A 212,639-nucleotide genomic window follows, 5' to 3' on the forward strand; every position below is an offset into this window, starting at 1 on the left:
GTCGTGCTGGCAACCAGCTTGATATCAATGCTGCCGCTCAAAAATTTGTCACACCGAAAACGTATATTTTGGCTATTTCAGAAGCGGATTATCAAAGTATGACAGGGAAAACTCTTGATCTTGGAGATGATGAAGTGGCTCTCTATCAGCAAGGCGTGAAATTAGATTCCAAGCAAGACTTGCAGCTGGCTGGTCAGACCTTTAAAATCAAGGAAGAACTCAAAGAAGACTTTATCTTTGGTCATTTACCTGATCAGATGAACATGATCGTCCCAGAGAAAATCTACATGGTTCTTAAAAACCCTGACCAAATATTCTCTGCAATGACGGATAAATATGCTGTAAACCTTAATTATTATGGCTGGCTTGATACAAAGCTGTCAACGGAAGAACAGCGTAATCTGAGGGATGCTTACCAAGAAAAATTGCAGCAGTTTAATCAGACCTTGCCTGAAAATCAAGCAGTCTATGGTTCGGTAACGGCTTTTGATAAGCAAGAAATCAAAGGTATGCTGGGTGGCATGTTCTTCATCGGTATCTTCCTGTCAATCGTCTTTATGCTGGGAACCATCCTCATCATCTACTACAAGCAGATTTCAGAAGGGTACGAGGATCGGGATCGCTTTGTGATTTTACAAAAGGTCGGTCTGGATGAGAAGCAAATCAGACAAACCATTCGGAAACAGATTTTGATTGTTTTCTTCCTGCCGCTGGCCTTTGCCTTTATCCATCTGACCTTTGCTTATCATATGCTGAGCTTGATCTTGTCTGCTCTTGGTGTTCTTAACTCAGCTCTCATGTTGGCTGTGACGCTAGGTGTCTGTGCTATCTTCTTTATCAGCTATGTCATTGTCTTTATGATTACTTCTCGGAGTTATCGTAAAATTGTCTCTATGTAAGAAGTTGGGTTTTCCCAGCTTCTTATTTTGCTTTTCTTTACCCGATGAAAAAGGGGCAGATAAAAAGAGACTTTGGTAAATCCAACAATCTATGATATAATAAACCATCTGTGCTTTGGAGGGAGATTGCTATGAATATTTTTCGAAAAAAAGATGCCAGTAAAAACAGGACGGGAATGCGGCGGCATCTGAAACTGATGGATTTGATTCTTTTAGGGATCGGGGCCATGGTTGGTACAGGGATTTTCACGGTTACAGGAATTGGGGCGGCGACTTATGCAGGTCCAGCTCTGATTGTGTCGATCGTGATTTCTGCCCTATGTGTCAGTATCTCTGCCCTATTTTATGCGGAGTTTGCCTCTCGAGTTCCGGCTAATGGCGGAGCTTACAGCTATATTTACGCTGTTTTAGGGGAATTTCCGGCTTGGCTGGCTGGTTGGCTGACCATCATGGAATTTATGACAGCTATATCAGGTGTAGCTTCTGGCTGGGGTTCTTACTTGAAAGGGCTTTTGAGCGGCTTTCATATCCAGCTACCGACAGCCTTGAATGGCACATTCAATCCAAAAGCAGGGACTTATGTGGATTTGTTGCCTATTCTGGTTTTGGTCTTTGTGACAGGCGTGGTACTTCTAAACTCAAAAGCTGCCCTGCGCTTTAACTCAGCCTTGGTCGTCCTCAAATTCTCAGCCTTGGCTCTCTTTATTCTCGTTGGGCTTTTCCATCTTCGACCTGAGAATTGGTCCAATTTTGCACCTTTCGGTTTTGGTCAGATCTATGGCGGTCAGACGGGGATTATGGCTGGAGCTTCTCTGATGTTCTTTGCTTTTCTGGGCTTTGAGTCTATTTCTATGTCTGTGGATGAGATCAAAGAGCCGCAAAAAAATGTGCCACGCGGCATTGTTCTTTCCCTTGGGATTGTAACCATCCTATATATCTTAGTAACCTTGGTCTTGACAGGTTTGGTACACTATACCAAGCTAAATGTTCCAGATGCAGTAGCTTTCTCACTTCGCAGTATTGGACTAGATTGGGCTGCCAATTATGTTTCTATCGTAGCGATTTTGACCCTGATTACCGTCTGCATCTCCATGACCTATGCCTTGTCTCGGATGATTTACAGTATAGCGCGTGACGGACTTTTACCGCGGTCTTTCAAGGAATTAACTGCTACTAGCCGCGTGCCTCAAAATGCTACTATCTTAGTGGGGATTGCCTCAGCTATTTGTGCGGGTATCTTTCCTCTTGCTAGCATCGCCTCTTTCCTCAATATCTGTACCTTGACTTATCTGATTATGCTGGCCTTTGCCATTTTGAAGTTACGGAAAGATCAAGGAATGCCTAAAGCTGGAGAATTCAAAACCCCTCTAGTGCCTCTAACTCCGATTTTATCTATTGTCATCTGCCTTTCCTTTATGACTCAGTACACGTGGGACACTTGGTTGGCCTTTGGCATCGCTCTTCTTTTGGGAATTTTGATTTACTTTGGCTACGGTTACCGCCATTCAGAAATAGAGGTGAAAGAAAAATAGTGTAAAAAAGTTGTTCTGAACAGAACGTAGAAGGAGAAAAGAATGAAGAGTTTTAACCTAACGAAAAAGAAGAAAGTTTGGTTGTTTGCGCTTGCTTTGCTTGCCCTTATCTTACTAGCCATTGTGATCAATATTCAGATGAATCAACCCGAACATATGAGCGCTGACTATGTTGGCCTTTGGAAGTCAAGATGGCATGAGGAAAATAAAGACTGGCTCTATCCTCTGAAAAATATTTGTCTTCTTATTCTGGCAGTTCTAGCTGGTTCTGGTCTCATGATTGCAATTTCCAAGAGTGAAAGATGGAAATAAGCTTTTGAAAATGAGGCAATCCAGCCCGATGTCCTAACAGACCAGCCTTTAGAAGAGGCGGAGTCTTGGTTGAAGGGACAGATAGGAGAATAGTTCATTGAAAGCAGTCAAAGAGACTGCTTTTCTGCTATAATAAAGAGAAGAACGAGGTGACAAATGATTCGTAAAGTAAAACTAAGTGACGCCGCAGCTATTCAGCAGCTTAATGCTGAGTGTCTGGGCTATGACTTTGATAGGGAAGCGACGGAGGCTCAACTGAAGAGGCTGCTAGAGAATGACCAGCATTTGATTTCGGTAGCTGAAGAAGGCGGACAGGTCATAGGTTACGCTCATGCGGCTAGATACGACTGTCTCTATTTCCCGTCCTTGCTCAATCTCTTGGCTTTGGCCGTCGCTCAGGGTTTTCAAGGGCAGGGACATGGCAGAGCTCTGATGCAAGCTTTGCGTGAAGAGGGAAAAGCAGCAGGCTACACAGGAATTCGGATTAATTCGGGCATTTCCCGCTCCGCAGCCCATGAATTTTATCGCAGCCTCGGCTGCAGCGAAAAAGCAGACCAGAAACGCTTTTATTGGGAGTTTTAGAGAAAGGAGGAGTAGATGATGATCGAACAATTAAGCCAGCAGCATGCTTTGGAAATTGCCAATGCTTGGCATTACGAGGCGCCTTATGACTTTTATGATATGGAAAATGATCTGGAGGATTATGAAGAAGTAATCTCTCCAGAAGCGCGTGGAGACCGTTATTATCAAGTTATGCGCGATGGGAATCTCTATGGATTTTTCTGCTTGGAGCAGAAAGGAGAGCGAACTTTAGAGCTTGGTTTGGGGATGAAGCCGGAGCACTGCGGAAAAGGTCAGGGAGCTGTATTTTTGCAGGAAATTCTGGACTTTATCATGGGTAATTTTGCGCCCCAAGTCATAAGCCTATCCGTGGCTGACTTCAATCACCGAGCCCAGCAGCTTTATCTCAACATGGGCTTTGAAGTGGTGAGGCGCATTCCGCAGGAAAGCAATGGCGATATTCACCTCTTTGTGGAGATGGAGAAGAAGCTTTAACTTACCTATGACTGCTAACAGCAAATTCGTAAATGAATACCAATAAACAAAAGGAGAAAACCATGACATTTGAAGAAATTTAGAAAAACCATGATTTTAGATATTCTTTAGCGTCTCTTTACAGTGGTTTATAGCGGTTTATAGCAAGAATACTAATATTAGTTCATCTTTGATATTCTTCAGGAGTCCACAAAAAGGTGAACAAAAAAAGCCCTCAAAAGGGCGTGAAATTTGATGAGTTCAGCAGGCAAGAAACTAGCACCCCCACAAGGTGCTTTTTTTGTTTTCTGACGAAATCTGTACATACTTTTCCATACTTTAGTTTCTGATTGCTGATAGGTATATTATACCATGGAGCGTGTGCTTTACGATGTTATACCTGTAATTCTTTGCCTTTATTTTCAAACATAATTGTAGGAACTTCTAGCACCTCACTGGCGTTATAAATTGCCTCGTTTAAGGTTTCAGCCTCACAAAAGCCCTCAGATTTGTTTCTAAGGGCTTGGCTATAAGGAAGGATAGGCGGGACCGCCGAATGTCGCCCGCATTTCTCGACCCACTAGCTAAGTGGCGCGTTGGAGGCGGATACTTTTCAACCTCTATCCTTTATATCTTGATTATATCATATTTCCTCTTAATCTAAATCTGTGAAGAATTATTCTTATCCTTATGTCCATATCGGCCGTAAAAAGTACACTCCTTTTCTTAATTGTCCCGTGAAAAAATGTATAGTGCTGGTGTGAAGGCCGTAAAGAGTAGAGGGTAGGCCCATAGCCCCTGCCTTTGATATTATTAATCTTTTATTACTCTCGATATTTGCAGTTCTCTTTGTTCGCTCCTTGTTCAATTAAAAAATGAAAATCTTTCTTGGTTCACTCTCGGCTCGATCATGCGTAGCTTCGTCCTCACGATAACTGGTGGAATGTGTAAGAACTTGTTAGTTTTTATAAATATCCTTAGTCAATGGGTAGCCTTATAGCTAAAAAATCAACTTAAAAGCCTAATAATACCGCATTTCTTTCTGCTTTAAAATTTTCAAAAAGGGAATTTTTCGTACAGAAAAGGCCGCGTCCTTTAAAACCGAAACAATGTAGCCCCGTTCAAAAAAATAGGGGGGTAGTTTCCGAATGTTGAACAGTATAAGTGATAGCCTGAAGCATTTGGCCAAAAGGCAAGTAGCGGAAGAAGCTGCTTTGCTAAGTAAGTTTAGAAGCTCTATCATCCATGAGCTTAGCAAGCTTCTTTATTCCTGAACTCTTTATCCTGTAAATTGTAGTTTTTGACTTTTCTATCTTGTCTTCGATATTCCATATTTCCAAGTGATTGACATAGAACATCCGCAATACTGACCTTTCAAGAGGATCGCTCAGCTTGTCAATGAGTTTAGAAGTTTCTAAACGTTCATTGATTAGATTGGAAAGTCTCTCTTGTATATCTTCTTTCAACTTCAAAACATAGACAAGTTCATTCTCTGTATTGTTCACTCTACTAGTCTGGACTTTGGTTTGTGTCAGAGTTGATTTTTTAAATAGACCTTGTTCTAGATACTGAAGTTCTAACTGCAAACTCTGAATCTCTTTATCTAACCATCTAATACCTTCTAACTTTGCTTTTACTTGCTCTGGTGTCATGCCTTAGCCTCCTCTTGTGGTATAATAAATCTATCTAATCTATACCAAGGAGTCAGTCGCAAGGCTGGCTTTTTGCTTGCTTTTCTCTCTTTTTCGGTATATACTTGATATATACAAGCAAAGGAGAAAAGAAATGAATACAGTAAAAACCCGTAAAGTTGGGAACTCTCTGACTGTGACCATTCCCAAGGCGCTAGATGTCCCAGAAGGTCAAGAAATGGTCGTTTACAAGGGTGCTGATAATGTGATTGTCCTAGCTCCAAAGATTGCAGACCCATTCGCTGAAGCGGCTGATCTCCGTATGGAAAATGACTTTGAAGGGGTGAGACTACTTGACAGTGAAATCTAACTATATCCCAGAAAAGCAGGATATCATCTGGATAGACTTTGATCCATCTGTCGGGCGTGAGATCCAGAAGCGCCGCCCTGCCGTGGTGGTATCTCGAAAGGAATACTCAGAACGCACGGGTTTCGTTGCCGTCTGCCCTGTCACGCATGGCCAGAAGAAACTAGAAAAGCTAGGCTTGCTGGTTCCTGTCCTGTCCTCTGAGGTAGACGGCTCAGTAAATCCGCTCCAGCTTTACACCTTCGACTTTAGAGAACGCCAGGCGCAAAAAATTACCACCATGGACACACCGAGCTTTCAGAAGGTTGTTCAACTCTATAACTTCATCTTTGAAGCATAAATCGATCAAGCTGAGGCGGAGCGCCTTGGCTTTTTGTATTTTAGACGACTGGCGGGTTATGTCCATAATTGTCCATGTTTGAAAGCATGTTGTAAACAGATAAGGCGAGATATTTGTTCCTTCTCTGCTTGATAAATGACAAGGGATATTTTGCATTTTCTCTATGTTCGCTCGGCTTTGATCACGCGCAGCATAACCTAAAAACTGGTATTTTTTAGAGCTTTAGCTATTCCGTTTAGTTGCCGAGAAGCTACCTCAATCTACCCAAACCAGTCAGCCAAAGACTGTCACCTTTTCTAGTATAGTTCAGGAATTTTTGGTAGTGCTTATAATACCTTGCGCGTTTCATATACTTAGGTCGTTCAGGAAAAGCGTCAAACATATATCCGACACGTTTAGGACTCCAGCCCGGCTCTACCTTTCTAGCCTCTCTCAGTGCTCTCTCCCAATAGTATTGGCAATCTGTCTTACTGCGGTTCAGGGTTGATTTGTGTATTTTCTGGCATGATCCGCAACCATAAAGTATATGTCGCTTAAGGAGTATTCTGCACCGCTTGCTGCAGATAGGACATAGAAAGAAGTAGCGATAGCCTCCCTTAGTCCCTGGTATTCTATCTAAATCAAAGTAGTCTTTGCCAAGGGTGATCCATAAATTATCTAAGTCTATTTCTAGTTTTTTGCTGTCTAATTTAGCTATACCATGAGAGATATTGTTGATTTTCATAGGCTTTATAAATGTCTCTATGGCTATTGATTTTATAGTTTCCATTCGTTCAAAAATACCCCTATATAGAAAAACCCAAATTGATTGGGTTCAGTAGCAATGAAACCACAAAAAGAGGCAATCCCCCTTTGCTGCTATTCTTCACTGAGTAAGCCGCTTACTACCACATCACGTACAAACTGAGCCTGTTTTTCTTTGGGCAGTTGCAGGGCTTCAAGTAAAGACTCCAGGGCTTGCTTGTCTGTGCTTGCGACTAACTTCTTAATGATATTCTGAAACTGCCCTTCCAGGTACTCGCAAAAATGGATCCGCTGGGCTTGTGTTGGCTGCACTGGTACTGGTGAACTATCTGCAATCAGCAAGAAGCAGGCTTCCGCGATTTGGGCGAATAACTTTGCACGCGCTTCAGGGTGTCTGTATAACTCATAGGCATTTATGCTGGTGTCTTCTGTCCGGAGCTTCTCACCTAGTTCAATCAGTTTAAGCGTATCTGCAAGTTCTACCGGTGTTGTATCGGTCATAAAATCGTCACGTTTGCGATTGAGTTCCTCCAGTTCCTGATCTGCTTGTTCAAAGTATGTTGGTTCTGTCATAGGCTTCCTCCTTATTCTTTATATAGGACCAGTAGCCCCAATGTTGCACTCAAATTCTCATCGTCACCCTCAGTTGCTTCAGTGCATTTTACATCCACAACTTCAACACTTGCCATAAAGTTATTGATTTGAGCTTCGAATTCCTGCAGGCTTTGCTTCTGTTGCTGATAAAATATCTTGATTTTCATTTTTTTTAGCTCCTTTTCTTCAATTTGTTACCTTCTTTAGTGATTTTGTTACCTTCTAGGTAACATACTTTAGCCTTACTGCCACAAGGCTTTAGGTCGTTTTGTTACCATGTTGACCTTCTTTTGAAGTCCTTATCCCTTATATATAAATACTGCTTTTTTCTCTATATAGAGAGTTAAAAAGAAGGTAACAAGGTCAACATAAAGGACATAAAATTAGTAGTATCAAGGCTTTAAGATGTTGACCTTCTTCAAAGCAAGGTCAACAAGAAGGTCAACAAATTTTGTAAAAACCCAGTCGTATCAATGGTTTAGAGCATTATGAGAAGGTCAACATTATTCTTTTTTAGTTATAGCGTGATTTACTCGCCCCAGTTTCGGTCTCTCAAACTCCAACGGATCTAGTTTGTCAAAATCTTCAATCCTAACACGAGCTTTTTTAAGTTGATACTTATTAGGTGTTAACTGTTGTAAGTGTCTTATCGTCTCTTTTCCTGCCCCGTAAACATTTGGCTTAGGTATTCCCATATCTTCAGCATAATGTTTCAGAGATCTGGTCATTATAAAAACAGGCACTACGTCCAGCTCATGCCAACCTTTTTCCATGTATTCATGCTTAACCCATGAAAGTAAGTAGTCATTATCCTCTTGGTATTCTTCTAACAGGTCTTTGACTGCTTGAGGTTCGATAAAGTGAGTAAATGGCTCTTGATTGATAGCTTTGTATAAGGCATATTCTAGGACGTCCTTATTTGCTAAAAACTCGTTTTTTATCCAAGGCTTTTCCTTTTCCCCGTTAAAGTCAGCGTTAAAAGGGACGATCATAATTCGACGATACCAGCCTTTAGTCTTGTTGCCTCCGTTGGGGATATAGTTGCCCGAAAAAATATTAAAGAGCTTAAAAGTAGCCTCAAAAGCTGGCCGCCCTTTTGGATTAACTAGCACGGTGTCCCCGCTAGTGATACTCATTAGATCAGACGGATTTTTTAAGTATTCGTTTGGGGCTTCGTCTCCAATATTGCAAACTTTGCCTACTAGCGTTTCCAAGTTATGCTTTTCAGCAAACTGGGCGGGCTTCAATGCTGATACATTGCTTTCTCCTATCAGATTGATAAGGAAGCGCTGAAATGTCCCTTTACCATTGTTACCGTCCCCGTAGAAGATTGCGAATTTGTTTCGGGTGTGGTTAGGATTGATAGCCTCTAGGATAATCTGCCAAAACAGTGTTACCAGTTCAGTATCATTACAAGCGATTGAGTTTAACCAATCGTCAAATGTCTTTCCTTCCCTATCGGTCGGAACTCGTGTAGGCGCGTGGTAGGCTGTACTGATCTTGCTTGTAATGACATAGTCAGGGCTAAATGATAGTAGCTCCTTAGTTCTTAGGTCAATAATGCCATTCTTGACGGGGACAAGGTTAGCACTCTCCAGCGGTTTCTTAATCTTGGTCAATGTCCTAACCATTAACTTAATCTGTGGCCACTCTCTAGGCTTAATTCTCACGTCAAAAGTCTTACAGAATAGGTTAAACAAGTCATTACTAGCGGTATAGATACCCTCGTCTAAATCATAGATATAGAGTAGGCTATAGTCTGCTATGTTGCTTTTACTGATAAAAGTAAACGTGACAATATCGCTTAGTATTTTAGCAACGGTGAAGGTTTGGGGCATGGCTACCTTCTCGGTAACGTCCCCTGTGGACTCGTTTACCTTTGTTTCAGTATGTTCTGCCCGCCATTCTTCACCAGCCCGAAAGATACGATTTTCAAGCTCCTTCATCGTCCTAGGGGGTTGCTCTTTCTCTCTAACCTCTAAGATTTCACTTTTTAGGTTTTCCAATTCTTCTAGTTCTATGGTTCTACCCTCTCTTTCTAAATTCTGCTCTAGCTATACTGGTAAAAGTACGGTCTAGCTCCTCGATAGGCAACGGGTCAGGCGTCACGCTGTTAGCTATATTTGCCAATTCGTAAGCTGTTTCTATGTCACAATCCACCCACTTATTAAAGAGCAGTCCTACAAAGCGCGTGAGTGCTACATTCCGTCCGCCCTTGTCACCAAGACCATTGAAAAGGGTGTCTATGACCCTCATAGTGATAGAGCGTTGTCCGTTTGTTCTGGGGGTGTAAGGAGCAGCAGTAGTGGTTTTTTTGTTGAGTGGTTCAGTACTCCCCTGTGGTACTGGATAATCTAGACCGTGCTCGACAATTTTTTGATATTCTGCTGGTTCTCCAGTTGTTACCGGTAACCCTTGGAGTTGTGACCAGGTTAGACTAGCCATGTCAAAGGGGATCCCTATCTTGTCAGCAATCTCCTTCACTACCTGCTTATAGGTAGCCTCATTCATCACACCGCTAGGCTTCACCACAAGCCGATAACGGGGGTTTTCTGTGGTGTGTTTTATGGTGGGATACAAAATATAGGAGATGCCAAACAAGGCGTTAGAAACAGCTCCTATGAAGCTCTCAGTTGTTCCCTTAATCTCATCATAATCAAGGAAAATCAAATCCCGATAAATTAAACTTTGATTATTTCTGCGATAGCTGCCGTTTTTTTCTGCAATTATTTTTCCACTTAAGCAGTAGGGCGCTACAGTTCGTTTGTATTCCTCGATATCTGCACCCTCTGGGACCGCCATGGGTTTAAACTGTGCGACATACTCAAACGGCTCTAACTTGCCTTTATATGGCCGGACTAGTGATCCAAATCCTCGGCTTTCGTAGATGGCCATCCTATCGCCCCTTTCTCCGTTTCTTTTTCAGGCGTTTTAAGCGTTTTTGTTCCTCGTGTGTAAGAGGTTTAGGCTGCCTATCTTTATAAATTTTCATATCATGATATTTACCGCCGCCTTGTGCGGGGTGTACGTTATACCTTGCCATTTTCCACCCCCAAAAATTTTAAAAGTTCGCTAACCCTGTAATACACTTTTCTAGCGTCCTCTAGCGGTGGCTTGTATCGTCTTAGCCCAGCCTTTTCCCACCGTTGCAGTGTCTTATATTTTATGTCCAGTTCGTCCATGGCTTGCTGGGCTGAAATTAACCCTGTCAAGCGTGGTTTGGTCTTCTCACGCGCTTCTAGATAGTTCTCCACAAGCTCCAGAACGCCATGAGTTAGCTCATATTCACTTTCTTTGCTGAGACTAAACATTCTGATCAGCTCCCTTCAGCAGCTCTTTATAGCTTTCTAGATCAGCTTTAATAAGCACATCTAGACGCCTTCCCTCTGTGTCATACTGAGCCTTTAGCTCCCTGATACCTGCTAGGCGTTCGGTATCATTAGCAGGGATATAGTAGCCGTTACTTGCCCCACGTTTGGCCACAATGGGAATACCATAGCAAACGATAAGCCGGAGAATATGATCTCGTAAGGCTCTCATCTCCAGTCCTAGTACATTGGCAATATCTCGCCCTGCGCGTGGCTCGTCCGCCCCTACTGGTATCAGTCTTAAAATTCTTTCTTCAAGCTCCGTCATGGCCGCCCTCCTTTCGGTATTTCTCAGCTAGGGCGTCGTGTTCTGAGATGAGTTGTTTTAGAGCGTGGTTAGCTGTATGGAGTAGGGGAAAAGTTCTCTGCCCGTCCTCTGTACTAGCTAATTCTAAAACCTCCAGAATGTCCTTTAACTCTCCGCAAAGCCCTTCATAGTCCACTAGAATATCATTTGTTTTATCCGTCATCCTCTGCCCTCCATTGTTTCAAGCCATTTTTCCATCTTTCTGAGTTGCCGTTTGGTGATATATCCTCGGCGTCTGTAAGCAATAGCCCAGGAGTGAAACAGCTCGGCACATACGCCAGCTAGAAAGAAAAGTAGTAGTGTTAAAATTGCACCTAGTAGCTCGCTCATTTTAATAACTCCCTCTGTTTTTTTATCCTTTCGTGCTTAGATAGGCTTTTAGTTCTTCTGGATTGTCACATTCCAGTAGCTGATATGCCACAGCGTCTAGTTCCCGATACATTACATCCATCTGGTCATATACCTGGCTTAGAAAGTTATTTAGGCAGCTCAATAGAATAGTTCTGTCTGGCTCGCTGTTCATGGCTAGCATAAGACTGTTAGCATATCCTTTTAGAGTATCTACTCTCGTCATAATGTTTGTAGCACGTCGGCCTTGTTCTTTGATTTGCTTAACTGTCAGAGCAACTGTTTGATTTTGGTCTTGTTTTTTCATGGTATTTACCTCGATCTTTTTATGTAATTAGAGTTTTTTTGAATGGTTATTTCTTATACTAGATTTCCTCACGCTCTCCTCGACCAAAATTTGAGCGTGGGGTGATACCAGTTTTAAGAGTTGGCGCTCTCCGTATGGTCAAAGTGTCCTAGATATGCTATAATCTAGGTATAAATCTTTACTAAAACCCTTTTAATAACAGCTTGCCTGCTTGTTTATTATGTTTTAGTGATAGTGTGAAAGGCTTTGCTGATTGGTCTCGGTAAGCCTTTTTTGTTGCTCTCACGCGCCTTGTGGTGCGTTTTCTTTTTGTCTGAAGACCATGGACTTAATATCCTGATAGGTCATGCCTAGGTTAATCATAGCGATAGCCATATCTTCCAAGGCTTGGTATCTGACAAGCTCGGTACTGGTCAGGCTATCGATCCCTGTCAGACCGCCACGCGCTGCCGTCAGTTGCTTTTTATTCATGCCGCTAGTACCTTTTAGCAAAAGATTTGTGATAGTGCTATGCGCGTGCTTGGGAGCTTCCTTCCAGCTTTCTATGCTGTCATGCAAAGTTTTACGTTTTGGCTTCTCTAAAGCACGCTGTAGCTTAAACTTTGTTAGCTCGTCCCGCATTTCAAAGAATGCTTTGACTAGATTTGTCTTGAAGTTTCTAACGGGTCGGGTATTCCCTAGATAAGTCACTAATAAAGTCGCTTGCTGTTCGTTTAAGCGATAGATTTTTCTAGGCCGTCCGCCTAATGATCCTTTTTCAGGTTTATGGATTTCAAATGACAAAACCCCGAAGGTTTCTAAATCTTCTTTGTGCTTATCAATTAGTTTTCTTACTGAATTTATTTCTATTTCAGCATGTTCTGCCACTATTTCGTGGGTTGTATACGGCTCTTTCTTACCGTCCATGTATACTAGGTTCATGGTTTGGCTCCTTTCTACTCATAAACTTCTGACAACTCTTTGTATATGTCGTCTGGTATAGCACGCATTGCTTTCTGCTGCAATTCCACTGCCTTAGTCTTGTCATTGTCCTTGCTTGTATTGGATTCAATAATTCCAGTCAATGCCAAAACTTGCCTAAAGTACAAGTCCATCTTCAGCCGTTGACCAGCCGTGACTTCCTCTAGCGCTTCCTTTTTGCTACGGAGAAGAGTGATTTCGCTGAAATAACCGTCCTCTACTTTGTAATCAATCACTTTACGATAACGCCAGCCAGATAAACGAGCTTTAACGTCTTTCTCTGACCAGGTTGGTAAAGCCTCCAGTATCAAGTCTAGGGTGATGATTCCATTTTTCTCCTGTATGCTTCTCAGCAATTCCTGAGTGAATACTTGTTTTTCCATTGTTTGCCTGTCTACCTTTCTAGCTATAAAATAGTTCATCTATGGTTATATCTGGTTTGATTTTTGCAACCATTGACTTAATCGCTAGGCGTTCTCTGTCATTAAATGGCGTTTTACCTAATTCTTTGTTATTGTATGACTGCAAAGAAATTTTTAGTTTGTTTGCCATTTGTTGCTGAGTCAGTCCCATCATAACTCGGTAGCCTCGTAATTTGCTCATAGATTTGCTCCTTTCTAAAAAACCCCCCTCCATGCATAGATTGAAAGTGTGAAAGGTTGGAGGGGATGCTTGACGTCATTTTGTGACGTATGCCAAGCTTGGTTTTTATTATAACGTCGTTTTTAGACGTTGTCAATAGTTTTTTTGATTTTTTTACGTCACTTTTTGACTTTTTTTAAACATAGGGTTATAATCATCTGTGAAAGGTGTGATAAAGCATGAATAGATTGAAAGAATTAAGACAAGGAAAAAAGCTATCTCAAAAAGAAATAGCTGAAACTTTGGGATTTTCTTTAAGGTCATTCCAACGAATGGAGAACGGAGAAAGCCAAATCAAACCAGAAAAAGCCCAGCAACTAGCTGACTACTTCGGAGTAAGCGTTGGATATCTGCTGGGGTATATTGATGATTCTGAAATATATGACGATGAAGTTGTAGTAGAGCCTGAAAAGGGGATGATTTTAACTTACTCTTTGGAACGTTCTAACAAAAAGCTCCAGGAAAAGATGTTTAAAGACTTCATTACATTTTTCCGTGATAACACTATCTTTGTCAGTGATGAAGAAATTTTATCTCTGTACTCTATGGTGCAGGCTGCCAATCTTAATAATTCCACACCAAGAGGCATACAGTTTACCAATTTAATTTTTTCTGATAATGACGAAGCCAAACAAATAATCGATGATTACTCATTTATTTTCGGTGATGAATTTGCTAGAAATGATTTAGATGAGCAAATTCGCGGATATATCTCTGAAGAAACCAGAACAAAAGAAAAAAGCGAAAAACTCTTGAAAGTCTTGCAATCAGCATATGGCGAACGCGACTACCTAGATTAGTAAGGTTACCATTGGTCAAGGGTAAAGCATATCATATATAGAGAAAATTAAAAAGCGATCAAAAGCATACCACGCGCCACGGTGTTTACAAAGTCATTTTTTTCAGATAGATAAAATGTCAACTTTTGTCAACATAAAACCATTTAACTAAAAACTGTTGAAAGGCTTATAAATACTGGCTTTTCTAGCTTTTGGAGTCTTCAAAAATTCATGTTTTCATATTCTGCGCGTGTTCTCTCGGCGTTCGCTCGGAGTTCAACGCCATACTAGGCTCATAACTCAACTGCTTATACTTTTTTAGAAAGGAACTCATGAACGAATTACAATTCTTGATCTATACCGCTGACAACGATAACGAGACAGCTAGTGTTATCATCAAAGGCGAAACGATTTGGGCTAGTCAGAAAGAAATGGCCAGACTTTTTGATGTCGGTGTTCCTGCAATCAGTAAACACCTAAAAAATATCTTTGAAGAGGGCGAATTAGAAGAAAAAGCAACTATTTCCAAAATGGAAACAGTTCAAATAGAGGGTAGTCGTAAAGTTGTCCGTCAAGTTGATTTTTACAATCTTGATGCCATTATCTCTGTAGGGTACCGTGTCAATTCCCAAAAAGCTACGAGGTTTAGACAGTGGGCTACTTCGGTACTTCGTGAGTACATGATAAAAGGCTTCGCTATGGATGATGAGCGCCTGAAGCAAGGCGAGAACTTGCTGGAAAAAGACTATTTCCGTGAGCTCTTGGAGCGCGTGCGCTCTATCCGGGCTAGTGAGCGCCGTATATGGTTACAGATTACAGATATTTTTGCTGAAATCTCTATCGACTATGACCCACAAAGTACGTTGACTAAACAATTCTATGCGGATGTACAGAATAAGTTCCATTATGCAATTACTGGCCAAACTGCTGCGGAAATCATCTATACGAAAGCAGACCATACAAAAGACAACATGGGACTTACTACATGGAAAAACTCCCCTGACGGTCGCATACTACAATCAGATACCCAAATAGCAAAGAATTACCTAACAGAAAAACAAATCCGTTCCCTTGAAAGAGGAATCTCTAGCTATTTTGATTACCTGGAAAGGCAAATTGAACAGCGAAAAGCTCAGACAATGCAGCAACTAGCCCAAAGTATTGACCGATTTTTGACTTTCCAAGAATACGATGTTTTAGAAGGTCATGGGAAGATCACTTCCAAGGCTGCGAAAGATAAAGCAAAAGCAGAGTATCAACTGTTTAACAAAACCCAAAAGATAAACTCGGACTTCGAAAAACAAATCAAGCACCTATCAGATAAATAATCTGATATCCTCTCAATCTCATTTTTTGACCTAGATTATTCACCCAAAACATGCCACATTTTAAAACGCAATATAAGCCCATTTAAGCGCGTGTTTTCTTTTCTGGTATAATTTGACCGTTCAACTCGTTAAAATCAAAAATAGAGGGGTTCTCGTAACTCCTAGCATGATATAAACCTAATTCAATCTAAAATCTTTTTAATAACAGCTTGCCTGCTGATGGAAAGGTATATCATGAAAATAACAGAAGTCAAAAAGAAAGACGGTAGCAACGTGTACCGCGCAAGTGTCTATCTGGGAGTGGATCAGGTAACAGGGAAGAAAGTAAAGACCAGTATCACGGGACGGACAAGAAAAGAGGTCAAGAGCAAAGCCCAGCACGCGCAGCTTGACTTTAAAGCGAACGGGTCAACTGTTCATAAAACTGTACGGGTGAAGAATTATCAAGAATTGGCTGAGTTATGGCTAGAAAGTTACCGGCTGACTGTCAAACCACAAACCTTCATAGCGACAGAAAGAATGGTGAATAGCCACCTAATCCCAGTCTTTGGAAAGATGAAACTGGATAAGCTGGCCGCTAGTTATATCCAAAGTTTCATCAATGACTTATCAAGCCGCTTGGTTCACTTTGGTGTGGTTCACTCAATAAATAGCCGTATCTTAAAATATGGTGTTTCGCTGCAGCTCTTGCCATTCAACCCAGCGAGGGATATTATCCTGCCCAGGAAGCCAAAGCGTGAGAATAAAGCAATCAGGTTTATCGCTCCGGAGGACTTAAAGTCTCTTTTAGGCTATATGGAGAAGCTGGCATTTAAAAAATACAGTCATTATTTTGATTATGTGCTGTATAGCCTACTGCTTGCGACTGGCTGTCGCTTTGGTGAAGCAGTGGCTCTGGAGTGGTCTGATATTGACTTGGAGAATGCGACCATCAGCATATCAAAGAATTATAATAGGCTGGTGGATCTAGTAGGCCCGCCTAAAAGTAAAGCAGGAATCAGAGTGATTAGTATTGACCGGAAAACAGTCAATATGCTGAAGCTCTACAAAAATAGGCAGCGGCAATTATTCGTAGAAGATGGGGCGCGTGCTCCGTCTGTAGTATTTGCTATCCCGACTAAGGAATATCAGAATATGGCCACAAGGCAAGATTCCCTGGATCGGCGCTGCAAAGAAATTGGAATACCCCGCTTTACCTTCCACGCCTTCCGCCATACTCACGCTAGTTTATTGCTCAACGCTGGTATCAGCTATAAAGAATTACAATACCGGTTAGGCCATGCTACCTTGGCTATGACCATGGACATCTACAGTCACCTATCCAAAGACAAAGAAAAAGAGGCTGTTTCATACTACGAAAAAGCCATAAATGACCTGTAAGTCCACAAAAAGGTGAACAAATTTAAAAACCACCTCATTTCAGAGGTTCACAAACCTTATCAAATCAAGGTTTATAGACGATAAAGGAGAAAACCATGACATTTGAAGAAATTTTACCAGGCCTTAAGGCCAAGAAAAAATATGTGCGTACAGGCTGGGGTGGGGCAGAGAACTACGTCCAGCTCTTTGACACGATTGAGCAGAATGGGGTGGCTCTCGAGGTGACACCTTATTTCCTCATCAATGTTTCAGGCGAAGGGGAGGGCTTCTCCATGTGGAGTCCGACTCCCTGTGATGTCCTCGCGACAGATTGGGTAGAAGTGGATGACTAAGACAGTACTGGTGACGGGAGCTAGCTCTGGCATCGGCCGAGCTCAGGCTCTGACCTTTTTAGAAAATGGCTACCGCGTTTATGGAGTAGATAAGGCCGAAAATCCTGGCTTTCTAAATGAGCTACGTTTTGTCAAGATGGATTTGACAGGGGATTTGACACCACTCTTTACTAGCTTGCCCGAGGTGGATATTCTCTGCAATACAGCAGGTATTTTGGACGATTATCGTCCCCTGCACGAGACCAGTGACGAGGACTGGGAGCAGATTTTTGCACTCAATCTGACCGCGACTATGAAAATCACTCGCTTTTACCTGCAGAAAATGCTGGAGAAAAAGTCTGGTATCATCATTAATATGTGCTCGATTGCTAGTTTTCTGGCTGGCGGTGGTGGTGCTACCTATACAGCCTCTAAGCATGCTCTGGCTGGCCTGACCAAGCAGATAGCCTTAGACTATGCGGATAAAAATATCCAAGTATTTGGCTTGGCGCCGGGCGCTGTCAAGACAGCTATGACTGCTGCAGATTTTGAGCCAGGCGGACTGGCAGACTGGGTTGCTGAGGAAACGCCTATCAAGCGCTGGCTGGATCCTCAAGAAGTAGCTGATGTCAGCCTCTTTCTAGCCAGTGGCCAGGCAGCTGCTATGCAGGGCGAGATTATCAAAATCGACGGCGGCTGGAGTTTGAAATAGTAGATCTACTGAGTTTGGGGACATCATCCGTGGTAATCTACTACAAAAGAGAAGATAAATTTAAGAGTATCGGATGAAGATTAACAGGTCTTAGCATAAAAATAAATATTTTTTCTAACTTTTATAGATAAAAATAAAAGAATTTCTAGCAGAATTGTCTGAATTGTGATACAATAAAGCGATTTGTGAAAGGAAATGATTGAATGAGTGAAAATGAGTTGAAAAACAACGAGAAAACAGAAAAGAACGGGATGAAACGCGGCTTACAGAATCGGCATGTTCAGATTATAGCCATTGCTGGAACCATTGGTACGGGGCTTTTCTTGGGGGCGGGACGCTCGATTAGCCTGACGGGTCCATCCATTATCTTGATTTACATGCTGACGGGCCTTTTCATGTATCTGATGATGCGGGCGATTGGGGAAATGCTTTACTACGACCCTGACCAGCATACCTTTATTAACTTTATTACCAAATATTTGGGAACTGGCTGGGGGTATTTTTCCGGCTGGTCCTACTGGATTTCTCTGATTTTTATCGGAATGGCTGAGATTACGGCTGTTGCCCAGTATGTGCAGTACTGGTTTCCTGACTGGCCAGCTTGGATGATTCAGCTTGTCTTTCTAGCTCTTCTTAGCTTGGTCAATCTGATAGCGGTTCGAGTTTTCGGCGAGGTCGAATTTTGGTTTGCTATGATAAAGATTGTAGCCATCATTGCTTTGATTGCAACGGCTGTCTTTATGGTATTGACAGGCTTTAAAACGCCTCACGGAGTAGCTAGTCTTGGGAATATTGGTCGAGGTTTTCAGCTTTTCCCTAATGGATTTGTAAGTTTTGTCATGGCTTTCCAGATGGTCTTCTTTGCCTATCAGGCCATTGAATTTATCGGGATTACCACTTCTGAAACGGCTAATCCACGGGCAGTCTTGCCAAAGGCCATCAAAGAAATTCCTTTGCGGATTGTCTTGTTTTACGGGGGTTCCCTCCTTGCCATTATGGCCATCATTCCTTGGGAAAAACTGGCAACGGCTGACTCTCCCTTTGTTATTGTTTTTAAGTTAGCTGGTCTCAAATGGGCGGCGGCCTTGATTAACTTCGTGGTTCTGACCTCAGCGGCCTCTGCACTGAACTCGACCCTCTACTCAACAGGCCGCCATTTGTATCAGATTGCCCACGATACGCCCAATCCTTTTCTTGAGAAAATAGGAGCTGAGAAGCTATCTCGGCAAAATGTTCCGCAGAATGCGATTTTGGCTTCGGCGGCTACCATTGCCTTTGCGGCCTTCATCAAGATTCTGCCGGGAGTGTCAGATTCCTTTGCCCTGATTACAGCTTCTTCATCTGGTGTCTACATCGCTATCTATGGTCTGACTATGTTGGCCCACCTTAAGTATCGTAAGTCACCAGATTTTATGGCAGATGGTTATCTCATGCCAGCTTACAAGTTTCTCAATCCTTTGACCATGCTCTTCTTTGCCTTTGTCTTTGTCACTCTTTTCTTACAAGAGTCAACGGTGGTGGGAGCGATCGGTTCAGCTGTTTGGATCGTCGTCTTTGGTCTTTACAGCCAGTTCAAATTCCGAAAATAATCCCTTTTTAGGAGAAATGTATTTTCTCTCAGTCCAGCTGGCTGAGAGATTTTCTTTTTAGTTGTTTCATTGGCTGTTTGGGGTATAGGTATTTGGCCGAGAAAATGATATAATGAAAAAAGAAATAATGTAAAACGAGGCTGAAATGTTAAATATTCAAGAAATCAAGAAGAATGCTGGCGGCTTGCAGTTCGACCAAGAATTTGATTTGGCGCAAGAGCTACAAGAGCGTAATCGTGAAGTGTTAGATATCTGGAAGATCGTGGCTAGAGGTCAGGCTCAGTATGAAAATGGGCTTTATTTTTTGGATTACACCTTGACCTACAAAATTACCCTAGCTTCTAGTCGCAGTATGGCTCCAGTTGATAGGGAGGAAGCCTACACGGTTCATGAAGTCTTTGCTTCTGTCGAAGATGGCTCTGTGCAAAAAGATTTGCTGGAAGATGATTTGGTTCTACCATTTGAGGGAGATGTGATCGATCTGGCAGCCAGTGTGGCGGACAATATTTTGCTTCATATTCCGCTGAAAGTTTTGACTCCTGAAGAGGAAGCCGGTGCGAGTATGCCTACGGGAAATGACTGGCAGGTGCTGACGGAGGAAGACTATCAAAAGCAGCAAATGGAGAAGAAAGAAGCCAATAGTCCTTTCGCCAGCCTTCAAGGTTTATTTGATGAATAAAAGCGTCTAAAATCTAGTGGAGGATTATCAAGGAAATCTATTTGAATCTTCTTGAAATATGAGCGCAATTTTGTTACACTAGATAGAAAGACTGTGAAGGAGATATGATGACAGAACGAGGCTTGTTAATTGTCTTTTCTGGCCCCTCAGGCGTTGGAAAAGGGACAGTAAGACGGGAAATTTTTGAGAGTACGGACAATCAGTTTCAGTATTCTGTATCTATGACGACTCGTCCGCAGCGTCCTGGAGAAGTTGATGGTGTTGATTATTTCTTTCGCACTCGTGAAGAGTTTGAGGAGTTGATCCGTCAAGGGCAGATGCTCGAGTATGCAGAGTATGTCGGCAATTATTACGGGACTCCACTCACTTATGTCAATGAGACCTTGGATAAGGGGATAGATGTTTTCTTGGAAATCGAAGTCCAAGGAGCTCTACAAGTCAAGAAAAAAGTGCCCGATGCGGTGTTTATCTTTCTGACTCCGCCAGACTTGGAAGAGTTGCAAGACCGTTTGGTTGGTCGTGGCACAGACAGTGCAGAAGTGATTGCTCAGCGGATTGAGAAAGCAAAAGAAGAAATTGCCTTGATGCGGGAATATGACTACGCTATTGTCAATGACCAAGTGCCTTTGGCAGCTGAACGTGTAAAACGTGTGATTGAAGCCGAGCATTTTCGTGTGGACCGAGTCATCGGTCACTACCAAGACATGCTTCCTAAGGATGAAGCAGTTGTTCGTTAATAAAGTTAGAAATTAGGTAAATAGTTATGATGTTAAAACCGTCTATTGATACCTTGTTAGACAAGGTGCCGTCAAAATATTCTTTGGTTATCTTAGAAGCTAAGCGTGCCCATGAGCTAGAAGCTGGCGCTAAGCCAACTCAAGATTTTAAATCAGTGAAATCAACGCTACGTGCTTTGGAAGAAATTGAATCTGGTAATGTTGTGATTCACCCAGATCCAGAAGGAAAACGCGAAGCAGTTCGCCGACGTGCGGAAGAAGAACGTTTGCGTAAAGAAGAAGAAGAGCGCAAGATCAAAGAACAAATTGCCAAAGAAAAAGAAGAGGGTGAGAAAATTTAAGGTTGGGGTTACTCAATCTTATTTTTCATTTAGGGAAAGCGGGGTGAGAGTGTGAAAGTTGCCAAGATTATTGTCGATGTTCCTCTGATGCAGACGGATAAACCGTACAGCTATGCGGTTCCAGAGGAGTTTTCTGGGATGCTAGAAGCTGGGATGCGAGTGCATGTGCCTTTTGGTAAGGGCGGTCGGTTGATTCAGGGGCTGATTGTTGGCTTGGCTGATGAGAAAGCGGAAGATTTGGCTGGTCATATCGGAGAATTGAAAGATATTGCTGAAGTTCTTGACTTTAGGCCGGTTCTCAATGCGGAGCAGCTCTGGCTAGCTGACCAATTGCGCCAGTCTGTCTTTTCCTATAAAATTTCCATTCTGAAGGCCATGTTGCCGAGTCTTCTTAATTCCAGCTATGACAAGTTGCTTTATCCAACGGAGCAGCTTTCTTCTGAGGAGCGGCAGGCCATTTTTGGCCAGGAAGCTAGTCTTCGTTTTTCTGATCTGGACAAGAAAAGTCAGTCTAAGCTCATGCGCTTGACCCAGGCTGGTAAGATTCGCTTGGAGTACCAAGCGACGGACCGTAAGCATATCAAGACAGAAACCTGGTATCATGTGAACAGAGAGAAATTGACTCAGTTCCTGCCTTCTGCCCGAGCGAAAAAGCAGCAGGAACTTCAGACTTATCTGCTGGAAAATCCGCAATCAGGTCTCCTCAAAGACTTACGCAAACTCTTTTCACCTGCAGCGGTCAGCATTTTCTTAGAAAAGGATCTTCTCCATACAGAAGAGAGAGAGGTCAGCCGGTCTGCAGCGCATTTCCAAAAGGAGCGACAGGATAAAAAGCTGGTTCTCAATGAGGAGCAGGCAGTTGCAGTTGCAGCGATTTGTAAAAAAATTGGCCAAGCTGACGCTCAGCCCGTTTTGCTAGAAGGAGTGACGGGGAGTGGCAAGACCGAGGTTTATCTCAAGGTGATTGAGGAGGCTCTAGGTCAAGGAAAGACTGCGATTATGCTGGTGCCCGAAATTTCTTTGACTCCTCAGGTGACCGATCGCTTTATTTCGCGCTTTGGTGACAAGGTGGCTATTTTGCATTCCGGTCTATCTGACGGTGAGAAGTACGATGAATGGCGCAAGGTGGAGCGGGGAGAAGCTCAGGTCGTTGTTGGTGCTCGTTCGGCCATCTTCGCTCCGCTGACAAATATCGGAGCCATCATCATTGACGAGGAGCATGAGTCTTCCTACAAGCAGGATTCCAATCCTCGCTACCATGCCAGAGAGGTGGCTCTCCTGCGAGCTCGCTACAATCAAGCTGTCTTGGTGCTGGGTTCGGCGACTCCGAGTTTGGAAAGCAGGGCCAGAGCAAGCCGTGGCGTTTATGACTTTTTGCAGTTGACCAAGCGGGCCAATCCGCTGGCGCAGATTCCTCAGGTTCAAGTGGTGGACTTTCGAGATTATATCGGGCAAAATGAAGCTAGTAATTTCACTCCAGTCCTGCTAGAAGCTATTCAGGATCGTTTGGATAAGGGTGAGCAGATGGTTCTCATGCTCAACAGGCGAGGTTATTCCAGCTTTGTCATGTGTCGGGAATGCGGCACGGTGGACACCTGTCCCAACTGTGATATTTCTCTGACCTTGCATATGGATACCAAGACCATGAACTGCCACTACTGTGGCTTTACCAAAGAAATTCCACCAACCTGTCCTAATTGTGCCAGTCGCAGCATCCGCTACTATGGTACGGGAACGCAGAAAGCCTATGATGAGCTGGCGACCCTCTTTCCAGAGGCTCGTATTCTGCGGATGGATGTGGATACGACCCGTAAAAAGGGGAGTCACGAAGAAATCCTGGAGGCCTTTGGTCAGGGACAGGCAGACATTCTGCTGGGAACTCAGATGATTGCCAAGGGCTTGGATTTTCCTAATGTGACCTTGGTCGGTGTCCTCAATGCGGACACGGCTCTGAATTTGCCAGATTTTCGCTCTTCTGAGCGGACCTTTCAGCTGCTGACTCAGGTAGCAGGTCGGGCAGGTCGGGCTGAAAAAGCTGGGCAAGTCTTTATCCAGTCTTACAACCCCCATCACTATGCCATTGACTTTGCCAGAAAGCAGGATTACGAAGGTTTTTACGCTTATGAAATGGGAATTCGTCGGCAGTTGGGCTATCCGCCTTATTACTATACAGTCGGGTTGACCCTATCCCACAAGGATGAGGAAACGGTAGTTAAGAAATCTTATCAAGTTATGGATATTTTACGGAGTGGCTTATCGGACAAGGTGCAAATTTTGGGTCCCACACCCAAGCCCATTGCTCGAACCCACAATCTATACCACTATCAGATTTTACTGAAGTATCGCTTTGAGGATGACCTACAAACTACGCTCAATCGGGTCTTGGAACTAACGCAGCAAGCGGAAAACAAGGACCTGCGACTCAGTATTGATAATGAACCCCAGAATTTTATCTGATGGCGAAAGTGAGCGAGAGCTGTCAGCTTTGCTCGCTTTTTTGATATAATAGAAAGAAAAACAGTCGCAGCTGACGGGATTCTGCGACAGATTTGAGGAAATGACAGTGAAATTAATTTTTATGGGAACGCCTGACTTTTCAGCAACGGTCTTAAAAGGCCTGCTGGAAAGCGAACAATATGAGATTTTAGCAGTGGTCACTCAACCAGACCGAGCGGTGGGTCGCAAAAAGGAAATCCGTATGACGCCAGTCAAGGAAGTAGCTTTAGCCAACGGCTTGCCAGTTTACCAACCAGAAAAGTTAGCTAAAAGCGCTGAGTTGGAAGAGATGATGAACTTGGGAGCTGACGGCATCGTGACAGCAGCCTTTGGTCAATTTCTGCCTAGCCGCTTGCTGGAAAGCGTTAACTTCGCAGTGAATGTCCATGCCTCTCTCTTGCCCAAATACCGTGGCGGAGCGCCTATTCATTATGCCTTGATAAATGGCGACCAAGAAGCGGGTGTGACCATTATGGAGATGGTCAAGGAGATGGATGCTGGTGATATGATTGCTAGCCGAGCAACAGCCATTGAAGAGTCTGATAATGTCGGAACTCTCTTTGAAAAATTAGCTGTGATTGGCCGCGATCTTCTTTTAGAAGTCTTGCCAGCCTATGTAGCGGGAGAGATTCAAACCCAGCCTCAGGATCCAGAGCTGGTGACCTTTTCACCGAATATCAGCCCAGAGCAAGAGCGGATTGATTGGACAAAGACCAGTCGTCAGATTTTCAATCAGGTTCGGGGCATGAATCCTTGGCCTGTGGCCCATACCCTGCTAGCTGGTCAGCGCTTCAAGATTTACGAAGTTAGCCAAGTGGAAGGCAGTGGTCGTCCAGGTGAAATCTTAACAATCAGCAAGAAAGAATTAGTGGTCGCAGCGGGTCAGGGAGCCCTTTCTCTAAAGACGGTGCAGCCATTCGGCAAGCCCAAAATGGATATCAAGGACTTTCTCAATGGTCTGGGTCGGAGTTTAGCAGTAGGTGATGAATTTGGAAAGTAAGCAAAAAAGAGCCCGAGAGCTTGCTCTGCAAATTCTGGAAGAAGTCTTTGAAGAGGGAGCTTATTCCAATATTGCCCTCAACAAGGCTCTGAAACAGAGTGCTCTCAGTTCAGCTGATAAAAGCTTGGTCACGGAGCTGGTCTATGGAACGGTCGCTCGCAAAATTACTCTAGAATGGCAGCTAGCTCATTGGGTGGAGGATAGAGACAAGCTGGATGCATGGCTTTATATTTTGCTCCAGCTTAGCCTCTATCAGATGCTCTATCTGGATAAAATCCCCCAGCATGCTGTCGTCAATGAAGCTGTTGAGATTGCCAAAGGTCGCAAGCGTGGCAGTGAAAAATATGTCAATGCCATCCTGCGGAAAATCGAGCGGGAAGGCGCAGCTGATCCGGCTACTATCAACCGCAAAAATAAGCGCTACTCAGTCCAGTATTCTCTGCCGGTCTGGCTGGTCAAGGCTTTGATTGACGAATACGGGGAAGAACGCGCGGAAGCCATCTTTGCTAGTCTCTTTGAACGCAACAAGGCCAGCATCCGAGTGACGGATTTGGCCCGAAAGGAAGAAATTAAAGCAGTTTTGGGTGCGGACGATTCGCTCTTAGCTCCTTCAGCCTTGGTCAAGAAGCAAGGCCATTTTGCTGGTCATGAGTTCTTTGAAAAAGGCTTGATCACTATTCAAGACGAGTCTAGTCAGCTGGTTGCTCCGACTTTGCAGATTGAAGGACATGAGCAGATTTTGGACGCCTGCAGTGCGCCGGGTGGCAAGGCTGTACATATGGCTTCCTATCTGACGACTGGTCAGATTACAGCCTTGGATCTTTACGACCATAAGCTGGACTTGATTCGCCAAAATGCAGAAAGACTGGGCTTGGCGGATAAAATCACAACTCAAAAGCTGGATGCGACCAAGGTGTTTGAGACTTTTGGCCCAGATGCTTTCGATAAAATCCTGGTGGACGCTCCTTGCTCGGGCATCGGCTTGATTCGTCGCAAACCAGACATTAAGTACAATAAAGAAAACGCTGATTTTGAAAATTTACAAAAAATTCAGCTGGATATACTAGACAGCGTTTGTCAAAGTCTACGTAAAGGTGGTATAATAACTTATAGTACTTGCACGATTGTGTCTGCAGAGAATTTTGAAGTAGTTAAGAAATTTCTAGAAAGACATCCAAATTTTGAGCAAGTTAGACTAGAACATGAAAGAGAAGATATCGTGAAAGACGGCTGTATTTTGATTACGCCGGAATTATACGGAAGCGATGGATTTTTTATCAGTCAATTTAGGAAGATATCGGACTAAGAGGAGGAAACTGACAGTATGGAAATTTCAATATTAACAGATGTTGGTCAAAAGCGGACAAATAATCAGGATTATGCCAATCTTTTTGTAAATCGGGCTGGCAAGACCATGATTATCTTGGCTGATGGTATGGGTGGTCACAGAGCTGGTAACATTGCCAGTGAAATGGCAGTAACAGACCTGGGTGCCGCATGGGTTGATACTCAGATTGACTCAGTGAACCAAGTCCGTGAATGGTTTGCAGAGCATTTGGAACAAGAAAATCAGCGTATCCACCAATTTGGTCAGGACGAAGAATACAAGGGCATGGGCACAACGCTAGAAGCCTTGGCTATCATCGACAATCAAGCCATCTATGCTCATATTGGTGATTCTCGCATTGGCTTGATTCGTGGTGAGGAATATAGCCAATTAACTAGTGACCATTCACTTGTTAATGCTTTGCTCAAGGCTGGACAGATTACACAAGAAGAGGCGGAACGCCATCCGCAGAAGAATATTATCACTCAATCTATCGGTCAAAAAGACGAAGTGCAACCTGACTACGGTATGATCACGTTAGAAGATGGTGATTACCTTTTGCTCAACAGTGACGGTCTGACCAATATGATTTCAGACAGCGAAATTTATGATATTGTCACCAGCGATATCAGCCTATCTGAAAAAACTGAAACCTTAATTCGCTTTGCCAACAATGCTGGAGGGCTGGATAATATCACAGTTGCTCTGGTTCGTTTTGACAAGGAGGAACAGGAATGATTCAAATCGGCAAGATCTTTGCCGGGCGATATAAAATCATCAAACAGATTGGCCGTGGAGGCATGGCAGATGTCTATCTAGCCCGAGATCTGATACTTGATGGTGAAGAGGTTGCTGTAAAGGTTCTTAGAACCAATTACCAGACAGATCCTATTGCAGTTGCCCGCTTCCAAAGAGAAGCCAAAGCAATGGCGGACTTGGATCATCCTTACATTGTCCGGATTTCCGATATTGGAGAAGAAGATGGTCAGCAATATTTGGCCATGGAATATGTGTCTGGGCTTGACCTTAAGCGCTATATCAAAGAAAATTCTCCACTTTCAAACGAAGAAGCAGTCAGAATCATGGGGCAAATCCTACTGGCTATGCGCCTGGCGCATACACGCGGGATTGTCCACCGTGATCTAAAACCACAAAATGTCCTCTTGACACCAGATGGCGATGCTAAGGTAACAGATTTTGGGATTGCCGTGGCTTTCGCTGAGACCAGTCTGACTCAAACCAATTCGATGCTGGGCTCGGTGCATTATCTCTCGCCAGAGCAGGCACGGGGTTCCAAAGCCACTGTTCAGAGCGATATTTATGCCATGGGGATTATTTTCTACGAGATGCTGACAGGGCATATCCCTTATGACGGAGATAGTGCTGTGACGATCGCTTTGCAGCATTTCCAAAAACCTCTGCCTTCAATCATCGCAGAAAATCCGAATGTTCCTCAGGCCTTGGAAAATGTGGTCATTAAGGCAACGGCTAAAAAGCTGAGTGATCGCTATCAATCCGTTGCAGAGATGTATGTTGATTTGTCCAGTAGCTTATCTTATGACCGTCGAAATGAAAAGAAACTGGTCTTTGATGATGGGGCCAAGGCAGATACTAAAACTTTGCCAAAAGTTCCTCCAGTTCCTCAGTCAGCTCCAAGTCCTGTCGCAGAAGTAGTGGCTCCTAAAGTTGCGGCTGATGTGAAGAGAGAGGCCCCCGTTTTGAAAGCTCCAGTCAAAAAGCCGAAAAAACGTCATTTAAGAGCTAGATACAAAGTTCTGTTCTTAGCTATTCTCTTAGTTTTTGCAGCCTTCTTCTTTCTGATCTACAAGAGTCCTGCTAATACTACAGTTCCAGATGTAGCAGGTCAAACAGTGGCAGAAGCCCGTTCGACTATTACTGCTAAAGGTCTTGAGGTAGGAGAAATCAAGGAGGACTACAGTGATAAAGTGGCGGAAGGTAAGATCATCAAGACAGATCCACCAGCTAATAGTCAACGTCGTGAAAACAGTAAAGTGGATTTGATTGTCTCCAAAGGGGCGAAAACCTTTACGGTAGAAAGTTATGTAGGTAAGAAGTCCTCAGAGGCGATTGAAGATCTGAAAAGCACTTACAATATTCCTGAGAAGCTGATCAAGATTGTAGAAGAAGAAAGTTCTGATGCTGAAGAAGGAGTGGTCATCAGCCAAACCCCAGCTGCAGGCTCTTCTTATGATGTAACGTCCAATAAACAGATTACTCTGACAGTGGCTAAAACAGTGACTACTGTTCCAATGCCGGACTTTGGTCATCTACAAGTTTCGTATGCCTATGCACGGTCCTATCTGATAGAGATGGGAATCGCTTCGTCTCGTATTGAGCGAGTGATTGATCGCTCCGTGGAGTCCAGTCAAGCCGATTTGGTGACAGCCCAGTCTCCAGCAGCTGGTCAAGGTATTAAATTGAAATCAAATACCAAGATTACTTTCTACGTGACAGACGGTACGGTAACAAGTTCTTCTAGTACAAGCGAACGTTCATCGTCGTCTTCGCCTTCCAGCAGCACCACGAGTGAGAGTGAAAGTCATTCTAGCTCTTCTAGCAGCTCTACAACAGCATCGACGGACCATCAATAAGGCGCCTAGCTACAGTTATCCTATCTAGTCTATTTTAGACTTTGTAGAGAATTAGAAGTATATCCCTTGATTTTCAAGGCAGACTATGCTATAATCATTTTAGTGAATATAAAAGAGAGGCGAGGAAGTATCTTCGCCTCTTGTCTGTGAGGAGGTGCAGTCTTATCGCAACGATTGTTGAATTAGTAAGAGAAGTCATTGAGCCAGCCATCCAAGAACCCTATGAATTAGTAGATATTGAATACGGCAAGATGGGCGGTGACTATGTTCTCAGTGTTTTTGTAGACAAGCCCGAGGGGATTACGGTCAATGATACAGCAGATTTGACCGATATTATCAGTCCTCTGTTGGACTCTATCAAGCCCGATCCTTTTCCTGACCAGTATTTTCTGGAAGTGACTAGCCCAGGCTTGGAGCGTCCGCTGAAGACCAAGGAAGCTGTGGCAGCTGCAGTTGGAAGCTATATCCATGTCAGCCTTTATAAGGCACTGGATAAAAACAAGGTTTTCGAAGGAACTTTGCTTGGATTTGAAGATGATGTCTTGCTCATGGAATATATGGATAAAACACGCAAAAAAGAAGTTGAAATTCCATATAACCTAGTGTCAAAAGCAAGACTGGCCGTTAAATTTTAGTAACAGATCGCAATAATATAATGAAGAAAGGAATACTTTTGCTTCAGCAAAAGTTACATGAAGATGAGTAAAGAAATGCTAGAGGCCTTCCGTATTTTGGAAGAGGACAAAGGTATTAAAAAAGAAGATATTATCGAAGCAGTGACAGAATCCCTTCGCTCTGCTTATCGTCGTCGCTACGGTCAGGCAGACAGCGCAGCCATTGAGTTTAATGAAAAAACAGGTGATTTCCATGTCTATACTGTCCGTGAAGTCGTGGACGAGGTCTTTGACAGCCGTTTGGAAATCAGTCTCAAGGACGCCTTGGCTATCAGTTCTGCCTATGAGCTAGGAGACAAGATCAAGTTTGAAGAAGCGCCTGCTGAATTTGGCCGCGTAGCAGCTCAGTCTGCTAAGCAGACCATCATGGAAAAGATGCGCAAGCAAACTCGTGCCATCACTTACAATACCTACAAAGAACATGAAAATGAAATCATGTCAGGAACAGTAGAGCGCTTTGATAATCGCTTTATCTATGTCAATCTGGGCACTATTGAAGCACAATTATCTAAACAAGACCAGATTCCTGGCGAGGTCTTTGCCTCTCACGACCGCATCGAAGTTTTTGTCTACAAGGTAGAAGACAATCCGCGTGGTGTCAATGTCTTCGTTAGCCGTAGCCATCCAGAAATGATCAAGCGCTTGATGGAGCAGGAAATTCCTGAGGTTTACGACGGAACTGTTGAAATCATGAGCGTGTCTCGTGAAGCGGGTGATCGGACCAAGGTAGCGGTTCGCAGCCACAATCCAAACGTGGATGCTATCGGAACCATCGTCGGACGTGGTGGTGCCAATATCAAGAAGATTACCAGCAAATTCCACCCAGCCAAATATGATGCCAAAAGTGGCCGTATGATTCCGACTGAGGAAAATATCGATGTCATCGAATGGGTTGCCGATCCAGCCGAGTACATCTACAATGCCATTGCTCCAGCTGAGGTCGATCAAGTTATCTTCCATGCAGAAGACAACAAGCGAGCACTCGTTGTTGTGCCAGATAATAAGCTTTCTCTGGCTATTGGCCGTCGTGGTCAAAACGTTCGCTTGGCAGCACATTTGACTGGCTTTAGGATTGACATCAAGTCAGCCAGTGAATTTGAAGCAATGGAAGCAGCCAACGAGCTTGGTGGATTTGGCCAAGATTATGTAGCAGAAGAAGTACCAGCCGAAGTAGATGCTCCTTCAGCAGAATTTGAAGCAGAAGAGCTGGCAGATGGTACAGAAGTGGCAACTGAAATCGAACTCGAAGAAAGTGAAGCAGTAGCCGCAGAATAAGGGAGGCAGATATGGCAAAAACAAGAAAAATCCCTTTAAGAAAATCAGTTGTGTCAAATGAAGTGATTGACAAGCGTGATCTGTTGCGCATCGTCAAGAATAAAGAAGGTCAGGTATTCATTGATCCGACAGGCAAGGCCAATGGGCGGGGCGCTTATATCAAGCTAGATAATGAAGAAGCTCAGCAGGCCAAGAAAAAACGGGTCTTTAACCGTAGTTTCAGTATGGAAGTAGAAGAAAGCTTCTACGATGAGCTGATTGCCTATGTCGATCACAAGGTCAAGAGAAGAGAGTTGGGTCTTGAATAAAGAAAAACTAGCAAACTTGCTGGGTTTGGCCCAGCGGGCTGGCCGCATCATTTCAGGAGAAGAATTGGTCATCAAAGCCATCCAAGAAGGTAAGGTTCATCTGATCTTTCTAGCTGAAGATGCGGGACCAAATCTGACAAAAAAGATTACTGATAAAAGCCAATATTACAAGATAGAAGTGTCAACCGTGTTTTCAACACTGGAATTAAGCACTGCGATTGGCAAAGCTCGTAAAGTAGCTGCCGTCACAGATGCTGGTTTTACAAAGAAAATGAGGTCTCTTATGAAATAGAAGAGGAGGACAAGAATTGTCTAGAATTAGATTGTACGAAATCGCAAAAGAACTGGGGAAGGAAAGTAAAGAGGTAGTAGCTCGGGCTAAGGAATTAGGTCTAGAAGTTAAAAGCCACTCGTCCAGCGTAGAAGAAGAAGCAGGTCAGCGCATCAAGGCTAGCTTCGCGACTAAAGAAGTTGCTAAGCCCCTTCCAGAGAAAGAGGTAAATTCCCAGCCAGCACCAAAAAAAGTAGCTGAAAAACCTGCTGCTCCAGTTCAAAAGGAAGCTGCTCCAGCTAAAAAAGAAGAGCCAAAAGTTGCCGAAGCAGTGACAACTGAAGCTCCTGCTAAACCGGCTCCAGCTCGGCCACAAAGTCGAAATTTTAAGGCAGAGCGTGAAGCGCGTGCCAAGGAACAAGCAGAGCGACGTAAGCAGCAACAAAATCGGAAACCACAAAATTCTGACCAGAAGGAAAGTAATGAGCGTGATCGTCATGACCGCAAGGCCAACAACGATCGCCAAGAGCGCCGCAATGACCGTCGTGATAATCGTGGTCAAGATGGCCGTCGGAATGGTCAGAATCATCAAGGATTCAACGGTCAAAACCGCCAACAGCCTCAGGGTCCGAAAATTGACTTTAAGGCTCGGGCAGCAGCTCTGAAAGCAGAGCAAAATGCGGAGTACGCCCGTTCTAGTGAGGAGCGTTTCAAGCAGGCTCAAGCAGCTAAAGAAGCACAAGAACGCCAGAATAGACGAAAAGAGCCAGTCCAAGCAGAGCCAACAACTGCTGAAGTATTTAAAGCTACTCCGGCTGAAACAGTCCAACCGGCTGCTCCTGCACCAGCACAAGCTGCGGTAGATACACGTCGTAAAAAGCAAGCTCGACCAGATAAGAAGCGCGATGATTTTGATCGCGAAGAAGAAGGTCCAAGAAAACAACAAAAGAATCGAAATAGTCAAAATCAAGTGAGAAATCAAAGAAACAGTAACTGGAATAACAATAAGAAAAATAAAAAAGGAAAAGGTAACCAGAATCAGGTTCCAAAACCTGTTACAGAACGCAAGTTCCATGAGTTGCCAAGCGAATTCGAATACACAGATGGTATGACCGTTGCGGAAATCGCAAAACGGATCAAGCGCGAGCCAGCTGAAATTGTTAAGAAGCTCTTTATGATGGGCGTGATGGCAACACAAAACCAATCTCTTGACGGTGATACTATTGAGCTACTCATGGTGGATTACGGTATCGAAGCTAAGAAGAAGGTAGAAGTGGATACAGCTGATATTGAGCGCTTCTTTGTTGAAGAAGGCTACATCAATCCAGATGAATTAGTAGAACGTCCGCCAGTTGTCACCATCATGGGACACGTTGACCATGGTAAAACAACCCTCTTGGATACTCTACGTAACTCTCGCGTTGCGACAGGTGAAGCAGGTGGTATCACTCAGCATATCGGTGCCTACCAGATTGAGGAAAATGGCAAGAAGATTACTTTCTTGGATACGCCTGGACACGCGGCCTTCACTTCGATGCGTGCGCGTGGTGCATCTGTTACCGATATTACCATCTTGGTCGTAGCAGCTGATGACGGTGTTATGCCTCAGACTATTGAAGCAATCAACCACTCTAAAGCGGCTAATGTGCCAATTATTGTGGCTATCAACAAGATCGATAAGCCAGGTGCCAATCCTGAGCGCGTAATTGGTGAATTGGCTGAGCATGGTGTTATGTCAACTGCTTGGGGTGGAGATTCTGAGTTTGTTGAAATCTCTGCGAAATTCAACCAAAACATCGATGAGCTTTTGGAAACAGTTCTGCTTGTAGCAGAAATTCAAGAACTCAAGGCGGATCCGACTGTTCGCGCTATCGGTACGGTTATCGAGGCCCGTTTGGATAAAGGAAAAGGTGCAGTTGCAACCCTTCTCGTCCAACAAGGTACGCTGAATGTTCAAGATCCAATCGTTGTCGGAAATACCTTCGGACGTGTTCGGGCTATGACCAATGACTTAGGTCGTCGTGTCAAAGTGGCAGGTCCATCTACACCGGTTTCTATCACCGGTTTGAATGAAACTCCGATGGCAGGTGACCACTTTGCTGTCTATGAAGATGAAAAAGCTGCGCGTGCAGCTGGTGAAGAACGTGCTAAACGTGCCCTTCTCAAGCAACGTCAAGCTACTCATCGTGTCAGTCTAGAAAATCTCTTTGATACCCTCAAAGCTGGTGAAGTTAAGTCTGTTAACGTCATTATCAAAGCCGACGTACAAGGTTCTGTAGAAGCCTTGGCTGCTTCCTTGCAGAAGATTGAAGTGGAAGGCGTTAAGATAACCATTGTCCACTCAGCGGTTGGTGCCATCAATGAGTCTGACGTAACATTGGCAGAAGCTTCAAACGCCTTTATCATTGGATTTAACGTTCGCCCTACACCACAAGCTCGCCAGCAAGCAGAAGCTGATGATGTAGAAATCCGTCTTCACAGCATTATCTATAAGGTTATCGAAGAAATGGAAGATGACATGAAAGGAATGCTGGACCCAGAATACCAAGAAAAAATCATCGGGGAAGCTCTTATCCGCGAAACTTTCAAAGTTTCCAAGGTTGGTACTATCGGTGGATTCATGGTTATCAATGGTAAAGTTACCCGTGATTCCAAGGTTCGTGTCATCCGTGATGGCGTCGTGATTTACGACGGTCAGTTGGCTAGCTTGAAGCACTTCAAGGATGATGTGAAAGAAGTTACAAACGGCCGCGAAGGTGGTCTCATGATTGACGGCTATAACGATATCCAAGTGGATGATACGATTGAAGCCTATATCATGGAAGAAATTAAGAAATAAGCTAAGAAATCTGTAAAGACTCCCAGTGAAAAGCATATTGGATGGAAGTCGATACTTCTAGTCCAAGTACCTTTTCCACAAAGAGTTTAGAGCGACTTTCATTCAACTAAAACTAAAAATATGAGAGTGGGACAGAAATCGGTAATTCGTTAGAATTCGATTTCGTCGTCCCACCTCCGCACAATTGAGTAGGGCTGTAAAAGCTGATGAAATCAGCGTAATAGAGCCCACTCAACCACTGCGTCTTGCTCGATAATCCAAAGACAATTGAGAGGCTAGGACTTTTGTCCCAGCCTCATATTGCAGAAGAAAAAATTAGAAAGGAAATCCTATGGCAAATCATTTTCGTACCGACCGTGTAGGAATGGAAATCAAGCGTGAAGTCAATGAGATTTTGCAAAAGAAGGTCCGTGATCCACGTGTCCAAGGTGTGACCATTACCGATGTCCAAATGCTGGGCGATCTGTCTATGGCCAAGGTTTACTATAGTATCATGAGTGACTTGGCTTCGGACAATCAAAAGGCGCAGCTGGGCTTGGAAAAGGCAACCGGCACCATTAAGCGTGAACTGGGTCGAAATCTCAAGATGTATAAGATTCCAGATTTGACTTTCGTCAAAGATGAGTCTATTGAGTACGGTAATAAGATTGATCAGATGTTGCGTAATTTAGAAAAACATTAATGAAAAGAGTGAGGTGGGGCAGTGTTTACTAGTCCTGCCTCACTTTTATTTTTGAAAATACTTTTTAAAAGTTTTGAAAAAAGGTGTTGACAAGTGGAGATTATCCTGTTATACTAGTAAAGTACTCAATCGCGGGGATGGCGGAATTGGCAGACGCGCAGGACTAAGGATCCTGTGACCGTTTTAGGTCGTGAGGGTTCAAGTCCCTCTCTCCGCATAGGATTAGCTGACTTCGGTCAGTTTTTTTGTTTTCTCAAAGAAGCTGAAGATGCCTGAATTCAAAAATTGCTTGGGAATTACTTAAAATTTCAGGAAAAACTAGCAATTTTAATGAAAAAGTGATAAAATAAACAATGTAAGTGGTTCATTCCACAAAAAATAAGAGGAGGCCTATTACAAATGGCAATCGTTTCAGCAGAAAAATTTGTCCAAGCAGCTCGTGACAATGGTTATGCAGTTGGTGGATTTAACACAAATAACCTTGAGTGGACTCAAGCTATCTTGCGTGCAGCAGAAGCTAAAAAAGCACCAGTTTTGATCCAAACTTCAATGGGTGCTGCTAAATATATGGGTGGTTACAAAGTTGCTCGCAACTTGATCGCTAACCTTGTTGAATCAATGGGTATCACTGTACCAGTAGCGATCCACCTTGACCATGGTCACTACGAAGATGCACTTGAGTGTATCCGAGTTGGCTATACTTCAGTTATGTTTGATGGTTCACACCTTCCAGTTGAAGAAAACCTTGAAAAAGCACGTAAAGTTGTAGAATTTGCTCATGCAAACGGCGTGTCAGTAGAAGCTGAAGTTGGTACTATCGGTGGTGAAGAAGATGGAATCATCGGTGATGGTGAATTGGCTCCAATCGAAGATGCTAAAGCAATGGTTGCAACTGGTATCGACTTCTTGGCAGCTGGTATCGGTAACATCCACGGTCCATACCCTGCAAACTGGAAAGGTCTTCACCTTGATCACTTGCAAAAATTGACAGAAGCAGTTCCAGGTTTCCCAATCGTATTGCACGGTGGTTCAGGTATTCCTGATGACCAAATCCAAGCAGCTATCAAACTTGGTGTTGCGAAAGTTAACGTTAACACTGAATGCCAAATCGCATTCGCTAACGCAACTCGTAAATTTGCTCGCGACTACGAAGCAAACGAAGCAGAATACGACAAGAAGAAACTCTTCGACCCACGTAAATTCTTGGCTGACGGTGTAAAAGCTATCCAAGCATCTGTTGAAGAACGTATCGACGTATTCGGTTCAGAAGGTAAAGCATAAGAAGCTTGTAAAAGCTTAATATAACAGGGTTTATCCAATTTGGATAAACCTTTTTTCTTTGTTTTGTCACAAATTTGCCACACTTATTTAGTTAACGAATCTAATACAGGAATAATGAGATCTTTTATTTTTTGTGCAACGTGCAAATAGATATCTGTAATACGACTGCCTCGTGTGTGTCCAACACGATCTTGAATTGCTTCGAGTGGAATTCCTTGCTCAGCTAAAAAGCTGATATGTGTGTGACGAAAAATGTGAGTTGAAATAGAATCATCATTAGTACGAGAGTTTGAGCGATGACGTTTAACATTTGGATTAGAATGACAGGAATAGCTAGTACAATAGCTTCAAATATTTTAAAGATGAGATAAAAAATAGTAATTGAACATATGGTATAATAAAATGAAATCAAGTGATGGCAACTCATCTAACTTAAATCGAAATAGTATAAAATTACGAGGAGATTATAAGATGAGCGATTATATAAAATTCAATGAAGATAGATGGAATAATGTAAAAAATGACTATACTGAGCCATTGACACATGAAGAATTAGAAGAAGCTAGAAAACATCCAATTTCTGTTGCCTTAACTGTTGGGAAAAAAGTTCCAACAGAATGGTTTGAAAAAGCTAACGGAAAAAAGATATTAGGGTTAGCTTGTGGTGGTGGACAGCAGGGTCCAGTTTTCGCTGCAAAAGGTTATGATGTCACCATAATGGATTTTTCTAAATCACAATTACAAAGAGATGAGTTGGTTGCTAAAAGAGAAGGCTTAAAAATCAATACCGTTCAAGGCGATATGACAAAACCATTTCCATTTGAAAATGAAACTTTTGATATTATTTTTAATCCAGTTTCAAATGTATATATAGAAGATTTAGAAAACATGTACAAAGAAGCCTCTCGTGTATTGAAAAAGGGTGGACTCTTAATGGTCGGATTTATGAATCCTTGGATATACATGTATGATGCTGACGTTGTATGGGACAAACCCGATGAGGAATTACTGTTACAGTTTTCACTACCTTTTAATTCAAAAGAGCTTGAAAAGGAAGGCAAGATAAGCATCAATCCAGAATATGGATATGAATTTAGCCATACCTTAGAAACTCAGATTAGAGGACAACTTAAAAATGGTCTCGCCATGATAGATTTTTATGAATCGTGTGATAAAAGACATCGATTATCACGTTATGGAAATGACTATATAGCGACACTCTGCATTAAACTATAATATTATGGAACGTATTTCAGGAGTATAGCCTATTTTATTTTCTGAAAGGGATAAAATCTAAATCCCAGTTTGTCGAAGTAAAACAATTAAATAAAATTAAAGCGAGGAAGTAAAAGCAAATAGCCGCTACTTCCTTTTTTTGTTGTCAAACATTCAAAAACGGAAAGGAGAATTTATGGAGGAACTGAAAAGCACGGATAAAAAAGTATTGGCACAAAGAGAAAGATTGGAAAGACCACCTATGAGGTTCTTGTCTATTTCAATGAAAATGCAACTGAAACAATGCAAGATAAACTTACAAGAATAATGCTGAGGGAGCTTAGGAGAAAATCGGATGAAAAAAAGATGATTTTGATTAAAAAGTCCTTGACAGGTAGCAATAGGAAAAACAGCGAAGTCTATGTCAGCTGAATACTACAAGATGGTAAGTCACGAAAAAAATCGCATGGGTCATACTTAAAATGATTTGTCCATGCGATTTTTATATTTAAGGAGCTATCGTGAGCAAAGGTTTATCTAGCAGAATAGAAATGTTTACGCTTCTTTCTTTTTAAGTAAGAAGAGACCGCTGCTTGTAGCCAGAAGAATCGTTGCGACTGTAAAGAGAGCAGAGTTTTCCTTGCTTCCTGTTTGTGGGAGCTGGGCCTGTTGAGTATTTGTTGCTTTTTGAGTTGTAGCGATAGGCTGTACTTCGCTTGTTTTCTGAGCGAGGCTTTCTAGTTGCTTTTCTTTTGCTTTCGGAGCTATCGGTTTGTCAACTGGTTTGCCTGCTTGTTTTGGCTGAGATTTTTGGTTCAGAATTTCTACAATTTCGACACTTGGTTTGTGAGTGACAGGCATATTTTTCAGCTCAGCCAATTGATCGCCAAAGACAGCGTTTGATATCCAACGATAGAAGTGAATAGTATGCAGACGATTGGTTGGATTTCCAGCATAAACAAAGAGTAGATGTTCCTTGTAATTACCAGAAATAGCAACGATTTTAATGTGTTCTTAAATTTAGTATAATAGGTTTTGAAACCGCTTACAAACAAAAACATAGATAGGAAATAAACTTCTAACAAAAGGATGAGATATGTGTAATTTCTGAAGAGTATTTGAGTCTGATATTTAAACAGCCCGCAATATTCGCAGTTTGGGTTTCTGCAAATTCATGCAGAAAACAGGCATTTATGCTACAAAATCAGTATGCAGGTCTAAATACTTGGTATCACTGGTTTAAATACATATTTGATTTTATTGACTACGTTACTGACTACGTTATTTAGCAATCATAAAGTCGATAAATTTTTCAACCAAAGCTACTCGCTGGCGCTGATTGATATGGGTGTAGAGATCAAGGGTGATCTTGATGTTACTGTGACCAAGTCGGTCAGAAATAATCTTAGGTTCTATACCTGCTTCAAAGAGCAGGGAAGCGTGAGTATGGCGAAAGCCATGGATGGTGATAGGTTTTAAATTATGTTTTTTGATAATTGATTTTAAGTTATTTTCTGGATAGGTTGCTTTAAACCAGTGGCAGCGGCGGTCTGTGAAAATGAAATTTTCATCACCAAAATATTTTTTTCCTCGGCTAAAATACATCTTTTTTTGCTGATGCTTCCAGCATTTTAATTTTTCCACCGTCATATAGTCGATCGAGAGAACTCTTTCGCTGGCAGTCGTTTTTGGCGTCTGAAAGGACCTTTTACCGTTTAATCTTACGAATGTACGATTAACGTAGAGCAAACCAGCATCAAGGTCAATATCGCTCCACTTTAACGCTAAAGCTTCACCCCGTCGCAATCCTGTATAAGCCAAAAGCCAAAAAAAGATATAAAGACCGGGCGATTTATTATTTTGGCAGCATGCCAGAAATTTCTCGAGTTCTTCTTTTGTGTAAAAATTATCTGGTTTGTCTTTTGGCTCCTGCTTTGGTTTTACTATCCGATCAAGTGGATTACGCTCAATAACATCCATCATAACCGCGAATTTAAAAATACGATTGATAACGCTGAGATAAATGCTGTACTTTGCATATTTTTTACTTAACTCAATAGCAACTTTTTGGCAATAGGCTACGCTGATATCTTCAATTTTCATTTTTTGGAAATATCGGCTCGAAATGCTGCTATACAAGGAATATACATTTTGAAAAGTAGTGGGTTTAACTGTCGTTTGATAGTTCTCCAGCCACATCTCAGCTATTGCCTGGAATGTGTAGGAAGGCTTGATCTGATCTTCCAATCCATGCTCCTCAACTTGGATTTGAAGAAGTGTTTCAGCCTTCTTGGCTTCCTTTGCAGTCTTAAAACCACGCCGTGTGGTCCGTCGTTGCTTCCCAGTCACGGGATCAACCCCTAAGTAAGTCTGTAACATATAGCGGGTCTCCCCGCTTTTAGTAGTATATTTTTTAATCATCTTTTCTCCTTTTTTGCTTGCCCGCATAGTTGAGAGAAGGAGTGATTTTTGATATACTATGATTGTATATTTTTTATCGACTCATCACCTTGACTACGAGTGATGAGTTATTTTATTTCTTCAAAACTTTTAATTTAATCCGTATTTTAAACGAATCCGAGACTCTACGGAGCCTATTTTCATCAGGAGCAAATTCTTTGTATTCCCCACCATAGATTTCCGCAATTTTTATAACTTCATTATTAGGATCAGTAGTTAATCTTAACACTTTTTTATTTTTTGACTTAGCGACATAACCTAAGTGATAACCTCTAACTACAATTTTTAAGGCATTTGGATCATATTCATTGTCAACTTCAGGGATAAATTCTACTTCTCGAATATCAAAGGTTGGATATTTGTAAAATCTTCCCCCAAAGATCAATTCTTCAGTTAGTTCTTTAGTTGAATATCCTAGATACGGTAAATCATCATATTCTTTTATAAGTTCTTGACACAATTTATCAAAGGAGTCCTTATTATATCTGAGACCTTTAATCATAAGAGTAACATCATAAAGAGTTCTACTAGCAATCTCTTCCAGTCTCACTTGCTCCTCTAACAGTTTATTTAAATAATCTGTTAGTTGTTTGATTTCATTTTCCAGTTGATCAGTATTGGTCTGAGGAGGATAAAGATTTATAAGACAAAATATAAAAATCACACAGATAAACAAAGCAAATATAGTGAGTAACAAATTTCCCAAAAAACTAATGAGGTAGGTTATTAGCAGGAGTAGAATAATCGAGCAAATTATCCAACCTCTAGAATTCTCCATTTTACTAATTGTTTTTTTATGTTGATCGATGAGTTTCTCCACTTCATCTATATTTAAAGGAGTATTAAAGTAAGTCATAGTTTCTCCTGAAAATTTATTTTTCTATTGGTATAAAATTACTAATAACTTTGCCAATGATACGAGGTTCTTCGCTGAACGGCGCGAATTTATCAGTATATTTTTCGTTAAGAGATACAAGTCGAAGACCATCATTTTCTTTATATACTTTTTTGATATAAGACTGGCCATCCCAATCTACAGCATAAATAGCACCATCGTAATCCCAACCTGTGTCCTTTATAAGAGCAACAGAGCCATTTGGAAAGGCGGGTTCCATTGAGTCGCCAAAAACCCAACTAGCTAGATCATGAGCAATATCCCTATCAAAATACACAATGTCATAGTTACGGTCTTCGTAATATGTTTCACCAATACCTGCAGATAATTTTTCAAATACATGATATTCTACCAAAGAATTTTTGGAATCATTTTTTCTATCATTTTTTTGTTCTTCACGCTGCTTTTTAGCAAATGATAAAACTTTTTCTTGACGCGGCTTTTCAAGTTCATCATATATTAGTTGGATGTCTGATTTTTGATTATAGAGGCTTTCCAAAGTATCTCCTAACAGTTCTGATTTCTTCACTCCAAAAATCATAGCCATTTGCTCTACATTTTCCATTAGAGGGTTATTTCTCCCTAATTCCCAAGCAGAAACAGCAGTAGGAGCAACTTTGAGCATCGTAGCCAAGTCCTTTTGAGTAAGTTTTCTATTTTTTCGAAAGATTTTAATATTCTCGGACAATACACTCATGTCAAGCAATCCTTTCTACAGATATTTACTTATATTATACACTTCAAGTGTAAATAACACAACTTAATTTGTAAAAAAAACAAAAAAACCTTGACACTACACTTGAAGTGTAGTAGAATGTAATTAAGTTAAGAAATAGTGGTTTCAATCCTGTCTATTCAATGCTAAAGAATACATACTTGAAAGGGGGTGAAAGTGTGCAATGGACTTTAAAGTTAGCGCGAACTCAAGCAGGTCTGACGCAAAAAGAACTCGCAAAGAAGCTAGATGTTTCTACGAATACTTATAATGATTATGAGAATTATAAAGTATCCATGAGAGTAGATAAAGCTGTTTTGTTTAGTAAAATTGTATCAATACCTTTTGATGACATTATTTTTTTTAAAAATAACTACACTTCAAGTGTTGTTTGATTTGCATTTTATAACTACGCTTGCCCGCATAGTTGAGATAAAGAGGAAAATTAAGAAAATCAAAAATAGAAAGGGAGAGTATGAAGGAACTAATATTATCCGATAATCTTGCTCAAATCGAACTGGAAATCAATCACCACAAGCAGATTGCTGGTCAGTCTATTTGGGAAATCGGTAGGCGGCTCAATCATGTGAAGGAGCATGATTTGGTTCATGGCGAGTTTAGAATCTGGCATGAAAATCTTGGTCTTGATAAAGACTTTGCTTACAAATCAATGAAGATTGCTAAAGAATTGCCAAATGTCGAAACGTTACGACATTTAGGAACAACTGCTCTGCATCTTATCGCTACGCTTCCAGAAGCGGAGCGAAGTCAACAGCTTGAACGGATTGAACAAGGTGATAATCCGACTGTAAGGGAGCTGCAAGAGGTTAAGCGTAAGCTCAATCTTGCCCAATCCGAGAATGAAGATTTAAGGAAGAAAAATGAGCAATTAGCTGAGCAGGCATTGAAAGGATTGGAAACAAAGACGATTGAAAAGGAGGTTATAAAAGAGGTGGAAGTAACACCTGCTGATTATGACTCTACTAAGTCGTTAAATCAAACTTTAATGTCTAAAAATCAGGAGCTAAGCAAGGAAAATAAGAAGCTTGAGGATGAGTTGAAAGAGCTGAAGGCTCAGGGCAACATTAGTCAGGAGATGGATGAGCTTATCAAGCAACGTAGAGGGAAAATCCAAGGCCTTGAAAAGCAGATCTCTGACTACAAGGATGTGCTGAACCTAATCAGGGTCGGTGATGAATTTTTGAATAAAATGGCCAGTCTCATCTATACCGATGAGAAGAAATTTAGAAATGCCGATGAAGTCATTGGTCTTGAAATCGACAGCATGGTCAATCGGCTCTCGACTTTTATCACCGACTTGCAAAATCTGAGAGGGCGAAATCAAGATGTAATTGAAGGAGAAATCGTATGAGTAATACAACAGTGATGCTTCCGGCGAATATGACTAAGGAAGATATGATGATCGCGATGCTGACGACGCAAAAGGAGCAAAATCAGCGTCTGGACACGATGGAAAGCAAGGTTGACTATTTGGAAAATGAGCAACCTATCCATCCGGGAGTTGCCAATGTCCTGCTGAAAAAGCGGAGGGCTAGAGTGGTCGAATGTTTGGGTGGGAAAGCCAGTCGAGCTTATCAGGATAGGAAGTTCGCTCAGGCAGTCTTTAAGGAGGCGGAGCTTGATTTTAAGGGCTACTTTAAGGTGCCAAACTACGCTATGCTCCCGAAAAAGCATGAGCTAGCTGCTATGACTTACTGGGATAACTGGCAGCCATCGAACAACACTAAGCTGGGTATCGAGGCTCGGAACGGTCAAATAGTCATGGACTTGATCTCGTGAGGTGGGTATGGAAGTTATGGATACAATGCGACTGCCACCTTTGATGTCTGATGATATGGCACGGATGTTTATACGGCAACAGGTAGATATCATCAGGGAGGAAGTGAGACGCGAAATTGAGCAAGAAAAAATCCCTTTGAATCAAAAGGAATTGATGGATATGTTTGGTTTTGATGCTAAGTATCTTAAATATTTACTTAGCTTGGGGCTAAAAAGAAGAAAGCAAGGCCGTGATTGGAAGTATGACCTTGCTGACGTTTATGAAATACTTGACCTTGCGAAAGAACATTTTATCGGTTATCAACCGAAGAAGTGAGCAAGGAGTATTTATTTGATTATAACATAGAATGGAGAAAAAATGAGTAAAATTATACAAATTAACACAGCAAAAAAACTATCCCAAGAATCTAAAAAGAAATTATCAAAAATCATCATCGACGAACTTATCAAACAAATCAATCTTTACATCAGAGAAAGTGCAAGTAATGGTTATGGTAAAGTTCGCTTCGACTTTCAGGACCTTCGAAATTCTACTTGTGATATTACTTGGGACCTAAACTTTCCCAGCAAAGAACAGGTAAGTGAAGTCTTGCAATATTTCAAAGATGGTGGGTATATCGTGAAAGAAGAAGATACTCTACTAACAAGATGGTATGAAGTTATTTGGGAGGTGGAAGATGAGCATTAAAGACGATATTTATCGTTTGAAGTACGAAAATTGGAGGGCGAGAAACTCGATTGCTAATCTGCAATTGACATTGTTGGCGCTGTGTGCTGGGCTACTGATCTTGCTGGTGGTCTTGGCTAAGACTAATATTGACCGTGAGCATCATCTAAAGGAGCTACAGTATCAAATAAATGACAACCGCGATAGTATGCGGAGAAACGCTGTGCGGATCGTCCATTTAGAGGAAGAGGACAGAGTGATGAGAGAGAAGGTGGGGATAGATGAGTGAGTTTTTGGGATCGGTTTTTATGATCGGCATTTTCTTTCTGGCGGGAATCACAGCTTGCTACATCGAAAATCGAAAGAAAGAGAAGCGGCGGAAAGAGGAAGAAATGCTAAATATGCAGGCTCTCTATGTGCTTTGGATGCAGGAGCAGGCTCTTTGTGAGGCTGCAGAGCAGATGGCAGAGGAGCGGAAGAATTGTACGCCTTCGTTCAAATATTAGGTGTATGCTATGAAATTTTTAGATTTATTTGCAGGAATCGGTGGATTTCGTCTTGGAATGGAGTCTGCTGGTCATGAATGTGTAGGATTTTGCGAAATAGACAAGTTTGCTCGCATGTCCTATAAAGCTATACACGACACGAGAGGAGAAATAGAACTACATGACATCACAGCAGTATCAGATGAGTCTATTCGAGGAATCGGACGTGTGGACATTATCTGTGGAGGATTTCCGTGCCAGGCTTTCAGCATTGCAGGAAACAGACGAGGTTTTGAAGATACACGAGGAACTTTGTTCTTTGAGATTGCTAGGTTCGCATCTATTCTCAGACCTCGATATTTATTCCTTGAGAATGTCAAAGGACTCCTCAACCATGACGGAGGAGCTACATTTGAAACCATCCTCGGAGCCTTGGATGAATTGGGGTATGATGTGGAATGGCAAGTGCTTAACAGCAAAAACTTTGGAGTCCCCAAAAATCGGGAACGTGTGTTCATTATCGGACATCTTAGAGGAGAACGTACCAGAAGAATTTTTCCTCTCTCAAGCACTGGCAGACAAGTTGATAAACATCAAGAACAGTCAACAAATACCCTTACAACCAGATACCCAAACAGTCAAGGAGTCGGATCGTACATTGTTGAAAGTGAATCGCAGAGAGTGAGGTCTATTGGTAATGTAAACCCATCTGGAAATGGGATGAACGGAGAGGTCTATGAACCAACTGGATTGGCTCCTACACTCACAACGAATAAGGGAGAGGGGGCAAAAATCATTCAAAGAGCACACGGCTACAATCAAGGTGGAGAGCATGATATAGCGCCAACCTTAACCAGTAACAGTTATCAAGAAAATAACCATGTTAAAATCTATGATTTTTACAATAAAAGGACAAAAGATGAAGTTGGTACTTTAACTGCTAATGGAGGAGTAAGCACTACGCATTGCGGGACATTTGGGGTAACAGACGGTTACCGTATCCGAAAGCTAACACCTCGTGAGTGTTGGCGACTACAAGGTTTTCCTGATTGGGCTTTTGATAAAGCTAAGGAAGTTAACTCAAATAGTCAGCTCTACAAACAAGCAGGAAATAGCGTGACAGTCAATGTTATTGCTGCAATAGCAAAAGAATTGAAATAAAAATAAAAAGGAGAAAACATGACTAAAACATTAACACTTGAAGAAAAGGTTGAGGAATGGTTTATCAACCGCAATTTGCACGAGGCTAATCCCGTGAAGCAGTTTCAAAAGCTGATGGAAGAGGCTGGGGAGCTCTATACTGGAATCGCTAAAGGTAAGTCAGACTTGACCAAAGACGCTTTGGGAGATATGCAGGTTGTGCTGATTGGTATTGAGCAGCAAATAAAAAATGGTGCTCAAATCGAAGCAAGTCCGCAAGATATGGAGCTTCTTCTTTTGGCTTCGAGTCTTGGCAATATGGCTCAAAAAATCCATAAGCATATCATGCACAATGAGACGCAGACACCGCTGGTGCGGCCTGAGCTTGTTTCACTGTATTCATCCATCCACGCTATCGCGATTCACAATCTGACCACAGCTAATGACTGTCTGGCACTTGCTTACAAGGAAATAAAGGACCGAAAAGGCAAGTTGATTGATGGAATCTGGGTGAAAGAGGAGGATTTGAAATGAAATTTTTGCCATTTTTATCCATGATTGTGATTTTGCTAGCTCTTGTGATAGCAGGGGCAATCAAAATCAACCGACTCAATAAGAGGATTGAGCAACTTGAGGCGAGAAAATTGATTACAATCCATAGAGTCGATAATGCTGGCGGCTCTATGGATGTGCTTGGAAAAATCACTGATAAAGAGGTGATTGAGGGGAAATACACGGTTACGGTTGGCGGTTACGGGAAATTCTTGGTTACTCAAGAGCAGTACGAGTCTATCAAGGTTGGAGACCCAATACCAGATTATTTAAAAGGAGTAGGAAGATGACAGAAACAATTAAACTACCAAACTACTATGAGCCTGATTGGGAAAATGCAAGATACGGCTCATTGGAAGAACTTAAAGAGTTGTTACTATACAAGCGTATCGTGAAATGGGATAAAGACTTTCTACTACTTGAAGATGGCACAAAGGTCACTATCGAAATGTCTGAAAGTGATTGCTGTGCCTCAGCATTCGGGGAGTTCCAAGAGGTATCTCTTGACGCTGTGATTACCGATATTGAAATTGGAGAACCTAAAGAAATCCCTGACCATTGGGGAACTGGTTATAAAAACAAAGTAACCATCTTCCACAATCAAAACCCGGTAGCTATTGCCAATTGCAAGGCAGAGCACAATGGCTATTATTATAGCGTAGGATCTCTAGTGATTGGCGATATTCATTTCCCAGTTGTGAAAGCATAGGAAAAGAGAAATGAAAGAAAAAACATAGAGGAGGTAGAAAATGATGAATAGCGAAAAAGTATATATAGAGGGCTATGTGGTTGGTTTTATGGTGGATTCAACGGGAACCAGAGAAAAGCGAATCCAAGTATCAAGCGGAGAAATTGTGAGTATAGACGAAAGTTTTATCCACAAATCGATTACACCAGAAAAAGTCAAAATCCCGCGGATGGTAGCGGATTGGATTAAGTTTGCAAAGTTTGAAGATTACCATTTGCTAGGTGCAATGGACGCAATCGCGACTAGTGGAAGAAAAAATCTTTACGAATGGTTTAGGGAAGATGACAACATGGATCTCTTCGCTCGAGCGTGGTTAGATGGCTACGAGGTTGAGAAAGAGAAGAGATATATTATAACTCTGAAATCAAGTAAACAAAAGTTGTACTATCACACCGAACACGAGGATTATATTTTCTCTAGCTATGATGGAGTATTCTACTCAGAATATCATACTAAAACAGATCTAGAAGAAAATGGCATGAGTTGGGTGTTTGATTGCCCAGGGATTAAAATTGAGGAGGTGGATGAATGAGTTATGATTTGGAAATTTTAGGAAAAATAGAAAACGGACAATATATCTGTATTGATGAACCTAAATATAGTTCTCCAACTTACAATCTTGGAAAAATGTTTAGGGCGGCTATGGATTGGGATTTCGACCAAGGTACTATTTACAATGTTGCTGATATTTTTGAAAATATTCAACGAGGTATAACTGAATTGGAAAGGCAACCTGAAAAATATGTACAATATGAACCTGCAAATAAATGGGGAACGGTCAATGGTGCATTAGATGTTTTGAGATCGTTAAGGGACTGTGTTCTAGAACAAGATATTGACGCGAAATATTTATATGTGAGGTGGTAATATGAAACGACCTGATCGATACCCTTACACACGAAGTCAATGGGTTGAAGAAACTGCTGATTTTTACACATACGAAAACAACCTTTATTACACAAGGCATATTTTAGCAAATAGGCTTACAGGAGAAGTCAAGAATAAGGAAACATCAGATGCAACAAAAATTTATATCATGGGATAAACTCAGGAAGAGGATATCTGTAGTTGATAGAATTTACTTCGATACCGAAGGAGTTCAGCTGCGTGATGACGGAGGATTGTATTGGCGACATTTTTACAAAAAACTCGCAGAATTGACAGCAGACAAATTCATGACCTTCAAAGAATCTGAGTGGAGATCTTTTTGTACCGAGTTGATAAGCAAGTTTAGTTTTTGGGAGGAAATTCAATGACGGTAAAAGAATTCAAAGAGAAATTAAACGAGTTCGATGATGATCTGATAATAGAAGTCATCTTGACAGACGTAGAACCATATGAATTGCTTTCGGAAGTTGATGAACGCGGATGTGTTTCCATTTATTCTGAAGAAGGTAGATATTTTGATTTTCGTCTAGGAAATTTAGGAAAATTAATAATTGAGGGGGAAGGATTTTGATCAATAACGTCGTACTTGTGGGCCGTATGATCCGTGATGCTGAACTTCGCTATACACCGCAAAATCAAGCGGTCGCAACCTTTACTCTGGCTGTTAATCGCAACTTTAAAAATCAAAGTGGTGAGCGTGAAGCGGACTTTATCAATGTTGTTATCTGGCGTCAGCAGGCAGAAAATCTTGCTAATTGGGCCAAAAAAGGCGCTCTAATCGGAATTACTGGTCGCATTCAGACTCGTAACTACGACAATCAGCAAGGCCAGCGTGTCTATGTCACAGAAGTCGTTGCAGACAACTTCCAGCTTTTGGAGAGTCGTGCAAGCCGTGAAGGGCAGTCTTCAGCTGGCACATCCAATCAAGCACCGAATTTTTCCCGTGATGAAAGTCCTTTTGGAAATCCAAACCCAATGGACATCTCAGACGATGATTTACCGTTTTAAGGAGAAATGAATGATTGAAGATGTATTTGAATTATTAAACTTCTTTCCAGATGCTTTTATAAATAGTGAAAAAGAATTGATTTTGATTCCAAAAATAAATTTATTTTTCCAGCTAAACGATGTCCAAAATAGACGAGACTTGATTTATAAATTACTTGCTTGGTGTAGTTATGATTTTTCAAAATCTAAAAAAGCTTTAAACCAGTTGAACAAGTTTTTAAAAACAAATTTTGAGACGCACGAAATGGAATATATTTATAAAAAAATAGGAAACGGTGCAAACAAAGATTTATCTTATAAATTTATTGATAGCGATTTTGACATGGAGGTTTTAGATGACTAAACTGATCGACTTCGGTCGTTGCCTTGGAAAAACGACAATGGCTATTTTAGAGAGTCATGCGACTGGCAGCAGAATTTTGGTTGCTACTCAAAAAATGGCAGAAAACACCTTTAGGATGGCGCAGGAATTGGGCTATGCAATACCTTATCCAATATGCGTCAACGATTTGGTTCGCACTCCTCATGTGTACTCAACAAAAGAGCACCTCATCATCGATAATGTTGAGATGGTGTTGCGGGAGATGCTTTACAATGAGATTGATACAATCACCTTTGACAATCGTACGATTGACCCTGAAGACCGCTATCTCGAAGAAATCAAAACTTTAAAGCAAGAAGTGGATGCTTGCTACAAGGAGAAGGCTGAGCTTTATCAGGATATACATGATAAGGATGAGCACATTGAGCGGCTCAAGCGCAGCAATATCGAGCTCACGCAAGCTCTCTCAGATACTATCTATACTGATATGCGAGCTAAAGCACGATATAGGCAGCAGGGGCGCAAATGGCGAGCGAGGTAGAAGGGTGGATACAAAATGAAATTAAAATACAGGGACTTACATATTATCAAGCATGCCTTGCAGCACTATATCTGTCGAGACAACCCTCAAGAAGGAGATTTGCTGCAGGAGGAGAATTTATTAAACAAAGTCAAGGAAGAAATCAACTGGTTTAAAGAAAATATCATCAAATCAGGAGGAGATTATGGCACAACGGAGGATGTTTAGTAAAAAAATAACAGATACGGACAAATTTCTGGAAATGCCATTGTCAACTCAGGCACTCTACTTTCACTTAAATATGGGTGCTGATGACGATGGATTTGTTGACCGTCCCAAAACAATCCAGCGGATTGTTGGCGCAAGTGATGATGATTTGAAGCTTTTATTAGCTAAAAATTTCATTATCTCTTCTGACACCGGGATTGTGGTTATCAAAGATTGGCGCATCCATAATTACATTCGCAAGGATACCTACCAACCCACGATTTACCAAGCAGAAAAGCTGGCTCTTGAGCCTCAGATGGCTCAACTTCCAAAACCGTCCACGAGCCGTCCACGAAAAGTTGACGCAGGTAAGGATAGGATAGGTAAGGATAGGATAGGTAAGGATAGGGAAGATAAGGATAATATACTATCTCCTTCTGAGGTTAATATTCTGCAATTATTCCAAGACGAATTTAGGCGAATGCTGTCAGGCTTTGAAATCGAAGAAATCAATCATCTGATAGCAGAAAATAATCAAGACTTAGTGATTGAAGCTTTGAAACTAGCAATCCAAAACGGGAAGCCTAATATCAAATATATATCTGGCATCTTGCGAAATTGGGAAAATGCAAATGTAACCACGGTCGAGCAAGCTAGAAATATAAGCAAGGCATCAAAGAAGCAACGACAAAAGAAGGAGGCTGAGGACGAATGGGGATTTTAGAAATGATTGCTGCGTTTGAGCACCTATACTACCCTTTATCAGACCAGATGAAAGAGCTTTTGCAAAAAGCGAGCTTGGAAGTAGTCAGTCAAAAGCTAGCGGACATGGCTAGCTGGTATGCTGCCGGGGGAGTCTTAACATGGTAGTCAATCCTTTTGCTGCTCTGCTGGCTCTGCAAGCAGAAAATACATCAGAAATCTGCGAGAAGCACAATATCCCGAAAATCAGAATCTTTAGGACCGGAAATATCGTCTGCTCTGCTTGTGAGAGCGAGAAAATCGAAGCTGAAAATCAAAAGCTAGTAGATAACTTTGCAGCCGCGGACAAGGAAAACAAGCGACAGTTTTATCTAAATAAGTTTTCCTTGTTTGACGAGATTCTGGCCAATGCTACATTGGATAATTATGATACACCGACCACTGCAGAAGCTCAGAAACTTTCTGCGGCAGAGGGATTCTGCTCAGAGTGGATTGATGGGAAGAGAAATAATATCATTTTCGTTGGCAATCCTGGCACTGGGAAAAGTCATTTAGCTTTCGGAATTATCAAACGTGCCTCTGAAATGACCAAAGAATATGCTATTTTCATGAATGTGGCTGATTTATTTAGCATTTTGAAGAAGGATTTCTCGCAAGAATTCTATATCCTTGAGCAGATTTCTAAAGCTAAATTTTTGGTTTTGGACGATTTGGGCATGGAAAATAATACAGAGTGGACCTATCGCGTCCTGTATTCGATTCTCAATAATCGCTCAAATACGCTCATAACTACAAATATGAGTGCGGATAAAATTGAAGAACGATACGGCAGACCTTTCCTCGATCGGATCATGAAAGGCGTGGACAAGGAACACGTCCTGAAATTCGATGATTTGAAGAGTAAGAGGAGGGATTATTTTTAAATAAATGTTTGTTTTAAAACTCGGAAATCGCAAGAGAAAGCCTTTTCTGATGACTGTGAGCTTTGACTCAACTGGAATCAAAGCATCATTTTCAGAAGAAGATAAGGCCATGCGATTTGTCAGTCGTGGGGCCGCGGTGCAGGTCTCGCATGCTTTATTTACTGCTTACGGGCAGTTTTATCCAGTGGAGTTGGATAGATGAGTAAAGGAGATAGATAGTTATTAGTGATTTTTTAAATATGGATTGCTTGCCAGCAATGAGAAAATACCCTGATAATTATTTTGACTTAGCCATTGTGGATCCTCCGTATTTTTCAGGACCTGAGAAAAGAAAATACTACGGAAGAAAAATCAGTCCAATAGGTGTCAAAAGATTATACGGCGAAACTTCTGAATGGGAGGTGCCTGATAAAGAATATTTTGATGAATTATTTAGAATATCCAAACACCAAATTATTTGGGGAGTAAATTATTTTGATTACTCCTTTTCTTCCGGTCGCATAGTTTGGGATAAAGTAAATGGGGAGTCTAGCTTCTCTGATTGTGAGATTGCGTACTGCAGTTTGCATGATAGCGTTAGACTCTTTAGATACATGTGGAATGGTATGTTACAGGGAAAATCAATTTCTGAAGGGCATATTCAGCAAGGGAATAAAAAACTAAACGAAAAAAGAATACATCCAACTCAAAAACCGGTGAATTTATATCGCTGGCTTATCCAGAAATATGCAAAAGAGGGCTACAAAATACTGGACACACACGTTGGTTCGGCAAGCAGCTTAATAGCATTTGAAGAAGCTGGATTGGAATATATCGGATTTGAAAAAGACGAACAAATCTTCAAATCTGCTCTAGCCAGATTAGAAGATTACAAATCGCAGTTAAAATTATTTTGAGAAATGAGGAAAAATTATGAAATTTTTAAAAAAAATGATCGCAATCGTATTTATGGCAATGACTTTGATTGGCTTGGCTGCTTGTCGGGAAAGCAAGAAAGTTTCACACAACATCAGCCAAGAAGCAGATAATTTCAACGTTGTGCGACGGGTAGCAGTGATCAATACCCGAACTGACAAAATTGAATTTGAAGTGATTGGTCGTATTTCTGTCGAGACAGAAGCAAACGATGGCAAGCGCCTTGAAATTTTGGTTGAAACAGAAAAGGGTGTGTACAAGAAGCATATGGTAAATTTGACCGGGTGGAATATGTATGTCATCGAGGACCTTGAAGGTGCAAAAGTGAACCAGTACAAATACGAAGTCAACTATATGCCAGAAAGCATTATTCCGTTTGAAATCACAAATAAAAAGTAGGAGAATTTTATGAAGAAAAGAAATGCTGAAAATTTTAGTCAGAGTGCAGCTGGTTGTTTTGTTGGGTTGGCAGCAGGCATCACTCTGATATTTACCTCGGCTTGTATCGTGCAATATGGCTGGAATGAGATTGTGACTACAGTTGTTTCGGTTGACAAAATTACCATTTGGCAGGCACTTGGCCTAGATACGCTTATAACTTTTATAACTTATTCAAATTCAAGAGGAGATGATCAGAGTTTTAAAGAAAAAGCGATATCAATTATTAGTTATCAAATCATTGTACTTGTGATTCTGCTCTTAGCTAGTTACTTTATCAAATAACGAAAATGAAAGGATATAAAAGTGCGTATAACAGAAACAGACCTAAATGCTCTGGACAACAAACTACTAAGATACTCTGGTATCAATCGTGAAATTGCTTTGAGACGTGAAGAGTTGATCCTTCCTCATAAAGAGGACATTAGCATTGGCAGCAAGGGCAACTCTGTCTCTAGACCAACAGAGACAGCGGTTATCAAACTTGATAGCGATGTAAAACTGAGAAACCTAATCTTGTTTAAGGACACAGTTGAAGCATTGCTCGAAGGACTTGACGAAGAACAAAAGAAAATTTTCAACCTACGCTGGATGAATGCAGCTTCAATCTTTTATTACACTTGGGAAGAAATCGGGGAGCAGCTGCATTTCAGCAGAAAAACTATTTACAGGAAGCGCAGAGTGATTTTAGAAAAATTTGCTCAGCTTCAATAAAAAATAAGATGACACAAAAAACGCTTCTTGTGTCACGAATTTGATGATATTATGATAGCATGCAGATTGTGAATGATTTGCAAAGATGAATTTCATAGAATCTCCTAAAAAAGGAGCGCAGAGATGCGTTCTTTTTTTGTTTGCAAAAAATAGAAAGGCGGTGAGGTTATGTGGCAGTTGTAGAACCGATCAGAAATCGGGACGATGTTAGATTGATGATGGAATGGTTGACGCTGCATAGTGCGGTCAAAGAGTCAGATCGACAGCGTAACCTCATGCTGTTTCTGGCTGGTGTTAATCTTGGTTTTCGGATTGGCGATATCGTCAAGCTAAAGGTCAAGCATGTCAAAGGTTGGCACGTCCAGATTGTGGACGAAAAGACTGACAAACCAACTAAAAGAAAGATGCCAAAGAAATTTAAAGTTGCAATGCGGAAGTATATCGAGGACAAGAAAGATGAAGACTATCTTTTCCCGAGCAGGAACGGCAAGCACCAGCATATCAAACCAAACACGGCATATAAGATTATCAAGCGTGCTGCTGAAGAAGTTGGGCTAGAAAACATAGCGACTCATTCGATGAGAAAGACCTTTGGTTTATTTATGTATGAGCAAACCAAGGATGTTGCTTTAATAATGGACCTACTCAACCACTCAACGCAGAGGATTTCGCTACGATATATTGGTAAAAATCAAGACTCACAAGACAGAGCCATGACTAAGTTTCAAGGATTTTAAATTTTTATTTGCTATCTAATTCATAGTTTTGAGGAAACGATGAATTGAAAATATGCATGTGAGATAAACGCTTGATAAATCTGGATTAAAACCCATGCAGCGAATTCACTAGAATATGTAAAACAAGGAATTGGAACTATAAAAATAAAGGAATTTACAAAGTTATGAAAAGTATTATCAAAAAAGTATTTGCTAAAAGAAACATCAAGAAAAGACCAGTAGGAAATATTAGTCTATTTGTTGAAATAGAAAATATCTCAGAGTTAAAAGAGCTGACTAAAGAATGTTGTGAAGCTATCGAACATTTGAACAATTGCATTGATAAGCTAAACAAGTTTGAAATCAAAGTATCAACATCATTGACTGATGATTGATGTTTCTACTCGCGAGGAACGCAGAGAGTTTTACAACTCAGTCGAGTGGAAGACACTCAGAAAGCAAGCACTCGAACGAGACCATCACGAATGCGTTTGGTGCAGAGATGAAGGTCGAGTCACGATTGATAGTTTAGAGGTTGATCACATCAAGGAGCTAGAGTTCTTTCCTGAGCTAGCTCTGGAACTTGATAATCTTAGAACTCTTTGCAAAGAATGTCACAATAAACGTCATGGACGTTTTCAATTTCGAAAATCGAAAAAATTGCAAGAGAAAAATTTTCGATCAGATGAATGGTGGGGAAATTAAGATACCCCCCCGGTCAAAAAAATCGCAATAAAATCTCGTTTTGGGAACCGGTGGATGGGGTCAACTGTCCAAATTTTTAACAAAATTTTAAAGGGGGTGGGGGGTAATGGAGGAATACTCAGAAAAAAATATAAAAGAATTAGAAAATCAGCTACTTTCTAAAATTGGTTATTTTAGTCCGAGGAAAAAGGATGCAGTGGCATACGAAAAAGTGAATCGTTATCTTTATCTCGTCAGGTTATTGTATGAGCTGAAGGCTCGTCTCAACGAGGACGGTTTGGTTATCACGGTTCATAATGGGCAGCAAAGATTTCAAAAGGCGAACTCGCTTATCAAGGAAATCAATTCTACCAGCAATCAGCTTCTGGCTATTGAGCGGTCGTTTAATTTTGAGGTGGAAAACTCGCCTGTTGAGAAACCTACGTCTGGAAGTGACTTGCTATGATCTCTCATCCGCTAGTTGATGAATACATCGGAATGGCTGAGCGTGGAGAGATTGTTGTCAATCAAGAGAGAAAGTTGCTTTTTAAAATTATCAGGGAGAAGATCTATCCTCGGGATGATCTTTATTTTGATAATGATTTGATTGATAAGTTCATTCGGTTTGCGGAAAAGAACTTTTTTCCTTTAGCTAAGTACCAGCTTTTCTTGACTCCGTTTATCTTTCTTTTTCGGAAGGAGGACGGGGAGCCTCAGTTTGATGAATTTTTGCTGACCTTGGCTCGTGGGGGTGGTAAGAATGGTTTTATGTCAGCAAGGGACGCTTTTTTCATCAGCCCTATCTATCCAATCAGAGATTATGATGTGACTATCACTGCCAACTCTGAGAAGCAGGGTAAGGTTTCCTTTGAGGAAGTGTATGAGACGGTTCAGCGTCGTGGTCTTGAGGATCATTTTTATCTCACGAAGATGTCTATCACAGGTCGAGCGAATAACTCGGTCTTTTCTTTTCGGACGAATAATCCGAAGACCATGGACTCGGCTCGTGATGGCTGCCTAGAATTTGACGAGATTCACCAGTTCGAAGATGACAAGGCTGTGAAAGTGCAGCGGTCAGGTTTGGGTAAGATTGCTCATGCTCGAACATTCTACAACGGGACGAATGGATATGTGCGTGAGGGATTTTATGACAAGATGATTGATAAGTCAATGCAAATCTTAAACGGAGAACTGGATGAATTTCGGCTATTTCCTTTTATCTGCAAGCTTGATAGTGCGGATGAAGTGGATGATATGAAGAACTGGTCAAAAGCTAATCCGATGCTGGATGAAGATACTCCCTATGCGAAGCGTTTACTGGCTCGGACTAAGGCGGACTATGACGATCTTGTGCTGGAGCCGTCTGGCCGTCAGGAATTTATGACAAAACGTATGAATCTTCCTGAAGCGGATCTTGAAAAAGATGTGACGACTCGTGAGAAGCTGTTGGCTTGTCTGCGGTCGCCGGGTATCGACTTAAAGGGGCGGTCTTGCGTGGCTGGGTTTGACTATGCGAGTATCCGTGACTTTGCAAGTGTCGGCTTACTCTTTAAGCATGGTGATGATTTTATCTGGAAACAGCATTCATTCGCCCGCAAGGCATTTTTGAAGGCCTTTAAGCTGAAGGCACCTATCGAAGAATGGGCAGACAAAGGCTTATTTACGATTGTGGATGGTCCGAGTATTGACCCTCGCTTGCTAGTCGCAAAGCTGACGGAATGGAGTGAGGTCTATAACATCGAGCTTGTCTGTGCGGACGGCTTCCGAATGGATTTGCTGAAACCGCTATTGGAAGAGGCTGGCTTTGAGCATGAGTTCCTAAGAAACCCCGGAGCGATTCAATCGAAAGTTGCTCCATTTATCGAGGATGGCTTCGCAAATGAGCGTTTTGTCTTTGAAGACGACCACTCTATGCTTTGGTACACAGACAATACTTATGTCAAAGAGGATAGGGATGGCAATAAACGGTTCTTGAAGAAGGAGCCTGTGCGTCGGAAGACGGATGGTTTCCATGCCTTTATCGCTGCGGTCTTTAAGCGGGAATTGATACAAGAGACAAATGTTGGTGAGTTTCTTGATGTGATTAGTAATTGGGAATTTTAAAGTTGAAAGGAAATATAGATGAACAAGCGAATTAAGAAGAAAAAGCGTCTTGAGCTGGAAATCCAGAAACTTCAAACAGATTTTCGCGTGCTGAGTCGCGAAAATATGGACTTGGATAAAAAACTGACGGAGTACAAGACTGAACTGAACACATTGCGTCAAGCACAGGAACGGCATGAAGTCATCTGCAGTGAAAATGTGCAGGCGACGAATGAAAAATTTAGCAGTATCAAACAAGAACTGAAAAAGCCGTTTTGGAGACGGTAATCGTTTGGGTGGGTGGTTGGCAAAATAACTTAGAAAGGAGGGGAGATTGTGGGCTGGCTTGATATTTTTAAAGCTCGTAAAGAAGTCATCACTGGTTTTGACTTTGATGATTTAGAGCGGATTTTTGGGAGTTTGTATCTCAAAAGCTTGGCCGTGGACAAATCGGCAGAGTTTGTGGCTCGTATCTTTGCGAAGTCTGAATTTCGCTACATGGTCGAAGGAAAGCATGAGCATTCCAATTGGGACTATCTTTTGAATGTCCGACCAAATCGGAATGAGTCCGCTTCAGAATTTTGGCAAAAGGTGATTTATCGTCTATTGACCAGAAATGAAGTGCTTATCATTTTGTCAGATGATGATCAGCTGTTAGTCGCGGATAGTTTTACGCGGAAACGATATGCGGTCTATGATGATACGTTTGAAATGGTATCTGTGCGAGACTATACGTTTCAGCGTAAGTTTGCTATGAGCGATGTGATTTTCTTGCAGTACAACAACAATCGGCTACAAGAGTACATCAGTGACTTATTTGCAGACTACGAAAAGCTACATAGTCGCTTGGTTGAGGCCTTGGGTCGTAATAATCAGATTCGTGGTATCCTCAACACCAAGTCAAACGGCACCTTTAACGAGGAAAGGCTTAAGCAGATGCAAGAATATGCTGATGGTCTTTTCAAATCCTTTACTACAAAAACGGTGGCTATCGTTCCAGCTCAAAACGGGCTGGACTACAACGAATTGACAAACACGGTTGGGACTTCGAATCTGTCTGTGGACGAGATTAAAAAGCTCCGAAGGCAATTTGATGATGAAGTGGCTGATATACTAGGCATCCCTACGGCGCTCATGCACGGGGATATGGCTAATCTGGCCAATAGCCAGAAGATGTTTACTAGCTATTGCTTTGAATCGCTGGTAAAGAAAGTATCTGATGGACTCAATCATGCCATAGTGGGTAGTAATGATTATTATCGGCAACGATTCTTTGCGATTGTCGGCGAAGGTCAGAGAGATAAGTTTGCTCTGGCTGAAAACATTGACAAGCTAATCTCCTCTGGTGCAATGCTAATCAACGAAGTTCGGGCAGAGTTAGGGCTTGAGGCAGTGCCTTGGGGCAATAAACCGGTCATGACGAAGAACTATCAGATTGGCAAGGAAATAGAGGAAGGGGGTGAGAAAGAAGATGAAGGTCATTCCGATTAAGGGAACAATTATTTCAAACAATAACAAGTGGATCTACGAGCTGTTTGAGAGAGAAGCAACAGCTCCGAAAGATATCGAGCTGCCTGATACTGGGGAAGATGTGGAAGTACATATCAACTCTGGTGGCGGTGATGTCTATGCTGGTAGCGAAATCTATACGGCTTTGCGTGCCTACTCTGGTCGTATAACTGTGAAAATCGTAGGGATTGCGGCAAGTGCTGCTAGTGTCATTGCGATGGCTGGTGATACGGTAGAAATCAGCCCAACGGCTCAAATCATGATCCACAACGTGTCTTCTGGTGTCTATGGGGACCATAATGCTTTGGAGCATGAGGCAGCTGTGCTAAAAGGCTTTAACAAGTCTATTGCGAGTGCTTATGTCCACAAGACAGGAAAAGCTTTGCCTGACTTGTTGGAACTGATGAATCAGACTACTTGGTTTGATGCTGAGGCGGCCGTTGAGAATGGTTTTGCGGATAAGGTGATGTTTGCGCAAGAAGTGGCTCCACTTTTAGTAGCGAGTGAAACACCAATGATCCCGCAAGACTTTATCGAGCGGATGCAGGCTACTATGACTCCTGATGTGGACAAGATTGCTGAGCTAGTGGCTCAAAAACTGGAAGAGCATGAGCCAGAAAAAGTGAAAACTGAAAATAAGAAAGCGGCTGAACCTAGTGGTTTCGGTCGTTTTGCATTTTAAGAAAGGAAAATTTAAAAATGGGAATGAAATTATCAAATGAATTTAAAACAGCTCGTCAGAACTTTCTGGATGCTGTTGCAAACAATGAACCCGCTGAAAAGCAAGGGGAACTTTATGAAAAGATGCTTGATGCCCTTATGGAAGAAGCCAAGAAAACAGCCCGTGAAGAAGTAGACGGTCTGGTGGCAGTGAGTCCACTTGATGAAAAATTGTCTCTTCGTGAGCGTGAATTCTTCAACAACTTGGACAAAAAAGCACCAGACAAAATTGAAAAGCTATTTCCTCAAGAAACTGTTGACCGTATCTTTGAAGATATGGTGCAAGCTCATCCATTGCTTGAGCATATCGGACTTCGCAACGGTGGCCCTCGTCTGAAATTCCTGACCTCAAATACGACAGGTGTGGCAGCTTGGGGCAAAATCAATGACGAAATCAAGGGTCAATTGACTGCTGGATTTGGCGAAGAAGAAGCTATCCAGAACAAACTGACTGCCTTTGTCGTACTTCCAAAGGATACAGAAAAGTTTGGTCCGGGCTGGCTCTACTCTTTCGTCTCTACTCAGCTAACAGAAGCTTTCGCCGTTGCACTTGAAGCGGCATTTTTGAATGGCGATGGAGATGAAAAACCAATTGGCTTGTCTCGCACCTTGACAGGAACGGTTGCGGCAGGAAAAACAACCTATAGTGCTAAGACTTCATCTGGTGATGTAACCCTTGGCTCTAAAGGTAAGACCACTGAAGAAAAGGCCAATATCACTCTTAAGGAATTTAAGGAAATCTACAAGTACCATGCGACTAAGTCAAATGGCAAGCCAGTCGTGACTCGTGGCAACATGGTCATTGTAGTAAATACCAGTGATGAGCTTGATTTCACCACACAATTTACCACTTTGAACAGTCTCGGGGTATTTGTCACTAATTTGCCATTTAACCCTATCGTCGTGCCGTCAGTAGCGCAGGAAGCTGGAAAAATCACTACTTTTGTCAAGGGTCGTTATGATGCCATCCTTGGAGGAGGTATTGAATTTGGTAAATTTGACCAAACTTTAGCACTTGATGACTTAAATCTCTATACAGGGAAGCAGTTTGCCTACGGGAAACCACATGATGAGAAAACGGCTGCTGTGTGGGAATTGAAACTGAAATAGGTGGTGATAGCCTATGGAAGAGGCAAAAGAACTTCATCCACTCCTCACAGCTTTTAAGGAGCGGATGAGGATTTTTCATAGTGGAGAGGACGCAAACCTGTCACAAATGCTCGAAAGCTCTGAGGCGGCTATTCATGGCTTAGTGGGAAGTAAGGACACTAGCGATCCACGAGTGCGAGAACTGGTGATAGAGCGTGCACGATATGCCTATAATGACCAAGTTGAATTTTTCTACGGAAATTTTCAAGGGGATTTGATGGCATTATCATTGGAAAATTACAAATCGGAGGAAAAGAATGATTAAGGTCTTAAAAGAATTTTATGACTTGCAAGCTGGGGAGCTTCGTCAAGAGGGAACTGAATTTGAAGCGACAAAAGAGCGCTTTGATGAATTGAACGAAGCTTTACCTGACTATGTCGAATGGAGCGAACTAAAAGAAGATGGCGCAAAGTCGAAAGTAAAAGGCAAAAAGGATGAAGTAGCTGCTAAGGATGAGCTACCAATCTAATCGCCCTCACTATCTCTACAAGAAGCCTGAAGCGACAAATGGAGACCTGAGAACCCCCGTCACTTTCTATACTTCAAAGGTGGCGGAGGGACTCGACGGTCGTGATGTCAGCCATGAAAAGGTATTTCATACGATGGGGCAGGTCTACTCTCCTAGTATGAAAGATATCGAAATCGCAATAGGTAAAGCGATGAAAGCTAAAATGACTGTTAAAATCCGTGATCCACTCTCTGACTATCAGCCTGATAATCGTCATTTTGTAGAAGTGGAGGATATTCGCCTGAAAGGCAAGAAGTGGCAAATCATTGATGTGCGTCCTGATTATGATAATCGGGATTTTTTGATCGTTGTAATCGGAGGTGGTCGCGATGTCTAGCGGAGCCAATGTGAGAGGCATTGAAGAAGTCTTGAGGAACATGGAGGCTAAGCTGGGACCCGAAAAAGTGAGACGGGTGACTAGTCGAGCCTTGAAAGGTGCTGCTGAAGAGACTCTGGAAGATTTCAAGGGAGCTTTAGCGGTCTACAAGCGTACTGGTGAGACTGTTGAGAGTGCAACTGTCGGACGGGTCACTGGTGCGATGGAAGATGTACCGACTATCAAATTAGGCTTTGGTGCTGGCTCTCGTTGGCGCTTGGTGCACTTGAATGAGCTTGGCTATGCTAGAAATCCTCATCCTCGGGGCTTTGGCGTGATCCGTCGCTTTTCGGAAGCTAACGGCCAGAAATACAAATATCGTGTAGCAAGTAGATTGAAGATAGAGGGGTTTAGATAGTGGTCAAAGATAAACTCGATGAGCTCTACAACGCCTTACAAGCAGATGAGGAGCTGGCTGGTGTCTGTATCAAGTCCTTTAATAGACCAGAGTCCTTGGCAGAGGATGAGACGAGTATCGTTATCATCCCGCTGGGACCACCGATACAGGCTGCTCATGGAAGCAATACGAGTCTAGCCAAGGTTTTTCTCTATCAGGTCAATGTAGAGTCGGTGGATCGGATGGAGTGTAAAAAACTCCAAAGAAAAATTGAGAAGATTTTTGAGGAGGAAGGTTTTTACCAGATCGCAGGCGATCTGGATAGCTGGATCCCTGAAATCAAGCGTTATGTCGATGCTCGTACCTATCGAGGTGTGAGCAGACTGTATGAAGAATATTAGAAAGAAGAGGTGCTGTAATGGCATTTAAAGGTTTTAAACGTATGACAATTCGTATCTTGGATGGAAGTGCTACTCCAACCTTGGGTACGAATCTTTTTGTAATCGAAGGTAAGACAGGTAAGGGGGCAACACGTACCGCAAAAATTACTGGTCTAGCTAGTGATCCAGTAAAGACTTTCGGAAGTGACATCGCCTATCATGTTTCTAATATCGGTGTGGGTGATGTAAAAATGGAAATGACTGCTATTGACCTGCCTTGGGAAATGCTCGCTAAAATTTTAGGTCACAAAGTGACAGGGAAAATCGTGAGCATCGGGGCTACTACTGTCGCTCCGTATTGCTCAATTATGCTAGAAACGAAGACCCCATCAGGTGAAAACGCTTATGTCGGTCTGTATAAAGGACAGTTCTCTATGGATGGAGAAGACCTAGAAACATTGAAAGATAAACAAGAAGAATTGTCAGATGACACTTTGAGTTTCGCAGCCATCGCTAGTGATGATCCAGCAACAGAGGGAGAGTATTACACTCGCGTAGTAGGGCCTGATGAAACAGAACTCAAGAAGTTTAAAGGTCAGCTCAAAATAGGAGCAGCTGCATAAGGAAGGGGCGAGAGCCCTTTCCCTTTTTTAGAAAGGAAAATTTATGTCGAAGGTACAATTTACTATCAAAAATGAAAAAGGTGAAGATGTCCTGAAAACGAGTAAGGAAATCACCACCAAAGACTATCGTGATTATCTGGTTTTAAACGACTCATTGACTGATGAATTGAGCGATGTTGAGAAGCTAGATAAACAGTTAAACTTTATTGCTTCGCTCTTTGAAGATGTGGAAGTGAATCAGCTACTTGAATTTACAGATTTTGGTCAAATTGTTGCCATTTTCGCTGATATCTACACTCATTTGGTGGGTGATGTGGACCCAAAGGAGAAAGCCTAGAGCCCGGCGAAGCTTTAAGGCGGTTTTATAGCTTTGTTAAAAAAGCCACAGAAGGTCCCTATGGTATGAGTATCCGTGATGTCATGGAGACGAGCTGGGAAGACCTTATGGCGGTATTAGATAGCGTAGAACCTCAGAAAGAAGCTGGTTTTGTGGATCTTCTGGATTTTTCTGAAGATATATAGAGCAGGAGGAAACTAAATGGCAGGTGGAACACCTTTAGGCCAAATGTATGTGGAGCTAGGGTTGGACGTGTCTAAGTTTAATCCTACGCTAAATGGGGCGAAAAATGCCGTTAAATATTTCCAGAGCAATGTCCGAGCCTTGGATAGCTCTCTGAAAAACAATGGCAAGAATGCTGACTTACTACAGGCGAAGTACAAGACTTTAGGACAGGCAATTGAGGCACAGCGCAAGGTCTTGGATGAGATGAAAAAGGGCTTTGATAAGCTGGAACCGGGAACAGCTCGCTTTGATAAAGCTGCCGCAGATATCGAACGTGAAAATGCCAAACTGGCCGCAATGGAAGGTCAACTCCGAAAAGTGGAGCAGGCTTTGATAGCGGTTGGTCGAGAGAATAGCTTTGCTGGTCGGCTCAACAAAATCAGCGACAGTCTGCTAACAAACGGAGAACGACTCAAAACGTTTGGTAAGAACGTTTCCGACGTCGGTGGAAAGTTGACGACAGGTATCACTGCTCCGCTGGTAGCTAGTGCAGGACTTGTAGTCAAGGCCGCAATGGACTATGAGTCTGCTTTTGCTGGCGTTAAAAAGACCGTCGATGAAACTGCCACAGTGTCATATGCGAAACTGTCCAGCGGTATTCGCCAGATGGCTAAAGAGCTACCAGCGAGTGCGGTAGAGATTGCCAATGTAGCGGAGGTCGCTGGTCAGCTGGGAATCAAGACGGAAGACATCCTGAAGTTCTCTCGCACCATGATTGATATGGGCGAGTCAACTAACTTGAGTGCTGAAGAGGCGGCAACGGCTATTGCTAAGATCGCTAATATCATGGGCTTAAGCTCGGACGATTACTCACGCTTCGGAGCTTCTGTGGTTGATCTCGGGAATAACTTTGCAACGACCGAAAAAGATATCGTAGAGATGACCAATCGTCTAGCTGCGGGAGGTCGTTTGGCTGGTCTGACAGCTCCTGATATCCTCGGCCTTGCTACGGCTATGAGCTCGGTTGGTATCGAAGCTGAAGCGGGTGGTACTGCCATGACTCAAACACTGACAGCCATTGGTAACGCTGTGTCTCTGACTGGAAAAGGCGCAGCTGAAAAACTAGAGCTGATTGCCAATACTGCTGGCATGACCTCAGAGCAATTCCAGCAAGCTTGGAAGGACAAACCTGTCCAAGCCCTGCAAGCCTTTATCAAGGGCTTGGAAAATGCTCATAAGTCTGGAGAGAATGTCAATGGCATTCTTGATGATCTGGATATGAAGGGCATCCGTCAAAGCAATATGCTGAAATCCTTGGCTCTAGCCTCAGATAAGATGACAGCTGCAGTTGATCGCTCGAATAGTGCTTGGAAGAAAAATACAGCTTTGACTGAAGAAGCAAGCAAGCGATACGCGACCACTGAATCTCAATTCAAAATGTTTAAGAATCAAATCACGGACATTGCGATTGAGTTTGGCGGACCTTTTCTTAAAGCAATGCGGGATGGATTACAAGCGGCTAAACCATGGATTCAAAACTTGGCGGATATGGCTAAAGCCTTTAGCAATATGAGCACTGAGCAACAGCAGAATATCCTCAAGTGGGGCTTACTTGCTGCTGGGGCTGGTCCAGCTCTTACTATCTTTGGTAAGGGTATCACTCTTGCTGGCACCTTGACTAGAGGACTAGGCTGGCTGACAAAAGGTCTTAGCAAGGTGGCAGGTGGTGCCTCTATCCTACATAAGACATTCCAAGCCTTTCGGACAACCGGAAACTTGGCTGAAGCCTTTAAATCGGCAACTAGCGGTGCAACTGCTCTGAGTAGTGCTACAGCTACAGCGACTACTGGCGCTACAGCATTGAGCGGCGCGACTGTATCGGCATCTGGGTCGGCTGGGCTACTTGGAAAAACCTTGGCTACTCTAGGAGGTCCAGTAGGTCTTTTGGTTGGAGGCATCGGCTTAGTTACGGCTGGCTTGGTCTACCTTGGAAACCAGAAAGACAAGGCTCGAATCAAGGCGGAAGAATTTGGCACGCAACTGAGTGAAACGGCTCGTAGTGACTTGCGTAGCTTCCAAAAAGTGGTTGACGAGACTAGCAACACAGTCGCTAATTTTGGAACCCACGCGGGGGATGCTGACAAAGTTGCAGGATCTTTTAAAAAGCTTTATGAAGAAGTAGTTAGCTCTGCTGACAAGGCAAATAAACGTGTCCAAGAATTGGCAGACAAGTGGGGAATTAGTCCTGAAAATGTGGCTAAGGCTCAGGAATATAACAATCAGATGGTAAGCAATACCGAGGCGATGATGAATCAAATCAATGATATCTATCAACGCCACAACGGTGATGCTAGCAAGTTTTCGAAGGAAGAAAAAGAAATCATCCTCAACAATCAGAAAGAGATGATTTCCGCGAAGCTAGAGCTTATGAATCTCTCTGCTAAAGAGCAGAAGGCAGTATTACAGGCTCAAAATGGGGATATTATTACCCTAAATGAGACTCAACTCAAGCACTCGAGGGAGAGCTTGGAAAAGGCTATGAAGGAAGAAAATAGCCTCTACAAAGAGTCTAAAGCAGAGCTGAAAGAGATGCTCAGCTCTAAATTGCTCACCAAGCAAGAATACAATGCAAAGATGAAGCAGTTGGAGAGCGAGCACAATCAGACTATGGAGGCCTTAGGGACTAAATATCTGGAAGTCATGAAGACCCTGGATGATAAGGTCAAGCTCCGAACAGGACAAAGCTGGAACTATTGGGAAGAAGCGAAAAAGCTCCTCGAAGACTACGGCCTGTCCTATGAAGAAATCGGAGAGAAAGCCTCTAAAGCTGCTAAGGAAGCAGGAAACTCACACAGTATCCTTGCTAAATATAGTAGTGAGATGTCTGCCACGACCAAGGAAGCTAACGATGCCTGGTCTCTTTTAGTCGGAAACATCAATAAAAATAACCAATTCGAGGTCAAGTCTAACGTTAAAGAGGTTATCGGTGAAGCGGTCAAATCTGCCGAGGGCTGGGAGCAATTGAAGTTTATCGCTAAGGAGGCAGAGCTAAACACCAATGCTCGGGCAACGATTGCTGAAGCTCTGGTCGAGTCTGGCAAGTGGGCAGAGATGTCTCTGGAAGAAAAGAAGATCATTGTCCAAAATCAGGCTGGCTTACAGGCCATCTTTGATAGCCAACAACACCTAGCTATCTGGAATAGCCTACCTGCCGAAACTAAGCAACTCTTGATGAATAATCAGGATGTGATGAACAAGGCAGATGTGGCTAAGCAGGCGTTGGAAAACTACAACAAGCTGACTCCACAACAGAAAGAACTGCTGGCCAGAGATGAGGAGTTTCGAAAAGTGGTCTCTCGCTCTACAGAGACCCTGAAAAACTGGGATATGGCCAATCCATTCCCTAAAGACCTTTTGGTCAATGGCGACAATGCCCTTTTAAATACTGGGCTAAGTATCGCTAAGCTTGATACTTGGAATCAGGCAGCTGTGCCAACGAAAGAGCTGAAAGGCGACTCGACATCTGCTGTGACAGAAATTGGTAAGGCGATTGGGGCAGCTTGGAATTTTAACAACTTAATCGTACCTACAAAGAGTCTGAACGGAGACTCGACTTCTACGGTAGTAGAGGTCGGCAAGGCTATCGGAGCAGTTAATAACTTTAATGGTACGGCAGCTCCAACTAAACCGCTGCCATCTGATGCTACCCCAACTCAGAATGCGTCGAATCAAGCTATTGGAGCAGTCAATAGCTTTAACAGCACAGTAGCTCCGACTAAGCTCCTTACGGGAGACCCGAGCTCCGTCCTTGGCGCATCCAGTCAGGGTATCGGAGGCTTGAATAGCTTCAACGGCACGCCTACTCCAACTAAACACCTTACGGCTGTTGATCATGCCTCTAGCGTTGCTTGGGGAGTTATCAGTACGCTCGGAAATATCCCAAGTGTTGTCACAACAGTCATTGAAACTGTAAAGAGGTGGGTAAATTACGAAGACGGGACTAATTATCACCACGGTGGCCCTGCCATGGTCAACGACCAACGAGGCGGAACTTATAAAGAGCTGATCCGCTTTCCAACCGGTGAAACATTTATCCCTGAAGGTCGTAATGTCCTGATGGACTTGCCACGAGGGGCTAAGGTCTTCCCAGCTTACAAGACTAAGCGTCTGATGCGTAACATGGGAATCCCTAAGTATGCTGCTGGTGTCGGGATTCCGAGCGATGCGAAATTTATCCGAGAAATGGAGCAGGCGAGCAAGTCCATCGTGGTGCAGTCTTCTACGACTCAAAATGTGGTAGATATGGACAAGGTGGTGTCTGAGATTGCCATTTTGAGGGCGAGTTTGGAAAGTCTTTTGACGGCTATCCTTGAAAAACCGTCAGACACCATACTAGACGGCGAACCTCTCGCACAAAATATCTACAGAAGACAAGCTAGAATCATGAAAAGGGAGGGAATCTGATGTATTACATGATTATCAATAATTTTAATACTTCGACGCTCCCCAACTGCTATGTGACTGACTTTGGTAAGGCACAGGCGGCAACACCGAGAGCGACGGAAAAGGTGGTTATCCATGGAGCTAACGGCTCTGAATCTATCCTCGACGGAGCCTACGAGAGCTATGAGCGGACATTTACTTTTTATGTACCTAAAATGCTAGACATTTCAACGATTGTGGAGAAATTTCAGCCAAAATTTAATGTGATCGAGCTTGGGTATCAGCCTGGTTCATTTTTTTATGCAGACTTTTTAGAGGCTTCCTATAGTCCTAACGGTCCGCATGCTTGGACGCTTGAAATCAAACTTGAGATGCAGCCTTTTCGGTACGAAAAAAATGCGCAGGATGTGGTATTGACTGGTAATGGCACGGTGACCAATACAGGAACCGTCTACTCTGAGCCTGTCATTACATTGGAAGGCTCTGGTGATGTCTCTCTGACTATCGGTCAACAGACTATGCACTTGACGCTTGATACAAAGGCGACGATTGTGTGCCAGCACAAGCGGCAGAATGTCTTTGATAAAAATGGGAATATCAAGAATACTCTACGAAAAAGAGGACCATTCTTTGAGCTCCCTGTCGGGCGGTCTGGTGTGTCTGTGTCAGGCAATATCCGAAAAATCACAATTAAAGGGAATTGGAGGTATAAGGTTTGATTTATTTAAAAGAGGGAAATACCCCTCTAAATGAAGCTTGGGCTGATGAAATCTACCAAGAAGGCAACAGTACCTATCAACTGACCTTTAAATACCCCCTCAATAATGATAAATGGAAGTTGCTGACAGAAGAGACCAAGCTTATATCGGATGATTTGGATGGTGAGCAAGAGTTTACCATCTTTGAAGTGGTCAAAGAGCAAGGTTATATCACAGTCTATGCAAATCAAGTAATGACACTACTCAACTACTACTCTATCAGCTCTATCAATGTCGATAGGGTGGCTGGGAATGTGGTGATGACCGCACTAGCTGGGGCAATCCTGAGAGATTGTCCTTTTAGCTTTTACTCTGATATCACTGACAAGCATACTTTTAATGCAGCAAATATCTCAGTGATGGACGCTCTGATCAAAGAGAAACACTCTATCGTTGGTCAATGGGGCGGTGACTTGGTACGGGATAAGTATCAGGTAAGTCTGCTGAAAAACGGAGGCTCTGAGACTGAGGCTCTTTTCATGTACAAAAAGAACATGCGGAGTCCTCAGCAGACGACCTCGACCAAAGAGCTGCGGACACGCATTCATTTTCGCAAGAAAATTGAGGTGGGAGAGGGAGACAGCAAGAAAGAGCAGTGGCTGAGAGTCACTGTAGACAGCCCACTTATCAACAAGTACAAGCATATCTACGAGGCTGACATGGAGGTCACCGACGAAGATGTCAAGGACCTTGCCAGCCTGACCAAGTATGGCGAGCAATACTATCGGACGACCTTGTGCGATATGATCGAGGATAGCTTGGAGCTTGATGTGGCAGGTATCGGTGATGTGCCAGTCAAGATATTTGATGTCGTAAGTGTCTATCACGAGCAATTTGGTATTGATGTCCGCAAGAAAATCACAAAGTATCGCTACTCTCCAATGGGTAAAAGGCTGAAATCGGTGGGATTTGGCACTATCCAGCAAACGCTGGGAGGGGCTTTAAATGCTATGGTCAGTGACTCGGTCAAGGCAGAGACTGCAATCATTGAGCAGGACTTTGAGGTCAAGCTCGAGAAAGAGTTGAAAAATGCTGATAAAGTCTTTGACCAGAAGATGAACCAGATGGAGCAGAGCCTATCTGATGAAATCGAACAAGCAAGAGCCAAAGCTGAAGAAGTCAAGGCAGCAATGACCGACCAGCTCAATCTGAAAATCAATCAGAGTAAAAGTGAGATCACGGACAGGCTGCAAAAGGAATTTAATCAGAAACTGTCTAGTGCCTCGGCTGATCTGGCAGGAGTTAGGGCGAACCTGACGCAGGCTCAGAGTCGGCTTTCCGGCGACATCAGTCAAATCCAGTCTGATATTGCTGCCATCAGAGGCAAGCAATCCCAAGCTGATAGTGAGCTGGCTAAGCAAGCGCAATCTATCAATCAGGCAAAGTCGGAGCTGGCTGGTGTCAAGACCAACCTGACACAGGCTCAGAGTCAGTTGAATAGCAACATTGCCCAAATCCGCTCGGATGTTGGGAATATCCGCACCAAGCAGACCCAAGCCGAGTCTGAGATAGCTAAACAAGTACAGGCGCTCAACGCGACCAAAACCGAGCTTGCGGGTGTGAAGTCCGCTCAGGCAACGTTTGAGCAGAGCACCACCCGCAGGCTTGCTGAGCTGACGAATCTAGCAGATGGCAAGGCTAGCAAGTCAGAGGTTAAGCAGACAGCGGATGAGCTAGCTAGTCGGATTGCGAATGTGCAGGTCGGTGGTACGAATCTTTATGCTTTGAGCAAAAATTCAGACATCTGGAAAGGCGGTCATGTAGCTGATTTTAAAATGGATATTTCGTCTGGCGAAATATCTTTTAAAGCTACAGGACTAGACCCTTATGTTGGCGAGGCAACAACTCACCCAAAAACGGTGAGTAATAGAAATGGGGTTCGCATCCCTGTAATTGCTGGAAAATCAATCTATGTGACGATTTTAAACCCTATTTTTTCCAAGAATTTTATTTCGTACTTTGACGAAAACGGGAATACAGTGAAACATTACCAATACTACAATACTAACTCTTTTGTGATTTCGCCAAAAGAATTGACAGGAGTGAGTTTTGTTACTTTACGTTTTGGGTGTGGTGGGTCGAATTTTGAAGTTGGCGATGTGCTCAAAACGAAAGTTAAAGTTGAGTATGGCACGATACCGACAGACTGGTCACCAGCCTACGAAGATCAAGACGAGCGTGTCTCAGCTGTTGAGTCTAGTTTTAAACAACGAGCAGACTCGCTCGAAGCTGGCGTGAACCGCTTGACTGAGGGCCTCAAGACCAAAGCAGATTCAAGCGCTTTGACTGTGCTCTCAGATAGTATCAAGCAGTCTGTCAAGTCGCTCGAGACTAACACGCAGAACCAGCTGGACTCAAAATTGAGCACAACAGAGTTTGATGTGCGAGCGAGTGGAATCCGTCAGGAAATCCTCAATGCAACCAAGGACAAAGCCGATAAGACCTTGGTCACAGCTGAGGCTGGGCAGTTGCGTGAGGAGATGGCAAGCCTGCAGGTTGGCGAGAATCTGTTTATCAACTCAGAATTTAAAAATCTGAGAGATAGCGGCCAGCGCTATACGGCTAACGGCAAGACCTATCAAAACATGATTGCGCCTTACTGGTACAATCCGTACAATGCTGGTATTCCAAATGCTCAAAATATCCAGCATGGGTACTTTGACACGGAAACATTTAGTGATACTGTCTTTGCTTTTAACGAGAGTGACGGCTCCCGACACTGGAAAGCATTGTCAACCGATTTTAAAATCGGAGTCATTGCAGCTGGAGAGTATTATTTTTCGGCTGATTTGTATGCAACTGATTTAGGTACTCATATCAAATTTGGATTTTACTATCATAATTCGACCGGTAAACTCAATTTCTACGCAGGTCAAACAAAAATCGAAGTTACCGAAAAAGGGCGTTGGGTGCGGTTAGGATCACCGTTAAAAGTCAATGATGACATTGACCTGACAAAAAAAGTTCAATTTTATATTTATGGCTATAACTTTAGTACCAATTCGATTTTGTATCTCAAGAAGCCAAAAGTATCAAAAGGTCGCTTAAAAAGTGACTGGAGCCCAGCGCTTGAAGACACAGAAGGCCTCATCACCGAGGCCAAAGCAACCTTTGAGCGCACGGCTCAAGGTTTGCGCATCGACCTGTCAGCGGTGCAAGCTTACGTCGCCGCAGACGGCACTAGATCAGAAGCTCTCCGCACTTTCTCCCGTGAGGAGACCGCACGCCAGCTGACCGCAGAGCGCAAGCTCATTGAGGCTGGCTATGTGGGCATAGCGCAGCATACAGAAGACGTGCGGAGCATAAGTAGACGATTTGAGGAGCTGACGGTAGGTGGTCGGAATTTGATGGGTGCCTTTAACACAAAACCTGTCAGGTCAATCTTTGACAGAGAAACATACAAGTTTACAGCAAAGACTACCCAAAATACAACTAGACCAACATTGATGCTGCAATTCCGCTGGGCAGATGGTTCTTATAGCGCTGTAGTATCGATTAGCGAGACTGGCCAATTTGCTCGCAAGTTTAAAATAACAAAACCATACTCAGAATTACGCGTAAAATTTAATTGCAATAAGGAAGACGCGGTTTTATTGTTTATTGGTAAACAATTTATCGAGCAGAATACAGACTATTATTTTACTGGTGACTTGATCAACCTGTCTCCAAACGACAGCCAAGCAGACTTTTTAAAAATTGAAAAAGCGACTATCACATCCGACTGGAGCCCAGCTCCTGAAGACGCAACAGCCTACGCAGACACAAAGTTGGCTGAATTTAGGCAAAGCATAGACGGCCAACTGGCCACTGTGCAGGCTGCCCTTAACACAGCCAATAGCTCGCTGACGAACTTCAACAGCTGGAAGCAGTCGGCTCAGGAGACCTTAAACAAGGTCGGCAGAGTCGAGGCTAGTCTTAACGAGACTAAGACTAGTCTGGCGGAGTTTAGGCAGACGGCTCAGGGTTTGCGTACAGACTTGTCAGCGGTGCAGGCCTACGTTAACGCTGATAACACGAGAGCAGAAGCCTTGCGTACTTACTCTCGTGAGGAGACGGCCCGTCAACTGACTGCTGAGCGTAAGCTCATCGAGGCAGGCTATGTGGGCAAAGCTACATATACAGAAGACGTTAAAGGCATAAGCAGACGGTTTGAGGAGCTGAAAAACAACTCTGATACTAAGCTTGCGGAGTTTAAGCAGGGGATTGATGGTCAGTTTGCTACTATGTCCAGTCAAATCGGGGAAAGCCTCAAGAAGACCGACATCAGTATCACACCCGGTCAGATCGTTCTTGGGACTGGGAAGGTTGTCAACGGGCAGACTTTGGCTAGTCTTTTTGTCCAAAATCCTGAGAGCATGCAGGCCATCACAAAGCTCATGCGGATTACAGGCGATTTAATCGTGGATGGCTCTATCACTGGCCGTGACTTAGCCGCAGGAGCCATCACAACACCTCATATAGCAGCAGGCGCAGTGACAGCGGAAGTGCTAGGGGCTAATGCTGTAACGGCTGATAAGGTCAAGGCGGATGATGCCTTACTTGAGAAACTATCTGCAGGCGAGGCGCTGCTTAAAAAGCTAATGGCAAAAGATGCTTTCGTCAATAGACTACAATCTATTGACTTTACGGCTGAGCAGGTCAAAGGTGGGATGATTAAAGCCTTAAACGGCGCTTTGAAGATTGATTTGAATAATGGTCAGTACAATGTTATGACTGACCAAGCAGCTATCAGACGTGTGCTGAATGGCTACCCAAATCAATTTTTAAAATTTACGAGCGAGACCGAAGGTGGAGCACCAGCCAGTGTGACTGTGCTCGGAGCTAACCGAGACGGCACAGAAAACAGTAAGAACGACAGCTTTGCTGGCATTCGGCTGTTTAGCGGTAATAAGGTAGAGCGTACCGAAATAATCAGCGACGTTGTACGATTTGCAACAGGAGCGGTCAACTATCGTGGCTGGGAAATGCGAACGCTTTACGGAAATGACAATAGACAAGTCATACTACAGCCATTTGGCAACGTGACAAGGTCGAACATTGTGGCAAATTACTTTAACGGAATTGATTTGGTCAATGTGCTCGAAACACTAAATCAGATGATGGCCAATTTGGGCAATCACACTGGTAGACATGATATCTTTGGTCCGATACGAGGCCTCGGAGCTAGAAAATACATGAGATAAAAGGAGAAAACATGGACGAAAACGTGTACGTTTACATGCTGGCTGAATACCAGAATCAGCTAGCGAATAAGACTCAATCAGAGATTGAGATGCAAGCTCTGCTTATTGTAGAGCGAAGCAAAAGCTCGCTCTTGCAGCAAGAACTCAATAGCTTTAATGCTGTGTTAGCTTCAGATGCAGCGTTGAAGGAACTTTTTGACGAAGTAAAAGAAAAATTGGAGGAAGTAAAATGACACTGGAACTTATCAAAACAACTAAAATCGTAGGGCACGTCAAAGTTGACGACACGCTCGTTAAAACCATGACAGCCGATATCGACGATAAAGGCGTGACAACACATAACTCATGGCTTGATAATGCTGAGGTTTACGCGGTCAACCGTCAAGAAGTGCGAGATCAAGAGGAAGCATTCCGGAACGCGGTATATGCTGCTGAGGATGCGATTATTGCGGAGTTGGAAGCTGGGGCTAAAGAAAAGAAAGGATGATGAATGCAGGCTAACGTTTTGGAATGGTCACACAGCTTGCGTGCCTTAATTGATACGCAGGATGAACTGATTGTGTTTACTTTAGCACTCATCATGGGTGCTATGGCTATTGACTTCCTCACAGGAACTCTGGCCGCTAAGCTCAACCCAAACATTGAATTTCGCAGCAAAGAAGGAATCAACGGAATTATTCGCAAGATTGCTAGTATCGCTTTGCTAGCCTTCTGCATTCCGCTGTCTATCTTGCTGCCTGAAGGAATCGGTCTGGGAGCTCTACAGATACTTTATTTCGGGTATCTGTTTTTTGAGCTAAAATCTATTCTGGAAAATTTTGATAAACTAGGTATTAACACAACATTCTTTCGAGAATTTGTTGAAAAAATATCAAATTCGGATAAAAATGATAAAAAATAGAATAAAAGAGCAGGCGCTGAAGCTTGCTCTGTTTGCTTTTGCTGCTAGCTACTTTTGGCTTGCAGCGTTTGAAAATTTGAAAGGAAAATAAAAAAATGACAAAAGTAAAAGTAACTGAATATGCAGAAGGAAATTTTCGTTTTGGCTTCGGGTCAAAACTCTATCTAGCTAGAAATGAAGAAGCTCAAGTACGAGCTCACATCTCTGCACCAGCGACACAACGCTGGGATAACGGACAATATACATTAAACGAAAGGATTGCAGAAGGATTTAAGCCTGCGCATCCTGTCACATTTACAGCTAAAGTGATCGCTCAAGGTAAAATCCAACCACAAGCTGCAATTGACTTTGTTTTGATGCCAGACGGTCGTGTGCTGGTCAATGCTAGCAATGTGCGTCAGCTGCCTACACCGCTTGACATCGTTGGTGAGGTGACTTATGTTATTGGCGCAAGTCAGTTTGATAAATAGGGAGGAAAATAATATGCGTAAATATAAATTATTTCAGGATGAAGTTCTTGGGTACGGCTTTGATATTGACGGCTGGTTTAGCTGGCAGTGTTGGGATGGATATGCTAAATACTGCCTTTGGTTAGGCGTGCCGTTTGCTAACTGTACAGTTTCTGGCTTTGTTAAAGACATTTGGGAGCAACGGCATACAAACGGTATGCTAGACTATTTTGACGAAGTGGAAAACATGGAAGAAGGCGATGTAGCTGTCTTTATGGAAACAGACCTCACACCTGTTTCCCATATCGCTATTTTCGCTGGGGACATCGATGGCACTCAAGGTTGGTTCCTTGGTCAAAACCAAGGAGGAGCTGCTGGGCCTGATGGCATTGGGGGTGTGTTTAACCTAGTTGCTTTCCCATACTCTATCTTGTATCCAACAGCATTCCGTCCGAAAGGCGACTCTTTACCTAAAGCTGAACTGAAAGAAACAATTACAGAAGTCATGGAAAATCATGAGGCACCTTTCTTCCCAGAAGATTCTACCTTTACGGTTGGCGACTCTCCAATCAACGTCCGTCGATCTCCTAACTTAGATGGAGAAATCGTGGCAGTTTATCAGCCGGGCGAAAAAGTCCATTACGACTCTAAAGGCTCAAACGATGGCTATCGCTGGATTTCTTATGTCGGAGATTCCGGCAATCGTAACTACCTAGCTATTGGTCAAACTGACGAAGCTGGGAACCGCATTGATCTGTGGGGTCAATTGTCGTAAATAAACAAACGCAGCGGAAACTGCGACAAACAAAAAAATATAATTTCTTAAATTTTAATCTACCCCGGCCGAAAAGGCTGGGGCTTTTTTATATGATATTAGATAAATAATTTTCTATAAAACGGAAAATTTTAAAAATTTCCTCAATAATAGACTTAAAATTTTTAAAAAATAATAAAAAAATCAACAAAAAGTGTTGACTAGTGCATTGTAATGTAGTATAATAAATAATGTAAGGAGGTGATACAAATGGACAGCATAGACGAGTGGCTAGCAAGGGTCACGGTCATGATTGGAATTGCGGTAGCAATTTCAAAGGAAAGTCGCTCTTGGTACAAGGTACTAAAAGAGCAAAATAAAAAAGCGAAAATCGCTCCCAAGTTTCGCAGACGGCGGAAGAGATAATCGCTTGAAGGTAAGAGAGCGCAAGCTCTCCTTGCCTTTCATTGTATACGAAAGTGAGAGGAAAATCAAGATGAAAATTATATTATTTGTAGCAATTTTAGCAGTAGCAATCGCTTGGTATTCAGGAGATAATAAAAAATGAGTAAAGCAGATTTTAAAAAAATTCAAAAATTATTAAAAAAATTGACAGCCTATAAGATTTCTAAAGCTACTGGAATAGGTAGCACGACAATTAGTAGATGGGTTACAGGTAAAACCCCAATCGAGAAAATGAGTTTAGAAAATGCTATCAAATTAACGGATTATGCGGAGGAATTGGAAATGGAAAAAGCAAAACAACTACTTGAAGAAATTAAACATAACGATGTAGCGTATGCTATTGTAAACGAAGATGGAGCAGTGTATTGCAACTGTGAAACAAGTAATATCATGGATATTTACGGTCACGATGGTGAAGACGGTCATTTCTATGGTGTTTATGGTGACGCAGTCGGTGGGCAGCTTGATAGTCGCAACGTTTCTGATGATGTCATTTTGAAAGCTATTCACTTGATGTTAGGTTTGGGAGAACCTGTAAAACGCTCAGAACTATCTACAGGTTCTGATTTCAAATCAACTTATCTAAACGGATATTTTGAGGTGGTTGAATTGATGAAACAGTCTGGTCTTCTACAAGATCAAGAAGAAAATGAGAAAGTGAAAGAGTGGGTTGCAGCTCACAAGGACGTTGTAGGTTCAACAGTTAAACACCCGTCGTTTGGAACTGGGAAAGTAACAGAAATCAAAGACAATACAATTGTTATTGATTTTGAAGATAAGGGAAGAAAATCTTTAGCGATTGAAGCAATTGTAGAAAGTGATTTGTTAGATTTTGAATAAAGTCTGGGACAGGCCGACAGTGATGTCGGTCTGTTTTAATAAAAAAAGACTTTCAAAAAGTCATTGTCTCAACTATGCGGGCAAAAAATTGACTACGTTTTGACTACGTTAGATTTATTTTATCCAGCTATTATCCAGATATCAATAATCAAAAAAAAGTTGATTTTATTAACCATTTGAGTTTATTTGAGTGTTATCTTCATATCATCAATAAATTATGCTACAATATTAGCAATAAAGATGATTGGAGCAAACGATGAAAGCGATTATTACGGTTGTTGGAAAAGATAAGGCAGGGATTGTGGCTGGTGTAGCTACTAAAATTGCCGAGCTGGGGCTCAATATTGACGATATTTCTCAAACTGTTTTGGATGAATTTTTTACCATGATGGCTGTCGTTTCTAGCGATGAAAAGCAGGATTTTGCAGCACTTCGTAGTGAATTTGAGGCCTTTGGTCAGACGCTCAATGTCAAAATCAATATTCAAAGCGCAGCCATTTTTGACGCGATGTACAATATCTAAGGAGAGGGCGCATGGATATTAGACAAGTTACAGAAACCATTGCCATGATTGAGGAGCAGAATTTTGATATTCGGACTATCACCATGGGCATTTCTCTCTTGGACTGCATTGACTCGGATATTGAGCGGGCAGCGGACAAGGTGTACAAAAAAATCACGACCAAAGCGAAAGATCTGGTGGCAGTTGGAAATGAGATTGCAGCTGAGCTGGGGATTCCCATCGTCAACAAGCGGGTGTCTGTTACTCCGATTTCTCTGATTGGGGCAGCTACCGATGCTACGGATTATCTGCCTCTGGCTCATGCTCTGGATCGGGCAGCAAAAGAAATCGGTGTGGACTTTATCGGTGGTTTCTCTGCTTTGGTCCAAAAGGGTTATCAAAAAGGGGACGAAATCCTCATTAATTCCATTCCGCGCGCTTTGGCTGAGACGGACAAGGTCTGCTCCTCTGTCAATATCGGCTCAACCAAGACCGGCATCAATATGACGGCAGTTGCGGATATGGGGCGCATTATCAAGGAAACAGCTCAGCTTTCTGACATGGGGGCGGCCAAGCTGGTTGTATTTGCCAATGCGGTAGAAGACAATCCCTTCATGGCGGGCGCCTTTCATGGTGTCGGTGAAGCAGATGTGGTCATCAATGTCGGTGTTTCTGGGCCGGGCGTTGTCAAGCGGGCTCTGGAAAAGGTCCGTGGTGAGAGTTTTGACGTGGTGGCTGAAACGGTCAAGAAAACAGCCTTCAAAATCACCCGTATCGGCCAGTTGGTCGGTCAGATGGCCAGCGAGCGTCTGGGTGTTAAGTTCGGGATTGTTGACTTGAGTCTGGCTCCAACACCGGCGGTCGGGGATTCAGTAGCCCGTGTCTTGGAAGAAATGGGCTTGGAAACGGTTGGTACTCATGGCACGACAGCGGCGCTTGCCCTGCTAAATGATCAAGTCAAAAAAGGCGGTGTCATGGCCTGCAATCAAGTTGGCGGTCTGTCTGGTGCTTTCATTCCTGTGTCAGAAGACGAGGGTATGATTGCGGCTGTGCAAAATGGATCGCTCAATCTAGAAAAGTTAGAAGCTATGACGGCTATCTGCTCGGTCGGTTTGGATATGATTGCCATTCCAGAGGCGACACCTGCTGAGACCATCGCGGCCATGATTGCGGATGAAGCGGCGATTGGCGTTATCAATCAAAAGACGACTGCTGTGCGGATTATTCCAAAGGGCAAGGAAGGCGATATGATCGAATTTGGCGGACTCTTGGGAACAGCTCCGGTCATGAAGGTTAATCAGGCTTCGTCAGCTGCCTTTATCGCGCGTGGTGGACAGATTCCAGCGCCAATTCATAGTTTTAAAAACTAAGTATATAGGGGGCTGGGACAAAAGTCCTAGCCTCTTAATTGTATTTGGATTGTCGAGCAAGACGCAGTGGTTGAGTGGGCTCTACTACGCTGATTTCATCAGCTTTTACAGCCCTACTCAACTGTGCGGAGGTGGGATGACGAAATCGAATTCTAACGAATTACCGATTTCTATCCCACTCTCTTTCCCTCTGTCTTGCTCAGTCAAGTGTGAGACAAATAAGCCACTCTTAGACGAGTGGCCTTGATTAAAAAGGAGACATTCATGGCAAAAACGAAATTATACATCATCCGGCATGGTAAGACCATGTTTAATACCATTGGTCGAGCTCAGGGCTGGTCGGATACTCCCTTAACTGAAGAAGGCGAACGTGGTATCCGTGAACTAGGGATTGGGCTGAGAGAGTCTGGCTTGGAATTTACCAAGGCATTTTCGAGCGACTCTGGTCGAACCATTCAGACCATGGGGATTATCCTAGAAGAGCTGGATTTGGTAGGAAAGATTCCTTATAAGTTTGACAAGCGTATTCGAGAGTGGTGCTTTGGGAGCTTTGACGGGGCTTATGGCGGCGATCTTTTCCGTGGAGTGATTCTAAGAGTGCGTGACACCGATAATTATAAAGAGCTGACTTTCCCAGAATTGGCCGACGGCTTGGTTGAAGTGGATACGGCTGGCTGGGCTGAGCCCTGGGAGCAACTGAGTGGACGGATTTTAGCTGGATTTACAGCTATTGCCCAAGAAGTGGAAGCTGCTGGTGGAGGCAATGCTTTGGTTGTCAGCCATAGTATGACCATCAGGACTTTTGCTTATTTGATTGATAAAGCTATTAGCAAAAATCCTGAGGTTGACAACGGCAGTGTGACAGTTGTTGAATATGAAAAAGGGCAATTTACGATTCAGATCTTGGGAGATGTATCCTACCGTGAAGTTGGTGCCAAAATTTTGGACGCTGAAATAAACAGTTAAAAGAAATCATGGAAATAGTTAAGTTTTATTGAGCTGTCTTCTTTCAATCTTAGAAACTGCTTTTTTTCAGAAACGTGATATAATGAGAGGAGAATAAGGGGGGAAGTGTATGGCAAAAACAAGATTATACCTCATCCGGCATGGCAAAACGATGTTTAATACAATCGGACGAGCTCAGGGCTGGAGTGATAGTCCGTTGACAGCAGAAGGCGAACGTGGCATCCATGAATTAGGGATTGGTTTGCGAAAAGCGGGTATTGATTTTAAACTAGCTAGATCCAGTGATTCAGGTCGAACCATTCAGACCATGGGAATTATTCTGGAAGAGCTGGGCTTAACTGGAAAGATTCCTTATAGGTTTGACAAGCGCATTCGAGAGTGGTGTTTTGGCAGCTTTGATGGTGGCTATGATGGTGAGCTTTTTATGGGAGTTATGCCTAGGGTCTTTAATATCGACCATGTCCATCAACTCAGCTATGCCGAGCTGGCAGAAGGCTTAGTAGAAGTCGACACGGCTGGCTGGGCTGAGAATTGGGAAAAACTCAGCGGCCGAATTTGGCAAGGCTTCTCAGAGATTGCTGAGGAGCTGGAGGCTGCGGGCGGTGGCAATGCTTTGGTTGTTAGTCATGGCATGACCATCGGAACCTTTGTCTACCTGATTAATCGCATGCAACCTCATGGCCTAGGCAATGGTAGTGTGACCATCGTAGACTATGAAGATGGACAATTTTCAGTTGTTTCCATCGGTGATATGTCCTATCGTGAAGTTGGAGCGAAAGAGCTGGAGGACAAGGCTTGAGACGAGGTCGCCACGAAAGAAGGAGAAAACTCTCTCTGTTTCGACTAATAAATAGACTCTTATTTTTAGGAATTGGGATCAGTTTGCTGTTTGTTCTATTGCGAGTGCAAGATATGGATGAAGACTTGCCAACTTTTATTAATCATGGTCTTAAAGCCCAGAGTTCTGACTTGCCCAAGGTGTCAGTTGATGATTGGGAGTTGACTTTAATCAATCGTAGCCATTTACAGGAAGAGTCTCATCCTAAGTTGACCCAAATCGATGATATTCAGGTAGATAGCCGGATTGCTGAAAATACCAGACAATTTTTAGCTGCAGCTCGGGCCATTGCGCCAGAGGAAACTTTGATTTCAGGCTATCGTAGCCGAGCTGAGCAGACAGAGCTATATGAAGAAGCCCTAGTTTTGGCCGAAGAAGAAGGCCTGTCTCGGCAAGAAGCGGAGCAAGAAGTGCAAAAGCGGATCCAGCTGCCAGGTGCTAGCGAGCATCAGACAGGCTTGGCGATTGATATGAGCGAGCCAGAAGGTCAGAATGATGAGGTAGCAAATAAGATTGCGGAAATTGCCCCTAAATACGGCTTTATTCTGCGCTATCCTGAAGGGAAAAGCGATATTACTGGTGTGGATTTTGAAAATTGGCACTATCGTTATGTTGGCGTAGAGTCGGCCCAATATATGCAAAAACATCACCTAGTTTTAGAGGAATATCTGGCCCTTTTGAAAGAGTCGGATCGGTAAATCGTTACAATCCATTGATAGACAAAAAATCAGCTGCTCAAATGAGCAAGCTGATTTTTAAATAAACAATAGTTCTGGAGTTGCGGCTACTGCTTTTAATACATGTTAAGAGATAGAAAGTAATATCGCTTTATTAAGAACCTGATTATTTAAGTAATCTATAGAAACACAAGTTCGTAGATTGACATATTTGGGAAATGAGCGTATAATCGCAATATGATTGAGCGCTCACTCAATTTATAGATAAACAAAGGAGTTTATAAAATGGTTGTTCAAGCAATACAATATAGTCGTTTCGGTGATGAAGAAGTGTTAGATTTAGTGAACATTAAATCTGATTCTTTGAAAGTGAATCAAGTGAGGGTAGGAGTTTATGCAGTTGGTTTAAATCCTATTGATTATAAGACTTTTGAGGGGGCAAAGCCACTCCGATTTCTATCTTTTATGACGAAACTAAAGAAGCCAAGTCTTTGGTTTGAGTCAAAATCATCTCTTTTTCCAAGAGGTGTTGGTCGGGATTTTGCTGGAGTTATCACAGAAATCGGTGAAGGAGTAAGTCGGTTTGCAGTAGGCGATAAGGTTTTTGGAACAATGATCAGTGACCCTGGATTAGGCACCAAGAGGGGAGCTTTGGCCACAGAAATTTGTGTCAATGAATCGGAAATTGTATTGAAACCAGAGATGATTGATATGAACCACGCAGCTACTATGGGGGTAGCCTCTTTAACTGTGGGAGGTGCTTTTAGAAAGGTTGAGCTAAACTCTAAAGATGTTGTAGTTATTTCAGCAGCAGCAGGAGGTATTGGAAGTATCGCAGTACAGTATGCGGTTGCTAAGGGTGCAACAGTTATCGGAATTGCAAGTAAGAAAAATTCAGAATATCTGAAGTCTTTAGGTGCTATACCAGTAGCTTACGAAGAGAACATCCAGAATGCTCTTCTATCAGCAAGTCCAAAACCGATTACAAAATTCTTGGATTGTTATGGAAGTGATTATGTTAAATTGGCTTTCAGTTTGGGATTGAAGGGCACGGCTATTGGAACGCTAGTACCTTCACCATATGTTATGATAAAAGGTGCCCAGTTCACAGGTCCGAGACATTCCACATATGATGATTTGAACACTCTAGCGGAAATGGTCTCAGATGGGAAGATTCGGCTGAATATTGACCAGGTTTATGATTTTTCTCTAAAGTCAGTTAGAGAGGCATATCGTAGTTTGAAGTTGGGGCACACTCGAGGTAAGAAAGTTGTAAAAGTAAGAGAGTAGCAGAGAGGTGCCAGCAATGGAAAGTTTAGAACAAAAGTATGCTCAGATATTAGAAAATAGCAACTTGAGTTTAAAACAACGTCAAGTACTGTTATCAAGTTTAAAGTTATTTTCAGAAATTGGTTTTGAAAATACAACAGCCAGTCTTATTGCTAAGGAGGCTGGAGTTTCAGAAGGGACAGTTTTTAGTTACTTTAAAACCAAGGAAGGCATCTTAGAAGCAATTTTATCGACTTTTCTTGAGCAAGTTATTCCAGATGTGATTGCTGATTTTTCTGAGAAGAAATTTACAGCAAACCAAGAGTCTTTTCCACTATTTTTAAGAAGCATTGTTCGAGATAGACTAGTTTTTATTCAGGAGAATCAAATGCAAGTTAAAATTCTCTTGAACCGTTCTTTTATTGATAAAACTATTTCTGATCAGTTAGGGAATGTTATTGTTCACTCTATCATTAAGCCAATTAGTACAGTTCTGAATCAGTTTAAAGAAAATGGCGTTATCCGAGATTGGTCAAATGAAAGAATTGTTCGTTATATTCTAGCCTTGAGTCTTTCTTATGTTCTTCCAATGATGTTAAATGATAAGGAAGATGTGAACATAGATGAAGCAGTAAACGAAATTGTTGAATGCCTATCTTCTGCCTTAGTAGAAGTAAAATAAATCTTGATTTTTAAGCTCACTATTAAAAATAGTGAGCTTTTTTGAAACCAATATAAAAATCCCCAATCGGAGCGATTGAGGATTAAGCAAATGAATCTTAAACAATACCTTGGGCAATCATAGCGTTGGCTACGTTTTCGAAGGCAGCGATATTAGCACCTGCAAGGTAGTCTGTACCAAGACCGTATGTTTCAGCCGTTGTTTTAGCTGTGTTGAAGATGTTGGTCATGATGTCTTTGAGACGTCCGTCAACTTCTTCACGTGTCCAAGAGAGGCGAAGGCTATTTTGGCTCATTTCAAGGGCAGATACAGCTACACCACCAGCGTTGGCAGCTTTGGCAGGTCCGTAAAGGATTCCGTTTTCTTTGTAGACTTTAATCGCATCAAGGTCACTAGGCATGTTAGCACCTTCTGATACGCAGATAACTCCTTGAGCAACCAAACGTTTAGCTGCGACGCCGTTGATTTCGTTTTGAGTCGCACATGGAAGAGCGATGTCGTAGTTTCCAGCGTAAGTCCATACAGAACCTTCATGGTAAGTAGCAGTTGCTTTCTCAGCCGCGTACTCAGTCAAACGAGCACGGCGTTTTTCTTTAACATCAACCAAAAGATCGAAGTCAATACCATTTTCGTCGATGACATAACCGTTTGAGTCAGATACAGAGATAACAGTAGCGCCGAGTTCAGTCGCTTTTTGAAGAGCATATTGAGCTACGTTACCAGAACCTGAAATAACCACTTTCTTACCAGCAAAGCTGTTACCGTTAGCTTTGAGCATTTCTTCAGTATAGTAAACCAAACCGTAACCAGTTGCTTCTGGACGGATCAAGCTACCACCAAATCCAAGAGGTTTACCAGTCAAGACACCCGCATCAAATTGGTTCAGGCGTTTGTATTGACCGTAGAGGTAGCCGATTTCACGTCCACCAACACCGATATCACCAGCTGGGACATCAAGTGATGGTCCGATGTATTTTTGCAATTCAGTCATGAAGCTTTGGCAGAAGCGCATGACTTCGGCGTCCGTTTTTCCTTTAGGATCGAAGTCTGATCCACCTTTACCACCGCCGATAGGAAGTCCAGTCAAGACATTTTTAAAGATTTGTTCAAATCCGAGGAATTTCAAGATCCCTTGGTTTACAGTTGGGTGGAAACGAAGTCCGCCTTTATATGGTCCAACAGCTGAGTTGAATTGAACACGGTAACCACGGTTGACTTGCACTTTGCCTTCACGATCGACCCAAGGAACACGGAAAGAAATCACGCGTTCAGGCTCGGTGATACGTGCCAAGATGTTTTCTTCGATATACTCAGGGTGTTTTTCAAATACAGGTTCCAAAGTGCTGAAGAATTCTTCAACCGCCTGGAGAAATTCAGCCTCATGCCCGTTACGAGCTTTCACAGTTGCAAACACGCTTTGGATATAGTCTTTAGCAGATGTCATATCGTTCTCCTTTTTGTTGTTATATTTTATTACATGAGCCATTATAGCAGAATTTTTTTAGGGTGTAAAGAAAAAAGTTGAATTTTCTGAAAATTTCCATAATATTTTTTTGAAGATTCTAGGCGGAAATGCCGAACCTTTTGCTAGAAAATTAGGATAAATTTTTTATAGGAAGAATTTTAATGATATAATAGAGAAAATTAAGGAATAAGAGGTCAAAATAATGACAACAACCAAGACAAAAATTGCGGGTTTTGAATTTGATAACTGTCTGATGAATGCTGCAGGAGTGGCTTGTATGACGGTGGAAGAGTTAGAAGAAGTCAAAGACTCTGCTGCGGGAACTTTTGTGACTAAAACGGCAACGCTGGACTTTCGTCAAGGTAATCCAGAACCTCGCTATCAGGATGTGCCACTGGGCTCTATCAACTCCATGGGCCTGCCCAATAATGGTTTAGATTATTATCTTGACTACTTGCTGGAGCTGCAAGAAAGCGAACCAAATCGCACTTTCTTCCTTTCCTTGGTTGGTATGTCGCCAGAAGAAACCCAAACCATTCTCAAGAAAGTGCAGGCAAGCGACTTTAAAGGGATTACTGAGCTCAATCTCTCCTGCCCAAATGTCCCTGGCAAGCCACAGATTGCTTATGATTTTGAAACGACGGAAAAAATCTTGTCAGAAGTTTTTGCTTATTTCACCAAGCCGCTGGGTATCAAGCTGCCTCCTTACTTTGATATCGTGCATTTTGATCAGGCCGCTGCGATTTTCAACAACTATCCGCTCAAGTTTGTCAATTGTGTAAATTCAATCGGAAACGGTCTTTATATAGAAGATGAGTCAGTGGTCATTCGTCCTAAAAATGGTTTTGGCGGTATTGGCGGCCAGTACATCAAGCCTACGGCTCTGGCCAATGTCCATGCCTTTTACCAGCGCCTGAAACCGGAAATCCAAATCATCGGAACTGGTGGTGTCCTGACTGGCCGCGATGCCTTTGAGCATATCCTCTGTGGAGCCAGTATGGTGCAGGTAGGAACAACTCTTCATAAAGAAGGAGTGGCAGCCTTCGAGCGCATCACTGCAGAACTCAAGGCTATTATGGAAGAAAAAGGCTATGAAAGCCTGGAAGACTTCCGAGGAAAATTGAAGTATATTGATTAAAAGTTTAAGAAAGAGAGAGTGGGACAGAAATCGTTAATTCGTTAGAATTCGATTTCGTTGTCCCACCTCCGCACAGTTGAGTAGGGCTGTAAAAGCTGATGAAATCAGCGTAGTAGAGCCCACTCAACCACTGTGTCTTGCTCGACAATCCAAAGACAATTGAGAGGCTAGGACTTTTGTCCCAGCCTCTCTTTTAGTATTGTTAGGGGAAGCCAAAAAAATCCCTCCAAGATTAGATAGGAAATTTTGGAGGGACATGGATAGTTTATTTATCTAGAACGTTGTTTACCAGCGTTGCGATTCTTTTTCTTTTTATTATTTTGAGTGATTGCTTGGCTCGCTTTTGGTGTCACATCTTTGATGCGACCTGCATTGCTCATGGCTTTCGGAGGATTCTTTTTGTATTCTTCTGCTACTTGCTTTCTGATCCGAGGACGCATTAAGTAGTTAATGATGAATTGTTGGATGATTTGGATGAAACCACCGACTACCCAGTAGAGCGTCACAGCTGCTGGTGACATGAAAGAGAAGACAACAATCATAATCGGGCTCATGTAAGTTGCACTCTTCATCTGCGCTTTTTGGGTTTCATCTTCGATACCATGTAGGGAGAGAAGTGACTGGATGTAGTAGAGTACACCGACAATGAGAGTCAAGGCTAGACTAGGTTTTCCAAGATTGATGCCAAGGAATGTACTGCTGGCCACACCGTTTGTGTATTGGGCAGCGAAGAAGAGGGCAGAGAAGAACGGCATTTGAATGAGTAGTGGGAGGCAGCCGATACCGCCAAACATACTCAGACCATTTTCTCTTTGAGCAGCCATAAGTTCTTGCTGCGCTTCTAGTTTTTCTTCTTGAGTTTCGGCATTATTGATTCGTTCTTGGATAGGGGCAAAGATGGGCTTGAAGTAGTTCATCTTTTCTGACTGAAGAGTAGCCTTCCAAGACTGATAGATTCCCAATGGGAAAATAATCAGCCGCACGATGAGTGTAACGATAATAATCGCTAGACCATAACCAAGGCCTGAATCCTTGGCAAAGAACTGGATGCTATCTGCCATAGGCTGACCAAGCACGTCCCAAATAATACCAGAAGGATTACCTGCCTTGTCTCGTCCGACACACCCTGTCAATAATAGAAGGAGGGACAAGCTCATTCCAGAGAATAAAATACGTTTAAATGTTTTCACGAGTTCATTTCCTTTGTTTCTAAAAAAATAATACCTATCTATTCTACTGTTTTTTAAGGAAATATACAATAGTTCTCCAGACCTAATTTGCAATTTTAAAGTCAGTATAGGACTCAAAATTGGCCATGGTGACATCTAAATAGCTGACTTTTGAAAAAGGAGTTGGTCCCTTGCGGATTTCTTGAATGAACTTGGCCATGAGGGCAGAGCTTTCTGCTTGAGCCAAAATTTCGACTGTACCGTCGTCATTATTCCAGACACGACCGGTAATCCCGCCAATCTGCAAAGCAAGGGAGTAAACGCCCCAACGAAAGCCGACGCCTTGGACTCGTCCTTGCGCAATCATTCTTACTTTTTGCATCGTTACCTCCTTTTGTAGCGGTTTGAAACTCGCTTCTCAGCCCATAGCGTAGCGAGCAGTTGCTTGCTGGAGACAAGATTTTCTCTGAAGCTAAGTCTAGAGGATGAGTTCAAAACTGCTAGATTGTGTTATAATGTATTTATGAATATTATAACCTCAAAAGCCAATAATGTGGTAAAAAAAGCTAAAAAGCTGCATCAAAAAAAATATCGTAGCGAGTCGTATTTGATTGAGGGCTGGCATCTTTTTGAGGAGGCTCTGGCCAGTCAGGCACGGATTCTGCGAATTTTTGCTTTGGCAGAGTACGAAGAGCGTTTGGCAGCATTTTCCCAGACTATTTTTGTCAGTCCAGAGATTCTCAGTGATTTAGCAGATAGCAAGACACCTCAGGGAATCGTTGCAGAATTAGCCTTTGAGGAGCAGAATATTCCAGAAAAGCTGGAAGGTGCCTATCTCTTTTTAGAAGATGTGCAGGATCCTGGTAATGTCGGAACCATCATCCGAACAGCGGATGCGGCGGATTATCAAGGAGTTTTCATCTCTAGTCACTCCGCTGACATTTACAATCTCAAAACCTTGCGTTCTATGCAAGGTAGCCATTTTCATCTGCCCATTTATCGCGTGAGCAGAGAGGATATGCTGGCCCTAGCTCGTCAAAGTGACCTGCAAATTTTGGCTTCGACTTTATCAGAAGATTCTGTGGATTATCAAAAGGTCGAAAAACATGAAGATTTCCTCTTAGTCATGGGTAATGAAGGGCAAGGAATCAGCCAAGAAATGACGGATACGGCTGATGTTCTGGTTCACATTTCCATGAAGGGGCAGGCTGAAAGTCTTAACGTTGCTGTGGCAGCTGGCATCCTGATGTTTGCTTTAAGCTAGCTTTTAGAAATCTCTCTATAATAAAACTAAATGGAGGTGATGACATGCCTTACAGAGAAGATGATGAATTTATGGCTTATGTGGGGCATTTGATTGAGAAGCCCAGTGTCCAACGCTTAAAAGGGATTACCCATCATATTCATTCCAATCGGCTTGAACATTCAATCAATGTCAGTTATACTAGTTATAAGATTGCTAAAAAATTTGGCTGGAATGCCCGCAGTACGGCACGAGGTGCTCTTCTGCATGATCTATTTTATTATGACTGGCGCGAAACCAAGTTTAAAAAGAGTCATGCCTGGGTTCATCCCCGCCTAGCAGTCCGAAATGCCCGCAAGATTACCAAGCTCAATCGAGTTGAGGAAGATATTATCATCAAGCATATGTGGGGAGCGACCTTAGCACCACCCCGCTACAAGGAGTCCTTCGTTGTAACTATGGTGGACAAGTATTGGGCAATCAAAGAAGCGACGGCACCTTGGCGACAAAAGCTGAGTGGGCGTAAAAAATATCATCGAAAGATGATGAAAAGTTAAAATGTAAAAAGGAGACATTATGAACAATACAATTATTCAAGAAAACAGTGGACTTTCTAGTTTTTATTCTAAGGTCTACGGATTTGTTGGGATGGGAATTGCCATCTCTGCCTTGGTTTCAGGCTTAATGCTGACGACCTTCCAGACAGCTCTAGTTGAGATTTTGCTTCATTATAGCTGGATTTACTATGGAGCTATCTTCATTGAGCTAGCCTTGGTTTGGTCAGCTTCCGGCAGAGGCCTCCGCAATAGTCCAGCTGCTCTTCCCCTCTTTTTGAGCTACTCAGCCCTAAACGGATTTACCATGAGTTTCATTGTGGCCATGTACACAGGAGGCGTGGTCTTCAAAGCATTTGCAGTTAGTGCAGCTGTTTTCCTTGTTATGGCAGCCGTGGGCGTCATCATTAAAAAAGATTTATCTGGCATGGGTCGAGCTATGATTGCAGGCCTGATTGGGATTGTGATTGCGAGTTTTGTCAATATTTTCCTAGGTAGCGACATGATAGACTACATTGTCAGCTACGTCAGCGTTGTTATTTTCGCAGGTTTGATTGCTTGGGATAATCAAAAAATTCGCTATGTCTATGAACAAACAGGTGGACAGGCAGGTCTTGGCTGGGCTATTTCTCTAGCTTTGAGCCTCTATCTCGACTTTATCAACCTCTTCCTCAGTATCCTTCGTATCTTTGGAAGAAATGACTAATAAAAGATGGATAGTTTCCTCAATGAATGGGGGCTATCTTTTTTTGTTTGAGGGGGAATTTTGGAAGTTGGATAGGAGTAGCAGTAAAAGTTTTGCAAACTGTTAATTTTTTGATATACTAACTAAAAATATATTTGGGCAATGCATTCATCTATTGCTCTAGAAAAGAAAGGAAGTTTCTATGGATATGTTATTTATCCCAGGCTGGTTGATTTTTGCAATCGTTGCAGCCATTGTGCTTATTATTCTTTTGGCTAAGGGCTATGTCAATGCTAAGCCAAATGAAGTAGTCGTTATTACTGGTCTGCGTAAGCAGCGTCATTTAAGAGGTAAGGCTGGCTTCATGATTCCTTTTGTAGAGCAGCGCTCTTATCTGGATATTGAGCAGTTTTCTACAGACGTCCGTACTTCTGAGTCTGTGCCAACACTTGATTTTATCAACGTTCGTGCCGATGCGGCTGTTAAGCTGAAGATTGGTACTACGGATGAAATGATTGAGCGTGCGGCAGAAAACTTCCTTAATTGGAATACAACAGATATTTCTAACTCTGTCCAAGATGTTCTCGAAGGGAACCTTCGTGAGGTAATCGGCCAGATGGAACTGCGCAAGATGGTCAATGACCGTCAGGAATTTGCCTCTAAGGTACAGGATAACGTGGCACCAGATTTGGCTAAGATGGGTCTGGAAGTCATTGCCTTTACCGTTCAATCCTTCTCTGATGAAGGTGGCGTTATTGACAACCTCGGTATTGAAAATGTCGAAACGATTAAGAAAGACGCCCTGATTGCCAAAGCTAAGGCTGAACGTGAGCGCAAGGAAGTTGAGGCTGAGCAGGACAAGTTGGCTAACGACAAGCGCGTGGCCGCTGACTTGGAAATTGCTCAAAAGCAAAATGAACTCAAACTGAAACAAGCTGCCCTCAAGCAGGAAGCAGATATTGCGCAAGCTAAAGCTGATGCGGCTAAAGGGATTGAGGCTGAAATCCAGCGTCGTGAACAAGAACGTGTGGCGGCAGAAGCCAACATCATGAAGCAGGAAAAGGAAGCGGAAGTCAAAGAACGGGAAGTTAAGGTTCGTGAGCAGGAATTGGATGCCAATATCCGCAAGCAAGCCGAAGCTGAAAAATATGCCCGTCAACAGGCTGCTGAAGCGCAATTGATTGAACGTCAGCGTCAGGCCGAAGCGGAACTCTTTGAAACACAAAAAGAAGCCGAAGCCCGCAAGGCTCAAGCCGAGGCTGAGAAATTTGCGCAACTGCAAGAAGCAGAAGCTATTGAAGCCAAAGGACGTGCCGAAGCAGAAGCGATTCGTCTTAAACTAGAAGCAGAAGCTCAAGGTTTGGACAAGAAAGCAGAAGCCATGAAGAAAATGCAGGAAGCTGCGATTACGGAGATGATTGTCGATAAACTGCCAGAAATCGCTCGTGCGGTAGCAGAGCCATTGACCAAGGTAGACAAGATTACCATGTATGGTGAAGGCAATGCTTCTAAAATGGTCGGCGACATCATGCAGAGCATTGACCAAGTTTCCCAAGGGGCAGGCTTTGACATTCGTCAACTGTTAGCTGGAGCACTTGGTGTCAATATGACTGTTAACAAGCTCAAACAAGATGAACAAGCGGTCATCGAAGTTGATGAGAAATAAACCTAAATGTGTCTAAGATATACAAACAGCTGGGAGTTGGAACTTCTGGCTGTTTGTTTGTCCTCCCCCAGAAAAGCATTTCAATCAGCTAAATACTTTTCATTACCTTGTAAAAATGTTAAAATATAACAGATTAAACAACTAAGATTATAGGAGTAGAAAATGACAAAAGCTAACTTTGGTGTCGTAGGTATGGCCGTAATGGGTCGTAACCTTGCCCTAAATATCGAATCTCGTGGTTATACAGTTGCCATTTACAACCGTAGCAAAGAAAAAACAGAAGACGTGATTGCTTGCCATCCAGAAAAGAAATTTGTACCTAGCTACGATGTAGAGTCTTTCGTTCAATCTATCGAAAAACCTCGTCGTATCATGCTGATGGTTCAAGCCGGACCTGGTACAGATGCAACTATCCAAGCCCTTCTTCCACACCTTGACAAGGGTGATATCTTGATTGACGGCGGAAACACTTTCTACAAAGATACGATCCGTCGTAATGAAGAATTGGCAAACTCTGGTATCAACTTTATCGGTACAGGGGTTTCTGGTGGTGAAAAAGGTGCCCTTGAAGGTCCTTCTATCATGCCTGGTGGACAAAAAGAAGCCTACGAATTGGTTGCCGATGTTCTTGAAGAAATCTCAGCCAAAGCACCAGAAGATGGCAAACCATGTGTGACTTACATCGGTCCTGATGGAGCTGGTCACTATGTGAAAATGGTCCACAACGGTATCGAGTATGGTGACATGCAATTGATCGCAGAAAGCTATGACTTGATGCAACACTTGCTGGGTCTTTCTGCAGAAGACATGGCTGAAATCTTTACTGAGTGGAACAAGGGTGAATTGGACAGCTACTTGATCGAAATCACAGCTGATATCTTGAGCCGTAAAGATGATGAAGGTCAGGATGGACCAATCGTAGATTACATCCTTGATGCTGCAGGTAACAAGGGAACTGGTAAATGGACTAGCCAATCAGCGCTTGACCTTGGTGTGCCATTGTCACTCATCACTGAGTCAGTATTTGCCCGCTACATCTCTACATACAAAGAAGAGCGTGTGCATGCTAGCAAGGTGCTTCCAAAACCAGCTGCCTTCAAGTTTGAAGGAGACAAGGCTGAGTTGATCGAAAAGATCCGTCAAGCCCTTTACTTCTCAAAAATCATTTCATACGCACAAGGTTTTGCGCAATTACGTGTAGCTTCTAAAGAAAACAATTGGAACTTGCCATTTGCGGACATCGCATCTATTTGGCGCGATGGTTGTATCATCCGTTCACGTTTCTTGCAAAAGATCACAGATGCCTACAACCGTGATGCTGATCTTGCTAACCTTCTCTTGGATGAATACTTCTTGGATGTTACTGCTAAGTACCAACAAGCAGTGCGTGATATCGTAGCTCTTGCTGTTCAAGCTGGTGTACCAGTACCAACCTTCTCAGCAGCTATTACTTACTTTGATAGCTACCGTTCAGCGGACCTTCCAGCTAACTTGATCCAAGCACAACGTGACTACTTTGGTGCCCACACTTACCAACGTAAAGACAAAGAAGGAACCTTCCACTACTCTTGGTATGACGAAAAATAGGATAGGCCTATGGCAAAGCGAATTTTATTAGTAGAAAATGAAAAGAATCTTGCACGATTTGTGACTTTGGAACTGCAAAAGGAAGCATTTCTTTTGGATGTGGTTGAGACAGGCAGTCAAGGTTTGGCACTAGCTAGAGAAAATGACTATGATCTATTTTTGCTTAATTATGACCTGCAGGATATGACCGCTAGTGAGTTTGCTAGGCAACTGAGTTTGTTTAAGCCGGCTTCAGTCATTATCGTCTTAGCCAGCCGTGAAGAAATCAAAGAACATGCAGATGAGATTCAGCGCTTTGCTGTTTCCTATACCGTCAAACCTTTTATTATCAGTGATTTGGTTGAGAAAGTATCCGATATCTTTCGAGGTCGGGACTTTATCGACCAGCATTGTAGCAAGCTAAAAACACCGACTGCTTACCGCAATCTACGAGTTGATTTGAAAAATCATATCGTCTATCGTGGAGAGGAAGTGATTGCCTTGACACGACGAGAATATGATCTATTAGTGACGTTGATGAGCAACCAAAAGGTCATGAGCCGCGAGCAGCTTCTGGAACGTGTCTGGAAGTATGAAGGCGCCACTGAGACTAATGTAGTAGACGTCTATATTCGTTACCTACGGAGTAAGATTGATGTTGCTGGACAGATCAGCTATATCAAAACTGTCCGTGGTATCGGCTATGCTATGCAGGAATAATAAGATTAAACCCGCCCTCTGTTTCCAGAAGGACGGGTTAATTTTTAGCGCAAATAATAAAATCCTAGAAGATTAAAATCCCTCTGCTTAGAGGACATGGCGCTCGAAAGCATTATCAGAGATCCCTTGGCTGAGAATGAGTTTCGCCCATTCTTTGGCAGAAAAAAGGCTGTGATCCTTGTAATTGCCACAGGATTCGATAGTAGTACCAGGGACATCCTCCCAAGTAGTCGTTTCAGCGATTTCTTCTAAGCAAGATTTGATGACTTGGGCAATTTCGGTTGCTGAGTGCTGTCCCCACATAATCATATGGAAACCTGTGCGGCAACCGAAAGGCGAGCAGTCAATCATACCGTCAATTCGCTTGCGAATAAGCATAGCCAGTAAGTGCTCGATGGTATGCAGGCCAGCCGTCGGAATAGAGTCTTCATTTGGCTGCACTAAGCGAATATCAAAGTTAGAGATAATATCTCCTTTGGGACCAGTTTCCTCGCCGATGAGACGAACATAGGGTGCTTTTACGATTGTATGGTCAAGCTCAAAACTTTCAACGATAACTTCTTTAGACATGATTTCTCCTTTAAAATTTTAAAATTGGAACCTGAAAATGAGATCAGGTTTCAAAAGCGACATTTCAAACACTTCCTTTTGATTATAGCATAAAAAAATAAGAGTTAGGAAATAAAAAAATTTTATATATTAAATTCTTTGATTTAGCGCCTTTTCGCCCAATAATAGGCAAAAATCAGGCTTCTTTTTCAAAAAATTGATTTGTGAATTTCTGCTATTTATGATAGAATAAAAAGGAATTTTGAATTCAATAATTAAATAGATTTGGAGTAAAAACATGGGCTTATATACGATAGCTGCTTTTGTTTTTGCTGCCATCATTGGTTTAGTGATTGGGTATGTAGGAATCGCGGTTAAGATGAAAGCATCTAAAGAAGCCGCGGAACTTACTCTTTTAAATGCTGAACAAGAAGCAACCAATTTACGCGGTCAGGCAGAACGCGAAGCGGATTTGATTGTCAAAGAAGCGATGCGCGAAACCAGTTCGCTTAAAAAAGAAGCACTTTTGGAGGCAAAAGAAGAAGCCAGAAAATATCGTGAAGAGGTTGATGCAGAATTTAAGTCTGAGCGTCAGGAGTTAAAACAAATTGAAAGCCGCTTGACAGAGCGTGCAAGTAGTCTTGACCGCAAAGATGATAATTTAACCAACAAGGAAAAGACTTTGGAGCATAAAGAACAAAGTCTGACTGATAAAGCTAAACACATTGATGCGCGTGAAGCACAAGTAGCTGAGCTAGAGAAGCAAAAAGAAGCTGAGCTTGAGCGGGTAGCGTCCTTGACTCAGACGGAAGCGCGTGAGATTATCTTGACCAAGACCGAGGACAAGCTGTCTAAGGAAATCGCGACTCGTATTCGGGAAGCGGAGCAGGATATCAAAGAGCGTTCGGACAAGGTGGCCAAGGATATCTTGGTTCAAGCTATGCAGCGGATTGCTGGTGACTATGTGGCTGAGCAGACCAATTCAACGGTTCATCTTCCTGATGACAGTATGAAGGGACGGATTATCGGACGTGAAGGTCGCAATATTCGAACCTTTGAAAGCTTGACAGGGATTGATGTTATCATTGATGATACGCCTGAAGTGGTTACTCTTTCAGGTTTCGATCCAGTTCGCCGTGAGATTGCTCGGATGACCATGGAAGCTCTTCTCAAGGATGGTCGGATCCATCCGGCTCGTATCGAGGAATTGGTCGAAAAGAATCGCTTAGAGATTGACAATCGTATTCGTGAGTATGGTGAAGCCGCAGCTTATGAAATTGGAGCACCAAACTTGCACCCTGATTTGATGAAAATCATGGGTCGCTTGCAGTTCCGTACTTCTTACGGGCAAAATGTTCTCCGTCACTCGATTGAGGTTGCCAAACTGGCTGGAGTTATTGCTGGAGAGTTGGGTGAAAATGTTAACTTGGCTCGCCGTGCTGGTTTCCTCCATGATATTGGTAAGGCTATCGACCGAGAAGTAGAAGGCAGCCACGTAGAAATTGGAACTGAGTTGGCTCGTAAGTATAAGGAGCATCCAGTTGTTATCAATACAATTGCTAGCCACCACGGAGATGTGGAACCTGAGAGCGTTATTGCAGTCATCGTTGCAGCAGCGGATGCCTTGAGCGCAGCTCGTCCAGGAGCTCGCAGTGAGTCGCTGGAAAGCTACATCAAGCGATTGCAAGATTTGGAAGAAATTGCGAATAGCTTTGAAGGGGTTAAGACAAGCTTTGCCCTTCAAGCAGGTCGTGAAATCCGAATCATGGTCAGTCCAGAGAAAATCAAGGATGACAAGATTACAATCTTGGCACATGATGTGCGTGAAAAGATTGAAAACAACTTGGAATATCCAGGAAATATTAAGGTCACAGTCATTCGCGAAATGCGAGCAGTTGATTATGCTAAATAAAACGGTTGAGACAATATCTCAACCTTTTTGTTTGTTTTAAATGAAGTATTAAACCGCTATTGTTTGGAAGAAGCTGGCTTGAACAATGCTCAGCTAATCTTGGTTACCTGCCTCAACAGGACTTCACCCTTGCCCTCTACAAGACCATCAATCAGATTAACAACCCGCTTTTCTTGATCATGATTGAGAAATTGAGAGAAGGAACTTGAGATACAATAAGGATACAGAGAGAAAAGCCAGATAATAGGAGCTTTCAGTACTGTATCCTTATTTTTAAAATCGTGAAAATCAAATAAATAGCTCTAAAAGAAGAGAATTAAGGTGTATGTAAATTTAAAATCTTATATTTTCTTACAAAGAAGATATAAGACTTTTGACATTTTTCAGTTTATATGATAATCTATGACTGAAAAATAAAAAAACGTCATAGCGTTTTTAGGAGGAAGTTATGGCTGCTGCTTTTACTACTGAAGAAAAAGAAGTAATTAGAAAGAAATTACATAAAGTTGCAAAGGAATGCCTTCAAAGATATGGGGTTAAGAAAACAACAGTTGACCAAATGGCGGCCTTGGCTGATATTTCCAAAGGTTCTTTTTATAATTTTTATTCCTCAAAAGAAATGTTATTTTTTACGGTCTTAGAAGAATATCAAATAGATGTTATGAATCGTCTGACAGAACAATTAGGTATGGAAACCAAGATAGATACAAATCGTCTGGTAGAGTTACTTTATGATTTTTATCAAGATTTTCGATACTCATTTATGTATACCATATTTAAAAATCATGAAATGGAATTACTTATAAGAAGATTGCCAAAAGAGGTGATAACAAATCACCATATGATAGATGATAGGATGGTTAAAGAAATTGTATACCGAATCAACATTAGAGAAAATGTATCGCTAGAAATCGTCTCTGCTTTATTTAGAACGATTGCGATGACTATTCTACACATCGAGGAAATCGGTGAAAAACAATTTGATACCACATTGAAGTTAGTCATACAAGGAATTGTTGAGCAAATTACTAAGGAGGACAGGTAATGGTGAAAGAAGCAATTAGAACCGCAAACCTTTCTAAAAGATATGGAACAAAAAATGTTGTCAACAACTTGAATTTATCAATAAAACCTGGTGAAATAGTAGGTTTTTTAGGATTAAATGGTGCTGGGAAAACAACGACGATGAGTATGATGCTAGGATTGATAAAATCTACATCAGGAGAGTGTTATATTCAAGGAAAAAAGTTAGATCTGAGTAATTTAGAACTTCGAAACGAAATAGGTTATATTATTGAGACGCCTTATTCTTATCCGGATTTAACGGTGAGAGAAAATTTAGAAATCGTTGGTAAATTAAGAGGAGTTGATAAAGATAATATTGACTGGGTAATTGAAAAATTAAAACTAAAGCAATATGAACATAAACAGGAGAAGCATCTTTCTTTAGGAAATGTTGCGCGTTTAGGAATTGCAAAAGCGATTATTCATAAACCTAAAATTCTAATTCTTGATGAGCCAACAAATGGATTAGATCCTTTTGGAGTTATTGAAGTGAGAGAACTATTAAAGGAATTGGCGAATAATCTAGGCACAACGGTTCTTATTTCCAGTCATAATCTGGAGGAAATATCTAAGATTGCGACTAGAATAGTCATTATACATGAGGGCAGACTTATAAGAGAAGTTGAAAGCAATGAATTAGAACAGTACTTAGAAAAGAAGTTACTAGTAAGTGGTTCTAATAATAAGGCCATGAAAGAAGTATTATCTAATCATGGCTATCAAGTAAATATTCAATCAGACACAGAAAATAATATCCATTTCTTAGAATTAACTGATAGAAAATCTGTGGAATATCCGGAAGAAATTGCTACATTGCTGGTTCATGCAGGTTATCCGCCCAAATCGTTGGCTGTTGAGAAAGAAGATTTAGAGCATTATTTCTTAAGAATACTGAATGACTATCATGGAGGAATCTCGAATGAAAAAGCTTAATTCCTGTATTTTAATTGAATGGAGAAAGTTAATAAAATCAAAACTTTCCATCGTAACTGCTTGTTCTATCTGTTTAGTTCCTTTTATTGTTGGGTTGTTTGCAACTATGATGAAATATCCAGAGAATTTCAAAAATCTTGGATTGATTTCTGCAAAAATGGAAATGATGAGGATAACAGACTGGTCGTCGTACTTAATGACCGTATCACAAGTCATTTCTGTTGGGGGATTGCTCATTTTTGGATTTACAGCATCTTGGATTTTTGGTAGAGAATATTCTGATAAAACGATGATAGACCTATTAGCACTCCCGATAAAAAGAGATACAATCGTATTATCCAAGTTTATCGTTATCGCTCTATGGAGTTATATTCTATCAATTTTTGAACTTTTATTGGGATTATTAACTGGCGATCTGATTGGACTTGAGGGTGGGAGCTTAACGGTGATTTTCAAAGGTATACTTACTTTTGGTTATTGCACCACTCTTACGATCGTACTCTCTACTCCAGTGGCCTTTTTTGCTTGTTTAGGTCGGGGATATTTGTCACCATTGGCATTTATCATTTTTACTATTATTTTTTCTCAGCTTGGTTCTGCTCTTAACTTTGGGAAATACATTCCATGGGCGATTCCTGCACTCGCAAGTGGTATTGCAGGAAAAGCACTATTGAATTTTGGGAGCATTGTCAGTTTATTTGGGGTAAGTATTCTAGGTCTTATCGCGACAATAGCTTGGTGGAGGTATGCTGATTACGATTAAAATGAAGTGATGAAAATGCTAATAACACAAAGCCAAGTCTGATTCATTTCAAATCAAAACAACCCCTCCTGTTCAGATTGAAGAACAAGAGGGGATGTATTATGACAATCGAAAGTTTTGGGGAGAGGGGACTATGTGAATATCGTTGGACTAAATGAAAAGATAGTTTCTAATATATGTGATTGGGAAAAAATGACCTTGTCCTTGAAAAGTTAAGTGTCAAAGCTTTCTCAGATGGCAGTTTTAGAACAAGGTAAAATTCCGTAGTCATAGCATTAGTCAGGTGAGGGACAAAATCCGAAAAAAATACTTGGTCTGAACCTTTTCCAACAGGGGCCGGATTAAAAAGAAGCTGAGGAGAAAGAGCAGGAGGATGGGGTAGAAATACCAAGGCTTACTGATGAATTGGGACTCCTCAGCAATCCTTAAAGGGATATAAGTATGGGACAGCAGAATCTGCCCAGACAGGAAAAGCAAGACAATCGCAGTCATGGTCAGAATCAGAACCTAGCCCAGTTTGAAGATGGCGTTAGAAAATTACTTCATAAGGGCCTGTTCTCCACCTTGATGAAATAACGGTCTTCTCCCAGATCGATCAGCTCGACTGGCTGAGGATAGAAGCGATCCATGACCTCTTTGTGAAAAATGTCCTCTTTGGGACCTTGGGCAATAATCTCTCCTTCTTTCAGGAGCAGGACATGATCCATAGCAGCAGTGATTTCCTCTACATGGTGGGTGACATAGAGGATGGTTGGTGCCTGATTCATCTGTGTAATCTTACCAATCTGATCCAGCAGACGCTCGCGGGCAAAGAGATCCAGACCGCTGGTCGCTTCGTCTAAGATAAGCAATTCTGGCTTTTCCATAAGACTGCGCGCAATCAGCAAGAGCTGCTTTTCCCCTTGAGACAGACTGCTGTAGCTCCGGCCAATCAAATCTTGTCCGCCAATGGAAGCCAGCATTTCCCTAGCTTGGTCCAGTTCTGCTTGTCCGTAAGGAGCATAGAGAATACTGCTTTTATACTTTCCTGTCAAGACGATTTCTTCAGCAGTGAGATGGCTGGGCAGGCGCTCAGCAATGAAGGAGCCAACTACTCCAATCTTAGTTCGCAGCTGAGGAATGTCTCCAGCACCAAATTCCGTACCGAGAACCATCACCTTGCCCTGAGTCTTCCAATGTTCAGCCATAAGCAAGCGCAGGAGAGTAGACTTTCCTGAGCCGTTGAGACCAAGGATGGCCCAATGCTCCCCCTTTTTCACCTGCCAGTTGAGATCTTTTAAGATGGTTCGGCCTTGTTTGGCCAAGCTTACATTTTCCAGTTTGATAATTTTTTCCATTTTTACTCTCTCTTTCGTTAAAACTCCTTTATTATAACAAAATTTATGATAAATAACTGATAGGAGGAGACAAATGTTTCATAAAAGTAAGCTGATGTAGGTCTTTTTGCTAACGATAATCTTTCTTATCCCCGTATCGTTGGTGGTGTGATGAAGGTCGATCCTATTACTATCATGGTGCTCTTGCTCTTATCCAGCAATATCTATGGCGTACTAGGGATGATTGTGGCAATCCCGACTTATTCTATCCTCAAAGAAATCGCTAAGTTCTTGCTTAATCGCTATGATAATCCCAAGGAAGCCCAGCAGCAGAAGAAGAGCAAAGAGTTTGGGAATCGATTGATTCCAGAGTCTCGAGACCAGAAATAAGACGGAAGAAGGGCCTTCCGCCTTATTTTCATTATGGCTTCAAGTCAGTTTTTCTCGTAGAGAAAAACAAGAAAACTACCACAGCTAAGCTGGTGGTTGCCAAGGCTTTGAGCTTTCATTTCTTTTTCCTAGTAGAATCTATTTGTTCAGGTAAGACAAAGGAGGAAAAAGAATTGGATAAAATCAGTTGCTGTTTATCACATACCAAATGGATGTGCAAATATCCTATCATCTTTACCCCCAAGTATCGCAGAAAAATCATTTACTACAAAATAAGACGAGATCTCATTGAGATTTTTCGTCATTTATGTCAATACAAAGGTGTGGAAATTATTGAGGGACAGATGATGCCAGATCATATTTGCATGCTTGCCTAAATCTCTCCAAAACTTTCGAGTTTTGATTTCACGGGATATTTGATAAATATGTAAGTATCGTTGGCCCAAACGGAAAGACAGTTGCCAAATAGATTCGCGAACAAGAGAAAAATAACATTGTCCTTGAAAAGTTAAGTGTCAAAGAGTACGAGGAGAAATTTTTATATGGCGGTTTTAGAACAAGATAAAAGCCCGCTGTTACGGGCTCTAGTCGAAGTAACGATAGCTATTTTCCTGCTATCTATTAGACCAGGTTCTTGGTAGGAATAGAAGCAGGATCGGATAGATCTCTAAACGTCCTGCAATCATGGCAAGAGAGAGGAGGAATTTAGAAAATGGGCTATAGATAGAGAAGGTCTCGGTTGTTCCAATCATTGGTCCGATATTATTGAAACAGCTGATGACAGCACTGGTAACAGTCATTAGATTGTTATTGTCCAGACTGATGATGAAAATCAAAGCTGCGATAATCAAAATATAAACAGCCAAATATTTGAGAACCTTGTGTTGGGTATCTTTATCCAAAACAGCGCCGTTGATATGCATGGTTAGAACGCGGTTTGGCGAAAGCGTGGAAAGGATTTGGTTTTTAGCGATGCGGCCGATGATAATGGCACGGATTACTTTGAAACCGCCAGCGGTGGAGCCAGCAGAACCTCCTAAACACATGAGTAGCAGCAGAATGACTTGTGAGAAGAGGGGCCACTGTACGGTATCTCCATAGCCGAATCCTGTCGTAGTAATAATGTTGGAAACTTGGAAAAATGAAATTTCTAAACTTTTAGCAAATTCCCCGTAAACATGGAGAACATTGAAGCTAATCAAAATGGTGGCAGTGAGTACAATCCAGAGATAGCCTTTCAACTCCTCGTCATGAAAACAGGCTTTAAATCTTCGAATCAAGAGATAATAGTAGAGATTGAAGTTTACCCCAAAGGTCAGAACGCCGAAGCTGACGAGATAGGTGATTAGAGAGCTGTTGTAATGGGCAATTCCGTCGTTAAAGACAGTGAAGCCTCCCGTACCAGCCGTTCCCATTGCGATGACGATACTATCAAAGAGTGGCATGCCGGCGAGGAAATAAAGAAAGGCAAAAAGGGCAAAGAGCGCTAGATAGATAATATAAAGAATCTGGGCAGTGTTTCTTAATTTCGACACAACCTTACCAAAGACTGGTCCAGGAACTTCCGCTTTCATAACCTCTAAGTGGCCATTTTTGGCATTGTCCATGATAGCTAAGGCAAAGACCAGCACCCCCATTCCTCCAATCAAGTGGGTGAAACTACGCCAAAAGAGGAGAGAGTGGGAAAGGACAGATACATCGTTTAAGATTGTGGCACCAGTAGTGGTAAAGCCAGAGCTGACTTCAAAGAAAGCATCAATTAGATTCGGAATCTGGCCAGAAAAGACAAAAGGCAGAGCGCCAAAGAAGGACCAGAGAATCCAGCAAAGGGCAACAATCAGGACCCCTTCCTTGGTGTAAATGTGGGCATCCTTAGGCTTAAAGGCTGAACCTAATCCACCCAAAATCACTAAAATAATCATTGTAGCGCCGATCGAAAGGAAGACTTCAAGATCTTCACGGTAGATCAGGGCAACGATTGTTGGAACCAACAAGAGAGCTGCTTCGATGAGCAGGAGTTTAGAGAGGAGAAAGCGAATCATAGGTCTATTCATGGGGCTACCTCTCTAACAAATCGTAAATCTTATCGATGTTTTGAATCAGGGTTGTCACGATGATCTTATCTCCGACTTCCAAATAGTCATCTCCACTTGGGAAGATGGCTACGCCTTGACGAATGATAGCAGCAATCAGTACCCCGCTCCTCAATTTGAGCTGAGAAAGAGGCTGTTCGATCATTTTATTTCCTTCGTTGATCTGGAATTGGAGCGTTTCAATCTGGCCATTTGCTACATGGTGCAAGGCTTCTAGGCTGGAGAATTGCGCGTTATTCCGTCCGCGGATAAAGTGCATAATGGTATCAACGGCAATCCCTTTTGGCGTGACAATACTTGCGAAGTCTTGATTGTCAATAATCTCGAGGAGACTTGTCCGGTTAATCTTGGTAATGTTTTTTTGAACGCCAAGATTGTTGAGGAACATGGAGGTGATGATATTTTCTTCATCGACACCTGTCAGAGTAGCTATTGCATCGTAATGCGCAGCTCTTTCCTCGAGTAGAATATCTTTAGCTGTACCGTCTCCATTGACCACGTAGAGTTCAGGGAATTCTTGGCTAAAGAACTCTGCCCGCTGGCGATTGATCTCGACGACCTTGAACTCAATCTTGCTATTTTTGAGAATGTTTAAGAGATAATAGGCAATCTTGCCTGCCCCGATAATCATGAGGCTCTTGATGACTCTTGGCCGGATTTTATTGTGGAAGCGGACAATTTCTGAACGATTTCCAGTCAGGAAGATTTTATCAGATGGCTGCAAGGTGAAATCCCCATCTGGAATACTGAGTTTTCCTTCTCTCTCAATAGCACAGATAATAACGTGGGGGAAATGCTTCCTAAATTGCGAGAGATTCATTTGGCAGAGATAACTTTCTGGCTTGATTTTGAATTCCATCAAGGTCACTCGGCCATTGGCAAAATGCTCCAATGACAGAGCATTAGGAAAATCAATAATATTGGCAATATAACGAGCAGCTAGGAGTTCAGGATTGACCATCAGAGAGAAGCCTAGAATATTTTTTTCTTTAAAATAAGCATTTGAGTATTCAGGATTTCTCACACGGACAATGGTTTCTTTGGCCCCCATTTTCTTTGCGAGAACGGCTGAAACCATGTTGACCTCATCCTGCTCCGTCATGGCAATAAAGATATCACAGTGGGCAACATCTGCCTGCTCCAAGATTTTAAAATTCGCACCATTTCCAACGATGCCCATAATATCGTAACGTTTTGTAATATGATTTAGAACAGCTTCATTTTGTTCAATTAAAACGACATCATGCTTTTCAGCAACGAGCGAGCGACAAAGGGCGGCTCCGACCTTCCCGCTTCCGACGACGATAATTTTCATATTATTCCTCCCGAATATGTATCTATCATACCTTTTTTTATATAAAATTTCATCTATAAATCTCAATAAAGTCGTTTTTTACAGAATAGTAAGCTGTTTCAAAAGAAATCCTACAAAAATCTCACTTTTTGAGGTCATTTTTATTGACTTGTCGGAAGAAAATGATATACTAGGAAAGTACCCTCATTGATTTACATCAAACCTGTTGTGATGTAAGTTAATGATGCCTTAACCACGCTGTTTGCTGAGCTTGACTCCGGGCAGTGTGGCTATTTTTTTATTCTAATGAAAATCAGGAAAAAATTATGTCTCAGCAAAATCATATCGTCCTTTTTGAACCACAAATTCCACAGAATACAGGCAATATTGCTCGTACTTGCGCAGCGACCAATTCTCCCCTCCATATCATCAAGCCCATGGGCTTTCCCATTGACGATCGTAAGATGAAGCGGGCTGGACTGGATTATTGGGACAAGCTGGATATTAGCTTCTATGAGAGTCTAGATGACTTTATGAAGCAGATGGACGGACGACTCTATCTGATTTCTAAGTTTGCCGAGAAAGTCTACTCGGAAGAGAATTTTGCAGCAGAAGGGCCGCATTATTTTATGTTTGGCCGCGAGGACAAAGGCTTGCCTGAGGAATTTATGCGTCAGCATCCAGAAAAGGCCTTGCGCATTCCTATGAATGACCAGCATGTCCGCAGCTTAAATGTCTCTAATACGGTCTGCATGATTGTCTACGAAGCCCTACGGCAACAGAACTTTGCAGGACTAGACTTGGTACATGAGTACGAAGCGGATAAGTTGAAATAAATGAAAAATACTTAAGTTAAAATAATATTGATTACATCAATCAAAAAGCTTGCACTTGCAAGCGTTTTTTGTTATGATTAAAGGGTCTTCAGGGCAGGGTGAAATTCCCGACCGGCGGTAATTTTGACTAGCTATTTTAGCTTTCTCGTCGTTGTCTTGTCGCGATATACTTTAAGTATTATCTTCGACTGCAACGCCTAGATAAATCTAAAATATCTTAGCCAAATAAGTCCGCGAGCGAAAGCTGATGTGGTGCGATTCCACAACCGACAGTATAGTCTGGATGGGAGAAGACGAAAGAATAGCTTTGTCTGTTCTGATAGATTTATAGCTAAACTGTAACCGCTTGCTTTGATGGAGTGAGAGGGAACTTTTGGGATATAAAAAGTGAGAATAGATAGAGGAATCCTTTCTAACTTCTTCTGATTTTATAGAAAATTGGAGGAACCTGTTATGACAAACGCACGTCGACTTTCGACCATTGCAATTCTATCAGCCATCTCATTTGTGCTGATGTACTTTGACTTCCCGCTTTTACCAGCGGCATCCTTCCTCAAGATCGAATTTAGTATCTTGCCAGTCCTTGTGGGCTTGGTGGTCATGGATTTGCCTGCTGCTCTAGGAGTTCTCTTGCTTCGCTCACTCTTGAAACTGCTTCTTAACAGCCAGGGAGTGAATACTTACATTGGTTTGCCAATGAATATTGTAGCTTTGGGAGTTTTTGTCATCGTCTTTGCTTTGATTTGGAAAAAGGAACGGACAACCCTTCGTTTCCTACTAGGCTCTCTAGCTGGGACTATTGGTTTAACCGTGGCTATGTTGGTTCTCAACTATGTTTACGCTGTTCCTTTGTACGCGAAGTTTGCCAACTTTGATATTGGAAAAATTATGGGACTTTCCAACTACCTCATGACTATGGTATTACCTTTCAACTTGATTGAGGGTGTAATCTTTGCTGTTTCATTCTGGTTGTTATACGTCCTCTTGAAACCAACCTTAAAACATTATGAGAGATAAACAAACATTTTTAATGAAGGGCAGTTTTGCCCTTTTACTTTTCGTCATATTAGGCTACATGGTCAAGTTTTATCCAGAGCAGCTAGTTGCCTTTGATAGCCCGATTCAAACTTGGCTGCGAGGAGACTTCCCCACAGCTTTGACGACATTTTTCAAACTGGTCACCAGTTTCATTGACCCGCTGGGGATTATTATCTGGGTTTCTGCCCTAGTCCTATTTTTCCTTTATAAAAAATGGAAGATCGAAGCTGCCTTGCTAGCTGGAAATCTGGTCTTACATGGGATTTTGATTAAGCTGATTAAACTCGTTTATCAAAGAAGCCGGCCAAGTATTTTGCATTTGGTCGAAGAGGGAGGCTATTCTTTCCCAAGTGGGCATGCCATGGCGACAGCTATTGTGGTGGGAACTTTGATTATTATCGTCCAGCAACGGATGCAAAATCAACAAATCAAGCGTTTGGTACAGGGCTTGCTCTTGCTCTTTATCTTGACCATTATGGCATCCAGAGTCTATCTGGGCGTGCACTATCCGACGGATGTGATCGGAGGAGCCTTGATGGGCTTTGCCATTCTCAATATCGAATTTCCCTTTTATGACCAGCTGCGCTTTCAATGGCGCTTCACAGGAAAGCAGAAATAAATAGAGATGAGAAAGGTTGGCTTTGCCGGCCTTTTTATCTTGACAAAGGAGGCCTCTTCTTTTAAGATAAGAGCAAGTGAGATGAAGAGGAGGTTGTACGTTTTGAATCCAGAAGTCATCAAGTTAGTTTTAGACATTGTGGATGAGATTCCTGCTGGGCGCGTGGCGACCTATGGCCAGATTGCTCGTTTGATTGAGCGGCCTAAAAACGCCCGCTTGGTGGGAAAGATTCTCAGTCAGTCGGAGATTTATGGCGGCAAGCATCCTTGCCATCGGGTAGTTAATGCGGCAGGGCGCCTCGCACCAGGCTGGGAAGACCAAGCACACTTGCTCTGGGCGGAGGGAGTAGACTTGAAGTCCAATGGCTGTGTGGACCTCAAGCGTTATCAGTGGGAGGCATGATTTTCTTCTTTCTTAGTGAAAGAGGAAATTTTTGTTTCTAGGCTCCTTTTTGTGGTAGAATGGAAGGTATGAAATCTTACAATGCTTTGAATGATTATTATCGAAAACTTTTTGGAGAAAAGACTTTTAAAGTGCCCATCGATGCGGGCTTTGACTGTCCCAATCGGGATGGTACGGTAGCGCATGGAGGCTGTACTTTCTGTACTGTTTCGGGTTCTGGTGATGCCATCGTGGCGCCTGATGCGCCCATTCGGGAGCAGTTCTATAAGGAAATTGACTTTATGCACCGTAAGTGGCCGGATGTTCGTAAGTATCTGGTTTATTTCCAGAATTTCACCAATACCCATGAGAAGCTTGAAGTGATCCGTGAGCGGTATGAGCAAGCCATTAACGAGCCAGGTGTCGTTGGCCTCAATATCGGAACTCGGCCCGACTGTTTGCCTGATGAGACCATCGCCTACTTAGCTGACCTGTCTGAGCGCATGCATGTGACCGTGGAGCTGGGCCTTCAGACTACCTATGAGGAGACTTCAGACCTTATCAACCGTGCTCATTCCTATGAGCTTTATGTGGAGACGGTCCAGCGCATTCGTAAGCTGGCCCCCAAGGCGGAGATTGTCTCTCACTTGATCAATGGCCTGCCGGGCGAAACCCATGAGATGATGCTGGAAAATGTCCGTCGCTGTGTAACGGACAATGACATTCAGGGAATCAAGCTCCACTTGCTTCACTTGATGACCAATACCCGCATGCAGCGGGATTATCATGAGGGGCGACTGCAGCTGCTCAGTCAGGAGGAGTATGTCTCCATCATCTGCGACCAACTAGAGATTATCCCTGAGCATATCGTTATCCACCGTATCACAGGCGATGCCCCGCGAGATATGTTGATTGGCCCCATGTGGAGCCTCAATAAATGGGAAGTTCTCAATGCCATCGAGGCAGAAATGCGTCGTCGTGGCAGCAAGCAAGGCTGTAAAGCAAAGGAGCAGAGATTCGTATGTTAAGACCTTTACAGATGGCCCATGACTTTTTGGCAGAAGTCGTGACCAAGGAAGATGTCGTAGTGGACGCTACGATGGGCAACGGGCATGACACCCTCTTTCTGGCTCAGTTGGCCAAGCAAGTCTATGCTTTTGACATTCAGGAGCAGGCTGTAGAAAAGACCCGCCAGCGCTTGGCAGAAGCTGGCTTGGACAATGCTCAGCTAATCTTGGCTGGCCATGAGAGTCTGGACCAATATACAGACCATTTCAAGGCTGCTATTTTTAATCTTGGCTACTTGCCTTCGGCGGACAAGTCTGTCATTACAAGACCCGATACGACGCTGGAAGCTCTGGGAAAGGTCTGTCAAGGCTTAGCAAAAGGAGGTCGAGCAGCTATCATGATTTACTACGGGCATGAAGGTGGCGAAGTTGAAAAAGATGCGGTGCTAGACTTCGTCAGTCAGCTGCCCCAGCAGGACTTCACTGTCGCCCTCTACAAGACCATCAATCAGATTAACAACCCGCCTTTTTTGGTTATGATTGAGAAATTAAAAGAAAAATAAGGATTCCAAAGTTTTAAAAACTTTCTAAGGAATCATTTGGAGAAAAAATGGATAAACAATATTTGCATGAAAAATTGGCTGGCTTACGAAACAAATACGTCGAGTCTGCCGATGAAGAAACGACTGTTGGCCTTTTGGACGAGGCCAAAATGAACAAAAAAATGCTGCGAATCAAGAAAAAATTGGTGAATTTAGAAATGGAGCGTTGCCAAAAGATGATTGAGCACCGCGATCTATCCAAAATTGATCAAAAGATTTCAGCGCAAAAAGAATTGTTTAAAGAGTGCTGCCAGCAGAGATAAAGGAGGTTCAAAGTGGAAATCCTTCTCTACACGATTGTTTTTTTGCTCTTATTGGTTGTATCGAATGTGACCAATCGTTTGCTGCCCCAGCTTCCTTTACCTCTAGTGCAAATTGTGCTGGGAATTTCGCTTGGTTTTCTCCTTCCTCATGGGAAATTTCATTTAGATACAGAGCTATTTTTGGCCTTGGTAATCGGGCCATTGCTCTTTCGGGAGGCTGAGGAAAGCAATATTACCAGTATTCTCAAGCACTGGCGAATCATTTTATTTTTGATTTTTCCAGTTATCTTTATTTCAACGCTTGGTTTGGGCTATCTGGCTCATCTTCTCTGGGCTGCTTTGCCCTTGGCGGCCTGTATTGCCGTAGGAGCCGCTTTGGGTCCGACAGATTTGGTAGCCTTTGCTTCCCTATCAGAGCGTTTTTCCTTCCCTAAGCGGGTGGAAAATATCCTAAAAGGAGAGGGATTGCTTAACGATGCGTCTGGTCTAGTTGCTTTTCGTGTGGCTCTTTTGGCTTGGACTACAGGAAGTTTTTCCCTAGGAAAAGCTAGTATTTCCTTAGTTCTTTCCATTATTGGAGGATTTGCTGTTGGGATGGCCAGTGCAGCCCTTAATCGCTGGTTGCATAAACTGCTGATGAGTGCCCAAGTATCAGATATTGCTAGTGAGCTCTTGCTGGAGCTGAGTCTACCCTTGGTTACCTTCTTTTTAGCAGAGGAGATTCATGTTTCAGGGATTATCGCAGTGGTCGTCGCAGGTATCTTCAAGGCCAGTCGCTTCAAGCGGATAACGCTTCTGGAAGCCCAGGTGGATTCGGTTACAGAAACCATCTGGAATACAGTGAACTTTATGCTCAATGGCTCTGTCTTTATCATTTTAGGGATCGAACTGGAGATGATTGCAGAGCCAATCTTAAAGAGCCCGATTTACGATAATCTCTTGCTGCTCGTGAGCATTGTCCTTCTGACTTTCCTACTCTTTGCCCTTCGGTTTGTCATGTTGTTCACTTTTTACTTCATTCGAATCAGAAGATTGCACAAGAATGTTGGAAACTACCTGAAGGAAATGCTGCTACTGACCTTTTCAGGTGTCAAAGGAACCGTCTCCATTGCGACTATTCTTTTGATTCCGAGTCAGTTGGAGCAAGATCATCCTTTGTTACTTTTTTTGGTAGCAGGTGTGACCTTTCTTAGCTTTCTGACGGGTTTACTCACTCTCCCTCATCTGTCTGAGGAAAGAGAAGAGGAAAACGAGCACCTTATGCACATTGCTATTTTAAATGAAGTGGTGAGTGAGCTGGAAGCAAGCCTCAAGCAAACCAAGGCTAAGGCACCTCTCTATGCGGCTATTGACAATTACCATGGTCGTATCGAAAACCTAATCCTTGAACAGGAAGACAAGGCTACTCAGCGAGACTTGGCAGCTCTGAAATTATTGATTTTGAGTATCGAAAATGATGGTTTGGAGCAAGCTTTTGAAGAAGGAAAAATCAGCGATCGTAGCTATCATCTTTATCAGCGTTACCTACATAATATTGAGCAGGGCATCAATCGAAACTTAGTTTCTCGCTTTACCTATATGTTTCTCGTTACACTGCGCGTATTGCGCATGTTGCTCCATGAAATCGTCACCCTTGGTGCTAGATGGCGCTCTTGGAGGCAAGGTGGAGCTAAGCATCTAACTGCTGAGGATATGGAGGATATAGCAGAGCTTTATCTGTCCAATACCGAAGTCATTATCGAAAGTTTGGAACATCTAAAGGGTATCTATAAGCCTTCTCTAATTACTTTTTTGCAGGAATCTCGACTAAGAGAAACGGAGATCATCGGTAGTGGTGCCTTCGTCGAGCGTGTTATTGCGCGATTTAAGCCCAATAACATCTCAGAAATGATCTGGGGCTATTATTTGGAGAGAAAAATTATCTTTGAATATGAGAAAAAGAAATTGATCTCAAGTAGCTATGCTAAACGCCTGCGCCAAAATGTCAATAATTTAGAAAATTACTCACTGAAAGAAAGAGCCAATACTCTACCTTATGACATGGTTAATTACGCTAGAGAGCGCTAGAAGATAAGGCTATCCAGTGAGCTCCACTAAAAATTAATAGAATTCAAAAAGAGAACAGAATACTTTATCCGTTCTCTTTTTGGGCTCTATAATTTCTGTAGTGGGTAACACCACTGTAGGAATTATGGAGCCTATTTGTTGTAGAAAAAAAGTCCCATAAGACTTATAATGAAAAGCGACCAAACCATCATTAGAAAGACTCTTATGGAACAGTTAAATTTTATCACAAACTTACTCGGAATAAAAGACCCTAACATCACTATCTTGAATGTTCTAGATGCTGGAACTCATAAAGAAATCATCGCTAAGCTAGATTATATCGCACCTAAATGCCCTCACTGCCAAGGACAAATGGCTAAATATGACTTTCAAAAAGAATCGAAAATTCCCTATCTAGAGTGTGCGGGTTACAAGACATTGATTCGTCTAAGAAAACGTCGTTTTCGTTGTAAATTTTGCAGGAAAATGGCTGTCGCAGAAACGTCATTAGTCAAAAAGAATCACTAAAATCTCAACTCAACGATTATCAATCAGAAAATCACTCAAAAATTAATCGAGAAAGTCCCTATGACGACCATCGCGGAAAGCCTGGCTGTCTCCACTTCCACCGTCATTCGCAAACTAAAAGAATTCAAGTTCAAGACTGACCTCAACGACCTTCCAGCGCACATGAGCTAGGATGTGGAAACAGTCAGGGAAGTGACTGTTTCAATCGGCAGATAGAGATGAGCTTCATTGCGCAGGATTTCGATTCAAGAAGGATTATAGCTATCCTAGATGGGCGGACACAAGGGACGATTCGCAATCATTTCTTTCGTTATTCTAGACAAGTGAGAAGTCGAGTCAAAATTATTACCATGGACATGTTTAGCCCCTACTACGATATTGCCAGAAAACTATTTTCAAACGCTAAAATTGTCCTCGACCGCTTTCACATTGTACAGCATCTCAATCGGACTATGGACCGCCTCCGCATCCAAATCATGAATCAGTTTGATAGGAAATCACACGAATATAAAGCACTCAAACGCTACTGGAAACTCATTCAACAGGATAGTCGGAAACTAAGTCACAAACGATTTTATCGTCCAACTTTTCGGTTGCACTTGACCAATAGAGAGATTCTAGAGAAGCTACTTTCTTACTCTCCAGAACTCCGAGAACACTATGAACTCTACCAACTCTTGCTTTTTCATTTTCAAGAGAAACAGGCTGATCATTTCTTTGATCTCATTGAAGATATCATTTCTTGTGTAAATCCCATCTTTCTAACTGTTTTTAAGACCTTTTTGAAAGATAAGGACAAAATCTTGAACGCACTGGAACTTCCCTACTCAAATGTAAAACTAGAAGCTACGAATAACCTCATCAAAATCATCAAGCGCAATGCTTTGGCTTTCGGAACTTTGACAATTTTAAAACTAGAATTCTCATCGCTTTGAACATCAAAAAGGAGAGAACCAATTTGGTCCTCTCCAGGGTATGACTTTTTGGGAACCCACTACAGTTGACAAAGAGCTCACTTTTTATTTGCTGATCATTAATTGTATAATAATTACGATAAATCTTCGCTTTCTTCATGTTTTTCACTATAAATGAGATTAAATAAATCTCTTTTTAAGCTGTCTAACTGCTAAGGTATAGAAGACAAAAATATAAGCACTATTGACAACTAAGAAAAGGATAAATTCAGATAAGGTAAAAGGGACTAAGGAACGAGCTCGATCACCAACAGCAATCTGAGCATAAGGGAAAATTCTAAAAAGACCTTGTCCAATAAAGAGGGTCATAAGTCCTGCCATAGCCAAAATAGCTGATATAAGAATAGGCACTGCGAAATTTTTTAAGCGAATACTAAGAAAAATTTGAATGGTGACAATAGTAATGGTTGCTAGCCAACCTGTGATAGACCAAAGCAAAAAGTCCAGTAGATAATTTGCAAAAGGTACCTTCAAAACCAAAGCGCTGATAATATATAAGAGAAGAACTATCAGTTGACTAATAGCCATGACTAGTGATAAGCTGGTGATTTTTGATAAAATGATACGATTGGCCTTAACCGGAATACTTAATAAGCGCTGCCAGTTTTTATTACTTTCCTCGAATTGACAACTGATGGAACAGATAATCCCGATCAGAATAGGAGTAAATACCTGCGAGGAATAGAAAACTGTTTGTCCCCAAAGGACGCGAGCTTGTGTACCATCTAGGAGCACCTTTTGATTGAGAGCGTAAATCATTGCTCCCAATAAGGACCCAACAAGGTTAAAGAAGATTAGCGTTATCGGAATAGCACTTTTTTTGATTTTTTTAAATTCAAAAGTAATCATAATAGATCCGCCTTTCCAATGAGTTTTTTACTGGCAAAGATGCTTAAAAAAATGATAAGCAATAATACGACTAATTTAAAGGGATAAGCATTATCGTATTGAAAAAGATAAGTGTTAGTTCCAGCCACCCGTTTAGCGATTCCCATCATAGAGAAATATTGCCAAGGAATGAAAATACGAATAGGAACTGGTAACGCACCGATACCTACAAATGACAGGAAGGAACCAATTAAGCCTGTTACTACTGTCACACTTGGCTTTGGATAGATAAAAGCTAAGCAAAGATGTAAACAAGACAGAAAGAGACAAACCAAAAAAGTTGTGAACAAAAAGAGACTCAATGAAACAGGTGTCACACTGACCTGCATGCCTTGAATAATAAATTTCAGAAAAAGCGTTTGAATCAAACTGACAACAAAGGCAAAAATAGCCATCACAGTCAATTTAGCTTTAAAAAGTTGCCAAGGACTTTCGTTACTGGTTTGCAAGAGTTTAAAAGTTTTGCCTAGATGTTCCAATTCCAGTAGTCTAGACGCTAAAACTGCAATGAAAAGTGGCAAAATAAAATCATTCAAGTAAGTCATGGTATAAATGGCATTATAGGCCTCATGTGTTTTAGGTAATTCATATTTGATAACAACGCTACTCCAAATCAAGCCCACTGCTACAATAGCAATCAAAGATAACAAGAAAGACCGTCTTTTTAGTTTGATAAATTCTAATTGTAAATTCAGCATTACAAGACACTTCCTTCCCGTCCTGTCATATCAAGGAAAACATCTTCCAGCGATCGACGAATCATACGAACTTGATAAATATCAACATTATTTTCAACTAAGAGTCGAATAGCAGTGGCTATATTAACTTTATTGTTATCGTTGATAATCAATTTTGGGTCATCATCTAAATTAAAACCATTGAACATTAGTATTCTTTTAGCAGTTACATCATCACTGGTCTCAAACAGATATTTTTCATCTTCTTCAAGGTCAGATAGGTGGCCTTCAAAAAGTAATTGACCATGATTGATAATGCCAACAGTTGTAGCCATCTGTTCAATTTCTGAAAGAATATGGCTAGAAACGATGATAGTCATATCGTATTTTTGTGGTAAAGACTTGATAAGCTCACGAATTTCTTGAATACCGGCAGGGTCTAAACCATTAGTTGGCTCATCCAAAATCAGTAATTTAGGAAATTTAACAATAGCTAACGCAATTCCTAAACGTTGTTTCATGCCTAGTGAATAGTTTTTAACTAGCTTGTCTTTTTGATCGAAAAGCCTGACAATCTTTAAGACTTCATCAATATTTCTTTTTGGTAATTTAAGCAATTTTTGGATAATTTCAAGATTTTCATAACCGGTCAAATTAGCATAGTAAGAGGGCTCTTCAATGAGGGAACCTACATTTGAGAGGAGTGATATTTGATTGCTATTAAAGGTTTTGCCAAAGAGCTTAATGGAACCATGGCTTGGTTGCAACAATCCTAAAAGCATTTTCATAGCAGTACTCTTACCAGCACCATTTGGTCCTAAAAAACCATAAATTTCATTTTTTCTAATATGAATAGAGAGCTGATTAACGGCTACTTCACCTGAAAAATCCTTACTTAATTGGTTGGTTTCAACGATATAATTGTTCATTTGTTTTCTCCTTTAAAAATCTTAGAGTGATGTTATATCCTTTCGCTATTTTTATTATAATGAAACTCCTTTATTTTAACCTGTTCATTACTTTAATTCTTCCTTAATTTTTACTTTAAAGTCCTTGACTAAGGAAGCAATGTGTTATACTAGTCTTGTTGAGGTAATAGTATGAATTATAAAGAAAAGAAGATTTTAATTTTAGACGATAACCCAGAAATTTTAGAAATGGTGCAAGAATCATTGATCATTGCTGGGTTTAGCAATCTAACAAGTGTACAATCACAAAAAGAAGCTTTGGAGCAATTTGAAGAAAAATCTTTTGATTTAGTTATTTTAGACATTATGCTGCCTGAAGGATCAGGATTTGAAGTTTTAAAAGGTATCCGTAAGACTTCAACGGTTCCTGTTTTGTTTTTGTCGGCAATCTCCGATATAGAAAAACAATATCAGGGCTTTGAGCTAGGGGCAGATGACTATATTATCAAGCCTTTCCGCCCAAGAGATTTGGAGCTGCGTATTCTTTCCATCTTAAAAAGAGCCTATCCCGAAAAGGAAGATACCCTTGTTTTGCCTGCTTGCCAGGTGCATTTTAGCCAAGCCTTGATTACCAAAGGAAAACTAGAGATTCAGCTGACAGCTAAGGAATACAGTATTCTTAAGATCCTATATGATAATAAGAATCGCATTGTCACTTTTGACCAACTCTTAGAAAAGGTCTGGGGATTACAATACCAAGGCTATGATAATACCCTAATGGCTCATATTCGTAAGATTCGACAAAAGATTGAAGCCAATCCTTCTAAACCAGAAAGCTTAATAACGGTTAAAGGTTTGGGTTACAAACTAAAGGTGAATTAAATGGATACCGTTAAATTTTTTACTAAGTTATTAACCAGGTATGTTCTATTAATCTTGGCTTTAATCATAGGACTTGTTTTTGTTTATGGTTTGGTTTTCTCAGCCTATTTTAGTTTCTATGGAAAGGAAAAACCGGAACTACTTTACACTAAAATCGCTCAATCGAGTCAAGAGAATAATTTCAATTTTGATAAAAGCAGCAAAATTGAAATGGATAAACAAAATACTTGGGCTATGGTACTGAATCAAGATGGCAATATTGTCCAATCTTATCATTTACCTAAAGGACTCAAAAAGCATTATACGAATGCTGATATGGTTAAATTTTCACGTTGGTATTTAGAAGATTACCCTGTTTTCTCCTATGTACGTGGTCAGCAAATTTTAGTTTTGGGCTATCCTAAAAAGCATTCCTTAGCAAAATTTAATTTCTATGCTAATACGCAATTTATTAGGAATTTTCTCAGTTTGGGACTTGTTTTCTTGGGTATTATTCTTTTACTTATTTTTATTCTTTTGAGCCGATCAAAGTTGCGTATTAAAAAGGAGATGGAGCCGATTATTACTGCTGTCACTTCTTTATCTCAAGGTCAAAATATCGTTCTTAAAGAAAAGGGAAATTTCTCTGAAATTAAGACGGCTCTCAATGAGACATCTCATATTTTGGAAGAAAGCAACACGATGAAAGAGCAATGGATTAGAGGGGTCAGTCATGATTTACGCAATCCTCTTATGCTCATATCAGGTTATAACAGTCAGTTAGAGCAGCAATATGGCAAAGGAAAGCAGACAGAGGAAATTGAAAATCAGATTCAAACTATGAAAGAAATGATTTCTAATCTCAATATGAGCTACTTATTGGATAACCAAAAGCGTCACTCCGAATTTTCCAATCTTGATTTGGTTACTGTCCTACGAACAGTAATTGCCGATATATTGAATAATTATGAAACAATTACACTTCATTTTGATTTGCCTGCCGAGACAGTGTTGGTAAAAGGAGAGGTAACTTTATTAGCAAGAGCTTTTAGAAATCTCTTACTTAATAGTATTATGCACAGCGGCTCTAACCAGATTGATCTGACTTATCAATTATCTGATAATAAAGTGCTCATCGTCATTGCGGATCAAGGAGATATTACAGCTCAAAAAATTACTGAGCTAAATCAAAAATCAACTAATTATGAATCACATGGTATGGGAACAGTTATCACCAAACAAATTATTAAATTACATCAAGGTGAAATTGTTTTTTTAGACAATCATCCAGGCTTAAAAGTCACCATTTCTTTACCTTTAGTAAAGGAATAATGACCTGCCCCTAAGAACAAGCTTACACTTAGAACACTAACCATTTAGAGCATTGCGACACATTATTTATCTTCTAAATATTTCTAAATGCTATTTTTGGGGCAAAGTATTCTTTCGTCTAATCATCGTAAATTTTTGATAAATAAGTAGCAATACTATTCTATTTATCAAAAATTTTTCTGTTATACGCAAAAAAAGAGTGAACAAATAAAGTTGCACTCTTTTACTGTTAAAATGTTTTGTCAACAACTATATACGAATTACACTAAAAACGCTTTAGATACTGTCAATAATTATGTGTAAACACTCAAGTAGAGTTATGGAGTGCTAATCAAATAAGCTTTCAAGTGTGTCAGAACATTGACCAAACCCTTTATGGATTCGTTGACTTTGCTTGAAATTATAATCTTCAAACAAAGTAACTAAGTAACGGTCCAGGGCTTCTTCGTTAGGAAAAAGAACCTTCTTTTTCGTTTGACGTTTAATTTCTTTGTTGAGAGACTCAATGAGCTTTGTCGAATAAATGCTGTGCCAAATTTGGTAGGGAAACTAGAAAAAAGTTAAAAGATTATCCGTATTCTCCAGACTTTCTATGACTTTCCTATACTTTGGCTTCCATTCAGCGATAAAGTTCTCTAAAGCTTGTACTGCCATTTCTAAATTTTCAGCACGATAAATCGTTTTTAATTACCCTAGAATAACCACTCGATTAGATCGTTTCACCTTACTAGCCCTTTTCATCAACCCACTACAGTTGACAAAGAGCTCCTTTTTGCTTTGTTTTAAAAAGTTTATCAAGACGCAGAGTTAAAGTCAGTTAGCTTTGGCTTTCATCGGGCTTGGTTTTTTCTGCTTCAGCCTTTTTGGCTGACTTGATGAGAATCTTGCCATTGCTGGTCATGATAGCTTTGAGCTCTTTTTCGCTTGGATTTTCCAGATAGAAGTCAGTAATAGCATCTTCGATATGGTCTTGAATGGTGCGGCGCAATGGACGAGCACCCATTTTCGGATCGTAGCCAAGATCAACCAATTTTTCTTTGACTTTCTCTGTAACATCCAGATGAATGTCGTTGGTTGCTAAGCGCTGGTTGACATCGTCCAGCATGAGGTTGACGATCTGCAGCAGATTGTCCTTGCTGAGTGGCTTGAATTCGATAATGCCGTCGAAGCGGTTCATAAACTCAGGACTGAAGAAGTTACCCAGCTCACCCAAGACGGAATTGGTACGGCCTTCACGAGCTGCCCCAAAGCCAACGCTGGCTTCAGCTTTGCCCGTTCCGGCATTGGATGTCATGATGATAATGGTGTCCTTGAAGCTGACAGTCCGGCCTTGGCCATCGGTCAGGCGGCCATCATCCAGAACCTGTAGGAACATGTGCATAACGTCAGGGTGGGCCTTTTCTACCTCATCCAGCAGAATGAGCGAGTATGGATTACGACGGACGCGCTCAGTCAACTGGCCAGCTTCCTCATAGCCGACGTAGCCTGGAGGGGCACCGACCAGCTTGGCCACGCTGTGTTTTTCCATGTATTCACTCATATCAAAGCGAATCATGCTGTCAGCCGAGCCAAAGAGCTCAATGGCCAGTTGCTTAGAAAGCTCAGTCTTACCGACACCAGTTGGTCCGACAAAGAGGAAACTTCCGATTGGGCGATTAGGACTTCCTAGTCCGACCCGATTCCGGCGGATGGCCTTGGCAATCTTATCCACTGCATCGTCTTGACCGATGACATGGGCCTTTAGGTCGCTGGCGAGATTGACTAGTTGAGACTGTTCTTTTTCCTTCAGGTCGCCAACTGGGATATTGGTCTTTTGCTCCACGATATGCTCAATGGTCTTCTCGCTGATAATTGGAATATCGTTATCCAGCACGCTCGTCTTTTGGAGTTCCTTGTATTTGGCAATCTGATCACGGAAGTAAGCCGCTTTTTCAAAGTCTTCGTCGCGAGTAGCCTGAGCCTTGAGATTTTCTGCCTCAATCAGCCGCTGGTCAATAACTTTAGGATCAACAAAGTTGAGGGTCAGATTCATCTTAGAGCCAGCCTCGTCCAAGAGGTCGATAGCCTTGTCTGGCAGGAAGCGGTCTTGGATGTAGCGGTTGGAGAGAAGGGCAGCTGCTTCAATGGCCGCGTCTGTGTACTTGACATGATGGTAGTCTTCGTATTTTTTCTGAATCCCTTTGAGGATGGTAATGGTTTCTTCTACTGTTGGCTCATCTACCTTAACGGGCTGCATGCGGCGCTCGAGGGCTGCATCCTTCTCGATGATACGGTATTCATTGAGGGTAGTCGCTCCAACCATTTGGAGTTCTCCGCGAGCCAGAGCTGGTTTAAGGATATTTCCGGCGTCCATATTGCCATCGCCAGCAGAACCCGCTCCGACAATTTCATGGATTTCATCAATGAAGAGAATGACATCTTGACGAGAGCGAATCTCGTCCATGAGCTTCTGCATCCGCTCTTCAAATTGACCTCGGATACCAGTCCCTTGTACTAGGCTGACAACGTCCAGGCGGATAACTTCCTTGCCTTGGAGTTTATGAGGTACATCCCCATCCACAATCTTCTGGGCTAGGCCTTCGACCACAGCCGTTTTTCCGACACCGGGCTCTCCAATAAGGACAGGATTGTTTTTGGTGCGGCGGTTGAGGATTTCAATGACACGAGTAATCTCTTCGTCCCGACCGATGACAGGGTCAATTTCTCCTTTACGGGCGATCTCAGTCACATTGATACCAAACTCTTCTAGGAGACCTTTTGGCTTTTGCGGAGCCTGTTGGCGTGCTCCGCCTCCATGATTGGAATTGCCACCATAGCCACCGCCACCGTAGCCTCCTCCAGATTGAGTTGGCGGGATATTTGGTTCTTGGGGTTGTTGGAAATTACCAAGACTGTTAAAGAAATCGTCAATAGGATCAATTCCTTGGTTGTTAGCCTGAGTCAGTCCTCGAAAAAGGCTATTGTTAGGGTCTGTCTTCATGATTTGGTAGCAGTTTTGACAAAGGTCAATCTGCTGCTTGTTTCCGTTTACATTTGTATAGAGATGGATGGTTGATTCATTGATTTTACAATTTTGACAAAGCATATTCTACCTCTTTCTTTGGCCGTAGATCCACCTATTTTTAAATGGTCAAAAATAGTCAAAGTATTATAGTTTCATTATATCAGTATTCTTGCACAATGCAAGAATTTACTACAAAATCCTCCCTGAGACTGATTTTTTGAGAAATTATAGTGCGAAAAGAGAAAAAAATGGTCTTTTACTGGTATTTCAGTTTCTTTTTATGGTAAAATAGGAGAGAAGCAAGTAAATAGGAGAAATAAAATGGAATCACATTTAGTTAGAATCATCAATCGTTTGGAAGCTATGGCCAAAGATGGTGGAAATTTAAAACGTAATTTTGAACGTGAAGGAGTGGTTGTTGCCGAAGTAGCGTACAGCTACGACGAAGAAAATGGACCAATTTTTACTCTGCGTGATGTGGCAGCGCGTGAGACTTATACTTTCGATAGTATTGACTTGATTGCCATGGAAATTTATGAATTATTATACTAAAAAGCAGGCTTCTGCTTTTTTATTTTGCTCGTCAAGATCAGTCTTTAATCCTATAACTTTATATAAGAAAAATGTATAAGTAGGACAAGAGGATTTCTGATATAATGAATAAATATAGTGAAAAAGAAATGAGAAAAGAATGGCAAACATTATTGACGGAAAAGCTTTAGCAGAAAAGCTTCAAGCGAAACTTGCAGAAAAAACAGCAAAATTAAAAGCAGAGACAGGTCAGGAACCTGGTTTAGTGGTGATTTTGGTGGGCGACAATCCAGCCAGTCAGGTTTATGTGAGAAATAAAGAGCGGTCTGCACTAGCTGCAGGCTTCCGCAGTGAAGTTGTGCGTCTGTCTGAGTCAACAAGTCAGGAAGAATTACTGACCTTGATTGCTAAATATAATCAGGATCCAGCTTGGCACGGAATCCTAGTCCAGCTTCCTTTGCCAGCCCATATTGATGATGAAGCGGTTTTATTAGCCATTGATCCAGACAAGGATGTAGATGGCTTTCATCCAACCAATATGGGGCGACTTTGGTCAGGACATCCCTTGATGATTCCTTCTACACCAGCAGGAATCATGGAAATGTTCCGCGAATATAAGGTGGACTTGGAAGGCAAGAATGCGGTGGTGATTGGTCGTAGTAATATTGTCGGTAAACCTATGGCTCAGCTTCTGTTGTCTAAAAATGCGACCGTTACTTTGACGCACTCAAGGACCCATCATTTAGCGAAAATTGCAAAGAAAGCTGATATTTTGGTGGTGGCTATCGGACGAGGACACTTTGTAACCAAGGACTTTGTCAAGGAGGGAGCTGTCGTGATTGATGTCGGTATGAATCGGGACGAAAATGGCAAGCTGATTGGTGATGTTAAATTTGACGAAGTGGCAGAAGTGGCTAGTCTCATTACGCCGGTTCCAAAAGGGGTCGGGCCGATGACCATTACCATGCTAATGGAACAGACTTATCAGGCCTTTGTTAGAAGTTTAGAGAAATAATAGAAAAATAGCATTTGGCTGATCTATTTCTTCTTTCAATTGTTTTTGGTCATCTTGTCGCTAGTGGTATTAGACAAGAAACTATAGAGATAGGCTAAAGCGAGGTTGGGTCAAATATTCCCCCTCGTTTTCTCATAGGCGAATCTAACTTTTTTATAGGTAGCCTGCCTGATTTTTCTAAATTTTGAAAACATAAGAGAAAACTGTGAAAGCGTTTGAAATTAGTTGGAAAATACAGTATAATAAGATTAGAAAAAGAAATTAGAGGAGGCTTCTCATGGCAGTAAAAGATTTTATGACACGCAAGGTTGTATACATTAGCCCAGACACAACGATTGCACATGCGGCAGATATTATGCGCGACCAAAAATTGCACCGCTTGCCTGTGATTGAAAATGATAAGCTGGTGGGTCTTGTGACAGAGGGAACAATCGCAGAAGCAAGTCCATCAAAGGCAACGAGCCTATCTATTTATGAAATGAACTATCTTCTGAATAAAACCAAGGTAAAAGATGTGATGATTCAGGATGTCGTTACTATTTCCCAGTATGCTAGTCTGGAAGATGCGACTTATTTGATGTTGAAAAATAAAATTGGAATCTTACCAGTTGTTGACAATGAGCAGGTCTATGGAATCATTACGGATCGTGACATTTTCAAAGCTTTTCTAGAAGTGTCTGGTTATGGCGAAAAGGGCGTTCGAATGCGCTTTGTCACAGAAGACGAGGTTGGTGTCCTATCGCATATTATCGCCTTACTTGTCGAAGAAAACCTCAATATTTCAAACACAGTTAATATTCCTCGTAAGGACGGTAAAGTTGTCATTGAGGTACAAATTGACGGAGACATTGACTTGGTTTCCTTGAAGTCCAAGTTTGAAGCACACAATATAAAAGTAGAAGATATTACCCGCACTAGCGCAAAAGTTTTATAAAGTTAGAGAGAGTGGGACAGAAATCGGTAATTCGTTAGAATTCGATTTCGTCGTCCCACCTCCGCACAGTTGAGTAGGGCTGTAAAAGCTGATGAAATCAGCGTAGTAGAGCCCACTCAACCACTGCGTCTTGCTCGACAATCCAAAGACAATTGAGAGGCTAGGACTTTTGTCCCAGCCTCTTTTATTTTCTTGCCAATTGGCTTCCTAAGATGGTATAATCAAGGAACTGCAATCAATGATAGAGGAGAAAAGATGAGTATTTTAGAAGTAAAAAATCTCAGCCACGGTTTTGGAGACCGGGCTATTTTTGAGGATGTATCCTTCCGCCTGCTCAAGGGGGAGCATATCGGTCTAGTCGGCGCCAACGGTGAGGGGAAGTCAACCTTTATGAGCATTGTGACGGGTAAAATGTTGCCGGATGAGGGCAAGGTTGAGTGGTCCAAGTATGTGACGGCTGGCTATCTGGACCAGCATGCTGTGTTGGAGCAGGGCCAAACTGTCCGCGATGTGCTACGGACAGCCTTTGACGAGCTGTTCAAGACCGAGGCCCGTATCAATGAAATCTATATGAGCATGGCTGAGGATGGAGCGGATGTGGATGCCCTCATGGAAGAAGTAGGCGAACTGCAGGACCGCTTGGAGAGCCGGGATTTCTATACGCTAGATGCCAAGATTGACGAAGTTGCACGAGCACTAGGTGTCATGGACTACGGTATGGAAAGCGATGTGACAGAGCTATCTGGTGGGCAGCGGACTAAGGTTCTCTTGGCCAAATTGCTTTTGGAAAAACCGGATATCCTGCTCTTGGATGAGCCAACCAACTATCTGGATGCGGAGCACATTGACTGGCTCAAGCGCTATCTCCAAAACTATGAAAATGCCTTTGTCCTGATCTCACATGATATTCCTTTCTTGAATGATGTGATCAATATCGTCTACCATGTGGAAAATCAGCAGTTGACCCGCTATTCTGGGGATTATTACCAATTTTTAGAGGTCTATGAGATGAAAAAATCTCAGCTGGAAGCCGCCTATGAACGCCAGCAGAAGGAAATTGCAGACCTCAAGGATTTTGTGGCCCGCAATAAAGCTCGTGTAGCGACCCGTAATATGGCCATGTCACGTCAGAAAAAGCTGGATAAGATGGACATTATTGAGCTGCAAAGTGAGAAACCAAAGCCTTCCTTTGATTTCAAATCAGCCCGTACACCTGGCCGCTTTATCTTCCAAGCCAAGGATTTGCAGATTGGGTATGACCGTCCACTGACTCAGCCTCTTAATCTTACCTTTGAGCGCAATCAGAAGGTGGCTATCATCGGGGCAAATGGGATTGGAAAAACGACCCTGCTCAAGAGTTTGCTGGGGATTATCCCACCAATCGCTGGGGAAGTCGAACGCGGGGACTATCTAGAGCTGGGCTATTTCGAGCAGGAAGTAGAGGGCGGCAATCGTCAGACACCGCTGGAAGCAGTCTGGAGTGCCTTTCCGGCTCTAAATCAGGCAGAAGTTCGAGCTGCTCTGGCTAGATGTGGCTTGACTTCCAAGCATATCGAGAGCCAGATCCAGGTCCTTTCAGGTGGTGAGCAGGCAAAGGTCCGCCTTTGTCTTCTCATGAACCGAGAAAATAACGTTCTGGTTTTGGACGAGCCGACCAACCACCTGGATGTAGATGCCAAGGAAGAGCTCAAACGCGCTCTGAAAGAATACAAGGGCAGCATTCTCATGGTCTGCCACGAGCCTGATTTCTATGAAGGCTGGATGGATCAGATCTGGGATTTCAATCAACTAACTTAAAAAGCTATTAAGGCGGTTTTGCTTGCAGAGACGAGGGTATCTTCTCAGTCACTTGCAAGCAGCCGCTTTTAATAGCTTTAGTTTTCAATGCCAAACAGTTGCAAATGCAACTTTATTATGTTATACTTCTTCTTGTTGGGAGTTTTGAATTTTCTGTAAGATATGATCCAACTGAAAGAGTTCAGATGAAGTCAGTTGATGCAGACTAGCCTGAATATATCTGTCCTCGTAGCCAATTAGCTTATCATATACTTTTAGTGCAGGAGTCAGTGGATAGAGCTCCTTGAATTTCTTGTTTTGAGCTTTGGTCTTTTTGACAATCAAGCCTCTTTCCTCCAGCTTTCTTAGAGACCGGCTTAGGGTAGTCTTGTCAATCTGAACCAGCTCTGCCAGCTGGGATTGATGGATGGCAGGATGTTCAACAATGCGAGTAAGAATGAGAAAGAGATTATTATCAAGCCCGTATTGGCTAGCTTCTTGGTTCATTCTCATCATAGCTTGACGGGAGATGAAACCCATTTGACGAAATAACTGACGATAATCCATAAGAACTCCTTTGATAGTTGCATTTACAATGATTATATAATAAAGTAAGGACGGAAACAAGCATGTGGCATAAAAAATATTTGCAAGAGTTGGATATACTAGAATTTTACAAGCTTTTAAAACTGCGGATCGATACCTTTGTCGTCGAGCAAGAGCGAATCTATCATGAATTGGATGAAAAAGATCTAACAGCTGTGCACCTTTTCCATGTAAATGAGCAAGAGGAAGTAGATGCCTACGCCCGCGTGTTTGAGGAAGATGAAACAGTCGTTTTTGGACGGCTTGTGACAGCTCCGTCAGCTCGGGGAAAGGGCCTAGGGAATAGATTGGTAGAGGAAATCTTGATTCTTTGTGAGAAAAAGTGGCCGGGAAAAATGATTGAGATTGAGGCTCAGGAGCAAGTCGTGGGGCTTTATGAAAAATTCGGCTTTGTAAGTCAAGGAGAGCCCTTTATCTTTGAATCGACGCCTCATATCAAAATGATTTACAAAAAATGAAAAAATCCAGTTGAAGAACCGCTCATAGTGACGGTGTCTCAACTGGATTTTGCTTTCTTAAAACATGGAATATTCGTCTGCTAACATGACCGTCTCTCTGCCGTTATTATCCACAACGTAGATCATGCGAGGGTAGAATGGGTCAAATTTATAGGTGAAATCAAAGGAGATGAGTGTATCGAGATGGTCCTCAGAGAAGCGGAAAGTCAGCTTCCCTTGGTTATTGATCAACTCGAAGCGAATCAGATTATTCAAAGGGAAAACATCTTTGAGGAAGTTGTCGATGATGTACCAGAAAGTGTCAATCACATCATCTGGAAGGCTAGTGATGGCGCCAAAGCTGGCATAGCGACCACGAGTATTGGTAAAAGCCATGAGACTCACTCCTTTCTAGAAATTTGCTGTGGAGGACCAGAAATTGGTCCTCTAGTGCTTTACTAGTAGCATTGATGGTTCTATCATACAAGAAATAAGTAGGAATTGCAAGAAATTGCTTCCTTGCTAGACAAAGGATTTTTGGAAAAGAAAGCAAGAAAAAAGAGCTTGCGCTCTTTGACAACTTTATCGATTCTTTAGTTCAACATAACGTTTGTACCAAATTTTCACATAAGCATCGGAGAAGGGACCGCGTTCGTTGTTGATCCAGTCAACCAGAATCTTGACGTTTTCCTTGAGAATGAAATCCAAATCATCCGAATAGTTCATTTGCCTTTTATGACGCTCATACTCTTCTACATCAAGCAGCCGTTTTTCTCCGTCTGTGAAGACCTTAACATCTAAATCATAGTCGATGTACTTGAGGGCTTCATTGTCCAGATAATAGGGGCTGGCAAGGTTGCAGTAGTATGAGGTGCCATTATCACGAATCATGGCAATAATATTAAACCAATATTTCTTATGAAAATAGACAATGGCAGGCTCTCGCGTTACCCAGCGCCGGCCATCACTTTCTGTTACCAGTGTGTGGTCATTAACGCCAATAATGGCATTTTCTGTTGTCTTTAGTACCATGGTATCTCGCCAAGTGCGGTGAAGATTCCCATCATGCTTATAACTTTGAATTGTAATAAAGTCGCCTTCTTTGGGAAGTTTCATAACCTACCAACTTTCTACAATTTATAAGTTTATCCTCTTTATTGTAACATATTTTCATAAAAATGCCTAAGTTTTCATAGAAAATCTTAAAGATATTCTCTTAGAGCGCTGGCAATGTCCGAAAAATCATAGCCTTTGCGAACCAGAGCTTGGGTCAGACGCTGTTTTAAGTCGTAGCCCTCGTACTTTTTTGAGTACTTGCGGTATTGCTTGTCTAGCTCTTTATAGAGTAGCTCTTGTTGGGTTTCCTGGTCTTCTTCAATTTCCAAATGCTGATAGGCGTTTTTGGCTTGTCCATAGGAAAAACCTTTGTTTATCAGGGCTTGGAGGAGTTTATCTTGCAAGGCCTTGCTGGGCAGTTTTCTCTGGTATTTTTTGAGCAGCTTTTCAGCAACCTTGTCTGTTAGTTCAGTAAAATCAAATTGTCTCAGTTCTTCTTCAATAATGGTGTTAGAAATCCCTTTTTGGCTGAGTTTTTGTTTGAGAACAAAAGCGCCTTTGTCGCCAGTGAGAAGGTTGGATTGGATATAAGAATTGGCATATTTTCTGTCGTTGATCCAATTTTCTTTTTTCAAAGCGTCCAAGACTTGGCTGATGATGTCTGGCTGGATATCGTGCTGGGTCAAGTAGTCCTTAACTTCCTTGGCAGTTCTTTGCTTGAAGGAGAGATGGTAAAGAGCTAGATTTTTTCCATAGGAAAATTGGGCGTAAGTTTGAATCTCTTTTAGCTCCTGCTCTGTGATTTCCATTCCTTTAGACAGCATGAAGCGGACGATGGTGTCTTCTGTAATATAAAGCTTTTCACTGTCGTCCAACTCCAAGAGGTAGAGTCTTTTTTTCTTTTCGATTTTTGTGATTTTCATAAGAGATTTTGGTAAAATCCTTTCTTTTAGCCAAATGCTTCAAAGGCAGCAATCAAGCGCAGTTTGTCTGTATCAACATCCTTCCGGCCATAGTAGTCAAGAAAGAGCTCTGCGTATTGAGGGTCAGATAAATTATAAGTAAGAGACCAGATGGCCCAGTAAAGGTCAATGTGGCGATCACTGAGGCCAGCGAGACCAACGTCAATAAAGCAGGAAAAGCTTGCTGCGTCTTTTAGAATGAAATTGGGCAAACAGGCGTCTCCGTGAATCAAGGCATCCGCCGTTAGTAAGTGTCCCTGCTCTTGGATAAGTTGATATGCTTCCTCACGGCTTTGGATATGAAATTGAGGCAGCAAGGCTTTTTGATAAAAGCAACCTTTCCGATAATTTTCCTCTGCTTGCTCTTTATAGTGTTGGAGGCGATGCTGGATTGGGAAATGCTGGGGTTGGATGCTGTGAAGTTTTTTGAGTGCGGCAGCCATTGTTTGGCAAAGCTCTTCTGGCTGTTGAAGAAAGGCTAGAGCATCCTTGCCCTCGGCTTCTCTAGTCAGCAGGTAGTCATGATCTGCTGATAGGTAGTGAATGACAGGCACACCGAGTTCTTGTTTCTCAAACCATTTGGCAAGCGTGGCTTCTTGGGATAACTTGCCTTTTTGGTCGATTTTCAAATAATAGCCCGTATCAGCATAGAAAACACGGGCGCTTGAATGTGAGGAGCTGTCGTAAAAGTTGGCTCCCTCTAGATAAGTTCGGATTTGCTCAGGGAAATGTGCGAGTGGAAGAGATATTTTTTCTGCTTTCATACTTTTATTGTAACATATTCTCAACGAATCGACTCTAGCGTGGTATAATAGAGGCATGAATGTAAAAGTGAAGCAAAGAATCCCTTTGAAAATTAAGAAAATGGGAATCAATGGGGAAGGAATTGGATTTTATAAGAAAACGCTGGTCTTTGTGCCGGGGGCTTTGAAAGGTGAAGAAGTCTACTGTCAGGTGACCAAGGTGCAGCGGAATTTTATCGAGGCCAAGCTCTTGACCATCAACAAGCGGTCGAAATTTCGGGTGGAAGCGCCTTGTGAGATTTATGAAAGCTGCGGAGGCTGTCAAATCATGCATCTCCACTATGACAAGCAGTTGGAGTTTAAGGAGGATTTGCTGCGTCAGGCTCTTAAAAAGTTTGCGCCAGCTGGCTACGAAAACTATGAAATCCGTCCAACTATCGGTATGCAGGAGCCACTCTATTATCGGGCTAAGCTGCAGTTTCAGACTCGCAAGTTTAAGGATGAGGTCAAGGCAGGGCTCTATGCCCAGAATTCCCACTATCTGGTCTCACTGAAAAACTGTCTGGTTCAGGACAAGGTAACGCAGGCTATTGTCAATAAGGTGGCTCGGCTGTTAGGCAAGTACAGGCTGCCTATCTATGACGAGAGGAAGACTGCTGGAGTACGCACGGTCATGATTCGCAGAGCCAGAAAGACGGGTCAGGTGCAGATGATTTTTGTAACAGGGCGCAAGCTAGACTTTTCTCCAGTCGTCCGAGACCTGGTGGCTGAATTTCCCGAGCTGGAGACAGTGGCGGTCAATTATCATACGAGCAAGTCCAGTGAGATTTATGGGGATAAGACAGAGATTATCTGGGGCGAGGAAGCCATTCAAGAGGGTGTGCTGGACTATGAGTTTTCCCTGTCACCTCGAGCTTTCTATCAGCTCAATCCTGAGCAGACAGAGGTGCTCTATGGGGAGGCGGTCAAGGCGTTGGATGTGACGAAAGAAGACCATTTGATTGACGCTTATTGCGGGGTTGGGACCATCGGCTTTGCTTTTGCTAAAAGGGTCAAGTCTTTGCGAGGCATGGACATCATCCCTGAGGCCATTGAAGACGCTAAGCGCAATGCGAAACGGATGGGCTTTGACAATACGCTCTACGAGGCTGGAACGGCAGAGGAGATTATTCCTCGCTGGTACGCGGATGGTTATCGGGCGGATGCCTTGATTGTCGATCCGCCGCGAACAGGTCTGGACGATAAGCTGCTGGAAACGATTGTCCGCTATGCACCTGAAAAGATGGTCTATGTTTCCTGCAATGTCTCAACCTTGGCGCGCGATTTGGTCAAGCTATGTCAGGTATACGATGTCCACTACATCCAGTCGGTTGATATGTTTCCCCATACCGCTCGGACGGAAGCGGTGGTGAAATTGGTCAAAAAAGTCAAGTAAAAGAGCGATTTGTTGAAAAACAAGCCTAAATGAACAGCAAAAGAGGCTGGGACAAAAGTCCTAGCCTCTCAATTGTTTTTGGATTGTCGAGCAAGACGCAGTGGTTGAGTGGGCTCTACTACGCTGATTTCATCAGCTTTTACAGCCCTACTCAACTGTGCGGAGGTGGGACGACGAAATCGAATTCTAACGAATTACCGATTTCTGTTCCACTCTCTTTTGAGTTAGAGGATTATAGCTTGATTTCAGTGTTTTGGAGAACCTTTTGAGCATCGGCAACGATTGTGTCGAGGATTTCTTTACATGGACGAATTTCCTTGACTAAGCCTGCAATTTGGCCACTCATCATAGAGCCATGCACGGTATCTCCTTCGTAAACAGCTTTAGAAAGAGAACCGATGGTGATTTCTTCGAGTTCGTCACGATTGGTGCCTTTGTTTTCTAGTTCGATATAGTGGTCAGTCATTTCATTGCGGATACAACGAACCGGCGCACCAGCAATACGACCAGTAACGGCAGTAGCAGTGTCATTGGCTGCGACAATAGCATCCTTGTAGCCTGCTGAAATTGGGCATTCTTCAGAAGCTAGGAAGATAGTTCCCATCTGAACCCCTTGTGCACCGAGGACAAAGGCAGCAGCGAGACCACGACCATCGGCAACCCCACCTGCAGCGATGACTGGAATATCAACGGAGTCAACAATCTGAGGAATGAGAGCCATAGTATTGGTTTCACCGATATGGCCACCAGCTTCAGAACCTTCGGCAATCACGGCATCAACTCCGAGCTCTTGCATTTTTTGCGCATGTTTGACACTGGCGATAACAGGGATAACCTTGATACCTGCCTCTTTCAGATAAGGCATGATGAATTTTGGTGTACCAGCCCCAGTCGTTACGACAGGAACTTTTTCTTCAATGATGACTGTCACAATCTCCTTGATGTTTTTCATCATGAGCATAACATTGACGGCAAATGGCTTGTCAGTCAATTTACGCAGTTCACGGATTTCTTCGCGCAACTGCTCACCCGTCATTCCTCCTGAAGCAATGATTCCCAGTCCGCCAGCTTCTGAAACAGCTGCCGCCAGTTGGTAGTGGGAAATCTGAGCCATAGCACCTTGGAAAATAGGGTACTTGATGTTCAACAATTCTGTAATAGACATAGGGCATCTCCTTTATTCTGTATTTAAAATCATTATATCACTATAATAAAGCGTTTTCAATGAAGCCATAGACTGGCAAAAAGATAGAAGTTTGTGAAAAAATCTCAGAAATCCTTGATAGGACTGGCTTTTCCTTGTGAAACTAAATTTATCAGTGTCCTTATAAAAATAACTTATAGCCTATTAGAATTTGTTATATTCTCCAAGATCGAATTTGAGCAAGCGTGGAAAGGATTTTTATTGGACGCATCTTTTGTGATATAATAATATAAAATACACGGAGGTAGGGCATATGGATAATGTGATTGATTTGTCTATTCCAGTGGCAGAAGTGATTGAGAAGCAGCCTGAGGTATTGGACGTTTTGGTCGAGTTGGGTTTTAAGCCTCTGGCCAATCCTGTCATGCGCAATACAGTCGGGCGCATGGTTTCGATCAAAAAAGGAGCCAGCATGAACGGTATTGACCTGGATAAAATCAAGCAAACTCTGGAATTAAACGGCTATGAAGTGGTGGGGATTTAGAAATGGCTACTGAACGCATTGAAGTCCTCAAATCTATCTTGTTGGACCTACATAACGGAGCTTCGGCAGAGTCCGTCCAGGAGCTTTTCAACGAGCATTTTGCAGGTGTGTCTGCTATCGAGATCAGCTTGATGGAGCATGAGCTGATGAACTCGGATACGGGAGTGACTTTCGAAGATGTCATGTCCCTCTGCAATGTCCATGCCAACCTCTTTAAAGGTGCCATTCAGAATGTGGAGGTGACTGATACCGACCATCCAGGTCATCCGGTTCAAGTCTTCAAGCAGGAAAATCTAGCGCTGCGGGCTGCCCTCATGCGAGTTCGCAGGCTCCTATCTACCTATGAAAGTACAGAAGATGAGGAGCTTCTTCCAGAAATCCGTAAGGGACTCCAGCGCCAGCTGAGTTTGGTGGGACAGTTTGATGTCCACTATCAGCGCAAGGAAGAGCTCATGTTTCCCATCATGGAGAGCTACGGCCACGATTCACCTCCCAAGGTCATGTGGGGGGTAGATGACCAGATTCGAGACCTTTTCCAAGAGGCTAAGATTGCTGCAGAGCAGCTGCCGGATACTTCGATTCAAGAAGTCAAGGACAAGTTTGAGACTTTTGCGGCTGAGTTTGAAGCTATGATTTTCAAGGAAGAGTCCATCCTTCTCATGATTCTCCTCGAGTCCTTTCATCAGGATGACTGGCTCAAGATTGCTGAGGAGAGCGATGCTTATGGCTATGCCATCATCAAGCCAACGGAGAAATGGATTCCTGCGCGGCACTCATTCTCGGAGGAGGAAGCTGGGGATGCTGCTGATGAGGGAAGCGAAGCGCCAGCCAGCACAGAACAGGCTAGTGATGGCAGGTTTCAGCAGGTCATTGACACGCCGGATGGTCAGGTCACTATTTCCTTTAAGCCCAAGGAAAAGAAGGAGCAAGCCTTTAATCGGGACTCTCAGCAGCCTTTTGGTCATGGCTATCTGTCAGTGGCTGAGGCCAATCTGATTTTGGATCATCTGCCCATGGAGATTACCTTTGTCAATAAGGACGATATTTTCCAGTATTATAATGACAGCGTGCCAGCAGACGAGATGATATTCAAGCGGACGCCGTCCCAGATAGGGCGCAATGTCGAGCTCTGCCACCCACCCAAGCTTTTGGACAAAGTGCGGCGGATTTTCAAGGCGCTGCGTGAGGGAGAGCGGGACAAGTTTGAGATGTGGTTCAAGTCGGAATCGCGGGGCAAGTTTGTCCATGTGACCTATGCGGCAGTGCGGGATGAGGCTGGTAAATTTCAGGGGGTTCTGGAGTATGTGCAGGATATTCAGCCCTTCCGTGATATTGACAGTGATTTTTACCGAGATTTGGACTAGGTATTTGCAGTTAGAAAGTGAGAAAAATGAGTTACGAACAGGAATTTTTACAGGAGTTTGAAGCTTGGGTCAAGACCCAGGTCATGATTAACGAGATGGCCCTCAAGGAGAGTCAGGCAGTCTACGAGGCGGACCAAGACGAGCGGGCCAAGGAAGCGGCCATTCGCTATGAAAGTCGTTTAGATGCCTACCAGTTCCTTTTAGGAAAATTCGCCAACTATCAGGCGGGCAAAGGATTTCACGACCTACCAGACGGACTTTTTGGGGAGAGAAATTATTGATTTTTCACTGGGAAGGTGATAAAATAAGTTCATCAGAGGTGTTTTGAGTCAAGCATTTTACAGAAAGTGGCGGCGCTGAGAAGTCCACAAATGTGTCAAAGCTGGTTGCTGATGGATGATAAATTGAAATAAAAGTGTCTTTTTGTTTCCTTTTAGGACTAGGCAAGGAGCTGCAGGCTATACTAGCGTATGCCAAAGCGAGTTAACGACGTCATAAAAGGGAAAGAAGAGAAAAGTTGCGGGCATCTGCCCGAAATTGGGTGGTACCGCGGATGAACACATTCGTCCCTTTCTAGTCTGACTAGAAAGGGATTATTTTTATGTAGCGGAAAGGAGGGTTGAATGAAGCTTCTTGAATCTTATAATGGCAAAGAGTTGCCAAAGTTGGAAACTGAGCGTTTGATATTGCGTCAGCGAACGGCAGATGATGTAGAGGCTATGTTTGCTTATGCTGGTCTGCCTGAAGTCTGTTATCCAGCTGGATTTCCTCCTGTAGATAGCTTGGAAGCAGAGCGTGATTATTTTGCAAATCGCTATTTTGAAAATCTAGAAAAGAAGGAACTTCCGTCGGGCTATGGCATTACAGTTAAGGGGGATGACCGAGTCATTGGCTCTTGTGACTTCAATCACCGTCATGAGGATGATGTCTTTGAAATTGGCTATCTCCTGCATCCAGATTATTGGGGGAAGGGTTATGTACCAGAAGCCGTCAGTGCTTTGATAGAAGTTGCTTTTACCATTCTTAAACTTCACAAGGTTGAAATTCGATGTTTTGATTACAATAAACAAAGTCAACGAGTCGCTGAGAAACTTGGTTTTACCCTTGAAGCTCGCATCCGAGACCGCAAAGATGCTCAAGGCAATCGCTGTGCAGAATTGGCTTATGGATTGCTGAGGAGTGAGTGGAGTCAAAATTGAATAGTTAGAAACTTTTCAATAAGTCAATTGATGTTATATAATTTTAAAATTGTAAGTATAGCAACTAGGGATACTTGTGAAGTTCTAAGGATTAATTAGAAATTGAGGTATAGAATATGAAAAATGAGAGCTTAGACCTAATCATTAGGGAAATAGAAACTCAGCAGGAGATAGAATTAAATCGTTTCAAACAAAACTTATCTGAAGGTATTGATAAATATGTGGAGAGCTCACCATCTGACTTAATGACACCATTGCTGAAGAATGAGATTGATGAAGAAGTCAAATTACAAATGCTTGAATTTCAAAAAAGTATTGATTTAAGTCCCAAAGCATTATATTATGCTTTAAAAATGGAGGTTGAACTAGATCCTAATATTAAAAAAGATAAGTTGAAGCAATGTGCTTATGAATTCTTAGAAAAAACAACAAAGAATAAGTATCTAAAAAAGATTATTCGAGAGCTGAAAAAAGGAGTATAAATATGGTAATGTTTAGGGATTTAGCTGCTAAGGGAGTAAAGGTTGCTATTAAGTTTATTGTTGATTTGGTAACAGATTATCTTAAAAGTGAAGAATTTAAAAAACATATGAAGTTACTAGTTGAAATTTTAGCTACTAAAATGGTTGATATAGTTTTAGCAGAAAAGCAGCAGACTAATAATTAGAAAGGAGCAAAATATGTCAAAACAACTTTCACCTAAATATAATCCAGCCGAGGTTGAGGCTGGTCGTTATCAAAAATGGCTTGATGCGGATGTTTTCAAGCCTTCAGGAGATCAAAAGGCTAAGCCTTATTCAATCGTCATTCCACCACCAAACGTTACTGGGAAGCTTCACCTTGGTCACGCTTGGGATACGACTCTTCAGGATATCATTATCCGTCAAAAGCGCATGCAAGGTTTCGACACACTTTGGCTGCCGGGAATGGACCATGCTGGGATTGCCACTCAAGCTAAGGTTGAGGAGCGCTTGCGTGGTGAAGGCATTTCCCGCTATGACCTCGGTCGTGAGAAATTCCTTGACAAAGTCTGGGAATGGAAAGACGAATATGCCACTACTATCAAGGAACAATGGGGCAAGATGGGGCTCTCTGTAGACTACTCTCGCGAGCGTTTCACTCTTGACGAAGGTTTGTCAAAAGCTGTTCGCAAAGTCTTTGTGGACCTATACAAGAAAGGTTGGATCTACCGTGGTGAGTTTATCATCAACTGGGACCCAGCTGCTCGCACAGCCCTTTCTGATATTGAGGTGATTCATAAGGATGTCGAAGGTGCCTTCTACCACATGAACTACATGCTGGAAGATGGCTCACGCGCCCTTGAAGTAGCGACAACTCGTCCTGAGACCATGTTTGGGGACGTTGCGGTTGCAGTCAACCCAGAAGACCCACGCTACAAGGACTTGATTGGTAAAAATGTCATCCTTCCAATCGCTAATAAATTGATTCCAATCGTTGGAGATGAGCACGCTGACCCTGAGTTTGGTACGGGTGTCGTGAAAATCACACCTGCTCACGATCCAAACGACTTCTTGGTTGGTCAACGACATAACTTGCCACAAGTCAATGTCATGAACGACGACGGAACCATGAATGACTTGGCCTTCGAATTTGCAGGCATGGACCGTTTTGAAGCTCGTAAGGCAGTCGTTGCTAAATTGGAAGAAATCGGTGCCCTCGTCAAAATCGAAAAACGTGTCCACAGTGTTGGTCACTCAGAACGTACAGGTGTAGTGGTTGAGCCACGCTTGTCTACGCAATGGTTCGTGAAGATGGACCAATTGGCTAAGAATGCTATTGCCAACCAAGACACAGAGGACAAGGTAGAATTCTACCCACCTCGTTTCAACGATACCTTCCTCCAATGGATGGAAAATGTCCACGACTGGGTAATCTCTCGTCAGCTCTGGTGGGGTCACCAAATCCCTGCTTGGTACAATGCTGAGGGTGAAATATATGTCGGCGAAGAAGCTCCAGAAGGTGACGGTTGGACTCAGGACGAAGATGTCTTGGATACTTGGTTCAGTTCTGCCCTTTGGCCATTCTCAACAATGGGCTGGCCGGATGTCGACTCAGAAGACTTCAAACGTTATTATCCAACATCAACTTTGGTGACTGGTTATGATATTATCCCGTTCTGGGTATCTCGAATGATTTTCCAAGGTTTGGAATTTACTGGCAAGTCGCCATTCAAAAATGCCTTGATTCATGGTCTCATTCGTGATGAGCAAGGACGCAAGATGTCGAAATCTCTCGGTAACGGGATTGATCCAATGGATGTTATTGATAAGTACGGAACAGATAGCCTTCGTTGGTTCCTTTCAAATGGTTCTGCACCAGGGCAAGACGTGCGCTTCTCTTACGAGAAAATGGATGCTTCTTGGAACTTCATTAACAAGATCTGGAACATCTCTCGCTACATCCTCATGAACAATGAAGGCTTGACTCTTGAGCAAGCAACTGCCAATGTGGAAAAAGTTGTCAACAAGGAAGCTGGCAATGTCACGGACCGCTGGATTCTCCACAACCTCAATGAAACCATCGGCAAAGTCACTGAAAACTTTGATAAGTTTGAGTTTGGTGTAGCTGGTCACATCCTCTACAACTTTATCTGGGATGAGTTTGCGGACTGGTATGTTGAGTTGACCAAGGAAGTCCTTTATAGCGATAACGAAGAAGAGAAAGTCATCACACGTTCTGTTCTCCTTTACACTTTGGACAAGATCCTTCGTCTCCTTCACCCAATCATGCCATTTGTGACAGAGGAAATCTTTGGACAAATCTCAGAAGGCTCTATCGTTACAGCAGAATACCCAACTGTAAACCGAGCCTTTGAAGACCTTGCGGCTCACACTGGTGTAGAAAGCCTCAAAGACTTGATCCGTGCTGTTCGGAATGCGCGTGCAGAAGTAAACGTAGCACCAAGCAAGCCTATCACAATCCTTGTTAAGACTAGCGATAGCGACTTGGAAGCCTTCTTTAACAGCAATGTCAACTATATCAAACGCTTCACAAATCCAGAACACTTGGAAATCGCATCAACCATCCCTGCACCTGAACTTGCAATGTCAAGCGTCATCACAGGAGCAGAAATCTACTTGCCACTGGCAGACCTCCTCAATGTCGAAGAAGAACTGGCTCGTCTCGACAAGGAATTGGCTAAATGGCAAAAAGAACTGGATATGGTCGGTAAGAAGCTCTCTAACGAACGCTTCGTAGCCAATGCCAAACCAGAAGTCGTCCAAAAAGAACGCGACAAACAAGCCGACTACCAAGCTAAGTACGACGCGACAGTGGCGCGGATTGATGAGATGAAGAAGTTGGTGAAATAAAGAAAGAAACACGGTGATGAGCCGTGTTTTTTAGTATAATAACTTTAACTGGAGTTCATAGCCTTATAATAAGAAAATCCTAGAAGCCCTCGTGGCTTCTTTTTTCCCCTCCCCAGCTTACACTTGTGGTATAATATTGTCAGTAAAAGAGAAAGTAGGAGCGTGTATGAAAACTCCATTTATCAGTCGTGAGCGTTTGGCGGAGCTGACCGAGCAGTTTCCAACACCTTTTCATCTGTATGATGAGAAGGGAATTCGGGAAAGAGCGCGTGCCCTGCATGAGGCTTTTGCTTGGAATGCTGGTTTTAAGGAATATTTTGCCGTCAAGGCGACACCAAATCCTGCTATTTTAAAAATCCTCAAGGAAGAGGGCTGCGGGGTGGACTGTGCCAGCTATGTGGAGCTGCTCATGAGCCAAAAGTTGGACTTTGCTGGGGACGAGATCATGTTTTCGTCCAATAATACGCCAGCCGAGGAGTTTCGTCTGGCGCGGGAGCTGGGCGCGACCATCAATCTAGATGCTTACGAAGACGTGGCTTTCTTGAAGGAGGTGGCTGGGATTCCCAAGGTGATCTCTTGCCGCTACAATCCCGGTGGTGTCTTTGAGCTAGGGACTAGTATCATGGATCATCCAGAGGAAGCCAAGTTTGGTATGACTAAGGACCAGCTGATTCAGGCCTTCAAAGAACTCAAGGAGTTGGGAGCTGAGACATTTGGCATTCATGCCCTCTTGGCCTCCAATACTGTCAGCAATGACTACTATCCAGCACTGGCGCGGCAGCTTTTTGAGCTGGCTGTAGAAGTCGTGGCTGAGACAGGAGTCGAGCTGGATTTTATCAATCTGTCTGGCGGTGTCGGGGTCAATTATCAGCCTGGTGGCGAGGAAAATGATATTGCGGTCATCGGTCAAGGAGTTCGTCAGGCCTATGAGGAAATCCTGACACCAGCTGGTCTGGGGCAGGTCAAGATTTTCACAGAGTTGGGGCGTTTTATGCTGGCGCCTTTCGGCCTCTTGGTGACCAAGGTGACGCACAAAAAGCAGACCTATCGGACTTATCTGGGAGTGGATGCTTCTGCGGTCAATCTCCTGCGTCCCGCTATGTATGGAGCTTATCACCATATTACCAATATGGATCGACCAGAAGGACCGACGGAGATTGTCGATGTGGTCGGCAGCCTCTGTGAAAACAACGATAAATTTGCCATCCAGCGGGAGCTTCCTGTCAGTCAGATTGGCGATACGCTGGTCATTCACGATACTGGTGCCCACGGCTTCTCCATGGGCTACCAATACAATGCCAAATTGCGCTCTAGTGAGATTCTCCTAGAGGAAAATGGTCAGGCTCGCATGATTCGCCGGGCAGAGAGACCAGAAGATTATTTCGCGACTCTCTATGGCTTTGATTTTGAAAAATAGAGATAATTTGGTATAATTAAGAGTAATGTAAAAAATGAAACAGGAGTTCGGATTATTATGAATACATTGTTAGCAATTTTATTGATTATGCTGGCTTTCTTTGGTGGGATTTTGCTTGGTATGTACTTACTTCGCCGTCAGGTTGAGAAGGAATTTGCGGAAAATCCACGTCTTAATGTAGAAGCGGTGCGGATGTTGCTCAGTGCCAATGGTCAAAAACCAAGTGAAGCACGCGTTCAACAAGTTTACCGTCAAATCATCAACCAACAAAAAGCAGCAGTTGCTAAAAATAAAAACAAAAAATAAGCTTCTCTCAACTGCCCTTTGGTGGCAGACGGAGATTTCTATATAAAAAATGGGGATTTGGGCTAGGCTTCCAATCCCTTGTTTTAGAAAGAAGACTGTATGGATAACCGACCGATTGGATTTTTAGACTCTGGGGTAGGCGGTCTGACTGTTGTCCGTGAATTGATGCGGCAACTCCCCCACGAGGAAGTGGTTTATATAGGTGATTCGGCTCGGGCTCCATATGGTCCTAGGCCGGCGGAGCAGATTCGAGACTATACTTGGCAGTTGGTCAATTTTCTCTTGACCAAAGATGTCAAGATGATTGTCATTGCCTGCAATACTGCCACAGCTGTTGTCTGGGAGGAGGTCAAGGCTAAGTTGGACATTCCTGTCCTCGGTGTGATTTTGCCCGGAGCCAGCGCTGCTATCAAGTCTACGACTGGTGGCAAGATTGGGGTCATCGGGACTCCTATGACGGTTCAGTCCGATATTTATCGGAAAAAGATTGAGGCTCTATCTCCTGAGATGGAGGTGCAGAGCTTGGCTTGTCCTAAGTTTGTCCCGCTGGTGGAATCAAATGAGCTCCAATCTAGCTTGACTAAAAAGGTGGTCTATGAGACACTTCATCCTCTGGCGGGCAAGGTGGACACACTTGTCTTGGGCTGTACTCATTATCCTTTGCTTCGGCCGATTATTCAAAATATGATGGGGCCGAGCGTCAAGCTGATTGACAGCGGGGCTGAGTGTGTACGGGATATTTCTGTCCTGCTCAATTATTTTGAAATCAATCGTAGCCGCGAAAAGCACGAACTGAACCATCGTTTTTATACTACAGCCAATGCTAAGAGATTTGCGGAAATCGCAGAAAACTGGCTGAATCTGAAAGTCAATGTGGAGCATGTGACCTTATGACAAAGAACATTTATGAATACAAAGATGCCTCTGACTGGTATGTAGCTGAATGGGGACAGAGTGCCTCTTATAGTGAATTTGAGCGAGTGCCAGCTGAAGCTTCCGAGATTTTAGACCGCTTAGAGAGTATTTTGGCGGAAGAAGAGCTAGGCCTACCCTTAAATATTACAGTTATTCGCTATGGCTCAGCCTTTCGCTTTTTGACCTTCTTGCTGGATATTTTAAAGCAGGAAACGGACCGAAAGTTGGAATTGTTGCAGCGACAGGGAGCCCTTCTTTTGGTTGAAGGGGGCAAATTGCTCTATGTCCACCTGCCGCAGACTGGTGTGGATTTACAAGCCTTTCTGGGAGCAAAAGATGTCAAGGATACCCTCTTGATTGCGACTCGCAATGAGGGTAAGACAGCAGAGTTTCGCAAGCTTTTTGGGAAGTTGGGCTATGAGGTGGAAAATCTGAATGACTATCCTGATTTGCCAGAAGTGGCTGAAACGGGTATGACCTTCGAAGAGAATGCCCGTCTCAAGGCTGAAACGATTAGCCAGTTGACTGGCAAAATGGTTTTGGCAGATGATTCAGGATTGCAAGTGGATGTCTTGGGCGGCTTACCAGGTGTCTGGTCAGCTCGCTTTGCTGGCGTTGGTGCGACAGATGACGAAAACAATATCAAACTCCTGCATGAACTGGCCATGGTCTTTGATATTAAAGACCGCTCTGCCCATTTCCACACAACTCTGGTGGTCGCAAGTCCAGATAGGGAATCCTTGGTGGTCGAAGCGGATTGGCCGGGCTACATTGCCCATGAGCCAAAAGGTGAAAATGGCTTTGGCTATGATCCCTTGTTCTTAGTCGGAGAGACAGGAAAAACGTCAGCTGAGCTGACAATCGAAGAGAAAAATGCCCAGTCCCATCGTGCGCAAGCAGTGCAAAAATTAGTGGAGGTATTTCCAGCATGGCAAAGCAAACAATCATCGTAATGAGCGATTCCCATGGGGACCGTGCCATTGTCGAAGAAATGAAACATCATTATCTAGGAAAAGTCGATGCTATTTTCCATGATGGAGACTCAGAGTTACCTTTTGAGGATGAAGTCTGGGAAGGAATCCATGTCGTAGCGGGCAATATGGACTTTTATCCTGGTTATCCAGAGCGGCTGGTGACAGATTTGGATGGGACCATTATTGCCCAGACCCACGGGCACCTTTTCAATATCAACTTTAGCTTCCAAAAGTTGGATCTGTGGGCTCAGGAAGTGGGGGCAGATATTTGTCTCTATGGCCATTTGCATGTTCCAGATGCTTGGATGCAAGGGAAGACTCTCTTTCTCAATCCGGGATCCATTAGCCAACCTCGTGGCTCAATCAATGAACGTCTCTACGCTAAGGTAGAGATTGACGATGACCGCTTTAGAATTGATTTCTATACGCGAAATCATGAACTCTATCCAAGCTTGTCCAAGGAGTTTGCCCGATGATTGCTAAGGAATTTGAAGATTATCTGCTGCAGCATGAAGACACTTTTTTGACACCTGGGGAGAATTTGGCGGTCATGATTGATACGCACAATGTGGATCATGCTATTCTCTTGCTTAGCCAGATGACCTATTCACGCATTCCAGTGGTAACTGCGGAGAAAAAGTTCGTTGGCACCATTTCTCTGACGGATATCATGGCTTATCGGATGCAGCATGAGCTGGCAGAGGAAGAGTTTATGTCTATGGACATTGTCCACATGACACGAAAGGATGGTCTGACTGTCGAGCCAGATTACAAGATTGCGGACGTTTTGCACAAGCTGGTGGATGAGTCTTTCCTGCCTGTTGTGGATAAAGAACAACATTTTTATGGCATCATTACTAGAAAGTCGATTTTAAAAGCTGTTAACTCGTTGATGCATACCTTCACGAGTCAGTATGAGATTTCCAAAAAATGAAAGAACATATCACTCCTTTTTTAGAACAAAAAAATATCTCTGAAAATTCAAAATTAGCCTATTCTTACGACCTGGAGCAATTTGTCAATGAAATCCACAGCAAGGTGACAGAAACCAATTTGCGGATTTATCAAGCCTCTATCAAGGATTTCAAGGCAGCTGTCCAAAAGCGGAAGCTCTCAGCGGTCAATCAATTTCTCTACTATCTTTACGAGAACAAGATGATTGGGGAATTTCACCGCTTGACATTGCCAAAAGTCGCTATTTCCAAGGAACTGGAAAGCGAGCTGATGGACTTGTCAGCCTTTTGGGAAACTTCTGCGGTGCCACAAGGCCGGTTGATAGCCCTCTTGATTTTGGAAATGGGTCTCTTGCCAAGTGAAATCCTGCAGGTCAAGGTTGAAGATGTCAATCTTGATTTTCAGGTTTTACGGATTGAGAAGGCTGGGCAGAAGCGGATTATTAAGATCCCCGAAAGTCTGACGAGCGAGTTGGGCGATTATTTGACAGGGACTTATTTATTTGAAAAGAATGGCAAGTCCTATTCACGCCAATGGGGCTTTCGCCAGCTAGAAGCTTTCTTGATTGAGCAAGGGCAGGCCAGTTTGTCAGCCCAAAGCCTGCGGGAGCAGTTTATTTTGCGTCAGCGGGAAAAAGGTGTCGGCATCTATGACATTGCTCGTGATTTGGGCTTGAAGACGGTGATTACATTAGAAAAATACAGATAAGAATGGATATCAAGTTAAAAGATTTTGAGGGGCCGCTGGACTTGTTGCTCCACCTCGTATCCAAGTATCAGATGGATATTTACGATGTGCCCATTACCGAGGTCATCGAGCAATATCTGGCTTATGTGGCCACCTTGCAGGCCATGCGGCTGGAAGTGACAGGGGAATACATGGTCATGGCCAGCCAGCTCATGCTGATCAAGAGTCGTAAGCTCCTCCCCAAGGTGGTGGATCAGGTGGACCTGGAGGACGATCTGGAGCAGGATTTGCTGAGTCAGATTGAGGAATATCGGAAGTTTAAGCTACTGGGCCAAAAGCTGTCCCTCCAGCATGAGGACCGGGCTCTTTACTACTCCAAACCCAAGCTGGAATTGGTCTATGAAGACGCTGAACTTTTGCACGACAAGACAGCTGTTGATCTCTATTCAGCTTTTTCCAAGGTGATGACCAAGAAGCAGGAGGAGTTTTCCAAGAGTCATACGACCATTGTGCGAGATGAGTACAAGATCGAGGACATGATGGAAGTGGTGCGCCAACGCTGCCAGGCTCAAAAACGCCTTGCCCTGCAGGATATTTTTGCAGAAACCAAAGACATGAATGAAGTGATTACGCTCTTTTTAGCAACCTTGGAGTTAGTCAAGGTGCAGGAGGTGCAGGTCATTCAGGAGGAAAACTTTGGAAATATTTATTTAGTAGGAAGAAAGAATGAGTAAATTAGCAGAGATTGAAGCCCTGCTTTTTGTGGCGGGGGAAGACGGTCTGAAAGTTCATCAGCTATCAGAAATCCTTTCCTTGCCGCCGACTGGTGTTATCCAGAGTTTGGAAAAATTGGCGGAGAACTATCAGGCAAATCCTGACTCCAGCTTGACCCTGCTGGAAACGTCAAAGACTTATAAGTTGGTCACCAAGCCTGAATTTGCTGAGATTTTACGAGAGTATTCGCGGGCACCGATTAACCAGAGCTTATCCCGAGCGGCACTGGAAACCTTGTCGATCATTGCTTACAAGCAGCCCATTACAAGGGTGGAAATCGATGATATTCGTGGTGTCAATTCCAGCGGGGCGATTTCGAAGTTGTTAGCCTTTGAGCTGATTCGAGAAGATGGCAAGAAGGAAGTCATTGGCCGTCCCAATCTTTATGTGACGACGGATTATTTCTTGGACTATATGGGCATCAATCATTTGGATGAATTGCCGATTGTGGACGAAGCGGAGCTCATTGCTGAGGAAAGTCAGCTTTTCGGAGAGTGACAAGTTCACCCTAAAAGGGACCGTTTTTTGAACGCTTCCAAGCTTTGAGGGAGGCATTGCTTTCCCTATCTGCCATTTTTCCAGCTGTTAAAGTTGTGAAAATGGTCTTTGTATCTTGTGAAAGGATAATATCGATGAGAATCAATAAATACATTGCCCATGCGGGAATTGCCAGCCGGAGAAAGGCTGAGGAATTGATCAAGCAGGGGCTGGTGACTGTGAATGGTCAGGTGGTGCGTGAGCTAGCGACCACCATTAAGTCTGGTGACCGAGTGGAAGTAGAAGGCCAGCCTATCTACAATGAAGAAAAGGTCTACTACCTGCTCAATAAACCGCGCGGGGTGATTTCCAGTGTGACCGATGACAAGGGGCGTAAGACAGTCGTTGATTTGCTGCCGCAGGTCAAGGAGCGGATTTATCCCGTTGGCCGACTAGACTGGGATACTTCTGGTGCCTTGATTTTAACCAATGACGGTGATTTCACGGATGAAATGATTCACCCACGAAATGAAATTGACAAGGTCTATGTAGCGCGTGTCAAGGGTGTGGCTAATAAGGAAGTTCTGCGTCCGCTGACTCGCGGTCTGGTCATAGAGGGCAAGAAAACCAAGCCAGCTGTCTATGAGATTCTCAAGGTCGATCCAGTGAAGAATCGCTCAGTGGTTCAGTTGACCATCCACGAAGGGCGCAATCATCAGGTCAAGAAGATGTTTGAAGCGGTGGGATTGCCAGTGGACAAGCTTTCACGGACTCAGTTTGGACATCTGGACTTGACGGGGCTCAAGCCAGGTGAAGCACGTCGATTGAGTAAAAAGGAAGTCAGCCAGTTGCATAACTTGGCTGTGACCAAAACTAAGAAAAAATGATTAAGAAAATATTGATAGCGACGGTTCGATTTTACCAGCGCTTTATCTCACCCGCTTTTCCGCCTTCCTGCCGTTTTCGGCCGACCTGTTCCAATTACATGATTGAAGCCATTGAAAAACACGGAGCCAAGGGGCTGCTGATGGGCTTGGCCAGAATTGGTCGCTGCCATCCTTGGTCCGAGGAAGGGGACGATCCAGTGCCGGATCATTTTAGTCTTCGGCGAAATGACTCTAAAATAGACATAGAACGGAAATAGCCTTGTTTCCGTTTTTTTGCTAGAGAATAAACTCCATCTTTAGTAATTACTATCAGCTTTTTAATATTTTTGCTATAATGTTTTTTATGAGAGTTGTTTCAGGAAAGTACGGGGGCAGACCCCTCAAGACATTAGATGGCAAGATAACGCGACCTACGACAGATAAGGTCAAGGGCGCGATTTTTAATATGATTGGGCCTTATTTTGATGGTGGTCGGGTGCTGGATTTGTATGCAGGTAGCGGTGGTCTGGCGATTGAGGCGGTGTCTCGTGGCATGGAGTCGGCTGTTTTGGTTGAAAAAGATCGGCGGGCACAAGCTATCGTGGCAGAAAATATTGCTATGACTAAGGAAGCAGCGCGCTTTGAGCTGCTCAAGATGGAGTCGAATCGAGCGCTAGAGCAGTTGACTGGTCAGTTTGATCTGGTTCTGCTGGATCCGCCCTATGCCAAGGAGCAGATTATCTCAGATATTGAGAAAATGGCGGAACGCAAGCTCTTGAGCGAGGATATTATGGTTGTTTGCGAGACGGATAAGTCGGTTGATCTGCCAGAAGAAATCGCAGACTTGGGTATCTGGAAGCAAAAAATATATGGAATTTCAAAGGTGACGGTCTATGTCAGATAAAATCGGGCTCTTTACTGGGTCATTTGATCCCATTACTAATGGACATGTGGACTTGATTGAGCGTGCCAGTCGGTTGTTTGATCGCTTGTATGTGGGAATCTTCTACAATCCTCACAAAGCAGGATTTTTTAGCATCCATGCGAAAAAAAGGATGGTTCTAGCGGCTTTGGCGCATTTGGAAAATGTGGAAGTCATCACTTCGCATGATGAATTGGCGGTCGATGTAGCAAAAAGGCTGGGTGTGACTGCTCTTGTCCGAGGCCTACGCAACGGTCAGGACTTGGACTATGAAGCTGGCCTGCATTTTTTTAATAAGGAATTGGCACCTGATTTGGAGACCATATTTCTGCTGAGTCAGCCGGCTTACCGATATATCAGTTCTTCAGCGATGCGGGAATTGATCGCTTTTCAGCAGGATCTCTCTGCCTATGTGCCAGCAAGTGTGATTGAGGAGTTAGAGAAAAAAGATGAATAATGACATGATAAATCCGAAAAAGATGACAAAGGAAAATAAACGTGGTTTAACAGTAGTTGGTTGTGCTGGAGTGGCCTCGATTATTGTGCTTGTGCTCTTCCTTTTCTCTTTCATTGTTCCATTGCCTTACTATATTGAGGTGCCTGGAGGTGCAGAAGACATTCGAAAGGTTCTGACTGTGGATGGAAAAGAAGATCAGGCAGCAGGTTCCTACAACTTTGTAACTGTTGGGATCCAGCATGCAACCTTTGCCCATCTGGTCTACGCTTGGCTGACCCCTTTTACGGATATTTATTCGGCTCAGGATATGACGGGTGGCTCGAGTGATGCTGAGTATATGCGCATCAACCAATTTTATATGGAAACGTCGCAGAATATGGCCAAATACCAAGGTCTCAAGGCTGCAGGAAAAGACATCAAGATGAATTATCTGGGTGTCTATGTTTTAAAAGTAGCTCCGAATTCGACCTTTAAAGGGATTTTGAATATTGCGGATACGGTGACGGGAGTCAATGACAAGACTTTTGAAAGCTCGGAAGACCTGGTCAAATATGTCAATTCTCAGGCTCTGGGCGATAGTGTCAAAGTGACCTACGAGGAAGATGGAAAAACCAAGACTGCGACGGGAAAAATCATCAAGCTGGAAAATGGCAAAAACGGAATTGGCATTAGTTTGATTGACCGCACGGAAGTCAACAGCAGTGTTCCGATTGAATTTTCGACTGAAGGTATCGGTGGTCCCAGTGCTGGCCTCATGTTTAGCCTAGCCATCTATACTCAGCTGGCTAATCCAGACCTGCGAGACGGCCGCGTGATTGCGGGAACGGGCAGCATTGACAGAGAAGGCAAGGTCGGTGATATTGGTGGGATTGACAAAAAAGTTGTCTCTGCCGCCAAAATTGGAGCGACAATCTTCTTTGCTCCAGATAATCCTGTCAGCGAGGAAGAAAAAAAGGCTAATCCCAAAGCCAAGACCAACTATGAAACGGCGCTTGAAGCAGCCAAGGAAATCAAAACAGATATGAAAATCGTACCGGTTAAGACTCTTCAGGACGCGATTGATTATTTAGAAAAAACCAAAAAATCTTAGTTTCGGCTAAGATTTTTGTCTTTTAGAGACGAACGAAGGGTATTTTTTATTAAATCGTCTGACTTTTTACAGAAAGATCTTTTTCTTCTGAAAAAATATAAATTCCCCTTGTTTTGTGATAAAATAATATGAAGTAAGATAGATGAGTGACAAAGGATAGGTATGCGTAAAGAGATTTCACCCGAGTTATATAATTACAATAAATTCCCTAGCCCAGAATTTAAGCAAATGGGCAGCAAGATAATTGCAGAAAAATTTGAGTTTGAATTGGTGGAGAATTATAAAGAGGCCTTTGATTTGACGGCCTTTCACCAACGCTTTTCAGAAATTTTGAACAAGTTTGACTATATTGTCGGCGATTGGGGCAATGAACAGTTGCGGTTGCGCGGTTTTTATCGGGATGAGAAAGCCAAGGAAAATGCAGAGAAAATCAGCCGTTTGCAAGACTATCTGCTAGAGTATTGTAATTATGGCTGTGCCTATTTTGTTTTGGAAAATGCTCAGCCAAGACGGGCAGCCTTTGACAAAAAATCCCACCATAAGAGAAAATCGGATGGCAAAAAACATCCAGAAATTTCTAGGGAACGTGGCTCTAAAAAAACGAAGGACGAGCAGCAAAAACATCGTCCAAAGGCAAACAAGAACAAGCAACAGAAACAAGGCAAACAGGCAAAGCAAGCGGCATCTAGCCAGTCGCAGCGTCATTTTGTCATTCGTCAGAAATAAAGGAGAAACATGAAACCATCGATTTATAGCTTAACGCGAGAAGAAATGATTGAATGGGCGGAAGCTCAGGGAGAAAAGAAATTCCGTGCTAGCCAGATTTGGGAGTGGCTCTATCGCAAACGGGTTCAGTCTTTTGAAGAGATGACTAATCTATCTAAAGATTTGATTGCCAAACTAAATGATCAGTTTGTTGTCAATCCGCTTAAACAGCGTATTGTACAAGAGTCCGCTGATGGAACAGTTAAGTATCTTTTTGAGTTGCCAGATGGCATGCTGATTGAGACGGTGCTCATGCGCCAGCACTACGGACTTTCTGTCTGTGTGACCACCCAGGTCGGCTGCAATATCGGCTGTACTTTCTGTGCTTCTGGCTTAATTAAAAAGCAACGTGACCTTAATAATGGTGAGATTGTTGCGCAGATTATGTTGGTGCAGAAGTATTTTGACGAGCGTGGTCAGGACGAGCGGGTCAGCCACATCGTCGTTATGGGAATCGGTGAGCCTTTTGATAACTATAAGAATGTCTTGAAGTTTGTCCGGACGGTCAATGATGATAAAGGTCTGGCCATCGGCGCCCGCCATATCACGGTTTCAACTTCAGGTCTGGCTCATAAGATCCGTGACTTTGCCAATGAAGGTGTGCAGGTCAATCTAGCTGTTTCACTGCACGCACCCAACAATGAACTGCGTTCTAGTATCATGAAAATCAACCGTGCCTTTCCGATTGAGAAGCTCTTTGCAGCCATTGAATATTATATCGAAACCACCAACCGCCGGGTGACCTTTGAGTACATCATGCTCAATGAAGTCAATGACGGGGTAGAGCAGGCCAAGGAACTGGCTGAGTTGCTCAAGAACATTAAGAAATTGTCTTATGTCAATCTCATTCCTTACAACCCCGTTAGCGAGCACGACCAATACAGCCGCAGTCCCAAAGAGCGCGTGATGGCCTTCTACGATACCCTCAAGAAAAATGGCGTCAACTGTGTGGTGCGTCAGGAGCACGGCACAGATATTGATGCAGCCTGCGGCCAGCTGCGTTCCAATACTATGAAGCGAGATCGTGAGAAAGCATTGGTAGAAAATGTTCAGCCTTAAAAATTATCTGACTTCAGACGGTGAGCTGACAGCTCGAGGCCGGAAATTGCTGGTAGGGGGAAGCTGGTTCTATTTCTTGATGCTCTGCATTCTGTGCTTTATTCCTCAGGTTCCAGAGCCAGGAATGGAAACGCCGGGAATTCAGTATTTTGGCCGAATAGTAGTTTTGTTAATCCCTTTTAATTCCTTTGTGAATATTGGCGAAATTTCTTCTTGGATCCAGCTGGTCAAGGTTTTTGTTCAAAATTTGGCCAATATCTTTCTGCTGTCGCCATTGGTTTTTCAATTGCTTTTCCTCTTTCCAACATTGCGGAAGACAAAGAAGGTTGTCTGGCTGAGCTTTGGGATGAGTCTGTCTATCGAAGTGACTCAGATTCTGCTGGACCTTCTTATCAATGCCAATCGAGTTTTTGAGATTGATGATCTCTGGACCAATACTTTGGGTGGTTATCTGGCTTGGCGGGCTTTTCAGTTTGGTCAGAAAATCTGGAAAAATCGCCAAGGTGACGCTTTCAAGAGGAATTAGCTAAGGAAATGTTCGGGTTTTATAGATTTTTTTATAAAAAATGATTCTTTTTCCGTTTTTTCTCTTGACAAAAGACTTTAGAAGTTTTATAATTTTAGACAATCATCAGAAAAGTAATAATTTTTTCTGCTTTCAGGGAGCCTGTGGTTGGTGGAAACAGGTAGTGGAAGGTTATGAAGTGGGCTGATGCAAAAAATGAATTTGAAACAATAAAAATTCGGTGAGCACACCTTACAGTGCAACTTGTTGTTAGACAAGACAGAGATATGGAGGCAGTCTATACTTTTCTCCATAATTGAGGTGGCACCGCGATTTTACGCCCTCACACAGATTTTTTCTGTGTGTGGGCTTTTGTTTTGCTTGAAAACAAAGAAAAGAGGAAATCAAGATGACAGAAACTAAAGGATATTTTGGACAATTCGGCGGCTCCTTTGTACCGGAGCCTATCCAAGCCTTGCTGGATGAATTAGAAGCGACTTTTGAGAAGTACAAGGATGACCCTGAATTTTTAAATGAATACCAACATTATTTGGCGGACTATTCAGGCCGGGAGACTCCGCTCTATTACGCAGAAAGTCTGACTCAGCATCTGGGCGGAGCTAAGATTTATCTGAAGCGGGAAGACCTCAATCATCTGGGCTCCCATAAGCTTAATAATGTTTTGGGGCAGATTCTTCTAGCTAAGCGGATGGGCAAGACCCGAGTCATCGCTGAAACTGGAGCTGGCCAGCATGGTGTGGCAACTGCGGCAGCCGCAGCTAAGTTTGGTATGAAGTGCGATGTCTACATGGGAGCAGAAGATGTAGAACGTCAACGCCTCAATGTCTTCCGCATGGAAATGATGGGAGCGACTGTTCACGCTGTGGAAACAGGAACCAAAACCCTAAAGGATGCAGTGGATGCAGCCTTTGGAGCTTGGATGAACGATTTGGAAGCCTTCTATGTCTTGGGCTCAGCTGTCGGTCCTCACCCCTATCCGACGATTGTCCATGAGTTCCAAAAGGTGATTAGTGAAGAATCTCGCCGTCAGATTTTGGACAAGGAAGGCCGCTTGCCGGACTATGTTATTGCCTGTGTAGGTGGTGGCTCCAATGCTATTGGTGCCTTCTCCCAGTATGTGGCGGATGAAGAAGTCAAGCTGGTTGGAGTTGAAGCAGCTGGGCGGGGACTTGATACAGATCAGCATGCGGCGACCATGACCAAGGGAAGTGTCGGAGTAGTGGACGGTATGAAGACCTACGCTGTCTTTGCTGAAGATGGTCAGGTGGCACCGGTTTACTCCATTTCGGCAGGCCTGGACTATCCTGGAGTTGGTCCCGAACATGCTTTCTTTAAAGATTCTGGCCGAGTAGAATACGTGGCAGCGACAGATGATGAAGCTGTGGATGCCTTGCTTCTCTTGACACAAAAGGAAGGAATTTTGCCGGCGATCGAAAGCTCTCACGCCATTGCTGAAGCCATCAAGCGAGCTCCGCAATTGTCGTCCGACCAAATCATCATTATCAATGTATCTGGTCGTGGAGACAAGGATGTGGCAGCCATTGCCGACTATCTAGAAAAACGAAAATAAAATACCCAGCAGAAGAGTAGTAACATTCCTCCTTTCAGAGAGTCTGTGGTTGCTGTAAACAGGCAGGAGAAGTTATGAAATGGGCTGTTGGAGTCAACATTTTGTCCTCTAGTTGAACTTTTATTATTTTGTTAGTATGCTTTGCCATGAGCCAGTATGCTGTCTTCTACTAAAAGGGATCTAAATGACTGTAAATAGGTAAATGAGATGTGGGGCCTAAAAACTCCATAACTGAGGTGGCACCGCGATGATACGCCCTCACAGGATGAACTGTGGGGGCGCTTTTCTGTAGTTTTGGAGCGAGTTATGACAGTGGACAGGTGCTATCTGTTCTTGTGAAAAGCAGTCATAGCTAGCAAATTGCTCCTACCTATACGCTTCTGATTAAATAGAAAGAAACATTATGCAAAAGATTTTACCAGCTGATATTTTATCGCCGATTCTGGCTTATATGCGGATTCAGGGCGACCACAAGGTGATTTTGGAGAGTATTCCGAGAGATAGCGAGACGGCTCGCTTTTCTATCCTAGCTTATAATCCAGTCTTTGAAGTTCGCTATGAAAATGGCCAGCTAACAAAGAACGGGCAAGTAATTGAGGCAGATCCATTGGACTATATGCATGAGTTAGCCGTAAAAAAAGGCCATCATTCAGACCTGCCTTTTGGCGGTGGAGCCATCGGTTTTGTCGGTTACGATATGATTTCCCTCTATGAGGAGATTGGTCAGATTCCAGCTGATGTGATTGGAACGCCGGATATGCACTTTTTCGTCTATGAGAGTTACATGGTTTTTGACCATAAAAAAGACAAGGTTTATATCGTTGAGGAGGCACTCTACAGTGATAGAAGCGAAGCTGATTTGGCTGCAAGTCTGCAGCGTATCATGGCTGAGCTGGCGCAGCCTGCGGTAGATGAATTTTCACCGCTGGAACTGTCCAGTTTGAACTTCCAGAGCCATATCGAGCAGACCGCTTTTGAAAAAATGGTGGAAGAAGCGCGCAGCTTGATTCGGCAGGGAGACATGTTCCAATGTGTACTTAGTCAGCGCTTTTCAGCGGAGTATTCTGGTAGACCGCTGGATTACTATCGCAATCTACGTGTGACCAACCCTTCCAACTATCTCTACTTTTATGACTTCGGGGATTATCAGATTATCGGAGCCAGCCCAGAAAGTCTGGTGTCTGTCAAGCAGGGGCAGGTTACGACCAATCCTATTGCTGGTACCAGGCCGCGTGGGAAGGATGAACGAGAAGATAAAGCCTTGGCAGAGGAGTTGCTGGCTGACGAGAAGGAAGTGGCGGAACACCGCATGTTAGTTGATTTGGGGCGTAATGATATCGGTAAAATTGCCCAGAATAACAGCGTGGAAGTCACTAAGTACATGGAAGTGGAGTATTTCCGCTATGTCATGCATCTGACCAGCGTGGTTCGTGGTCAGCTTTTGCCTCAACTGACGGCTATGGATGCGCTCAAGTCCACCCTGCCGGCCGGCACCGTCTCGGGTGCACCTAAGATTCGAGCTATGAAACGCATTTATGAGCTAGAGCAGGAAAAACGTGGTGTTTATGCGGGTGCCATTGGCTATCTGTCTGCGACAGGGGATATGGATTTTGCCATTGCTATACGCACTATGGTTTTGAAAAATGGCAGAGCTTACGTTCAAGCTGGAGCGGGTATTGTTTATGACTCGATCCCTACTAATGAATACCAAGAAACCATCAACAAGGCCAAATCAATGACCAAGATAGGAAATATACAATGATTTTATTGATTGATAATTATGATTCTTTTACTTATAATCTAGCCCAGTATATCGGCAATTTTGCAGAAGTTAAGGTCTTGCGAAATGATGATGCAGGCCTTTATCAAGCGGCAGAAGAGGCTGATGCCTTGGTGCTGTCTCCGGGTCCAGGCTGGCCAGCAGATGCAGGACGGATGGAAGAGCTTATCCGCGATTTTGCTGGTAAAAAGCCGATTTTGGGGATTTGCTTGGGGCACCAAGCCATTGCAGAAGTATTTGGCGGAAAGCTAGGCTTGGCTCCCAAAGTCATGCACGGCAAGCAGAGTATTCTGCGTTTTGAAAGAAAATCTCCTATTTATCAAGGGATAGAGGATGAGCAGCCAGTTATGCGTTATCATTCGATTTTGATTGAGGAGATGCCAGAGGACTTTGAAGTGACAGCTCGGGCGGCTGATGATAACTCGATCATGGCTATCCAGCATAAGCACCTGCCCATTTATGGTTTTCAGTATCATCCAGAAAGTATTGGGACGCCGGATGGCTTGTCGTCCATCAAAAATTTCATCGACTTAGTCAAATAGGGGAAAATTATGAAAGAAATTATTGCAAAACTAGCAGATTTTAAGGATTTAAACAGCTCCGAAGTGTCAGATGTGCTAGAGCGCATCGTTACTAGAAGAGTAACGGAAACACAAATTGCAGCCTTTTTGCTGGCTCTCAAGATGAAAGGGGAAACAGTAGAGGAACGGACGGCTTTGGCTCAGGCTATGCGAGGCCATACTCCGCAGATCCCTACTACAATCCGCACAGCCATGGACAATTGTGGAACTGGGGGTGACAAATCATTTAGTTTCAATGTTTCGACCACAGCGGCCTTCGTATTAGCAGGTGGTGGGATCAAGATGGCTAAGCACGGCAATCGCTCCATTACCTCTAAATCAGGATCGGCTGATGTTTTAGAAGCTTTGGGAATTAACCTAAACATGGATACAGCCAGCTTGGGTAAGGTCTTTGATCAGACGGGAATAGTCTTTCTTTTTGCTAAAAACCTTCATCCAGCTATGAAATATATCATGCCAGCTCGTCTCAGTCTAGGTGTTCCCACTATCATGAACTTGACAGGGCCGCTTATCCATCCGATGGTTTTAGAAACCCAGCTTTTGGGCACCAGTCGGCCAGATATGCTGGAGAGCACGGCAGAAGTTTTGAAAAATATGGGCCGCAAGCGTGCAGTGGTCGTGTCGGGTCCAGATGGTCTGGACGAGGCCGGTCTTCATGGTCGTACCCAGTACGCTTTGCTAGCAGATGGGGAGATCAGCCTGCATAGCTTTCTACCGTCAGATATTGGCATGGAAGAAATTCCTCTTGAAGCGATTCGTGGAGGCAATGCCAAGGAAAATGCGGAAATTCTGCTATCTGTCCTGCAAAATCAAGCCGGCCCTTATCTGGAAATGACAGTTCTGAACGCAGGTCTAGGCTTCTTTGCTAATGGGAAAACAGAAAGCATAGAAGAAGGAATAGCTTTGGCCCGCCAAGTGATCGCCAGTGGCGCAGCCTATGAAAAACTCAAGCAACTACAGGAGTATCAGAAATGAGTAAAGAATTTCTCCCGACGATTCTAAAGCAAAAAGAGCAGGAAGTGGCAGCTATGTCTTATGAAGAGCTGCAACCTCTGCGCTCGACCTATTCCCTCTATGAGTATCTCAAAAGCCATCCTCAAGAGCTGCAGCTGATTGCTGAGGTTAAAAAAGCCAGCCCCAGTCTGGGAGATATTAATCTCGGTGTGGATATTGTAGAGCAGGCTCGCACCTATGAACGATGCGGTGCAGCCATGATTTCGGTCCTGACAGATGAGATTTTTTTCAAAGGACATCTGGATTACCTGAGAGAGATTTCCAGTCAAGTGACCATTCCAACCCTCAATAAGGACTTTATCATTGATGAGAAGCAGATTGTTCGCGCCCGCAATGCCGGAGCGACGGTTATTCTTCTGATTGTGGCTGCCTTGTCTGAAAAGCGGCTGCAAGAACTCTATGATTTTGCGACAGGTTTAGGTTTGGAAGTTTTGGTCGAAACCCATAATCTGGCGGAACTGGAAATTGCCCATAGAATAGGAGCACGGATAATTGGTGTCAATAACCGCAATCTAGTCACTTTTGAGACAGATATCAATACCAGTCTCCAGCTGTCTGCCCATTTCAAAGATGACAGGGTTTATGTATCTGAGTCCGCTATTTTCAGCAAGGAAGATGCTGAGCTAGTAGCTCCTTATTTCCATGCGGTTTTAGTCGGAACAGCCCTGATGCAGGCTGAGGATGTGGCAGAAAAAATCAAGGAGCTGAAAATTGACAAAGGTTAAGATTTGCGGCTTATCAACGGCCAGCGCTGTGGAAACAGCATGCCAGGCTGGTGCGGATTACATTGGCTTTGTATTTGCTGAGAGCCGTCGGAGGGTTAGTTTGGAGCAAGCTCAGAAGCTCGCTGCCTTGGTGCCAGCTACTGTTCGAAAAGTAGGAGTTTTCGTCTCTCCGAGCTTGGCAGAGCTAGAGGAAGCCATTTCGGTAGCAAATCTGGATTTGGTGCAGATTCATGGCGATTTTAATGAAGAGCTTCTGACTGAGATCGGCCGGCCGGTTATTCGAGCTTATCAGGTCAAGGGAGCGTTAAAGGGAGTCAGCCAACAAGCGGACTACCTGCTCTTTGATGCACCACTTGCTGGTAGTGGTCAGACCTTTGACTGGCAAGCTTTTGATAAGAGTCAAATCCACCAGCCCTTCTTTATCGCCGGTGGTTTGAATGCAGGAAATGTCCGAGAAGCTATTCAGCACTTCGCCCCTTACGCAGTTGATGTCTCAAGCGGGGTCGAGACTGACGGCCAGAAGGACTTAGAAAAGATAAAAGAATTTATAGAAAGAGTGAAAGATGGCATATAATCAACCCAATCAAGAAGGATTTTATGGTGAGTTTGGTGGGCGCTTTGTTCCCGAAACGCTGATGACAGCAGTTTTGGAGCTAGAAAAAGCCTACCGTGAGAGTAAAAAAGGCCCAGCCTTTCAGGCTGAGCTGGACGAGTTGCTGAAGCAGTATGTAGGGCGGGAAAATCCTCTCTATTTTGCTAAAAATCTGACAGCCTATGCTGGCGGTGCTAAGATTTATCTGAAGCGGGAAGACCTAAACCATACCGGGGCCCATAAAATCAATAATGCCCTAGGGCAGGTCTTATTGGCCAAGCGAATGGGCAAGAAAAAAATCATTGCCGAGACTGGTGCAGGTCAGCATGGAGTAGCTACAGCTACAGCTGCAGCCCTTTTTAACATGGATTGTACTATCTTCATGGGTGAAGAAGATGTCAAGCGCCAAGCCCTTAATGTCTTTCGGATGGAACTTCTTGGAGCCAAGGTAGAGTCTGTGACAGATGGCTCTCGAGTCCTCAAGGATGCAGTCAATGCTGCCTTGCGAGCTTGGGTGGCTCAGGTCGATGATACTCACTATATTATGGGCTCAGCCTTGGGACCTCATCCCTTCCCAGAAATCGTCCGTGATTACCAAAGTGTGATTGGACGTGAAGCAAAGCGTCAATTTGCTGAGCAAAATGCAGGTGCCTTGCCAGATGCTTTAGTGGCCTGCGTTGGCGGTGGTTCCAATGCTATTGGGCTCTTTTATCCCTTTGTAGACGATAGCTCAGTTGCTATGTATGGAACAGAAGCGGCTGGGCGGGGCGTGGATACAGATGAACATGCTGCGACCTTAACCAAGGGCCGGCCGGGTGTCTTGCACGGTGCCTTGATGGATGTCTTGCAGGATGAGCAAGGGCAGATTCTGGAAGCTTTCTCTATCTCTGCTGGGTTAGACTATCCGGGCATCGGTCCCGAGCATTCTCATTTTAATGCTATCAAACGCGCCACTTATGTGCCAGTCACAGATGAAGAAGCCTTGGAAGCCTTCCAGCTCCTGTCTCGCATTGAAGGAATTATCCCTGCTCTAGAGTCTAGCCATGCTATTGCTTACGCAGTTAAGCTGGCTAAGGAGTTAGGGCCAGATAAATCAATGATCGTCTGCCTATCCGGCCGTGGTGACAAGGATGTCGTTCAGGTAAAGGAACGCTTGGAAAAAGAAGCGGCTCAAAAAGGAGGTGCCCATGACTAAAACACTCACTCAGCATTTAGAAGCCATTAAAAAATCAGGAAAGGGGATTTTCCTTCCTTATATCATGGCTGGTGATCACGAGAAAGGTTTAGCCGGATTACCAGAAACTATCGCATTTTTGGAAAACTTAGGAGTGTCGGCCATTGAAATCGGTCTGCCATTTTCAGATCCTGTTGCAGATGGGCCAGTGATTGAAGAAGCCGGTCTGAGAAGTCTAGGCCACCATACTTCGGCCAAGTCTTTAGTGGCAAGCTTGCAGAAGTTGGACACTCAGCTGCCTCTCATCATCATGACCTACTTCAATCCTATTTTCCAATACGGTCTCAAAGATTTTATCAAGGATTTGGCTAGGACGCCGGTTAAAGGATTGATCATTCCGGACCTACCCTATGAGCATAGCAACTTTATCTTGCCTCTACTGGAAGATTCGGATATTGCTCTAATTCCTTTAGTGAGCCTGACGACTGGCCTAGAACGTCAGCAGGAGCTGATTAAGGATGCAGAAGGGTTTATTTACGCTGTAGCCATCAACGGCGTGACGGGTAAGAGCGGAAGTTACCGCAATGATTTGGACCAGCATTTGAGCAAACTCCATGATATTGCAGAGATTCCAGTGCTGACGGGTTTTGGTGTTTCAACTTTAGAGGATGTTGACCGCTTCAATCAAGTCTCAGACGGAGTCATTGTCGGATCTAAGATTGTCAAAGCTCTTCATGAAAAGGACGCCAGCATAGCAGCCTTTATCCAAGAAGCAGCAGCTTATAAGAAATAATCACCACAACACTAAACAAAAGACAGGGTACAAAAGCTAGCCTGTCTTTTTTCTTTTTAAAGCAATAACAAGCGAGGCCAGATAAGCTAGCAATTTGGATAAGAACTAGAGCCTGACCCATGTTCTTGAATTTTAGCACCATAAAAAAGTAACTTTCGTATAATTCATTTTTAAAAAATGTTTGATTTTTGATGTTGATTGAATATTAGTTTGGGTATTGCTTATGAATGGTATCTATATAGCTGGTGAAATGTTTCAAGAAATGCTTAGGAGATATAACAGTGATGTATTTTCCAAAAGAAAGCAAGGTATTGTATCCCCAATCATTGTCGTTTAACGGATAAGTAATCTCGTAAATATCGCTATTAATAGGTTTTATGGCATTATAGCCTAAGAGTTCCACAAATCGATCAAGGACAATTTTCTGGACATGCAGGATGACAGGTACTTTGTTTTCATTCATCCATGTACCACCATCATAGGGAAGTGGTGTAAAATGTCTTTTTGAAAAAGTATCGGAGAGAGTAAGTTCACTAATTCTAGCAACTTTGAAAACAGAAAAACGCGCTTTATCAGTATCGTAGGCATCCATATACCAACTCCGATCCTTATAGACGATACGGTAAGGCTCACAAATTTTTTGACTTACCAGTCCTTGTGAATTAATATAGGAAAATTTTATTTTTACTCTACCTCTTATAGCTTCCAATAACTTAAAAATCAAAGTGCGTATTTCCAAGTTCCCTTGAGATAAAGACAAATCAATTTCGAAATCAGAGTATGTATTGGTAGCATTTAATTTCAATATAGCGTTGAAAGTAGAGGTGTCTTCCAAAACTTGATAGCGACTTTTTAAACCGGATTCTATTGAAAGTCGTTCGGATTGGGTCAGGGGAGGTTTATCAGTTTGGAAGTCTTCCATAAGAAAAATGCCTCCGTTTTTTCCTTTCATTACATAGAGAGGAATTCCTGCAAGAGATAAATCATCAATATCTCTCATAATAGTTCGGGTGCTGACTTTAAAAAGTTCTGATAGTTCTTTAGCTGTTGTTTTTCGTTGATTTACTAAATGAGAAATGATTCCCATTTGACGGTCAATTTTCATGATTTTCTCCTTGAATATGACAGATAGATGTCATATTACTTTTGTTATGATTATACCATAAAGAAAGGAGTTCATATAATGAAACATCAAACCAAACCATCGTTTACCCTGATTGGCAGGAGTATTTTGATAGAAGGAACTACGGTTCATGAACAGCACTATTCTAAAGAGAAGACGGCGTTCTATGCTCAGTTATTTAAAGAAGGAATGCTCGGGAAATTGATGCCCCATTCTCTAGACAAAAAAGGCTATGCTTTGATTGTTCCTCATAAAGATGGTATTCAATACTATGCAGGAGTTGCGGCAAAGAATGCTGTGGCAGGCTACGAAAGCATTCTCGTCCCAGAGAAAGATTATTTAGTAAGTTCAGCCAGTGGTGAAAAATCAAGACTCCTGTTTGACCAATTGGAGGATAACTTTTTTGAGGAAGAAAGCAGTTCCCTTTACCAAGATGGAATTATCTTAGAAATACTTTTAAACGGGAATCCTATGGATGCAGAAGTTGAGCTTTGGGTTCCAGTTCAGTAAAAGAGTAGGGATTTATAGAAAATAAGCACCACGACACCAAACAAAAGACAGGGGACAAATGCTAGCCTGTCTTTTTTCTTTTTAAAGCAGAAACAGGCGAGGCCAGAGAAGCTAGCGATTTGGATAAGAATGAGAATTTCTGTTAGGCTGAAAATAGCTGAGCAGGAAGCGAGAAATAGAAAGTCGCCAGCTCCAATACGAAGATTATAAAAGAAGGCTAGAAGTCCTAGGATCAAAAAGAAAATCATGATCGGATTGATACCCGCTGTCGCCATCAGCAAGAACTGAAAAATCAGCCAGATTAGGAGAGGGTATTCTTGCTCGCGCTGATCGTAGATGGCTAAGGTCAAGCCCATAGTTAGCAGTAAGAGCTGGGCTAGCGAAAGATAGCCTAAACTCCAGCTTAGAAAAAGCAAACCTAGTCCTAACTCAAAAGCAGCATACCAGACAGGCAGCTGGATCTTGCAGAAACGGCAACGGAAGCGACTAAGAAGCTGAGAAAGGATAGGGATCAAATCCCGTGCTTTGAGTATTTGCTTGCAGTTGTCACAGTGGCTGCTTGGTGAGATGATGGACTGGTCTGGGAAGCGGTCAATGACTAAGCCGAGAAAAGAGGCTAGAACCGTTCCGACTAGAAAAAAGTATAGATGAATCATACTTATTTATTCGCAATTTTGAGTAGAAAAATTTTGAAATTTTACAACTTTTCTAATAAAGTAAAATTTTGAGTTTTAATACTTGACTTTCTTAATTAGAAGCATTATAATTAAAACATAATCAATAAAGATTAGAATCATTACAAATAAAAAGAGAGGTATCATTATGACTCAAGTAAAACATGGCGCTGCAGCAGATGTAGCAACTTTCACTAACCAAAATTCTTTACCAAAAACAAAAGCAGTTCTTAACCAAGTAGTTTCAGATCTTTATACAGCTCGTATTGCTCTTCACCAAGTTCACTGGTATATGCGTGGTGCAGGCTTCATGGTATGGCATCCAAAAATGGACGAATACATGGATACAATTGATGAAACCTTGGATGAAGTCAGCGAACGCTTGATTACTCTGGGTGGCAAGCCTTATTCAACTCTGACAGAGTTTATCCAACACAGCAAAATTGAAGAAAAAGCTGGCGAATTTAGCAAGAATGTTGAAGAAAGCTTGGAGCGCGTGATTGAAATTTTCCGTTATCTGACAGATCTTTATCAAGAAGCTATGGATGTGACGGATGAAGAAGGCGATGATGTAACCAATGATATCTTCGTTGGTGCTAAGGCAGACCTTGAAAAGACGATCTGGATGTTGACAGCTGAGCTTGGTCAAGCACCAGGTTTGTAAAATGATGTTTAAAGAGGCTGGGACAAAAGTCCTAGCCTCTCAATTGTCTTTGGATTGTCGAGCAAGACGCAGTGGTTGAGTGGGCTCTATTACGCTGATTTCATCAGCTTTTACAGCCCTACTCAACTGTGCGGAGGTGGGACGACGAAATCGAATTCAAACGAATTACCGATTTCTGTCCCACTCTCTGTTTTTTCTTAAGGATTGTTTAAGCTTCTTCCTTTATACTAAGATTATCAAATGAAGACCTCCTAACTTTGTTTGATAGAACTCCTAAACTTTTCTTTTTCATAATAATCTCCTGAAAAGGCAGCCTATGTGGCTGTCTTTTCTGTTTTGTCATCTTGAAAACTTTGCTAAAATCTGATAAAATATAGCTCATGAAAACACTCTATGATGTGCAGCAATTTCTTAAAAATTTCGGGATCATTATCTATATGGGCAAGCGTCTTTATGATATTGAGATGATGAAAATTGAGTTGGAGCGGATTTACGATGCTGGCCTGATGGATAAGCTTGATTATCTGGAGGCTGAGGCGGTCCTGCGCAGAGAGCATCAAGTAGAGTTGAAGTATTTAGAAGATAAAGGGAGAAACTAGAATGGGAATTTGGATTTTATGGGCAATTTTGCTGGGAATGTTGGCTTGGATGGGCTTCAATTATTTCCGTATTCGTCGTGCAGCTAAGGTAGTAGATAATAGTGAGTTTGAAAGTTTGATTCGTCAAGGGCAATTGATTGACCTGCGTGATCCATCGGATTTCCATCGCAAGCATATCTTGGGGGCGCGCAATATTCCGTCTCAACAGCTCAAGTCTAGTATCAATGCGCTTCGCAAAGACAAACCAGTTCTTCTTTATGAAAATAGCCGTGGGCAACGTGTGACTAATGCGGCACTCTACTTGAAGAAGCAAGGTTTTAATGATATTTATATCCTGTCTTACGGCCTCGATTCTTGGAGTGGTAAGGTTAAGACAAGCTGATTCTTTGTAGAAATATATACAAAGTTAACTACCTATAATTCAATTGGTCTGGTTTTGGGCAATTCTCACCAAAAAGAAACTCAATAAATAGGGAGAATTCTTATTATCGTCGGTATTGTCATTTCTGTCATCAACTGGATTGCAGGTATTACTCTGAGATTGAATGGATTTATGTAATAAATAATAAAAAGGCTTGAATAAGCCTTTTTGTTTTACCAAGTTTGTTCCAAATAGCCTTTGATAATCTCGAGTTCGGAAGGATTCAGCGGTCGATAGCTGCCTTCTGTTAGATTGGGATCCAGCTGAAAATCATCGAAATGAGTGCGTTTGAGATAGGTGACCTTGACACCAACTGCTAGAAACATTTTCTTGACCTGATGAAATTTTCCTTCAGAAATGGTAACTGAGGCGGTGGAGTGCTCGAAGCTAGTCGTGTGAATCTGGAGTTGGGCAGGCTTGCAACGAGTGCCATCCAGAAAAACAATGCCTTGCTGAAAAGCAACTATGGCTTCTTGGTCAAGAGGGCCGTTGACTTCGACATAGTAGGTCTTTGCGATATGGTATTGTGGATGGAGGAGCTGAAATCCCAGTGGCCCATTATCTGTAATCAGGAGTAGGCCCCGTGTATCACGATCCAAACGGCCGATAGCGTAAAGCTGGTCGTTAAAATCTTCTGGGGCAATTAGATCTAGGACAGCCATCTTATCTGCGTCAGAATTGGCAGTGACAGTACCGGCGGGCTTGTTCATCAGAAAATAATGGTGGACTAGGTGGTTTAAAGCTTTACCAGCAAGGCTAATGGATTGGAGTCCGCTATCGACATTTTGGCTGAGGGAGCGAGCTGCTTGACCGTCAATTACAATCTGCCTTAGTCGCAGTTTTTGTTTCATCTCTTTTCGGCTAATCTTAGCTAGGGCTAAGAATTTATCAAGGCGCATGAGTTTTCCTTTCAAAGGTTTAGAGCGATTCTTTTTTTCTTTTTATCATACACTTTCGGAAGTAAAATTGCAAAAATAGCTACAGTTTACGATTTACCTATGAAAACATTTACACTTGGTTAGTCCGTGTTTTTTGGAAAAAACTGTGTTATAATTTTTAGTTGGAAATAAATAATAAGATTTAGAGGAAATCATGACAAAATTAAGAGAAGATATCCGTAACATTGCGATTATCGCCCACGTTGACCACGGGAAAACAACCCTCGTTGACGAATTATTGAAGCAATCTGAAACTCTTGATGCTCGTACAGAGTTGGCAGAGCGTGCTATGGACTCAAACGATATCGAAAAAGAGCGTGGGATTACCATCCTTGCTAAAAATACAGCCGTTGCTTACAACGGAACTCGTATCAACATCATGGATACACCAGGACACGCAGACTTCGGTGGAGAAGTTGAACGTATCATGAAAATGGTTGACGGTGTTGTTTTGGTTGTAGATGCCTACGAAGGAACCATGCCACAAACTCGTTTTGTATTGAAAAAGGCCTTAGAACAAGACCTTGTCCCAATTGTGGTTGTCAACAAAATTGACAAACCATCAGCTCGTCCAGCAGAAGTAGTAGACGAAGTATTGGAGCTCTTCATTGAGCTTGGTGCAGATGATGACCAGCTTGATTTCCCAGTTGTTTATGCTTCAGCTATAAACGGAACTTCTTCATTGTCAGACGATCCAGCTGATCAAGAAAAAACAATGGCACCAATCTTTGATACCATCATCGACCATATCCCAGCTCCAGTAGACAACTCAGATGAGCCTTTGCAGTTCCAAGTGTCACTTTTGGACTACAATGATTTCGTAGGTCGTATCGGTATCGGACGTGTCTTCCGTGGTAGTGTGAAAGTTGGGGACCAAGTTACTCTTTCTAAACTAGACGGCACAACGAAGAACTTCCGTGTTACAAAACTTTTCGGTTTCTTTGGTTTAGAACGTCGTGAGATCCAAGAAGCTAAAGCGGGTGATTTGATTGCCGTTTCAGGTATGGAAGATATCTTCGTTGGTGAAACAATCACTCCAACAGACGCAGTTGAAGCTCTTCCAATCCTACATATCGATGAGCCAACTCTTCAAATGACTTTCTTGGTCAACAACTCACCATTTGCTGGTCGCGAAGGAAAATGGGTAACGTCTCGTAAGGTGGAAGAGCGCCTTCAAGCAGAATTGCAAACAGACGTTTCCCTTCGTGTGGATCCAACAGATTCACCAGATAAGTGGACAGTTTCAGGTCGTGGAGAATTGCATTTGTCAATCCTGATCGAAACCATGCGTCGTGAGGGATATGAACTTCAAGTATCTCGTCCAGAAGTTATCGTAAAAGAGATTGACGGTGTCAAATGTGAGCCATTTGAGCGTGTCCAAATCGACACTCCAGAAGAATACCAAGGATCTGTAATCCAAAGCCTTTCTGAGCGTAAGGGTGAAATGTTGGATATGATTTCAACTAGTAATGGTCAAACTCGTTTGGTCTTCCTTGTTCCAGCGCGTGGTTTGATTGGTTACTCTACAGAGTTCTTATCTATGACTCGTGGTTATGGTATCATGAACCATACCTTCGACCAGTACTTGCCATTGATTCCAGGTGAAATTGGTGGACGTCACCGTGGTGCCCTTGTTTCCATCGATGCTGGTAAGGCAACGACCTATTCTATCATGTCTATCGAAGAACGTGGTACGATCTTTGTCAACCCAGGTACTGAGGTTTATGAAGGAATGATCATCGGTGAAAACTCTCGTGAAAACGACTTGACAGTTAACATCACTAAGGCTAAACAAATGACCAACGTCCGTTCAGCTACCAAGGACCAAACAGCTGTTATCAAGACACCTCGTATCTTGACCCTTGAAGAGTCACTTGAATTCTTGAACGACGATGAGTATATGGAAGTAACGCCTGAGTCTATCCGTTTGCGTAAACAAATCCTCAACAAGGCAGAGCGCGAAAAAGCTAATAAAAATAAGAAAAAACAAGCAGCAGAATAAATCATTGAGTTGACTGGTGGTAGAAAGGAGCAGTATGATTTACCTGATTATTGGAATATTAATCCTGCTTTTCTATGTATTTGCCATTCCAACTAGTATTAAGGGAACACTGAATGTCTTGACATTTGTACTTTTGCTGGTTGCCTTGATCATTTTGCTTGCTTTGGCAATTTTTCAAATTTTTAAATTGCCTGGAGAATTATTTGTGAGTATCTTTTTGATTATTATTACAGTGTGGGCCTTGATGGACATCGAGCGTCTAGTACCATCTCAGAAATCAAAAGAAACTTTAAACTCATAAACTATAAGGAAGGAATTAGGATTTCAAAGGTCGTGTAGACTTTCGGTAGCCTAATTCCTTTTGTTTATCTAAAGCGAGATTCTTCGATGGTGGTTTTGGCTGGCTAGAAATGACATACGAGAACATGTTTTTTTTGAATGTTGCTGGTAATCAAATGTTTTGGATAGTCTTTGCTTGTATAAAAAGGTTTTTCAAAGATTTCAAAGAGAATAAAATTTCTTCTTATTTATTAAAAGCTGTTAACAGTTAAAATAAAAGCCTGATATGACTTTTTTATTTTCGCAAAAAAAGGTAAAATAGAAGGTAGTATGAATGAAGAGGTACATGATGAAGACTATTTCAAAATTTGCCAATAAGAAAGTTTTGGTGTTGGGTTTAGCTAAATCAGGGGAGTCAGCTGCCCGCCTTTTGGATAAGCTGGGAGCGATTGTGACGGTCAATGACGGCAAGCCTTTCGAGGAAAATCCGGCTGCCCAATCTTTGCTGGAAGAAGGTATTAAGGTCATAACTGGTGGTCATCCATTAGAATTGTTGGATGAAGATTTTGAATGGATGGTGAAAAATCCGGGCATTCCTTACAATAATCCTATGGTCATGAGGGCTTTGGAAAAGAAGATCCCTGTTATTACTGAAGTAGAGCTGGCTTATCTGATTTCGGATGCACCGATTATCGGGATTACTGGCTCAAATGGAAAAACTACCACCACGACCATGATTGCTGAGGTGCTAACAGCAGGCGGACAAAATGGTCTTTTATCAGGAAATATCGGATTTCCAGCTAGTCAAGTCGCCCAAGATGCGGGTGAAACAGATACTCTGGTCATGGAACTTTCTTCTTTCCAATTAATGGGAATCGAAGCCTTCCATCCAGAAATAGCGGTCATTACAAATCTGATGCCGACGCATCTGGACTATCACGGCTCTTTTGAGGAATATGTGGCAGCCAAGTGGAATATCCAAAAAAATATGACAGCTTCTGACTATGTCATTTTGAATTACAATCAAGATTTGGCCAAAGAATTAGCTAAGAAAACGGCAGCCCAGGTGATTCCTTTTTCAAGCCAAGAACAGGTCGATGGAGCTTACTTGGACGGCGATGTGCTGACTTTCCGTGGGGAAGCCATTATGAAAGCTTCTGAACTAGGCGTGCCTGGTAGCCACAATGTAGAAAATGCTCTAGCAACCATTGCGGTAGCCAAACTGCGCGGGATTGACAATCAAGTTATTAAAGAAACTCTGACTCATTTTGGTGGTGTCAAGCATCGCCTCCAGTATGTGGGCGAAATCAATCAAGTCAAATTTTACAATGACAGTAAATCAACTAATATTTTAGCGACACAAAAAGCTTTGTCAGGCTTTGACAATAGCAAGGTCATTCTGATTGCTGGTGGTCTGGATCGTGGTAATGAATTTGATGAATTGGTGCCAGATATCAAGGGCCTGAAAAAGATGGTGATTTTGGGAGAATCGGCTGCGCGTGTTAAGCGGGCTGCGGATCAGGCAGAAGTGAGCTATCTGGACGCTTCAGATGTCAGAGATGCTACTCGCAAAGCCTTTTCTGTGGCGGAGCCTGGGGATGTTGTTCTTCTCAGTCCAGCCAATGCCAGCTGGGATATGTATAAGAATTTTGAAGTGCGGGGCGATGAATTCCTTGCCGTGTTTAAAGAATTAAAGGAATAAAATGAAAAAAATAGTATTTACAGGCGGAGGGACAGTTGGCCATGTGACCCTCAATCTTTTGCTGATGCCTAAATTTATCGAAGAGGGCTGGGAAGTCCATTATATCGGTGACCGCCATGGGATTGAGTACAAGGAAATTCAAAAATCAGGTCTACCTGTTGTTTTCCATTCGATTGCAACTGGCAAGCTCCGTCGCTATTTTTCTTGGCAGAATCTTTGGGATGTTTTTAAAGTGGCAGGCGGTATTCTCCAGTCGCTGGGCATCATGTTAAAAGTCCGTCCCAAAGCTCTATTTTCAAAAGGAGGCTTTGTGTCTGTTCCACCAGTGATTGCTGCGAAGGTGACGGGCATTCCAGTCTTTATCCATGAGTCTGATTTGTCGCTTGGTTTGGCCAATAAAATTGGTTATAAATGCGCGACAAAGATGTTCACGACTTTTGAGCAAGCTGAAGGACTGAGCAAGGCTGAACATGTTGGAGCGGTGACCAAGATTGCGGCCCTCCCTCAAACGGAACCAGCTGAGATTGAGAAAATTAAGGCTCATTTCACAGAAGGAAACCCTACCTTGCTCTTTGTCGGTGGCTCAGGAGGCGCGAAAGTTTTCAATGATTTTATTACCAAAAATAAGGATCGCTTGATTGAAAAATACAATATTATCAATCTGACAGGCGATGCTGGCTTGGATGAGCTTTCCCATCGTATCTACCGGGTGTCCTATGTAACAGATCTGTATCAGCCACTGATGGCTATGGCAGATGTCGTCGTGACACGAGGTGGTTCCAATACTATTTTTGAATTACTGGCGATGAAGAAGTTGCAAGTAATTGTACCTTTGGGGCTGGGGGCAAGTCGAGGAGATCAAATTGAAAATGCCAACTACTTCTTGGAAAAAGGCTATGCGCTTAAAATCAATGAAGAAAACTTGAATCGGGTCAATCTCCAAGTAGCAGTGGATGATTTACTAAGAGAAAAGGATGCTTACTATCAACGAATGGAAAAAGCACCTGAATTAACATCAGTAGATGAATTTTATGAAATTTTGAAGCAAGATATTAACAAAGGGAAAAAATGAAAAAAAGCAAGGAAGATAAGCAAGAAACTGCTCAACTTTCTCTTTCTGAATGGCAAGTCAGAAACAAAGAGTATCTTGAGAAAAAAGCTCAAGAAAAGGCAAAAAAGCAAGCTGAGTTAGAGAAAAAAAGAGCCGAACTAGAGCAGAAAAAAGAAGAAATGAAGGCGGAACTGGAAAATCAGGAGCCTTCTAACGAAGAAGATACTGTCTCCGAAGAAATTGACACAGACTCTACTACAAGTGAAGAAGATGAAGTTCAAGATTCTGAAAGTGAGTCTGAAGTTGAGGAGGAAGAGGAAGTTCAAGAACAAGAAGAAGAGCAAGAGGAGGAAGAAGTAGAGCAGCTTGAGCCTCCGAAAGTTCCAATTGAGAAAATTCATTGGTATCGAGCTTTGCCAGTTTTAGTGACAAGTTCTCTAATCTTTTTATCTTCTCTTTATTTCCTCACGCCACTTGCAACTATGAAGACCATTGAATTTACTGGGAACAAGGTTGTGAGTCAGGAGGAGCTAAGAAGCAGTAGCAAAATCGATCAGCGCGATTACACTGTCACTGTTTACAAAAATCGCCATCATTATGAGCAAAATCTGAAAGCTTCTAGCCCCTGGATTGAAAATGTAGAAATGACCTATCAATTCCCACTGACTTTCAAAATCGATGTTCAGGAATATGGCATTTTAGGCTATTTACAGAAAGATTCTAAGTATTATCCTATTTTGACCAGTGGAGAATACGTAAAAAATGAGGTTGCGGCTGATGCCTTGCCCGAAGAGCGGATGGATGTGACCTTCTCGGATGCAGGCTTGATCAAGGAGTTTGTTCAACAACTGAAGAATGTTCCTGATTCAGTCAAAAAGAGCATTAGAAAAGTTGATTTAACTCCTAGCAAGGTGACAGAGGATTTAGTGACTATTACCATGTCTGATGAACATCAAGTTTTAGTTCCTATTTCTCATATTGCTAAGAAACTTCCCTACTATGAAGGAATTCATCTTCAGTTGGAAGTGCCAAGTGTGGTCGATATGGAGGCTGGTATTTTTAGCTATGCGCAAGGCACAGAAAATGAAGTTATCCATGAAGCTAGTAACGATGCGCAAGATACAGAATCTTCAACTCAACATGCAGAGCAATCTACCGAGCATTCTGCTCAATCTCAGGCAGAAAAGCCAGAGATTTCTGAAAATAACTAATTATTATAGATAAAAAACTGCGCCAATTTCATATTTTTATGATATAATAAAGTTTGGATAACCCTATTTTCTAGAGTTATTTGTATTAGAATGGAAACGTGGAAGACAGAGAGGACTGATGTAATGGCTAGAGATGGCTTTTTTACTGGATTAGATATAGGAAGTAGCACAATTAAAGTGTTGGTGGCAGAGCACATCAATGGTGAAATGAATGTTATTGGAGTCAGCAATGCAAAGAGTGCTGGCGTTAAAGATGGGATTATTGTCGATATTGAAGCAGCAGCAGCGGCTATTAAGTCAGCAATTTCTCAAGCAGAGGAAAAAGCGGGGATTTCAATTGGACTAGTGAATGTTGGCTTGCCTGCAAATTTACTGCAAATTGAGCCAACTCAAGGAATGATTCCTGTGACTAGTGACTCCAAAGAAATTACCGATGAAGATGTCGAGAGCGTTGTAAGATCTGCCTTGACCAAGAGCATGACTCCTGACCGTGAAGTAATTACCTTCATCCCAGAAGAGTTTGTTGTTGATGGCTTCCAAGGAATCCGTGATCCTCGTGGTATGATGGGGATTCGCCTAGAAATGCGCGGCCTACTCTACACTGGTCCTCGTACAATCCTGCATAATCTCCGTAAAACAGTGGAGCGTGCAGGAGTGAAATTAGAGAATATTATCATTTCTCCTTTAGCGATGACAAAATCCATCTTGAACGAAGGAGAACGAGAGTTTGGTGCGACAGTCATTGATATGGGTGGCGGACAAACTACAGTTGCTTCTGTAAAAAATCAAGAATTACAATTTACCAATATCTATCAAGAAGGCGGCGACTATGTCACAAAAGACATTTCAAAAGTGTTGAAAACTTCTCAGAAATTGGCAGAAAGCTTGAAATTTAACTATGGTGTAGCTTATGTACCATTTGCAGGCACAGAATCTTTCCCAGTTGAAGTCATCGGGGAAGTTAATCCAGTTGAAATAACAGAAACCTATCTAGCTGAAATCATCTCTGCTCGTATCAAACATGTTTTTGAACAAATCAAGCAAGATTTAGATAGAAGACACGTGTTAGATCTTCCTGGTGGTATCGTCATCGTTGGTGGTGGAGCGATCTTGCCTGGCGTTGTAGAATTAGCTCAGGAAGTATTTGGCGTTCATGCTAAATTATATGTACCAAATCAAATCGGTATCCGTAATCCAGCTTTTGCTCACGTGATTAGTCTTTCAGAGTATGCGGGCAATCTGACCGAAGTGGATCGAATTGCACAAGCTGCCGTTCGTGGAGACGAGCAGTTGCGTCATCAAGCAACTAGCTTTGAACGTCCAAGTCATAGAGTACCTCGCTTTGATCATCAGCCGGTTGAACCAGTTCAACCAGTTCAAGAGGTGGAACCAGAAATTGCACCGCTTAGAAATGAAGAACCACAAGAGGAACCAAAGGCTAGTCTTACAGATAAGATGCGCAATTTAATTGGTAATATGTTTGAGTAAGGAGAATAAATAGATTATGACATTTTCATTTGATGCGGCTGCTGCACAAGGCGCAGTCATTAAAGTAATTGGTGTCGGCGGCGGCGGCGGAAACGCTATTAACCGAATGATCGATGAAGGTCTTGCTGGCGTAGAATTTATCGCAGCAAATACAGATGTGCAAGCACTTAGCAGTGCAAAAGCAGAAACAGTTATCCAGCTTGGTCCTAAGTTGACTCGTGGTCTGGGTGCTGGAGGTCAACCTGAGGTTGGTCGTAAAGCAGCTGAAGAAAGCGAAGAAGTTTTGACAGAAGCCCTTCAAGGAGCAGACATGGTCTTTATCACTGCTGGTATGGGTGGTGGCTCTGGTACAGGTGCTGCACCAGTTATTGCTCGCATTGCTAAATCAGTAGGCGCCCTAACTGTAGCAGTTGTGACTCGTCCATTTGGCTTTGAAGGAAGCAAGCGTGGTAATTTTGCCGTTGAAGGAATCAATGAACTGCGTGAACATGTAGATACTCTTTTGATCATTTCAAACAACAATCTTTTGGAAATTGTTGACAAGAAAACTCCGCTTCTCGAAGCCTTGAGTGAAGCTGATAACGTATTGCGCCAAGGGGTTCAGGGTATTACTGACTTGATTACTAGTCCTGGCTTGATCAATCTTGACTTTGCAGACGTGAAGACTGTTATGGAAAATAAAGGTAATGCTTTGATGGGTATCGGTATCGGAAGCGGTGAAGAACGTGTTATCGAAGCAGCTCGCAAAGCTATCTATTCTCCACTTCTTGAGACAACTATTGACGGTGCAGAAGACGTGATCGTCAACGTTACTGGTGGCCTAGATATGACTTTGATTGAAGCGGAAGAAGCTTCTGAAATCGTTAATCAGGCAGCTGGTCATGGTGTCAACATCTGGCTTGGTACTTCTATTGATGAATCTATGAAGGATGAAATCCGTGTGACTGTTGTTGCAACAGGTGTTAAAGAAGATAAGGTTGATAAGGTAAGTGGATTGCAAGGAGTTAAACCTGCGAGCCGAGCTGAGCAAGTACGCTCAGTACAATCATCTGCTCATTATGATCGAAACTTCGATATGGCAGAAACAAGAGAAATGCCAGCTCCTTCTCATCGCTCAACTGTAGAAACTTCTAGAGCTTCAGCCTTTGGAGACTGGGATTTACGTCGTGAATCAATCGTTCGTCAAGCAGAACCCGTGCCTTCTAGCCGTGTAGAGCGCTTTACAGATATTAAGGAAGAAGATGACGAACTTGAAACACCGCCATTCTTTAGAAATCGCTAATTAAATGGATTTTCAAGCAAATAAAGATTTAATTTTTCAAAATGTTGCTCAAATAGTTGAAAAAGAAAATCGATTGAAGGACTCCGTAAACATCATTGCGGTTACTAAATATGTTGACTGTGAAACAGCGAAAAAACTCGTGGATACAGGAATCAAACATATTGGAGAAAATCGAGTAGATAAGTTTCTTGAAAAATATCATGCTTTAAAGGAAGAAAACCTTACCTGGCATTTGATTGGTAGTTTGCAGAGAAGAAAAGTGAAAGATGTGATTAACTATGTTGATTATTTCCATGCTTTAGACTCTGTCAAATTGGCTCAAGAAATCAACAAGCGAGCAGATCATGTGATTAATTGTTTCTTGCAAGTCAATATTTCAAAAGAAGAAAGCAAGCACGGTTTTTTAGTTGAAGAACTAGATAGTGTTTTACCAGAGCTTGCAGCCTTAGAAAATATTTGCATTGTTGGCCTGATGACCATGGCTCCATTCGAAGCCGATCATCAAGAGCTGAATCAGATTTTTTCAGAGGCACATCAGCTTCAACAAAACTTACAAAGCAAACAGTTAAAAAACATGCCCTTTTCTGATTTGAGTATGGGAATGAGCCGTGATTATCCAGAAGCGATTGCCAACGGCTCAACCTATGTCAGAATCGGAACAGCATTTTTTAAATAGGAAAGAACTATGTCATTTAAAGATAAATTTGATAAATTTATAGAATACTTTACAGAAGATGGAGAAAAGTCTGACTTACCAGTACAGCCTTTAGATGAATCTGATTCTGTTTTGAAGCCTGCAGAGATTGAGCCAGTTCCGGCTGCATCAGCAAAGGAAAGCGCACGTACTCGTGCAGCTTCTTCACAAGTCCAACAAAAGCCTGCAACGGAAAATATTACTAGATTGCATGCTCGCCAACAAGAACTGGCTCAGCATCGAGTGAAATCTAGTGAGAAGGTCACGATTGATGTTCGCTATCCGAAAAAATATGAGGAAGCAACAGAGGTTGTTGATTTACTTGTGGCGAATGAGAGTATCTTAATTGATTTTCAATATATGACGGAGGTACAAGCAAGACGTTGCTTGGATTATCTTGATGGGGCACGCTATGTTTTGGCTGGGAACTTGAGAAAAGTTGCTAGTACCATGTACTTGCTCACTCCAATCAATGTTGTCGTCAATGTAGAAGATATTCGCCTTCCAAACGATGTGGATCTGAGTGAATACGATTTTGATATAAAACGCAGCAGATAATTAATGATTTACTTTATTTTAAAATTAGTTTCTAATCTAATTGATCTTTACTCCCTTCTCGTTTTCATCTATGCACTCTTGTCTTGGTTCCCTGGAGCTTACCAAACAGCCCTAGGAAGGCTTGTCGGTTCTCTGGTTGAACCATTTTTGCGTTTGTTCCGCAGGTTGCCTTTGCAGTTTGGTAGATTAGACTTTACTGTTCTGGCGGCACTTTTTGCCTTGAGAGTGCTTGATATCTTATTTCTACACTTCCTCGCTTCCTTGTTATTGCTATGGTAAACAATATCTATCAGCATTTTTCTCAGGATGATCAAGATTTTCTGGATAAAAGCATGGAATTGCTTCAAAGAGTAGAAAATCAATATAGCTATGAGACGACTGCTTTTTTGAATCCTCATCAGGTCAATATTCTCAAAAATTTGAGTAAGCAATATGATGTGCAAGTATTTGCTAGTTCAGATTATTTTCCAAGTGAGTTTGCTAAAGTGTTGATTGCACCTAGCTATTATCAATTAGAACTCGAAGATTTCGATGTGGTCTTGCTAGAGATTACCTATGCAAGTAAGTTCTATAAGGTGACTCATTCACAAATTATGGGAACTCTTTTGCATCAGCTAGGGATTGAGAGGCGGACGTTTGGTGATATTATCGTTGTGGATGACCGTGCACAAGTATTTGTGGATAGAAGATTAGAAGAATATTTCATTACGAATGTTTCTAAAATAGCTAAAGTTCCAGTTCGGCTAAGAAGAGTTGATTTCAGAGAGCAGCTACAAGAGTCACCGGCGACTAAAACAACAGATGTTTTAGTCTCTAGTCTCAGATTGGATAAGCTGGTAGCCACAGTCTTTAAGTTATCACGTAGTCAAGCTGTGGAACTAATCATGGGGAAGCAGGTAAAGCAGAACTACAGAACCATTGATAATCCTAGCCAACAGCTCTCTTTGGGCGATTTGATTAGCGTTAGGAAATATGGAAGATTTAAGATTTTAACAGAAAATGGTTTTTCCAAAAATGGGAAGCATAAACTAACAGTTGAATTATTACCTAGCAAATAAGGAGGAAATATGGCACTAACATCATTAGATATTAGAGATAAAGCTTTTTCGACCAAATTTAGAGGGTATGATATTGATGAAGTTGAAGAATTTCTTGATATCATTGTCAATGATTATGAGGAACTAATCCGCGAGAATCATGAGAAAGAAGCAAAAATCCGCAATCTTGAAGAGCGCCTAATTTATTTTGATGAAATGAAAGACTCGCTCAGCCAATCTGTTTTGATTGCACAAGATACAGCAGAGCGGGTAAAGCAGGCAGCACAAGAACGTTCAGGAAATATTGTGCAGCAAGCAGAGCAAGATGCGCAACGTTTATTAGATAGAGCCAAGTATAAGGCAAATGATATTCTTCGTCAGGCTACAGATAATGCCAAAAGAGTAGCTGTTGAGACAGAAGAATTAAAAAATAAAACACGTGTCTTCCATCAGCGCCTCAAATCGACAATTGAAAGTCAACTAAGTATTGTTGATTCTCCAGATTGGGAAGATATCCTTCGCCCGACTGCTACCTATCTTCAAACCAGTGACGAAGCTTTTAAAATGGTAGTTGAAGAAGCGCTTGGAGAAAAAGTCGAGCTAGAGGAAGAAGTGGATGTTACGCGCCAATTCTCACCTGAAGAGTTAGCTGAATTACAAGAACGAATTGAGCAAGCAAATCGAGATTTGGCAGAAACACAGACTCTTCAGACTATAGATGAAGAGCTGATCCAAGCACAACAGAAAGAAATTTTAGAATCTGGAGAACTTTCAGATTTGGATGAAGATTCTAAAGTTCAAGTGGATCTTTTATAAGTGCAGAAACACAAGGCAAATAAAATATTTTCAGCGAGCAGGTGGTGGTGAAAGACCTGTAATCCCTTTTGTTTGACTTATCATTCTGCTTCATCGTTTCTGAAGCGAGTAAGAAACGACGTCGGCCTACGTTACAGGCTAAGAGGGACAGGTTTTTTCCTGTCTAAACAAAGGTGGTACCACGAATTTTCGTCCTTTCGGAGAAGTTTGTGGTTTTTTATTTTGAAAATTATGATGGAATAAGGAGACTAAATGAAACTCAAAGAAACCCTGAATCTTGGGAAAACTGCATTTCCAATGCGTGCTGGCTTGCCAAATAAAGAACCAGTTTGGCAAAAAGAATGGGAAGAAGCAAAACTTTACCAACGTCGTCAAGAATTGAACCAAGGAAAACCGCATTTCACCTTGCATGATGGACCTCCATATGCCAACGGAAATATCCACGTTGGACACGCTATGAACAAGATTTCTAAAGATATTATTGTTCGTTCAAAATCGATGTCAGGATTTTACGCGCCTTACATCCCAGGTTGGGATACTCATGGTCTGCCAATCGAGCAAGTCTTGGCTAAACAAGGTGTTAAACGCAAAGAAATGGACTTGGTTGAGTACTTAAAACTTTGCCGCGAGTACGCTCTTTCCCAAGTAGATAAACAACGAGAAGACTTTAAACGTTTGGGTGTCTCTGGTGACTGGGAAAATCCTTATGTGACCTTGACTCCAGACTATGAAGCAGCTCAAATCCGTGTCTTCGGTGAAATGGCTAAGAAAGGCTATATCTATCGTGGTGCCAAGCCAGTTTACTGGTCATGGTCTTCTGAGTCAGCCCTTGCTGAAGCGGAAATTGAGTACCATGATTTGCTTTCAACTTCCCTTTACTATGCTAACCGCGTCAAAGACGGAAAAGGTGTGCTAGATACGGATACCTATATCGTTGTATGGACAACCACGCCATTTACCATCACAGCTTCTCGTGGATTGACAGTTGGAGCAGATATTGATTACGTTTTGGTCCAACCTTCTGGTGAAGCTCGTAAGTTTGTGGTTGCTGCAGAGTTGTTGACTAGTTTGTCTGAGAAATTTGGTTGGGCTGATGTTCAAGTCTTAGCGACTTACCGTGGTCAAGTATTGAACCACATCGTGACAGTCCACCCTTGGGATACGGCTGTAGATGAGCTGGTGATCCTTGGCGACCACGTTACGACTGACTCTGGTACAGGTATCGTCCATACAGCGCCTGGTTTTGGTGAGGATGACTACAATGTCGGTGTTGCTAATGGTCTTGAAGTTGCTGTAACAGTTGACGAACGCGGGATCATGATGGAAAATGCTGGTCCTGATTTTGCGGGTCAATTCTATGACAAGGTGGTTCCAACTGTTATCGAAAAACTTGGTAACCTCCTTCTTGCCCAAGAAGAAATCTCTCACTCCTACCCATTTGACTGGCGTACGAAAAAACCAATCATTTGGCGTGCAGTGCCACAATGGTTTGCTTCTGTATCAAAATTCCGCCAAGAAATCTTGGATGAAATTGAAAAAGTGAAATTCCACTCAGAATGGGGGAAAGTGCGTCTCTACAACATGATTCGCGACCGTGGTGACTGGGTTATCTCTCGTCAACGTGCTTGGGGAGTTCCCCTTCCTATCTTCTATGCTGAAGACGGAACACCAATCATGACAGCTGAAACGATTGAACATGTGGCTCACCTCTTTGAAGAGCATGGCTCTATTGTCTGGTGGGAACGTGATGCTAAAGACCTCTTGCCAGAAGGATTTACGCATCCAGGTTCACCAAATGGCGAGTTCAAGAAAGAAACGGATATCATGGATGTTTGGTTCGACTCAGGTTCATCATGGAATGGAGTGGTGGTCAACCGTCCAGAACTCAAATACCCAGCAGACCTGTACCTAGAAGGTTCTGACCAATACCGTGGTTGGTTCAACTCATCTCTTATCACATCTGTTGCCAACCATGGCGTAGCACCATACAAACAAATCTTGTCACAAGGATTTGCCCTTGATGGTAAAGGTGAAAAGATGTCTAAATCTCTTGGAAATACCATTGCTCCAAGCGATGTTGAAAAACAATTCGGTGCTGAAATTTTGCGTCTTTGGGTAACAAGTGTTGACTCAAGCAACGACGTGCGTATCTCTATGGATATCTTGAGTCAAGTCTCTGAAACTTACCGTAAGATCCGTAACACCCTTCGTTTCTTGATTGCCAATACCTCTGACTTTAACCCAGCTCAGGACGCAGTCGCTTACGATGAGCTTCGTTCCGTTGACAAGTACATGACCATTCGCTTTAACCAGCTTGTTAAGACCATTCGTGATGCTTATGCAAACTTTGAATTTTTGACAATTTACAAGGCCTTGGTGAACTTTATCAACGTTGACTTGTCAGCCTTCTACCTTGACTTTGCCAAAGATGTTGTCTACATTGAAGGTGCCAAATCACTCGAACGTCGTCAAATGCAGACAGTCTTCTATGACATTCTTGTCAAAATCACGAAACTCTTGACACCAATCCTGCCACACACAGCAGAGGAAATCTGGTCTTATCTAGAGCATGAAGCAGAAGACTTTGTTCAGTTGTCAGAATTGCCAGAAGCTCAAACATTTGCTAACCAAGAAGAAATCTTGGATACATGGGCAGCCTTCATGGACTTCCGTGGACAAGCTCAAAAAGCTCTGGAAGAAGCCCGTAATGCCAAAGTAATCGGTAAATCGCTTGAAGCACACTTGACAGTTTATCCAAATGAAGTGGTGAAAACTCTTCTTGGAGCAGTGGACAGCAATGTAGCTCAACTTTTGATCGTGTCAGAATTGACCATCGCAGAAGGTGCAGCTCCAGAAGGCGCAGTTAGCTTTGAGGATGTTGCCTTTACAGTTGAACGCGCTGCAGGTGAAGTGTGTGACCGTTGCCGTCGTATTGATCCAACTACTGCAGACCGTAGCTATCATGCAGTTATCTGTGACCACTGTGCAAGCATCGTAGAAGAAAACTTCGCTGACGCAGTTGCTCAAGGTTTTGAAGAAAAATAAGCCAGCCGAATCTTGTTAGCTTTGACTGATAACTAATAAAAGAAAGTCCGTCTCACTTGAGGCGGACTTTTTCGCTTAAAAACTAAGGGATTAGACTTCTTTGTGGAAGCTGAAAAAATAAGTTCAAACTCTTGACAGGCTAGTATAAGTTTTTTATGATAGTAGTAAAGATTAGAAGGAATGAGGAAAGATAATGACCCATCCAGTTTTTGGAGTTCATGAGGAAAATGTCGAGTATGTGACACGCTATGGAGTTTACGCAGTGATTCCGGATGAAAAGAAAGAAAATATCATTTTGGTACAGGCACCTAATGGCGCTTGGTTTCTTCCTGGAGGCCAAATGGAAGAAGGAGAGGACCAGCTGGCTACTCTCGAGCGGGAATTGCTGGAAGAGCTTGGTTTTAGCATTAAAGTAGGAGATTACTTTGGTCAAGCGGACGAGTATTTTTATTCTCGCCATCGGGACACGCATTTCTATAATCCTGCCTATATTTACGAAGCCCTTTCTTATCAAGAAGTAGAAAATCCACTGGAAGATTTTAATAATCTAGCATGGTTTCCTGTAGATCTTGCAATAGAAAAATTGAAACGTGGCAGCCATAAATGGGGAATTGAGCAGTGGAAGCGCAAATATCAGAATAACTAACCTGCTATATGTAAAATGATATAAATTACAGGTAATCGTTCACAATTCCTGAAAAACGTGTTATAATAATAGCGACGATTTAAGGTAGGAGGCAAATGAATGAAGCTTATAAATACGACGAATACCCACGCAGAATTAGTAAAAAATCAGTTGGAAAGTACAGATGCAACGCTGGTAGAAGTTTATTCTGCGGGCAATAGTGATGTTATTTTCACAGAGGCTCCTAGCCATTACGAAATTCTCATTTCAAATAAGCATCGCGCAATCAGAGAGCAAGAAATTGAAAAAATTAGAGAATTCTTTTTGAAACGAAAAATTGACCAAAAGAATATTGACGCCTCTGCCATTCGGACAATCTATGCCAATAGTTTGATTGAGATTTCAATCCCGATTAAAGGATAATGACTTGTTTACGGGTTTAAACAGTTTTACATTCTCAATTGTATTCTTTGCTTCCTGATGGAAGTAATAGCAAAATCACTTGAAAGACTCCGCTTTTCAGCTCTTGCTTTCAGGTGTTTTTTTATTTGTCTGATTTAGATTTTGAATTGTGTGATCTTTTCTGACTAGCCAAATTTTTCGAACTTAATAATGTTTCCATTTTTATTCTTTCTTTTATGAAATCACCTTTATTTTATGATAAATTATGGTAAAATAACTTGGAGGAGAGTAAAGATGTTTCATAAAAGTAAGTTAATGTTTTGGACCAGTGAAGTCTTGCTGCTGACGATTATCTTTTTCATCTGGCGGCAGATGGGAGATATGATTACGCCAGTGGTGAGCGTTATCAATACGATTTTAATTCCTTTTGTTATGGGAGGATTTCTCTACTATATTACAAATCCTCTGGTGACACTGCTCGAAAAAAAGTTGAAAATCAATCGAATTTTCGGGATTTTAATCACTCTTTTCCTGCTGTTTGGTCTAGTGACAATAGGAGTAATCTACCTCTTGCCAATTTTGATTAACCAGCTGTCCAGCTTGATCAACTCGACACAAAATCTCTATTGGGAAATTCAGAGTTTTGTTAATCAATTGTCCAAAAATCCTTTATTTAAGAGTTTAAATATTCAGTCTACTATCCAGCAGCTTAACCTGTCCTATGTAGATATTCTGCAAAATATTCTAAATGGTGTTACCAATAGTCTGGGTAGTGTAGTGTCTGCTGTCATCAATACCCTCATGATTCTCATCATGACGCCGATTTTTTTGGTCTACTTCCTGATGGATGGACACAAACTTTTGCCTATGCTGGAGCGGACAGTTCTTAAGCGCGATAAACTCAATATATCTAGTCTCTTAACCAATCTCAATGCGACCGTTGCCCGTTATATCAGCGGAATTTCGATAGACGCCTTGCTGATTGGGACCTTAGCTTATATTGGTTACAGTGTTATTGGACTCAAGTATGCCTTGGTCTTTGCTATTTTTTCAGCTTTGGCTAACTTGATCCCTTATGTGGGCCCTAGTATCGGCTTGATTCCCATGCTGATTACCTACTTTTTTACTGACCCTAATAAAATGCTGGCAGCCTTAATCTATATGTTGATTATCCAGCAGATTGATGGGAATATCCTCTATCCTCGTATTGTTGGGAGTGTTATGAAAGTGCACCCTATTACGATTATGGTTCTCTTGCTTCTTTCAAGTAATATCTATGGTATTATGGGCATGATTGTAGCGATTCCGACCTACTCCATCCTCAAGGAAATTGTGAAATTCCTCGCCAACCTCTATGACAATCACAAGGAAGCTCAGCAACAAAAGAAGAATGAAGAATTTGGTATTATAAAAAAATAGGAGAGTGAGACAGAAATCGGTAATTCGTTAGAATTCGATTTCGTCGTCTCACCTCCGCACAGTTGAGTAGGGCTATAAAAGCTGATGAAATCAGCGTAGTAGAGCCCACTCAACCACGGCGTCTTGCTCGACAATCCAAAGACAATTGAGTAGTCTGGAACAAAGAGAATTTAATTTTTAAAAATCTTAATTATTAAGCCCTTCAAATCTATTATTAAATGCAAAAAGCGAACAAAGCAGAATTCTGATTACCAGAAAACTAGTTTTGTTCGCTTTTTATATTTGATGTCGGACTTTTGTCCCAAACTCTTTTTTACTGCATTTTTTATGGTTCATCACTGGATATTTATGCTAAAATAATAGTAATAGCATAAAGGAGGTATCGTTATGGTAACACGTCGTAAATTTTCTCCGCAAGAAATAAGAAAAGATTCTTCTTATTTTTCGCCCTTGAAGACCATTGTAGAGACAGCCTTTTATGAGAATCAGGTACAGGCAATCAAGACCGTAGAAGAGGCCTATCAACTGGCCTCGGTAGCTGCTGGAACGGTTGTGCTGGACATGCCGGTGATTCATACTAAGGAGCTGGGACTTCCTTCCTATGCCCGCGTTTTATTAACTAACTCGGGGGCTGTTGTCGGCCGAACTGCCAAGGCTAGACGAATTTATGGCAGAGATCGTCAGGAAGATGAGCACTTGCTATTTCTGGTTTGTAGTGCTGTTTATCAGGCACATCAGAGGACCTTTTATAAGGCAGATGCAGTCGTGGGGCTGGATGAGGACTTCATGGTTTGCGCCCATCTGATGGTTCCTCAGGAAGAAATCAATAATCTTTATTCTTGGCTCTTGAATTTCCAGATTTTGGACGAGGAATTTAAGAACCGCCTACGAGCTTCTAAAAAGTACGAGGAAAATGATATCTTTGTCTTTTTTGATCCCAAGTGGACGCATCCAGACTATCCTGAAGGTTTGGTTTACTTTGATACCAATCATAATTGTGCCGTTATTCTGGGCTTAAATTATTTCGGAGAACTGAAAAAGGCGACCTTGACTTTAGCCTGGGGGACGGCTGCCAGAAATGGCTATGTTGCCTGCCACGGAGGTCTGAAAATCTTCAAGCAGAAGACGGAAAAAGAAGACTATGTTGCATCTTTCTTTGGTCTATCCGGTTCAGGAAAATCCACATTGACGCATGCCAAACATGGCCATAAATATGATATCAAGGTTCTCCATGACGATGCCTTCATTATCTCAGTCAAGGATGGCTCCTCTATTGCCCTCGAACCGTCTTATTTTGACAAGACCAATGACTATCCTACAGGCCATAGTGAGCAGGATTTCTTTGTCACCGTGCAGAATTGTGGAGTGACGCTGGATGAAAACGGGCGGAAAAAGCTAGTGACTGAGGACATCCGTAACGGGAATGGACGGACTGTCAAATCGCGTTTTGCGACCCCAAATCGAGTAGACAGAATTGATGAGCCCATCAACGCTATCTTCTGGATTATGAAAGATGACTCTCTGCCGCCTCTGGTTAAGATCAATGATCCGCTGATGGCTTCCACAATGGGCTGCACCCTGATGACCAAGCGTTCTAATGCTGAGAATGTTACTGGCTTGCACGAAGACTTGGTTATTGAACCTTATGCCAATCCTTTCCGAGTCTATCCATTGGTGGAAGATTATCGGAAATTCCGTCGTTTATTTGAGTCGGGAGTTGCTTGCTACATTATCAATACTGGTTTTTACATGGGCAAAGGTATCTCAAAGGAAGTATCTTTAGACATTATCGAGCAGATTGTAGAGGGAAGGGCTCAATTTAAGCCTTTTGGTCCTTTAGAAGGTTTTGAATACTTGGATTATAAGAGTTATGCTGTTCCAAACTTTGACGACAAGTACAGACAGCTCATTCGTGAAAGAATGCAGGTTCGTTTAAACTTTCTATTGGCCTTTAATCAGAAATATCCCAAGACAGCCCTGCCTGTTGGAGCTATTTCCCGGCTAGAAAAAGTCTTGCAGGACTTAGAGGATTAATCTGCAAAACGCTTTCCTATAAATCCTTGTGCACGAATCCCAAAAATATGTTATAATCAAAGTTGATTATAATTTTTAGGAGAAGAATCCATGGAAGACCCTGGCAGTCAGAGTATTTTATTGCAAGCAATACTGCTATTTGTTTTAACCTTACTAAATGCCTTTTTCTCAGCTTCTGAGATGGCGATGGTGTCGCTCAATCGATCTCGCGTTGAGCAGAAAGCCGAAGAAGGCGATGCCAAATATGTTCGTTTATTAAAAGTTCTTGAAAGTCCCAATAACTTTCTGTCAACGATTCAGGTCGGTATCACCGTCATCAATATCCTGTCGGGGGCAAGCTTTGCGGATAATCTAGGGAAAATCTTTGCTTCTTGGATGGGTGATTCCAAGACGGCACATGCAGTTGCTAGTTTCTTGGCCCTTGCTCTCCTTACCTATATTTCTATTGTTTTAGGGGAGCTTTATCCTAAGAGAATCGCTATGAATCTTAAGGATAGTTTGGCTATTCGGACTGCACCAGTGATTATCTTCCTCGGGAAAATTGTCAGTCCGTTTGTCTGGTTGCTTTCAGCCTCTACCAATCTTCTCAGTCAGATGACGCCGATGAAGTTTGATGATGCGGATGAAAAAATGACCCGAGATGAGATTGAGTACATGCTGACCAATAGTGAGGAGACGCTGGATGCAGATGAAATCGAAATGCTGCAGGGGATTTTCTCGCTGGATGAAATGGTGGCGCGTGAACTCATGGTGCCACGGACAGATGCCTTTATGGTTGATATTCAGGATGATACCAAGGAAATCATCGAAAGTATCCTCAAGCAAAATTTCTCACGAATTCCTGTCTATGATGGCGATAAGGACAATGTGATCGGCTTGATTCACACCAAGCGCTTGCTGAATGAAGCCTTCGCTAATGGATTCGACAATCTCAATCTCCGTAAGATTCTGCAAGAGCCACTCTTTGTCCCTGAAACGATTTTCGTGGATGATTTGCTCAAATCTCTCCGGAATACCCAAAATCAAATGGCGATTCTGCTGGATGAGTATGGTGGTATGGCAGGTCTCGTGACGCTTGAAGACTTGTTGGAGGAAATCGTCGGTGAAATCGAAGACGAAACAGACAAGGTTGCTATCGAAGTTCATGAAATCGGTGAGAATACCTACATTGTTTTAGGAACCATGACCCTCAATGACTTCAATGAATACTTTGAAGTTGAAATCGATAGTGATGATGTGGATACTATTGCTGGTTATTATCTGACTGGTGTTGGAACCATTCCAAATCCAACAGAGCGGCTCAGCTATGAAGTGAAAAGCCAGAATAAAAAACTGATTTTGACCAATGACAAGGTTAAAAATGGCCGTGTCACTAAGGTGAAAGTGGAAATATCTGAAATGATTGAAGAAGATGAAGAAGCTGAAAAATAAATTCAGCTTCTTTTGTTTTAAGTTTTCCGCAAGATTTTTATAAGGAATGCTTAAGCTGAAAGTCTTATAGTAGTCTCAACAAATAAGAAATGAGGGCAGTCCAATGACATATAAAGTAAAAGTAACCTATCAGAAATCATTCATTCGCTCCAAGTTAAACGAAGCAGCCTAACCAGTAATAGCAATAGAAGCAAGAAATAGATTCTCGTATCAACATTTCATAAATTTTTCATATCATCTCCTAAATATAAAAAACTTATAAAACTAAACAACAAACCAAAGAACAGGAAAACTCCTCTGCTCGCTAGATTTTAGCTGACAGAGGAGTTTTTTTATGCTCGCTGAATCAAGCCTTCATTCTTTCTGCCGAGTAGCAAAGTCCACAAAGCGAAATTTATCTAGTTTGTGCCGACTCTCTGTGTATTGAAACTGGCGGCCATCAGCTAGATAGACCTGAGATTTGATAGAAACGACATGCTGGTCTCGGCCGATGTCCATAAGGATCTGGTCTTGGTCACTAACATGATCGATTGTAATTTCTTTTCTAGCATAGGCAATGTTAAGCTTTAAGGTTTCTTCCAAGTAGGCATAGATAGAATGCTCACCAATTTCTCTGGTCAGATCTGGCACCAAGCTTTTATCCAAATAGTCAATATCCAAGACAGAAGCGATGTTGTCGACCACTCGCTGCCGGACAATACGCCAAACCAAGCGGTACTCTGGAAAGCCGGTTGTTTTTGAGAGCTTTTTATCTACAGTGATTTTATCAAGGCTGATGACATTGGTCTTGGATTGAAGTTGATGCTGTGCCACTAATTCTTGATAACTGGTTAAGTTAGAAACAGGGAAATCTAATTGTTCCTGTTTGACGACTTTGGAGCCCTGCCCCCGCACTTTCTCAATCAGTCCCTCTTCTTGCAGGAGCGCTAAAGCCTTGCGAACTGTATCTCGACTGACTTGGTAGATTTCCATCAGCTGATGTTCACTAGGAAGAAAGTCACCGAGCTGGTATTTTTCGCCTAAAATATCTCTTTCAAGTTGTTTGAATAATTGTTTGTATTTCTTCATAAATCCCTCTCTTGTATTCTTTTTACCATACAACTATCAAAATTTTAGCAGAAATACTCTATTTTTACAACAAACAAGTTGCATACAGGGTTGTTATCGATTACAATTAAGTTTGTAAGCTAGTTAAGAAACTAGCGGTATCAAAATATAAGGAGAGTGCTGGATGATTTCCAGCCACAAGTCAAATGGGAAAATTTGAAAAGGAAGCTAAAGATTTGCTGAAGGCGATTGGCGGCAAAGAGAATGTCACAGCGGTCACTCATTGTGCGACTCGGATGCGTTTCGTACTTGGTGACGAAAAGAAAGCCAATGTTAAGGCTATTGAAGCCATTCCAGTCGTAAAAGGAACTTTTACCAATGCTGGGCAGTTTCAAGTGATTATTGGAAATGATGTGCCGATTTTTTATAATGATTTTACAGCTGTATCAGGTATCGAGGGTGTTTCCAAAGAAGCAGCCAAGTCAGCAGCTAAGAGTCATCAAAATCCAGTTCAGCGGGTCATGACGACTCTGGCTGAAATCTTTACTCCAATCATTCCAGCCTTAATTGTCGGAGGATTGATCCTCGGCTTTAGGAATGTTCTTGAAGGCGTGCATTGGTCTATGTTGGATGGGAAAACCATCACAGAAGTGTCTCAATTCTGGGCTGGGATCAACCATTTCTTGTGGCTTCCAGGTGAAGCGATTTTCCAATTTTTACCAGTAGGAATCACTTGGTCTGTTTCTCGTAAGATGGGAACTAGCCAGATTCTGGGTATTGTCTTGGGGATCTGTTTGGTGTCACCGCAGTTGCTCAATGCTTACGCAGTGGCATCGACACCAGCAGCTGAAATTGCTAAGAATTGGGTTTGGGATTTCGGTTTCTTCACTGTTAATCGTATCGGTTACCAAGCGCAGGTCATTCCAGCTTTGCTAGCAGGACTTTCCTTGTCTTATCTAGAAATCTTCTGGCGAAAACATATTCCAGAAGTGGTATCTATGATTTTTGTGCCTTTCTTATCATTGATTCCAGCCTTGATTTTGGCTCACACAGTCTTGGGACCTATCGGTTGGGCAATCGGTCAGGGACTTTCAACAGTCGTTCTTGCAGGTTTGACTGGTCCTGTTAAATGGCTCTTTGGTGCTGTCTTTGGTGCCCTTTATGCTCCGTTTGTCATCACTGGTCTTCACCACATGACCAATGCCATTGATACTCAATTGGTAGCGGATGCTGGTGGTACTGGTCTTTGGCCAATGATTGCTTTGTCAAATATTGCTCAAGGTTCAGCTGTTTTTGCTTATTACCTTATGAACCGTCACGATGAGCGGGAAGCACAAATTTCCTTGCCAGCTACTATTTCGGCTTACCTTGGTGTTACGGAACCAGCCCTTTTCGGGGTCAATGTCAAGTACATCTATCCATTCGTTGCAGGGATGATTGGTTCATCTATTGCTGGCCTGCTTTCTGTAACCTTTAATATCACGGCCAATGCTATCGGGATTGGTGGCTTACCGGGTATTCTTTCTATCCAAGCAAAATATATGCTTCCATTTGCAGGAGTGATGCTTGTCGCAATCGTTGTACCAATGGCTTTGACCTTCTTCTTCCGTAAAGCAGGATTTTTCACAAAAACGGAAGATGATACAGAACTACAAGCAGAATTTGCAGCTCAAGAAGAAGCAGAATTCGCCCATCAAGAAACAAAGATTGTCGCACCAGTAGAAATCGTTAGTCCTCTTGCTGGTCAAGTAAAAGAACTCAGTCAGGCAACTGATCCAGTATTTTCATCTGGCGTAATGGGCCAAGGCTTAGTGATTGAGCCAAGTGAAGGTGAGTTGGTGTCACCTGTGAACGGTACGGTGACTGTTCTCTTCCCAACCAAACATGCCGTCGGCATCGTATCGGACGAAGGTGTGGAAATGCTTATGCATATCGGGATGGATACGGTCGGTCTAGATGGCAAGGGCTTTGAAGCCCATATTGCGCAAGGCGATCATGTGACGATTGGACAAAAACTGATTAGTTTTGATATGGATGTTATCAAGGCTGCAGGGCTTGTGACAGAAACACCTATCATTATCACCAACCAGGATGCTTTTGTAGCAGATATAAGTGGAGAATATCCTAGCTATGTCAAACGCGGCGATAAATTGATGATAGCAAAACGGATCTAAAAATAGTTAACTCATGGGATGGCGGCTCTGAGCCCCTCCCTTTTATCAAAAAAGGAGAAAATATGACACTTGATAAAACAAAGGTTATCTACCAAATTTATCCAAAATCTTTTAAAGACACGACTGGCAATGGTTTGGGAGATTTTCGCGGGATTATTGAAAAACTTCCTTACTTAAAAGAGCTGGGAGTGGACATGATCTGGCTCAATCCTTTCTATCCGAGTCCGCAGCGGGACAATGGGTATGATATTTCTGACTACACTGCAGTTGATCCTATCTTTGGAGATATGGCGGATTTTGAAGAGATGGTCAAGGTTGGCCAGCAGCATGGTATTGACTTCATGCTGGACATGGTTCTCAATCACTGCTCAATTGAACATGAGTGGTTCCAAAAGGCACTGACTGGGGATTCCTACTATCAGGACTTCTTTATCCTGCGAGATGAGCCGACGGATTGGCTGTCCAAATTTGGCGGCAGTGCCTGGGCGCCATTTGGCGATACAGGAAAATATTATCTGCATCTTTATGATGTGACTCAAGCTGATCTTAACTGGCGCAATCCCAATGTTCGTCAAGAGCTCTTCAAAGTGGTGAATTTTTGGCGGGACAAGGGAGTCAAAGGCTTCCGCTTTGATGTCATCAATGTCATTGGAAAAGATGAGGTGCTGGCGGACTGTCCAGAGCAGGAGGGCAAGCCAGCCTATACCGATAAGCCAATCGTCCATGACTATCTGCATATGATGAACGAAGCAACTTTTGGACAGGACGATTCCGTTATGACGGTTGGCGAAATGAGTGCTACGACGATTGAAAATTGCATCCTTTACACCGCACCAGACAGGCAGGAGCTGTCTATGGCCTTTAATTTCCATCATCTCAAAGTGGACTATGAAGATGGACAGAAGTGGACGCTTAAGGCTTTTGACTTTGAAGAATTAAAACGCCTCTTCCACACTTGGGGCAAGGAAATGAGCGATCACGACGGCTGGTCAGCTCTCTTTTGGAACAACCATGATCAGCCGCGAGCTCTCAACCGCTTTGTTGATGTAGAGAATTTCCGCAATGAAGGAGCGACCATGTTGGCAGCCAGTATTCATCTGTCGCGCGGGACGCCTTATATCTACATGGGTGAGGAGATTGGCATGGTGGATCCTAACTACGACTCCATGGAAGATTATGTGGATGTCGAGTCTCTCAATGCTTACCAGACTCTGCTTGCTGAAGGTCAATCGCCAGAAGCAGCCTTCAGGATTATCAAGGCTAAATCTCGTGATAATTCTCGGACGCCTATGCAGTGGGATGATTCAGTCAATGCAGGTTTTACAACAGGAACTCCATGGCTGAAGGCGGGCAAATCCTATCCTCTTATCAATGTGGAAAATGAAATCAATGGCCCGATTTTTACCTTTTATCAGAAATTGATTGCCCTGCGTAAGGAACTGCCGATCATCGCAGAGGGCAGCTATCAGCCAGCCTATGAGGACAGTCCTCAGGTCTATGCCTTTGAGCGGGAGTGGCAAGGACAAAAACTTTTAGTCCTTAACAACTTCTATGCTGACCCGATTACCTTGGACATCCTACCAGACTATCAAAATGGCCAGGTGCTGATTTCGAATTACGAGGAGACAGCAGTAGCAGCGACCATGACCTTGAAACCCTATGAAACGTTAGCTATTCTAGTAAAATAATGATTAAAACCAGCTTAAGCTTCTTTTAAGTATGGTGCAGTATACTAGAAGCATCAAATGAAGACCTCTTAACTTTATTTGATAGAAGGAGTCCTTTAGTTTAACAGATGAGCAGCTGTTATAGCTATAGTTCCGCACCTTTTTTTCATAACAATCTCCGAAAAGGTCGCCCTCTAGGGCGGCTTTTTTTATGGAGAAAGCTGGAAACGGAGAGAGGCAATTTTAAGAAAAATGGAAGACTTTATCTGTTGTAACACAATGAAAATGAAATTGAAAAACAGTTTATTTTCTAAAAAATAGGCAGAATCTATCTATTTTCACTAGAATCGTGGTATAATGTAGTTATAGTAAAACGTTTTCAGGTACAAGAGGATTATTATGGTTGAAGAAGCGATTGATTATGGGAAAGTAACAGGAATGGTGCACTCTACGGAGAGTTTTGGAGCAGTGGATGGACCAGGTATCCGCTTCATCGTCTTTTTGCAAGGCTGTCATATGCGTTGTCAATATTGCCACAATCCAGATACTTGGGAGATGGAGACTAACAAGTCTCAACTGCGGACTGTGGACGATATCCTACAAGAAGCTCTTCGTTACAAAGGTTTCTGGGGTAATAAAGGTGGTATTACCGTCAGCGGGGGAGAAGCTCTTCTGCAAATCGACTTTCTGATTGCTTTCTTTACCAAGGCTAAAGAGCTGGGGATTCATTGTACGCTGGATACTTGTGCTCTGCCTTTTAGAAATACGCCTCGTTATCTAGAAAAGTTTAATAAACTGATGGCGGTGACGGATTTGGTCTTGCTGGATATCAAGGAAATTAATGAAGCGCAGCATAGAATCGTGACTACTCAGACCAATAAAAATATCCTGGCCTGTGCAAAATATCTCTCAGATATTGGAAAGCCAGTATGGATTCGTCACGTTCTGGTGCCAGGCTTAACCGACCGTGATGAGGACTTGATTGAGCTAGGTAAGTTTGTCAAAACACTCAAGAACGTTGATAAGTTTGAAATCCTTCCTTACCATACTATGGGAGAATTCAAGTGGCGGGAGCTGGGCATTCCTTATTCACTGGAAGGCGTGAAGCCACCGACTGCTGATCGGGTCAAGAATGCCAAGGAACTGATGCAAACAGAATCTTACACCGAATACATGAATCGAGTGCATAATAACTAAGTGATGTAAGTAGGGGAAATGGACTGGAGAGAAACCAGTCCATTTTTCTTAAGAAAATATCTTCTAATCCTTTGGTATAGCCGAATCTGATCTTGTTTTTTATAAGATTTGATAGCATGAAAGCACACATTTAAGTACGTTGCAGGTAGTGGCTGTCAGATTTTAAAAGGATGGATATATTAGAAGCGCTTATAGCAAGCTTTCTTCTTTTTGCCTGATTAGCTTTCACCTCTATTTTAAGGCTAGAAAAGTTAGGTCCAGCTTCCAAGAAGGTGTTTGAATAAAGGCGGAATTTATGGTATAATAAACCCTAATAGCGATTTTTTTAGAGAATTGAATAAGCTTAGTGGGAGTAGTGTTTTGGAAAAGAAAAAAGCCATTGTGGTTTCGGGAGATTACGGGTATATTAGACAGATTGAAACAACAATAAAATCTCTTTGCTGTCATCATAAAAATCTAGATATTTATGTTTTCAATCAGGATATTCCTCAAGAATGGTTTTACTATACGCGTCGGAAGGTAGAAGCAGCTGGGAGTCAGTTGAACGATGTGAAATTGTTTAATGACCAGATTGACGATCAGGTGAAATCGAAATGGGAAGCTGGGACTTACGCTCATATCAACTACATGGCCTATGGGCGCTATTTTATACCGAATTACGTTGCAGCAGATAAAGTCTTATATTTAGATTGTGATATTGTTGTGACACGAAATCTGGACCATCTTTTTGAGATAGATCTGGAGGATTATTATGTAGCAACGACTCGCGCGACATATGGAGTAGGCTTTGGCTTTAATTCTGGAATGATGCTCATCAATAATAAGCGTTGGCGTGAAGAAAACATGGCTCAGCAATTGGTTGAGTTGACAGATAGAGAATTAGCCAATTTTACTGAAGGTGATCAGTCTATCTTGAATTTGATGTTTGAGGGCAAAAAACTTGATTTGGAAGATACTTACAATTTTCAAATCGGTTTTGACATGGGAGCTGCGCTAGATAAGCATGACTGGATTTTCGAAATTCCACTTTCTCCACTACCTGCTGTTTTGCATTATATTTCTGGTCAAAAACCATGGAACACTGTTTCCAACATGCGTCTGCGTGAAGTATGGTGGTTTTACAATTCTCTTGATTGGTCTACAATTATTGAGACAGATGAATTTGATGTCGAGAAAGCTATTAAACAGAGGGATGAAGGTTTTGCTCTCCACTGTGTAACCTTGACAAACTCAGATAGGTTAGAGGGAATTGAAGATTTGGTGAATGCATTACCAAACTGTCTATTTCATATTGCTGCCTATACACAGATGTCTGATAAGTTACTCAAACTGATGGCTTATGAAAATGTTCGTTTGCACCCTGCAATTTTGCCATATCCTTTGAGAGATTTACTTGCAAGCAGCGACATTTATCTTGATATCAATCACGATCAGAAATTCGATACTGTAATTAGAGAGTTTCAAGAGTCTGGTAAGCCTGTTTATTCCTTTGATAATGTACAAACAGAAGGGATTTCAGAGCAAGTATTCTCACATGAGAACTATCAGGAAATGGTGGAAAAAATTCGATCAGATTTTAATTAAATGACGAATTGTCCTACATTTTGTAATCGAAATAGAGAAAGCAAGTTGATTCCTTATCTATAATTCTATGGAATGGGCTTGCTTTCTTAAGTATTTGGCTTAAAAGACAAGTTTATGTATGAAAAGAGGACTCTGGGCAAGTCCAAAATACAAATAAAGGATAATAAATGGAGCACTTTGGTCTTAAGATAAAGAAGCGTCAGAATATTTTTAGAAAGAGAATCCTCTTTACACTGTTCATCATTGCTATTTATATATTAGGAAGACATATCTTGCTTCCGGGCTACAATGGCAGTATGGAAGCTTTTCGGATAAAGGAAGACAATCCCTTGGCCGCTTTGTATTTGCTGGCAGGAATTGATGTTTCTCAGATTTCAGTATTTTCTTTGGGTTTAGGACCTTGGATTACGACGATGATTGTATGGCAAGTCATGAACCTAAAGAAAAGCTGGAATATACAATCTTGGTCTCTTAAAAAAACGGATTTCTTTCAAAAAATATTAACCTTGTTCTTTGCGATTGTGCAGGGACTAGCCATTATGTACACCGCTTATAGAGGAAACGGTCGCTTTCTACTTCTTGTAGATGATTGGCTCTATAATCTAGCAGTTTTACTCACAGTTGTGACAGGCAGTTTTATCATTATTTGGTTGTCAAGTCTTAATACTCGTAAGGGAGTGGGAGGGTCAACCATTATTATCATTTCAGGGATTTTACTCCAGTTTGCTGACCAATTAATAGTCTTGCTTGGGAAATCCTTGTCTTCTGTCCGAGGAGGAATGATTTTAGTTGTGGCTCTATTGGCCTATCTTCTCTTGACTTTTGTTGCTGTCGTATGTGAGAAAGCCGATATACGTCTGCCTCTCAATCGGATCATGTTAAGCAGTCGCTACTATGATAAATCTTATTTGCCAATTAAGTTCATTCCTTCTGGTGGAATGCCCATTATGTATGCGACAAGTGTCTTGATGTTGTTCCAATTATTACTAGACTGGACAGGGAAAGGATTTTCAGTAAAATTTGGGAATTTGTTTGACTTTACAAAGCCCTTGGGTCTCTTTGTTTATCTAGTTGCGATTTACTTGTTAGGTATTTTGTTTGCCTATATCAATTTGGAACCGGAAGAGACAGCGAAACGCTTGCAGCGTCAGGGAGAATATTTTGACTATATTCAGCCGGGGAAAGAAACCTTAAAAGTGTTAAAACACTATATTTCTTTGCAATCAAATATAGGAGCTATCTATCTCATCATGTATGTCGGCCTGCCCTATTTTATTAATTTCTTCTTGCCTTTGCCAAGTTTCTTTTTGACCTTGCCAAGTACACTAGTCATTTTGATCAGCATGCTCTTGCCCTTGCGTGAAGAAATACGAATCTTAAGAATCGGGACTTATTATCATAAAGAACTAGAAGTAAAAGGAGAATAGAGGGATATGTTTTACTTTGTACCTTCTTGGTATAAACAAGATCGAAAATGGTATTCTACTGCCCTACCTTTCTATCTGCAACCGAAAAATATGATGTTTGACGATGCCGTAAATTTATTGCGGATGTTTCAACAATCAGGAGAAGCCAACTCTGTCCTGATTTTGAATTATTCACCTCATATCCGGACTTTCTTTTATCAACAAAGACTTTCATCAGATGAAATGTGGAACCTATTTGATAGCATACAAGGTCTGACAGACGTTCCTGCACGAAAAATTCGCTTGGATGATTTGAAATGGCCGCAGGGAGCAGAAATCTTTTATACTCCTTTTATTGTAGATGTTCACGTCGACCACCTACCTCATGCTCAGATTAATTTTTCACAAATAGGTAATATTTTTGATATTACCTATTTTGAAAATAATCAGATAGATTATCAGCTTGTTTTTGATGACCGTGGCTTTGTCTCCAGTATTATCTATTTTGAGCATAATCAGCCTTATTATCAGGACTATCTGAATGCACAAGGGATATGGCAATTCAGAGAATTTTTGACAGCTGATAACCAGCAGGTCATTATCAATCCTGAGGCACAGGGCACATTTGCTAAGGATGTCTATCAGAATATTGAAGAGCTTGTTAAAGAAAAGCTAGAGCAGCATTTGGCTTCTGTTTTAACCAAGGATGATTCAATTATTGTTTCAGCAGATGTGCAGCATAATCATTTTTTCCAACAGATTAAGAAGGATCATCTTGTTGTTCTGTCCTTCTTTGGCAATCGTTATCCGATTACGAATACAGAACAATTATTCTCTGATTTAAAAGATACCCCATTTTTTGTGGTAGATAGCTTGGATAAAATTGTGAAGATTGCAGAACAAGTGGGGGAAGTAGAAGAAGAGCAACTTCCTGCTTATTATGAAATTCCACCTTATGATACACAGTTGAATCTTGGGCATAGTCAGCGGAAAAAAGAGTTGATCATCTATGTCAATTTCGATACTTTACCAGAACATCATCTTCAATATGTCTTTACTTCCTTGTTTGATATGATGTTGCAACATGAGTGGATTGACTTATTGGTTGGGACGCAGAGTCAGGATTTTGGTCGAGAAGCTTCTATTCGACAGTTTCTTGAGGAATCTTTATCATCAACAAAGTATGCAGAAAAATTGCTCCTTGTTGACAAAGATAAGGCTGCTAAGAGTGGCGATCCACGTTTAGAAGATGATGATAGCCCCAGAGAGCGAATTGATACTGTGGTGATTCATAGTGATACTGATTTGGCAAAGGCTCTGAAGTATGTTCGCGTCATCTTGGATTTGGGAAGCCCGGCAGATATACGAACTCAAATTGCGGGTATCAGCGGAGGGATTCCTCAAGTGAATTTGTATAATTCTTCCTATGTGAAGCATGGCGAAAATGGTTGGATCATGAATGATATTTCTAACCTGATAGAGGCACTCTTGTATTACCTCACAGATTTGGAACACTGGAATCAGTCTTTGGTGCATTCGGTTAAGAGGATTGAGCTGTATACAAGGGGAGAAATTGTCGAAATGTGGAAAAATACGATAAAGGAATTAAAGCTAAATGAACAGAATTAGTGTCCTACAGATTGCCAATGAGAATTGGCAGCACCAATATGAGATTCCTAGTAATATCGCATGGACATTTGTTAAACCAGAAGATATCATGTCCCTCTTGCCCGAAGATATTGGTATTTTAAAAAAGGATAGGAAGAAACCGAAGGCTGCTAAGCCCTATGATGTTGTATTGGTCGATACTGTTGAGCATTTTGAGTACATTACAGTATTGGACAGCTTAATTCAGGTTTATCGCTTGTTTTATCACGAACGCTGTCAAATCACTACAAAAACCTTGGAGAGATTCCTTTTACGCAAAAGGGCCGTTCAGTCTACTTTTGAAGATCCAGCTCAGATGCTGTATCTATTTTCACGGGGCTTTTCTTCCAAGCAAAGTGGTACCAAGCTCAGTGTTAATCACCTAGCTGTCAATCCCTCCTTCTCAGGTCAGATTAACTATGAAGGAACTAACTATCTCCGTCTGTGTGGCCAATATGGTGAGGATTACCAAACTGTAGCAACCTATCAGTACAATATCTTTCTGAGTGCAGACGCCCCTTTGGATTTATGGCCAGAGTTCAGAAATTCTGAAGATTGCGTAATTCGTTATGTCATCAAGGGTTATCCAGTTGGCAATTCTCCCATGCAAGAATGGATTTATGATGAAGAATCTTTTGATAAGCCTCTCGTTTTGGATACCAGCGATTCTTATTACCTAAGCGTCAGTGTTCAAGTAAAAGGTCAAGGAATTGTGAAAATTGGACCATTCCACCATCGCCAGTCTCATTTAGGTTATGGCGACTTGTTGATTGGTGGAAATCGTGTCGTGGATAAAAATCGGGAGGAATTGATTTACTACTTCCATCCTGGTGATTTGAAGCCACCTCTCAATATTTATTTTTCTGGTTATCGTCCAGCTGAAGGATTTGAGGGATACTGGATGATGAACAATTTGGGAGCGCCTTTCTTGTTGATTGGAGATCCGCGTTCTGAGGGTGGTGCTTTCTATCTCGGCTCAGAAGAGCTAGAGCAAAAGCTTGTTCAGGTTATTCATCACTGTTTAGATGAATTAGGCTTTACAAGGGATCAGTTGACCTTATCCGGACTATCAATGGGGACCTTTGGAGCCCTGTATTATGCTTCCAAGTTAGAGCCTCATGCAGTGATTGTCGGCAAGCCCTTAGTAAATTTAGGCGATATTGCAGAGAATGAGTCCACGATTCGTCCTGGAGGTTTTCCTACTTCTTTAGATTTGGTGCTTCGTACAACAGGAGAATTATCAGAGGAAGGAATAGCTCAACTTAATGAGCACTTCTGGACATCGTTCAAAGAGGCTGATTTTTCAAGGACGAAATTTATTGTGTCTTATATGTATCATGATGACTACGATGGTACGGCCTACCCTGATATGCTAGAAGAGCTAGGGAAGCGAGCTTATCGCGTTAATATCATTAGTAAAGGATTGACTGGACGACACAATGATGATACGCAAGGAATTGTCGAATGGTTCTTTAATCAGTATAAAACTTTATTAGTGAATAGTTTTGAAAGGAAGTTTGATTCGTGAGATACAAGGAAGAAATCTATTTTGCTTATTGGGATATGCAAAGTGTATCACAGTATCTATATGGATCGTCTGTGAAGCTGCTAGCAGATGGGCATGTTTTATATGAGAATCAGTTCATGCCGTCTGGTACAGTCATTCATGAATGGCATTCGCAAGCAAACTATCAGGCTTTACGAAATACGAGCCAGCTTCCTGAATTGAAGCGAGGAGAAAACTATATCTTTGGCAGCCATCTGGAGACTCTTCCTGAAAATTCGACCTACTTGAAGATTGAATTTATGAATGCGCGTGATGAGGAGATTTTTAATCAAATCATTAAGCAGGGTGAGACGATGAGCATTCGTGTTCCGAACAATACCCACCATTATGAAATTCAATTAGTGAGTTCAGGTTGCCATCGTTTCTTGTTTGAAAGCATCTATATTGCTGAAGAAGGTGTGGCAGATTATACTGTCGATCGCTATTGGATTTCGAAATTATTGCATAAGGACGTCAATCAAGAGACGATTTACGTTTGCTTTACGGAGCCTGATTTTAATCGGACGGGTTACATTCCAGAAATTGTTCGGGAACATTTTCCAAATTTGCTGGTAGTCAATTCTTCCTATAAAGACGCTCTTTTGTATATGGAAAAAGAGTTCTTCGAAATATTGCTTGGAACAATTGAAAAGCTGTCTCGAGAATATTCTTTTGAGAAGGTCGCTTTTTCTGGCTATGGGCCGATTTCAAATATGGCAGCCCTACTTTACTCACAGCAATTTGAAAATGCCTATGCTTTAGTGACTGATGATTTCATGCCAGAATTGGATTATCAGCATGTTCTGGATCGCTATCGAAATAGGGCGAATTATCCTCTATTTAGAGATTTACTACTGGAACGCTTCAATTCAGCTAGAGTAAAAGAATATGCCCATCTGAAAAATAGGCCACGGGTACTAACCAAAATTGATTATTTGTTGGATCAGTCCTTTTTGCTTCAAAAAATAGACTTGGAGAAAACGGAAGAGTGGATGAGAAAGAATGAAGCCTAAAAAATTACATTTAGCTAATTCCTTTAAACTAAGGCGTTATAAAAAAATCTTAGAAAAGATTAATCAGCTTTCTGATAATTATGCAGCCATGTCAGATGAAGAATTGCAGTCCAAAACTCAATGGTTTAAGGGCCGTCTTGCTGAGGGAGAAAGGCTGCAGGAAATTTTACCAGAAGCCTATGCCACCATTCGTGAAGCGGCTAAGCGTGTCTTGGGCCTCTATCCTTACGATGTACAAATCTTAGGTGCCTTAGTCATGCAAGACAATCAGATTGCCGAGATGAGGACGGGAGAGGGCAAAACACTAACAGCAATTCTGCCCTTATACTTAAATGCTTTGACTGGAAACAGCACCATCTTAGTTACGGCCAATGAGTATTTGGCGATACGTGACGCTAAACAAATGGCTCCTGTTTTTCATTACTTAGGAATGACAGTTGGGATTGGTGTTTCAGAAAATCCAGCTAAAAAATTGAAGGTTGCGCAAAAGCAGCGGATTTATCAAAGTGATATCGTGTATACAACACATAGTGCGCTGGGATTTGACTACCTTGAAGAAAATTTAGCGACCTCTCAAGCAAAGAAATTCTTGCCTAAGTTCTATTTCTGTTTAGTGGATGAGGTTGATGCAGCTCTCTTGGATAGTGCACAGATGCCTCTGATTATATCAGGCTCTCCGCGGGTTCAGTCCAATCTATTTGTTACCTGTGATGAGTTTGTTAAGACCTTGAAGGAAGGGGAAGATTTTAAGCTAGATTCGACTCGGACTTCAGTCTGGTTGACGAGAAAAGGTGTCAAGGAAGCAGAAGTATACTTCCGTGTACAAAATGCTTACGATCCAAATAACTACCAACTGATCCGTCAAATCAATTTGGCCTTAAGGGCCAATCATTTATTTGAAAAAGATCGTCAGTATACTGTAGAAAATGGCGAAGTTAAGCTGATGGATGAGGCAACAGGGCGAGTTTTAGAAGGGAATAAACTCCAATCTGGTTTGCACCAAGCCTTGGAAGCGAGAGAACGCGTAAAGATTTCCTTAGAAACACGTTCCATGGCCTCTATTACCTATCAAAATCTGTTCAAGATGTTTCCTAAATTGGCGGGGATGACGGGTACAGGGAAGGTCTGTGAAGATGAATTTCGTGAAGTGTATGACTTGGGAGTGGTCGTTGTACCAACTAGAAAACCCAATCAGCGGATTGATTATCCAGATGAGATTTATCTAACTATCCCTCAAAAACTTTATGCTTCCTTGGATTATATTAAAAAACTACACAAAAAGGGGCAGCCAGTTCTGATTGCGACAGGATCGGTAAGAATGTCAGAAATTTACTCTATGCTCCTATTGCAGGAAGGAATCGCTCATAATGTGCTAAATGCTTACAATGCAGCAAAAGAAGCAGAGATGATTGCACAGGCTGGCCGGCGTTCTGCGGTAACCGTCGCAACCTCTATGGCTGGTCGGGGAACGGATATTATTTTAGAAGAAGGCGTTGCTAAATTAGGCGGATTGGCGGTTATTGGAACAGAGAGAATGTCCAGTGAACGAGTGGACTTGCAGCTTCGTGGTCGTGCAGGCCGTCAAGGTGCGCCTGGACTAAGTAAATTCTTTGTTTCACTTGAAGATGATATTATCACAAAGACTGGCAGTAAGTGGATCAATGATTTTTATCAAAAAGAAGTCGCCAAGCCAGAGGAAAAACAGAAGGTTCATCTAAAATCTGTTCGTATTAAATATGAGGTGACAGAAGCTCAGAGAAACAGCGATAATGCGGCAGCTGCTTCAAGACGATCAACGGAGCAGTATGACGAAAGTATCCGAATTCAACGGCAAATCATTTATAACAAGCGCAATGACATTATTGCTCATTCTGACTTTAAACTAGAATATTTTTTATCTGTTTTATCAGATGCTATGGACGCCTATATGAAGAAGCATCCATTTAGAGAGCAGGCCGATTTGTATCGATTTGTTTTGGATAACATTAGCTACTATTGTCAAGGCATTCCGAGAGATTTAGATGTGACAAACATTCGTCAGGTTAAGAAGTTTCTATCTAAGCTTTTCATTGAAGAATATCAGCGGAAACGCGATAGAATTGAGGATTCAGAACTGTTTGGGCAGCTTCAGCGCATCGCAGTGTTAAGAGCAGTGGATGATTGCTGGGTGGAGCAAGTTGACTATCTCCAACAATTTCAAACTTTAGTGGTTAGTCAAGGTTATGCGCAAAAGAATCCTGTATATGAGTTTCATAAAGAGGCTTTTGAGTCATATAAGAGAATGAATGCAGACATGAATCTTAAAATTATAAAAAATATGGCGCTTAGTTATGTCAATGTTCAGCCTACAGGGAAATTAGAGGTTTTCTTTGGCTAAAGTTTTGACAGATTGTGCTATAGACTTTATAATAAGGATATAACTGCATTCGGGAGAAAATGTATATTTATGGGTAAGAATAATAAAGCAAAAGCAAAGGGGTTTAAGCGCGTTATATCGAAGTTTAAACGATTGGTGACGGAGGATGATAATTATTATGATCCGGATGCAGCCATCTTAAAACCGATTAGCCGAAAACCCCAAGAGCAGAATCAGGTTGTGTTAGGTATTAATGAAGAATTAAAACCACAGACAGAGCCAATTTCTATTATGGAAGACTTTGAGGATTTTCAAGCCAATAATAGCTTGGTAGTAGATGATCTGATAAAAAATGTCAGCCAAAGCTTATCAATGAGCGTTTCGACCTCAATGAGTTTGTCTGCTGAACATTTCGATAGTGGCTCTGTTTCAACAAGCGAGAGTTCTCTTCAAGATTCGCTGTGGGAGAAGGATTCATTAGAGACTTATTCTTTAGACTCTTCTTCTCACATTATCGATCAGTCAGATTCAGAATCTGAGCTGGCTCTTGAGGATGAATCCTTATCCGCTTCTATTAGCACGAGTGAGAGTCTTTCCGAGTCTGAATATTGGAGTATTTTCGAATCTGAATCTCTCAGCATATCAGAGTCAGATTCACTCTATGAGAGTGAATGGCTATCTGCTTCTATCAGTGCAAGTGAGAGCCTTTCTGAGTCTGAGTACTGGAGTATTTTCGAATCTGAGTCCCTCAGCATATCCGAGTCAGATTCACTCTATGAGAGTGAGTGGTTATCCGCTTCTATTAGTGCTAGTGAGAGTCTTTCTGAGTCTGAATACTGGAGTATCTTTGAATCTGAATCTCTCAGCATATCAGAATCAGATTCACTCTATGAGAGTGAATGGTTATCCGCTTCTATCAGTGCCAGTGAGAGCCTTTCTGAGTCTGAGTACTGGAGTATCTTTGAATCTGAATCTCTCAGCATATCAGAGTCAGATTCACTTTATGAGAGTGAGTGGTTATCCGCTTCTATCAGTGCAAGCGAGAGTCTTTCCGAGTCGGCTTCTATCCTTCTTAGCGAATTTGTTTCAACTTCAGTAGCGGATAGTCAGTCAGTTTCTCTGTCAGAATCCATTAGTGCTAGTCTGAGCCTTTCAGAATCTGAGTCTCTCAGTGCCTTAGAAGAGGCTTCTATGAGTCTTTCAGATTCAGTTTATGAGGAGGAAGCTGATTCACCTTCAGTAAACGAGAATAAGCCGGATACTTTCTTGATTTCTCTTAGCACTAGCCTGAGCCTCTCTACTTCTGAATGGTTGGCTCAGTCTGAGTTTACTTCACTTAGCCTTTCGGCATCTGAATCTTTGAACCTCAGTCAGTCTCTATCCTTGAGTGAAGCATTTTCTCAACTTCTTTTCGAATCTGAATCAGCCAAGGAGAGTCAGCAGCTATCAGAATCACTTAGCTATAGCCAGTCTCTTTCTCTTTCAGAATCTTTGAGTGAGTGGACAGTAGCCTCCCTCAGTCTCAGTGAGTCAGTCTCTTTGAGCGATTCAAGCTCCCTGAGTGAGTCCATTGCCGAGTATACTTGGTTAAGTTCTTCATTGTCGGTTAGCGCCTCTGTTGCTCAATCCGAATTGGAAAGCCAATTGGCATCAATATCCGAGTCTATTAGTGTCTCAGAATCTCTCAGTCAGAGTGTGAGCGTCTTCACTTCTTTAAGCTTGAGTGAGTCAATTTCCTTGAGTGAATCCGAAAGTCTCAGTGCGTCAAGCTCCTTGAGTTTGAGTGAGTCAACTTTCTTGAGTGAATCTGAAAGCCTTAGTCAGAGTCTCAGCCTTTCAGAATCCTTGAGCCAAAGTGTCAGCGCTTCACACTCTTTGAGCCTCAGTGAGTCAATTTCAGTCAGTCAATCTGAACAAGAGAGCCAGAGCCTTAGCGTGTCAGAATCCTTGAGTCAGAGCGCAAGCCTTTCGACTTCCTTTAGTTTGAGCGAATCACTTTCCGAGTATACTTGGCTCAGTTCGTCACTCTCAGTTAGTGCCTCTGTTGCCCAATCTGAATTGGAAAGCAAGTTAACATCAATTTCCGACTCTATTAGTCAGAGTGCTTCAATCTCTCTGAGTGTTTCAGAGTCTCTCAGTCAGAGTGCAAGCCTTTCAACTGCCTTTAGTTTAAGTGAATCAGTTTCCTTGAGTGAGTCTGAGAGCCTTAGTCAGAGCCTCAGTGTTTCAGAATCCTTGAGTCAAAGCCTGAGTGTTTCAAGCTCCTTGAGTTTGAGTGAGTCTGAAAGTCTTAGCCAGAGCCTCAGTATCTCTGAATCATTAAGTGAAAGTGCGAGCCTTTCAACTTCTTTAAGTTTGAGTCAATCAATTTCAGAGTATAATTGGCTCAGTTCGTCACTCTCAGTTAGTGCTTCGGTAGCCCAATCTGCATATGAAAGTAAGTTAATTTCAGTTTCAGAGTCGGCTAGTCAGAGCACATCAGTCTCTATTAGTCTTTCAGAATCTCTTAGTCATAGTGTCAGCATCTCAACTTCCTTTAGTTTGAGTGAGTCGATTTCTCTGAGTGAATCAGAGCACCTCAGTCAAAGTATTGTGAGAGTTTCCTTATCTGAGTTTTATAGTATTTCAGTCTCAGAGTTGCTTTCTTACAGACAGAGTGCTTCAGAGTCTAAGTCAGTATCACATAGTTTACAAGTCTCAGAATCTCTGTCACTTAGCTTGTCTCGAACAGAGTCAATGCGTCTTGCTTATCAACAAGAATCGCTTGATAGCATGAACCTTGCATCTCAGGAGCTTTCAGAGACAGTTGCACTATCTCAAGAAAGCTTGTCTGTTCAAGTGTCTGCAACTCCAAACTTGAGCGTGACAGATCAAGAGGCATATCAGATGGTAAGACCAGGTTTACAGCCAATTTCTCCTGACTTAAAAAATGTCGCTAGCACATTATCTGGGTTGGCTTCAATCGCTCAAAATAAGAAAGACCAGCGATAATTTTAAAGATACTAGAGGATGCAATAGTATCCACATATATTCACAAAATCAAAAGGAGTCATTATGATTAGAAATACGATGCCCAACAGTAATAAAGGTTTGGGAACGACGGATGTATTACCAATTAGTGAACCGCGTATAGGAGTACTGACAGGGGAAATCAACTACAAAAAAGTACCAATAGGTGCCTATGATCTTCTGGGACAATTTACTTTAGCGAGTCAACCAGATTATGTTAGTGATTTGAATATGATTCAATCGATGGGCTTCAATGTTTATAGAATTTCTATCTCTTGGGCGCGAATTTTCCCAACTGGAGAAGAAGCGCAGCCAAGTGAAGAAGGTTTGAAATATTATGAAGCTATCATTGATCAAGTGTTGCAAAAGGATATTGAACCGATTGTCACTTTAAGTCATTTCGATCTTCCTCTTCATCTGTATGGAAAATACGGCGCGTGGAAGAGCCGCAAGATGATTGAACTTTATGAGCATTATACAGAAGCTGTTTTCAGACATTTTAAAGACAAGGTAAGATATTGGATTACCTTTAATGAATTTAATATTTTACACCATTTACCATATCTTGGTGGCGGTCTGTCTTTTGAAGAGGGAGAAAATCGGAACCAACGGATCTGGCAAGCGGCTCACTATCAATTGGTCGCTTCGGCACGTGCTGTTAAGCTTGGAAAATCAATCAATCCAGAATTTCAATTTGGTGGCATGTTGGTAGTCAGTCGTAATTATAGTCAGAATCTAGATAGTGCGATTGATGCGATGGAAGCAGAAGTCAAGAACCGTGAAAACTATGTCTTTACAGATGTACAAGTTCGTGGTTCTTATCCAAACCATTTCTTGCGCCGATTAGAGCGTGAGCAGATTGCTTTGGATATTGAAAATGATGACTTCTTTGACTTACGAGTCGGAAAGGTTGATTTTGTTAGCTTTAGTTACCATGCATCTAGTAATTCTCAAGAAGTCTTTATCAATAAATATGGCTATAACAATACCAATAAGAATCCAATTGATCCTGTAGGTCTTCGCCTAGCTATGAATAATCTTTATGATCGCTATCAAAAGCCACTATTTATTGTGGAAGATGATCTAGTATTAGATGAGTCAGACAGCCGATCAATAGAAGAGCTAAAAACGAATATTCAAGAGATCGTTAAAACAGTAGAATATGATGGCGTTGAGCTTCTTGGCTATACACCTCTCAGCTGGGTAGATCTCAATTTCTAAAGTAGATGCGTTTACATCTAGTTACCTTTTAAGAAAATACCTGAATGGATTATATGTCATCTATTCAGGTATTTTTGTTTATAAAAGAATAAGGTTACAAAACTAAGAGAACCATGGAACTAGCAGGTGGATAGAATTTTATTTGCTCTTGTAGTATCCTGATTTTTTTGCTCGGAAACTTATAAAACAATGGTAATAAGCGTCATTTTATGCTACAATTGATAAGATAGTATATAATTAGAATAAATGAAGAATAGAGGGAGCAGAATGAGACTTAAAAAGACCCTATTTGGTAACTATCGTGCCAAGGAAGTTGAAGAATACATTGAATCGTTAGAAGAAGGATTTGATAGCGAAATTCGCAAAAAGAATGAGAAAATTGAATCTTTACGTAAAAAAATTGATACTTTAAAGAACCAAGAAAGAGAAATCGGTGAAGCCGTCGTTTATGCTAAATCGCTGATTATTGAAGCACATGAAAAGGCAGAAAAAGAGGCTCAAGAGGTTCTAGAGAAAGCTCAGAAAGACTTCTTACAAGTAAGATCGTCTATCCTTGAAGAGATCGATGAATTGACGAAAAAACGTCTTGAAACGGAACAACTCTATAAGGCGCAAAAGGAAAAAATCAAAGAGCTTCTTAGTCAAATTGGTCAGATTCTAGACGAAGAAACTTTAGAGGGTCAAATTGACATCGCAAGTCTAATCGAGGAAGCTTCGGAAGACGACGAATTTGCAAGCATATTTGATACTCCTTTAGAGGAAGATGAAGCTACGCGTTTGTTTGATACGCCTTTGGAAGAAGACGAAGCTTCAAATGAGCAAGTTGAAGCTGAAAGTTTATTCGATGAAGCTTCTCTTGAAACGCATGAAGAAGAAGTAAATGAATCAGATGTTTTTGGTGAGGAAGAAGTCCCAGTAGAAATCTCTGCTCCACAAAAAGAAGTTGTAAATATTGAGCAAACATTTGCTAAGACAGGTACAGATAGCTCTGTTCCCGTTACTTACTTCACTTCTCCTGTCAAAAAGTCTAAAGACGAAGACAAAGAAAAAGAGAAAAAGAAGAAAGGAAAAATCATCAAACGCCTTTCAAGAATTAAAAAAGATAATCTTTTGTAAGAGGAACATGGTTTATGACAATTTATAACATCAACCTAGGAATTGGTTGGGCAAGCAGCGGGGTTGAGTACGCACAAATTTATCGTGCAAAATTGCTTCGCAGTGTGGGCTTAGAGGCAAAATTCATCTTTATGGATTTTATTTCAGCCGATAATATTGAACATTTGACGAAGAATATCGGCTTTGAAGACTCTGAGGTCATTTGGCTCTATCAGTATTTTACAGATGTTAAGATTGCTCCAACAACCTACACTCTAGCACATGTTTTAGCTAGTTTTGATAGAGAACCTCTGGAAATCGTCCGTAATCCTGAGAATAAGACCTTTCGGATCTTGTTTGGAGATAATGATTTCGTAACGTGCTACTCATGCGATATGGATAATGAACTGATTGAGCGGGCAGAGATTGTTTCGCGTGGCTGTCTCATTCAGAAAGAATATTATACGTATACCAAAAACTTTATTGAATACTATAGTCCTGTAGATGGTCGGGCTCGTCTCTATCAACGGACTTGGCTCAATGAAGACGGTAGTGTGGCTTACGAAGAGATTATCGATGAAGTAGACGGTAAGCCAGAAACGCAAGTTTATCGTTTTCCAGATCAGGTTTTCTACTCCAAGCAGGAATTTGTTGCTCATTTCATGAGAAGCTTGAAGTTGACAGACAAGGATTTACTGATTCTAGACCGAGAGACAGATATTGGCCAGCCAATCTTCGCCAATAAGGGGGATGCCAAACTAGCTGTCATCGTTCATGCAGACCACTTTAGTGAAAATCCCGCAGAAAAAGAGTATATCTTATGGAATAATTACTACGAGTATCAATTTGAATACGCAGAAGAAGTGGACTACATCATCAACTCGACGGATGCTCAAACAGAGCTTCTGAAAGAGCAGTTTGCTCAATATACCGACATCAAGCCGAAGAATATTTTAACTATTCCTGTGGGTAGCTTGGATCAGCTGCGCCGACCAGAAGGTCAGCGGAAACCTTTTGGTTTGATGACAGCTTCTCGTTTGGCCAGTGAAAAGCATATTGATTGGCTGATTCACTCTGTGGTGAAGGCGCATGAGCAACTACCGGAAATCACCTTTGATATTTATGGTAAAGGTGGTGAGGAAGCTATGCTGCGGAAGCTGATTTCGGATCTGCAAGCAGAAGAGTATATTCGACTGATGGGGCATCATCATATGGCGGATATTTACAAGAATTATTCCGCTTATCTAGCAGCATCGACAAGTGAAGGTTTTGGTCTGACTCTGTTAGAAGCGGTTGGCTCTGGTCTGCCGATTATTGGTTTTGATGTACGTTATGGAAATCCAACCTTTATCCGTGATGGGGAAAATGGCTACTTGATTCCTAAGGCTCGTCCAGATGATCTAGATGCCATGACGACAGAGTATGCAGAAAAGATTGTTCAGCTATTAACTCAACATTCTCAAGAAGATTTGTCCCGTGTATCCTACGAGATAGCTGAGCCTTACCTTGATGAGCATATTGCCCAGCGCTGGTCTGACCTAGTTCGATCGGCTCAGACCAACTAAGTAGGATTCAGAAAGAAAGGCATAACCACTATGATTTGTTTGTTTGACCGCTATGATCAAGCAAGTTTTGATTTGTTACGTTCATTAAAAGCAACAGGACTTGATTGTCCTGTTGTTGTTGTACAAGATGATGGCTATCTTTCACCAGATGTCGAGTCTCCTTACAGTTATTTTACAGGAAATTTGGATACACCAGAGGGCCGTCCAATTTATTTTAATCTTGTCCCCAAACCGCACCTATGGGAGATTCGCTCCAGCAATGTAAATGGTGAAATCTTGGATATGGGCAAGAAGCGTGCGAATATTTTTTATCGCCAACCAACGCATGAAAGACGTGTGCGGGCTGTCGAATGGTTGGATACAGAGGGGAAGGTTCGAGCAGCAGATATCTATAATCGCAAAGGACGCCTTTTCGCACAAATAACCTATGATCAGACACAACGTCCGACCCATACTCGCTATTTTGACCAGAACAATGTCGTGGTGATTATGGAAAATCATCTGACTGGCGATATCATCTTGACACTTGAAGGAAAGCGTCATATCTTTAAATCCAAACAAGAATTTGTCGTCTTTTATCTGCAATATCGTGGATATGATACAGATCGTATTATTTATAATTCTCTAGCAACCCCCTTCTTGGTGGCCTACTCTCTTCGTCCTAAAAATGGTCGTGCAGAAGATGTCCTTTTCTGGCAAGAGCCTATCGGAGAAGCCTTACCTGGTAATATGAAAGTAGCTATGAAAATGCCTCATCGCAACATCCGCATCGCTGTTCAGGACAGGCAGGTATATGAGAAAATTCAAAGCTTGGCAACACCAGAAGAAAAAGTCTATTTCCACAATATTGGTTATATTTATGATTACCAGCGTCTTAATAATATGAATCCAGAAGCCTTGATTTTAACCAATAGTGATCAGCTTGAGCAAATAGAGCAGCTCTTGAATCAGCTGCCAAATGTACATTTCCATATTGGAGCCATCACAGAAATGTCTGGCCATTTGATGGGGCTCAATCGCTATCCGAATATTTCCCTCTACCCTAATATTCGTCCAGCTAAGGTGAATGAACTTTTTGCTCGCTGTGACTTGTATCTGGATATCAATATCAGCGATGAAATCCTAAATGCTTGTCGCACAGCTTTTGAGAACAACATGCTGATTCTCAGCTTCAAAAACACTTGCCATAGCCGTCGATTTATTGCGGATGATCACATTTATTCGCCAGAAAATGTCTCGGCCATGGTGGACAAAATCCAAGCTGTCCTTACTCATACAGAGGAGATGGGAACCGCCCTTGACAAGCAGAAACAGGCTGCTAATCAAGCTAGTTTGGAGCAATATAAGGCCATTCTTTAACCAGATACATGAGAACTTGCTTTCGATGAGGGCAAGTTCCTTCATGCAGATTTAGTAAGGGAGGACAATCATGCCAGAGAATAAAAAAGGAATTCTGCAGGAACATATCAACGAGCAACTAGATAATCGTAGGAGACCGTTGAAAAGAGAGAAGCAAGAGTTTAGTATGATTGCAGTTCTAGGTGGTATTCTTTTTCTTATCACCCTTTTAGTCACAATCATCATGCAGTTGGGACACTTTTTCTAGGATTTTTTCTGGATGGCGGAGGTCTCTAGAGCAGATGAACCTTGACGATTTGCTCGTCAGGTTTTTTTGTCTCTATCTAATTGAACTAGTGTGAAAGGGGGGGAGTAGGGATTTCGAAAGATAAAACGCTTTCGATTATTTGAATCTTAAAAGCGAATTTTAGGTAAAAATTAGGCGTTTTCATTCGTTATTTAGAGTATAAATGCTTGAAAAGGAGGAACTGTTTTGCTAAAATAATAAATGGTCTATACTAGATAAAAGCAACTGGTATATGCCAGTTGAAATCTGCATTTTCTGAGTCAAAGGGATAAAAACTGAGACTGACTGTGGCTTTTATTGGCTTTGGTTTTGAGAGGGCAGCGCAACTACGCTTTGTTAATGGTCATGAGATTAACAAAGGGTCGCAATTGGATAAAAGAAAGGAATCGAATGTTTCGAAGTAAAAAATTTAACAAAGATTTCGAGATCGTAGATGAGAAAAAGCGTTATAAGCTTTACAAGTCGGGGAAAAACTGGGTAAAAGCCTCGAACTCTCAATTGGATCTCTTCCGTATCGGTGGGATGGGCGAAGTTGTCTCTAGTACCCTATCAGACACTGAAGAACTTGATCACGCACACCTTAGTTTTAACACGCTAGCGGGTATAGGGGGAATCCTGGCCGCGGGGGCTGCAGGATTTGTGATGACTCAAGAGCAAACTGTTTATGCGGATGAAACATCTGAGTATACAGAAAAGGATAAAACAGTCATCTCAGCTGAACCGAAAGTAGCTGAAACAACTGAAACAAGTGCCAACTCAATCATCGCTCAAGCGCAAGCAGAAGTAAAGAAAGCTCAAGCAGAACAAGCATCTGCAACAGCTTCTGTATCAGTCAGTCAATCTGTTGAGGATCAAGCGAGTGCGAGTCAGTCAGTTTCAGTCAGTCAATCTGCCTCAGCAAGTCAGTCAGCTTCAGTCAGTCAATCTGCCTCAGCAAGTCAATCAGCATCAGCTCCTACATCACTCTCAGCAAGTGCAAAAGCATCTGCATCAGTAAGCTCTACACCATCAGAGTCAGCAAGCGCTCAAGCACCTGCCTCTGTAGTTGAGAGTACATCAGTTGTTAGCGAACCATCAGCTCAGGCTTCTGTGTCTACCTCAGCTTCTGCATCGCTCAACCTTAAGGTCAACCCTGCGGCAAGTCTTGTATCAGGTAGTGCTAACCAAAGTTTGGCTAGTGCAGCTCTTAGCACAAGCCAAGCAGAAACAACAAGCAACAACATCGCAGCTGGTGTTGTAGCAGATAAGAACCAAGCCCAAGGTAAGGATACAACCAAGCAAGCTGAGAAAAACCAAAAGGTTGACAATACTGTAGCGATTGCACCAAAGACAGGGTATTCTGGTTTTAGAGCAAATCCGATCGATACTGGATCAAAAGAACCTTTCTTTCTAAATACCGATCCATATAGCATCAACTCTCCAGAAACAAGTGGTCGTTTAAATAGACAACGGGTCTTTCTGGGACGAGCAGGTGTTCCTTTCTCGGTAACATATTACATGCATAAGTCTCAATTTGATGCGGACGAATATCCTTACGGTTCATATAAGGATAGTGAGTCTGCAGGACTTTCTCCAAGAACAACTCTAGAGACTCGAAACTGGCAAGAAGCACAAGAGAAATATAATATTACCTCGGAAACAGGTCGTGTGGAAGTGGCTCCTGGACGTTATATTCCATATGTAACTTTTAAGAGTGATAATCCAAAACCACTTAGAAGTAGTGTCAATCTGGATGTGACCTTTGATGGACGTAGCTTTCCTCAAACCAGCGTATTCATGAACTTCACTACTTCTCAGTTTAAGGGACCTGCTGTAACGTATGATGCCGAAGGGAAAAAAGAAGCACTGGCTCCTCTTGCAAAATATAAAGTAGGAGATACAGTCAATGAAACCTACTATTTCCATAATGATAAACAGTATAGATATGAGCAAGATGCTAGAAATGCTATTACTTTGTACGCTGGTAATGGTGGTTGGACCAGAAATATGGGCTTGAGATTTGTTCAAGGAGTGGAAAGACGTGCTGATTTTACCTATGTTCCTAAAGTCACTGTTACGGGGACTGTTAAAACTGAAAATCCTAATTATCTTATCAGACATAATGATGGAGTGGGAGGTAAGGATGCTGAATTCTTTACCTATCTAGGCCGTCCAGAAGAAGTTGTAACTGAGGCTGCGCAGGAGTCAATTATCAACAAGAGCAAAGACTCACTAATTCCTTCCCCTGAACCACTAGTTCCTGAGGTTGAAGTCGGTAAACGAGTTAATGAAACTTTATATGTTCATGATGGTAATAACAAAGGAGATAAGTCTGTTGGTTCTTGGCAAAGTTCTTACCTTGCGGATCAAGCGGTTGAACTGATTCATGGTAAGAAAGAACTAGAAGCTCTTGGATTAACAGTTACTACTAAAAGCAATGAACCAGGGGCTGGTAAAACTGGTTATATCCCATCTATCCAAATTTCTGGAACGCCTACTAAAACAGGAACTGTAACACTTAAATATAAGATCACTGACGAAGCGGGACAGCTTAACTTTAAGGACATTCAAGTAAATGTTAAAGAAAGCGGATCCCTGAGCCAATCAGTTTCAGCTTCTTTATCTGCAAGTCAAAGTGCTTCAGCATCTAACTCAGCAAGCATCAGTGCGAGCCAATCAGCATCTATCTCAGCAAATGCTAGCCAAAGTGCCTCAGCCAGTGCGAGCGTGAGCAGTAGTGTATCCGCTTCTGTATCAGGAAGCCAAAGTTCAAGTGCCTCAGCTAGTGCCTCGCTTAGCGCAGGTCAATCTCACTCAGCAAGCTTGAGTGCTAGCCAGAGTGCATCAGCCAGCGCATCGCTAAGTGCGAGTCGCTCAGCTTCAGCAAGTGTAAGCTCAAGCCGTTCAGCCAGTGCCTCAGCGAGTGCATCACTTAGTGCAAGTCAATCAGCTTCAGCATCAGTAAGTGCAAGCCAAAGCGCATCAGCATCAGTAAGCTCAAGCCAATCAGCTTCAGCTTCTGTAAGTGCAAGCCAAAGCGCATCAGCATCAGTAAGCTCAAGCCAATCAGCTTCAGCCTCAGTAAGTGCAAGCATCAGTGCAAGCCAATCAGCATTAAGCTCAGCAAGTGCGAGCCAAAGTGCCTCAGCAAGTGCAAGCGTAAGTGCTTCAGTGAGCTCAAGTCAATCGGCTTCAGCATCTGTATCAGCAAGCCAATCAGTATCAGTATCAGCTAGTCAAAGCGCTTCAGCGTCTGTATCTGCAAGTCAAAGTGCCTCAGCATCAGTAAGTGCAAGTCACTCAGCATCTGTATCAGCAAGCCAATCAGCCAGCGCCTCTGTATCAGCAAGTCAAAGTGCTTCAACATCAGTAAGCGCGAGCCAAAGCGCTTCAGCATCAGTAAGCTCAAGTCAAAGCGCTTCAGCGTCAGTAAGTGCAAGTCACTCAGCATCTGTATCAGCTAGCCAAAGCGCTTCAGCGTCTGTATCTGCAAGTCAAAGTACTTCAGCATCAGTATCAGCAAGCCAAAGTGCCTCAGCTTCAGCATCTAACAACCAGAACTCAGCTTCTATCTCAGCAAGCGCGAGCCACTCTGCGTCAATTAGTGCAAGCCAAAGCGCTTCAGCATCAGTAAGTGCAAGCCAAAGTGCCTCAGCTTCAGCATCTAACAACCAGAACTCAGCTTCTATCTCAGCAAGCGCGAGCCACTCTGCGTCAATTAGTGCAAGCCAAAGCGCTTCAGCATCAGTAAGTGCAAGCCAATCAGCATCAAGCTCAGCAAGTGCGAGCCAAAGTGCCTCAGCTTCAGCATCTAACAACCAGAACTCAGCTTCTATCTCAGCAAGCGCGAGCCAGTCTGCGTCAATTAGTGCGAGCCAAAGTGCTTCAGCATCTATCTCAGCAAGCATCAGTGCTAGCCAATCAGCCTCTGTATCAGCTAGTCAATCAGCTTCAGCATCTAACAACCAGAACTCAGCATCTATCTCAGCAAGCGCGAGCCACTCTGCGTCAATTAGTTCTAGCCAAAGCACTTCAGCTTCTGTATCTGCAAGCCAAAGTACTTCAGCATCAGTAAGTGCTAGTCAATCAGCATCTGTATCAGCTAGCCAATCAGCTTCAGCTTCAGTATCTGCAAGTCAAAGTACTTCAGCATCAGTAAGCGCAAGCCAAAGTGCTTCAGCATCTATCTCAGCAAGCATCAGTGCTAGCCAATCAGCCTCTGTATCAGCTAGTCAATCAGCTTCAGCATCTAACAACCAGAACTCAGCGTCTATCTCAGTAAGCGCGAGCCACTCTGCGTCAATTAGTGCGAGCCAAAGTGCTTCAGCATCAGTAAGTGCTAGTCAATCAGCATCTGTATCAGCTAGCCAATCAGCTTCAGCTTCAGTATCTGCAAGTCAAAGTACTTCAGCATCAGTAAGCGCAAGCCAAAGTGCTTCAGCTTCAGCATCTAACAACCAGAACTCAGCATCTATCTCAGCAAGCGCGAGCCAGTCTGCGTCAATTAGTGCGAGCCAAAGCACTTCAGCATCAGTAAGTGCTAGTCAATCAGCATCTGTATCAGCTAGCCAAAGCGCTTCAGCATCAGTAAGTGCTAGTCACTCAGCATCTGTATCAGCTAGCCAATCAGCCAGCGCATCCGTATCAGCTAGTCAAAGTGCTTCAACATCAGTATCTGCAAGCCAATCAGCTTCAGCGTCTGTATCTGCAAGTCAAAGTACTTCAGCATCAGTAAGCGCAAGCCAAAGTGCCTCAGCTTCAGCATCTAACAACCAGAACTCAGCGTCTATCTCAGTAAGCGCGAGCCACTCTGCGTCAATTAGTGCGAGCCAAAGTGCTTCAGCATCTATCTCAGCAAGCATCAGTGCTAGCCAATCAGCCTCTGTATCAGCTAGTCAATCAGCTTCAGCGTCTGTATCTGCAAGTCAAAGTACTTCAGCATCAGTAAGCGCAAGCCAAAGTGCCTCAGCTTCAGCATCTAACAACCAGAACTCAGCGTCTATCTCAGTAAGCGCGAGCCAGTCTGCGTCAATTAGTGCGAGCCAAAGTGCTTCAGCATCTATCTCAGCAAGCATCAGTGCTAGCCAATCAGCCTCTGTATCAGCTAGTCAATCAGCTTCAGCGTCTGTATCTGCAAGTCAAAGTACTTCAGCATCTGTATCAGCTAGCCAATCAGCAAGCACAAGCATGAGCAACAGCGTGTCCGCCTCAATCAGTGCATCTGAATCAGTAAGCACAAGCATGAGCAACAGCGTGTCTGCTTCAATCAGTGCTTCAGTATCAGCAAGCACAAGCATGAGCAACAGCGTGTCTGCCTCAATCAGTGCAAGCCAATCAGCAAGCACAAGCATGAGCAACAGCGTGTCTGCCTCAATCAGTGCTTCAGTATCAGCAAGCACAAGCATGAGCAACAGCGTGTCTGCTTCAATCAGTGCTTCAGTATCAGCAAGCACAAGCATGAGCAACAGCGTGTCTGCTTCAATCAGTGCTTCAGTAT

226 protein-coding genes, 1 tRNA gene, 8 pseudogenes, 1 riboswitch and 2 other annotated features (1 of these 238 only partly in view) are annotated in these 212,639 nt (G+C 42.4%); of the genes and pseudogenes, 194 read left to right on the forward strand and 41 right to left on the reverse strand.

The window, feature by feature from the left end:
- From FZ954_RS07570 to FZ954_RS07590, 5 genes are all read left to right on the forward strand, one after another.
- Positions 1-899, forward strand: the final stretch of a protein-coding gene (locus FZ954_RS07570) for an FtsX-like permease family protein (RefSeq protein WP_148877925.1). 1,090 nt of this gene lie to the left of the window's left edge; 899 of the gene's 1,989 nt are visible here — the last part of the coding sequence; the start codon falls outside the window, past its left edge; its stop codon occupies positions 897-899.
- Positions 900-1,030: 131 nt separating this feature from the next.
- Positions 1,031-2,431 (forward strand): amino acid permease, encoded by a 1,401-nt coding sequence (locus FZ954_RS07575; RefSeq protein ID WP_148877926.1) that lies wholly within the window; start codon positions 1,031-1,033, stop codon positions 2,429-2,431.
- Between the two features lie 42 nt (positions 2,432-2,473).
- Entirely contained in the window at positions 2,474-2,743 is a 270-nt protein-coding gene (locus FZ954_RS07580; protein WP_148877927.1) for a hypothetical protein, read from the forward strand.
- Positions 2,744-2,899: 156 nt separating this feature from the next.
- A complete protein-coding gene (locus FZ954_RS07585) occupies positions 2,900-3,325 on the forward strand; it encodes a GNAT family N-acetyltransferase (RefSeq protein WP_148877928.1) in 426 nt (141 codons plus the stop codon).
- 15 nt (positions 3,326-3,340) lie between these two features.
- Positions 3,341-3,799: a GNAT family N-acetyltransferase gene (locus FZ954_RS07590; protein ID WP_148877929.1), complete on the forward strand. Its 459-nt coding sequence runs from the start codon at positions 3,341-3,343 to the stop codon at positions 3,797-3,799.
- Positions 3,800-4,995: 1,196 nt separating this feature from the next.
- Here FZ954_RS07590 and FZ954_RS07600 read toward each other — a convergent pair.
- Positions 4,996-5,430 carry a DUF1492 domain-containing protein gene (locus FZ954_RS07600; RefSeq protein ID WP_148877930.1) on the reverse strand — a complete coding sequence of 145 codons (435 nt, stop codon included), beginning with the start codon at positions 5,428-5,430 and terminating at the stop codon, positions 4,996-4,998.
- A gap of 133 nt (positions 5,431-5,563) precedes the next feature.
- Here FZ954_RS07600 and mazE point away from each other — a divergent pair, with 133 nt between their 5' ends.
- Positions 5,564-5,779 carry a type II toxin-antitoxin system PemI/MazE family antitoxin gene (gene mazE / locus FZ954_RS07605; protein WP_148877931.1) on the forward strand — a complete coding sequence of 72 codons (216 nt, stop codon included), beginning with the start codon at positions 5,564-5,566 and terminating at the stop codon, positions 5,777-5,779.
- Positions 5,763-6,116, forward strand: coding sequence for a type II toxin-antitoxin system PemK/MazF family toxin (locus tag FZ954_RS07610; RefSeq protein ID WP_148877932.1), 354 nt, complete (start codon positions 5,763-5,765; stop codon positions 6,114-6,116). The genes mazE and FZ954_RS07610 overlap by 17 nt, the downstream gene beginning before the upstream one ends.
- Positions 6,117-6,366: 250 nt before the next feature.
- Here FZ954_RS07610 and FZ954_RS11960 read toward each other — a convergent pair whose 3' ends face one another.
- The 12 genes from FZ954_RS11960 to FZ954_RS07665 all read right to left on the reverse strand — a co-directional run bounded on the left by FZ954_RS11960 (position 6,367) and on the right by FZ954_RS07665 (position 13,347).
- On the reverse strand, positions 6,367-6,876 hold the full coding sequence (locus FZ954_RS11960; protein ID WP_262366245.1) for a hypothetical protein: 510 nt from the start codon (positions 6,874-6,876) through the stop codon (positions 6,367-6,369).
- A 98-nt stretch (positions 6,877-6,974) separates the two neighbouring features.
- Complete coding sequence (locus tag FZ954_RS07620; RefSeq protein ID WP_148877934.1) at positions 6,975-7,433, reverse strand: hypothetical protein; 459 nt, start codon at positions 7,431-7,433, stop codon at positions 6,975-6,977.
- 11 nt (positions 7,434-7,444) lie between these two features.
- Positions 7,445-7,621, reverse strand: a complete 177-nt coding sequence (locus FZ954_RS11755; RefSeq protein ID WP_187423344.1) for a hypothetical protein — start codon at positions 7,619-7,621, stop codon at positions 7,445-7,447.
- 336 nt (positions 7,622-7,957) lie between these two features.
- The gene (locus FZ954_RS07625) at positions 7,958-9,460 is read right to left on the reverse strand and encodes a DNA primase family protein (RefSeq protein WP_148877935.1); all 1,503 of its coding nucleotides are present in this window, start codon (positions 9,458-9,460) and stop codon (positions 7,958-7,960) included.
- 19 nt (positions 9,461-9,479) lie between these two features.
- Positions 9,480-10,349 carry a primase alpha helix C-terminal domain-containing protein gene (locus FZ954_RS07630; protein WP_148877936.1) on the reverse strand — a complete coding sequence of 290 codons (870 nt, stop codon included), beginning with the start codon at positions 10,347-10,349 and terminating at the stop codon, positions 9,480-9,482.
- Between the two features lie 134 nt (positions 10,350-10,483).
- Entirely contained in the window at positions 10,484-10,765 is a 282-nt protein-coding gene (locus tag FZ954_RS07635) for an XRE family transcriptional regulator (protein WP_148877937.1), read from the reverse strand.
- On the reverse strand, positions 10,758-11,090 hold the full coding sequence (locus tag FZ954_RS07640; protein WP_148877938.1) for a DNA-binding protein: 333 nt from the start codon (positions 11,088-11,090) through the stop codon (positions 10,758-10,760). Before FZ954_RS07640 ends, FZ954_RS07635 begins: the two co-directional genes overlap by 8 nt.
- Positions 11,077-11,292, reverse strand: a complete 216-nt coding sequence (locus tag FZ954_RS07645) for a hypothetical protein (protein WP_148877939.1) — start codon at positions 11,290-11,292, stop codon at positions 11,077-11,079. The genes FZ954_RS07640 and FZ954_RS07645 overlap by 14 nt, the downstream gene beginning before the upstream one ends.
- A 189-nt stretch (positions 11,293-11,481) precedes the next feature.
- Positions 11,482-11,784 (reverse strand): hypothetical protein, encoded by a 303-nt coding sequence (locus tag FZ954_RS07650; protein ID WP_148877940.1) that lies wholly within the window; start codon positions 11,782-11,784, stop codon positions 11,482-11,484.
- Between the two features lie 282 nt (positions 11,785-12,066).
- Complete coding sequence (locus FZ954_RS07655) at positions 12,067-12,705, reverse strand: Rha family transcriptional regulator (protein ID WP_148877941.1); 639 nt, start codon at positions 12,703-12,705, stop codon at positions 12,067-12,069.
- Positions 12,706-12,719: 14 nt separating this feature from the next.
- Positions 12,720-13,127, reverse strand: coding sequence for a hypothetical protein (locus FZ954_RS07660; protein ID WP_048766562.1), 408 nt, complete (start codon positions 13,125-13,127; stop codon positions 12,720-12,722).
- 19 nt (positions 13,128-13,146) lie between these two features.
- Entirely contained in the window at positions 13,147-13,347 is a 201-nt protein-coding gene (locus tag FZ954_RS07665; RefSeq protein ID WP_048766564.1) for a helix-turn-helix transcriptional regulator, read from the reverse strand.
- Positions 13,348-13,565: 218 nt separating this feature from the next.
- On the opposite strand from FZ954_RS07665, the gene FZ954_RS07670 reads away from it, so the two are divergent.
- The 22 genes from FZ954_RS07670 to FZ954_RS07780 all read left to right on the forward strand — a co-directional run bounded on the left by FZ954_RS07670 (position 13,566) and on the right by FZ954_RS07780 (position 36,007).
- Positions 13,566-14,186 (forward strand): helix-turn-helix domain-containing protein, encoded by a 621-nt coding sequence (locus FZ954_RS07670; protein ID WP_148877942.1) that lies wholly within the window; start codon positions 13,566-13,568, stop codon positions 14,184-14,186.
- 311 nt (positions 14,187-14,497) lie between these two features.
- On the forward strand, positions 14,498-15,493 hold the full coding sequence (locus FZ954_RS07675; protein WP_148877943.1) for a virulence RhuM family protein: 996 nt from the start codon (positions 14,498-14,500) through the stop codon (positions 15,491-15,493).
- A 234-nt stretch (positions 15,494-15,727) separates the two neighbouring features.
- Entirely contained in the window at positions 15,728-16,873 is a 1,146-nt protein-coding gene (locus FZ954_RS07680; protein ID WP_148877944.1) for a site-specific integrase, read from the forward strand.
- Positions 16,874-16,968: 95 nt separating this feature from the next.
- Complete coding sequence (locus FZ954_RS07685; protein ID WP_002899859.1) at positions 16,969-17,205, forward strand: DUF2829 domain-containing protein; 237 nt, start codon at positions 16,969-16,971, stop codon at positions 17,203-17,205.
- Positions 17,198-17,896: a 3-oxoacyl-ACP reductase gene (locus tag FZ954_RS07690; RefSeq protein ID WP_148877945.1), complete on the forward strand. Its 699-nt coding sequence runs from the start codon at positions 17,198-17,200 to the stop codon at positions 17,894-17,896. The genes FZ954_RS07685 and FZ954_RS07690 overlap by 8 nt, the downstream gene beginning before the upstream one ends.
- A 203-nt stretch (positions 17,897-18,099) precedes the next feature.
- Positions 18,100-19,485 (forward strand): amino acid permease, encoded by a 1,386-nt coding sequence (locus FZ954_RS07695; protein WP_187423345.1) that lies wholly within the window; start codon positions 18,100-18,102, stop codon positions 19,483-19,485.
- Positions 19,486-19,630: 145 nt separating this feature from the next.
- Positions 19,631-20,164: a DUF177 domain-containing protein gene (locus FZ954_RS07700; protein ID WP_148877946.1), complete on the forward strand. Its 534-nt coding sequence runs from the start codon at positions 19,631-19,633 to the stop codon at positions 20,162-20,164.
- 104 nt (positions 20,165-20,268) lie between these two features.
- Entirely contained in the window at positions 20,269-20,901 is a 633-nt protein-coding gene (gmk, locus tag FZ954_RS07705; RefSeq protein ID WP_187423346.1) for a guanylate kinase, read from the forward strand.
- A gap of 26 nt (positions 20,902-20,927) precedes the next feature.
- Entirely contained in the window at positions 20,928-21,242 is a 315-nt protein-coding gene (gene rpoZ, locus FZ954_RS07710; RefSeq protein ID WP_005590937.1) for a DNA-directed RNA polymerase subunit omega, read from the forward strand.
- Positions 21,243-21,293: 51 nt separating this feature from the next.
- Positions 21,294-23,699: a primosomal protein N' gene (locus FZ954_RS07715; RefSeq protein ID WP_148877947.1), complete on the forward strand. Its 2,406-nt coding sequence runs from the start codon at positions 21,294-21,296 to the stop codon at positions 23,697-23,699.
- Positions 23,700-23,799: 100 nt separating this feature from the next.
- A complete protein-coding gene (fmt, locus tag FZ954_RS07720; protein ID WP_148877948.1) occupies positions 23,800-24,738 on the forward strand; it encodes a methionyl-tRNA formyltransferase in 939 nt (312 codons plus the stop codon).
- Positions 24,728-26,044, forward strand: coding sequence for a 16S rRNA (cytosine(967)-C(5))-methyltransferase RsmB (gene rsmB, locus FZ954_RS07725; protein WP_187423347.1), 1,317 nt, complete (start codon positions 24,728-24,730; stop codon positions 26,042-26,044). Before fmt ends, rsmB begins: the two co-directional genes overlap by 11 nt.
- An 18-nt stretch (positions 26,045-26,062) precedes the next feature.
- Complete coding sequence (locus tag FZ954_RS07730; RefSeq protein WP_045498827.1) at positions 26,063-26,803, forward strand: Stp1/IreP family PP2C-type Ser/Thr phosphatase; 741 nt, start codon at positions 26,063-26,065, stop codon at positions 26,801-26,803.
- The gene (pknB, locus tag FZ954_RS07735; protein ID WP_148877949.1) at positions 26,800-28,677 is read left to right on the forward strand and encodes a Stk1 family PASTA domain-containing Ser/Thr kinase; all 1,878 of its coding nucleotides are present in this window, start codon (positions 26,800-26,802) and stop codon (positions 28,675-28,677) included. Before FZ954_RS07730 ends, pknB begins: the two co-directional genes overlap by 4 nt.
- A 146-nt stretch (positions 28,678-28,823) precedes the next feature.
- Positions 28,824-29,312 (forward strand): ribosome maturation factor RimP, encoded by a 489-nt coding sequence (gene rimP / locus FZ954_RS07740; RefSeq protein ID WP_037586333.1) that lies wholly within the window; start codon positions 28,824-28,826, stop codon positions 29,310-29,312.
- A gap of 63 nt (positions 29,313-29,375) precedes the next feature.
- Positions 29,376-30,626, forward strand: a complete 1,251-nt coding sequence (nusA, locus tag FZ954_RS07745; protein WP_262366246.1) for a transcription termination factor NusA — start codon at positions 29,376-29,378, stop codon at positions 30,624-30,626.
- Positions 30,627-30,637: 11 nt separating this feature from the next.
- Positions 30,638-30,934 (forward strand): RNase P modulator RnpM, encoded by a 297-nt coding sequence (gene rnpM, locus FZ954_RS07750; protein ID WP_045498837.1) that lies wholly within the window; start codon positions 30,638-30,640, stop codon positions 30,932-30,934.
- Positions 30,927-31,226, forward strand: a complete 300-nt coding sequence (locus tag FZ954_RS07755) for a YlxQ-related RNA-binding protein (RefSeq protein ID WP_148877951.1) — start codon at positions 30,927-30,929, stop codon at positions 31,224-31,226. Before rnpM ends, FZ954_RS07755 begins: the two co-directional genes overlap by 8 nt.
- 16 nt (positions 31,227-31,242) lie before the next feature.
- Complete coding sequence (gene infB / locus FZ954_RS07760; RefSeq protein ID WP_148877952.1) at positions 31,243-34,044, forward strand: translation initiation factor IF-2; 2,802 nt, start codon at positions 31,243-31,245, stop codon at positions 34,042-34,044.
- A 331-nt stretch (positions 34,045-34,375) separates the two neighbouring features.
- Complete coding sequence (rbfA, locus tag FZ954_RS07770; protein WP_005590924.1) at positions 34,376-34,726, forward strand: 30S ribosome-binding factor RbfA; 351 nt, start codon at positions 34,376-34,378, stop codon at positions 34,724-34,726.
- A gap of 131 nt (positions 34,727-34,857) precedes the next feature.
- A tRNA-Leu gene (locus tag FZ954_RS07775) sits at positions 34,858-34,943 on the forward strand.
- Positions 34,944-35,125: 182 nt separating this feature from the next.
- Positions 35,126-36,007 carry a class II fructose-bisphosphate aldolase gene (locus FZ954_RS07780; protein ID WP_125378845.1) on the forward strand — a complete coding sequence of 294 codons (882 nt, stop codon included), beginning with the start codon at positions 35,126-35,128 and terminating at the stop codon, positions 36,005-36,007.
- An 83-nt stretch (positions 36,008-36,090) separates the two neighbouring features.
- On the opposite strand, the gene FZ954_RS07785 is transcribed toward FZ954_RS07780, so the two are convergent.
- Positions 36,091-36,273: a tyrosine-type recombinase/integrase gene (locus FZ954_RS07785; protein WP_316246113.1), complete on the reverse strand. Its 183-nt coding sequence runs from the start codon at positions 36,271-36,273 to the stop codon at positions 36,091-36,093.
- A gap of 205 nt (positions 36,274-36,478) precedes the next feature.
- Here FZ954_RS07785 and FZ954_RS07795 point away from each other — a divergent pair, with 205 nt between their 5' ends.
- Positions 36,479-37,243: a class I SAM-dependent methyltransferase gene (locus FZ954_RS07795; protein ID WP_148877954.1), complete on the forward strand. Its 765-nt coding sequence runs from the start codon at positions 36,479-36,481 to the stop codon at positions 37,241-37,243.
- Between the two features lie 225 nt (positions 37,244-37,468).
- The gene (locus FZ954_RS07800; protein ID WP_398587647.1) at positions 37,469-37,654 is read left to right on the forward strand and encodes a transposon-encoded TnpW family protein; all 186 of its coding nucleotides are present in this window, start codon (positions 37,469-37,471) and stop codon (positions 37,652-37,654) included.
- Between the two features lie 123 nt (positions 37,655-37,777).
- On the opposite strand, the pseudogene FZ954_RS07805 reads toward FZ954_RS07800, so the two are convergent.
- The 4 genes and pseudogenes from FZ954_RS07805 to FZ954_RS07820 form a co-directional block, all read right to left on the reverse strand.
- A pseudogene (locus tag FZ954_RS07805) lies at positions 37,778-38,227 on the reverse strand (LPXTG cell wall anchor domain-containing protein); the annotation flags it as partial.
- 276 nt (positions 38,228-38,503) lie between these two features.
- Positions 38,504-39,643: a site-specific integrase gene (locus tag FZ954_RS07810; protein ID WP_148877955.1), complete on the reverse strand. Its 1,140-nt coding sequence runs from the start codon at positions 39,641-39,643 to the stop codon at positions 38,504-38,506.
- 112 nt (positions 39,644-39,755) lie between these two features.
- Positions 39,756-40,538: an HIRAN domain-containing protein gene (locus FZ954_RS07815; RefSeq protein WP_148877956.1), complete on the reverse strand. Its 783-nt coding sequence runs from the start codon at positions 40,536-40,538 to the stop codon at positions 39,756-39,758.
- A gap of 16 nt (positions 40,539-40,554) precedes the next feature.
- The gene (locus FZ954_RS07820; protein WP_148877957.1) at positions 40,555-41,274 is read right to left on the reverse strand and encodes an XRE family transcriptional regulator; all 720 of its coding nucleotides are present in this window, start codon (positions 41,272-41,274) and stop codon (positions 40,555-40,557) included.
- Between the two features lie 197 nt (positions 41,275-41,471).
- On the opposite strand from FZ954_RS07820, the gene FZ954_RS07825 reads away from it, so the two are divergent.
- The 61 genes and pseudogenes from FZ954_RS07825 to FZ954_RS08105 all read left to right on the forward strand — a co-directional run bounded on the left by FZ954_RS07825 (position 41,472) and on the right by FZ954_RS08105 (position 83,005).
- Positions 41,472-41,687, forward strand: a complete 216-nt coding sequence (locus FZ954_RS07825) for a helix-turn-helix transcriptional regulator (RefSeq protein WP_262366237.1) — start codon at positions 41,472-41,474, stop codon at positions 41,685-41,687.
- 80 nt (positions 41,688-41,767) lie between these two features.
- Positions 41,768-42,664 (forward strand): DUF3102 domain-containing protein, encoded by an 897-nt coding sequence (locus FZ954_RS07830; RefSeq protein ID WP_148877959.1) that lies wholly within the window; start codon positions 41,768-41,770, stop codon positions 42,662-42,664.
- Complete coding sequence (locus tag FZ954_RS07835; RefSeq protein ID WP_148877960.1) at positions 42,661-43,092, forward strand: ORF6C domain-containing protein; 432 nt, start codon at positions 42,661-42,663, stop codon at positions 43,090-43,092. Before FZ954_RS07830 ends, FZ954_RS07835 begins: the two co-directional genes overlap by 4 nt.
- Positions 43,093-43,099: 7 nt before the next feature.
- Positions 43,100-43,408: a hypothetical protein gene (locus tag FZ954_RS07840; RefSeq protein ID WP_148877961.1), complete on the forward strand. Its 309-nt coding sequence runs from the start codon at positions 43,100-43,102 to the stop codon at positions 43,406-43,408.
- Positions 43,409-43,450: 42 nt separating this feature from the next.
- Complete coding sequence (locus FZ954_RS07845; RefSeq protein ID WP_148877962.1) at positions 43,451-43,780, forward strand: hypothetical protein; 330 nt, start codon at positions 43,451-43,453, stop codon at positions 43,778-43,780.
- Complete coding sequence (locus tag FZ954_RS07850) at positions 43,770-44,048, forward strand: hypothetical protein (protein WP_048791851.1); 279 nt, start codon at positions 43,770-43,772, stop codon at positions 44,046-44,048. Before FZ954_RS07845 ends, FZ954_RS07850 begins: the two co-directional genes overlap by 11 nt.
- Positions 44,041-44,265 (forward strand): hypothetical protein, encoded by a 225-nt coding sequence (locus FZ954_RS07855; RefSeq protein WP_148877963.1) that lies wholly within the window; start codon positions 44,041-44,043, stop codon positions 44,263-44,265. The genes FZ954_RS07850 and FZ954_RS07855 overlap by 8 nt, the downstream gene beginning before the upstream one ends.
- A 9-nt stretch (positions 44,266-44,274) precedes the next feature.
- Positions 44,275-45,405, forward strand: a complete 1,131-nt coding sequence (locus tag FZ954_RS07860) for a DNA cytosine methyltransferase (protein WP_148877964.1) — start codon at positions 44,275-44,277, stop codon at positions 45,403-45,405.
- Positions 45,406-45,423: 18 nt separating this feature from the next.
- The gene (locus FZ954_RS07865; RefSeq protein ID WP_148877965.1) at positions 45,424-45,918 is read left to right on the forward strand and encodes a MazG-like family protein; all 495 of its coding nucleotides are present in this window, start codon (positions 45,424-45,426) and stop codon (positions 45,916-45,918) included.
- Entirely contained in the window at positions 45,915-46,226 is a 312-nt protein-coding gene (locus FZ954_RS07870) for a DUF1372 family protein (RefSeq protein WP_187423348.1), read from the forward strand. The genes FZ954_RS07865 and FZ954_RS07870 overlap by 4 nt, the downstream gene beginning before the upstream one ends.
- Positions 46,223-46,645 carry a hypothetical protein gene (locus tag FZ954_RS07875; protein WP_148877966.1) on the forward strand — a complete coding sequence of 141 codons (423 nt, stop codon included), beginning with the start codon at positions 46,223-46,225 and terminating at the stop codon, positions 46,643-46,645. The genes FZ954_RS07870 and FZ954_RS07875 overlap by 4 nt, the downstream gene beginning before the upstream one ends.
- A gap of 40 nt (positions 46,646-46,685) precedes the next feature.
- Positions 46,686-47,216, forward strand: coding sequence for a DUF1642 domain-containing protein (locus FZ954_RS07880; RefSeq protein WP_262366238.1), 531 nt, complete (start codon positions 46,686-46,688; stop codon positions 47,214-47,216).
- Positions 47,213-47,551, forward strand: coding sequence for a hypothetical protein (locus FZ954_RS07885; RefSeq protein WP_148877967.1), 339 nt, complete (start codon positions 47,213-47,215; stop codon positions 47,549-47,551). The genes FZ954_RS07880 and FZ954_RS07885 overlap by 4 nt, the downstream gene beginning before the upstream one ends.
- A gap of 1 nt (position 47,552) precedes the next feature.
- The gene (locus FZ954_RS11760; protein ID WP_187423349.1) at positions 47,553-47,729 is read left to right on the forward strand and encodes a hypothetical protein; all 177 of its coding nucleotides are present in this window, start codon (positions 47,553-47,555) and stop codon (positions 47,727-47,729) included.
- Between the two features lie 207 nt (positions 47,730-47,936).
- Positions 47,937-48,143 (forward strand): hypothetical protein, encoded by a 207-nt coding sequence (locus FZ954_RS07890; RefSeq protein ID WP_148877968.1) that lies wholly within the window; start codon positions 47,937-47,939, stop codon positions 48,141-48,143.
- Positions 48,140-48,580 carry a single-stranded DNA-binding protein gene (locus FZ954_RS07895; protein WP_148877969.1) on the forward strand — a complete coding sequence of 147 codons (441 nt, stop codon included), beginning with the start codon at positions 48,140-48,142 and terminating at the stop codon, positions 48,578-48,580. The genes FZ954_RS07890 and FZ954_RS07895 overlap by 4 nt, the downstream gene beginning before the upstream one ends.
- 10 nt (positions 48,581-48,590) lie before the next feature.
- Complete coding sequence (locus FZ954_RS07900) at positions 48,591-48,923, forward strand: hypothetical protein (protein WP_148877970.1); 333 nt, start codon at positions 48,591-48,593, stop codon at positions 48,921-48,923.
- Complete coding sequence (locus tag FZ954_RS07905; RefSeq protein WP_148877971.1) at positions 48,916-49,443, forward strand: hypothetical protein; 528 nt, start codon at positions 48,916-48,918, stop codon at positions 49,441-49,443. Before FZ954_RS07900 ends, FZ954_RS07905 begins: the two co-directional genes overlap by 8 nt.
- A gap of 15 nt (positions 49,444-49,458) precedes the next feature.
- Positions 49,459-49,650, forward strand: a complete 192-nt coding sequence (locus FZ954_RS07910) for a hypothetical protein (protein WP_148877972.1) — start codon at positions 49,459-49,461, stop codon at positions 49,648-49,650.
- Positions 49,628-50,353, forward strand: a complete 726-nt coding sequence (locus FZ954_RS07915; protein WP_148877973.1) for a DnaD domain-containing protein — start codon at positions 49,628-49,630, stop codon at positions 50,351-50,353. The genes FZ954_RS07910 and FZ954_RS07915 overlap by 23 nt, the downstream gene beginning before the upstream one ends.
- Positions 50,341-50,499, forward strand: coding sequence for a hypothetical protein (locus FZ954_RS11765; RefSeq protein ID WP_187423350.1), 159 nt, complete (start codon positions 50,341-50,343; stop codon positions 50,497-50,499). Before FZ954_RS07915 ends, FZ954_RS11765 begins: the two co-directional genes overlap by 13 nt.
- The gene (locus FZ954_RS07920; protein WP_148877974.1) at positions 50,493-51,254 is read left to right on the forward strand and encodes an ATP-binding protein; all 762 of its coding nucleotides are present in this window, start codon (positions 50,493-50,495) and stop codon (positions 51,252-51,254) included. Before FZ954_RS11765 ends, FZ954_RS07920 begins: the two co-directional genes overlap by 7 nt.
- Positions 51,255-51,303: 49 nt before the next feature.
- Entirely contained in the window at positions 51,304-51,456 is a 153-nt protein-coding gene (locus FZ954_RS07925) for a hypothetical protein (RefSeq protein ID WP_262366239.1), read from the forward strand.
- 55 nt (positions 51,457-51,511) lie between these two features.
- Positions 51,512-52,150, forward strand: a complete 639-nt coding sequence (locus FZ954_RS07930; RefSeq protein ID WP_262366240.1) for a DNA methyltransferase — start codon at positions 51,512-51,514, stop codon at positions 52,148-52,150.
- A gap of 16 nt (positions 52,151-52,166) precedes the next feature.
- The gene (locus FZ954_RS07935) at positions 52,167-52,568 is read left to right on the forward strand and encodes a hypothetical protein (protein ID WP_262366241.1); all 402 of its coding nucleotides are present in this window, start codon (positions 52,167-52,169) and stop codon (positions 52,566-52,568) included.
- Positions 52,569-52,577: 9 nt separating this feature from the next.
- Positions 52,578-52,892, forward strand: a complete 315-nt coding sequence (locus FZ954_RS07940) for a hypothetical protein (RefSeq protein WP_148877977.1) — start codon at positions 52,578-52,580, stop codon at positions 52,890-52,892.
- A 21-nt stretch (positions 52,893-52,913) separates the two neighbouring features.
- Positions 52,914-53,321 (forward strand): sigma factor-like helix-turn-helix DNA-binding protein, encoded by a 408-nt coding sequence (locus FZ954_RS07945; protein ID WP_262366242.1) that lies wholly within the window; start codon positions 52,914-52,916, stop codon positions 53,319-53,321.
- Positions 53,322-53,491: 170 nt separating this feature from the next.
- Entirely contained in the window at positions 53,492-54,058 is a 567-nt protein-coding gene (locus FZ954_RS07950; protein WP_148877978.1) for a tyrosine-type recombinase/integrase, read from the forward strand.
- Positions 54,059-54,222: 164 nt separating this feature from the next.
- A complete protein-coding gene (locus FZ954_RS07955) occupies positions 54,223-54,432 on the forward strand; it encodes a hypothetical protein (RefSeq protein ID WP_148877979.1) in 210 nt (69 codons plus the stop codon).
- Positions 54,425-54,742 carry an HNH endonuclease gene (locus FZ954_RS07960; protein ID WP_148877980.1) on the forward strand — a complete coding sequence of 106 codons (318 nt, stop codon included), beginning with the start codon at positions 54,425-54,427 and terminating at the stop codon, positions 54,740-54,742. Before FZ954_RS07955 ends, FZ954_RS07960 begins: the two co-directional genes overlap by 8 nt.
- Positions 54,743-54,938: 196 nt before the next feature.
- Entirely contained in the window at positions 54,939-55,187 is a 249-nt protein-coding gene (locus tag FZ954_RS07965) for a hypothetical protein (RefSeq protein ID WP_262366243.1), read from the forward strand.
- Complete coding sequence (locus FZ954_RS07970) at positions 55,184-56,824, forward strand: terminase TerL endonuclease subunit (protein WP_148877982.1); 1,641 nt, start codon at positions 55,184-55,186, stop codon at positions 56,822-56,824. The genes FZ954_RS07965 and FZ954_RS07970 overlap by 4 nt, the downstream gene beginning before the upstream one ends.
- 18 nt (positions 56,825-56,842) lie before the next feature.
- A complete protein-coding gene (locus FZ954_RS07975; RefSeq protein ID WP_148877983.1) occupies positions 56,843-57,091 on the forward strand; it encodes a hypothetical protein in 249 nt (82 codons plus the stop codon).
- Positions 57,092-57,139: 48 nt separating this feature from the next.
- Complete coding sequence (locus FZ954_RS07980) at positions 57,140-58,294, forward strand: phage portal protein (RefSeq protein WP_148877984.1); 1,155 nt, start codon at positions 57,140-57,142, stop codon at positions 58,292-58,294.
- Positions 58,275-58,994 carry a head maturation protease, ClpP-related gene (locus FZ954_RS07985; protein ID WP_148878095.1) on the forward strand — a complete coding sequence of 240 codons (720 nt, stop codon included), beginning with the start codon at positions 58,275-58,277 and terminating at the stop codon, positions 58,992-58,994. Before FZ954_RS07980 ends, FZ954_RS07985 begins: the two co-directional genes overlap by 20 nt.
- Positions 58,995-59,011: 17 nt before the next feature.
- Complete coding sequence (locus FZ954_RS07990) at positions 59,012-60,142, forward strand: phage major capsid protein (protein WP_148877985.1); 1,131 nt, start codon at positions 59,012-59,014, stop codon at positions 60,140-60,142.
- Between the two features lie 13 nt (positions 60,143-60,155).
- Complete coding sequence (locus FZ954_RS07995; protein ID WP_148877986.1) at positions 60,156-60,446, forward strand: phage gp6-like head-tail connector protein; 291 nt, start codon at positions 60,156-60,158, stop codon at positions 60,444-60,446.
- Entirely contained in the window at positions 60,439-60,651 is a 213-nt protein-coding gene (locus FZ954_RS08000; RefSeq protein ID WP_148877987.1) for a hypothetical protein, read from the forward strand. The genes FZ954_RS07995 and FZ954_RS08000 overlap by 8 nt, the downstream gene beginning before the upstream one ends.
- Positions 60,635-61,027 (forward strand): phage head-tail adapter protein, encoded by a 393-nt coding sequence (locus FZ954_RS08005; protein WP_148877988.1) that lies wholly within the window; start codon positions 60,635-60,637, stop codon positions 61,025-61,027. Before FZ954_RS08000 ends, FZ954_RS08005 begins: the two co-directional genes overlap by 17 nt.
- A complete protein-coding gene (locus tag FZ954_RS08010) occupies positions 61,020-61,424 on the forward strand; it encodes a hypothetical protein (RefSeq protein WP_148877989.1) in 405 nt (134 codons plus the stop codon). The genes FZ954_RS08005 and FZ954_RS08010 overlap by 8 nt, the downstream gene beginning before the upstream one ends.
- Complete coding sequence (locus FZ954_RS08015) at positions 61,424-61,804, forward strand: hypothetical protein (RefSeq protein WP_148877990.1); 381 nt, start codon at positions 61,424-61,426, stop codon at positions 61,802-61,804. Before FZ954_RS08010 ends, FZ954_RS08015 begins: the two co-directional genes overlap by 1 nt.
- A 17-nt stretch (positions 61,805-61,821) precedes the next feature.
- Positions 61,822-62,406, forward strand: coding sequence for a major tail protein (locus tag FZ954_RS08020; RefSeq protein ID WP_148877991.1), 585 nt, complete (start codon positions 61,822-61,824; stop codon positions 62,404-62,406).
- Positions 62,407-62,449: 43 nt separating this feature from the next.
- Positions 62,450-62,743, forward strand: a complete 294-nt coding sequence (gene gpG, locus FZ954_RS08025; RefSeq protein WP_148877992.1) for a phage tail assembly chaperone G — start codon at positions 62,450-62,452, stop codon at positions 62,741-62,743.
- A 201-nt stretch (positions 62,744-62,944) separates the two neighbouring features.
- Positions 62,945-67,372 carry a phage tail tape measure protein gene (locus tag FZ954_RS08030; RefSeq protein ID WP_148877993.1) on the forward strand — a complete coding sequence of 1,476 codons (4,428 nt, stop codon included), beginning with the start codon at positions 62,945-62,947 and terminating at the stop codon, positions 67,370-67,372.
- Positions 67,372-68,070, forward strand: coding sequence for a phage tail protein (locus tag FZ954_RS08035; RefSeq protein ID WP_148877994.1), 699 nt, complete (start codon positions 67,372-67,374; stop codon positions 68,068-68,070). Before FZ954_RS08030 ends, FZ954_RS08035 begins: the two co-directional genes overlap by 1 nt.
- Positions 68,067-73,292 (forward strand): phage tail spike protein, encoded by a 5,226-nt coding sequence (locus tag FZ954_RS08040; RefSeq protein ID WP_148877995.1) that lies wholly within the window; start codon positions 68,067-68,069, stop codon positions 73,290-73,292. The genes FZ954_RS08035 and FZ954_RS08040 overlap by 4 nt, the downstream gene beginning before the upstream one ends.
- Positions 73,293-73,303: 11 nt before the next feature.
- Entirely contained in the window at positions 73,304-73,525 is a 222-nt protein-coding gene (locus tag FZ954_RS08045; RefSeq protein WP_148877996.1) for a hypothetical protein, read from the forward strand.
- The gene (locus FZ954_RS08050) at positions 73,522-73,779 is read left to right on the forward strand and encodes a hypothetical protein (protein ID WP_148877997.1); all 258 of its coding nucleotides are present in this window, start codon (positions 73,522-73,524) and stop codon (positions 73,777-73,779) included. Before FZ954_RS08045 ends, FZ954_RS08050 begins: the two co-directional genes overlap by 4 nt.
- A 3-nt stretch (positions 73,780-73,782) precedes the next feature.
- Positions 73,783-74,193: a phage holin family protein gene (locus tag FZ954_RS08055; RefSeq protein WP_048766023.1), complete on the forward strand. Its 411-nt coding sequence runs from the start codon at positions 73,783-73,785 to the stop codon at positions 74,191-74,193.
- Between the two features lie 95 nt (positions 74,194-74,288).
- Positions 74,289-74,663, forward strand: a complete 375-nt coding sequence (locus FZ954_RS08060; RefSeq protein WP_148877998.1) for a hypothetical protein — start codon at positions 74,289-74,291, stop codon at positions 74,661-74,663.
- 13 nt (positions 74,664-74,676) lie between these two features.
- Positions 74,677-75,099, forward strand: a pseudogene (locus FZ954_RS11970) (lysin); the annotation flags it as partial.
- Between the two features lie 48 nt (positions 75,100-75,147).
- Positions 75,148-75,417, forward strand: coding sequence for an SH3 domain-containing protein (locus FZ954_RS11975; protein ID WP_262366248.1), 270 nt, complete (start codon positions 75,148-75,150; stop codon positions 75,415-75,417).
- A 249-nt stretch (positions 75,418-75,666) separates the two neighbouring features.
- A complete protein-coding gene (locus FZ954_RS11770; RefSeq protein WP_187423351.1) occupies positions 75,667-75,822 on the forward strand; it encodes a hypothetical protein in 156 nt (51 codons plus the stop codon).
- A gap of 138 nt (positions 75,823-75,960) precedes the next feature.
- Entirely contained in the window at positions 75,961-76,701 is a 741-nt protein-coding gene (locus FZ954_RS08070; protein ID WP_148878000.1) for a DUF3553 domain-containing protein, read from the forward strand.
- A gap of 256 nt (positions 76,702-76,957) precedes the next feature.
- The gene (locus FZ954_RS08075) at positions 76,958-77,224 is read left to right on the forward strand and encodes an ACT domain-containing protein (protein WP_148878001.1); all 267 of its coding nucleotides are present in this window, start codon (positions 76,958-76,960) and stop codon (positions 77,222-77,224) included.
- An 11-nt stretch (positions 77,225-77,235) separates the two neighbouring features.
- A complete protein-coding gene (locus tag FZ954_RS08080) occupies positions 77,236-78,573 on the forward strand; it encodes a PFL family protein (protein ID WP_148878002.1) in 1,338 nt (445 codons plus the stop codon).
- 264 nt (positions 78,574-78,837) lie between these two features.
- A complete protein-coding gene (locus FZ954_RS08085) occupies positions 78,838-79,539 on the forward strand; it encodes a histidine phosphatase family protein (RefSeq protein ID WP_148878003.1) in 702 nt (233 codons plus the stop codon).
- A 109-nt stretch (positions 79,540-79,648) separates the two neighbouring features.
- On the forward strand, positions 79,649-80,338 hold the full coding sequence (locus FZ954_RS08090; RefSeq protein ID WP_125373770.1) for a histidine phosphatase family protein: 690 nt from the start codon (positions 79,649-79,651) through the stop codon (positions 80,336-80,338).
- A complete protein-coding gene (locus FZ954_RS08095) occupies positions 80,335-81,075 on the forward strand; it encodes a M15 family metallopeptidase (protein WP_316246112.1) in 741 nt (246 codons plus the stop codon). The genes FZ954_RS08090 and FZ954_RS08095 overlap by 4 nt, the downstream gene beginning before the upstream one ends.
- A gap of 264 nt (positions 81,076-81,339) precedes the next feature.
- Positions 81,340-82,344, forward strand: a complete 1,005-nt coding sequence (locus tag FZ954_RS08100) for an NADP-dependent oxidoreductase (protein WP_148878004.1) — start codon at positions 81,340-81,342, stop codon at positions 82,342-82,344.
- A 16-nt stretch (positions 82,345-82,360) separates the two neighbouring features.
- Positions 82,361-83,005, forward strand: a complete 645-nt coding sequence (locus tag FZ954_RS08105; RefSeq protein WP_148878005.1) for a TetR/AcrR family transcriptional regulator — start codon at positions 82,361-82,363, stop codon at positions 83,003-83,005.
- A 97-nt stretch (positions 83,006-83,102) separates the two neighbouring features.
- Here FZ954_RS08105 and gdhA read toward each other — a convergent pair whose 3' ends face one another.
- Entirely contained in the window at positions 83,103-84,449 is a 1,347-nt protein-coding gene (gdhA, locus tag FZ954_RS08110) for an NADP-specific glutamate dehydrogenase (RefSeq protein ID WP_148878006.1), read from the reverse strand.
- A 223-nt stretch (positions 84,450-84,672) separates the two neighbouring features.
- Here gdhA and FZ954_RS08115 point away from each other — a divergent pair, with 223 nt between their 5' ends.
- Positions 84,673-85,608, forward strand: coding sequence for a dihydroorotate oxidase (locus tag FZ954_RS08115; RefSeq protein ID WP_148878007.1), 936 nt, complete (start codon positions 84,673-84,675; stop codon positions 85,606-85,608).
- Positions 85,609-85,877: 269 nt separating this feature from the next.
- Here the strand turns inward: FZ954_RS08115 and yidC are convergent, their stop codons facing one another.
- Together yidC and FZ954_RS08130 are read right to left on the reverse strand one after the other, a co-directional pair.
- Positions 85,878-86,798 (reverse strand): membrane protein insertase YidC, encoded by a 921-nt coding sequence (yidC, locus tag FZ954_RS08125; RefSeq protein ID WP_148878008.1) that lies wholly within the window; start codon positions 86,796-86,798, stop codon positions 85,878-85,880.
- 82 nt (positions 86,799-86,880) lie between these two features.
- The gene (locus FZ954_RS08130; protein ID WP_125373777.1) at positions 86,881-87,159 is read right to left on the reverse strand and encodes an acylphosphatase; all 279 of its coding nucleotides are present in this window, start codon (positions 87,157-87,159) and stop codon (positions 86,881-86,883) included.
- 141 nt (positions 87,160-87,300) lie between these two features.
- Between FZ954_RS08130 and FZ954_RS08135 the strand changes: the two genes are divergently transcribed.
- From FZ954_RS08135 to FZ954_RS08160, 6 genes are all read left to right on the forward strand, one after another.
- On the forward strand, positions 87,301-88,041 hold the full coding sequence (locus tag FZ954_RS08135) for an RNA methyltransferase (protein ID WP_148878009.1): 741 nt from the start codon (positions 87,301-87,303) through the stop codon (positions 88,039-88,041).
- A 44-nt stretch (positions 88,042-88,085) separates the two neighbouring features.
- Positions 88,086-88,577: an HD domain-containing protein gene (locus FZ954_RS08140; RefSeq protein WP_048766208.1), complete on the forward strand. Its 492-nt coding sequence runs from the start codon at positions 88,086-88,088 to the stop codon at positions 88,575-88,577.
- A gap of 19 nt (positions 88,578-88,596) precedes the next feature.
- Positions 88,597-89,280, forward strand: a complete 684-nt coding sequence (locus FZ954_RS08145) for a Bax inhibitor-1/YccA family protein (RefSeq protein ID WP_148878010.1) — start codon at positions 88,597-88,599, stop codon at positions 89,278-89,280.
- Between the two features lie 181 nt (positions 89,281-89,461).
- A complete protein-coding gene (locus FZ954_RS08150; protein WP_125378834.1) occupies positions 89,462-90,925 on the forward strand; it encodes a flotillin family protein in 1,464 nt (487 codons plus the stop codon).
- Positions 90,926-91,087: 162 nt separating this feature from the next.
- Positions 91,088-92,512 (forward strand): NADP-dependent phosphogluconate dehydrogenase, encoded by a 1,425-nt coding sequence (gene gndA / locus FZ954_RS08155; RefSeq protein WP_048766212.1) that lies wholly within the window; start codon positions 91,088-91,090, stop codon positions 92,510-92,512.
- Positions 92,513-92,521: 9 nt separating this feature from the next.
- The gene (locus tag FZ954_RS08160) at positions 92,522-93,211 is read left to right on the forward strand and encodes a response regulator transcription factor (RefSeq protein WP_148878011.1); all 690 of its coding nucleotides are present in this window, start codon (positions 92,522-92,524) and stop codon (positions 93,209-93,211) included.
- A gap of 87 nt (positions 93,212-93,298) precedes the next feature.
- Here the strand turns inward: FZ954_RS08160 and FZ954_RS08165 are convergent, their stop codons facing one another.
- On the reverse strand, positions 93,299-93,781 hold the full coding sequence (locus tag FZ954_RS08165; RefSeq protein ID WP_005590897.1) for an S-ribosylhomocysteine lyase: 483 nt from the start codon (positions 93,779-93,781) through the stop codon (positions 93,299-93,301).
- 277 nt (positions 93,782-94,058) lie between these two features.
- Between FZ954_RS08165 and FZ954_RS08175 the strand changes: the two genes are divergently transcribed.
- The 5 genes and pseudogenes from FZ954_RS08175 (at position 94,059) to FZ954_RS08195 (ending at position 98,433) form a co-directional block, all read left to right on the forward strand.
- Entirely contained in the window at positions 94,059-95,672 is a 1,614-nt protein-coding gene (locus tag FZ954_RS08175) for a ribonuclease Y (protein ID WP_061422435.1), read from the forward strand.
- 107 nt (positions 95,673-95,779) lie between these two features.
- Positions 95,780-95,881 (forward strand): annotated as a pseudogene (locus FZ954_RS08180) (SAM-dependent methyltransferase); the annotation flags it as partial.
- 239 nt (positions 95,882-96,120) lie between these two features.
- Positions 96,121-96,717 (forward strand): TetR/AcrR family transcriptional regulator, encoded by a 597-nt coding sequence (locus FZ954_RS08185; RefSeq protein ID WP_148878012.1) that lies wholly within the window; start codon positions 96,121-96,123, stop codon positions 96,715-96,717.
- Complete coding sequence (locus tag FZ954_RS08190) at positions 96,717-97,670, forward strand: ABC transporter ATP-binding protein (RefSeq protein WP_148878013.1); 954 nt, start codon at positions 96,717-96,719, stop codon at positions 97,668-97,670. The genes FZ954_RS08185 and FZ954_RS08190 overlap by 1 nt, the downstream gene beginning before the upstream one ends.
- Positions 97,657-98,433 (forward strand): ABC transporter permease, encoded by a 777-nt coding sequence (locus FZ954_RS08195; protein ID WP_148878014.1) that lies wholly within the window; start codon positions 97,657-97,659, stop codon positions 98,431-98,433. The genes FZ954_RS08190 and FZ954_RS08195 overlap by 14 nt, the downstream gene beginning before the upstream one ends.
- Before the next feature lie 285 nt (positions 98,434-98,718).
- Here FZ954_RS08195 and FZ954_RS08200 read toward each other — a convergent pair.
- Positions 98,719-98,925, reverse strand: a pseudogene (locus FZ954_RS08200) (hypothetical protein); the annotation flags it as partial.
- Here FZ954_RS08200 and FZ954_RS11980 point away from each other — a divergent pair.
- The gene (locus FZ954_RS11980) at positions 98,875-99,009 is read left to right on the forward strand and encodes a hypothetical protein (protein WP_262366249.1); all 135 of its coding nucleotides are present in this window, start codon (positions 98,875-98,877) and stop codon (positions 99,007-99,009) included. The pseudogene FZ954_RS08200 and the gene FZ954_RS11980 sit on opposite strands and share 51 nt — an antisense overlap.
- Here FZ954_RS11980 and FZ954_RS08205 read toward each other — a convergent pair.
- A complete protein-coding gene (locus tag FZ954_RS08205) occupies positions 98,976-99,770 on the reverse strand; it encodes an ABC transporter ATP-binding protein (RefSeq protein ID WP_148878016.1) in 795 nt (264 codons plus the stop codon). The genes FZ954_RS11980 and FZ954_RS08205 overlap by 34 nt on opposite strands.
- Positions 99,771-99,887: 117 nt before the next feature.
- On the opposite strand from FZ954_RS08205, the pseudogene FZ954_RS08210 reads away from it, so the two are divergent.
- Both FZ954_RS08210 and tnpA read left to right on the forward strand, forming a co-directional pair.
- Positions 99,888-100,139: pseudogene (locus FZ954_RS08210) on the forward strand (AI-2E family transporter); the annotation flags it as partial.
- 212 nt (positions 100,140-100,351) lie between these two features.
- A pseudogene (tnpA, locus tag FZ954_RS08215) lies at positions 100,352-100,704 on the forward strand (IS200/IS605 family transposase).
- Between the two features lie 49 nt (positions 100,705-100,753).
- On the opposite strand, the gene FZ954_RS08220 reads toward tnpA, so the two are convergent.
- A complete protein-coding gene (locus FZ954_RS08220) occupies positions 100,754-102,193 on the reverse strand; it encodes a TrkH family potassium uptake protein (RefSeq protein ID WP_148878017.1) in 1,440 nt (479 codons plus the stop codon).
- Positions 102,194-102,197: 4 nt separating this feature from the next.
- Entirely contained in the window at positions 102,198-103,547 is a 1,350-nt protein-coding gene (gene trkA, locus FZ954_RS08225) for a Trk system potassium transporter TrkA (protein WP_148878018.1), read from the reverse strand.
- A gap of 305 nt (positions 103,548-103,852) precedes the next feature.
- Here trkA and FZ954_RS08230 point away from each other — a divergent pair, with 305 nt between their 5' ends.
- The 9 genes and pseudogenes from FZ954_RS08230 to FZ954_RS08270 all read left to right on the forward strand — a co-directional run bounded on the left by FZ954_RS08230 (position 103,853) and on the right by FZ954_RS08270 (position 111,825).
- On the forward strand, positions 103,853-104,362 hold the full coding sequence (locus tag FZ954_RS08230; RefSeq protein ID WP_185774091.1) for a tRNA (cytidine(34)-2'-O)-methyltransferase: 510 nt from the start codon (positions 103,853-103,855) through the stop codon (positions 104,360-104,362).
- 80 nt (positions 104,363-104,442) lie between these two features.
- Positions 104,443-104,661, forward strand: a riboswitch (FMN riboswitch).
- Between the two features lie 154 nt (positions 104,662-104,815).
- A complete protein-coding gene (locus tag FZ954_RS08235; protein ID WP_045498937.1) occupies positions 104,816-105,379 on the forward strand; it encodes an ECF transporter S component in 564 nt (187 codons plus the stop codon).
- A complete protein-coding gene (locus FZ954_RS08240; protein ID WP_148878019.1) occupies positions 105,369-106,019 on the forward strand; it encodes a phosphatase PAP2 family protein in 651 nt (216 codons plus the stop codon). The genes FZ954_RS08235 and FZ954_RS08240 overlap by 11 nt, the downstream gene beginning before the upstream one ends.
- Positions 106,020-106,121: 102 nt before the next feature.
- Positions 106,122-106,421, forward strand: coding sequence for an MGMT family protein (locus FZ954_RS08245; RefSeq protein WP_187423352.1), 300 nt, complete (start codon positions 106,122-106,124; stop codon positions 106,419-106,421).
- A 59-nt stretch (positions 106,422-106,480) separates the two neighbouring features.
- Positions 106,481-107,428 (forward strand): TIGR01212 family radical SAM protein, encoded by a 948-nt coding sequence (locus tag FZ954_RS08250; RefSeq protein WP_148878020.1) that lies wholly within the window; start codon positions 106,481-106,483, stop codon positions 107,426-107,428.
- Positions 107,422-107,970, forward strand: a complete 549-nt coding sequence (locus FZ954_RS08255; protein WP_148878021.1) for a class I SAM-dependent methyltransferase — start codon at positions 107,422-107,424, stop codon at positions 107,968-107,970. Before FZ954_RS08250 ends, FZ954_RS08255 begins: the two co-directional genes overlap by 7 nt.
- Before the next feature lie 47 nt (positions 107,971-108,017).
- Positions 108,018-108,272, forward strand: coding sequence for a hypothetical protein (locus FZ954_RS08260; RefSeq protein ID WP_148878022.1), 255 nt, complete (start codon positions 108,018-108,020; stop codon positions 108,270-108,272).
- A gap of 12 nt (positions 108,273-108,284) precedes the next feature.
- Positions 108,285-110,339 (forward strand): sodium:proton antiporter, encoded by a 2,055-nt coding sequence (locus FZ954_RS08265; RefSeq protein WP_148878023.1) that lies wholly within the window; start codon positions 108,285-108,287, stop codon positions 110,337-110,339.
- 204 nt (positions 110,340-110,543) lie between these two features.
- Positions 110,544-111,825 (forward strand): annotated as a pseudogene (locus tag FZ954_RS08270) (ISL3 family transposase).
- 115 nt (positions 111,826-111,940) lie between these two features.
- Here FZ954_RS08270 and FZ954_RS08275 read toward each other — a convergent pair.
- The 3 genes from FZ954_RS08275 to FZ954_RS08285 are packed head-to-tail and all read right to left on the reverse strand — an operon-like array spanning position 111,941 to position 114,314.
- Positions 111,941-112,669, reverse strand: coding sequence for an ABC transporter permease (locus FZ954_RS08275; protein ID WP_045498955.1), 729 nt, complete (start codon positions 112,667-112,669; stop codon positions 111,941-111,943).
- Positions 112,666-113,406 (reverse strand): ABC transporter permease, encoded by a 741-nt coding sequence (locus FZ954_RS08280; RefSeq protein ID WP_045498958.1) that lies wholly within the window; start codon positions 113,404-113,406, stop codon positions 112,666-112,668. The genes FZ954_RS08275 and FZ954_RS08280 overlap by 4 nt, the downstream gene beginning before the upstream one ends.
- Positions 113,406-114,314: an ABC transporter ATP-binding protein gene (locus FZ954_RS08285; RefSeq protein ID WP_008809655.1), complete on the reverse strand. Its 909-nt coding sequence runs from the start codon at positions 114,312-114,314 to the stop codon at positions 113,406-113,408. The genes FZ954_RS08280 and FZ954_RS08285 overlap by 1 nt, the downstream gene beginning before the upstream one ends.
- Before the next feature lie 171 nt (positions 114,315-114,485).
- On the opposite strand from FZ954_RS08285, the gene FZ954_RS08290 reads away from it, so the two are divergent.
- Entirely contained in the window at positions 114,486-115,175 is a 690-nt protein-coding gene (locus FZ954_RS08290) for a response regulator transcription factor (RefSeq protein ID WP_045498965.1), read from the forward strand.
- On the forward strand, positions 115,176-116,486 hold the full coding sequence (locus FZ954_RS08295) for a sensor histidine kinase KdpD (RefSeq protein WP_045498968.1): 1,311 nt from the start codon (positions 115,176-115,178) through the stop codon (positions 116,484-116,486).
- A 327-nt stretch (positions 116,487-116,813) separates the two neighbouring features.
- Here the strand turns inward: FZ954_RS08295 and FZ954_RS08300 are convergent.
- Positions 116,814-117,218 (reverse strand): annotated as a pseudogene (locus FZ954_RS08300) (transposase); the annotation flags it as partial.
- A gap of 85 nt (positions 117,219-117,303) precedes the next feature.
- On the reverse strand, positions 117,304-119,571 hold the full coding sequence (locus FZ954_RS08305) for an ATP-dependent Clp protease ATP-binding subunit (RefSeq protein WP_125371831.1): 2,268 nt from the start codon (positions 119,569-119,571) through the stop codon (positions 117,304-117,306).
- Between the two features lie 240 nt (positions 119,572-119,811).
- Here FZ954_RS08305 and FZ954_RS08310 point away from each other — a divergent pair, with 240 nt between their 5' ends.
- From FZ954_RS08310 to FZ954_RS08330, 4 genes are all read left to right on the forward strand, one after another.
- The gene (locus tag FZ954_RS08310) at positions 119,812-120,042 is read left to right on the forward strand and encodes a DUF1797 family protein (protein WP_005592360.1); all 231 of its coding nucleotides are present in this window, start codon (positions 119,812-119,814) and stop codon (positions 120,040-120,042) included.
- Between the two features lie 139 nt (positions 120,043-120,181).
- Positions 120,182-121,036, forward strand: coding sequence for a bifunctional methylenetetrahydrofolate dehydrogenase/methenyltetrahydrofolate cyclohydrolase (locus FZ954_RS08315; protein ID WP_148878024.1), 855 nt, complete (start codon positions 120,182-120,184; stop codon positions 121,034-121,036).
- A 277-nt stretch (positions 121,037-121,313) separates the two neighbouring features.
- Positions 121,314-121,970 (forward strand): CBS domain-containing protein, encoded by a 657-nt coding sequence (locus FZ954_RS08320; protein ID WP_148878025.1) that lies wholly within the window; start codon positions 121,314-121,316, stop codon positions 121,968-121,970.
- A 255-nt stretch (positions 121,971-122,225) separates the two neighbouring features.
- Entirely contained in the window at positions 122,226-123,767 is a 1,542-nt protein-coding gene (locus FZ954_RS08330) for an ABC-F family ATP-binding cassette domain-containing protein (RefSeq protein ID WP_148878026.1), read from the forward strand.
- Positions 123,768-123,887: 120 nt separating this feature from the next.
- On the opposite strand, the gene FZ954_RS08335 is transcribed toward FZ954_RS08330, so the two are convergent.
- Positions 123,888-124,313 (reverse strand): MarR family winged helix-turn-helix transcriptional regulator, encoded by a 426-nt coding sequence (locus FZ954_RS08335; protein ID WP_062006111.1) that lies wholly within the window; start codon positions 124,311-124,313, stop codon positions 123,888-123,890.
- Positions 124,314-124,375: 62 nt separating this feature from the next.
- On the opposite strand from FZ954_RS08335, the gene FZ954_RS08340 reads away from it, so the two are divergent.
- The gene (locus FZ954_RS08340; RefSeq protein WP_148878027.1) at positions 124,376-124,810 is read left to right on the forward strand and encodes a GNAT family N-acetyltransferase; all 435 of its coding nucleotides are present in this window, start codon (positions 124,376-124,378) and stop codon (positions 124,808-124,810) included.
- Between the two features lie 57 nt (positions 124,811-124,867).
- Here FZ954_RS08340 and FZ954_RS08345 read toward each other — a convergent pair whose 3' ends face one another.
- The 4 genes from FZ954_RS08345 to FZ954_RS08360 form a co-directional block, all read right to left on the reverse strand.
- A complete protein-coding gene (locus FZ954_RS08345) occupies positions 124,868-125,185 on the reverse strand; it encodes a DUF960 domain-containing protein (protein WP_062006115.1) in 318 nt (105 codons plus the stop codon).
- A gap of 186 nt (positions 125,186-125,371) precedes the next feature.
- Positions 125,372-125,905, reverse strand: coding sequence for a DUF402 domain-containing protein (locus FZ954_RS08350; RefSeq protein ID WP_005590859.1), 534 nt, complete (start codon positions 125,903-125,905; stop codon positions 125,372-125,374).
- Positions 125,906-125,991: 86 nt separating this feature from the next.
- Complete coding sequence (recX, locus tag FZ954_RS08355) at positions 125,992-126,768, reverse strand: recombination regulator RecX (RefSeq protein ID WP_148878028.1); 777 nt, start codon at positions 126,766-126,768, stop codon at positions 125,992-125,994.
- Positions 126,769-126,794: 26 nt separating this feature from the next.
- Positions 126,795-127,571, reverse strand: coding sequence for an aminoglycoside 3'-phosphotransferase (locus FZ954_RS08360; RefSeq protein WP_148878029.1), 777 nt, complete (start codon positions 127,569-127,571; stop codon positions 126,795-126,797).
- Positions 127,572-127,626: 55 nt separating this feature from the next.
- Here FZ954_RS08360 and rlmD point away from each other — a divergent pair, with 55 nt between their 5' ends.
- Positions 127,627-128,985, forward strand: coding sequence for a 23S rRNA (uracil(1939)-C(5))-methyltransferase RlmD (gene rlmD, locus FZ954_RS08365; RefSeq protein ID WP_148878030.1), 1,359 nt, complete (start codon positions 127,627-127,629; stop codon positions 128,983-128,985).
- A gap of 232 nt (positions 128,986-129,217) precedes the next feature.
- Here rlmD and FZ954_RS08375 read toward each other — a convergent pair whose 3' ends face one another.
- A complete protein-coding gene (locus FZ954_RS08375) occupies positions 129,218-130,150 on the reverse strand; it encodes a nitronate monooxygenase (protein WP_148878031.1) in 933 nt (310 codons plus the stop codon).
- A gap of 292 nt (positions 130,151-130,442) precedes the next feature.
- Here FZ954_RS08375 and FZ954_RS08380 point away from each other — a divergent pair, with 292 nt between their 5' ends.
- The 32 genes from FZ954_RS08380 to trpA all read left to right on the forward strand — a co-directional run bounded on the left by FZ954_RS08380 (position 130,443) and on the right by trpA (position 156,986).
- Positions 130,443-130,673, forward strand: coding sequence for a DUF1858 domain-containing protein (locus FZ954_RS08380; protein WP_045498993.1), 231 nt, complete (start codon positions 130,443-130,445; stop codon positions 130,671-130,673).
- A 2-nt stretch (positions 130,674-130,675) separates the two neighbouring features.
- Positions 130,676-132,037: a DUF438 domain-containing protein gene (locus tag FZ954_RS08385; protein ID WP_148878032.1), complete on the forward strand. Its 1,362-nt coding sequence runs from the start codon at positions 130,676-130,678 to the stop codon at positions 132,035-132,037.
- Between the two features lie 26 nt (positions 132,038-132,063).
- Positions 132,064-132,318 carry a DUF1912 family protein gene (locus FZ954_RS08390; RefSeq protein WP_002279283.1) on the forward strand — a complete coding sequence of 85 codons (255 nt, stop codon included), beginning with the start codon at positions 132,064-132,066 and terminating at the stop codon, positions 132,316-132,318.
- A gap of 342 nt (positions 132,319-132,660) precedes the next feature.
- Complete coding sequence (locus tag FZ954_RS08395) at positions 132,661-133,236, forward strand: GNAT family N-acetyltransferase (protein WP_148878033.1); 576 nt, start codon at positions 132,661-132,663, stop codon at positions 133,234-133,236.
- Between the two features lie 116 nt (positions 133,237-133,352).
- Complete coding sequence (locus FZ954_RS08400) at positions 133,353-133,718, forward strand: hypothetical protein (protein ID WP_148878034.1); 366 nt, start codon at positions 133,353-133,355, stop codon at positions 133,716-133,718.
- A 2-nt stretch (positions 133,719-133,720) separates the two neighbouring features.
- Entirely contained in the window at positions 133,721-133,903 is a 183-nt protein-coding gene (locus FZ954_RS08405) for a hypothetical protein (RefSeq protein ID WP_061911347.1), read from the forward strand.
- A gap of 13 nt (positions 133,904-133,916) precedes the next feature.
- The gene (locus tag FZ954_RS08410; protein WP_148878035.1) at positions 133,917-136,568 is read left to right on the forward strand and encodes a valine--tRNA ligase; all 2,652 of its coding nucleotides are present in this window, start codon (positions 133,917-133,919) and stop codon (positions 136,566-136,568) included.
- A gap of 166 nt (positions 136,569-136,734) precedes the next feature.
- Complete coding sequence (locus FZ954_RS08415; protein WP_148878036.1) at positions 136,735-137,985, forward strand: diaminopimelate decarboxylase; 1,251 nt, start codon at positions 136,735-136,737, stop codon at positions 137,983-137,985.
- Between the two features lie 57 nt (positions 137,986-138,042).
- Positions 138,043-138,291 (forward strand): YneF family protein, encoded by a 249-nt coding sequence (locus FZ954_RS08420; protein ID WP_015605536.1) that lies wholly within the window; start codon positions 138,043-138,045, stop codon positions 138,289-138,291.
- A gap of 99 nt (positions 138,292-138,390) precedes the next feature.
- Positions 138,391-139,185 carry a glutamate racemase gene (gene racE / locus FZ954_RS08425; RefSeq protein ID WP_125371384.1) on the forward strand — a complete coding sequence of 265 codons (795 nt, stop codon included), beginning with the start codon at positions 138,391-138,393 and terminating at the stop codon, positions 139,183-139,185.
- The gene (locus FZ954_RS08430; RefSeq protein ID WP_148878037.1) at positions 139,182-140,159 is read left to right on the forward strand and encodes a nucleoside-triphosphate diphosphatase; all 978 of its coding nucleotides are present in this window, start codon (positions 139,182-139,184) and stop codon (positions 140,157-140,159) included. The genes racE and FZ954_RS08430 overlap by 4 nt, the downstream gene beginning before the upstream one ends.
- Positions 140,135-140,656, forward strand: coding sequence for a metallophosphoesterase (locus FZ954_RS08435; RefSeq protein ID WP_148878038.1), 522 nt, complete (start codon positions 140,135-140,137; stop codon positions 140,654-140,656). Before FZ954_RS08430 ends, FZ954_RS08435 begins: the two co-directional genes overlap by 25 nt.
- Positions 140,653-141,114: a cyclic-di-AMP-binding protein CbpB gene (gene cbpB, locus FZ954_RS08440; protein WP_005590833.1), complete on the forward strand. Its 462-nt coding sequence runs from the start codon at positions 140,653-140,655 to the stop codon at positions 141,112-141,114. The genes FZ954_RS08435 and cbpB overlap by 4 nt, the downstream gene beginning before the upstream one ends.
- Positions 141,111-141,842, forward strand: a complete 732-nt coding sequence (xerD, locus tag FZ954_RS08445) for a site-specific tyrosine recombinase XerD (protein WP_148878039.1) — start codon at positions 141,111-141,113, stop codon at positions 141,840-141,842. The genes cbpB and xerD overlap by 4 nt, the downstream gene beginning before the upstream one ends.
- A gap of 2 nt (positions 141,843-141,844) precedes the next feature.
- The gene (locus FZ954_RS08450; RefSeq protein WP_125389565.1) at positions 141,845-142,555 is read left to right on the forward strand and encodes a segregation/condensation protein A; all 711 of its coding nucleotides are present in this window, start codon (positions 141,845-141,847) and stop codon (positions 142,553-142,555) included.
- Positions 142,548-143,093, forward strand: coding sequence for an SMC-Scp complex subunit ScpB (gene scpB / locus FZ954_RS08455; RefSeq protein ID WP_005590827.1), 546 nt, complete (start codon positions 142,548-142,550; stop codon positions 143,091-143,093). Before FZ954_RS08450 ends, scpB begins: the two co-directional genes overlap by 8 nt.
- A 134-nt stretch (positions 143,094-143,227) precedes the next feature.
- Positions 143,228-143,959: a pseudouridine synthase gene (locus FZ954_RS08460; RefSeq protein ID WP_005592340.1), complete on the forward strand. Its 732-nt coding sequence runs from the start codon at positions 143,228-143,230 to the stop codon at positions 143,957-143,959.
- Positions 143,956-144,216 carry a membrane protein insertion efficiency factor YidD gene (gene yidD / locus FZ954_RS08465; protein ID WP_187423353.1) on the forward strand — a complete coding sequence of 87 codons (261 nt, stop codon included), beginning with the start codon at positions 143,956-143,958 and terminating at the stop codon, positions 144,214-144,216. The genes FZ954_RS08460 and yidD overlap by 4 nt, the downstream gene beginning before the upstream one ends.
- Before the next feature lie 86 nt (positions 144,217-144,302).
- On the forward strand, positions 144,303-144,842 hold the full coding sequence (gene rsmD / locus FZ954_RS08470; RefSeq protein WP_148878040.1) for a 16S rRNA (guanine(966)-N(2))-methyltransferase RsmD: 540 nt from the start codon (positions 144,303-144,305) through the stop codon (positions 144,840-144,842).
- On the forward strand, positions 144,832-145,317 hold the full coding sequence (coaD, locus tag FZ954_RS08475; protein WP_148878041.1) for a pantetheine-phosphate adenylyltransferase: 486 nt from the start codon (positions 144,832-144,834) through the stop codon (positions 145,315-145,317). The genes rsmD and coaD overlap by 11 nt, the downstream gene beginning before the upstream one ends.
- 22 nt (positions 145,318-145,339) lie before the next feature.
- The gene (locus FZ954_RS08480) at positions 145,340-146,407 is read left to right on the forward strand and encodes a SepM family pheromone-processing serine protease (RefSeq protein ID WP_037586341.1); all 1,068 of its coding nucleotides are present in this window, start codon (positions 145,340-145,342) and stop codon (positions 146,405-146,407) included.
- A 162-nt stretch (positions 146,408-146,569) separates the two neighbouring features.
- Positions 146,570-147,133, forward strand: a complete 564-nt coding sequence (locus FZ954_RS08485) for a YutD-like domain-containing protein (protein ID WP_148878042.1) — start codon at positions 146,570-146,572, stop codon at positions 147,131-147,133.
- Positions 147,134-147,142: 9 nt separating this feature from the next.
- Positions 147,143-148,231 (forward strand): 23S rRNA (adenine(2503)-C(2))-methyltransferase RlmN, encoded by a 1,089-nt coding sequence (rlmN, locus tag FZ954_RS08490; RefSeq protein WP_045499038.1) that lies wholly within the window; start codon positions 147,143-147,145, stop codon positions 148,229-148,231.
- On the forward strand, positions 148,218-148,757 hold the full coding sequence (locus FZ954_RS08495; protein WP_148878043.1) for a VanZ family protein: 540 nt from the start codon (positions 148,218-148,220) through the stop codon (positions 148,755-148,757). The genes rlmN and FZ954_RS08495 overlap by 14 nt, the downstream gene beginning before the upstream one ends.
- A gap of 88 nt (positions 148,758-148,845) precedes the next feature.
- Positions 148,846-149,084: a binding site (T-box leader), on the forward strand.
- 61 nt (positions 149,085-149,145) lie between these two features.
- The gene (gene trpB, locus FZ954_RS08500) at positions 149,146-150,327 is read left to right on the forward strand and encodes a tryptophan synthase subunit beta (protein WP_148878044.1); all 1,182 of its coding nucleotides are present in this window, start codon (positions 149,146-149,148) and stop codon (positions 150,325-150,327) included.
- A 403-nt stretch (positions 150,328-150,730) separates the two neighbouring features.
- The gene (trpE, locus tag FZ954_RS08505; protein WP_148878045.1) at positions 150,731-152,089 is read left to right on the forward strand and encodes an anthranilate synthase component I; all 1,359 of its coding nucleotides are present in this window, start codon (positions 150,731-150,733) and stop codon (positions 152,087-152,089) included.
- Complete coding sequence (locus tag FZ954_RS08510) at positions 152,086-152,649, forward strand: aminodeoxychorismate/anthranilate synthase component II (protein ID WP_148878046.1); 564 nt, start codon at positions 152,086-152,088, stop codon at positions 152,647-152,649. Before trpE ends, FZ954_RS08510 begins: the two co-directional genes overlap by 4 nt.
- Positions 152,650-152,658: 9 nt before the next feature.
- On the forward strand, positions 152,659-153,663 hold the full coding sequence (gene trpD / locus FZ954_RS08515; protein ID WP_148878047.1) for an anthranilate phosphoribosyltransferase: 1,005 nt from the start codon (positions 152,659-152,661) through the stop codon (positions 153,661-153,663).
- Positions 153,660-154,427, forward strand: a complete 768-nt coding sequence (gene trpC, locus FZ954_RS08520; RefSeq protein ID WP_148878048.1) for an indole-3-glycerol phosphate synthase TrpC — start codon at positions 153,660-153,662, stop codon at positions 154,425-154,427. The genes trpD and trpC overlap by 4 nt, the downstream gene beginning before the upstream one ends.
- A complete protein-coding gene (locus FZ954_RS08525; RefSeq protein WP_148878049.1) occupies positions 154,414-155,001 on the forward strand; it encodes a phosphoribosylanthranilate isomerase in 588 nt (195 codons plus the stop codon). The genes trpC and FZ954_RS08525 overlap by 14 nt, the downstream gene beginning before the upstream one ends.
- The gene (gene trpB, locus FZ954_RS08530; RefSeq protein ID WP_148878050.1) at positions 154,991-156,214 is read left to right on the forward strand and encodes a tryptophan synthase subunit beta; all 1,224 of its coding nucleotides are present in this window, start codon (positions 154,991-154,993) and stop codon (positions 156,212-156,214) included. Before FZ954_RS08525 ends, trpB (FZ954_RS08530) begins: the two co-directional genes overlap by 11 nt.
- Positions 156,207-156,986, forward strand: a complete 780-nt coding sequence (gene trpA, locus FZ954_RS08535; RefSeq protein WP_148878051.1) for a tryptophan synthase subunit alpha — start codon at positions 156,207-156,209, stop codon at positions 156,984-156,986. The genes trpB (FZ954_RS08530) and trpA overlap by 8 nt, the downstream gene beginning before the upstream one ends.
- A 205-nt stretch (positions 156,987-157,191) precedes the next feature.
- On the opposite strand, the gene FZ954_RS08540 is transcribed toward trpA, so the two are convergent.
- The gene (locus FZ954_RS08540) at positions 157,192-158,091 is read right to left on the reverse strand and encodes a YafY family protein (protein WP_148878052.1); all 900 of its coding nucleotides are present in this window, start codon (positions 158,089-158,091) and stop codon (positions 157,192-157,194) included.
- A 78-nt stretch (positions 158,092-158,169) separates the two neighbouring features.
- On the opposite strand from FZ954_RS08540, the gene FZ954_RS08545 reads away from it, so the two are divergent.
- The gene (locus tag FZ954_RS08545) at positions 158,170-158,619 is read left to right on the forward strand and encodes an effector binding domain-containing protein (protein ID WP_072073588.1); all 450 of its coding nucleotides are present in this window, start codon (positions 158,170-158,172) and stop codon (positions 158,617-158,619) included.
- On the opposite strand, the gene FZ954_RS08550 is transcribed toward FZ954_RS08545, so the two are convergent.
- A complete protein-coding gene (locus FZ954_RS08550) occupies positions 158,613-159,275 on the reverse strand; it encodes an A24 family peptidase (protein WP_148878053.1) in 663 nt (220 codons plus the stop codon). The genes FZ954_RS08545 and FZ954_RS08550 overlap by 7 nt on opposite strands.
- Before the next feature lie 166 nt (positions 159,276-159,441).
- Here FZ954_RS08550 and FZ954_RS08555 point away from each other — a divergent pair, with 166 nt between their 5' ends.
- From FZ954_RS08555 to FZ954_RS08570, 3 genes are all read left to right on the forward strand, one after another.
- Complete coding sequence (locus tag FZ954_RS08555) at positions 159,442-159,957, forward strand: DNA starvation/stationary phase protection protein (protein WP_015605512.1); 516 nt, start codon at positions 159,442-159,444, stop codon at positions 159,955-159,957.
- Positions 159,958-160,337: 380 nt separating this feature from the next.
- Entirely contained in the window at positions 160,338-160,556 is a 219-nt protein-coding gene (locus FZ954_RS08565) for a YqgQ family protein (protein WP_005590812.1), read from the forward strand.
- Position 160,557: 1 nt separating this feature from the next.
- A complete protein-coding gene (locus FZ954_RS08570; RefSeq protein WP_148878054.1) occupies positions 160,558-160,938 on the forward strand; it encodes a rhodanese-like domain-containing protein in 381 nt (126 codons plus the stop codon).
- 212 nt (positions 160,939-161,150) lie between these two features.
- Here the strand turns inward: FZ954_RS08570 and FZ954_RS08575 are convergent, their stop codons facing one another.
- Positions 161,151-161,876, reverse strand: coding sequence for a 16S rRNA pseudouridine(516) synthase (locus FZ954_RS08575; RefSeq protein WP_148878055.1), 726 nt, complete (start codon positions 161,874-161,876; stop codon positions 161,151-161,153).
- Positions 161,877-162,069: 193 nt separating this feature from the next.
- Here FZ954_RS08575 and typA point away from each other — a divergent pair, with 193 nt between their 5' ends.
- The 18 genes from typA to FZ954_RS08670 all read left to right on the forward strand — a co-directional run bounded on the left by typA (position 162,070) and on the right by FZ954_RS08670 (position 182,991).
- Positions 162,070-163,917 (forward strand): translational GTPase TypA, encoded by a 1,848-nt coding sequence (typA, locus tag FZ954_RS08580; protein WP_148878056.1) that lies wholly within the window; start codon positions 162,070-162,072, stop codon positions 163,915-163,917.
- A 34-nt stretch (positions 163,918-163,951) separates the two neighbouring features.
- Positions 163,952-164,218 carry a DUF3165 family protein gene (locus FZ954_RS08585; protein ID WP_045499076.1) on the forward strand — a complete coding sequence of 89 codons (267 nt, stop codon included), beginning with the start codon at positions 163,952-163,954 and terminating at the stop codon, positions 164,216-164,218.
- Between the two features lie 327 nt (positions 164,219-164,545).
- Entirely contained in the window at positions 164,546-165,898 is a 1,353-nt protein-coding gene (murD, locus tag FZ954_RS08590; protein ID WP_148878099.1) for a UDP-N-acetylmuramoyl-L-alanine--D-glutamate ligase, read from the forward strand.
- Position 165,899: 1 nt separating this feature from the next.
- Complete coding sequence (locus tag FZ954_RS08595) at positions 165,900-166,970, forward strand: UDP-N-acetylglucosamine--N-acetylmuramyl-(pentapeptide) pyrophosphoryl-undecaprenol N-acetylglucosamine transferase (RefSeq protein WP_148878057.1); 1,071 nt, start codon at positions 165,900-165,902, stop codon at positions 166,968-166,970.
- A complete protein-coding gene (locus FZ954_RS08600; protein ID WP_148878058.1) occupies positions 166,967-168,160 on the forward strand; it encodes a cell division protein FtsQ/DivIB in 1,194 nt (397 codons plus the stop codon). The genes FZ954_RS08595 and FZ954_RS08600 overlap by 4 nt, the downstream gene beginning before the upstream one ends.
- Positions 168,161-168,283: 123 nt before the next feature.
- On the forward strand, positions 168,284-169,648 hold the full coding sequence (gene ftsA / locus FZ954_RS08605) for a cell division protein FtsA (RefSeq protein WP_005592428.1): 1,365 nt from the start codon (positions 168,284-168,286) through the stop codon (positions 169,646-169,648).
- Positions 169,649-169,664: 16 nt separating this feature from the next.
- On the forward strand, positions 169,665-170,930 hold the full coding sequence (ftsZ, locus tag FZ954_RS08610) for a cell division protein FtsZ (protein ID WP_148878059.1): 1,266 nt from the start codon (positions 169,665-169,667) through the stop codon (positions 170,928-170,930).
- A 4-nt stretch (positions 170,931-170,934) separates the two neighbouring features.
- Positions 170,935-171,606 (forward strand): YggS family pyridoxal phosphate-dependent enzyme, encoded by a 672-nt coding sequence (locus FZ954_RS08615; protein ID WP_148878060.1) that lies wholly within the window; start codon positions 170,935-170,937, stop codon positions 171,604-171,606.
- A 9-nt stretch (positions 171,607-171,615) separates the two neighbouring features.
- A complete protein-coding gene (locus FZ954_RS08620; RefSeq protein WP_148878061.1) occupies positions 171,616-172,182 on the forward strand; it encodes a cell division protein SepF in 567 nt (188 codons plus the stop codon).
- Positions 172,183-172,185: 3 nt separating this feature from the next.
- On the forward strand, positions 172,186-172,461 hold the full coding sequence (locus tag FZ954_RS08625; protein WP_148878062.1) for a YggT family protein: 276 nt from the start codon (positions 172,186-172,188) through the stop codon (positions 172,459-172,461).
- Positions 172,455-173,240, forward strand: coding sequence for an RNA-binding protein (locus tag FZ954_RS08630; RefSeq protein WP_148878063.1), 786 nt, complete (start codon positions 172,455-172,457; stop codon positions 173,238-173,240). Before FZ954_RS08625 ends, FZ954_RS08630 begins: the two co-directional genes overlap by 7 nt.
- 9 nt (positions 173,241-173,249) lie before the next feature.
- Entirely contained in the window at positions 173,250-174,035 is a 786-nt protein-coding gene (locus FZ954_RS08635; protein WP_048764070.1) for a DivIVA domain-containing protein, read from the forward strand.
- Positions 174,032-174,235: a binding site (T-box leader), on the forward strand. (Overlaps the previous gene by 4 nt.)
- 52 nt (positions 174,236-174,287) lie before the next feature.
- Positions 174,288-177,080 (forward strand): isoleucine--tRNA ligase, encoded by a 2,793-nt coding sequence (gene ileS / locus FZ954_RS08640; protein WP_148878064.1) that lies wholly within the window; start codon positions 174,288-174,290, stop codon positions 177,078-177,080.
- A 193-nt stretch (positions 177,081-177,273) separates the two neighbouring features.
- Entirely contained in the window at positions 177,274-177,726 is a 453-nt protein-coding gene (locus FZ954_RS08645) for an NUDIX domain-containing protein (RefSeq protein WP_148878065.1), read from the forward strand.
- A gap of 99 nt (positions 177,727-177,825) precedes the next feature.
- Positions 177,826-178,128 carry a DUF1827 family protein gene (locus tag FZ954_RS08650; RefSeq protein ID WP_005590795.1) on the forward strand — a complete coding sequence of 101 codons (303 nt, stop codon included), beginning with the start codon at positions 177,826-177,828 and terminating at the stop codon, positions 178,126-178,128.
- 273 nt (positions 178,129-178,401) lie between these two features.
- Entirely contained in the window at positions 178,402-179,526 is a 1,125-nt protein-coding gene (locus FZ954_RS08655; RefSeq protein ID WP_148878066.1) for an AI-2E family transporter, read from the forward strand.
- A gap of 387 nt (positions 179,527-179,913) precedes the next feature.
- Positions 179,914-181,560 (forward strand): phosphoenolpyruvate carboxykinase (ATP), encoded by a 1,647-nt coding sequence (locus tag FZ954_RS08665; RefSeq protein ID WP_148878068.1) that lies wholly within the window; start codon positions 179,914-179,916, stop codon positions 181,558-181,560.
- 90 nt (positions 181,561-181,650) lie between these two features.
- Entirely contained in the window at positions 181,651-182,991 is a 1,341-nt protein-coding gene (locus FZ954_RS08670; protein ID WP_148878069.1) for a hemolysin family protein, read from the forward strand.
- A 354-nt stretch (positions 182,992-183,345) separates the two neighbouring features.
- Here the strand turns inward: FZ954_RS08670 and treR are convergent, their stop codons facing one another.
- Positions 183,346-184,059, reverse strand: a complete 714-nt coding sequence (treR, locus tag FZ954_RS08675) for a trehalose operon repressor (RefSeq protein ID WP_148878070.1) — start codon at positions 184,057-184,059, stop codon at positions 183,346-183,348.
- 185 nt (positions 184,060-184,244) lie between these two features.
- Here treR and treP point away from each other — a divergent pair, with 185 nt between their 5' ends.
- The 16 genes from treP to FZ954_RS11990 all read left to right on the forward strand — a co-directional run.
- Positions 184,245-186,212, forward strand: coding sequence for a PTS system trehalose-specific EIIBC component (gene treP, locus FZ954_RS08680; protein WP_148878071.1), 1,968 nt, complete (start codon positions 184,245-184,247; stop codon positions 186,210-186,212).
- A 62-nt stretch (positions 186,213-186,274) separates the two neighbouring features.
- A complete protein-coding gene (treC, locus tag FZ954_RS08685) occupies positions 186,275-187,900 on the forward strand; it encodes an alpha,alpha-phosphotrehalase (protein ID WP_148878072.1) in 1,626 nt (541 codons plus the stop codon).
- Positions 187,901-188,278: 378 nt separating this feature from the next.
- Positions 188,279-189,076 (forward strand): pyruvate formate-lyase-activating protein, encoded by a 798-nt coding sequence (gene pflA / locus FZ954_RS08690; protein ID WP_005590787.1) that lies wholly within the window; start codon positions 188,279-188,281, stop codon positions 189,074-189,076.
- 360 nt (positions 189,077-189,436) lie between these two features.
- Positions 189,437-190,660, forward strand: coding sequence for a glycosyltransferase (locus tag FZ954_RS08695; RefSeq protein ID WP_148878100.1), 1,224 nt, complete (start codon positions 189,437-189,439; stop codon positions 190,658-190,660).
- A 167-nt stretch (positions 190,661-190,827) separates the two neighbouring features.
- A complete protein-coding gene (gene secY2 / locus FZ954_RS08700) occupies positions 190,828-192,087 on the forward strand; it encodes an accessory Sec system protein translocase subunit SecY2 (RefSeq protein ID WP_148878073.1) in 1,260 nt (419 codons plus the stop codon).
- Positions 192,088-192,093: 6 nt separating this feature from the next.
- Positions 192,094-193,695, forward strand: a complete 1,602-nt coding sequence (asp1, locus tag FZ954_RS08705; RefSeq protein WP_148878074.1) for an accessory Sec system protein Asp1 — start codon at positions 192,094-192,096, stop codon at positions 193,693-193,695.
- On the forward strand, positions 193,682-195,241 hold the full coding sequence (asp2, locus tag FZ954_RS08710) for an accessory Sec system protein Asp2 (RefSeq protein ID WP_148878075.1): 1,560 nt from the start codon (positions 193,682-193,684) through the stop codon (positions 195,239-195,241). Before asp1 ends, asp2 begins: the two co-directional genes overlap by 14 nt.
- Positions 195,238-196,272: an accessory Sec system protein Asp3 gene (gene asp3 / locus FZ954_RS08715; protein ID WP_148878076.1), complete on the forward strand. Its 1,035-nt coding sequence runs from the start codon at positions 195,238-195,240 to the stop codon at positions 196,270-196,272. The genes asp2 and asp3 overlap by 4 nt, the downstream gene beginning before the upstream one ends.
- Complete coding sequence (gene secA2, locus FZ954_RS08720) at positions 196,262-198,649, forward strand: accessory Sec system translocase SecA2 (RefSeq protein WP_148878077.1); 2,388 nt, start codon at positions 196,262-196,264, stop codon at positions 198,647-198,649. Before asp3 ends, secA2 begins: the two co-directional genes overlap by 11 nt.
- Positions 198,650-198,718: 69 nt before the next feature.
- The gene (locus FZ954_RS08725; RefSeq protein ID WP_148878078.1) at positions 198,719-201,619 is read left to right on the forward strand and encodes a hypothetical protein; all 2,901 of its coding nucleotides are present in this window, start codon (positions 198,719-198,721) and stop codon (positions 201,617-201,619) included.
- A 63-nt stretch (positions 201,620-201,682) separates the two neighbouring features.
- Positions 201,683-202,858, forward strand: coding sequence for a family 1 glycosylhydrolase (locus FZ954_RS08730; RefSeq protein ID WP_148878079.1), 1,176 nt, complete (start codon positions 201,683-201,685; stop codon positions 202,856-202,858).
- A 267-nt stretch (positions 202,859-203,125) separates the two neighbouring features.
- A complete protein-coding gene (locus FZ954_RS08735) occupies positions 203,126-203,974 on the forward strand; it encodes a hypothetical protein (protein WP_148878080.1) in 849 nt (282 codons plus the stop codon).
- A 14-nt stretch (positions 203,975-203,988) separates the two neighbouring features.
- A complete protein-coding gene (gene gtfA / locus FZ954_RS08740) occupies positions 203,989-205,518 on the forward strand; it encodes an accessory Sec system glycosyltransferase GtfA (protein WP_148878081.1) in 1,530 nt (509 codons plus the stop codon).
- A 30-nt stretch (positions 205,519-205,548) separates the two neighbouring features.
- Positions 205,549-206,877, forward strand: a complete 1,329-nt coding sequence (gene gtfB, locus FZ954_RS08745; RefSeq protein ID WP_148878082.1) for an accessory Sec system glycosylation chaperone GtfB — start codon at positions 205,549-205,551, stop codon at positions 206,875-206,877.
- A 70-nt stretch (positions 206,878-206,947) separates the two neighbouring features.
- Entirely contained in the window at positions 206,948-207,124 is a 177-nt protein-coding gene (locus FZ954_RS08750; RefSeq protein WP_148878083.1) for an XRE family transcriptional regulator, read from the forward strand.
- 429 nt (positions 207,125-207,553) lie between these two features.
- On the forward strand, positions 207,554-212,639 hold a 5,086-nt coding region (locus FZ954_RS11990), incomplete at its 3' end, for a KxYKxGKxW signal peptide domain-containing protein (RefSeq protein WP_262366244.1).

The organism is Streptococcus sp. Marseille-P7375 (assembly GCF_902460365.1).
GTDB classification, from domain to species: domain Bacteria; phylum Bacillota; class Bacilli; order Lactobacillales; family Streptococcaceae; genus Streptococcus; species Streptococcus cristatus_I.

Excerpts from the sequence above, each read along its gene's own strand:
- FZ954_RS08085 (WP_148878003.1), top strand. The coding sequence starts at position 78,838 with ATGGCAAAAACGAAATTATACATCATCCGGCATGGTAAGACCATGTTT.
- FZ954_RS11980 (WP_262366249.1), top strand. The coding sequence starts at position 98,875 with ATGGGACAGCAGAATCTGCCCAGACAGGAAAAGCAAGACAATCGCAGT.
- gndA (WP_048766212.1), top strand. The coding sequence starts at position 91,088 with ATGACAAAAGCTAACTTTGGTGTCGTAGGTATGGCCGTAATGGGTCGT.
- FZ954_RS08310 (WP_005592360.1), top strand. The coding sequence starts at position 119,812 with ATGGAATCACATTTAGTTAGAATCATCAATCGTTTGGAAGCTATGGCC.
- FZ954_RS08340 (WP_148878027.1), top strand. The coding sequence starts at position 124,376 with ATGTGGCATAAAAAATATTTGCAAGAGTTGGATATACTAGAATTTTAC.
- FZ954_RS08255 (WP_148878021.1), top strand. The coding sequence starts at position 107,422 with ATGTTAAGACCTTTACAGATGGCCCATGACTTTTTGGCAGAAGTCGTG.
- FZ954_RS07955 (WP_148877979.1), top strand. The coding sequence starts at position 54,223 with ATGAAAAGTATTATCAAAAAAGTATTTGCTAAAAGAAACATCAAGAAA.
- FZ954_RS08730 (WP_148878079.1), top strand. The coding sequence starts at position 201,683 with ATGATTAGAAATACGATGCCCAACAGTAATAAAGGTTTGGGAACGACG.
- FZ954_RS07850 (WP_048791851.1), top strand. The coding sequence starts at position 43,770 with ATGAGCATTAAAGACGATATTTATCGTTTGAAGTACGAAAATTGGAGG.
- FZ954_RS08630 (WP_148878063.1), top strand. The coding sequence starts at position 172,455 with ATGGTAAACAATATCTATCAGCATTTTTCTCAGGATGATCAAGATTTT.
- FZ954_RS08035 (WP_148877994.1), top strand. The coding sequence starts at position 67,372 with ATGTATTACATGATTATCAATAATTTTAATACTTCGACGCTCCCCAAC.
- FZ954_RS08735 (WP_148878080.1), top strand. The coding sequence starts at position 203,126 with ATGAGACTTAAAAAGACCCTATTTGGTAACTATCGTGCCAAGGAAGTT.
- secA2 (WP_148878077.1), top strand. The coding sequence starts at position 196,262 with ATGAAGCCTAAAAAATTACATTTAGCTAATTCCTTTAAACTAAGGCGT.
- trpE (WP_148878045.1), top strand. The coding sequence starts at position 150,731 with ATGCAAAAGATTTTACCAGCTGATATTTTATCGCCGATTCTGGCTTAT.
- FZ954_RS08645 (WP_148878065.1), top strand. The coding sequence starts at position 177,274 with ATGACCCATCCAGTTTTTGGAGTTCATGAGGAAAATGTCGAGTATGTG.
- treR (WP_148878070.1), bottom strand. The coding sequence starts at position 184,059 with ATGAAGAAATACAAACAATTATTCAAACAACTTGAAAGAGATATTTTA.
- FZ954_RS07590 (WP_148877929.1), top strand. The coding sequence starts at position 3,341 with ATGATGATCGAACAATTAAGCCAGCAGCATGCTTTGGAAATTGCCAAT.
- FZ954_RS07925 (WP_262366239.1), top strand. The coding sequence starts at position 51,304 with ATGACTGTGAGCTTTGACTCAACTGGAATCAAAGCATCATTTTCAGAA.
- FZ954_RS07795 (WP_148877954.1), top strand. The coding sequence starts at position 36,479 with ATGAGCGATTATATAAAATTCAATGAAGATAGATGGAATAATGTAAAA.
- FZ954_RS08400 (WP_148878034.1), top strand. The coding sequence starts at position 133,353 with ATGAAAAATGAGAGCTTAGACCTAATCATTAGGGAAATAGAAACTCAG.
- FZ954_RS08070 (WP_148878000.1), top strand. The coding sequence starts at position 75,961 with ATGAGTAAAGCAGATTTTAAAAAAATTCAAAAATTATTAAAAAAATTG.
- rsmD (WP_148878040.1), top strand. The coding sequence starts at position 144,303 with ATGAGAGTTGTTTCAGGAAAGTACGGGGGCAGACCCCTCAAGACATTA.
- FZ954_RS08115 (WP_148878007.1), top strand. The coding sequence starts at position 84,673 with ATGACAACAACCAAGACAAAAATTGCGGGTTTTGAATTTGATAACTGT.
- FZ954_RS08615 (WP_148878060.1), top strand. The coding sequence starts at position 170,935 with ATGGATTTTCAAGCAAATAAAGATTTAATTTTTCAAAATGTTGCTCAA.
- FZ954_RS08185 (WP_148878012.1), top strand. The coding sequence starts at position 96,121 with ATGGCTGCTGCTTTTACTACTGAAGAAAAAGAAGTAATTAGAAAGAAA.
- FZ954_RS08390 (WP_002279283.1), top strand. The coding sequence starts at position 132,064 with ATGAGTTACGAACAGGAATTTTTACAGGAGTTTGAAGCTTGGGTCAAG.
- FZ954_RS08250 (WP_148878020.1), top strand. The coding sequence starts at position 106,481 with ATGGAAGGTATGAAATCTTACAATGCTTTGAATGATTATTATCGAAAA.
- FZ954_RS08335 (WP_062006111.1), bottom strand. The coding sequence starts at position 124,313 with ATGGATTATCGTCAGTTATTTCGTCAAATGGGTTTCATCTCCCGTCAA.
- FZ954_RS07640 (WP_148877938.1), bottom strand. The coding sequence starts at position 11,090 with ATGACGGAGCTTGAAGAAAGAATTTTAAGACTGATACCAGTAGGGGCG.
- FZ954_RS07650 (WP_148877940.1), bottom strand. The coding sequence starts at position 11,784 with ATGAAAAAACAAGACCAAAATCAAACAGTTGCTCTGACAGTTAAGCAA.
- FZ954_RS08145 (WP_148878010.1), top strand. The coding sequence starts at position 88,597 with ATGAACAATACAATTATTCAAGAAAACAGTGGACTTTCTAGTTTTTAT.
- trpC (WP_148878048.1), top strand. The coding sequence starts at position 153,660 with ATGAGTAAAGAATTTCTCCCGACGATTCTAAAGCAAAAAGAGCAGGAA.
- FZ954_RS08565 (WP_005590812.1), top strand. The coding sequence starts at position 160,338 with ATGAAAACACTCTATGATGTGCAGCAATTTCTTAAAAATTTCGGGATC.
- fmt (WP_148877948.1), top strand. The coding sequence starts at position 23,800 with ATGACAGTGAAATTAATTTTTATGGGAACGCCTGACTTTTCAGCAACG.
- FZ954_RS08280 (WP_045498958.1), bottom strand. The coding sequence starts at position 113,406 with ATGCTGAATTTACAATTAGAATTTATCAAACTAAAAAGACGGTCTTTC.
- FZ954_RS08650 (WP_005590795.1), top strand. The coding sequence starts at position 177,826 with ATGAAGCTTATAAATACGACGAATACCCACGCAGAATTAGTAAAAAAT.
- FZ954_RS08030 (WP_148877993.1), top strand. The coding sequence starts at position 62,945 with ATGGCAGGTGGAACACCTTTAGGCCAAATGTATGTGGAGCTAGGGTTG.
- FZ954_RS07665 (WP_048766564.1), bottom strand. The coding sequence starts at position 13,347 with ATGAGCAAATTACGAGGCTACCGAGTTATGATGGGACTGACTCAGCAA.
- FZ954_RS07830 (WP_148877959.1), top strand. The coding sequence starts at position 41,768 with ATGAAGGAACTAATATTATCCGATAATCTTGCTCAAATCGAACTGGAA.
- FZ954_RS07870 (WP_187423348.1), top strand. The coding sequence starts at position 45,915 with ATGAAATTTTTGCCATTTTTATCCATGATTGTGATTTTGCTAGCTCTT.
- FZ954_RS08420 (WP_015605536.1), top strand. The coding sequence starts at position 138,043 with ATGAATACATTGTTAGCAATTTTATTGATTATGCTGGCTTTCTTTGGT.
- FZ954_RS07630 (WP_148877936.1), bottom strand. The coding sequence starts at position 10,349 with ATGGCCATCTACGAAAGCCGAGGATTTGGATCACTAGTCCGGCCATAT.
- FZ954_RS08585 (WP_045499076.1), top strand. The coding sequence starts at position 163,952 with ATGATTTACCTGATTATTGGAATATTAATCCTGCTTTTCTATGTATTT.
- FZ954_RS08430 (WP_148878037.1), top strand. The coding sequence starts at position 139,182 with ATGACAAAGAACATTTATGAATACAAAGATGCCTCTGACTGGTATGTA.
- FZ954_RS07835 (WP_148877960.1), top strand. The coding sequence starts at position 42,661 with ATGAGTAATACAACAGTGATGCTTCCGGCGAATATGACTAAGGAAGAT.
- trpA (WP_148878051.1), top strand. The coding sequence starts at position 156,207 with ATGACTAAAACACTCACTCAGCATTTAGAAGCCATTAAAAAATCAGGA.
- FZ954_RS08570 (WP_148878054.1), top strand. The coding sequence starts at position 160,558 with ATGGGAATTTGGATTTTATGGGCAATTTTGCTGGGAATGTTGGCTTGG.
- FZ954_RS08415 (WP_148878036.1), top strand. The coding sequence starts at position 136,735 with ATGAAAACTCCATTTATCAGTCGTGAGCGTTTGGCGGAGCTGACCGAG.
- FZ954_RS08600 (WP_148878058.1), top strand. The coding sequence starts at position 166,967 with ATGAAAAAAAGCAAGGAAGATAAGCAAGAAACTGCTCAACTTTCTCTT.
- FZ954_RS07920 (WP_148877974.1), top strand. The coding sequence starts at position 50,493 with ATGGTAGTCAATCCTTTTGCTGCTCTGCTGGCTCTGCAAGCAGAAAAT.
- FZ954_RS08655 (WP_148878066.1), top strand. The coding sequence starts at position 178,402 with ATGTTTCATAAAAGTAAGTTAATGTTTTGGACCAGTGAAGTCTTGCTG.
- FZ954_RS07975 (WP_148877983.1), top strand. The coding sequence starts at position 56,843 with ATGAACAAGCGAATTAAGAAGAAAAAGCGTCTTGAGCTGGAAATCCAG.
- nusA (WP_262366246.1), top strand. The coding sequence starts at position 29,376 with ATGAGTAAAGAAATGCTAGAGGCCTTCCGTATTTTGGAAGAGGACAAA.
- asp1 (WP_148878074.1), top strand. The coding sequence starts at position 192,094 with ATGTTTTACTTTGTACCTTCTTGGTATAAACAAGATCGAAAATGGTAT.
- FZ954_RS07645 (WP_148877939.1), bottom strand. The coding sequence starts at position 11,292 with ATGACGGATAAAACAAATGATATTCTAGTGGACTATGAAGGGCTTTGC.
- gtfB (WP_148878082.1), top strand. The coding sequence starts at position 205,549 with ATGATTTGTTTGTTTGACCGCTATGATCAAGCAAGTTTTGATTTGTTA.
- FZ954_RS08620 (WP_148878061.1), top strand. The coding sequence starts at position 171,616 with ATGTCATTTAAAGATAAATTTGATAAATTTATAGAATACTTTACAGAA.
- murD (WP_148878099.1), top strand. The coding sequence starts at position 164,546 with ATGAAGACTATTTCAAAATTTGCCAATAAGAAAGTTTTGGTGTTGGGT.
- treP (WP_148878071.1), top strand. The coding sequence starts at position 184,245 with ATGGGAAAATTTGAAAAGGAAGCTAAAGATTTGCTGAAGGCGATTGGC.
- FZ954_RS08450 (WP_125389565.1), top strand. The coding sequence starts at position 141,845 with ATGGATATCAAGTTAAAAGATTTTGAGGGGCCGCTGGACTTGTTGCTC.
- FZ954_RS08385 (WP_148878032.1), top strand. The coding sequence starts at position 130,676 with ATGGCTACTGAACGCATTGAAGTCCTCAAATCTATCTTGTTGGACCTA.
- FZ954_RS07580 (WP_148877927.1), top strand. The coding sequence starts at position 2,474 with ATGAAGAGTTTTAACCTAACGAAAAAGAAGAAAGTTTGGTTGTTTGCG.
- FZ954_RS07730 (WP_045498827.1), top strand. The coding sequence starts at position 26,063 with ATGGAAATTTCAATATTAACAGATGTTGGTCAAAAGCGGACAAATAAT.
- FZ954_RS08080 (WP_148878002.1), top strand. The coding sequence starts at position 77,236 with ATGGATATTAGACAAGTTACAGAAACCATTGCCATGATTGAGGAGCAG.
- FZ954_RS08350 (WP_005590859.1), bottom strand. The coding sequence starts at position 125,905 with ATGAAACTTCCCAAAGAAGGCGACTTTATTACAATTCAAAGTTATAAG.
- FZ954_RS07940 (WP_148877977.1), top strand. The coding sequence starts at position 52,578 with ATGAAGAAAAGAAATGCTGAAAATTTTAGTCAGAGTGCAGCTGGTTGT.
- FZ954_RS08395 (WP_148878033.1), top strand. The coding sequence starts at position 132,661 with ATGAAGCTTCTTGAATCTTATAATGGCAAAGAGTTGCCAAAGTTGGAA.
- mazE (WP_148877931.1), top strand. The coding sequence starts at position 5,564 with ATGAATACAGTAAAAACCCGTAAAGTTGGGAACTCTCTGACTGTGACC.
- rbfA (WP_005590924.1), top strand. The coding sequence starts at position 34,376 with ATGGCAAATCATTTTCGTACCGACCGTGTAGGAATGGAAATCAAGCGT.
- FZ954_RS07635 (WP_148877937.1), bottom strand. The coding sequence starts at position 10,765 with ATGTTTAGTCTCAGCAAAGAAAGTGAATATGAGCTAACTCATGGCGTT.
- FZ954_RS07845 (WP_148877962.1), top strand. The coding sequence starts at position 43,451 with ATGAGTAAAATTATACAAATTAACACAGCAAAAAAACTATCCCAAGAA.
- FZ954_RS08460 (WP_005592340.1), top strand. The coding sequence starts at position 143,228 with ATGAGAATCAATAAATACATTGCCCATGCGGGAATTGCCAGCCGGAGA.
- racE (WP_125371384.1), top strand. The coding sequence starts at position 138,391 with ATGGATAACCGACCGATTGGATTTTTAGACTCTGGGGTAGGCGGTCTG.
- FZ954_RS08160 (WP_148878011.1), top strand. The coding sequence starts at position 92,522 with ATGGCAAAGCGAATTTTATTAGTAGAAAATGAAAAGAATCTTGCACGA.
- rlmN (WP_045499038.1), top strand. The coding sequence starts at position 147,143 with ATGAAACCATCGATTTATAGCTTAACGCGAGAAGAAATGATTGAATGG.
- FZ954_RS07960 (WP_148877980.1), top strand. The coding sequence starts at position 54,425 with ATGATTGATGTTTCTACTCGCGAGGAACGCAGAGAGTTTTACAACTCA.
- FZ954_RS07690 (WP_148877945.1), top strand. The coding sequence starts at position 17,198 with ATGACTAAGACAGTACTGGTGACGGGAGCTAGCTCTGGCATCGGCCGA.
- FZ954_RS08665 (WP_148878068.1), top strand. The coding sequence starts at position 179,914 with ATGGTAACACGTCGTAAATTTTCTCCGCAAGAAATAAGAAAAGATTCT.
- ftsZ (WP_148878059.1), top strand. The coding sequence starts at position 169,665 with ATGACATTTTCATTTGATGCGGCTGCTGCACAAGGCGCAGTCATTAAA.
- FZ954_RS07875 (WP_148877966.1), top strand. The coding sequence starts at position 46,223 with ATGACAGAAACAATTAAACTACCAAACTACTATGAGCCTGATTGGGAA.
- FZ954_RS07685 (WP_002899859.1), top strand. The coding sequence starts at position 16,969 with ATGACATTTGAAGAAATTTTACCAGGCCTTAAGGCCAAGAAAAAATAT.
- FZ954_RS08020 (WP_148877991.1), top strand. The coding sequence starts at position 61,822 with ATGGCATTTAAAGGTTTTAAACGTATGACAATTCGTATCTTGGATGGA.
- FZ954_RS08235 (WP_045498937.1), top strand. The coding sequence starts at position 104,816 with ATGACAAACGCACGTCGACTTTCGACCATTGCAATTCTATCAGCCATC.
- FZ954_RS08375 (WP_148878031.1), bottom strand. The coding sequence starts at position 130,150 with ATGTCTATTACAGAATTGTTGAACATCAAGTACCCTATTTTCCAAGGT.
- trpB (WP_148878044.1), top strand. The coding sequence starts at position 149,146 with ATGACAGAAACTAAAGGATATTTTGGACAATTCGGCGGCTCCTTTGTA.
- FZ954_RS08055 (WP_048766023.1), top strand. The coding sequence starts at position 73,783 with ATGCAGGCTAACGTTTTGGAATGGTCACACAGCTTGCGTGCCTTAATT.
- FZ954_RS07600 (WP_148877930.1), bottom strand. The coding sequence starts at position 5,430 with ATGACACCAGAGCAAGTAAAAGCAAAGTTAGAAGGTATTAGATGGTTA.
- FZ954_RS07970 (WP_148877982.1), top strand. The coding sequence starts at position 55,184 with ATGATCTCTCATCCGCTAGTTGATGAATACATCGGAATGGCTGAGCGT.
- FZ954_RS08290 (WP_045498965.1), top strand. The coding sequence starts at position 114,486 with ATGAATTATAAAGAAAAGAAGATTTTAATTTTAGACGATAACCCAGAA.
- rnpM (WP_045498837.1), top strand. The coding sequence starts at position 30,638 with ATGGCAAAAACAAGAAAAATCCCTTTAAGAAAATCAGTTGTGTCAAAT.
- xerD (WP_148878039.1), top strand. The coding sequence starts at position 141,111 with ATGAAAGAACATATCACTCCTTTTTTAGAACAAAAAAATATCTCTGAA.
- FZ954_RS07930 (WP_262366240.1), top strand. The coding sequence starts at position 51,512 with ATGAGAAAATACCCTGATAATTATTTTGACTTAGCCATTGTGGATCCT.
- FZ954_RS07695 (WP_187423345.1), top strand. The coding sequence starts at position 18,100 with ATGAGTGAAAATGAGTTGAAAAACAACGAGAAAACAGAAAAGAACGGG.
- FZ954_RS08260 (WP_148878022.1), top strand. The coding sequence starts at position 108,018 with ATGGATAAACAATATTTGCATGAAAAATTGGCTGGCTTACGAAACAAA.
- FZ954_RS08320 (WP_148878025.1), top strand. The coding sequence starts at position 121,314 with ATGGCAGTAAAAGATTTTATGACACGCAAGGTTGTATACATTAGCCCA.
- FZ954_RS07670 (WP_148877942.1), top strand. The coding sequence starts at position 13,566 with ATGAATAGATTGAAAGAATTAAGACAAGGAAAAAAGCTATCTCAAAAA.
- FZ954_RS08005 (WP_148877988.1), top strand. The coding sequence starts at position 60,635 with ATGAGCTACCAATCTAATCGCCCTCACTATCTCTACAAGAAGCCTGAA.
- pflA (WP_005590787.1), top strand. The coding sequence starts at position 188,279 with ATGGTTGAAGAAGCGATTGATTATGGGAAAGTAACAGGAATGGTGCAC.
- FZ954_RS08165 (WP_005590897.1), bottom strand. The coding sequence starts at position 93,781 with ATGTCTAAAGAAGTTATCGTTGAAAGTTTTGAGCTTGACCATACAATC.
- FZ954_RS08285 (WP_008809655.1), bottom strand. The coding sequence starts at position 114,314 with ATGAACAATTATATCGTTGAAACCAACCAATTAAGTAAGGATTTTTCA.
- FZ954_RS07885 (WP_148877967.1), top strand. The coding sequence starts at position 47,213 with ATGAGTTATGATTTGGAAATTTTAGGAAAAATAGAAAACGGACAATAT.
- FZ954_RS08050 (WP_148877997.1), top strand. The coding sequence starts at position 73,522 with ATGACACTGGAACTTATCAAAACAACTAAAATCGTAGGGCACGTCAAA.
- rlmD (WP_148878030.1), top strand. The coding sequence starts at position 127,627 with ATGAATGTAAAAGTGAAGCAAAGAATCCCTTTGAAAATTAAGAAAATG.
- scpB (WP_005590827.1), top strand. The coding sequence starts at position 142,548 with ATGAGTAAATTAGCAGAGATTGAAGCCCTGCTTTTTGTGGCGGGGGAA.
- FZ954_RS07660 (WP_048766562.1), bottom strand. The coding sequence starts at position 13,127 with ATGGAAAAACAAGTATTCACTCAGGAATTGCTGAGAAGCATACAGGAG.
- gmk (WP_187423346.1), top strand. The coding sequence starts at position 20,269 with ATGATGACAGAACGAGGCTTGTTAATTGTCTTTTCTGGCCCCTCAGGC.
- FZ954_RS11755 (WP_187423344.1), bottom strand. The coding sequence starts at position 7,621 with ATGAAAATCAAGATATTTTATCAGCAACAGAAGCAAAGCCTGCAGGAA.
- FZ954_RS08220 (WP_148878017.1), bottom strand. The coding sequence starts at position 102,193 with ATGAATAGACCTATGATTCGCTTTCTCCTCTCTAAACTCCTGCTCATC.
- FZ954_RS11975 (WP_262366248.1), top strand. The coding sequence starts at position 75,148 with ATGGAAAATCATGAGGCACCTTTCTTCCCAGAAGATTCTACCTTTACG.
- trpB (WP_148878050.1), top strand. The coding sequence starts at position 154,991 with ATGGCATATAATCAACCCAATCAAGAAGGATTTTATGGTGAGTTTGGT.
- FZ954_RS07985 (WP_148878095.1), top strand. The coding sequence starts at position 58,275 with ATGAAGGTCATTCCGATTAAGGGAACAATTATTTCAAACAATAACAAG.
- FZ954_RS08345 (WP_062006115.1), bottom strand. The coding sequence starts at position 125,185 with ATGGCTTTTACCAATACTCGTGGTCGCTATGCCAGCTTTGGCGCCATC.
- FZ954_RS08510 (WP_148878046.1), top strand. The coding sequence starts at position 152,086 with ATGATTTTATTGATTGATAATTATGATTCTTTTACTTATAATCTAGCC.
- ileS (WP_148878064.1), top strand. The coding sequence starts at position 174,288 with ATGAAACTCAAAGAAACCCTGAATCTTGGGAAAACTGCATTTCCAATG.
- FZ954_RS11765 (WP_187423350.1), top strand. The coding sequence starts at position 50,341 with ATGGGGATTTTAGAAATGATTGCTGCGTTTGAGCACCTATACTACCCT.
- FZ954_RS07815 (WP_148877956.1), bottom strand. The coding sequence starts at position 40,538 with ATGACTTACTTTAATACTCCTTTAAATATAGATGAAGTGGAGAAACTC.
- FZ954_RS08635 (WP_048764070.1), top strand. The coding sequence starts at position 173,250 with ATGGCACTAACATCATTAGATATTAGAGATAAAGCTTTTTCGACCAAA.
- FZ954_RS07675 (WP_148877943.1), top strand. The coding sequence starts at position 14,498 with ATGAACGAATTACAATTCTTGATCTATACCGCTGACAACGATAACGAG.
- asp2 (WP_148878075.1), top strand. The coding sequence starts at position 193,682 with ATGAACAGAATTAGTGTCCTACAGATTGCCAATGAGAATTGGCAGCAC.
- FZ954_RS07585 (WP_148877928.1), top strand. The coding sequence starts at position 2,900 with ATGATTCGTAAAGTAAAACTAAGTGACGCCGCAGCTATTCAGCAGCTT.
- FZ954_RS07890 (WP_148877968.1), top strand. The coding sequence starts at position 47,937 with ATGACGGTAAAAGAATTCAAAGAGAAATTAAACGAGTTCGATGATGAT.
- yidD (WP_187423353.1), top strand. The coding sequence starts at position 143,956 with ATGATTAAGAAAATATTGATAGCGACGGTTCGATTTTACCAGCGCTTT.
- FZ954_RS08405 (WP_061911347.1), top strand. The coding sequence starts at position 133,721 with ATGGTAATGTTTAGGGATTTAGCTGCTAAGGGAGTAAAGGTTGCTATT.
- gtfA (WP_148878081.1), top strand. The coding sequence starts at position 203,989 with ATGACAATTTATAACATCAACCTAGGAATTGGTTGGGCAAGCAGCGGG.
- FZ954_RS08380 (WP_045498993.1), top strand. The coding sequence starts at position 130,443 with ATGGATAATGTGATTGATTTGTCTATTCCAGTGGCAGAAGTGATTGAG.
- FZ954_RS07910 (WP_148877972.1), top strand. The coding sequence starts at position 49,459 with ATGAAATTAAAATACAGGGACTTACATATTATCAAGCATGCCTTGCAG.
- FZ954_RS07820 (WP_148877957.1), bottom strand. The coding sequence starts at position 41,274 with ATGAGTGTATTGTCCGAGAATATTAAAATCTTTCGAAAAAATAGAAAA.
- FZ954_RS08295 (WP_045498968.1), top strand. The coding sequence starts at position 115,176 with ATGGATACCGTTAAATTTTTTACTAAGTTATTAACCAGGTATGTTCTA.
- FZ954_RS07900 (WP_148877970.1), top strand. The coding sequence starts at position 48,591 with ATGATTGAAGATGTATTTGAATTATTAAACTTCTTTCCAGATGCTTTT.
- FZ954_RS08485 (WP_148878042.1), top strand. The coding sequence starts at position 146,570 with ATGCGTAAAGAGATTTCACCCGAGTTATATAATTACAATAAATTCCCT.
- FZ954_RS08075 (WP_148878001.1), top strand. The coding sequence starts at position 76,958 with ATGAAAGCGATTATTACGGTTGTTGGAAAAGATAAGGCAGGGATTGTG.
- treC (WP_148878072.1), top strand. The coding sequence starts at position 186,275 with ATGACACTTGATAAAACAAAGGTTATCTACCAAATTTATCCAAAATCT.
- trkA (WP_148878018.1), bottom strand. The coding sequence starts at position 103,547 with ATGAAAATTATCGTCGTCGGAAGCGGGAAGGTCGGAGCCGCCCTTTGT.
- FZ954_RS08090 (WP_125373770.1), top strand. The coding sequence starts at position 79,649 with ATGGCAAAAACAAGATTATACCTCATCCGGCATGGCAAAACGATGTTT.
- FZ954_RS07995 (WP_148877986.1), top strand. The coding sequence starts at position 60,156 with ATGGAAGAGGCAAAAGAACTTCATCCACTCCTCACAGCTTTTAAGGAG.
- FZ954_RS07915 (WP_148877973.1), top strand. The coding sequence starts at position 49,628 with ATGGCACAACGGAGGATGTTTAGTAAAAAAATAACAGATACGGACAAA.
- trpD (WP_148878047.1), top strand. The coding sequence starts at position 152,659 with ATGAAAGAAATTATTGCAAAACTAGCAGATTTTAAGGATTTAAACAGC.
- FZ954_RS07680 (WP_148877944.1), top strand. The coding sequence starts at position 15,728 with ATGAAAATAACAGAAGTCAAAAAGAAAGACGGTAGCAACGTGTACCGC.
- FZ954_RS07860 (WP_148877964.1), top strand. The coding sequence starts at position 44,275 with ATGAAATTTTTAGATTTATTTGCAGGAATCGGTGGATTTCGTCTTGGA.
- FZ954_RS08060 (WP_148877998.1), top strand. The coding sequence starts at position 74,289 with ATGACAAAAGTAAAAGTAACTGAATATGCAGAAGGAAATTTTCGTTTT.
- FZ954_RS07575 (WP_148877926.1), top strand. The coding sequence starts at position 1,031 with ATGAATATTTTTCGAAAAAAAGATGCCAGTAAAAACAGGACGGGAATG.
- FZ954_RS08305 (WP_125371831.1), bottom strand. The coding sequence starts at position 119,571 with ATGCTTTGTCAAAATTGTAAAATCAATGAATCAACCATCCATCTCTAT.
- FZ954_RS11770 (WP_187423351.1), top strand. The coding sequence starts at position 75,667 with ATGGACAGCATAGACGAGTGGCTAGCAAGGGTCACGGTCATGATTGGA.
- FZ954_RS08105 (WP_148878005.1), top strand. The coding sequence starts at position 82,361 with ATGGAAAGTTTAGAACAAAAGTATGCTCAGATATTAGAAAATAGCAAC.
- FZ954_RS08010 (WP_148877989.1), top strand. The coding sequence starts at position 61,020 with ATGTCTAGCGGAGCCAATGTGAGAGGCATTGAAGAAGTCTTGAGGAAC.
- FZ954_RS08230 (WP_185774091.1), top strand. The coding sequence starts at position 103,853 with ATGTCTCAGCAAAATCATATCGTCCTTTTTGAACCACAAATTCCACAG.
- FZ954_RS08150 (WP_125378834.1), top strand. The coding sequence starts at position 89,462 with ATGGATATGTTATTTATCCCAGGCTGGTTGATTTTTGCAATCGTTGCA.
- FZ954_RS07810 (WP_148877955.1), bottom strand. The coding sequence starts at position 39,643 with ATGATTAAAAAATATACTACTAAAAGCGGGGAGACCCGCTATATGTTA.
- FZ954_RS07880 (WP_262366238.1), top strand. The coding sequence starts at position 46,686 with ATGATGAATAGCGAAAAAGTATATATAGAGGGCTATGTGGTTGGTTTT.
- gpG (WP_148877992.1), top strand. The coding sequence starts at position 62,450 with ATGTCGAAGGTACAATTTACTATCAAAAATGAAAAAGGTGAAGATGTC.
- FZ954_RS08130 (WP_125373777.1), bottom strand. The coding sequence starts at position 87,159 with ATGCAAAAAGTAAGAATGATTGCGCAAGGACGAGTCCAAGGCGTCGGC.
- FZ954_RS08190 (WP_148878013.1), top strand. The coding sequence starts at position 96,717 with ATGGTGAAAGAAGCAATTAGAACCGCAAACCTTTCTAAAAGATATGGA.
- cbpB (WP_005590833.1), top strand. The coding sequence starts at position 140,653 with ATGATTGCTAAGGAATTTGAAGATTATCTGCTGCAGCATGAAGACACT.
- FZ954_RS08550 (WP_148878053.1), bottom strand. The coding sequence starts at position 159,275 with ATGATTCATCTATACTTTTTTCTAGTCGGAACGGTTCTAGCCTCTTTT.
- FZ954_RS08195 (WP_148878014.1), top strand. The coding sequence starts at position 97,657 with ATGAAAAAGCTTAATTCCTGTATTTTAATTGAATGGAGAAAGTTAATA.
- FZ954_RS08575 (WP_148878055.1), bottom strand. The coding sequence starts at position 161,876 with ATGCGCCTTGATAAATTCTTAGCCCTAGCTAAGATTAGCCGAAAAGAG.
- ftsA (WP_005592428.1), top strand. The coding sequence starts at position 168,284 with ATGGCTAGAGATGGCTTTTTTACTGGATTAGATATAGGAAGTAGCACA.
- FZ954_RS07780 (WP_125378845.1), top strand. The coding sequence starts at position 35,126 with ATGGCAATCGTTTCAGCAGAAAAATTTGTCCAAGCAGCTCGTGACAAT.
- FZ954_RS08275 (WP_045498955.1), bottom strand. The coding sequence starts at position 112,669 with ATGATTACTTTTGAATTTAAAAAAATCAAAAAAAGTGCTATTCCGATA.
- FZ954_RS08555 (WP_015605512.1), top strand. The coding sequence starts at position 159,442 with ATGACTCAAGTAAAACATGGCGCTGCAGCAGATGTAGCAACTTTCACT.
- FZ954_RS08240 (WP_148878019.1), top strand. The coding sequence starts at position 105,369 with ATGAGAGATAAACAAACATTTTTAATGAAGGGCAGTTTTGCCCTTTTA.
- FZ954_RS08595 (WP_148878057.1), top strand. The coding sequence starts at position 165,900 with ATGAAAAAAATAGTATTTACAGGCGGAGGGACAGTTGGCCATGTGACC.
- FZ954_RS08175 (WP_061422435.1), top strand. The coding sequence starts at position 94,059 with ATGGGCTTATATACGATAGCTGCTTTTGTTTTTGCTGCCATCATTGGT.
- FZ954_RS08360 (WP_148878029.1), bottom strand. The coding sequence starts at position 127,571 with ATGAAAGCAGAAAAAATATCTCTTCCACTCGCACATTTCCCTGAGCAA.
- FZ954_RS08315 (WP_148878024.1), top strand. The coding sequence starts at position 120,182 with ATGGCAAACATTATTGACGGAAAAGCTTTAGCAGAAAAGCTTCAAGCG.
- FZ954_RS08670 (WP_148878069.1), top strand. The coding sequence starts at position 181,651 with ATGGAAGACCCTGGCAGTCAGAGTATTTTATTGCAAGCAATACTGCTA.
- FZ954_RS07840 (WP_148877961.1), top strand. The coding sequence starts at position 43,100 with ATGGAAGTTATGGATACAATGCGACTGCCACCTTTGATGTCTGATGAT.
- FZ954_RS08540 (WP_148878052.1), bottom strand. The coding sequence starts at position 158,091 with ATGAAAATTGACCGTCAAATGGGAATCATTTCTCATTTAGTAAATCAA.
- FZ954_RS08545 (WP_072073588.1), top strand. The coding sequence starts at position 158,170 with ATGAAACATCAAACCAAACCATCGTTTACCCTGATTGGCAGGAGTATT.
- recX (WP_148878028.1), bottom strand. The coding sequence starts at position 126,768 with ATGAAAATCACAAAAATCGAAAAGAAAAAAAGACTCTACCTCTTGGAG.
- FZ954_RS08435 (WP_148878038.1), top strand. The coding sequence starts at position 140,135 with ATGGCAAAGCAAACAATCATCGTAATGAGCGATTCCCATGGGGACCGT.
- FZ954_RS07990 (WP_148877985.1), top strand. The coding sequence starts at position 59,012 with ATGGGAATGAAATTATCAAATGAATTTAAAACAGCTCGTCAGAACTTT.
- FZ954_RS08140 (WP_048766208.1), top strand. The coding sequence starts at position 88,086 with ATGCCTTACAGAGAAGATGATGAATTTATGGCTTATGTGGGGCATTTG.
- FZ954_RS07855 (WP_148877963.1), top strand. The coding sequence starts at position 44,041 with ATGAGTGAGTTTTTGGGATCGGTTTTTATGATCGGCATTTTCTTTCTG.
- rpoZ (WP_005590937.1), top strand. The coding sequence starts at position 20,928 with ATGATGTTAAAACCGTCTATTGATACCTTGTTAGACAAGGTGCCGTCA.
- FZ954_RS11760 (WP_187423349.1), top strand. The coding sequence starts at position 47,553 with ATGAAACGACCTGATCGATACCCTTACACACGAAGTCAATGGGTTGAA.
- FZ954_RS07620 (WP_148877934.1), bottom strand. The coding sequence starts at position 7,433 with ATGACAGAACCAACATACTTTGAACAAGCAGATCAGGAACTGGAGGAA.
- FZ954_RS07905 (WP_148877971.1), top strand. The coding sequence starts at position 48,916 with ATGACTAAACTGATCGACTTCGGTCGTTGCCTTGGAAAAACGACAATG.
- FZ954_RS07865 (WP_148877965.1), top strand. The coding sequence starts at position 45,424 with ATGACTAAAACATTAACACTTGAAGAAAAGGTTGAGGAATGGTTTATC.
- FZ954_RS08495 (WP_148878043.1), top strand. The coding sequence starts at position 148,218 with ATGTTCAGCCTTAAAAATTATCTGACTTCAGACGGTGAGCTGACAGCT.
- FZ954_RS07935 (WP_262366241.1), top strand. The coding sequence starts at position 52,167 with ATGAAATTTTTAAAAAAAATGATCGCAATCGTATTTATGGCAATGACT.
- FZ954_RS08625 (WP_148878062.1), top strand. The coding sequence starts at position 172,186 with ATGATTTACTTTATTTTAAAATTAGTTTCTAATCTAATTGATCTTTAC.
- FZ954_RS08045 (WP_148877996.1), top strand. The coding sequence starts at position 73,304 with ATGGACGAAAACGTGTACGTTTACATGCTGGCTGAATACCAGAATCAG.
- secY2 (WP_148878073.1), top strand. The coding sequence starts at position 190,828 with ATGGAGCACTTTGGTCTTAAGATAAAGAAGCGTCAGAATATTTTTAGA.
- FZ954_RS08480 (WP_037586341.1), top strand. The coding sequence starts at position 145,340 with ATGACAAAGGAAAATAAACGTGGTTTAACAGTAGTTGGTTGTGCTGGA.
- coaD (WP_148878041.1), top strand. The coding sequence starts at position 144,832 with ATGTCAGATAAAATCGGGCTCTTTACTGGGTCATTTGATCCCATTACT.
- typA (WP_148878056.1), top strand. The coding sequence starts at position 162,070 with ATGACAAAATTAAGAGAAGATATCCGTAACATTGCGATTATCGCCCAC.
- FZ954_RS08135 (WP_148878009.1), top strand. The coding sequence starts at position 87,301 with ATGAATATTATAACCTCAAAAGCCAATAATGTGGTAAAAAAAGCTAAA.
- FZ954_RS08750 (WP_148878083.1), top strand. The coding sequence starts at position 206,948 with ATGCCAGAGAATAAAAAAGGAATTCTGCAGGAACATATCAACGAGCAA.
- pknB (WP_148877949.1), top strand. The coding sequence starts at position 26,800 with ATGATTCAAATCGGCAAGATCTTTGCCGGGCGATATAAAATCATCAAA.
- FZ954_RS08100 (WP_148878004.1), top strand. The coding sequence starts at position 81,340 with ATGGTTGTTCAAGCAATACAATATAGTCGTTTCGGTGATGAAGAAGTG.
- gdhA (WP_148878006.1), bottom strand. The coding sequence starts at position 84,449 with ATGACATCTGCTAAAGACTATATCCAAAGCGTGTTTGCAACTGTGAAA.
- FZ954_RS08000 (WP_148877987.1), top strand. The coding sequence starts at position 60,439 with ATGATTAAGGTCTTAAAAGAATTTTATGACTTGCAAGCTGGGGAGCTT.
- FZ954_RS08330 (WP_148878026.1), top strand. The coding sequence starts at position 122,226 with ATGAGTATTTTAGAAGTAAAAAATCTCAGCCACGGTTTTGGAGACCGG.
- FZ954_RS08725 (WP_148878078.1), top strand. The coding sequence starts at position 198,719 with ATGGGTAAGAATAATAAAGCAAAAGCAAAGGGGTTTAAGCGCGTTATA.
- FZ954_RS08205 (WP_148878016.1), bottom strand. The coding sequence starts at position 99,770 with ATGGAAAAAATTATCAAACTGGAAAATGTAAGCTTGGCCAAACAAGGC.
- FZ954_RS08410 (WP_148878035.1), top strand. The coding sequence starts at position 133,917 with ATGTCAAAACAACTTTCACCTAAATATAATCCAGCCGAGGTTGAGGCT.
- FZ954_RS07700 (WP_148877946.1), top strand. The coding sequence starts at position 19,631 with ATGTTAAATATTCAAGAAATCAAGAAGAATGCTGGCGGCTTGCAGTTC.
- FZ954_RS07655 (WP_148877941.1), bottom strand. The coding sequence starts at position 12,705 with ATGAACCTAGTATACATGGACGGTAAGAAAGAGCCGTATACAACCCAC.